The 230,686-nt window shown below is 72.1% G+C and carries 145 protein-coding genes and 2 pseudogenes (2 of these 147 cut by a window edge); 83 read left to right on the top strand and 64 right to left on the bottom strand.

Going from position 1 to position 230,686, the window contains the following annotated elements; genetic code table 11:
• Positions 1-585 carry the final stretch of an MFS transporter gene (locus PS467_RS39110; protein WP_311039269.1) on the top strand. The gene continues 861 nt to the left of window position 1, outside the view, so the window shows 585 of its 1,446 coding nt (coding positions 862-1,446); its start codon lies beyond the left edge, outside the window; the stop codon is at positions 583-585.
• Between the two features lie 115 nt (positions 586-700).
• Here the strand turns inward: PS467_RS39110 and leuD are convergent, their stop codons facing one another.
• Both leuD and leuC read right to left on the bottom strand, forming a co-directional pair.
• Entirely contained in the window at positions 701-1,306 is a 606-nt protein-coding gene (gene leuD / locus PS467_RS39115; RefSeq protein ID WP_311039270.1) for a 3-isopropylmalate dehydratase small subunit, read from the bottom strand.
• Positions 1,306-2,724: a 3-isopropylmalate dehydratase large subunit gene (leuC, locus tag PS467_RS39120; protein WP_311039271.1), complete on the bottom strand. Its 1,419-nt coding sequence runs from the start codon at positions 2,722-2,724 to the stop codon at positions 1,306-1,308. The genes leuD and leuC overlap by 1 nt, the downstream gene beginning before the upstream one ends.
• Positions 2,725-2,887: 163 nt before the next feature.
• Here leuC and PS467_RS39125 point away from each other — a divergent pair, with 163 nt between their 5' ends.
• Entirely contained in the window at positions 2,888-3,364 is a 477-nt protein-coding gene (locus PS467_RS39125; protein ID WP_268976430.1) for an Lrp/AsnC family transcriptional regulator, read from the top strand.
• Positions 3,365-3,425: 61 nt separating this feature from the next.
• On the opposite strand, the gene PS467_RS39130 is transcribed toward PS467_RS39125, so the two are convergent.
• Positions 3,426-3,872 (bottom strand): Lrp/AsnC family transcriptional regulator, encoded by a 447-nt coding sequence (locus PS467_RS39130; protein ID WP_268976431.1) that lies wholly within the window; start codon positions 3,870-3,872, stop codon positions 3,426-3,428.
• Positions 3,873-4,063: 191 nt separating this feature from the next.
• Here PS467_RS39130 and PS467_RS39135 point away from each other — a divergent pair, with 191 nt between their 5' ends.
• From PS467_RS39135 to PS467_RS39145, 3 genes are all read left to right on the top strand, one after another.
• A complete protein-coding gene (locus PS467_RS39135; RefSeq protein ID WP_311039272.1) occupies positions 4,064-7,489 on the top strand; it encodes an indolepyruvate ferredoxin oxidoreductase family protein in 3,426 nt (1,141 codons plus the stop codon).
• A gap of 221 nt (positions 7,490-7,710) precedes the next feature.
• Complete coding sequence (locus tag PS467_RS39140; protein WP_311039273.1) at positions 7,711-8,502, top strand: hypothetical protein; 792 nt, start codon at positions 7,711-7,713, stop codon at positions 8,500-8,502.
• A gap of 36 nt (positions 8,503-8,538) precedes the next feature.
• A complete protein-coding gene (locus tag PS467_RS39145) occupies positions 8,539-8,958 on the top strand; it encodes a hypothetical protein (protein WP_311039274.1) in 420 nt (139 codons plus the stop codon).
• 253 nt (positions 8,959-9,211) lie between these two features.
• Here PS467_RS39145 and PS467_RS39150 read toward each other — a convergent pair whose 3' ends face one another.
• Genes PS467_RS39150 through PS467_RS39160 form a run of 3 tightly spaced genes read right to left on the bottom strand, consistent with a single transcriptional unit; the run spans position 9,212 to position 11,486 of the window.
• Positions 9,212-10,054, bottom strand: coding sequence for an HpcH/HpaI aldolase/citrate lyase family protein (locus tag PS467_RS39150; protein ID WP_311039275.1), 843 nt, complete (start codon positions 10,052-10,054; stop codon positions 9,212-9,214).
• Positions 10,051-10,314 carry a hypothetical protein gene (locus tag PS467_RS39155; RefSeq protein ID WP_311039276.1) on the bottom strand — a complete coding sequence of 88 codons (264 nt, stop codon included), beginning with the start codon at positions 10,312-10,314 and terminating at the stop codon, positions 10,051-10,053. The genes PS467_RS39150 and PS467_RS39155 overlap by 4 nt, the downstream gene beginning before the upstream one ends.
• Positions 10,272-11,486 (bottom strand): CaiB/BaiF CoA transferase family protein, encoded by a 1,215-nt coding sequence (locus tag PS467_RS39160; protein WP_311039277.1) that lies wholly within the window; start codon positions 11,484-11,486, stop codon positions 10,272-10,274. The genes PS467_RS39155 and PS467_RS39160 overlap by 43 nt, the downstream gene beginning before the upstream one ends.
• Positions 11,487-11,632: 146 nt before the next feature.
• On the opposite strand from PS467_RS39160, the gene PS467_RS39165 reads away from it, so the two are divergent.
• Positions 11,633-12,322 (top strand): GntR family transcriptional regulator, encoded by a 690-nt coding sequence (locus PS467_RS39165; protein WP_311039278.1) that lies wholly within the window; start codon positions 11,633-11,635, stop codon positions 12,320-12,322.
• 69 nt (positions 12,323-12,391) lie between these two features.
• On the opposite strand, the gene PS467_RS39170 is transcribed toward PS467_RS39165, so the two are convergent.
• Positions 12,392-12,673 carry a hypothetical protein gene (locus PS467_RS39170; protein ID WP_311039279.1) on the bottom strand — a complete coding sequence of 94 codons (282 nt, stop codon included), beginning with the start codon at positions 12,671-12,673 and terminating at the stop codon, positions 12,392-12,394.
• Between the two features lie 76 nt (positions 12,674-12,749).
• Positions 12,750-14,033 (bottom strand): phosphopyruvate hydratase, encoded by a 1,284-nt coding sequence (gene eno, locus PS467_RS39175; RefSeq protein ID WP_311039280.1) that lies wholly within the window; start codon positions 14,031-14,033, stop codon positions 12,750-12,752.
• Positions 14,034-14,126: 93 nt separating this feature from the next.
• Here eno and PS467_RS39180 point away from each other — a divergent pair, with 93 nt between their 5' ends.
• The gene (locus PS467_RS39180; protein ID WP_311039281.1) at positions 14,127-14,990 is read left to right on the top strand and encodes a winged helix-turn-helix transcriptional regulator; all 864 of its coding nucleotides are present in this window, start codon (positions 14,127-14,129) and stop codon (positions 14,988-14,990) included.
• Between the two features lie 127 nt (positions 14,991-15,117).
• Here the strand turns inward: PS467_RS39180 and PS467_RS39185 are convergent, their stop codons facing one another.
• Positions 15,118-15,879, bottom strand: a complete 762-nt coding sequence (locus PS467_RS39185; RefSeq protein ID WP_268976440.1) for an SDR family NAD(P)-dependent oxidoreductase — start codon at positions 15,877-15,879, stop codon at positions 15,118-15,120.
• 164 nt (positions 15,880-16,043) lie between these two features.
• Between PS467_RS39185 and PS467_RS39190 the strand changes: the two genes are divergently transcribed.
• Positions 16,044-16,358, top strand: a complete 315-nt coding sequence (locus tag PS467_RS39190; RefSeq protein WP_311039282.1) for a hypothetical protein — start codon at positions 16,044-16,046, stop codon at positions 16,356-16,358.
• A 63-nt stretch (positions 16,359-16,421) separates the two neighbouring features.
• A complete protein-coding gene (locus tag PS467_RS39195; RefSeq protein ID WP_311039283.1) occupies positions 16,422-16,829 on the top strand; it encodes a YciI family protein in 408 nt (135 codons plus the stop codon).
• Positions 16,830-17,131: 302 nt separating this feature from the next.
• Here the strand turns inward: PS467_RS39195 and PS467_RS39200 are convergent, their stop codons facing one another.
• Positions 17,132-17,881 carry an SDR family NAD(P)-dependent oxidoreductase gene (locus PS467_RS39200; RefSeq protein ID WP_311039284.1) on the bottom strand — a complete coding sequence of 250 codons (750 nt, stop codon included), beginning with the start codon at positions 17,879-17,881 and terminating at the stop codon, positions 17,132-17,134.
• Positions 17,882-17,975: 94 nt separating this feature from the next.
• On the opposite strand from PS467_RS39200, the gene PS467_RS39205 reads away from it, so the two are divergent.
• Positions 17,976-18,584 (top strand): TetR/AcrR family transcriptional regulator, encoded by a 609-nt coding sequence (locus tag PS467_RS39205; RefSeq protein WP_268976443.1) that lies wholly within the window; start codon positions 17,976-17,978, stop codon positions 18,582-18,584.
• A gap of 73 nt (positions 18,585-18,657) precedes the next feature.
• Complete coding sequence (locus tag PS467_RS39210; RefSeq protein WP_311039285.1) at positions 18,658-19,398, top strand: class I SAM-dependent methyltransferase; 741 nt, start codon at positions 18,658-18,660, stop codon at positions 19,396-19,398.
• Positions 19,399-19,485: 87 nt separating this feature from the next.
• Here the strand turns inward: PS467_RS39210 and PS467_RS39215 are convergent, their stop codons facing one another.
• The gene (locus tag PS467_RS39215; RefSeq protein WP_311039286.1) at positions 19,486-21,237 is read right to left on the bottom strand and encodes a glycoside hydrolase family 35 protein; all 1,752 of its coding nucleotides are present in this window, start codon (positions 21,235-21,237) and stop codon (positions 19,486-19,488) included.
• Positions 21,238-21,436: 199 nt separating this feature from the next.
• Positions 21,437-22,429, bottom strand: a complete 993-nt coding sequence (locus PS467_RS39220; RefSeq protein ID WP_311039287.1) for a LacI family DNA-binding transcriptional regulator — start codon at positions 22,427-22,429, stop codon at positions 21,437-21,439.
• A 263-nt stretch (positions 22,430-22,692) separates the two neighbouring features.
• Between PS467_RS39220 and PS467_RS39225 the strand changes: the two genes are divergently transcribed.
• The 4 genes from PS467_RS39225 (at position 22,693) to PS467_RS39240 (ending at position 26,874) form a co-directional block, all read left to right on the top strand.
• On the top strand, positions 22,693-23,619 hold the full coding sequence (locus PS467_RS39225; RefSeq protein ID WP_311039288.1) for a carbohydrate ABC transporter permease: 927 nt from the start codon (positions 22,693-22,695) through the stop codon (positions 23,617-23,619).
• A gap of 5 nt (positions 23,620-23,624) precedes the next feature.
• Positions 23,625-24,569, top strand: a complete 945-nt coding sequence (locus tag PS467_RS39230) for a carbohydrate ABC transporter permease (RefSeq protein ID WP_311039289.1) — start codon at positions 23,625-23,627, stop codon at positions 24,567-24,569.
• Between the two features lie 65 nt (positions 24,570-24,634).
• Positions 24,635-25,972, top strand: a complete 1,338-nt coding sequence (locus PS467_RS39235) for an ABC transporter substrate-binding protein (protein ID WP_311039290.1) — start codon at positions 24,635-24,637, stop codon at positions 25,970-25,972.
• A gap of 164 nt (positions 25,973-26,136) precedes the next feature.
• Positions 26,137-26,874: an SDR family oxidoreductase gene (locus PS467_RS39240; protein WP_311039291.1), complete on the top strand. Its 738-nt coding sequence runs from the start codon at positions 26,137-26,139 to the stop codon at positions 26,872-26,874.
• A 142-nt stretch (positions 26,875-27,016) separates the two neighbouring features.
• On the opposite strand, the gene PS467_RS39245 is transcribed toward PS467_RS39240, so the two are convergent.
• Positions 27,017-27,910, bottom strand: a complete 894-nt coding sequence (locus PS467_RS39245; protein ID WP_311039292.1) for an NADP-dependent oxidoreductase — start codon at positions 27,908-27,910, stop codon at positions 27,017-27,019.
• Between the two features lie 87 nt (positions 27,911-27,997).
• Between PS467_RS39245 and PS467_RS39250 the strand changes: the two genes are divergently transcribed.
• Positions 27,998-28,603: a TetR/AcrR family transcriptional regulator gene (locus tag PS467_RS39250; protein ID WP_311039293.1), complete on the top strand. Its 606-nt coding sequence runs from the start codon at positions 27,998-28,000 to the stop codon at positions 28,601-28,603.
• Positions 28,604-28,757: 154 nt separating this feature from the next.
• Here PS467_RS39250 and PS467_RS39255 read toward each other — a convergent pair whose 3' ends face one another.
• The 8 genes from PS467_RS39255 to PS467_RS39290 form a co-directional block, all read right to left on the bottom strand.
• The gene (locus PS467_RS39255; RefSeq protein ID WP_268976454.1) at positions 28,758-28,907 is read right to left on the bottom strand and encodes a hypothetical protein; all 150 of its coding nucleotides are present in this window, start codon (positions 28,905-28,907) and stop codon (positions 28,758-28,760) included.
• Positions 28,908-28,957: 50 nt separating this feature from the next.
• Positions 28,958-29,632: an MBL fold metallo-hydrolase gene (locus PS467_RS39260; protein ID WP_311039294.1), complete on the bottom strand. Its 675-nt coding sequence runs from the start codon at positions 29,630-29,632 to the stop codon at positions 28,958-28,960.
• A 92-nt stretch (positions 29,633-29,724) separates the two neighbouring features.
• Entirely contained in the window at positions 29,725-30,633 is a 909-nt protein-coding gene (locus tag PS467_RS39265; protein WP_311039295.1) for a class I SAM-dependent methyltransferase, read from the bottom strand.
• A gap of 34 nt (positions 30,634-30,667) precedes the next feature.
• A complete protein-coding gene (locus tag PS467_RS39270; protein ID WP_311039296.1) occupies positions 30,668-31,756 on the bottom strand; it encodes an NAD(P)-dependent alcohol dehydrogenase in 1,089 nt (362 codons plus the stop codon).
• Positions 31,753-32,619, bottom strand: coding sequence for an aldehyde dehydrogenase family protein (locus PS467_RS39275; protein WP_311039297.1), 867 nt, complete (start codon positions 32,617-32,619; stop codon positions 31,753-31,755). Before PS467_RS39275 ends, PS467_RS39270 begins: the two co-directional genes overlap by 4 nt.
• An 8-nt stretch (positions 32,620-32,627) precedes the next feature.
• Positions 32,628-33,383, bottom strand: a complete 756-nt coding sequence (locus tag PS467_RS39280; RefSeq protein WP_311039298.1) for a (5-formylfuran-3-yl)methyl phosphate synthase — start codon at positions 33,381-33,383, stop codon at positions 32,628-32,630.
• A 248-nt stretch (positions 33,384-33,631) separates the two neighbouring features.
• Positions 33,632-34,015 carry a VOC family protein gene (locus PS467_RS39285; protein WP_311039299.1) on the bottom strand — a complete coding sequence of 128 codons (384 nt, stop codon included), beginning with the start codon at positions 34,013-34,015 and terminating at the stop codon, positions 33,632-33,634.
• A 105-nt stretch (positions 34,016-34,120) separates the two neighbouring features.
• Positions 34,121-34,951: a helix-turn-helix transcriptional regulator gene (locus PS467_RS39290; RefSeq protein ID WP_311039300.1), complete on the bottom strand. Its 831-nt coding sequence runs from the start codon at positions 34,949-34,951 to the stop codon at positions 34,121-34,123.
• Positions 34,952-35,188: 237 nt separating this feature from the next.
• On the opposite strand from PS467_RS39290, the gene PS467_RS39295 reads away from it, so the two are divergent.
• The 4 genes from PS467_RS39295 to PS467_RS39310 all read left to right on the top strand — a co-directional run bounded on the left by PS467_RS39295 (position 35,189) and on the right by PS467_RS39310 (position 38,900).
• The gene (locus PS467_RS39295) at positions 35,189-35,671 is read left to right on the top strand and encodes a hypothetical protein (RefSeq protein ID WP_311039301.1); all 483 of its coding nucleotides are present in this window, start codon (positions 35,189-35,191) and stop codon (positions 35,669-35,671) included.
• Positions 35,672-35,778: 107 nt separating this feature from the next.
• Positions 35,779-36,558: an SDR family NAD(P)-dependent oxidoreductase gene (locus PS467_RS39300; protein ID WP_311039302.1), complete on the top strand. Its 780-nt coding sequence runs from the start codon at positions 35,779-35,781 to the stop codon at positions 36,556-36,558.
• 275 nt (positions 36,559-36,833) lie between these two features.
• Positions 36,834-37,967 (top strand): C45 family autoproteolytic acyltransferase/hydrolase, encoded by a 1,134-nt coding sequence (locus tag PS467_RS39305; RefSeq protein WP_311039303.1) that lies wholly within the window; start codon positions 36,834-36,836, stop codon positions 37,965-37,967.
• Between the two features lie 39 nt (positions 37,968-38,006).
• Positions 38,007-38,900, top strand: coding sequence for a MurR/RpiR family transcriptional regulator (locus PS467_RS39310; protein ID WP_311039304.1), 894 nt, complete (start codon positions 38,007-38,009; stop codon positions 38,898-38,900).
• A 59-nt stretch (positions 38,901-38,959) separates the two neighbouring features.
• On the opposite strand, the gene PS467_RS39315 is transcribed toward PS467_RS39310, so the two are convergent.
• Positions 38,960-40,210 (bottom strand): pyridoxal phosphate-dependent aminotransferase, encoded by a 1,251-nt coding sequence (locus PS467_RS39315; protein WP_432280785.1) that lies wholly within the window; start codon positions 40,208-40,210, stop codon positions 38,960-38,962.
• A 407-nt stretch (positions 40,211-40,617) separates the two neighbouring features.
• Between PS467_RS39315 and PS467_RS39320 the strand changes: the two genes are divergently transcribed.
• Both PS467_RS39320 and PS467_RS39325 read left to right on the top strand, forming a co-directional pair.
• Positions 40,618-44,013, top strand: a complete 3,396-nt coding sequence (locus tag PS467_RS39320) for a CARDB domain-containing protein (RefSeq protein ID WP_311039306.1) — start codon at positions 40,618-40,620, stop codon at positions 44,011-44,013.
• Positions 44,014-44,118: 105 nt separating this feature from the next.
• Positions 44,119-48,402 carry a discoidin domain-containing protein gene (locus PS467_RS39325; protein ID WP_311039307.1) on the top strand — a complete coding sequence of 1,428 codons (4,284 nt, stop codon included), beginning with the start codon at positions 44,119-44,121 and terminating at the stop codon, positions 48,400-48,402.
• A gap of 136 nt (positions 48,403-48,538) precedes the next feature.
• Here the strand turns inward: PS467_RS39325 and PS467_RS39330 are convergent, their stop codons facing one another.
• A complete protein-coding gene (locus tag PS467_RS39330; RefSeq protein ID WP_311039308.1) occupies positions 48,539-49,300 on the bottom strand; it encodes an SDR family oxidoreductase in 762 nt (253 codons plus the stop codon).
• Between the two features lie 227 nt (positions 49,301-49,527).
• On the opposite strand from PS467_RS39330, the gene PS467_RS39335 reads away from it, so the two are divergent.
• Entirely contained in the window at positions 49,528-50,379 is an 852-nt protein-coding gene (locus tag PS467_RS39335; RefSeq protein WP_311039309.1) for a helix-turn-helix domain-containing protein, read from the top strand.
• Between the two features lie 67 nt (positions 50,380-50,446).
• Here the strand turns inward: PS467_RS39335 and PS467_RS39340 are convergent, their stop codons facing one another.
• Together PS467_RS39340 and PS467_RS39345 are read right to left on the bottom strand one after the other, a co-directional pair.
• Complete coding sequence (locus tag PS467_RS39340) at positions 50,447-50,947, bottom strand: GDSL-type esterase/lipase family protein (protein WP_311039310.1); 501 nt, start codon at positions 50,945-50,947, stop codon at positions 50,447-50,449.
• 45 nt (positions 50,948-50,992) lie between these two features.
• Positions 50,993-51,742, bottom strand: a complete 750-nt coding sequence (locus PS467_RS39345; RefSeq protein ID WP_311039311.1) for a GntR family transcriptional regulator — start codon at positions 51,740-51,742, stop codon at positions 50,993-50,995.
• Between the two features lie 237 nt (positions 51,743-51,979).
• On the opposite strand from PS467_RS39345, the gene PS467_RS39350 reads away from it, so the two are divergent.
• From PS467_RS39350 to PS467_RS39360, 3 genes are all read left to right on the top strand, one after another.
• Positions 51,980-53,584, top strand: coding sequence for an AbgT family transporter (locus PS467_RS39350; RefSeq protein ID WP_311039312.1), 1,605 nt, complete (start codon positions 51,980-51,982; stop codon positions 53,582-53,584).
• Between the two features lie 179 nt (positions 53,585-53,763).
• Positions 53,764-54,843, top strand: coding sequence for an NAD/NADP octopine/nopaline dehydrogenase family protein (locus tag PS467_RS39355; protein WP_268976471.1), 1,080 nt, complete (start codon positions 53,764-53,766; stop codon positions 54,841-54,843).
• Between the two features lie 139 nt (positions 54,844-54,982).
• On the top strand, positions 54,983-55,549 hold the full coding sequence (locus PS467_RS39360) for a GNAT family N-acetyltransferase (RefSeq protein WP_311039313.1): 567 nt from the start codon (positions 54,983-54,985) through the stop codon (positions 55,547-55,549).
• Between the two features lie 58 nt (positions 55,550-55,607).
• Here the strand turns inward: PS467_RS39360 and PS467_RS39365 are convergent, their stop codons facing one another.
• The gene (locus tag PS467_RS39365; RefSeq protein WP_311039314.1) at positions 55,608-56,501 is read right to left on the bottom strand and encodes an NAD-dependent protein deacetylase; all 894 of its coding nucleotides are present in this window, start codon (positions 56,499-56,501) and stop codon (positions 55,608-55,610) included.
• 318 nt (positions 56,502-56,819) lie between these two features.
• On the opposite strand from PS467_RS39365, the gene PS467_RS39370 reads away from it, so the two are divergent.
• The 10 genes and pseudogenes from PS467_RS39370 (at position 56,820) to PS467_RS39415 (ending at position 71,177) form a co-directional block, all read left to right on the top strand.
• Positions 56,820-57,584: an SDR family oxidoreductase gene (locus tag PS467_RS39370; RefSeq protein ID WP_311039315.1), complete on the top strand. Its 765-nt coding sequence runs from the start codon at positions 56,820-56,822 to the stop codon at positions 57,582-57,584.
• A 307-nt stretch (positions 57,585-57,891) separates the two neighbouring features.
• A pseudogene (locus PS467_RS39375) lies at positions 57,892-58,062 on the top strand (glucose-1-phosphate thymidylyltransferase); the annotation flags it as partial.
• Positions 58,059-59,030 carry a dTDP-glucose 4,6-dehydratase gene (gene rfbB / locus PS467_RS39380; protein WP_311039316.1) on the top strand — a complete coding sequence of 324 codons (972 nt, stop codon included), beginning with the start codon at positions 58,059-58,061 and terminating at the stop codon, positions 59,028-59,030. The pseudogene PS467_RS39375 and the gene rfbB, both read left to right, overlap by 4 nt.
• A 484-nt stretch (positions 59,031-59,514) precedes the next feature.
• Positions 59,515-60,471 carry an alpha/beta hydrolase gene (locus tag PS467_RS39385; protein WP_311039317.1) on the top strand — a complete coding sequence of 319 codons (957 nt, stop codon included), beginning with the start codon at positions 59,515-59,517 and terminating at the stop codon, positions 60,469-60,471.
• A 167-nt stretch (positions 60,472-60,638) separates the two neighbouring features.
• A complete protein-coding gene (gene rph / locus PS467_RS39390) occupies positions 60,639-63,278 on the top strand; it encodes a rifamycin-inactivating phosphotransferase (RefSeq protein ID WP_311039318.1) in 2,640 nt (879 codons plus the stop codon).
• Between the two features lie 89 nt (positions 63,279-63,367).
• Complete coding sequence (locus tag PS467_RS39395) at positions 63,368-64,423, top strand: RICIN domain-containing protein (protein WP_311039319.1); 1,056 nt, start codon at positions 63,368-63,370, stop codon at positions 64,421-64,423.
• A 311-nt stretch (positions 64,424-64,734) separates the two neighbouring features.
• On the top strand, positions 64,735-65,991 hold the full coding sequence (locus tag PS467_RS39400) for an alpha/beta hydrolase family protein (RefSeq protein WP_311039320.1): 1,257 nt from the start codon (positions 64,735-64,737) through the stop codon (positions 65,989-65,991).
• 208 nt (positions 65,992-66,199) lie between these two features.
• Complete coding sequence (gene ccrA, locus PS467_RS39405; protein ID WP_311039321.1) at positions 66,200-67,561, top strand: crotonyl-CoA carboxylase/reductase; 1,362 nt, start codon at positions 66,200-66,202, stop codon at positions 67,559-67,561.
• Positions 67,558-68,301 carry a thioesterase II family protein gene (locus PS467_RS39410; RefSeq protein ID WP_311039322.1) on the top strand — a complete coding sequence of 248 codons (744 nt, stop codon included), beginning with the start codon at positions 67,558-67,560 and terminating at the stop codon, positions 68,299-68,301. The genes ccrA and PS467_RS39410 overlap by 4 nt, the downstream gene beginning before the upstream one ends.
• A gap of 134 nt (positions 68,302-68,435) precedes the next feature.
• Positions 68,436-71,177: a helix-turn-helix transcriptional regulator gene (locus PS467_RS39415; protein ID WP_311039323.1), complete on the top strand. Its 2,742-nt coding sequence runs from the start codon at positions 68,436-68,438 to the stop codon at positions 71,175-71,177.
• A 53-nt stretch (positions 71,178-71,230) separates the two neighbouring features.
• On the opposite strand, the gene PS467_RS39420 is transcribed toward PS467_RS39415, so the two are convergent.
• The 5 genes from PS467_RS39420 to PS467_RS39440 are packed head-to-tail and all read right to left on the bottom strand — an operon-like array spanning position 71,231 to position 97,848.
• Positions 71,231-72,013, bottom strand: a complete 783-nt coding sequence (locus PS467_RS39420) for an FkbM family methyltransferase (RefSeq protein ID WP_311039324.1) — start codon at positions 72,011-72,013, stop codon at positions 71,231-71,233.
• Complete coding sequence (locus tag PS467_RS39425) at positions 72,010-73,176, bottom strand: C9 hydroxylase cytochrome P450 (protein WP_311039325.1); 1,167 nt, start codon at positions 73,174-73,176, stop codon at positions 72,010-72,012. Before PS467_RS39425 ends, PS467_RS39420 begins: the two co-directional genes overlap by 4 nt.
• Positions 73,173-92,363, bottom strand: a complete 19,191-nt coding sequence (gene fkbA, locus PS467_RS39430) for a tacrolimus type I polyketide synthase FkbA (RefSeq protein ID WP_311039326.1) — start codon at positions 92,361-92,363, stop codon at positions 73,173-73,175. The genes PS467_RS39425 and fkbA overlap by 4 nt, the downstream gene beginning before the upstream one ends.
• A 2-nt stretch (positions 92,364-92,365) precedes the next feature.
• Positions 92,366-96,853 (bottom strand): non-ribosomal peptide synthetase, encoded by a 4,488-nt coding sequence (locus PS467_RS39435; protein WP_311039327.1) that lies wholly within the window; start codon positions 96,851-96,853, stop codon positions 92,366-92,368.
• Positions 96,850-97,848, bottom strand: a complete 999-nt coding sequence (locus PS467_RS39440) for an FkbO/Hyg5 family chorismatase (RefSeq protein WP_311039328.1) — start codon at positions 97,846-97,848, stop codon at positions 96,850-96,852. Before PS467_RS39440 ends, PS467_RS39435 begins: the two co-directional genes overlap by 4 nt.
• A 216-nt stretch (positions 97,849-98,064) precedes the next feature.
• Between PS467_RS39440 and fkbB the strand changes: the two genes are divergently transcribed.
• From fkbB to PS467_RS39475, 7 genes are all read left to right on the top strand, one after another.
• Positions 98,065-120,597 (top strand): tacrolimus type I polyketide synthase FkbB, encoded by a 22,533-nt coding sequence (gene fkbB, locus PS467_RS39445; protein ID WP_432280695.1) that lies wholly within the window; start codon positions 98,065-98,067, stop codon positions 120,595-120,597.
• 4 nt (positions 120,598-120,601) lie between these two features.
• Entirely contained in the window at positions 120,602-131,395 is a 10,794-nt protein-coding gene (gene fkbC, locus PS467_RS39450; protein WP_311039330.1) for a tacrolimus type I polyketide synthase FkbC, read from the top strand.
• Positions 131,396-131,457: 62 nt separating this feature from the next.
• Positions 131,458-132,495: an ornithine cyclodeaminase family protein gene (locus tag PS467_RS39455; protein WP_268976490.1), complete on the top strand. Its 1,038-nt coding sequence runs from the start codon at positions 131,458-131,460 to the stop codon at positions 132,493-132,495.
• The gene (locus PS467_RS39460; protein WP_268976491.1) at positions 132,489-133,364 is read left to right on the top strand and encodes a 3-hydroxyacyl-CoA dehydrogenase family protein; all 876 of its coding nucleotides are present in this window, start codon (positions 132,489-132,491) and stop codon (positions 133,362-133,364) included. Before PS467_RS39455 ends, PS467_RS39460 begins: the two co-directional genes overlap by 7 nt.
• On the top strand, positions 133,361-133,621 hold the full coding sequence (locus PS467_RS39465) for an acyl carrier protein (RefSeq protein ID WP_311039331.1): 261 nt from the start codon (positions 133,361-133,363) through the stop codon (positions 133,619-133,621). Before PS467_RS39460 ends, PS467_RS39465 begins: the two co-directional genes overlap by 4 nt.
• The gene (locus tag PS467_RS39470) at positions 133,614-134,714 is read left to right on the top strand and encodes an acyl-CoA dehydrogenase family protein (RefSeq protein ID WP_311039332.1); all 1,101 of its coding nucleotides are present in this window, start codon (positions 133,614-133,616) and stop codon (positions 134,712-134,714) included. The genes PS467_RS39465 and PS467_RS39470 overlap by 8 nt, the downstream gene beginning before the upstream one ends.
• A gap of 10 nt (positions 134,715-134,724) precedes the next feature.
• Positions 134,725-135,807, top strand: a complete 1,083-nt coding sequence (locus tag PS467_RS39475) for an HAD-IIIC family phosphatase (protein ID WP_311039333.1) — start codon at positions 134,725-134,727, stop codon at positions 135,805-135,807.
• On the opposite strand, the gene PS467_RS39480 is transcribed toward PS467_RS39475, so the two are convergent.
• The 3 genes from PS467_RS39480 to PS467_RS39490 form a co-directional block, all read right to left on the bottom strand.
• The gene (locus tag PS467_RS39480) at positions 135,785-136,453 is read right to left on the bottom strand and encodes an O-methyltransferase (RefSeq protein WP_311039334.1); all 669 of its coding nucleotides are present in this window, start codon (positions 136,451-136,453) and stop codon (positions 135,785-135,787) included. The two genes, PS467_RS39475 and PS467_RS39480, sit on opposite strands and share 23 nt — an antisense overlap.
• Positions 136,454-136,556: 103 nt before the next feature.
• Positions 136,557-137,801, bottom strand: coding sequence for an SLC13 family permease (locus PS467_RS39485; protein ID WP_311039335.1), 1,245 nt, complete (start codon positions 137,799-137,801; stop codon positions 136,557-136,559).
• On the bottom strand, positions 137,791-139,008 hold the full coding sequence (locus PS467_RS39490) for a CaiB/BaiF CoA transferase family protein (protein ID WP_311039336.1): 1,218 nt from the start codon (positions 139,006-139,008) through the stop codon (positions 137,791-137,793). Before PS467_RS39490 ends, PS467_RS39485 begins: the two co-directional genes overlap by 11 nt.
• A gap of 112 nt (positions 139,009-139,120) precedes the next feature.
• Here PS467_RS39490 and PS467_RS39495 point away from each other — a divergent pair, with 112 nt between their 5' ends.
• The 4 genes from PS467_RS39495 (at position 139,121) to PS467_RS39510 (ending at position 144,206) form a co-directional block, all read left to right on the top strand.
• The gene (locus tag PS467_RS39495) at positions 139,121-140,014 is read left to right on the top strand and encodes a LysR family transcriptional regulator (RefSeq protein ID WP_268976498.1); all 894 of its coding nucleotides are present in this window, start codon (positions 139,121-139,123) and stop codon (positions 140,012-140,014) included.
• A 56-nt stretch (positions 140,015-140,070) separates the two neighbouring features.
• Entirely contained in the window at positions 140,071-140,640 is a 570-nt protein-coding gene (locus PS467_RS39500; RefSeq protein WP_268976499.1) for a MaoC family dehydratase, read from the top strand.
• A gap of 392 nt (positions 140,641-141,032) precedes the next feature.
• Positions 141,033-142,592, top strand: a complete 1,560-nt coding sequence (locus PS467_RS39505) for an extracellular catalytic domain type 1 short-chain-length polyhydroxyalkanoate depolymerase (protein ID WP_311039337.1) — start codon at positions 141,033-141,035, stop codon at positions 142,590-142,592.
• A 183-nt stretch (positions 142,593-142,775) separates the two neighbouring features.
• Positions 142,776-144,206, top strand: a complete 1,431-nt coding sequence (locus tag PS467_RS39510; protein WP_311039338.1) for a 3-hydroxybutyrate oligomer hydrolase family protein — start codon at positions 142,776-142,778, stop codon at positions 144,204-144,206.
• A gap of 54 nt (positions 144,207-144,260) precedes the next feature.
• Here PS467_RS39510 and PS467_RS39515 read toward each other — a convergent pair whose 3' ends face one another.
• Positions 144,261-144,485, bottom strand: coding sequence for a hypothetical protein (locus tag PS467_RS39515; protein WP_268977303.1), 225 nt, complete (start codon positions 144,483-144,485; stop codon positions 144,261-144,263).
• A gap of 288 nt (positions 144,486-144,773) precedes the next feature.
• Here PS467_RS39515 and PS467_RS39520 point away from each other — a divergent pair, with 288 nt between their 5' ends.
• Genes PS467_RS39520 through PS467_RS39560 form a run of 9 tightly spaced genes read left to right on the top strand, consistent with a single transcriptional unit; the run spans position 144,774 to position 153,075 of the window.
• On the top strand, positions 144,774-145,079 hold the full coding sequence (locus PS467_RS39520) for an MSMEG_0570 family nitrogen starvation response protein (RefSeq protein ID WP_311039339.1): 306 nt from the start codon (positions 144,774-144,776) through the stop codon (positions 145,077-145,079).
• Positions 145,076-146,392: an MSMEG_0569 family flavin-dependent oxidoreductase gene (locus PS467_RS39525; protein WP_311039340.1), complete on the top strand. Its 1,317-nt coding sequence runs from the start codon at positions 145,076-145,078 to the stop codon at positions 146,390-146,392. Before PS467_RS39520 ends, PS467_RS39525 begins: the two co-directional genes overlap by 4 nt.
• Positions 146,393-146,402: 10 nt before the next feature.
• Positions 146,403-147,218 carry an amidohydrolase family protein gene (locus PS467_RS39530; RefSeq protein WP_268976504.1) on the top strand — a complete coding sequence of 272 codons (816 nt, stop codon included), beginning with the start codon at positions 146,403-146,405 and terminating at the stop codon, positions 147,216-147,218.
• 35 nt (positions 147,219-147,253) lie between these two features.
• Complete coding sequence (locus PS467_RS39535; protein WP_311039341.1) at positions 147,254-147,784, top strand: MSMEG_0572/Sll0783 family nitrogen starvation response protein; 531 nt, start codon at positions 147,254-147,256, stop codon at positions 147,782-147,784.
• 10 nt (positions 147,785-147,794) lie between these two features.
• Positions 147,795-148,886, top strand: a complete 1,092-nt coding sequence (locus tag PS467_RS39540) for an MSMEG_0568 family radical SAM protein (RefSeq protein WP_268976506.1) — start codon at positions 147,795-147,797, stop codon at positions 148,884-148,886.
• Position 148,887: 1 nt separating this feature from the next.
• The gene (locus PS467_RS39545) at positions 148,888-150,321 is read left to right on the top strand and encodes an MSMEG_0567/sll0787 family protein (RefSeq protein ID WP_311040094.1); all 1,434 of its coding nucleotides are present in this window, start codon (positions 148,888-148,890) and stop codon (positions 150,319-150,321) included.
• Positions 150,318-151,169 (top strand): carbon-nitrogen hydrolase family protein, encoded by an 852-nt coding sequence (locus tag PS467_RS39550; protein WP_311039342.1) that lies wholly within the window; start codon positions 150,318-150,320, stop codon positions 151,167-151,169. The genes PS467_RS39545 and PS467_RS39550 overlap by 4 nt, the downstream gene beginning before the upstream one ends.
• Positions 151,166-152,002: a carbon-nitrogen hydrolase family protein gene (locus tag PS467_RS39555; protein ID WP_311039343.1), complete on the top strand. Its 837-nt coding sequence runs from the start codon at positions 151,166-151,168 to the stop codon at positions 152,000-152,002. Before PS467_RS39550 ends, PS467_RS39555 begins: the two co-directional genes overlap by 4 nt.
• Positions 151,999-153,075, top strand: coding sequence for an MSMEG_0565 family glycosyltransferase (locus tag PS467_RS39560; RefSeq protein WP_311039344.1), 1,077 nt, complete (start codon positions 151,999-152,001; stop codon positions 153,073-153,075). The genes PS467_RS39555 and PS467_RS39560 overlap by 4 nt, the downstream gene beginning before the upstream one ends.
• A 155-nt stretch (positions 153,076-153,230) precedes the next feature.
• Here the strand turns inward: PS467_RS39560 and PS467_RS39565 are convergent, their stop codons facing one another.
• Positions 153,231-154,370, bottom strand: a complete 1,140-nt coding sequence (locus PS467_RS39565) for a GlxA family transcriptional regulator (RefSeq protein WP_311039345.1) — start codon at positions 154,368-154,370, stop codon at positions 153,231-153,233.
• 70 nt (positions 154,371-154,440) lie between these two features.
• Between PS467_RS39565 and PS467_RS39570 the strand changes: the two genes are divergently transcribed.
• Complete coding sequence (locus PS467_RS39570; RefSeq protein WP_432280696.1) at positions 154,441-155,466, top strand: NADP-dependent oxidoreductase; 1,026 nt, start codon at positions 154,441-154,443, stop codon at positions 155,464-155,466.
• Between the two features lie 42 nt (positions 155,467-155,508).
• On the opposite strand, the gene PS467_RS39575 is transcribed toward PS467_RS39570, so the two are convergent.
• Positions 155,509-156,405: an alpha/beta fold hydrolase gene (locus PS467_RS39575; protein ID WP_311039346.1), complete on the bottom strand. Its 897-nt coding sequence runs from the start codon at positions 156,403-156,405 to the stop codon at positions 155,509-155,511.
• A 469-nt stretch (positions 156,406-156,874) separates the two neighbouring features.
• Positions 156,875-157,885, bottom strand: a complete 1,011-nt coding sequence (locus PS467_RS39580) for an NADP-dependent oxidoreductase (protein WP_311039347.1) — start codon at positions 157,883-157,885, stop codon at positions 156,875-156,877.
• 104 nt (positions 157,886-157,989) lie between these two features.
• Here PS467_RS39580 and PS467_RS39585 point away from each other — a divergent pair, with 104 nt between their 5' ends.
• On the top strand, positions 157,990-158,583 hold the full coding sequence (locus PS467_RS39585; RefSeq protein ID WP_311039348.1) for a TetR/AcrR family transcriptional regulator: 594 nt from the start codon (positions 157,990-157,992) through the stop codon (positions 158,581-158,583).
• A 3-nt stretch (positions 158,584-158,586) separates the two neighbouring features.
• Positions 158,587-158,752: pseudogene (locus PS467_RS39590) on the top strand (helix-turn-helix domain-containing protein); the annotation flags it as partial.
• 229 nt (positions 158,753-158,981) lie between these two features.
• Here the strand turns inward: PS467_RS39590 and PS467_RS39595 are convergent.
• From PS467_RS39595 to PS467_RS39615, 5 genes are all read right to left on the bottom strand, one after another.
• Entirely contained in the window at positions 158,982-160,112 is a 1,131-nt protein-coding gene (locus PS467_RS39595; RefSeq protein ID WP_311039349.1) for an AAA family ATPase, read from the bottom strand.
• 355 nt (positions 160,113-160,467) lie between these two features.
• Positions 160,468-160,767 carry a hypothetical protein gene (locus PS467_RS39600; RefSeq protein WP_311039350.1) on the bottom strand — a complete coding sequence of 100 codons (300 nt, stop codon included), beginning with the start codon at positions 160,765-160,767 and terminating at the stop codon, positions 160,468-160,470.
• An 18-nt stretch (positions 160,768-160,785) separates the two neighbouring features.
• Positions 160,786-162,246: a hypothetical protein gene (locus tag PS467_RS39605; RefSeq protein ID WP_311039351.1), complete on the bottom strand. Its 1,461-nt coding sequence runs from the start codon at positions 162,244-162,246 to the stop codon at positions 160,786-160,788.
• Positions 162,243-163,079, bottom strand: a complete 837-nt coding sequence (locus tag PS467_RS39610; RefSeq protein WP_311039352.1) for an undecaprenyl-diphosphate phosphatase — start codon at positions 163,077-163,079, stop codon at positions 162,243-162,245. The genes PS467_RS39605 and PS467_RS39610 overlap by 4 nt, the downstream gene beginning before the upstream one ends.
• A gap of 88 nt (positions 163,080-163,167) precedes the next feature.
• The gene (locus PS467_RS39615) at positions 163,168-163,731 is read right to left on the bottom strand and encodes a DedA family protein (RefSeq protein WP_311039353.1); all 564 of its coding nucleotides are present in this window, start codon (positions 163,729-163,731) and stop codon (positions 163,168-163,170) included.
• A 141-nt stretch (positions 163,732-163,872) separates the two neighbouring features.
• Between PS467_RS39615 and PS467_RS39620 the strand changes: the two genes are divergently transcribed.
• From PS467_RS39620 to PS467_RS39630, 3 genes are all read left to right on the top strand, one after another.
• Complete coding sequence (locus tag PS467_RS39620) at positions 163,873-164,250, top strand: BlaI/MecI/CopY family transcriptional regulator (RefSeq protein ID WP_268976516.1); 378 nt, start codon at positions 163,873-163,875, stop codon at positions 164,248-164,250.
• A gap of 15 nt (positions 164,251-164,265) precedes the next feature.
• Complete coding sequence (locus PS467_RS39625; RefSeq protein WP_311039354.1) at positions 164,266-165,198, top strand: M56 family metallopeptidase; 933 nt, start codon at positions 164,266-164,268, stop codon at positions 165,196-165,198.
• 850 nt (positions 165,199-166,048) lie between these two features.
• Positions 166,049-169,306 (top strand): bifunctional [glutamine synthetase] adenylyltransferase/[glutamine synthetase]-adenylyl-L-tyrosine phosphorylase, encoded by a 3,258-nt coding sequence (locus PS467_RS39630; RefSeq protein WP_311039355.1) that lies wholly within the window; start codon positions 166,049-166,051, stop codon positions 169,304-169,306.
• A 188-nt stretch (positions 169,307-169,494) separates the two neighbouring features.
• Here PS467_RS39630 and PS467_RS39635 read toward each other — a convergent pair whose 3' ends face one another.
• Both PS467_RS39635 and PS467_RS39640 read right to left on the bottom strand, forming a co-directional pair.
• Entirely contained in the window at positions 169,495-171,051 is a 1,557-nt protein-coding gene (locus PS467_RS39635; protein WP_311039356.1) for a carboxylesterase/lipase family protein, read from the bottom strand.
• A gap of 6 nt (positions 171,052-171,057) precedes the next feature.
• A complete protein-coding gene (locus tag PS467_RS39640) occupies positions 171,058-172,368 on the bottom strand; it encodes an MFS transporter (RefSeq protein WP_311039357.1) in 1,311 nt (436 codons plus the stop codon).
• Between the two features lie 136 nt (positions 172,369-172,504).
• On the opposite strand from PS467_RS39640, the gene PS467_RS39645 reads away from it, so the two are divergent.
• Entirely contained in the window at positions 172,505-173,440 is a 936-nt protein-coding gene (locus PS467_RS39645) for a LysR family transcriptional regulator (protein WP_311039358.1), read from the top strand.
• Between the two features lie 64 nt (positions 173,441-173,504).
• Here PS467_RS39645 and PS467_RS39650 read toward each other — a convergent pair whose 3' ends face one another.
• Positions 173,505-174,569, bottom strand: a complete 1,065-nt coding sequence (locus tag PS467_RS39650; RefSeq protein ID WP_311039359.1) for an aldo/keto reductase — start codon at positions 174,567-174,569, stop codon at positions 173,505-173,507.
• A gap of 132 nt (positions 174,570-174,701) precedes the next feature.
• On the opposite strand from PS467_RS39650, the gene PS467_RS39655 reads away from it, so the two are divergent.
• On the top strand, positions 174,702-175,520 hold the full coding sequence (locus PS467_RS39655) for a helix-turn-helix transcriptional regulator (protein WP_311039360.1): 819 nt from the start codon (positions 174,702-174,704) through the stop codon (positions 175,518-175,520).
• 49 nt (positions 175,521-175,569) lie between these two features.
• Here the strand turns inward: PS467_RS39655 and PS467_RS39660 are convergent, their stop codons facing one another.
• The 12 genes from PS467_RS39660 to PS467_RS39715 form a co-directional block, all read right to left on the bottom strand.
• The gene (locus PS467_RS39660) at positions 175,570-176,859 is read right to left on the bottom strand and encodes a PP2C family protein-serine/threonine phosphatase (protein ID WP_432280697.1); all 1,290 of its coding nucleotides are present in this window, start codon (positions 176,857-176,859) and stop codon (positions 175,570-175,572) included.
• Positions 176,860-177,245: 386 nt separating this feature from the next.
• Entirely contained in the window at positions 177,246-178,517 is a 1,272-nt protein-coding gene (ectB, locus tag PS467_RS39665; RefSeq protein ID WP_311039362.1) for a diaminobutyrate--2-oxoglutarate transaminase, read from the bottom strand.
• A 69-nt stretch (positions 178,518-178,586) separates the two neighbouring features.
• Positions 178,587-180,467, bottom strand: coding sequence for a condensation domain-containing protein (locus tag PS467_RS39670; protein WP_311039363.1), 1,881 nt, complete (start codon positions 180,465-180,467; stop codon positions 178,587-178,589).
• The gene (locus PS467_RS39675; RefSeq protein ID WP_311039364.1) at positions 180,464-181,507 is read right to left on the bottom strand and encodes an LLM class flavin-dependent oxidoreductase; all 1,044 of its coding nucleotides are present in this window, start codon (positions 181,505-181,507) and stop codon (positions 180,464-180,466) included. Before PS467_RS39675 ends, PS467_RS39670 begins: the two co-directional genes overlap by 4 nt.
• A 31-nt stretch (positions 181,508-181,538) precedes the next feature.
• On the bottom strand, positions 181,539-182,306 hold the full coding sequence (locus PS467_RS39680; protein ID WP_311039365.1) for an O-methyltransferase: 768 nt from the start codon (positions 182,304-182,306) through the stop codon (positions 181,539-181,541).
• Positions 182,307-182,355: 49 nt separating this feature from the next.
• Positions 182,356-183,246 carry a beta-ketoacyl-[acyl-carrier-protein] synthase family protein gene (locus PS467_RS39685; protein ID WP_311039366.1) on the bottom strand — a complete coding sequence of 297 codons (891 nt, stop codon included), beginning with the start codon at positions 183,244-183,246 and terminating at the stop codon, positions 182,356-182,358.
• A gap of 26 nt (positions 183,247-183,272) precedes the next feature.
• Positions 183,273-184,481, bottom strand: a complete 1,209-nt coding sequence (locus PS467_RS39690; RefSeq protein ID WP_311039367.1) for a cytochrome P450 — start codon at positions 184,479-184,481, stop codon at positions 183,273-183,275.
• Positions 184,478-185,797 carry an aminotransferase-like domain-containing protein gene (locus tag PS467_RS39695; protein WP_311039368.1) on the bottom strand — a complete coding sequence of 440 codons (1,320 nt, stop codon included), beginning with the start codon at positions 185,795-185,797 and terminating at the stop codon, positions 184,478-184,480. The genes PS467_RS39690 and PS467_RS39695 overlap by 4 nt, the downstream gene beginning before the upstream one ends.
• Positions 185,798-185,808: 11 nt before the next feature.
• Positions 185,809-187,137, bottom strand: coding sequence for a (3,5-dihydroxyphenyl)acetyl-CoA 1,2-dioxygenase DpgC (gene dpgC, locus PS467_RS39700; RefSeq protein WP_311039369.1), 1,329 nt, complete (start codon positions 187,135-187,137; stop codon positions 185,809-185,811).
• Positions 187,134-187,886 (bottom strand): enoyl-CoA-hydratase DpgB, encoded by a 753-nt coding sequence (gene dpgB / locus PS467_RS39705; protein ID WP_311039370.1) that lies wholly within the window; start codon positions 187,884-187,886, stop codon positions 187,134-187,136. The genes dpgC and dpgB overlap by 4 nt, the downstream gene beginning before the upstream one ends.
• Positions 187,887-187,900: 14 nt before the next feature.
• Complete coding sequence (gene dpgA / locus PS467_RS39710) at positions 187,901-189,034, bottom strand: 3,5-dihydroxyphenylacetyl-CoA synthase DpgA (RefSeq protein ID WP_311039371.1); 1,134 nt, start codon at positions 189,032-189,034, stop codon at positions 187,901-187,903.
• A gap of 36 nt (positions 189,035-189,070) precedes the next feature.
• Positions 189,071-190,219 (bottom strand): glycine amidinotransferase, encoded by a 1,149-nt coding sequence (locus PS467_RS39715; protein WP_311039372.1) that lies wholly within the window; start codon positions 190,217-190,219, stop codon positions 189,071-189,073.
• Between the two features lie 471 nt (positions 190,220-190,690).
• Between PS467_RS39715 and PS467_RS39720 the strand changes: the two genes are divergently transcribed.
• The 6 genes from PS467_RS39720 to PS467_RS39745 all read left to right on the top strand — a co-directional run bounded on the left by PS467_RS39720 (position 190,691) and on the right by PS467_RS39745 (position 199,572).
• On the top strand, positions 190,691-191,734 hold the full coding sequence (locus tag PS467_RS39720; RefSeq protein WP_311039373.1) for a methyltransferase: 1,044 nt from the start codon (positions 190,691-190,693) through the stop codon (positions 191,732-191,734).
• A 59-nt stretch (positions 191,735-191,793) separates the two neighbouring features.
• Positions 191,794-193,494 carry an ABC transporter transmembrane domain-containing protein gene (locus tag PS467_RS39725; protein WP_311039374.1) on the top strand — a complete coding sequence of 567 codons (1,701 nt, stop codon included), beginning with the start codon at positions 191,794-191,796 and terminating at the stop codon, positions 193,492-193,494.
• On the top strand, positions 193,491-195,305 hold the full coding sequence (locus PS467_RS39730) for an ABC transporter ATP-binding protein (protein ID WP_311039375.1): 1,815 nt from the start codon (positions 193,491-193,493) through the stop codon (positions 195,303-195,305). Before PS467_RS39725 ends, PS467_RS39730 begins: the two co-directional genes overlap by 4 nt.
• An 86-nt stretch (positions 195,306-195,391) precedes the next feature.
• The gene (locus tag PS467_RS39735) at positions 195,392-197,881 is read left to right on the top strand and encodes an amino acid adenylation domain-containing protein (protein WP_311039376.1); all 2,490 of its coding nucleotides are present in this window, start codon (positions 195,392-195,394) and stop codon (positions 197,879-197,881) included.
• Entirely contained in the window at positions 197,881-199,263 is a 1,383-nt protein-coding gene (locus tag PS467_RS39740; protein ID WP_311039377.1) for a preATP grasp domain-containing protein, read from the top strand. The genes PS467_RS39735 and PS467_RS39740 overlap by 1 nt, the downstream gene beginning before the upstream one ends.
• Before the next feature lie 69 nt (positions 199,264-199,332).
• The gene (locus PS467_RS39745) at positions 199,333-199,572 is read left to right on the top strand and encodes an acyl carrier protein (RefSeq protein WP_311039378.1); all 240 of its coding nucleotides are present in this window, start codon (positions 199,333-199,335) and stop codon (positions 199,570-199,572) included.
• An 84-nt stretch (positions 199,573-199,656) separates the two neighbouring features.
• Here the strand turns inward: PS467_RS39745 and PS467_RS39750 are convergent, their stop codons facing one another.
• From PS467_RS39750 to PS467_RS39765, 4 genes are read right to left on the bottom strand one after another with little or no spacing between them, the layout of a single operon-like run.
• Positions 199,657-202,764, bottom strand: a complete 3,108-nt coding sequence (locus tag PS467_RS39750; RefSeq protein WP_311039379.1) for a non-ribosomal peptide synthetase — start codon at positions 202,762-202,764, stop codon at positions 199,657-199,659.
• Positions 202,761-204,554, bottom strand: coding sequence for a non-ribosomal peptide synthetase (locus tag PS467_RS39755; RefSeq protein WP_311039380.1), 1,794 nt, complete (start codon positions 204,552-204,554; stop codon positions 202,761-202,763). The genes PS467_RS39750 and PS467_RS39755 overlap by 4 nt, the downstream gene beginning before the upstream one ends.
• 27 nt (positions 204,555-204,581) lie before the next feature.
• Positions 204,582-205,361 carry a hypothetical protein gene (locus tag PS467_RS39760; RefSeq protein WP_311039381.1) on the bottom strand — a complete coding sequence of 260 codons (780 nt, stop codon included), beginning with the start codon at positions 205,359-205,361 and terminating at the stop codon, positions 204,582-204,584.
• A gap of 57 nt (positions 205,362-205,418) precedes the next feature.
• Positions 205,419-209,633 carry a non-ribosomal peptide synthetase gene (locus tag PS467_RS39765; RefSeq protein ID WP_311039382.1) on the bottom strand — a complete coding sequence of 1,405 codons (4,215 nt, stop codon included), beginning with the start codon at positions 209,631-209,633 and terminating at the stop codon, positions 205,419-205,421.
• A 554-nt stretch (positions 209,634-210,187) separates the two neighbouring features.
• Here PS467_RS39765 and PS467_RS39770 point away from each other — a divergent pair.
• From PS467_RS39770 to atzF, 4 genes are read left to right on the top strand one after another with little or no spacing between them, the layout of a single operon-like run.
• Entirely contained in the window at positions 210,188-210,901 is a 714-nt protein-coding gene (locus PS467_RS39770) for a GntR family transcriptional regulator (protein ID WP_311039383.1), read from the top strand.
• A 60-nt stretch (positions 210,902-210,961) separates the two neighbouring features.
• A complete protein-coding gene (locus tag PS467_RS39775) occupies positions 210,962-212,359 on the top strand; it encodes a purine-cytosine permease family protein (protein ID WP_311039384.1) in 1,398 nt (465 codons plus the stop codon).
• Positions 212,360-212,362: 3 nt separating this feature from the next.
• Positions 212,363-213,049 (top strand): biuret amidohydrolase, encoded by a 687-nt coding sequence (biuH, locus tag PS467_RS39780; RefSeq protein ID WP_268976550.1) that lies wholly within the window; start codon positions 212,363-212,365, stop codon positions 213,047-213,049.
• On the top strand, positions 213,046-214,842 hold the full coding sequence (atzF, locus tag PS467_RS39785; protein ID WP_311039385.1) for an allophanate hydrolase: 1,797 nt from the start codon (positions 213,046-213,048) through the stop codon (positions 214,840-214,842). The genes biuH and atzF overlap by 4 nt, the downstream gene beginning before the upstream one ends.
• Here the strand turns inward: atzF and PS467_RS39790 are convergent.
• Positions 214,818-215,333 (bottom strand): AMP-binding protein, encoded by a 516-nt coding sequence (locus tag PS467_RS39790; RefSeq protein WP_311039386.1) that lies wholly within the window; start codon positions 215,331-215,333, stop codon positions 214,818-214,820. The two genes, atzF and PS467_RS39790, sit on opposite strands and share 25 nt — an antisense overlap.
• Before the next feature lie 192 nt (positions 215,334-215,525).
• Here PS467_RS39790 and PS467_RS39795 point away from each other — a divergent pair, with 192 nt between their 5' ends.
• The 3 genes from PS467_RS39795 to PS467_RS39805 are packed head-to-tail and all read left to right on the top strand — an operon-like array spanning position 215,526 to position 219,418.
• Positions 215,526-218,015 (top strand): glycosyltransferase, encoded by a 2,490-nt coding sequence (locus tag PS467_RS39795; protein WP_311039387.1) that lies wholly within the window; start codon positions 215,526-215,528, stop codon positions 218,013-218,015.
• Positions 218,016-218,063: 48 nt separating this feature from the next.
• Positions 218,064-218,438 carry a hypothetical protein gene (locus tag PS467_RS39800; RefSeq protein ID WP_311039388.1) on the top strand — a complete coding sequence of 125 codons (375 nt, stop codon included), beginning with the start codon at positions 218,064-218,066 and terminating at the stop codon, positions 218,436-218,438.
• On the top strand, positions 218,435-219,418 hold the full coding sequence (locus PS467_RS39805; protein ID WP_311039389.1) for a glycosyltransferase family 2 protein: 984 nt from the start codon (positions 218,435-218,437) through the stop codon (positions 219,416-219,418). Before PS467_RS39800 ends, PS467_RS39805 begins: the two co-directional genes overlap by 4 nt.
• Before the next feature lie 37 nt (positions 219,419-219,455).
• Here PS467_RS39805 and PS467_RS39810 read toward each other — a convergent pair whose 3' ends face one another.
• The gene (locus tag PS467_RS39810; protein WP_311039390.1) at positions 219,456-221,879 is read right to left on the bottom strand and encodes a SpoIIE family protein phosphatase; all 2,424 of its coding nucleotides are present in this window, start codon (positions 221,877-221,879) and stop codon (positions 219,456-219,458) included.
• Between the two features lie 152 nt (positions 221,880-222,031).
• On the opposite strand from PS467_RS39810, the gene PS467_RS39815 reads away from it, so the two are divergent.
• The 6 genes from PS467_RS39815 to PS467_RS39840 form a co-directional block, all read left to right on the top strand.
• Positions 222,032-222,694 carry a TetR/AcrR family transcriptional regulator gene (locus PS467_RS39815; RefSeq protein ID WP_311039391.1) on the top strand — a complete coding sequence of 221 codons (663 nt, stop codon included), beginning with the start codon at positions 222,032-222,034 and terminating at the stop codon, positions 222,692-222,694.
• A gap of 248 nt (positions 222,695-222,942) precedes the next feature.
• Positions 222,943-224,253, top strand: a complete 1,311-nt coding sequence (locus PS467_RS39820; protein WP_268976558.1) for an MFS transporter — start codon at positions 222,943-222,945, stop codon at positions 224,251-224,253.
• A gap of 2 nt (positions 224,254-224,255) precedes the next feature.
• Positions 224,256-225,581 carry an MmgE/PrpD family protein gene (locus tag PS467_RS39825; protein ID WP_311039392.1) on the top strand — a complete coding sequence of 442 codons (1,326 nt, stop codon included), beginning with the start codon at positions 224,256-224,258 and terminating at the stop codon, positions 225,579-225,581.
• A 183-nt stretch (positions 225,582-225,764) separates the two neighbouring features.
• The gene (locus PS467_RS39830; protein ID WP_311039393.1) at positions 225,765-227,867 is read left to right on the top strand and encodes a hydantoinase/oxoprolinase family protein; all 2,103 of its coding nucleotides are present in this window, start codon (positions 225,765-225,767) and stop codon (positions 227,865-227,867) included.
• Positions 227,864-229,900, top strand: a complete 2,037-nt coding sequence (locus tag PS467_RS39835) for a hydantoinase B/oxoprolinase family protein (protein ID WP_311039394.1) — start codon at positions 227,864-227,866, stop codon at positions 229,898-229,900. The genes PS467_RS39830 and PS467_RS39835 overlap by 4 nt, the downstream gene beginning before the upstream one ends.
• Before the next feature lie 26 nt (positions 229,901-229,926).
• Positions 229,927-230,686: the 5' end (the start) of a class I adenylate-forming enzyme family protein gene (locus PS467_RS39840; RefSeq protein ID WP_311039395.1), read on the top strand. It continues 833 nt past the right edge of the window; the window shows 760 of its 1,593 coding nt (coding positions 1-760); its start codon is at positions 229,927-229,929; its stop codon lies off the right edge, out of view.

Consider the following 230,686-nt stretch of genomic DNA (forward strand, 5'->3'; position numbering starts at 1 on the left):
TACGGCTTCTCGTCGCTGGTGCCGATCGTGCTGCTGGACAAGGGCTACGACATCGTCGACTCACTCGGCTACACGGCCATGACCTTCATCGGCGCACCCGTCGGTGCGGCGATCGCCATTCCGCTGGTCGAGCGGTACGAGCGCAAGCACCTGATCATCGCGTCCGGGCTGATCACGGCCGGCGCCGGGCTGCTGTTCGGGACCGCGACCTCACCGGTGCTCATCGTCGCGACGGGCCTGGTCATCACGATGTCGAACAACGTGTTGAGCGGGGCCTACCACATCTACCACACCGAACTGTTCCCGACTCAGGTCCGCAGCTCCGCGATCGGCATGGCCTACGCGCTGTCCCGTCTGTCGGCGGCCGCGTTGCCGTTCGCGGGCGTGGCGCTGCTGGACGCCTTCGGCTCGATCGGTGTCTTCATCGGCTCGGCCACCCTGCTGGTGCTGATGTGCGTGAACGTCGGTGTCCTGGGGCCGCGGAGCAACGGCCGCAGCCTCGAAGCGATCACCGGTGAGACGGCGGAGGCCGGCACCGGGGAGCCGGCGTCCTCGGCGGTCCGCGCCGACGTGACCAACGCCTGAGCCGGCCTGACGGGCCTGACGGAGCGGGGCGGCCGCCGGTCACCGGCAGCCGCCCCGCTCCGTCCGTGCCGCTCCGTCCGCCCCGCTTGGTCCGTGCCGCTTCGTCCGTCCCGTGCTACGACAGCCGGGCGATCCGCCCGGTCGTCGGCAGGGCGGCACGCCGTCCGGCCTCGTACGCCTCGATGGCGTCCAGGTGGTCCAGCGTGTTGCCGATCTCGTCGAGCCCCGCCAGCAGACGCCTGCGGGTCTCGGCGGGCACGCTGAACCGCTGCCGGATGTCACCGGCCCGGACCTCACCGGCCTCCAGATCGACGGTGACGGGCGTGGTGGGCTCCCGGTCCAGGAGGTCCCACAGCCGGACGACGACGTCTTCGGGGACCACGACGGGCAGCAGCCCGTTCTGGTAGGCGTTACCGGTGAAGATGTCGCCGAACCGCGGCGCGATGATCGCGCGGAACCCCCAGTCGGTCAGCGCGTAGACGGCGCCCTCACGCGAGGAGCCGGTGCCGAAGTCCCGGCCCGCGACGAGGACCGTCGCCGAGTCGAACGGCTCGCGGTTGAGGACGAACTCCGGGTCGTCCCGCCAGTCGGCGAACAGGTCCTGGCCGTAACCGGCCTTCGTCAGCCGGGTGAGGAAGCGGACCGGGATGATCTGGTCCGTGTCGACGTTGTCGATCCGCAGGGGCGCGGCCTGTCCGGTGTGGACGGTGAACGTGCGCATCAGCCGATGTCCTTCCGGGGCGCCAGGTCAGCGGGGGAGGCGAGGTGGCCGGCGACCGCGCTGGCGGCCGCCACCGCCGGTGCGACGATATGCGTCCGGGCGCCCTTGCCCTGCCGTCCCTCGAAGTTGCGGTTGCTGGTGGAGGCGGCCCGCTGTCCGGGGCGCAGCCGGTCCTCGTTGACCGCGGCGCACAGCGAGCAGCCCGCGGTGCGCAAGCGGACCCCGGCGGCGGTGAAGACCTCGTCGAGACCCTCCTCGACGGCCTGGGCGCGGACCGTGTCCGAGCCGGGCACGAGCACCACCTCGACCCCGTCGGCGACCTTGCGGCCGCGCAGGACGTCGGCGGCCGCGCGGAGGTCCTCGATCCGGCCGTTGGTACAGGACCCGATGAACACCGTGTCGATCTCGACGTCCCGCAGGGAGGTACCGGGCTCCAGGGCCATGTAGCCGAGCGCGCGCTCGGCCGCCGCCCGCTCCTGCGGATCGGCGAAGGACGACGGATGCGGTACGACGCCGTCGAGCGGTGCGGCCTGTCCGGGGTTGGTGCCCCAGGTGACGTACGGGGCGATCGTGGAGCCGTCGAGCACGACCTCCTTGTCGAACACCGCGTCCTCGTCGGACCGCAGGGTGCGCCAGTACGCGAGCTCGGCCTCCCAGGCGTCTCCCGCCGGGGCGTGCGGACGGCCCTCGAGGTAGGCGAAGGTCTTCTCGTCCGGGGCCACCATGCCGGCGCGGGAGCCGGCTTCGACGGTCATGTTGCACACCGTCATCCGGCCCTCCATCGACAGGGCGTCGATGGCGGAGCCCTGGTACTCGACGATGTGCCCCTGCGCCCCCGCCGTCCCGATCCGGGCGATCAGCGCCAGGATCAGGTCCTTGGCGTACACGCCGTCGGCGAGGGTGCCGGTCACGGTCACCCGCATCGTCCTCGGCCGGGTCATGGGCAGCGTCTGGGTGGCGAGCACGTGCTCGACCTGGGAGGTGCCGATGCCGAAGGCGAGGGCCCCGAACGCCCCGAGCGTGGTGGTGTGCGAGTCGCAGCACACGACCGTCATCCCGGGGTGCACGAGCCCGAGCTCCGGCGCGATCACGTGCACGATGCCGCGTTGCCGGTCCCCGGCCCGGTAGACCTCGATGCCGAACTCGGCGCAGTTCTCGGCCAGCAGCGCGGCCTGCCTGCGCATCGCCGGGTCCTCGATCCGCTGGAACAGGTCCACCGTGGGCACCAGGTGGTCCTCGGTGCCCAGGGTGAGGTCCGGGCGGCGCACGGTACGGCCGGCGGCGCGCAGACCGTCGAACGCGATCGGCGTGTTGACCTCGTGCAGCAGGTGCAGATCGACGTAGAGCAGGTCGGGCTCCCCGGGGGCGGAGCGAACGAGGTGCGATCGCCACACCTTCTCGGCCAGCGTCTGTCCCATGCGTCTCTCCCTTTGACTGGTCAGGTCCGGCGTGACTGGTCAGGTCCGGTCAGACTGACGTCCTTCTGTCCAGGAGTTCAAGTGACCGCGACAGTCCCTTACCATTGGCGCAGAATTCACCGCCGCACCATTGCCAGGTGTTCATACGGAAGGTCGAGATGAGATGTCAGCGTTTCTGGAACCGTTAGACCTCGACGTCCTGCGCCTCATCGCGGAGGAGCCCCGCGCCGGAGTCCGTGAGTACGCGCGCAGGCTCGGCGTCGCCCGCGCGACCGTGCAGGCGCGGGTGGACAAGCTCCAGCGCCTCGGCATCCTCATCAGCTGGCGCCCGCAGTTCGATCCGGCGGCGATGGGCTACTCCGGACTGGCCTACGTCCGGCTGCACATCGCCCAGGGCATGATCGAGCAGACGCTCAGCGGGCTGGCCGACATTCCGGAGGTCATCGAGGCGAACGCGGTCGCGGGCAACGCCGACCTGCTCTGCCGTGTGGTGGCGAAGGACAACGCCGGTCTGGAGGAGGTGCTCCAGCAGATCATCGCGATCGACGGGGTCCAGCGCACCTCGACCGAGGTCGTGCTCAGCCGCCGTCTCATGCCGCGGATCGTGCCCCTGATCGCCAAGCTGCACGGGGAACTCTGAGCGGGAAGCCGCACGCGGAACTCTGAGCGGGAAGCGGGGGACCCAAGGGCTGACCGCCGTCTCAGTCCTCCCTCGACCACGACCCGAGCACCATCAGGGTCCTGGTGCCGATGACCTTGCCCGTGCCGCGCAGCCGGTCGATGACCTCCTGGAGGTGGTTGATGTCGCGCACCCGCATGTGGACCAGGGCGTCGAGGTCTCCCGCGATGGTGAACACCGCCTGCACCTCGGGCGTACGGGTCGTGCTGCTGAGGATGTCCCTGACGCTGGTGGTACCGGCGTAGCGGAGCTCGGTGAAGGCCTCGATGCCCCAGCCGAGCTTGGCATGGTCGATCTTGACGGTGAAGCCGGTGATGACCCCCGCCTGGCGCATACGGTCGATCCGGCGTTTGACCGCGGCGACGGAGAGCCCGACCTCGGGGGCCATCTCGGAGAACGTACGGCGGCCGTCCGCCTGGAGCAGGCGGAGCAACTGGTGATCGATCTCGTCCAACTCGTACGGCGTCATCGCAAGCCCTCCGCCTCGGCACAATGACGCAATCAAATCGAGCTCATCGCGCTGTGTCCATAGGTTCTTTGCGTCTTCGCGGTGATCTCGCGCGCGGTCCTTGCGTCGGTCGAGGTGTGGTTGCTGTGCTGTGGACCACTTCCCACTCCCTGCTTCCCACTCCCCGCTCCCCGGCTCTGTGGAGGATTTCCGTGAGTGCCCTGCCCATCTCCCCGTCGCGCGACGACATGTACACGGCCTCGGACGGACGCGCTCCGATGTCGGGAGTGCAGGCGCTGGTGCGCCTCACCCTGGAGCAGCGGCGGCTGGACCGGGCGCGCGGTCTGGACACCCGGGTCTTCGTCTCCGGTTACCAGGGCTCCCCGCTGGGCGGCGTCGATCTGGAGATGGGCCGCGCGGCCCGGTTCCTGGAGGAGGCCGGGGTGGTCTTCCAGGCCGGGCTGAACGAGGAACTGGCCGCCACCGCGGTCGGCGGCACCCAGCTGCTCGACCAGCTCCCGGGCCGTCGTCACGAGGGCGTCACCGGTTTCTGGTACGGCAAGAACCCGGGCCTGGACCGGGCCGCCGACGCCATCCGGCACGCGACACTGGCCGGTACGGCGCCGCTCGGCGGGGCGGTCGCCTGGATCGGGGACGACCCGGACTGCAAGTCCTCCACGGTGCCCAGCTCCTGCGAACCGATGTGCCAGAGCCTGTGCATGCCCCTGTTCGCGCCCGGTTCGGTACGCGAACTCATCGACTACGGGCTGCACGCGGTCGCCCTCTCCCGGGCCGCCGGGCTCTGGACGGGACTGAAGATCGTCGCCGATGTCGCGGACTCGTCGGCGACCGTCGACCTCACCGGTCTCGGCCACGGCATCCCCGAACCCGTACGACGCGCGGCCGGCTCCCCGCCCGTGCTGGTCGGCCCCGCCGCGCTGGACGCCGAACAGGACCTGCTGACCCGCAGGCTGGACATCGCCCGTGGCTACGCGCGCGAGCACCGCCTGAACCGGATCGTCTCCTCCGCCCGGCAGGCGACGCTGGGCGTCATCGCGTCGGGGACGTCCTTCGCGGTGGTACGCCGGGCGCTGAACGATCTCGGCATCGACGAGGCGGAGACGGAACGGCTCGGCATCCGGCTCATCGCGCTGGGCATGCCCTTCCCCCTCGACGGTGACCACCTGGCGGAGCTGACGCGGGGCCTGGACCGGCTGCTGGTGGTGGAGGACAAGACCGCGTTCCTGGAGGGCCACCTGAAGCAGGCCCTCTACCGGCGGCCCGACGCCCCGGCCGTCGTCGGCCGCCTGGATGAGACGGGCCGCCCGCTGCTGCCGGTCCGTGGCACCCTGAAGGCCGACGACGTGTCCCGGGCGCTGGCCGGTCTGATCGGCGCGGAGCGACTCCCGCGGCAGGCGGCGGCCATCGTGCGGCGGCCACGACCGTCGGGACTGCGGATGCTGCCGCTCGTCGCCGCCCGCACACCGTTCTTCTGCTCCGGCTGCCCGCACAACATCTCCACCCGCACAACGCAGGACACCCTGGTCGGCGTGGGAATCGGCTGCCACGCCATGGTCGCGCTGGACGGCGGCGGGAACCGCGGCCACCAGATCGGCGTGACGCAGATGGGCGGCGAGGGCGCGCAGTGGTTCGGCCTCGCGCCGTTCACCGACGACGGACACTTCGTGCAGAACCTCGGCGACGGGACGTTCCACCACTCCGGCTCGCTCGCCGTCCGCGCCGCCGTCGCCGCCGGGGTGACCATGACGTACAAGCTCCTCTACAACGAGGCCGTCGCCATGACCGGAGGGCAGAGCGTCGAGGGCGGCCTCGACGTCGCCGCGCTCACCCGGCTGCTGGCGCTGGAGGGCGTGCGGCGCATCGTGGTGACCACGCCCGAGCCACGGTCCTACCGCCGCGTCCGCCTCGACCCGCGTGCCTCGGTGCGCCACCGGGACGACCTCGCGGACGTCGAGCGCGAACTGGCGGCGGTCGAGGGCGTCACCGTGCTGATCCACGACGACCGGTGCGCGGCCGAGGAACGCCGGCTGCGCAAGCGCGGTGTGCTGCCGACGCCCGCCGAGAAGGTGGTCGTCAACGAGCGCGTCTGTGAGGGCTGCGGGGACTGCGCCGAGCAGTCCACCTGTCTGTCGGTGCAGCCCGTCGACACCGAATTCGGCCGCAAGACACGCATCCACCAGCCCTCCTGCAACTCCGACTTCAGCTGCCTCAAGGGCGACTGCCCCTCCTTCCTCCTGGTCGAACCGGGCCCCTCGGCCGGACGCACCCCACGACGCATCCCCGAGCCGCCGGTGGAACTGCCCGACCCCGAGCGCCGCTTCACCGGCCGGGAAATCGTGCTGCGCATGCCCGGGATCGGCGGCACGGGTGTGGTCACCGCCGCGCAGATCCTCCAGATGGCCGCGCACCTCGACGGGATGTACGCCGCGGGCCTGGACCAGACCGGACTCGCCCAGAAGGGCGGCCCCGTGGTCAGCGATGTGCGGATCGGCAAGGACCCGGTGACCGGCGCGGTGCGCGCCTCGGGCGCCACCGTCGACGTGCTCATCGGCTTCGACCTGCTCGGCGCGGCGGCCGACGGCAACCTCGCCACCTGCGCGCCCGAGCGAACGGTGGCCGTCGTCAACACGGCCGTCGTGCCCACCGCCGCCATGATTACCAAGGGAGCCCCCGTGCCCGGCGGCCCCGAGGACGCACTCGCCAGGATCGCCGCCGCGACCCGCTCCGACGCCCTGCTCCCGCTCGACGCCCAAGGCATGGCGGAGCGGCTTTTCGGCGACCACATGCCGGCCAACCTGCTGCTGCTCGGCGCGGCCTACCAGCACGGCTGCCTGCCCGTCAGCGCCGAGGCGGTGGAGCGCGCGGTGGAACTGGGCGGGGCCTCGGTGGCGAAGAACCTGGCCGCGTTCCGCTGGGGCCGCGCCGCCGTGGCCGACCCGGAGGCGGCGCGGCGCGTCACCGCCCCGCAGGAGGCGGCCCGGCCGAGCACCACCCTGGAGGAGGCGATCGACCTCCGCGTGGCCGACCTGACGGCATATCAGGACAGCGCGTACGCCGAGCGCTACCACCAGGCGGTGCGGGCCGTCACCCGCCTCGCCACCGAGCGTGCGGGGGAGGAGCACGGCCGCCGCGTCGCGTTCGCCTTCGCCAAGGCGCTGCACCAGCTGATGGCGTACAAGGACGAGTACGAGGTGGCTCGCCTGCATCTGGACCCCGCCGAACAGGCCCGTATCCGCGACGAGTTCGGCCCGGACGCCACCGTCTCCGTCCTGCTGCACCCGCCGGTACTGCGCGCCCTGGGCATGAACCGCAAACTGCGTCTGCGCCGCACCAGCGGTCCCGCCTTCCGCGCCCTGCGGGCCACCCGACGGCTGCGCGGCACCCCACTGGACCCCTTCGGCCACACGGCCGTGCGCCGCATGGAACGCGCCCTGATCACGGAGTACGAGGAGCTGATGCGGCAGGCCCTCGACCGGCTCACCCCGGACAGCGCGGACGCGGTCGTCCGGATCGCCGAACTGCCGGAGACCATCCGCGGCTACGAGCACATCAAGGTGGCACGGGTCCGGGAATACCGCGAACGGGCCCGCTCGGCGCTGGCCGCACTGCCGGACTGAGCCCGGCGGCGCAGCGCGGCCTGGCAGCTCACCTCCGTCTCACGCGATCCCCTATCGGCGGGTGCGGCCCGCCGTGGTCAGCACGGCAGTGAGATCGCCTCGGAGGCCGCCGGGCCGCACCGCGACAGTCCGGGCAGCGCGTTTTACGGTGGAAGAGGGGACATCAAGGGTGGAACCTCCGCCATGGCAATTCCGGACCCCAGGGGCAGCGAGGCCGTGTGATGAGCGAAGCGGAGCACGACGGCCACGGGTTCGTCGACGAGGAGGAGCAGGACGACCAGGGAGTCGCCCATGGCCGGGCACACCGCCGGGGCGAGTGGCGTCGGGACGAGCAGGGCGAGGAAGCACAGGAAGGTGAGCTGCTTCCCGCGGGTGAGGAGACCGATCGGAGCCCCGATGTCCTTCTCGACGTCCCCCACCTCGAGGTTGATGAGATCGGCCTCGAGGTGGAGGATCTGCGTGCTCGTGTCTCGTTGCAGGCGGAAGTCCTGGACCTGCTCAAGCTCAACGTCGGCGCCGATGTCCACCTGGGGCGCGTCAAGCTGGAGATCAAGGGCGTGGAGGCGCAGGCGCTGCTGAAGGTGCGGCTGGACAACGTCGCGCGGGTCGTCGGCCGGGTACTGCGCACGATCGACAACAACCCGCAGATCCTGGAGCAGATCACCCAAGGGGCCGGAGCCGCGGTGCGGGACGTCGGTGGCGGAGCCGGGAGCGCGGTCGACGAGCTGGGACGCGGCACAGCCGAAGCGGCCGAGGACGTCGGCAGGAGCGCGGGCGGCGCCGTCCGGGAGGCGGGCAGGACCGCGGGCGAGTCCGCGCGGGCCCTGGGCAAGGGGGCGGGAGAAGCAGCCGGTAAGGCGGTGCGCGGCGCGGAGAAGAGCGCGCGGAGACCGAGCGGGTCCGCGGAATCGGCTGCCGAGGACACGGCCGACGCCGCCGAGCCGACCGCGCGGCGGCCGAAACACGAGGCGGAGCGCGGACAGACCCGGAAGCGCACGTCCGAGCCGCCCTGAAACGATGCGCCCGACGGACGCGGACCGGGGCGCGCCGTGGGCCAGGAGGAAGCAGCGGGACAGAACGCGGGCGACGCCGCGGAGGCGGCGGGGCATGGTCAGGACGAGCGGACGGCGGACATCTCCTTCGCCTCCTCCCTGCGGGCATCCGATCTTCGTTTTCTGCATGAGCCGCAGGCACGGGTGACCTTCCACGGCACCCCCGGCCGCCGGTCGACATCACGCAGCGTGCGAAGAAACCTGCCCGAGCGTGTGCGGGCGCGGGTCGCCTACCAGGACGTCGACATCGCCTACACGCTCGCCACGAAATTCACCGGCGGCCCCCACGACTCGACCGAACGCCGCACGCTCGGCGATCCCGCCCCGGACAGCGGTGACGCGGCCCGCGACGCGGACGGGCCGGCGGACCGCGAACGTACCGACAGCGCCCGGGAGCAGCACACGAACGGGACCTGAGGGGCGCGTGGCGGTCTTGCCGACGTGCGCGCCGCCGTGCTGGTGGGCGTGGGTGGCGACACCGAACCAGTGGGCGTATCCGCAGCGGTGACGTGCCGGGGCGCGGCGTGGACACCGAATGCATCAGTGTCCATGGTGTGTGCCCCGTGAGCCGCGTGGCCGTCTTCGGCAGGGCAGATCGCGCCCCAGCGGGCTGGGCGTGGCGACGACCTACGCCCAGGTTCTCATCGCCACCGACGAGCCACCCCGCGGCTCACTCATCGGTGGCCTCCCCGTGTGTGTCGTGGACCGTGCGCAGAATCGCCTGGGCGCGTTCGTAGACGGGCCGGTCGAGCATCTCGCCGTTGAGCGCGGTCGCGCCGCCGTCGTGTGCGGCCGCTGTCAGGACCTGGCGGGCCCAGGCCACTTCCCGCTCGTCGGGTGTGAACGCGCGGAGGATGGGGGGGATCTGGCGGGGGTGGACGCACAGCTTCGCGGTGTAGCCGAGGCTTTTGGCGTGCACCGCGTCCGCGTGGACCTGGTCCGGATCGTCGAATTGCGGGGTGACGCCGTCGATCGGGCCGGCGGTCCTGGCCGCCGCGGCGGCCAGGACCAGGTGCTGGCGGGCGTGGCTGAGGGCGGCGGGGTCGGTGGGGGAGACGCCGAGGTCGTTGGCGAGGTCGATGTTGCCGAGGGCGGGCCGGGCCACGTTCGCCGCGGCGCAGATCCGGTCGGCGGCCAGAACGCCCGCCGCCGTTTCGATGAGTGGCACCACGGCGCGGTCCGGGACCAGACGGGAGGCGACCGTGGCGATGTCCTCGGGTGTCTCGGACTTCGGCAGCATCACATGGCAGCGGGCCTCGGCGACCAGGCGCAGGTCGTCGGCGAACCAGGGGGTGCCGACGGCGTTGACCCTGACCACGACCGCATCGAGGACGGCCTGTGTACGCAGCCATGCGGCCACCTCGTCGCGGGCCGTGTCCTTGTCCGAGGCGGGCACCGCGTCCTCGAGGTCGATGATGGTGGCGTCGGCTCCGGAGGACAGGGCCTTGGCGAAGCGGTCGGGCCGGTTGCCGGGGACGAACAGGAAGCTGCGGGCGTGTCGGAGGGTGTTCATGCGAGCGATACCACCGTGGTCTTGGTCTCGGTGAAGAAGTCCAGGGCTTCATAGCCCTTTTCGCGGCCGTAGCCGGAGGCGCCGAAGCCGTCGAAGGACAGTTCGAGCCCGCCGCCGGCGCCGTACGTTGCGGTGGCCGCGTCCGATGTCGCGGGTCCATACCGCTCCGAGCAGGGCGTGTCGGTGCCGTTGGCGAGGGCGACGGCCTCGGTGGTGTTCAGGCCGTGGCCTGCGTGTGGCCGGCGTCCAGGCCGAGCCACTCCAGGACGGAGCCGGTGTGCTCGCCGACCGCGGGGACGGCGCCCATCGCCGTCTCGCGGGTCTCGTTGAGCATCGGTGGGCGCAGCGCACGCACCGGGCCGGCCGGGGTGGCGACGGTGCGCACGCGGTCGCGTGCGAGGAGCTGGGGGTGCTGGGCGGCGTCGGCGACATCGCGCAGCCGGGCGTTGGCGATGCGGGCCTTCTCCAGCAGGGCCTCGACGTCCTCGATGCTCCGTCCGGCGAGCCGGGCCTCGATCAGGGCCGCCACCTCGTCGCGGTGCTCGACCCGGTCGGAGTTGGTCGCGAACCGCGGATCCCGCGCCAGCCCCGGATCCTCCAGAATGTCCGAGCACAGCACGGCCCACTCCCGGTCGTTCTGCACCGCGAGGAAGATCTGCCGGCCGTCCCCGGTGGTGAAGGGGCCGTAGGGGGCGATCGCCGCGTGGTGGGCGCCGCTGCGCTGAGGGGGCGTGCCGCCGTAGGTGGCGTAGTACATCGGGTAGCCCATCCACTCGGTGAGCGCGTCCAGCATCGAGATCTCCAGATGCTGGCCCGATCCGGTGCGCTCGCGCTCGTACAGGGCCGTCAGTACGGCCGAGAAGGTGTACATGCCTGCCGCGATGTCCGCGACGGGGATGCCGGCCTTGGCCGGGGTCTCCGGTGTTCCGGTGACCGAGACGACGCCGGTCTCGCACTGGACGAGCAGGTCGTAGGCCTTCTTCGCGCGGTACGGGCCGGAGGGGCCGTAGCCGCTGATGCCGGCCACGATCAGCCGGGGGTGGTCGCGCAGCAGCTGCTCGGCGCCCAGCCCCAGCCGTTCGGCCGCGCCCGGACCGAGGTTCTGTACGAAGACATCCGCCCTGGCCAGCAGCCGGCGCATCACCTCGCCGCCGTGTGCGCTCTTCAGGTCGAGCGTGATGCTCTCCTTGCCACGGTTGAGCCAGACGAAGTGGCTGGACTGGCCGAGCACGGTGGTGTCGTAGGCGCGCGCGAAGTCGCCGCCGCCCGCACGCTCCACCTTGATCACCCTGGCCCCGAGGTCCGCGAGATGCCGGGTCGCCATGGGAGCGGCGACGGCCTGCTCGATCGCCACGACCGTGATCCCGCTCAACGGCAGCGCGGGACCTTCCGCCCCCGCGTGCGGGCCGTGCCTGCGCTGGTCCTCACCCATGTGTGTTCCTCCGGTGTCGGTGTGCGGGGCGGCGGGCGCCACGTTACGCACCAGCAATGCATGAGACAAGCAATAATGCATTATCTGCTGAGAGTATGCTTCGAAGGCTCTGTTCAGGCATGGTGACGGCGACGGGAGAGGACACGATGACGACGCGGGCCGGGACCGGCGGCGCGACGAAGAAGGACAAGATCGCCGCTGAACTGCGCCGCCGCATCCTCACCGGTCAACTGCCCCGCGGTGTACGGCTGCGCCAGGACCAGCTGGCCCGGGAGCTGTCCACGAGCATCACCCCCGTCCGGGAGGCCATGCGGGTCCTGGAGGCGGAGGGGCTGCTGGTCTCCGAGTCGCACAAGGGGGTCCGGGTCGCCGGTCTCGACCTCGAGCGCACCAAGGGCACCTACATCGTGCGCAGGCTGGTGGAGAGCTACGCGATGCGCCGCGCCACCCTGCGGTTCAGCCGCCTGGACCTCGCCCAGGCCAGGGGGCTGATCGAACAGATGCAGCAGGCACTCGACGCGGCCGACCCTGCCCGCTACCAGGAACTCAACGAACGCTTCCACTTCCACTTCTACGAGCGGTGTGGCGTGCCCTCGCTGTGCGACGAGATCAGAGCGACATGGCAGAGCTTCCCGTGGGACCTGTCGCTGGAATCACTGGACCGCAGCGCCGCGTCCCAGGCCGAGCACACGGCGATCGTCGACGCCATGGCGGTCGGCGACCCGGACCTCGTGGCCCAGGCCACCGAACAGCACATCGCCCATGGCTTCGCCGCGCTGATCGAGCGTGCCACGGGAACCCGGCGCCCCGATCCGTTCCCCCTGGAAGCCGACTGACATCCGGTGATCGGACGTCAAGCCGGCCCGCACGCGCCTCGTTGGAACCGGGGGGCGAAGGGCGGGTGCTTACGCCGCCGGAAGCCGCAGATGGCCGTCGACGCGGCGGGGCACCGTGCTCAGTCCGTCCGCCGGCTCGGGCGGCAGAAGGTGGCCGGGACTGTTCCGCCAGGCCAGGGGCCGGAGGAAGCGGCGGATTCCGGTCGGTCCCACGGATGTGTGCTGGTTGTCGGTCGCCGGCCAGGGACCGCCATGGTGCTGGGCCCAGGTGACGGCTACGCCGGTGGGACAGCCGTCGAACAGCAATCGGCCGCTTCCGGCGGCGAGCACGGGAGCGACGCAGTCGCGCACTGGATCGTCGACGGTGCCGCCGTGGACCGTCCCGACCAGTGCCCCGGGCAGCCGCTCGATGAGTGTCGGCCCGGTGTCAGCGGCGCAGCCCCAGGACGTCCGCGCCCGCGTAGCGGGCCTGGGGACCCAGCTCCTCCTCGATGCGGACGAGCTGGTTGTACTTGGCGGTGCGGTCCGCGCGGGAGAGCGAGCCCGTCTTGATCTGGCCGCAGCCGGTGGCGACGGCGAGGTCGGCGATCGTGGTGTCCTCGGTCTCGCCGGAGCGGTGGGACAGGACGACGGTGTAGCCGGCGCCGCGGGCGGTGGCCACGGTGGCCAGGGTCTCGGTGAGGGTGCCGATCTGGTTGACCTTGACCAGGATCGAGTTGGCGATGCCGTCCCGGATGCCGGCGCGCAGCAGCGTCTCGTTGGTGCAGAAGACGTCGTCGCCGGTGAGCTGGCAGCGGTCGCCCAGCCGGGCGGTCAGGGCCCGCCAGCCGTCGTGGTCGTCCTCGGCCATCGGGTCCTCGATCGAGGCGACGGGGTAGCGGTCGACGAGGGCGGCGAGGTAGTCGGCGTGTTCGGCGGGGGTGCGGCGGACGCCCTCGCCGGTGTAGTCGTAGTCGCCGTCGCGGAAGAACTCCGAGGTGGCCGGGTCCATGACGAGGGTGATGTCGGTGCCGGGCCGGTAGCCGGTCTGTTCGATGGCGCGTACGACGCAGTCGAGGGCTTCCTCGGCGCTGCGCAGTTGGGGTGCGAAGCCCCCTTCGTCGCCGACGTTCACGCTGTGGCCGGCGGCGAGCAGGTGGGCGCGCAGGGTGTGGAAGACTTCCGAGCCCATGCGGACGGCCTCGGCGAAGGTGCCGGCGCCGATGGGGGCGATCATGAATTCCTGGAAGTCGAGCGGATTGTGGGCGTGGGCGCCGCCGTTGATGATGTTCATCATCGGCACCGGCAGCAGCCGGGCGTCGACTCCGCCGACGTAGCGGTACAGCGGTAGCCGGTGGGCCGCGGCCGCGGCCTTGGCGGTGGCCAGGGAGACGCCGAGCAGGGCGTTGGCGCCCAACCGTGACTTGGCGGCCGTCCCGTCCAGTTCGATCATGGTGTGGTCGACCGTCGCCTGGTCCTCGGCGTGGAGTCCGGTGACGGCGTCCGCGATGCTCTCGTTCACGGCGTCCACGGCCCGCCGTACGCCCTTGCCGTGGAAACGGGCGGGGTCGCCGTCGCGCAGCTCCACCGCCTCCCGGGCGCCGGTGGAGGCGCCCGACGGGACGGCGGCGCGGCCGAGCGAGCCGTCCTTGAGTTCGACGTCCACCTCGACGGTCGGATTGCCCCGGCTGTCGATGATCTCCCGTGCGACGACCCGGCTGATAGCGGTCACGGTGCAGCTCCTCAGGCTGAGCCCGCACGGCGGCGGGCGGTAAGTTCCGTGGTGAAACAAAGTGAGTTCCGATTGGGAACCTACTATGGACGCATGAGGATGCACAACGCCGACGAGACATGCGGCATCGCCCAGGCCGCCCTGGTCCTGGGGGACTGGTGGAACGTACTGGTGCTGCGGGAGGTCGCACGCGGACATGTCCGCTTCGACGCACTGGCCACCGAGATCGGCCTGTCCAGGAAGGTGCTCACCGAGCGGCTCGGGCGGCTGGTCGCCCAGGGGGTCCTGCGTCGCAGCCTCTACCAGCGGCGTCCGGTGCGCTACGCGTACCTGCTCACCGACGCCGGGGAGGCGCTGCTGCCCGTGCTCGTCGCCATGCAGGACTGGGGCGACCGGTGGGTGCTGGGCGACGGCGACGTCACCGCGACGGCCGCGGTGGACGGCGCCGAGCACGCCAGGGTGCACGCCCTGGTGGGCACCCGCCTGCCCGAGGGGCTCGAACTGCCCGGCACCGAGGGCACCGACCTGCCCCTCGTCTCACCGGGCGCCGCGGCGACCGTGCTGTTCACCTACCCCGGCACCGGAGTGGAGTGGGGCGCGATCCCCGGGGCCGCCGGCTGCACGCTGGAGAACCGGCTCTTCAGGGACGCCTGGCCGGACTTCCTGCGCGCGGGGGCGGACGTGCGCGGCATCAGCACCCAACTCTCCCATGAACAGGCGGACTTCGCCCGCGCCGAGGCGGTCCCGTACCCCCTCCTGTCCGACGCCCGCCACCAGTTGGCCGCGGCCCTGCGGCTGCCGACCTTCCGCGGCGCGGGCCGGCTGCGGCACAAGCGCCTGATCGTCGTCGTCGACGCCCAGCGGACCGTGCGGCACACGCTGTTCCCGGTCCTCGACATCCCGCACGCGGTCGACGAGAGCCTGAGACTGGCCGCGGACTGCGCCCGGAGCGCTTGAGCGGCGCACCGCGCCGGTGACGTGGCGCCAGTGCCCCACCGGCGTCCCGGCGAGGTGACGCAGCGGGCAGGACGCGCCGCCCGGGACGTTCGTCAGCGTGGCCGTCTTCCTGAACCGGCCGGTGGGATCACGTGCGCAGATGAGACGCGCCGTTGAGGTCGACGACGGTTCCGGAGGCCCACACCGCCGCGGGAGACGCCAGGAAGTGCACAGCGGCGGCGATCTCCTCCGGGGTGCCGACCCGGCCGAACGGGCTTTCCGCCCGCAGGCGTTCGCCTTCCGCACCGGACAACTTCGCCGCCTGCCGCTCGGTGGCCACGAACCCGGGAGCGACGGAGGTGACCGCGATGCCGTGCGGAGCCAGTGCCACCGCCAGCGACTGGCCGAGTGCGTGGAGCGCGGCTTTGGCCGCCCCGTAGGCCGGGAAGTCGGGTTCGCCCCTGAACGCGCCGCGTGAGCCGACGTTCACGATCGCGCCGCCGGCCCCGCGGTCCACGAGGTGGCGGGCCACGGCCCAGCTCAGGTCGGCCGCACCGAGCAGGTTGACCTCGACCATGCGCCGCCAGATCCGCTGCCAGTCCGCCAGCGGGGTGTGCGCGATCGGGTGCCGCGTGTCCGCCGTGGGCGCCACGGCCGCGTTGTTCACCAGGACGTCCACCGTGCCCAGGGCGGCGAGCGCCTCGGCTACCACCCGCTCGGCCGCGCCGGGCTCGCCCAGGTCGGCCTGGAGCAGCGTATGTCCCTCGCCCGGCAACTGCCGCAGGGTCTCCTCGGCATCCGCGCGGCGGCCGGCGTACTGCACCGCGACCCGGTCGCCACCGCGGGCGAAGGCCAGCGCGACGGCCCGGCCGATACCGCGCGAGCCGCCGGTCACCAGTACGCCCCTCATCGGGCGGACACCATCGGCTCGTCACGTTCGTGGGTCGCGGGTCGGTGGGACATCGGCGCTCCTCTCCGGCGGACTCGCAGCCGCTCGTGGCGTAGGTGTTCCAATGTTGACCTTGAGACATGGGCGCGGGCAATTTTCTTCTGCGCTGCCCAAGGCCGCTCGTCGTGGGGCGGCCGACGAGGCCGCCGGCCTGGTGTGTGCGGGCGCTCTTCTCCGGCCGCTTCCCGCCCGGGTCCGCGCTGCGCGAGGCCGAGCTGGCCGAGCGCCGGCTGGACCGGCTGGTGGACGAGATGGCCACCGAGACCGTCGGGGCCACCGAGACCTCCGGGGCCGCCGACGCCCGCCGCTGGCCTGGTCAGCGGTCCGCCCCGAACCAGCACCCCCAGCAGCCCGGACAGCCCGCCCGCCTGGCCGTGGTCCGGGCCTGGGCCGGACGACCGTTTCAAAAAAATGCGGACGGCGATGTCGAGAATCCGTGACCGGCTCCGTCCCTGTGGTGAACGCGGCCACAATGGGTCGCACCAGCACCGAGGAGAACCACGATGGCCAAGTACTTGCTGCTCAAGCACTACCGAGGCGCCCCGGCTCCGGTCAACGGCGTGCCCATGGACCAGTGGACGCCGGAGGAGGTCTCGGCGCACATGCGGTACATGCAGGACTTCGCGGCCCGGCTCGAGAAGACCGGCGAGTTCGTCGACGGTCAGGCGCTCGCCCCCGAGGGGACGTGGGTCCAGTACGGCGGCGAGGGGCGCCCGCCGGTCACCGACGGCCCGTTCGCCGAGACCAAGGACCTCATCGCCGGCTGGATGGTGATCGACGTCGACAGCTACGAGCGCGCCATCGAGCTGGCCGGGGAGCTGTCGGCGGCCCCCGGGGCGGGCGGGAAGCCGATCCACGAGTGGCTCGAGGTGCGTCCGTTCCTGACCGCGCCGCCCACCATCACGGAGTGACCTCGGCGCGGAACGAGGTCCTGGTGAGGGGCTGACGCCGGGCGTGCTCGCCATCCTCGGCCAACGCGGGCCCGCGCCCGCGGTGGCCGGGCCGAGCCTTCCACGAGAAGGTGGCCGCACACGTCGTCGCGTACCGCGAAAAGCGGTTCGGAGCGGACTGCCGGACCCGCCTCTCCAACCGTCCCCGGGGCGGCCCGAGCCGCTCAGTGGTGCTCGGGGCGGGATGGTCCCCGTGGCGGCCCCCGTCGCCGACGTGCGGGGTGCACGCCGGCGACGAGCCGGGCGGGGGTGTCCTCCGTAGGTCAGATCTGGTTCTCGCCGCCGTCGACGTACAGGTTGGCGCCCAGGATGAAGCTGCTTTGATCGGAGGCCAGGAACGCCACGGCCGCGGCGACTTCCTCCGGGCGCCCCATCCGGCCGATCGCGGCGGTGGTGGCGAGGTGTGCCTTGACGCCGGCCGCGTTCTCCTCGCCGAAGAGGTTCGTGATGGCGGGGGTGTCGATCGGGCCGGGTGAGATCGCGTTGACCCGGATGTCGCGGTCCTTGAGGGTGTTGGCCCAGGTCCGCGCGAAGGACCGGACGGCGGCCTTGGACGCCGCGTACAGGCTGAACTCCTCCCTGCCGTGGTCGGCGGCGGTGGAGGCGTTCAGGATCACCGAGGCGCCGTCGTTGAGCAGCGGCAGCGCCTTCTGCACGGTGAACAGCGTGCCTCGCACATTGACCCCGAAGGTCTGGTCGTAGTCCTCCTCGGTGATCTGCCCCAGTGCCACCAGCGAGGCGGTCGCCGCGTTGGCGAACAACACGTCCAGCCCCTGGCCCCGGGCGCGGACCGTGTCGTACAGCCGGTCCAGATCGGCCAGGTTCGCGATGTCGCCCGCCACCGCCGTGGCCCTCGCCGAGCCGATGGTCTCCACGGCGGCGTCCAGTTCGGCCTTGCGCCGGCCGGTGATGAACACGTACGCGCCCTCGGCCGCCAGCCGTACGGCGGTGGCCAGGCCGATCCCGGTGCTGCCGCCGGTGACGACGGCGGTCTTGCCTTCAAGTTGTCCCATGGGAATGTCCTCCACAAAGTTCAGTACCGATCGGTACCGAATGAGACCGTAGCACTTCCGCACCGGTCAGTACAGAAGAGGTATGATCGAGCGCATGGAGACGCAGCGGAAGGCACCGATCGGCCGGCCGAGAGGATTCGACGCCGATGAGGCCCTCGAACAGGCCGTGCGGGTCTTCTGGGAACGGGGCTACGAAGGCGCCAGCCTCACCGACCTGACCAGCGCCATGGGCATCACCCGCACCAGCATGTACGCGGCGTTCGGCAACAAGGAGGACCTGTTCCGCAAGGCGCTGGAGCGCTACGCCGAAGGCCCCGCCTCGTACGGGGACCGGGCCCTGCGAGAGCCGACCGCCCGGCAGGTGGCCACCGCGTTCCTCAACGGCTCCGTCCGGGCCACCACCCGCCCCGGCTGTCCCACCGGGTGTCTCGGCGTCCAGGCGTCCCTCGCCGCCGGCGACGCCGGACGCACCGCCCGGGACGCCCTCGTCGCCTGGCGCAACGAGGGCACCGCCCGCCTCCGTGACCGGTTCCGGCAAGCCGTCGACGAAGGCGACCTGCCCCCGGACTCCGATCCCGGAGTGCTCGCCCGCTACGTCATGACCGTGGCGAACGGCATCGCCGTCCAAGCCGCCAGCGGCGCCACCCGCGACGACCTCCAGCAGGTCGCCGACGCGGCCCTGCGGAACTGGCCGCCCGTCTGAGGTCCTGCCTGCGGGCGTGGGCGCACCCCGTTCGCAAGGCCGCGCCGAGCGGCCGGCTGGCATGATGCCGGGCATGACGACAGCCGAGGAGCACGAGAAATACCGCCAGGCGAGCTCGTTCGGTGCCGCGGCGGACGCCTATGAGCGTGGCCGCCCGCCCTACCCGCCGGAGGCGGTGGCCTGGCTGGTGCCCGAGCACGCACGGACCGTGGTCGATCTCGGCGCAGGTACCGGCAAGCTGACCCGCGCGCTGCCGGCCCCGGGCCGGGACGTCGTCGCGGTGGAGCCCTCCGCCGGGATGCGCGAGCAGTTCTCCCGAGTCCTCCCTGATGTGCGAGTTCTGGACGGGACGGGGGAAGCGATCCCCCTACCGGACGCAAGCGTGGACGCCCTGGTCTGCGCGCAGGCCTGGCACTGGGTCGATCCGAGGCGGGCGGTCCCGGAAGCTGCCCGGGTGCTGCGCTCGGGCGGGCGGCTGGGCCTGGTGTGGAACCTGCGGGATGTGTCGGTGCCCTGGGTCGCGGAGCTGGACCGGATCCTGCGCGACTGCGCCGCAGCGCCGACGGAGGACCGGCAGGTGGGACGCCTCGGCACGCCGTTCGGTGCCATCGAACGGCAGGACTTCCGCTGGAGCCATCCGATGACGGCCGAAGAGGTCATGGACATGGTCGCCTCCCGCAGCTACGTGATCACTCTGGAGCCCGCGGCGCGGGCGGAACTGCTGGGACGGGTCCATGCGCTGCTGGACGCGACGCGTCCGCGGGACATGCCGTATGTGACGGAGTGTTATCGAGCTGAGCTCGGATCGCGTTGACCGGCACACCACCCGGGTCGCCGAAGCGGACCTGACGACGGACGAGGCCGGGCACCCAAGCGGTGCCCGGCCTGCGGGTGCCCGGCCTCACTCCTCGGTCGGACCGAGGTCCGGGGCCGCCCGCAGCGAGACGGTGCGGGCGCGGTGGGCCGCATGCAGTTCCAGGACGACGATCTCGTTCCGGCCGGTACGCAGCACGGGGGCGGGAACGTAGAGGGAGCGCTGCGGGCCGCGCGACCAGTAGCGGCCGAGGGCGAAACCGTTGATCCACGCGTTGCCCTTCGTCCAGCCCGGCAGGTGGAGGAAGGTGTCGGCGGTATCCGACAGCTCGAAGGTGCCGCGATGCAGTGTCGGCCCGACGGGCGTGACCGTCGTCGGGGTGAAGGGCACGCCCTCGAGGCTGTCGAGCGGCAGGGCGCGGCTGCTCCAGCCGAGCAGCTCGGCACCGTCGAGCAGGACCTTGCCCGGCAGACCCTTGCGGTCGTGGATGCCCGGTCCGTAGTTCACCCGGCCTTGGTTCTCCACCAGCAGGGTGAGCACGCAGCCCGCGCGCGGGACGGTGAAGGCGAGGGTGTGCTCGTGGTTCTCCCGCTCCAGCACACCCACCGGCTGCCCGTCGAGGAAGACCTGGGCACGGTCGCGTACCCGCTCCACCTCCAGCAGCGCGGGGCCGGCGTCGGGCAGCACGGTTTCGTACTGCACGAAGCCGAAGTCCTGGCCCAGCTCCTCCATCGTCAGGGGCCGCTCGGCGGGGGTGGCCGCGCCGAACCCCGGAGCGCAGGAGAGCAGGCCGGCGCTCTCGGGCAACTCCACGCCCTCCAGGGAGAGTTTGGGCCCGTGCGGCGGCACCGGAGCCGCCGGCACCCCGGTGTGCTTGGCGATGACATCGCGGAACGCGGTGTACTTCTCGGTGGGGTCCCCGGCCTCGTCCAGCGGTGCGTCGTAGTCGTAGGAGGTGACGGTCGGCCGGTAGGTGTGCTTGTCGTTGGCGCCGCTTGTGAAGCCGAAGTTGGTGCCGCCATGGAACATGTAGAGGTTGACGGAGGCCCCCGAGGCGAGCAGCTCGTCGAGTTCGCGGGCGGCCTGATCCGCGGGGCGGACCACATGGTGACCGCCCCAGCGGTCGAACCAGCCGATCCAGAACTCCGTGGTCATCAAGGGGGCGTCCGGCTGCCGGCCGCGCACGTCCGCCAGGTGCTCCGCGGAGCGGCTGCCGAAGTTGACGGTGGCGAGGGTGCCCGGCAGCGCGCCACGCTCCATGTCCGCCGGCTGGTCGCAGGTGAACAGGGGGACATCCACCCCGCAGCGGCGCAGCGTTTCGGCGAGGTGTGCCAGATAGGCGGTGTCGTCGCCGTAGGCGCCGTACTCGTTCTCCACCTGCACCGCGAGGACCGGGCCGCCCCGGTCGGCGAGTCGGGAACGCAGGGGGGTGAAGAGCTGTGCCAGGTAGTCGTCCACCGCGGCCAGGAACCTGGGGTCGCGGGAGCGCAGCCGGATGTCGGGTTCGGTGAGCAGCCATGAAGGAAGCCCGCCTCCCTCCCATTCGGCACAGATGTAAGGACCTGGCCGAAGGAGCACATGGAGACCTTCCGCCGCGGCGAGGTCGAGGAAGCGCGGCAGATCGAGCGCGCCGTCCATGCGGAAGGTGTCCGGTCGTGGCTGGTGGAGGTTCCACGGGACGTATGTCTCGATGGTGTTCAGGCCCATCAGGCGTGCCTTGCTCAGCCGGTCGGCCCACTGCGCGGGATGGACGCGGAAGTAGTGCAGCCCGCCCGACAGTATCCGGAAGGGCTCTCCGTCGAGCAGAAAGCCGGAAGCGTCTCGGTGAAGTACGGGCATGGCTGGCTGGCTCCTAGGTGGCTGCTGGGGGAGGGTTGCGGTCAGTGCGCCGCCCACTCGTGATGTTTGCGTAAACATGAGTGGTCGTGCAAGCCCCACCATCGCCTGGCGAACTGGCCGGGAGTGCCGGGCAACGCCGTACGTCATGCCCCTGGTCGCCCGGCGCCGGCGGCACCGCCGCCCGGCGCGCCCGGCGCCGTCACCCCTGGTCCGGCGGCGGGGCGGTGCTCTCCCGGACGACGAGCCGGGTGGGTACGAGCACCGTGCCGCGCTCCGGCCCGTTCTGCCGCACTTGGTGCAGAACACCTTCCACACAGCGGCGGCCCACCTCGGCGAAGTCCTGGTGGACCGTGGTCAGTGGGGGCAGGAACGAGCCGGCCTCGGGGATGTCGTCGAACCCGACGACGGACACCTCCTCGGGAACCTTGCGGCCACGCTCGTGCAGGGCCCGCAGGAGGCCGAGTGCCATCTGGTCGTTGGCCGCGAACACCGCGGTGCAGTCGGGCTGCTCCGCCAGGTGGAGTCCCGCGCGGTAGCCCGACTCCGCCGACCAGTCGCCGCGTACCAGCGGTGGTGCCACGCGCCCCGCGTCCTCCAGCGCCGTGCGCCAGGCGCCCGTTCGCCGCTGGGCCGCGTACGACTCCTCGGGCCCCGCGAGGTGCCAGACCGTGCGGTGCCCGAGGTCCAGCAGGTGGCGCACGGCGTCCCGGGTCCCGCCCGCCTGGTCCGTGTCGACGACCGTGAACCGGTCGCCGGCGTCCGAGTCCGCGACCACCACCTTCACCTGCGGCGGCAGCGACAGCCGGGCGGCGTCGAGGAGGTGGACCTCCATGATGACGATGACCGCGTCCACCGCCAGCTCGCCCAACCGGGAGAAGGCGCCGCGCACCTCGTCCTGAGTGGGCACCGCGACCGGCAGGAGCGTGACCGCGTACCCCTCGTGCGCGGCCGAGGTGGCGATGGCCTCCAGCGTGCGCACATTGCCCGTCGTCGAGAGGGTGAAGGTGATGACGCCGATCGTGCGGAACTCCCCGCGCTTGAGCGCGCGCGCCGCGCTGTTGGGCCGGTAGCCCAGCTCCTTCATGGCCGCGAGCACCTGTTGACGCGTGCCCTCGGTCACGCCGGCGAAGCCGTTGGAGACCCGGGAGACGGTCTGTGAGGAGACGCCCGCGAGTTGGGCGACGTCCGCCATCGACACGGTCCGCCGGCGGCGTGGGGTGCGGTCCGCGGGCGGTGGCGTGCCTGGTGCCGAGGTGCTCTGGCCTGTTCCGTCCACCGGTTCCTCTTCCGCGTTGCGTGAGCGACCCTTGACCGCCCTCCTGGACGCAGTGTAGACATGCCGCCATCAGATGTTAACGCAAACATTACCCCTGTCCGGCTCCACCGGTGATCTGCTCGAGCGGCCTGATGTTTGCGTAAACCCCCGGTTGGCGAGGCACGAGCGAGGGACGCGAGATGACGACGCTACAACCGCCGGCGGCCGTGGGGCACCAGTCGGCCGGGCCACCGGCGCGACGGTCGCGCCGGTCGTGGACGGGATGGGGGTTCATCGGCCCGTTCGTGCTCGTGTTCGCGCTGGTCTTCCTGGCGCCGCTGGCGTATTCGATCTACCTGAGCCTGTTCCGGACCCGGCTCATCGGCGGCACGTCCTTCGTCGGCCTGGACAACTACCAGCAAGCTCTCCAGGACGGCCAGTTCTGGGACGGTGTGCTGCGCGTCGGCCTGTTCCTGCTGATCCAGGTGCCGATCATGCTGGGCCTCGCCCTGCTGGTGGCGCTCGCGATCGACAGCGGCCGCCTGTACGGCAAGGACTTCTTCCGGATCTCCGTCTTCCTGCCGTACGCGGTACCCGCCGTCGTCGCGGCCCTGATGTGGGGCTTCATGTACGGCCCGCGCTTCGGACTGGTCGGCGACATCAACGACGCCTTCGGCGTGCGACTGCCCGACCCGCTCTCCTCCGACCTGATCCTGGCGTCCATCGGCAACATCGTCACCTGGGAATTCGTCGGGTACAACATGCTGATCTTCTACTCCGCGCTGCGGGTCGTGCCGCACTCGCTCTACGAGGCCGCCGAGATCGACGGTGCCGGACAGTGGCGGGTCATCGCGGCGATCAAGCTCCCGGCGATCCGCGGCGCCCTCGTCATCGCCACGATCTTCTCCATCATCGGCAGCTTCCAGCTCTTCAACGAGCCCGCCATCCTGCAAAAACTCGCGCCGAACGCGATCACCACCGACTACACCCCCAACTACTACACCTACTCGCTGTCCTTCTCGGGCCAGCAGCACAACTACTCCGCGACGGTCGCCATCGTCATGGGCGTGATCACCATGGTCGTCGCCTATGTCGTCCAGCTGCGCGGCATGCGCAAGGGAGCGTGAGCGCGATGACGACGAGCAGCGCCACCGACGCACCGCGGCCCACGACCGCACCGAGGCCGATCGCACGCCCGCGGCCGCGCGCACCGCGCCGCCCGCACACCCCGGGCCGCCCCCGGCGCAGCGTCCTGCTGACCGTGCTCACCGGCGTGGTCCTGCTCTACAGCCTCGTACCGCTGCTCTGGCTGGTGATCAGCGCCACCAAGACCCAACAGGGCCTCGCCCGGTCGTTCGGCCTGTGGTTCGACGGGGATTTCGCCCTCTGGGACAACATCACCGAGACCTTCACCTACCAGGACGGCGTCTTCGGCCGCTGGCTGCTCAACACCCTCCTGTACGTGGTGGTCGGCGCGGGCGGTGCCACCTTGCTCGCCGTCCTGGGCGGCTACGCGCTCGCCAAGTTCGACTTCCCCGGCAAGCGCGCCGTGTTCGCCGTCGTCATCGGGGCCGTCGCGGTACCCACGACGGCGCTCGCCGTCCCGACGTTCCTGATGTTCAGCAAGCTCGGCCTGACCGACACCCCCTGGGCCATCATCGTCCCCTCCCTCATCTCACCGTTCGGCCTGTACCTGATGTGGGTCTTCGCCACCGAGGCGATCCCCGCCGAGCTGATGGAGGCCGCCCGGATCGACGGCGCGAGCGAGCTGCGGACCTTCTTCCAGGTCGCGCTGCCACTCCTCGCACCGGGGACCGTCACCGTGCTGCTCTTCACCACGGTCGCGACATGGAACAACTACTTCCTGCCGCTGATCATGCTCAAGGACCCCGACTGGTACCCGCTGACCCTCGGGCTCGACGCCTGGAACAAACAGGCGGCCACGGCCGGCGGTGAAGCCGTCTTCAACCTCGTCGTCACCGGCTCGCTGCTCACCATCGTGCCGCTGATCGCCGCGTTTCTCCTGCTCCAGAAGTACTGGCAGTCCGGGCTCGCCGCCGGGAGCGTCAAGGAGTAGCCGCCGCGCTGCCCCGCTCCTGGCCCGCACATCCCTGTCGAACCGAATGAAGTGGAAGTACCGCCATGTCCAAGTACTCCCGCCGCCTCCTGCGCGGCCTTGGTCTCGTCTGTGTTCTGGCGCTCGGGGCGACGGCCTGCGGCTCCGACGGCGACAGCTCCGATCAGAAGCGGGTGGACGCCGCTGACATCCGGGCCGCGCTGAAGGAGGGCGGCACCGTGACCGTGTGGGCGTGGGAGCCCACCCTCAAGCAGGTCGCCGCCGACTTCGAGAAGAAGTACCCGAAGGTCGACATCAAGCTGGTCAACGCGGGCACCAACAACGACCAGTACAAGGCCCTCCAGAACGCCATTTCGGCGAAGAAGGGCGTCCCCGACGTCGCACAGATCGAGTACTACGCGCTCGGCCAGTACGCCCTGACGAAGTCCGTCACCGATCTCACGGCGTACGGCGCGGACAAACTGGCCGGCTCCTACTCGCCGGGCCCGTGGCACGCGGTGCGGTCCGGCGACGGCGTCTACGGCCTGCCCATGGACTCCGGGCCGATGGCGCTGTTCTACAACAAGAAGGTCTTCGACAGGTACGAGATCGCCGTGCCGACGACCTGGGACGAGTACGTCGAGGCCGCCCGCAAGCTGCACAAGGCGAACCCGAAGGCGTACATCACCAGCGACGTCGGTGACGCCGGTCTGACCACCAGCCTGCTGTGGCAGGCCGGTTCGCGTCCGTACAAGGTCGACGGCACCACGGTGGGTATCGACTTCACTGACGCGGGCGCCAAGAAGTACGCCGAGACATGGCAGAAGCTGATCGACGAGAAACTCGTCTCGCCCGTCGTGGGCTGGAGCGACGACTGGTACAAGGGGCTGGGCGACGGCAGCATCGCCACCTTGCCCATCGGCGCGTGGATGCCCGCCAACTTCGCGTCCGGTGTGAAGAACGCGGCCGGTGACTGGCGGGTGGCCCCGCTCCCGCAGTGGACGAAGGGGCAGAGCGTGAGTGCGGAGAACGGCGGCAGCTCACTGGCGCTGCCCGCGCTCGGCAAGAACAAGGAACTCGCGTACGCCTTCGTGGAGTACGCCAACTCCGGTGCGGGCGTGCGGACCCGCGTCGAGAACGGCGCGTTCCCGGCGACCACGAAGGACCTGAACGCAGCGTCGTTCCAGGACACCGCGTTCCCGTACTTCGGCGGCCAGAAGGCCAACAAGATCTTCGCCGAGTCCGCGAAGAACGTGCCCGCCGACTGGACGTACCTGCCGTACCAGGTGTACGCCAACTCGATCTTCAACGACACCGTCGGCAAGGCCTATGTCTCCGACAAGAAGCTGGCGGACGGCCTGGACGCATGGCGTGAGGCGTCCGCCAAGTACGGCTCGGAGCAGGGCTTCACCGTCGAGAAGTAATACATGGAGCCGCGGCACGTCCGGTTGCGTCACCGGCCGAGGCTCGCGCCCTCGACTTGCTAACCGGAGGATCCTCCACTTAGTCTCGAGTCAATTGGGTGCGCCTCCGGTTCGCTGCGGGTCAGCCCGACGACCTGTGCGCGTACCGTGAAAGGAAGCTGGTCATGTCAGGTATCGAGGGCAAGGTCGTCGCGATCACGGGCGCCAGCAGTGGTATCGGCGAGGCGACGGCGATCCACCTCGCCGAACACGGGGCCCACCTGGTGCTCGGAGCCCGGCGGGAGGACCGGCTGAACGCGGTGGTGGACCGGATCACGGCGAAGGGAGGTTCGGCCGTCGGGGTCGTCGTCGACGTGACGCGCCGCGAGGACCTGGGGCGCCTGACGGACGCGGCGGTCGGCCGCTTCGGCCGGCTCGATGTCCTGGTCTCCAATGCCGGCACCATGGCGATCTCGCCGTTCGACGAGTTGCGCCAGGACGACTGGGACGCCATGGTCGCCACCCACATCACCGGCCTGCTGAACGGCATCGGGGCGGCACTGCCCATCTTCCGGCGGCAGCGCTCCGGCCAGTTCGTCAACGTCGCCTCCACCGCGGCCTACGTGGTGAAGTCTCCGCAGGCTGTCTACGCGGCCACCAAGACGGCGGTGAAGGTGCTGACCGAGGGCCTGCGGCAGGAGTCGGGGCCCGACCTGCGGGTCACCCTGGTTTCACCGGGGTTCACCAACACGGAGGGCGTGGGCAAGGGAGCGAGTCCCGAAGCGGCGGCGGCCGCGGTCCGGCAGCGCGACGAGATCGCCATGCCGCCCTCCGCCGTCGCCTCCGCCATCGGGTACGCGATCGAGCAGCCCGACGGCGTCGACATCAGCGAAATCGTCGTCCGGCCCACCGTGCAAGCCTGACGGCGACGCGGCCGGGAAGACCGTCGCCGTCCGCACGGCCGCTGCCGGCCTCGTGCCCGAGCACCCCGGGCCGGGAGCCGCCGGTCGGCCTGGAGGCCGGCGGCGTCCTCGATTCCCGCTCGCGGACGCCGCCGGCCGGCTTTCACACGACGATGACCCGGCGCCCGCGCGTATGACCGGCGTGGCTGTCGATGTGCGCCGCCGCGGCCTCGGCGAGGGTGTACGACTTCTCGACCGGGATGTGGAGCCTGCCCCGTGAGATGAGGTCGACGGCCTCGGCGAGCGCGTCCGGCACGCTCCCGGCGACGCCGGAGAATCGGACACCGAATTCCGGCGCGTCGAGATCGGCGATGGAGATCACCTTCTGCGGATCCCCGGTCAGCTCGACGAGCTCGCGGATCACGCCCGAGCCGGCCAGATCGAGTGCCGCGTCGACCTGGCCGAGCTGCCGCACCCGCTCGACCCAGCCCTCACCGTACGTCGTGGCGAGGGCACCCAGGCCGCGCAGATAGTCCTGGTTCGCGGCCCCGGCCGTGCCGATCACCGTGATGCCGCGGTCGCGGGCGATCTGCAGCACCGCCGATCCGACTCCGCCGGACGCGCCGCTGACCAGCAGCGTCTGCCCGGACCGCACACCGACCTCGCGGATGATGCGCAGCGCGGTCTCCACCACGGAGGGGTACCCGGCCGCCTCTTCGAAGGTCAGGCCCTCGGGCATCCGGGCCCAGGCCGACAGCACGGCGAACTCGGCATAGGTGCTCGAGCCTTCGCCGAACACCTGGTCGCCGACCTCGACCCCTTCGACGCCCGCGCCGACCTCGTCCACCACCCCGGCGGCGTCCAGCCCGACTCCGGAGGGCAACTTGGTCGGATGGGCGCCGAGGATCTGGCCTTCCCGGATCCTCCAGTCGACGGGGTTCACGCCCGCCGCCCGCACAGCGATGCGTATCTGGCCGGGGCCCGCGTGGGGCTCCTCGGCGTCTATGAGTCGCAGCACGTCCGGACCGCCGAATTCGGCGAAGCTCACTTTCTTCATGCTGCCGACCGTAGCACTAACCGTTAGTGTTTAAAAACAGGTAGGGTTTAAGAACTGATACGCCTTTGTATCTGATAGCATCAGGGAATGACCGTGCCGCCCGGACGCCGTGAGCGTAAGAAGGCCGCGACCCGTCAGAAGATCGCCGATACCGCCCTACGGCTCTTCCTGGAACGCGGGTACGACGCGGTGGGCATCCGTGACGTGGCCGCTGAGGCCGACGTGGCCGTCACCACGCTCTTCTCCCACTTCGCCTCGAAAGAGGCCCTGGTGTTCGAGCAGGACCAAGACTTCGAGCAACGCCTGACGCAGGCGGTCACCGGCCGGGCGCCGCACGAACCGCTCATGCCCGCGCTGCGGCGCGAGATCCAGGCCCTGGTGCGGCACTGCACGGCGGACAGCGCCGCCCCGATCTGGCGCATGGTCGACGCGTCACCCGCCCTGCGGGAGTACGAGGAGTCGATGCGGCTGCGCCACGCGGACTCGCTGGCAACGGCCATCGCCGCTGATCCCGACCTGGCGCAGACCACAACGGCCTGCCGGACGATCGCGAGGTTCGTGATCGACGCCTATTCGCTGGCCCGGGAGGCGGCCGATCCCGAGGCCGCGGTGGACGAGATCTTCAAGATGATCGAGGCGGCCTGGGAGGTCGCCTGCCGCTCCGGGAACTCCACCGGAACGGCCGGAGCGTAGTCAGCGCTCGACCCCGCCCGGCCCCGTTTCGCCGACGATCCGTACCGTGCGGCGGAGATGCCCACGGATCGCGCGGGAGAATACGCGCGATCCGTCAGGACGGCCGCCGGCCGGGCCCGAGGTCTACCCGTGGCACGGCTCGAGCGCTGGCGCGTCAGGTGAAGAGCGACATGTAGGACGAGGCGAGGCCGGAGGCCAGCCAGAACGATCCGAGCGCGATACCGATGATGATCAGTACGGCCAGCGCTCTGTCTATCTTCTCCGCCAGTGGGGACGGCGGCCGGGGATCCAGGTCGTAATTCATCCGTCCAACGTAAGACAACACGGAGGTGTGCGGGGTGGCTTGGGCAAGTTTTACGTGGCTGCGGCCGTGGACGCGCCGTGCAAGGCGGACGCGGCGTTACGGATGATCGGCTCACCGTGTCCGAACACCGCCGTGTCGACGTCGAGCTCGGCCAGTCGGCGCAACGACTCCATGGCCCGGACGCGGTCGGTGTTGAAGACGCCCAGCATGGCCCGACCGACGTTGGCGACCGCGTCGCCGGTGAACACAACCCGTGGACCGGGCAGGTGGAGCGCGATCGACCCGTCCGTATGGCCGGGCACCGCGACCACCACCGCCCCGCCGCCGAACGCCAGCACATCGCCGTCCTCGACCTCGTGGTCCACTCGGCACGGCGGAGCCGGCGGCAGCGGTGGAAGCGCCGCTTTGATCGGTACCTCGAACTGCTCCAGTACCGGTGGCGCCCCGACCGCCTCCCCTCGGATCACCGGAGCCTCCAGCCGATGCGCGACCACCTCGGCTCCGTGCCGGTCGGCCAGTTCGGCTGCCGAGCCGGTGTGGTCCTCGTGCCAGTGCGTCAGCACGATGCGCCGCAGCACACCGTCCAGTGCTCCTTCGATCTCCGCCGCGCGGTCAGCCGTCCCGGTGTCGATGAGGGTCAACTCGTCGCCGTCCTGCCACAGATAGGCCGCCCCCACGGGGAAGCGCAGCATGCGCAGTGCCGGTAGTACCTCGATGATCTCCATACGACACAGCGTGCCCGGCCGGCCCGGCGGTCGTGCGGCTCTTAGCTGAGGGCCGATCAGGCGCGCTCACACCGGCCGCCCTGGCGGCAGCGTCACGGCCGGGGCTTGGTCGCGAACACCCACCGGTTGCCCTCCAGCGCGTCGTTCTGCTCGGGCAGTGGGCCGCATCCGTGCCGGCGGGTGAAGTCGAAGGGGGTGTGGACCGATGTGGACCAGCCCTTGCCCGCCAGATCACCTGCGGAGTCGGGCCGCTGCTCGCCACTGAACAGGTCGAGCAGGTCGATGCCGATCTGGCGTTTCGTCGAGATGTAGAGCGGGCTGTCGCGGTAGTCCAGCAGGTCCTTTTCCAGCTTGGCCTCGAACGCCAGAGCGCTGCCTCCCGCGCTCAATCCGTCCACCGTGTCGATGAGGTACTTCTCGGCGGCGTTCGGCAGATAGAACAGCAGCCCCTCGGCCAGCCAGACGCTCGGCGCGGTCGCGTCGAAGCCGGCGTCGGTCAGCGCGCCGACCCAGTCGGCGCGCAGATCGATCGGGATCGGCACGCGCGCTGCCTTCGGGGTGGCCGACAGCCCGCCGAGCACCTTGTGCTTGAACGCCAGCACGCCTTCGCGGTCGATCTCGAAGATCACGCACCCGGAAGGCCAGTCGAGGCGGAACGCCCGCGCGTCCAACCCGGCCCCGAGCAGGACCACTTGGCGGGCGCCCTGCGGGTGCACCGACCGGAGGAGAAAGTCGTCGAGGACCCTCGTCCGCAGACCGAAGTAGCGTGCGAATCGCCCCCACAGCGGGTTCGCGTCTCCGTCCGCGGCCTGTTCTATGCGGACCGGCCAGCCCGCGGACGCCGGTGCGGCGCGCACGAAGTGCTCCGCGTAGACGTCCCGTGCCAGGCTGTCGTGGCGGTGGGTCTCGATCGCCCGTGCCGCGGCGACCATGAGGGCGGTCAGACCGACACCCCCTTCCACACCCTCCACACCGGCGTTGCGATGTGCCGTGCCGACCATGTGTCCTCCCTTGAGGCGAGCAGAGACGTAAAGATCACGGAACCAGGACGGGTTTGACCACGCGGCCCGCCTCGCAGTCGCGTTCGGCCTTGTTGATGTCGGCGAGCGGGTACGTACGGATCAGCTGGTCGAAGGAAAACCGTCCGGCCTGCCACAGTCCGATCAGCCGTGGAATCAGCAGCCCCGGCACCGCGTCCCCCTCGCAGATGTGGGAGATCCTGCGGCCCCGGTCCAGTGTCCCCGGTTCGAGCGGCAGCGCGGTGTGGAGCCGTGCCACCAGGCCGAGGTGGCCGGTGGGGCGCAGGGCCGACAGCGCGTTGTTGATCAGCTGGGCGGAGCCGGTGGTGTCCAGTGCGTACTGCGTGCCGCCGTCGGTCAGCCCCCGGATGCGGTCGGGCAGGCCGGCCGATGCGGCGTGCAGCGGGACCGCGCCGAGCCGCTCGGCGAGGGCCAGCCGTTCGGGTTGCCGGTCGACGGCCACGGCCACCGCCCCGGCGGCGGTGGCCGCCATCACCGCGGCCAGGCCCACCGCTCCCGCGCCGAAGACCGCGATGCTGTCGCCGGGGCCGACGCCGAAGGAGTTGAGGACCGCTCCGGCACCGGTGAGGAAGCCGCAGCCGAGCGGTCCGAGGAGTGCGATGGGCAGCGAGGGATCGACCCGGACCGCGTTGCGGGCCGGGACCAGCGCGTACTCGGCGAACGAGGACTGGCCGAACCAGCGGGGGGCCAAGGCGCCCCCGGCCGCGTCGGTGAACCGCGCCGCGTTCTCCTTGCGCCCTCCGAAGAGGTTGAGCGAGGCGAAGGAGTCACAGTAGGCGGGGGCCGCGCCCAGGCAGTTCCGGCAGTGTCCGCAGGAGTCGAAGCTCAGCACGACATGGTCGCCGACGCTCAGGCCGGTGTCCGGGCCGCCCGTCTCCACCACGACCCCGGAGCCCTCGTGGCCGAGCACCGCCGGCAGCGGTGAGCGGCCCGCCGAACGCCGTACCGCGAGATCGGTCCGGCACATCCCGCAGCCCGCGATCCGGACCAGGACCTCGCCGTCGGCCGGGCCCGCGTGCAACATCACCTCCTCGACGGTGAATCGGCTCTCGTACGAGCGCAGTACCGCCGCACCGAACCTCATCGGCCCGCCTCATCCGGACGGTGCACGACGAACGGCCTGAGGTTGCCGTAAAGCCCCCACGGCCCGCCCGCGACGCCGACGCCGCTGTCCTTGATGCCCGCGAAGGGCTGGGCGAGGGAGAGTTCGGCGTGGTGGTTGATCCACGCCGTCCCGCACTCCAGCCGGTCGGCCACCGCCTCGGCCCGGTCGAGGTCGGTTCGCCATACCGAGCCGCCCAGCCCGAAGCCGGTGCCGTTGGTCCGCTCGACCGCTTCGTCGAGACTCCCGTACGGCAGCACCGGAAGGACCGGACCGAACTGCTCCGCCACCACCACCGGGCTGTCGGGCGGGACATCGGCCAGGATCGTCGGGGCGAAGAAGTAGCCCGGCCGGTCCAGCCGGTGGCCACCGGCCACGGCCCTGGCACCGTCCGCCAGGGCCTGGGCCGTACAGCGCTCGACCCGGGCCAGGTGCGGGGCGTTGTTGACCGGCCCCAGCTCCGAGCCCGCCTCGAGCCCGGGGCCGACGACGACGGACTTCGCACGCCGCGCCAGGGCCTCGACCACCTCGGAGTGGAGCCGGGCCGGGGCGTAGACGCGCTTGACCGCCATGCAGACCTGCCCGCAGTTGCGGAACGCCGCCCAGAACAGCCGGTCCGCGATCCGCTCCACGTCGGCGTCGGCTGCCGCGAGCAACGCCATGGTGCGGGCGACGGGGTCGGCCCGCCAGCCGAGCCAGGCCGCGTGGGCCCGGTCGACGACGGCGTCCAACTCGTCCGGCTGCTGGTCGGGAGCCTCGTCGAAGGCCTCGCCCGTCGCCGGATCGAGGACGGCGAAGCGTTTGCCGCGGGCCCTGGGCGGGTGATGTGACCGACCTGTCGGCATGCCGGCGGTCAGCTCGCGGCCGCGACGGCAGCCGCGCGTTCCCGGGCGTGCCGGTCCATCTCCGCCCGGAAAGCGGCCACCAGCCGTGGCTGAATCCTTCCGGCGTTGCGGTCGCCCCCCTCGCAGACCGCCCCGCGCACCCCCACGATGTCCGTGCCGATACGGGTCAGCGCGCCGAGGTCCGCCGCCGTGACACTGCCCGCGAGGGCGGCGAGCAGACCCGCCTCGTGGGCCAGCCGGACGAACTCCCCGCAGACATCGGGCGGAACGTGGTCGAACAGCCGTGTCCCGTCCTTGATCGCGGTGTCGAGCATGGCCGCGTCGGAGCCGGAGCGGCGGGCGATGTCGGGCAGCGCGAGCGGGTTGACGCAGCCGACCCGGTGGGCGTCGGCATAGCCGGAGGCGACGACGAACGCGTCCGGCCGGTAGTCCTTCACCGCCCGGACGACCCCCTCCATGACCTCGACGGCCTGTTCGGGCGTGGTGCATCCGTAGAGGCCGACCTTGATGTACGTGGCTCCGGAGACCGCTGCGCCGAGCGCCGCCTGGGCCACCGTGCCGGGCTTGTACGGTACGTCTCCCACGGTGGCGGACACCGGCTTGTCCGCCGGGACCGCGTCGCGGATCTCCCGGATGACCCACGGGAAGTTCGCGCCGAGCGAGCCCTCGTCGGGCCTTTTGACATCGACGATGTCGAGGTGCTCCGCCGCCTTTGCGCAGTCGAGGGCCTCCTCGACGCTGTCCGGGGAGATGAGAAGCAACAACGTGTATTCCTTCCACCGCGTATCCGCCTGCCAAGGGCAGGCGTGCGGAGTCGACGGGATCACGTGCGGTCTGCTCATCATTGCCGCGGCCCGTGACCATCGGCAGGGCGCGCGGAGTGTGGCAGGGGGGCATTGCCGGACGTGTCCGCGCCCCCCAGCGCGCCGTCTACGCCGGTCAGAACCAGCCGTACCCGGTGCACCCGTTGCCACATCGTCGGCCGAGCGGCTCGGCGCCGGGAGGCACCTGGTCACACAGGCTTGAGCCGGGTGTGCAGGAGACAGAATTCGTTGCCTTCCGGGTCGGCCAGGACGTGCCAGTTCTCGGCGCCGGTCTGGCCGACGTCGGCGGGCCTGGCGCCGAGCGCGAGCAGCCGCTCCAGCTCGGCGTCCTGGTCGCGGTCGGTGGCGTTGACGTCGATGTGCAGTCGGAGCTGCCCGGTCCGCGGGGCGCTGCTGGGGCTGAGGACGAGGGTGGGCTGCGGGCCGCCGAAACCGGTGTCGGGTGGCCCGATCTCGATGCTTCCGTCGTCCTCCCGGCCGAGTTCCACGTAGCCGAGGACCTCACTCCAGAACGCGGCGAGCCGCTCGGGGTCGGCGGCGTCGATGACCAGCTCACTGATGCGGCATGCCATGCCCGGCAGTGTACGGACATCACCCCGGAAGTCGATGGTCGGCCGTGCGCCGGGGGCAGGCGGCCGCCACCGGCCGAGCGGCCGCTTCATTCCGGCGGTGGGCGGTCATTCGGCCAGCAGCTGCGTCCCGATGACGTCCAGGAGTGCCAGGCGGTCGGCGTCTTCGGTGCCGGGCTGGGCCGTGTAGACCATGATGCGCAGATCGCTGGCGGCGACGCTGAGGACGTCGCAGTCCAGGGTCAGGGCGCCGACCTGGGGGTGGTCGATGGTTTTGCGGGCGGCTGGGTGCTCGCTCACGGCGCCTGATTCCCACAGGTCGTTGAAGCGGGCGCTGGTGCGGCGCAGTTCGGCGATCAGGGATGTGAGGTCCGGGTCGTCGGGGTAGCGGCCGGCGGTGCGGCGCAGATCGGCGACGTGTGCTGCCTGGAGTGCGCCCTTGGACTCGGGGGTGTCGCGCACGCGGCTGTGCGGGTTGACGAAGTTGCGCCAGACCGCGTTGAGATCATTGCCCTGCCATTCCCCCATGAGTGCCGTGTAGAGGGGATTGGCGAGCAGCTGGGTCCAGGCGGCGTCGAAGACGGCGACCGGGGTGCCGGTCAGCCGGTCCAGCATGCGGTGGATACCGGGTGTGATGTGGCGCGGGATCGTGCCGGGGCCCGGCACCGCGAGGCCGGCCAAGTGGAAGAAGTGGGCTCGTTCGTCCTGGGTGAGTCGCAGGGCGCGGGCCAGGGCTTCGACGACCTGGGGTGAAGGGTTGGCGGCGCGTCCCTGCTCCAGCCGGATGATGTAGTCGGCGGAGATGCCGGCCAGCTGGGACAGTTCCTCGCGGCGCAGTCCGGCGGCGCGCCTGCGTCCGCCCGTGGGCAGGCCGACGGCCTGGGGCGGGACGCGATCGCGCCAGTGGCGCAGGGCCGCGCCGAGTTCTGTGGTCGCCATGTCCTCGATTGTGACAAGAGAGCCGTTCGCCTGTCCTGGTACCGCCATTCCCAGGAAAACGGGTCCACTCGCTACCCAGGCGTTTCCGGCCGACCGTGGAGGCATGACACAGACGCAACCGCCCGCACGGCCCGTCGTGGGGTTCACCGGGCTGTTCACCGGGCCGGGGGACCAGGGCCTGCCCATGGCCACCGCGATCGCCGAAGCGCCGGCTGCCGCCCGCGACCTCGGCTGCCGGTGCGTACGCGCCGACGGCGGCGTCCTGGAACACACCGGAGCCGGGACCGCGGCCGGTACGGGGAGACGGCTGTCTGCTTCGTCGACGTCCCGACCGTCGAGATCAGCTGGTCAACCGGCAGCGGCGCCGACTTCGTACGCTGGACCCGTGCCATGGCCGGGCGCGGCGATCGCGGCGACCGCGCGGTGCACCGGCTCGGTCCGGCTGCGATCCGCATCGACGGTGGCCGGGCCCTGGCCGAGCCGCCACTGACCGTCGAGTGGCGCATCGACATCGAGTGGCGCATCGACGTCGACGGTGCGCAGGCGGACCTGGCCTCCGCCTGCCGACCGCCCCACGAGAGGGACACCCACCTCGTCCCGGTGCTGACCGGCCCCCGGCTCGCCGTCGGCCCGGCCGAGTTGGTCGGCCACCGGCCGTCCTACCGATACCTGGCCTGGTACCTGCCGGGGCCACAGCGTCGGCGATCACCACCTCGGTGACGACCGGCCCGAGGCCGCGTCGCCGAGCGGTACCGCGCCGAACACACCTGGCTCCACCAGAGCCGCACCCCGGCCGCTTCGGCCGACCCCTGAAAGGAACAGCACTCATGAGCAAACTCGCCCTCGTCACCGGCGCCACCTCCGGCATCGGCGAGGCATTCGCCACACGCCTCGCCACGGACGGCTACGACCTGATCATCGTGGGCCGCAACAAGGACCGCCTCGAGAAGTTCGCCGTCGACCACCCCGGCGTCACCATCCGCACCGTCGCAGCCGACCTGTCCACCGACGACGGCGTCGACACCGTCGCCGAGATCTGCGCCGGCGAGCCGCTGACCATGCTCGTCAACAACGCCGGCGTCGCCCACTACATGCCGCTGGCCGAGCTGCCCGCCGACAAGGCCCGCGAACTCGTCCACGTCAAGGTCGTCGCCCCCACCATGCTCACCCGCGCCGCCGTCGCCGGTATGCGGGAACGCGGCGAAGGAAAGATCATCAACGTGGCCGGGATGATCGCCTTCAGCGGTCCCGCCGACACGTCCGTCATGCCCCGCCGCGCCGTCTACGCCGGCACCCTGGCCCACCTCGTCGCCATGTCCCAGACCCTCAGCGCCGAGCTGGCGGACACCGGCGTCCAGGTCCAGGTCCTGTGCCCCGGCGTCGTCGCCACCGAATTCCACTCGCGCCAGGGCCTCGACCTGAGCGCCGTACCCCGTATGAGCGCCGAGGACGTCGTCACCGCCGGCCTGCGCGGCCTCGAACTCGGCGAAGTCGTCTGCGCCCCCGGTGTCGAAGACGCCGCCCTCCTCGACGCCGTCTTCCAGGCCGACCTCGCCGCCTTCGGCGGACAGAGCCCCGCACTCGCCTCCCGCTACCGGACCAACTGAACCGCTCCGCCCCGGCATTTCCCCGGCCCCGGCCCCGGGCCGCCCCGGCACTGTGCGCCGGGGCCCCAGCACTTTGGCGAGGATCATGACCTCGACCAGGGGAGGACAGCGCGACGGCCGGACTCCATGTTGGCGATCACGGCCGAGCGGAGCCTGTCGGAGCGACCGCGGCTTGCGTGCAAATTTAACTGCATTGCAAGATGTAGTGGCAAGCCAATTTTCATTGGACGAATGTGCGTGTCTACCAGGACCGCGTGCCTGACGAAAGGTGCAGCATGGGCGCTCACGTGCGCGAGCAGGAGTTCGCGGGACTGCGGTGGCTGGTGGCCAGCGGAGAGCGGGAAGAGGTCTTCGAGATGCTCGGGCAGGCCGCCAGATCCGAGATCCGCACAGTCCACCAGGAGCTTCCCGAAGCGGAGGCACTGCACATATGGGCCCGGACCGAGCTGGGCAGCGCGCACCTGCGGCGCCTGGTGTCCGAGACGCGGCGCAGCTGTCCCACCCAGGTTCGGGAGCTGCGGGCACTGGCACAGGGGGCGGGCCTGGAGTCTTTGATGCTGGCCAACCTCCGAGGCGATCTGGGCACCGATGACGGCACAGGCTGCACCGATCTCGGGTGGCGACGCTCGCGCTCGTACGTCGCGCACAACGAGGACGGGGCCCCGGCGCTGGAGGGCCGGCTGATGCTGCTGACGCTGCTCATCGACGGCGACGTCCCCGTGACCACCCAGTGGTATCCAGGTTTTCTCCCCGCCAACACCTACGTCGCCACGGGGCACGGGCTGGTGTGGGGCATCAACCACATCCAGGCCACACGTCCCGCTCTCGCGGCCGGCCGTCACTTTGTCGCCCGAGCGCTACAGCAGGCCCCCGACCTGGAGGCCGCCGTACAGCTCCTGCGCACCGTCCCCTCCGCCGGCGGCTTCGCCTACACCATCGGAGCGCGCGAGACAGGCCGGGTCGTCGTGGTCGAGGCCGTCGCCGGACGGTCAGCGCTGGTCGAGGCCCAGCCCGCTCATCCTCTCCAGTGGCACACCAACCACCTGCGCCACCACCCCCTGCCTCTGGACGTGCCGAGCACGCAGCCGTCCTCGGGTGCCGGCAGCCTCGGGCAGCGGGCCGCCGGCAGCCTGGGCGGGTACGAGGAGAGCCAGGCCCGCGGCAAAGTCCTCGCCGGACTGGATGTGCCGGACCGGGAGCCGTCCGTCGACTGGTTCCTGGATGCGCTGACCTCGGCCCCTTTGCCCCGCGGTGTCTACCGCACGGCCGCCGGCTCCGACCCGCTGATGACCCTGTGCACCACCGTCACCGACCTCGACGCGGACAGCATCACGCTGCGCATTCCCGGTCGCCCGTCCGCCACGTTGCCGTTGTCCGCTTACGTGCGCGGCAACGCCGACGCACGGTGACCCTCACGGCCGTCCCGTCACCGGGAGACAATCGCTGGTATGGCCTCTCAACCGCAGTCCCCGCCGCAGACCTACGACGAACTCCTTTCCGTCCTGCACCAGCGCGGGAACACCCTGACCCGTGCACAGCGCCTCCTGGCCGACCGGGTGATGGCCGACCCCGAGGGCGTGGCCTTCATGACGGTCTCGGAGCTCGCTGCCGCTGTCGGCGTGAATGAGGCCACCGTCGTCCGGTTCGCCACAAGCCTGGGCCTGGACGGCTACCCGGGTCTGACCCGGCTGTGCCGCGAACGGCTGCGCGAGCAGGCCCAGCTGCTGCGCCGCTACAACCATCTCCAGCAGCTCACCGCCGAGGGGGGCGACCCGCTGCAGCGGGCCGTCGCACTCGACCAGGCCAACATCGCCCGCACCTTCGCACGCATCAACCCCGAAGACTGGCAGGCCGCCGTCAAAGCCCTCGCCGACAGCCCTCGCGTCCATGTGATGGGACTGCGTAAGTGCTATGCCCCTGGCTACCTGCTGGGCTACCTCCTGCGCATGCTCCGCGAAGAGGTACACACCGTCACGGGCCCCGCCGGCAGCCTCACCGACGAACTGCGCGGCGTCCGGGAGGGCGACTGCTTCGTGGCGATCTCCATCCACCGCTACAGCGCCGAGACCGTCAAGGCCGCCGCCTGGGCCCGCTCCCGCGGCGCCTGGTGCCTGGCGCTGACCGACAACCCGTCCTCACCTCTGGCCACCACCGCCGATCAGGCGTTCTACATCGACGCCACCGGACCGTTCGTGCTGAGGTCCCTGACCGCCTTCACCTCCCTCGTCCAGGCGCTGGCCACAGGTGTGGCCCAAGCCCGCGGCCACGAGGCCCGTTCCACCCTGCTCCGGGAAGAGGAGCTGCTCGAGACGTTCTCCGTCTACGAGGCCCGGGAGGAATGAGAACGCGGAAGGGGGACAGCGCATGCTGTCCCCCTTCCGCATCCCGCGGTGCCGGCCGCTCAGCCGTGCCGCGTCAGGCCCCTCAGCGCGCCGCGCAGGTGCTCCAGCGAGGAAGCTATCCACGGCAGGGACACCGGGTCGTCGCTGTCCAGCGCCTTCCAGCGCTCAGCGACGGACTCCCCGTACAGCAGGCTGGTCGCCACCCGCACGCGCAGACCGTCCGGCGTGTCGCCGAACGCCTCACCGGCCAGGACGCCCACGCCGTGGCGCTCCAGCAGCGCATCGGCCAGCGACACTCCGCCGTCGATGCCCTGACCGGCCAGGACCGGCCGCAGCGGCTCGAAGTCGGGATACAGGTAGAAGCCTGCCCCTGGCCGGCGGCACACGGCGCCGGCGGCGATGAATTCGGCGTGCACTGCCTGCGCCACGGCGGCATGCAGGCGCCGCGACCGCGCAATGTGGGTCACCAACTCCGGCGGGTCCTGCAGCACATGAGCGGCCACCGCCTGCATGGGCGCGGCCAGGCTCGACCAGATCTCACTGGCCACCCCGACCAGATCGGCCATCAGACTCTGCCCCCAGGCGCCCTGCGGCACTCGGGCCATGCCGATTCGCCAGCCACCCAGTGCCATCGACTTGCTCAGACCAGTGGTCACCACCGTGCGCTGCGGCAGGAAATGCGCGGCGCTGGGCGCCCGTCCGTCATGGACCAGGTCGGCGTAGATCTCGTCCGCGATCACCGCGAGCCCCCATTTCCCGGCGATGGCGCACACCTCCCGCAGATGGTCCGCTCGCGCCACCGTGCCGGTCGGGTTGTCAGGCACGGTCAGCACGAGAATCCCCGGCCGGGCCCCGGCCGCCCGCGCCGCTTCCAGCGCCTGCTCCAGCAGCCGCGGATCCGGCACGCCGCCGGCCTCGGCCGGTATGGGAACGTCGATCGTCCGCTTCGCCGCCAGCGACGCCTGGGCCGCGTAGCTCACCCACGACGGGCACGGCAGCACGACATCCCCGGGCAGCGCCAGCAGGAGAGCGAACAGCAGCGGCTTGCTGCCCGGCGCGAACAGCACCTGGTCCGGCTCCGTGTTCGAACCCCGGCGCGAGAACCAGCCGGCCGCGGCCTCCCGAGCCTCCACCGACCCGGCCACCGGACCGTAACTGTTGCGTCCGACCGCCCCGGCCAGCACCGCGGCCACCGAATCCGGCACCGGCAGACCTGCCTCGCCAAAACCCAGATGCAGCACCGTCCGACCTGCGGCCCGACGGGCCTCCAGTGTCTCGTTGATCGCCAAGGTCGCCGAATGCATCGTCACGGCGCCCACACTCCTCACTAGCCCGACAGGGCAAGGCAATATCTCCTGCGTGCGCCAGAGTATGTGCAAATTAATTTGCATACAAGGCGAGGGCGCCGAGCGCGTCCGTTTGCGACCCGGGCGGAGCGGCTCATCCAAGTACGTACCAAGCCGTTGACAAAGTTGAAACGGAGTAGAAATCTGTCAAGGCAATGCAAAAGATGAACGAAATCACTTAACTCTTGTACTGCGGCTGGCTCGACTTCACCACGGCATCGTCTTGGCCTTGCCGAACACTTTCATCGTTCACCCGGCGCTCCGGTCCCTCATGCCTCCGTGATCCCTGCCCCGAGAGGTCCTGCGCGTCGGCGGACAGCGGGTCGCGGGGCCGGTTGCGGGCGCTCAGGGGAAGGGAACGAGAGGGCCTCATGAACAGAAGACATCACGGTCGGCGGTGGTCCGCCGGGCTTGTGCTGGCGGGTCTGCTCACGGTCGGGCTGCTGCCCGTGACAGCCCATGCCGCGGCGGGAACGAACTTGGCGCTGGGCAGGCCGGTGACGGCCAGTGGGGCGCACGGCTCGTACCCGGCGAGCAATGTCACCGACGGCAGCCAGGCCTCCTACTGGGAGGGTCCCGCGGGCGCGTTCCCGCAGTGGGTGCAGGTCGACCTCGGGAGCAAGGCGGACATCGACGAGGTGGTGCTGAAGCTCCCCGCGTCGTGGGAGTCGCGCACCGAGGCCGTAACGGTCCAGGCCGGCACCGACGGCAAGGACTTCACCACCGTGGTGGCGGAGGCACGCAAGGAGTTCGCGCCGTCGTCCGGCAACACCGTGGCGCTCGACGTCACGGCCCAGGCACGGTACGTGCGGGTCCAGGTGACCGGCAACACGGGCTGGAACGCCGCCCAGCTCTCCGAGATCGAGGTGCGCGGGGAGGCCGGCGGGGAGAACCCCGGGGACCCGCCCGCGGGCACCAACCTGGCCCTGCGCAAGCCGATCGAGGCGTCGTCGACCACCCAGAACTACGTCGCGGGCAACGCCAACGACGGCAGCACCTCCACCTACTGGGAGGCGAGCGGCCAGTCCTCGACGCTGACCGCGAAGCTCGGCGCCGACGCCGATCTGACCGGCGTCGTCGTCAAACTGAACCCCGATGCCGCCTGGAGCACCCGGTCGCAGAGCATTCAGGTGCTGGGACGGCCGGCCGGGGAGTCCGGGTTCACCTCGCTGAAGGACCGGGCCGACTACACCTTCAGCCCGTCGCAGAACAAGAACACGGTGACCATCCCGGTCACGGGCCGGTACGCGGACGTACGCCTGCAGTTCTTCGGCAACACCGGTGCCGGCGGAGGCCAGGTCGCCGAGTTCGAGGTCGTCGGCGCGGCCGCACCCGCCCCCGATCTGACCGTCACCGACCTCGCCTGGTCGCCCGAGTCGCCCTCCGAGGCGGAGGCGGTCACCGTCGAGGCCACGGTCCGCAACGCCGGAACGGCCGCCGCGCCCGCGACCACGGTGAACGTCAGCCTCGAGGGCGCGGTCGCCGGCAGCGGCGCCGTCGACGCGCTCGCGCCGGGCGCGTCGGTGAAGGTACCGGTCAAGGTCGGCAAGCGGCCCATGGGCAGCTACAGCGTCTCCGCCGTCGTCGACCCGACCGACACGGTCGCCGAGCTCGACAACACCAACAACAGCCGCAACGCCGCCTCGAAGCTGGTCATCGGCCAGGCCCCCGGACCGGACCTGGAGGTCACCGGCATCACCACCAACCCCTCCAACCCGGCCGTCGGCGCCAAGGTCACCTTCACCGTCGCCGTGCACAACAGGGGCACCACCGCGGTGCCCACCGGATCGGTCACCCGGCTCACCGTCGGCGACACCACGCTGAACGGCACCGCGGGCGCCATCCCGGCCGGTGACACGGCCACCGTGGCGATCAGCGGCGCCTGGACCGCCACCAGCGGGGGAGCGGCGCTCACCGCGACGGCCGACGCCACCGGCACCGTCGCCGAGACCAACGAGGACAACAACACCTTCGCCCGCTCCCTGGTCGTCGGACGCGGCGCCGCCGTGCCCTACATCGAGTACGAGGCGGAGGACGGCCGGTACGACGGCACCCTGCTGAAGACGGACGCCAAGCGCACCTTCGGGCACACCAACTTCGCCACCGAGTCCTCCGGGCGCTCATCGGTCCGGCTCGACTCCACCGGGCAGTACGTGGAGTTCACCTCCACCACGCCGGCCAACTCCATCGTCGTCCGCAACTCGATCCCGGACGCGGCGGGCGGCGGCGGCAGGGAGGCGACCATCAGCCTCTACGCGGACGGTAAGTTCGTCCGCAAGCTCAACCTGTCCTCCAAGCACAGCTGGCTCTACGGCACGACCGACGACCCGGAGGGCCTGACCAACCGGCCCGGCGGCGACGCCCGGCGACTGTTCGACGAGTCCAACGCCCTGCTCACCGAAACCTATCCGGCGGGTACGAAGTTCCGGCTCCAGCGGGACGCCGGTGACGACGCGTCCTTCTACGTCATCGACCTGATCGATCTGGAGCAGGTCGCGGCACCGGCCGCCAAGCCCGCCGACTGCGTCTCCATCACCGACTACGGGGCCGTGCCCAACGACGGCATCGACGACGCGGACGCCATCCAGCGCGCCGTCACGGCGGACCAGAACGGCGAGATCCCCTGCGTGTGGATACCCGCGGGCCAGTGGCGCCAGGAGAAGAAGATCCTGACCGACGACCCGCAGAACCGGGGCCAGTACAACCAGATGGGTATCCGGGACGTCACCATCCGCGGCGCCGGTATGTGGCACTCCCAGCTCTACTCGCTCATCCCGCCCCAGGAAGCGGGCGGTATCAACCACCCCCACGAGGGCAACTTCGGCTTCGACATCGACGACAACACCAAGATCTCCGACATCGCCATCTTCGGCTCCGGCACCATCCGCGGCGGCGACGGCGGCGCCGAGGGCGGTGTCGCGCTCAACGGCCGCTTCGGCAAGAACACCAAGATCACCAATGTGTGGATCGAGCACTCCAACGTCGGCGCCTGGGTCGGCCGCGACTACTCCAACATCCCCGAGCTGTGGGGACCGGGCGACGGCCTCGAGTTCAACGGCGTACGGATCCGCAACACCTACGCCGACGGCGTCAACTTCACCAACGGCACCCGCAACTCGACCGTATACAACTCCTCCTTCCGCAACACCGGCGACGACGCGCTCGCCGTATGGGCCAACAAGTACGTGAAGGACACCTCCGTCGACATCGGCCACGACAACCACTTCCGCAACAACACCATCCAGCTGCCCTGGCGGGCCAACGGCATCGCGATCTACGGCGGCTACGGCAACACGATCGAGAACAACCTGGTCTCCGACACCATGAACTACCCGGGGATCATGCTGGCCACGGACCACGACCCGCTGCCCTTCTCGGGCCAGACGCTCATCGCGGGCAACGGCCTGTACCGCACGGGCGGCGCGTTCTGGGGCGAGGCGCAGGAGTTCGGCGCGATCACCCTGTTCGCCCAGGGGCAGGACATCCCGGGGGTCACGATCCGCGACACGGCCATCCACGACTCCACCTACGACGGCATCCAGTTCAAGACGGGCGGCGGCGCGCTGCCCGGCGTCCAGATCAAGGACGTCACCATCGACAAGTCCAACAACGGGTCCGGAATCCTCGCGATGGGCGGGGCGCGCGGCAGCGCCACGCTGACGAACGTGACGATCACCAACTCGGCCGAGGGTGACGTGGTGAAGGAGCCCGGCTCGCAGTTCGTGATCAACGGCTCCGCGAACCGGTCCTCCGCATCGCGCGACTGAGCGCTGTGCCACCGGGTGCGCCGGCTCCGGCCGGCGCACCCGCTCCCCCCACCCATCCCACTGACGTGCCCCGCCGGACGCGGCGGGGCAACAGATCGGGGACCCATGAAAACCCGCAGACGCCCCCTACGGAGCCTGTGCGCCGTGGTGGCCACCAGCCTCCTGCTGCTGGGCGGCCCTCTGGTGTCCGCCGCCCCGGCGGCCGGCGGCCCTGACATCGCCGCCGGCGACCCCGCCACGGCGAGCAGTTCCCACCGCGATTACGGCGCCGCGAACGTCACCGACGGCAACCAGGACACCTACTGGCAGAGCGCCGGCAGCGACCTGCCCCAATGGGTACAGACCGACCTCGGGACCACCGCCCGGGTGGACGAGGTGGTCCTCAAACTGCCCGGCTCGTGGGAGAAGCGCAGCCAGACCCTGTCCGTGCAGGGCAGCGCCGACGGCACCGGCTTCACCACCCTCAAGGCATCGGCCTCCTACGCCTTCGACCCCGCGGGCGGCAACACCGTCCGGGTGAGCTTCCCCGCCACCCGGACGCGGTACGTACGGGTGGCCATCACCGCCAACACCGGCTGGCAGGCGGCCCAGCTGTCCGAGCTGGAGGTGCGCGCCGCGGGGGAGTCCTCGGACAACCTCGCCCGGGGGCGCCCCTTCACCGCCAGCAGCCACACCGATGTCTACCTCCCGGCCAACGCCGGTGACGGCAACAAGGGGAGCTACTGGGAGAGCCGCAACAACGACTTTCCGCAGTGGCTCCAGGCCGACCTCGGCGCGGCCGTCCGGGTCAACCGCGTCGTCCTGCGGCTTCCCGACGGCTGGGGCACGCGCACCCAGACACTGAAGATCCAGGGCAGCACCAACGGTTCGGATTTCTCCGACCTGACCGCGAGCAAGACGTACACCTTCGCCCCCTCCGACGGGAACTCGGTGACGATCACCTTCGACGCGGCCACCACCCGCTATGTGCGGGCGCAGGTCACCGCCAACAGTGTGCAGCCCGGCGCCCAGATCTCCGAACTGGAGGTCTACGGACCCGCCACCGGCGACACCCAGGCGCCCTCCGCCCCGGCCCATCTGGCCCTGACCGAGCCCAGCACCGGCCAGATCCGCCTCACCTGGGACGCGGCCACGGACGACACCGGCGTCACCGCGTACGACATCTACGCCGACGGCGACCTGCTGACCTCGGTCGGCGGTGACGTCACCACCTACACCGACACCCGGCCCGCGGGCACCCGTGTCAGCTACTTCGTACGGGCCAGGGACGCGGCGGGCAACCAGTCGGCCAACAGCAACACCGTGACCCGGGCCGCGGGCGACGGCGACACCGAGGCCCCCACCGCCCCGGTGAACCTGTCCTTCACCGAGCCCGAGCCAGGCCGGATCAAACTCACCTGGGACGCCTCCGCCGACAACAAGGGCGTGACCGGATACGACGTGTACGCCAACGCCACCCGACGCGCAACCGTCTCCGGTGACGTGCTCACCTGGACGGACACCCAGTCCACGGCCGCGACCGTCACCTACTACGTGCGCGCCAAGGACGCGGCCGGCAACGAGTCCCCGGCGAGCAACTCGGTGACCCGCAACGGCAGCGGAGCCGACTCCAACCTGGCTGTCGGCAAGCCCATCTCCGCGTCCTCCGTGATCCACACGTATGTCGCGGAGAACGCCAACGACAACGACACGGGAACCTACTGGGAGGGCGGCGCGGGCAGCTACCCGAACACCCTCACCGTCAAGCTGGGCGCCAACGCGGACGTCGACCGGCTGGTCCTGCGGCTCAACCCCGGATGGGGCAGCCGCACGCAGACCATCGAGGTGCTCGGCCGGGAGCAGGACGCGTCCGACTACACGTCGCTGGTCGACGCCAAGGAGTACCTCTTCGACCAGGCGAAGCAGAACACCGTCACCGTCCCCGTCGGCAAGCGCGTCGCCGATGTGCGGCTGCGCTTCACCGCCAACACCGGGGCGACGGCCGGTCAGATCGCCGAGTTCCAGGTGATGGGCGTGCCCGCGCCCAACCCCGACCTCCAGGTGACGAAGCTGACCCCGTCGCCGGCGTCGCCCGTCGAATCGGACGACATCACCGTCTCCGCCACCGTGCGCAACAGCGGGTCGGCCGACGCGCCGGGCAGCAAGGTCGCCGTACGGCTCGGCGGGACGACCGTCGCGACCGCCTCGGTCGGGGCCCTCGACGCGGGGGAGCAGACCACGGTCACCGCGTCCCTCGGAGCGCGCGAGGCGGGTACGTACGAACTGAGCGCGGTGGCCGACGAGCCGGACGAGATCATCGAGGAGAACGAGACCAACAACACCTTCACCAGCCCGGACGCCCTGGTGGTGAAGCCGGTCGCCAGTTCGGACCTGGTCCCCGCCCAGGTGACCACGTCCCCGTCCTCCCCGGCCGCCGGCCAGGACGTCACCTTCAAGGCCGCCCTCACCAACCAGGGCACCGTCGCGTCCGCGGGCGGCGACCACGAGATCACCCTCACCCTGACCGACTCCAAGGGCGAGACGGTCAAGACCTGGACGGGCACCCACACGGGCGCCATCGGTCCCGGCGACACCACCGACCCCGTGACCCTCGGCTCCTGGAAGGCCGCCAACGGGTCGTACACCGTGAAGGTCACGGTCGCTCCCGACGCCGAGGAGATACCGGCCAAGCGGGAGAACAACACCGCCACCAAACCCCTCTTCGTGGGGCGCGGCGCCAACATGCCCTACGACATGTACGAGGCGGAGGACGGATCACTCGGCGGCGGCGCGAAGGTCGTCGGACCCAACCGGACCATCGGCGACCTCGCGGGTGAGGCGTCGGGCCGCAAGGCGGTCACCCTGGACGACACCGGCGAGTACGTCGAGTTCACCACCAGGGCCAGGACGAACACCCTGGTCACCCGCTTCTCCATCCCGGACGCGCCGGGCGGCGGCGGCATCGACGCCACGATCAGTGTCTATGTCGACGGCGTCAAGAAGAAGTCGCTGCCGCTGACGTCCCGCTACGCCTGGCTGTACGGGGCCGAGGCGTCGCCCGGCGACTCGCCCGGCTCCGGGGCGCCCCGTCACATCTACGACGAGGCGCACATCATGTTCGACGAGACCGTCCCCGCGGGCTCGAAGATCCAGCTGCGGAAGGACGCCACCGACACCTCCACGTACGCGATCGACTTCGTGAACCTGGAACAGGTGGCGCCGATCGCCAATCCCGATCCCGCCGCGTACGTCGCGCCCACCGGCTTCACCCACCAGGACGTGCAGAACGCCCTGGACCGGGTCCGGATGGACACCACGGGCAAGCTGGTCGGCGTGTACCTGCCGCCCGGCGACTACGAGACGTCGAGCAAGTTCCAGGTGTACGGCAAGGCGGTCAAGGTCGTGGGCGCCGGGCCCTGGTACACGACCTTCCACGCGCCCGCGAGCCAGCGGAACACCGACATCGGTTTCCGGGCCGACGCCTCCGCCAAGGGCTCCTCGTTCGCGAACTTCGCCTACTTCGGCAACTACACCACGCGCATCGACGGCCCCGGCAAGGTGTTCGACTTCTCCAATGTGTCGGACATCGTGATCGACAACATCTGGAACGAGCACATGGTGTGCCTGTACTGGGGCGCCAACACCGACCGGGTCACGATCAAGAACTCCCGCATCCGCGACATGTTCGCCGACGGCATCAACATGACCAACGGGTCGACGGACAACCTGGTCTCCAACAACGACGCGCGGGCCACCGGCGACGACAGTTTCGCGCTCTTCTCGGCGATCGACGCCGGCGGCGCGGACATGAAGAACAACCTCTACGAGAACCTGACCTCGACGCTGACCTGGCGCGCCGCGGGCGTCGCGGTGTACGGCGGATACAACAACACCTTCCGCAACATCCGCATCGCCGACACCCTGGTGTACTCCGGAATCACCATCTCGTCCCTGGACTTCGGCTACCCGATGAACGGCTTCGGGACCGATCCGACGACCTTCGAGAACATCTCGATCGAGCGGGCGGGCGGCCACTTCTGGGGCGCGCAGACCTTCCCCGGCATCTGGGTCTACTCGGCGTCGAAGATCTTCCAGGGCATCCGCGTGAACAACGTGGACATCATCGACCCCACCTACAGCGGAATCATGTTCCAGACGGACTACGTGGGAGGTCAGCAGCAGTACCCCATCAAGGACACCATCTTCACGGACATCACCATCACGGGGGCGCGCAAGAGCGGTGACGCCTACGATGCCAAGTCGGGCTTCGGTCTGTGGGCCAATGAGATGCCGGAAGCGGGCGAGGGCCCGGCTGTCGGCGAGGTCGTCTTCAACGGGCTGAAGCTCGGCGACAACGCGGTGGACATCCGCAACACCACCTCCACGTTCAAGATCATCCAGAACCCGTAGGGCCTCATCCGGCCAGTGCTGACCGAAAGGCGTAGCGCAAGCCCTTGCGTGGGCTTGCGCTACGCTTGCGTGAAACGGCGCCTGCTTACCGATGGCGCCTGCTTACTGACGGCGTCTGCTTACCGTCGGCGTCTGCTTACCTACGGCCCGGGAGCGTCGCGAGCGCCTGCGACCGCTGGGCGACCAACTCGTCGTAGGTGCCGTCGCGCTCGGCCCACCGGTGCATCAGCACACCCTTGACCAGGATCTCGTGCGGAGTGGGGTCGGTCCCCAGCAGCTCCATCACCTCGGTGGCGTACGCGGCCAGTTCCAGCGCGTGGGGGTTGCTCTGCGCCAGCTCCGGTGTGGTGGCGACAGCCGGCGGCACGAGTTCGGAGACCTCGATACCGGTGCCGTCCAGTTGCGCGCGCAACGCCTCGGAGTAGGCGTGGACACCGGCCTTGGAGGCGGCGTAGGTCGGCATGAGCGGGAACGGCAGGAACCCGATGCCCGAGGTGACCGTGACGATGGTGCCGGTGCCGCGTCCGATCAGGTGCGGGGTGAACGCGTCGATGACGCGGATGGTGCCGAGGAGGTTGGTGTCGATCGTCCGCTCCGCGGCACCGAAGTGTGCGGGATCACGCAGGTCCTCCGGGATCATGACCCCGGACATCGTCACGACCGTATCGAGGCCCGGGTGGCCGTGCAGGACCGTGTCGCGGGCACGGTCCACGCTGTCCTGGTCGGTCACATCGATGGGAACGGTGGCGAACCCCTCAGCCGCGAGCTGGCCGAGCAGGTCGGTTCGCCGGCCGCCGACGACGACGGCACTGCCGGCCGCGGCGAAGCGGCGAGCGAGCTCGAGACCGATGCCCGAGGTGGCGCCGGCGATGAAGACGGTGCGGTTGCTGGTGTCCATTGATGTGCTCCTGATCAGGGCGCCGACCGCGACAAGCCGGCGGGCGGCGGTTCCGATGGTGGTTCCGGTCGCCGGTCGGGGCTTGCGCGCGAGGAATGTCGTTCGGCCTCGTCGTGCGGCGACACCTCCAGTGTTGATCCGTTCCGCGGCCGGAGGCAGGGCCCCCGTCTTCCGGGGCCCTGTCAGGACCCCCTTCGCCGAGGAGTCGCTGAACTACGATGCCGGATATGAGCGACGACGACCGCGCCAACCTCCTCGGCGGTTACCTCCGTGCCCGGCGGGCGCTGGTCACCCCGGAGCAGGTCGGGCTTCCGGCCGGTGCCCATCGCCGCGTACCCGGGCTTCGCCGGGAAGAAGTCGCCATGCTCGCGGGCATCAGCGCCGACTACTACCTGCGGCTGGAGCGCGGCCGCGACAAGAACCCCTCACCGCAGGTGCTCGCATCGCTCGCGCGGGTGCTGCGCCTCGACGAGCTCGCACAGGAATACCTCCTCGGCCTGGCCGCACCGCGCCCGAGACCGCGGCGGCGCCGGAAGCCCGAACGCGTGCCCGCACGGTTGCACCAGCTCCTGGCGAGCGTGCAGGTGCCCGCGTTCGTGGAGGGACGCGCCTTCGATGTGCTCGCCTCCAACCGGCTCGCCGTCGCTCTCTCGCCGCGCCTCCAGCCCGGGTACAACCGTCTCCGGTCGCTCCTGTTCGACCCTGAGGAGCAGGCGTTCCAGCAGGACTGGGCGCGCTCCACGGCAGGATTCATCGCCGCCTTCAGAAAGTCCATCGGCGATGACATCGACACCCCGCGAGCCGTGGAACTGGTGGGCGAGCTCGCCCAGTCGAGCGAGCGGTTCAGAACGCTCTGGGAGCGCCACGACGTCCGCGATCTCGAAGGCGGCACCACCACGGTGAACCATCCCGTCGTCGGTGAGCTGCGCCTGCACCGGGACAAGCTCCCCGTGGACGATCTGCTCCTGGTCCTCTACTACGCCGATCAGGGCAGCGAGAGCGAGGAGAAACTACGCCTCCTCGCCCTCCACGACCCGGACAACACCCACCCCGACGCGCACCGGATCCCGCACGGCTGAACCCCAGCGGCCATTTCGTACCCCCGGACCTGGCCGCTGAGCCGGCGCTCGCCAGGCCCGGGTCCGGTCACGCGACCAGGCGCAGCCAGGCGGCGGCGAGTGCGGCGTGACCGGCCGGCGTCGGGTGCACACCGTCCGCGGCCCAGTACTCCGGCCCGGTCGTCGCGGCGAGCTCGGCGAACATGCCGTCCGCGGCGAGCAGGTGCGCGCCGTACCTGCGGGCCAGCTCGCGCACGACCTGGATCTTCGGGTCCAGATCGGCGCGCCACTCCTTCCGCTCGTCTTCGCCCACGCGCACGTCGCCGACCTCGACCAGGCCGCGAATCGGCAGGAGGAACGGCTCGATGAGGATCAGCGCCGTGCCCGCCTCGGCGAGGGGCGCGAGCAGGCGGTCGCAACCCGCCGCGTAGTCCTCCGCGGGGATCACGTGGCCGTCCGGGTCGTAGGTGTGCCAGCCCATGTCGTTGGCGCCGACGAGGATCGGGACGCCGCCCCGCACGACACCGACCGGGTGCGCGGGTTCGGCGCCGGCCACGGTCCGCCGGCGTGCCCCCGTCCCGGTACGCACACGCCTTGTCCGACTCCTCGGCGTCCCCCCGTACCAGGCAAACTCTCACACCGGTTTGCTCGCGCCGCTCGCCTCTGGTCCCCCCGACAGCAGGGTGTCCAGCATGTACTGGCGAGAGCGCTCGATGCCTTCGAGGGCGACCTGCCTGATCTTCTCCTCCGAGCCACTCCTGATGGTTTCGACCAATCGCCCGTGATTGACACTCGTGTAGGGCGGCTGGCCCAGTTCGCCCCGGAGGTTGAGGAAGCGTTCGATCTCTTCGTGCAGCGTGTTGATCATCGGGATCATCAGCGATACGCGCGCGACTTCCGCGATCGCCACATGGAGCAGTCGGTTCGCTTCGTTCCGGTCGGGGCGTGAGGCGTTCGCCGCCACGGTTGCCGCGCTGAGCGCGTCCAGGCGGTCGAGATCTTCGGCGTCGGCGCGCTGTGCGGCGAGTACGGCCGCTTCCGGCTCCAGGAGCCTGCGCAGGCGGTAGGTGTCCTGGAGGTCGCCGAGGTCCGTCGGCTTCACGAAGGTTCCGCGCCGTGGGACGACCACGACGAGGCCTTCCCTGCGCAGCGCGTTGATGGCTTCGCGCACCGGGGTCTTGCTCATCCCGTACCGCTGCGCGAGCCACGCCTCCACGATGACGTCGCCCGGCCGGAGGTGGCACCGGATGATGTCGCGCTTGAGGGATGCGTACGCCCGCTCCGCCATCGACGATCCCGAACTCAAACCACAGCTCCTCTTCCAGCACGTGTGGCGGTCCTCGTCATCCATCGTCCACCGGCGCGAAGACCTGTTGACATCCACCTTTCGCAGCGTATCATCCCTGTGAAATATCACAGGGATTGCACGAGCCCGGCAGGGCCGGCTCGTCCTGAACGGAAGCGAAACCCTCCCGCAAGCAGCTGCTGACCCGGACGCATACCTGACTGGCCTTTACCGGCCTGGCCTTCGCGGCGCCGGACGTCCGCGGTCGGCCTTGCGTATCCGACAGAGCAGCACATATCGCAGCCTGCGTTCACCGTCGACCCGATAAGGCCCCAGATGACGCAACTTCGAAGCAGCAGTCCGACCGCGGACGGCTCCATGAATCGGTTGTTCCGTGCGCTCAGCGCCCTGGAACGGGCGGGAAACAGGCTCCCCCATCCGTTCTGGCTGTTCTGGATCTTCGTGGCACTGCTGGGTGTGGTCAGTGCCGTACTGGCCGGGGCGGGCGTGTCCGTCACGCTGCCGTCGACAGGGGACTCCGTCGCGGTGAAGAACCTGCTCTCTCTTCAGGGAGCCAAGTTCGCGGCGGAGTCCGCACTGGACAACTTCGCCGGGTTCGCACCGCTGTCGGTCGTGGTGGTGGTCCTGCTCGGAGTCAGCGTCACCGAGAAGAGCGGCCTTCTCACCGCGCTTCTTCGCGTCACGATCGGCCGTCTGCCCGTTCGGTGGCTGACCTTCTCCATCGCGTTCAGCTCGATGATCGCGCACGTCATGAGCGACTCGGCCTACATCGTGATGATCCCGCTGGGGGCGCTGGCCTTCCGGACCGTGGGCCGCAGCCCCGTGCTCGGTCTGATGGTCGCCTACGCGTCGACGGCCATCGGCTTCAACGCCAGCCCGCTGGTGACACCGGCCGACGCGGTCAGGTCGTCCCTGGCGGCCGAGGCCGCGCATACCGTCGATCCGGACTACGTCATCACTCCGGTCGCCACGTACTTCTTCACCGCGGTCTCATCGGTGTTCCTCGCCGCCGTGATCGCCCTCACGGTCGACCGCATCCTGGCCCGAAGGCCCGAGTTCGTGCCGACACCCGAGGACGACGCGGCCGCCGACAGGCTCTTCAACACCACCCAAGCCGGGGCATCGCAGCCCAGCGGACCGGCCGGCGAGGCCCCTTCCGCGGTCACGCTGAGCGCCGTGGAGAAGCGCGCCATGAGACGGTCCGGCGCGGTGCTCCTGCTCTACGTCCTGGCGGTGTCCGCGCTCCTGCTGCCCGGATCCCCGTTCCGTGGCGAGGGCGGCAGCATCGTCCAGTCCGTGGTCGTGGTGAACATCGCCGTGTTCATCTCCCTGCTGTTCGCGATCCTCGGCATCGTCTACGGCAGGCAGGTGGGCACGATCCCCTCGCTGTCGTCCGTCCCCTCCGCCATGGCCGACGGGGTGAAGTCCTTCGTACCCGTGATCGTGCTGTTCTTCGTGGTCGCGCAGTTCCTCGCCTACTTCACCTGGACCGGCATCAGCAATGTGATCACCGTCGAGGGCGCCCGGCTCCTGAAATCCCTGGACGCGCCCCACCTCGTCATCCTGCTCGTGATCATTCTGGCCATCAGCGGACTCAACATCATCATCAGCAGCGGTTCGGCGATGTGGTCCATCCTCGCCCCCGTCGTGGTTCCCCTGACGATGTACATCGGGCTGTCCCCCCAGGCGGCGATGGTCTCCTTCATGATCGGCGACTCGGTCACCAACACCACGCCCATGAACGCCTACTTCGTCCTGGCCCTGGGATTCCTCCAGCAGTTCCGGAAGGGCGCGGGCATCGGCACCATGCTGTCCTTCACGGTTCCCGTGGCTCTCGCCGTACTCGTCTCGTGGTCGTCCTTCTTCGCCCTCTGGTACGCCCTGGGCATTCCGCTCGGCCCAGGGGTGCCCGTCAGATGACACCCTGCCGTCCGCCGGCGATTCCCCGCCGGACAACGGGCGCCCGATGACCGAAAGGAAGCCGCGAACGGCTGTCACGACACCACCACTTCAACGCCTTGCACAGTCCGCCACCTTGCATGGTTCGGCACCGCCGAGCCCACTCCCGCACCACTTCGGAACGGAAAGAGTCACTCACCATGGGCAGCATCGCCATCATCGGCGCAGGCAACGTCGGCCAGGCCATCGCCGGCCACATGTCCTTCAAGGGACACGACGTACGGATCTTCGACAGGTGGGGTCGCGATCTTGAACCGATCAAGGCCAACGACGGCATCGACATGACCGGAGACGTGGAGGGCCACGGCACCCCCTCCGTGCTGACGACCGACCTCACGCACGCCGTCGGCGGCGCCGAGGTGGTCATCGTCGCCGCGCCCGCCTTCGCGCACGCCTACCTGTCCAAGGAGCTCGCCGCTGTCCTCGCGCCGGACCAGCTCGTCCTGTTCCAGCCGGGCGTCCTCGGCAGCGGTGTGGAGCTCGCGCGCATGTTCGCGATCGCCGGTCGGCAGCCCTGCCTCATCGCGGAGACGCCGACCAGCCTGTACACGTGCCGGCTGCGCCGCCCCGCGCATGTCTACATCGGGGCGATCAAGCACGCCGTCCCGCTGGCCACCGTGCCCAGTGCGGACACGCCCCGGGCTCTGGACATCCTGCGGACGTACTTCGGCGACCGGTACGTGCCGGGTGAGGACACGCTGACCGTCGGGCTGAACAACTGCAACCCCATCTACCACGTGCCGCCGGCGGTGCTGAACTTCAAGACGGTCGAGGACGCCGACTGCCACCCGCTGCACAGCCTGGTGACACCGCGCATCGCGGAGGTCATCGACGCCCTCGACCGCGAACGCCTCGCCCTGGCGGACGCCCTCGGCGTGAAGGCGGCCAGCTTCTGGGACTTCCTCGACACCGCCTACGGGGTGACCGAGGGCAGCTTCGTCGAGCGCATCGTGCAGGGCTACGGCCGTCAGGGATTCCCCGAACCGGACTCGGTCAAGCACCGGTACTTCACCGAAGACGTCCCGTTCGGGCTGGTCATCTGGAGTTCGCTGGCCGCGCAGATCGGACTCTCCTTGCCCCTGACCGACTCGTTCGTCGCCCTGAGCACAGCCCTGTGCGGACAGGACTTCGTGGCCGGTGGGCGCACGGCGCAGACGCTGGGCCTGCTCGGCTCCGATGTCGACGGCATCCGGGCCGCGTTCGTCGACGGCGCGGTGTGAACGTGCCGTACCGGCCGTACCCGTAACCCGCCGCACGCCGGAGCCGCACGCCGGACCAGCCGCCCGCGGTCCCAGAAGGCGCAAGGCCGTCTGGGGCCGCGGCCGCGCGTTGAGTCCGTCAGCGCGCTAGGTTGGCGTGATGCGTGATCTGCACACCGATCGTCTTGTGCTCCGCGGCTGGCGGAAGTCCGACCTTGACCCGTGGGCGGCCATGAATGCTGATCCGCGGGTCCGGGAGTACTTCCCGGACATCCTCACCCGGGAGCAGAGCACGGCATCCGCGGCCCGTTTCCAAGCCGACCTCGACCGGCGAGGCTGGGGATGGTGGGCGGTGGAGGTCAGGGCAACCGGCGAGTTCATCGGGTTCACCGGGCTCGATCCGGTGGATGAAGGGATGCCGTTCACCGGGGTGGAGGCCGGCTGGCGGCTGGCCCGCCCGGCGTGGGGACACGGCTATGCCACCGAGGCCGCCCGAGCCGTGATGGCCTTCGGCTTCGAACAGCTCGGGCTCGCGGAGATCCTCGCGGTGACCACGGCCACCAACCTGCGTTCGCAGGCAGTGATGCGCCGTATCGGCATGACCCGCGATCCAGCCGACGACTTCGACGACCCGAGCGTGCCCGACGGACCGCTGCGCCGGAGTGTGGTGTACCGGCTCCGCGCCGAAGAGCGGCAGCCCGCTCGGCGGGTGCCGGACAGCGGTTGACGGTTCGCGGCTCGGGGCCACCGGCTCTGCCGGACGGCGGTCACCACACCGAGCCGCCTCACGCCTGGGCCGGCCCGGGGATGCCCAGCCGGCCGGCTACGGTGGTGAGGGTCGTTCCCAGCGGGAGCGCGACCCGGGTGACGGCGTGCCGGTCGCCCCGGGTGGGGTCCAGGTTGACGATCAGCACCGGTTTCCCGGCCTGGGCCGCCTGGCGGACGAACCGGAGCCCGGACATCACCGTCAGTGACGAGCCCAGGACCAGGAGCGAGGACGCCTCACGGACCAGTGTGCGGCAGTGCTCGACCCGAGCCGGCGGAACGGCCTCGCCGAAGAACACCACGTCCGGTTTGAGGATGCCGCCACAGACCGTGCAGGGCACCACGCGGAAGTCCCCGACCTGTTCGTCGGTGAGGTCGGCGTCACCGTCCGGGTTGATTCCGGCAGCCACCGGTTCGAAGCCCACATTGGCCTCCTCCAGCCGCCGGGCGAGGTCGTGGCGCGGGCTGAAGGCGCCGCAGGAGAGGCAGACGACCCGGTCCAGGCTTCCGTGGAGTTCCACCACGTCCTCGCTGCCGGCGGCCTGGTGCAGGCCGTCGACGTTCTGCGTGATCACACCCGAGAGCAGGCCGTGCCGCGCGAACGCGGCCACGGCCCGGTGCCCGGCGTTGGGGCGGGCGCGGCCGAAGGTGCGCCAGCCGAGGTGGCTGCGCGCCCAGTACCGACGCCGGGCCTGGGCGTTCGCTGTGAAGTCCTGGTAGGTCATCGGGGTGTGCCGGCTCAGGCTCCCGCCCTCGCCCCGGTAGTCGGGGATGCCGGACTCCGTGGACAGGCCCGCCCCGCTGAGCACCAGCACACCGCCGGCGCTCAGGGCATCGGCGACCGGCTCCGGGTCGGTGCTGCCCGGCGGCAGGTCCTCGGTGGGGGTCCAGTTCACAGTGGGGCGCATACGCATGCCGCAAGGGTACGGAACAGACCGCCACCCTCCGCTGTGCGCGGCGCCGGACGCGACCTCGGCAACGTCCCCCGCCCGCGGCCAGTGCCGTTGCGCGGGCGGCGGGTCTCCCGGAGCACACGTCGCTCTCGCCACGCCGAACCATGATGTCAGTCTGCGATCGGTGGCCGGTCCGAGCCAGGGGTTCTCAGCCCCTGGGCGAAGGACCCCCTGGTTGTCCGTGACGGGCGGGCTCATGGTGGGGAGGGAGCACCGGCTTCACCGGTGAACCTGGGCGCAGCCCGCCCGACACGACCCAGATCCATAAGGAAAAATGCCATGGACATCTCCGGCAACACCATCTTCATCCCCGGTTCCACCAGTGGCATCGGTCTCGCCCTCGCCCTCGAACTGCGGGCCAAGGGGAACACCGTCATCATCGGAGGACGCCGCGCCGAACTGCTCGAGAAGATCGCCGCCGAGCACCCCGGTATCGGCACCGTCCGGATCGACACCGCGGACCCCGCGAGCATCACCGCCGCCGCCGAAGAGGTGCTGAACCGGTACCCGGACCTCAATGTCCTGGTCACGATGGCCGGGATCATGCACATCGAGGACTGGCACCAGCCCGAGTCGTTCCTGGCCTCCGCCGAGTCCGTGGTGACGACCAACGTACTCGGGCCGATCCGGCTCATCGCCGCGTTCATCGAGCACCTGCGGGCACAGCCGGACGCCACGATCGTCACCGTCTCCTCGGGCCTGGCGTTCGCTCCGCTCAAGGTCACCCCCAGCTACAACGCTTCGAAGGCCGCGATCCACATGCTCAGTGAGTCGATCCGGCTCCAGCTGACCGACACCAGCGTGAAGGTGGTGGAGCTGGTGCCGCCGTCCGTACGCACCGAACTGCTGCCCGGCCAGGAGGAGAATGAACTGGCCATGCCGCTGGATGAGTTCGTGGCGGAGGTCATGGCACTGCTGGAGGCCGAACCCGAGGCCAAGGAGATCCAGGTCGAGCGGGTGAAGTTCCTGCGCCACGGCGAGGCACGCGGTGACTACGACCAGGTCGTCCGGACACTCAACGCCTCCGACCCGCACGCCAGGTAACCGCGCGGACAACCGCCACCGCTGCTCCGCCCCCTCGGCCGCTGGGCCGGGCGCGGCGGTCGGGACGGGGGCTCGCCCGGCGGTTGGGCCGTCCGCTCTCGCGGTGGCGGCCGCCACCGCCGGCGGTCGCCGGCGTCGACCTCGCCTCTTTGTCGCCGCACACACTCCACGGGCCCCACGTCCTCACCGCGATCGGCCTCACCCGCGAGCAGGCCGCACCACCACCGCCACCGAGATCGACCAGTCCGCCGACCTCATCACCCGAACCGCACATACCATGGCACCGGCGCCGGCCGGCGTGGCCTGACGTATCGACGGCGAGGTCGACGAGACGTCGCAGACCGTAGGGCGGGTGGTGGTGGCGGAGGGCGCGCGGATCGAGTCCTCGCTGATCGGCCAGGTCACCCCGGCGCCCTGCGTGCCCAGCGCGCACCGACTCGTCCTCGGAGACCACAGCAAGGTGCAGATCCGTTCATGAACATTCTCGTCACCGGTGCGGCCGGCTTCATCGGCTCCCACTACGTCCGCACCCTGCTCGCCGATGGCGCGGCCCGCGTCACCGTCCTCGACAGACTCACCTACGCCGGCACCCTCACCAACCTCGAACCGGTCCTGGCCCGCCTGGAGTTCGTCGTCGGGGACATCTGCGACGCCGGTCTGGTCGACACTCTCATGGCCGACGCCGACCAGGTGGTGCACTTCGCGGCGGAGTCCCACGTCGACCGCTCCATCACCGGCGCGGCCGCATTCGTCCGCACCAACGTGCTGGGCACCCAGACCCTGCTGGACGCGGCCCTGCGCCACGGCGTCGGCCCGTTCGTGCACGTGTCCACCGACGAGGTCTACGGCTCCATCGCCTCCGGCTCCTGGCTCGAGGACCATCCGCTGAGCCCCAACTCGCCGTACTCCGCGTCCAAGGCCTCCTCCGACCTGCTCGCCCTGGCCTACCACCGCACCCACGGCCTGGACGTCCGGATCACCCGCTGCTCCAACAACTACGGGCCGAACCAGTTCCCGGAGAAGGTCATCCCGCTGTTCGTCACCAACCTTCTCGACGGACACAAGGTCCCGTTGTACGGGGAGGGCGGCAACGTCCGCGACTGGCTGCACGTCGCGGACCACTGCCAGGGCATCGAGCTGGTGCGGACCGGGGGCCGTCCCGGCGAGGTCTACCACATCGGAGGCGGCGCCGAACTGAGCAACAAGGAGTTGACCGGTCTGCTGCTGGAAGCCTGCGGGGCCGGCTGGGAGATGGTGGAGTACGTCGAGGACCGCAAGGGACACGACCTGCGGTACTCGGTGGACTGGGGCAAGGCCCGCGACGAACTCGGCTACCGGCCGCGGCACGACTTCGCCGACGGGCTCGCCCGCACCGTCGCCTGGTATCGCGACAACCGTGACTGGTGGGAGCCGCTCAAGCGCCGCATCCGTCAGGGACGCGCATGAGGTGGCTGGTCACCGGCATCGGCGGCGGCCTCGGCCGCGACACGTCGGCGAACTGCGTCGGCGCGGCGAGGACGTGACCCCTATGCACCGTGCCGCCCTGGACATCACCAGCCCCGGGTCCATGAGCAGCTACCCCGCCCGACGTCCCGGCACCGCGGCGGAGGCCGCCGACGCCGTGGTCTTCCTCGCCGGCGACGAGGCGTCCCGCATTCACGGCGTGCTGCTGCCCGTCGACGGCGGAGCCCTGACCCGTGAACCACCCGTGCCCCGGGCCAGGCAGCGCCATGCGGGCTGCCTCACCCGGGGCGCATCGCGCTGCCTGTTCTCTCGCTGGGCGCCGTTGCCTGCCGGGAAGTGCGCGGCGATACGGCGATACGATGCAAGCGCCGCCCGCAGTGGAGAACCGTTGATGCTCAGTGCCCCCGGGGGAGCCGCCATACGCGTCTGTCACGCCGGCGCGGCTCACAACCCTGAGGAGATCAACATGAGTTTCGCACTCCACCCCGACCTCGCCCGCGCCGTGCGGTCAGCGGCCGTCGGCACACCGAAGCCGGTGGCCCGCGACGACTGGCGGCAACTGCGCGCCGATGGGGAGAAAGCCCTCGCGGCCATGGAAGCCACCCTGCCCGAATCCGCGACCGTGAGCCGCCAGGACTTCACCGCCACGTCCTACGACGGACAGCAGGTACTGCTGCGCTGGTACACCCCGCCCCATCACACCGAGGCACCCGAACCCACCGGTCCCGCGGTCCTCTACCTGCACGGTGGCGGGATGATCCTGGGTTCTGTGCAGTTGTTCGACCGTGTGGTGGCGCAGTACACCGCCGACAGCCAGGTGCCGATGCTGGCCGTGGACTACCGGCGCGCCCCCGAACACCCCCACCCCGCACCGGTCGAAGACTGCTGGGCGGGACTGGCTTGGCTCGCCCAGCACGCGGCAGAGCTCGGAGTCGACCCGGAGCGCATCGCCGTCATGGGCGACAGCGCCGGCGGCGGGCTGGCCGCCGCGACAGCCCTGCTCGCCCGGGACCGCGGCCTGCCGCTGGCACGGCAGATCCTCATCTACCCGATGCTCGACGACCGCAATACCCGTCCCGACCCCGTCCTGGAACCCTTCGTCGGCTGGAACTACGACAACAACCACACCGGCTGGCACGCCCTGCTGGGCGACACCGTCGGCACCCCTGACGTACCCCCCACCGCGGCCCCCGCCCGCGCCGAGAGCCTGGCCGGTCTCCCCGCCGCCTACATCGAGGTGGGAGAGCTGGACATCTTCCGCGACGAGTGCCTCGACTACGCCCGCCGCCTCACCGGCGCCGGGGTCTCCGCCGAACTGCATGTGCACCCGGGCTGCCCGCACGGTTTCGACCGCATCGCTCCCACCGCCGATATCGCGCAACGCTCCCGCGCCGACAGGATCCGTGTCCTGCGCGCCCTGTGACAGCCCTTGCGCCGAGCGGGACGTAGGCAAAAGACAAAGGCAAGGAGAACTCTCTCCTTGCCACTCTCAACGTATAGCGCACTGGGGGGCTTGCCGCAAGACCCGGGTCACGGCGCAGAATCGTCGGCCGATGCCCCGACCTGGGGGCATGGGGAGGCACGAGGTGTGTGTTGTTGTCGACGTATGGGGGACGCGGTGATGTCCTCGAGCAGTACGTGGTGGATCTCGAAGATGTCGACGAGACGCGGGTCGCGCTCGTCGGCGGCAAGGGCGCGCACCTGGGCGGGCTGTCGCGGGTCGACGGCGTCCGCGTGCCGGGTGGCTTCTGCGTGACGACGGATGCCTTCCGGCGGGTCATGGCGGACGTGCCGTCGATCGACGACCGGCTCGATCAGCTGTCGCGCCTGAGCCCGGACGACCGGGAGGCGATCCGCACGCTCAGCGCGCAGATGCGCGAGACCATCGAAGGCACTGCCATTCCGGGCGAGCTCGCGGCGGCGATCACCCGCGCGCTCGCCCAGCACGGCGAGCAAGCCGCCTACGCCGTCCGATCCAGCGCGACGGCGGAGGACCTGCCGACGGCCTCCTTCGCCGGCCAGCAGGACACGTACCTGAACGTCGTGGGGCCGACGGCGATCCTCCAGCACATCAGCCGGTGCTGGGCCTCGCTGTTCACCGAGCGGGCCGTGACCTACCGCCGGCGCAATGGCATCGACCACCGTACGGTCCACATGGCCGTCGTCGTGCAGCGGATGGTCTTCCCACACGCCTCCGGCATCCTGTTCACGGCCGACCCCGTCACGGGCAACCGGAAGGTCGCCACCGTGGACGCCGGCTTCGGCCTCGGTGAGGCCCTGGTCTCCGGCCTGGTGAACCCGGACGTCTTCACGGTGCGAGACGGCGAAGTCGTCGCCAAGGCGATCGCCGCCAAACAGCGTGCCGTGCAGGCCCTGCCGGCCGGTGGTACGCGGGAAGTGGCGATCGACGCGCAGCGGCAGGAGCAGCCGGCGCTGACGGATGCGCAGGCCGTGCGGCTCGTGCGGCTCGGGCGGCGGATCGAAGCGCACTTCGGCCGCCCGCAGGACATCGAATGGTGCCTGACCGACGATGGCTTCCGGGTCGTCCAGAGCCGGCCGATCACGACGCTGTTCCCCATCCCCGAGACCGGTGACCAGGAGAATCACATCTACGTCTCCGTCGGTCATCAGCAGATGATGACCGACCCCATGAAGCCCCTGGGGCTCTCCATGTGGCAGCTGACGGCCATGGTGCCGATGCACGAGGCGGGCGGGAGGCTGTTCGTCGACGTCACCCGGCGCCTGGCCTCGCCCGCGAGCCGGGCCGGCCTCCTGGACGTCATGGGGCGAGGCGATCCGCTGGTCAGGGACGCGCTGGAGACCGTCCTCGGCCGCGACGATTTCGTCCCGTCGTTCCCGGACGCGGATCCCGGCGGGCCGCCGGCCGGCAACGCTTCCGCCCCGATCGAGACCGATCCGGCCATCGTCACCGAGCTGATCGAGCGCAGCCAGGCGTCCATCGCAGCCCTGGAGCGCGACATCCGGACGAAGACCGGACCGGCGCTGTTCGACTTCCTGCTGGAGGCCTTCGAGGAGCACAAACGAGTCCTCGGTGATCCGCTGAGCCTGAAGGCGATCATGGCGGGGATGGAGGCCACGTGGTGGCTCAACGACAAGCTGGGGGAGTGGCTGGGGGAGAAGAACGCGGCCGACACGCTCACGCTGTCCGCCCCCGACAACGTCACGTCGGAGATGGGACTGGCGCTGCTCGACGTCGCGGACGTGATCCGCCCGCATCCGGAGGTGGTGGCGTTCCTGCGGGACGTCGAGTACGTCGAGGACGACGCCTTCCTGGACGAGCTGGCGAAGCTCGCGGGCGGGACCGAAGCGCGCGACGCCATCGAGGCCTACCTCGACCGGTACGGCATGCGCTGCGTCGGCGAGATCGACATCACGCGGCCGCGTTGGCGCGAGTGCCCCACCACACTCGTGCCCGTGATCCTCGACAACATCAGGAACTTCGAACCGGGCGCCGCGAAGCGGCACTTCGAGCAAGGGCGGCAGAAGGCGCGGCAGAAGGAACAGGACGTGCTGTCACGCTTGCGGGCCCTGCCGGACGGGGACCGGAAAGCCGACGAGGCCAAGCGGATGATCGACCGGGTCCGGACCTTCATCGGGTACCGGGAGTACCCCAAGTACGGCATCATCAGCCGCTACTTCGTCTACAAGCGGGCCTTGCTGGCGGAGGCCGAGCGCCTCGTGCGGGCCGACGTGCTGCCTGAGCGGGAGGACATCTTCTACCTCACCTTCCAGGAGCTCCACGACGTCGTGCGCACGCACCAGGTGGATCACCAGCTCATCCAGCGGCGCAAGGACGCGTTCCGCTCGTACCACGCACTCACCCCGCCCCGGGTGCTCACCTCGGATGGCGAGGCCGTCACCGGGGCGTACCGGCGCGACGACGTGCCGGCCGGTGCCCTGATCGGCCTGCCGGTTTCCGCCGGGACCATCGAGGGACGGGCCCGCGTCATCCTCGACATGGCGGAGGCCGAGCTCGAAGCGGGCGACATCCTGGTCACGACCTTCACGGACCCCAGCTGGTCGCCGCTGTTCGTCGGCATCGCGGGCCTGGTGACGGAGGTGGGCGGCCTGATGACCCATGGCGCGGTGATCGCCCGGGAGTACGGCTTGCCGGCCGTCGTGGGCGTGGAGCGGGCCACCCGGCTGATCCGGGACGGGCAGCGGATCCGTGTGCACGGAACCGACGGGTACGTCGAGATCCTGCCGTGACCTCTGTGAACTCCCCGTGAAATCAGTGGAGTTGCTACCTTGGCAGGCAGTCCGACATCATCGGCACTTCGATCATTTGGGGGGTTTGTATGAGAGTACTGAGACACGGGGCCTTAGCCCGGACCGTGGCCGTCTTCTTCGCCGTCCTCGCCGTCACGCTGGGCCTGTCGGTCCAGGCCGACGCGGCAGAGACCGTCGACGATCCGGGTGGTCTGACCGGACTGACGTTCACGTCGGTCAACAGTGGCCGCAACCTCGACCTCCAGAACGGCAACACCGGGGACGGCGTGTTCATCGTCACCAATTCCGCCCCCGGTTACCACCAGAAATGGACGGCCAGGTTGCAGGCCGACGGATCGTTCACCCTGGCCAACGACGTCAGCGGCAAGTGCGTCCAGGCCGGCCTGCCGCTCACGCAGCGTCCGTGCTCCGGATCGTCCGGCCAGCGCTGGTACTTCCAGCCGGTGAACGGCGCCGACGACACGTTCATGATCCGCAACGCCGGTGACGACAAGTGCATCGACGTCGTGCTGGCCTCCCAGAGCAACGACGCGTGGACCGACACCTACGGGTGCAACGGTACCGCCGCGCAGCAGTGGCGCATTCCCTCGTCGGGCACCGATGCCGCGTTCAGCGCCGCCGTGACGTACGCGTCCCACCGCTGCCAGACCAAGGCGGCGACCTGCTCCTGGACGAAGGGTTCCCAGGCCCCGGCCGAGCCGCTGCCGAAGCAGTGCGTCTCGCCCGGCTGGTACAACGGCACCGAAGCGCCTGTGCCGTGGACGTTCTCGCTGACGACGACCTCCGGCTGGTCGAGCGAGCTGAGCGTGTCCTTCCAGTCGACCGTCGGCGCGACGAGTCCGGTCCAGGCGAGCGTCACCTCGACCATCACCGGCAGGGTCACGTACAACCTGAGCGAGGCACTCGGGAACAGCCTGGTCATCAGCGTCCCGTCGCACCAGTACGGGTGGGTGGCGCTGTCGGAGCTGGCGACGAAGGTGACCGGGGAGTGGACCTTCGACGCAGGCGGCTACCCGTGGACGGCGCACGACACCGTCACCGTTCCGCTGCTGAGCGACGACCAGGGGCGGGCCAGCATCTATCTGGTCGAGACCAGCCCGGAACCCCCGACCTGCGGCGGCTGAACCAGTCGGCGGGTCTGTGCCGGCAGAACGCCCCCACCCGCATGGGTGGGGGCGTTCGCGCTCGGCTGGTTCAGCCGCTCGCCTCGCCCGTGTGCCGTGTCTGGCCGTGGTGACGAACTCGTGGTCGTGACGAGGCGAGCGTCGGACACCATCCGGCTGGCCCCATGGATTCGGGCCCGGGGCGCAAGCAGGATCGTGCCATGCGATCCATATCCGCTGGTGACTCCTCAAGCTCTCCCCGCTTTTCCGGCCTTTCGGCCCTGTCTGTGACGCGGCGGCGTTTGCTGGCCCGCGCGGCCGGTTCAGCCGTAGTGGGTGCCGTCTCGGTCCTGGGCCCGGCCGCGCGTGCGTCCGCCGCGCCGACGGCCGCTGCCGGGCCCGTACGGCTGGAACTGCCCCGCCCCACGGGCCCGTGCGCGATTGGCGTCACCGAGCTGCGTCTGGTGGACCGGACGCGTCGCGGCCCCTGGTGGGCGGGGGACGCGGCCGGGCAGTTCCGGGAGCTCATGGTGAGTGTCTGGTACCCGGCCGATCGCGCCGCGGCTAAGGACGGGCCCCGGGCGCCCTATATGCGTCCGGGCGCGGCAGCGGTCTTCGGGGCGGGCGCGGCGAAGATCCTCGAGGCCGACCAGGGGGCCATCGACTGGGCCGGGTTCGGCACCCATGCCCGTGTCGGAGTGGCCGCGGCGTCCGGGGGCGGGCCCCGTCCCGTGGTGCTGTACTCGCCGGGCATGTACAACGAGCGCACGCTCGACACCACCGCCGTGGAGGAGCTGGCGAGCCACGGCTATGTCGTGGTCACCGTCGACCCCGTGCACGAGGCGCATGCGGTCGAGTTCCCGGACGGCCGCGTGATCGAGCCCGCGCCCGGTCTCGGCGCCATCGAGGCGGACGCCGAACGGTCCAGGGCGGCGCTGGAGGTCCGGGTCGCCGACATCCCGTTCGTCCTGGACCAGTTGGCCGTGCTCGCGCGCGGCGGCAACCCCGACGCCGGAAAGCGGTCGCTGCCGCGGGGTCTGGAGAAGGTCCTGGACCTCGCACGCACCGGCATGTTCGGGCATTCGCTGGGCGGGATGACGACCGCGGAGGCGATGCGCGTGGACCGTCGTATCCGCGCCGGGGCCAACTTCGACGGGCCGCTGGGTTACGACTGGACCGACCCCGAACTGCTGCTGCCGGTCGCCCGCACCGGTCTGGACCGGCCGTTCCTCCAGATGGGGGCGTGGCTCGCGGTCCCGTCCGGCAGGCTGCCGCACACCCACGAGCATTCCCCGTCATGGCGGGCGATGTGGCGCAACTCCACGGGCTGGAAGCGCGATCTGTGGACGGAGGCGGCCGAGCACAATTCGTTCACCGACTACCAGACCGTCCTCCCGGGGCTCGCCGAGCGGCTCACGCTGCCGGACGGACTGCCGTCCCGGATGATCGGCACCGTCGATCCGGCGCGGTTCGCCGCCAGCCGGCGGGCCTATCTCACCGCCTTCTTCGACCAGCACCTACGCGGCCGCCACCAGCCGCTGCTCGACGGCCCCTCGCCGCTCCACCCGGACGTGCGGTTCATCGGCTGAGACAGCGGGGTGTGGTGGGTGGGGATCGGCACCGGGGGAGTGACAGCCGATGCATTCAGTGCGGCCAGAGGATACAGCCACTGATGAATGCTCTCAAGAGAATCTTCCCCCCAGCCGCGATGTCAGGGGGTGGGTATCCGGCCAGGGGTGTGAGTGGCGTTATGGGCGTGGCTAGAGTTAATTTGCGATCTCGGAGCGGAGGACAAAAATGCGTGACCTTCTTCAGGCGTTGGAGTCCGGCGACGCAGGAGAGGGTGATTTCCGGAACTTAAAGATTCCTGAGAATTACCGGGGAGCCGTGGTACTCGCTGACGAGATACACATGTTCGAGGGTCTGCGGACCCACGAGAAGCATCCCGAGAAATCGCTGCACGTGCGCGATGTGCCGACTCCCGAGCCGGCCCCCGGCGAGGTGCTCGTCGCCGTGCTCGCCAGTGCGATCAACTACAACACCGTATGGAGCGCGCTCTTCGAGCCGATCCCCACGTTTCACTTCCTCGCTCGGTACGGGCGGACCGGCGCCGCGGCCAAGCGGCACGACCTGCCCTATCACGTGGTCGGGTCCGATCTGGCCGGTGTCGTCCTGCGCACCGGCGACGGCGTGGTGGACTGGAAGCCCGGCGACCGCGTCGTCGCGCATTGCCTCAGCGTCGACCTGCACACGCCCCACGGTCACGACGACGCGATGCTCGACCCCGAGCAGCGGATATGGGGCTTCGAGACGAACTTCGGCGGCCTCGCCGAGATCGCCCTGGTCAAGGCGAACCAGCTGATGCCGAAGCCCGCGCACCTGACCTGGGAGGAGGCGGCCGGCTCCGGGCTGGTGAACTCGACCGCCTACCGGCAGCTGGTGTCCCGGAACGGCGCCCGGATGAAGCAGGGCGACGTCGTCCTGATCTGGGGAGCCGGGGGCGGGCTCGGTTCGTACGCCACCCAGCTCGTCCTCAACGGCGGTGGCATCCCGGTCTGCGTCGTCTCGGACGAGCGCAAGGCCGACCTGGTCCGCGCCCAGGGCGCGGAGCTGGTCATCAACCGGGCCGCGGAGGGGTACCGCTTCTGGACCGACGACGACCGGCAGGATCCGAGCGAGTGGAAGCGCTTCGGCAAGCGGATCCGGGAGCTGACCGGCGGTGACGATCCCGACATCGTGTTCGAGCACCCGGGACGCGCGACGTTCGGCGCGAGCGTCTACGTGACACGTCGGGGTGGCACGATCGTCACCTGTGCGTCAACCTCGGGATATGAGCACGCCTTTGACAATCGGTACCTGTGGATGTCCGTGAAGCGGATCATCGGTACCCACTTCGCGAACTATCGTGAGGCGTGGGAGGCGAACCGCCTGATCTGCAAGGGGATGGTGCACCCGACGCTGTCGGTGACCTACCCGCTCGACGACGTCGGGTCGGCGGTGCGCGATGTGCATCGCAATGTGCACAACGGCAAAGTCGGCGTCCTCTGTCTGGCGCCGGAGGAGGGATGGGGCGTGACCGACCCGGAGATGCGGGAGAAGCACTTGGCCGAGATCACCCGGTTCCGGGCTCCCCAGGTCGCGGCCGAGGGGGTGCGGTGAGCTCGGAACTCTGGCTGCGGCAGTTCTTCCCCACGCCCGAGGCCCCGGTACGGGTGGTGCTGCTGCCCCACGCCGGCGGATCGGCGACGTTCTACCTTCCGCTGGCCCGTGCACTCGCCCCGGTGGCGGACGTGTACGCCGTGCAGTACCCCGGCCGCCAGGACCGCCGCGACGAGGAGGCGGTGCGCGACCTGCGTGTTCTCGCCGGCCTCGTGGCCGAGGCGTTGAAGCCGGGGCTGGACCGGCCGCTGGTGCTGTTCGGCCACAGCATGGGCGCGACACTCGCGTTCGAGCTGGCCCAGCGGCTCCCGGTGGCGCACCTGATCGTCTCGGGCCGGCGGGCGCCGTCGCAGCCGCGCGCCGACCAGGACCACCTCGCGTCCGACGACGAGCTGCTGGCGGCGGTCATCGGCCTCGGCGGGACGAGCGCCGATGTGATGGCGGACGACGAAATGCGCGCGCTGATCCTGGCGCCGTTGCGGGCGGACTACTACGCGGCGGAGACGTACCGGTGGGAGCCCGCGCCGCCGCTGGAGACGCCGATCACGGTGTGCATCGGTGACGACGATCCGAAGACGACGGTGGAGCAGGCCCACGCCTGGGCCGGGCACACGACCGCGCCGACCACGGTGGAGGTCTTCCCCGGCGGCCACTTCTACCTCGTCGACCACCAGGAGCGGCTCGCCGAGCTGGTGGCCCAGGGGGTACGGCGGGTGGCGCCGGGGGCGGTCGGCTCCTGAGGGAACGGCACGGCCCTAGATCACATCTTCCCGTCTGTAGCAGATCATCCCGCCAGGCTGAATCACAGCCGTACAGATCAACAAGCCATGTGATGCCTATGGGTTTCCACGACGGTCGCGAGGTAGTTCCATTCGTGATAGCGCGCTTATCTCCCCCAGACCTGATCGCCCGCGATGACGAGTTCGGTTCCCTCCACCGGGCGCTCACCCGAGCGGGGGGCGGGCGGGGCGTCGTCGCCGCCGTCACCGGGCCGATCGCCTGCGGCAAGACCGAACTCCTCGACGCCGCCGCGGCCAAGGCCGGCTTCGTCACCCTTCGCGCGGTGTGCTCCATGGAGGAGCGGGCCCTGCCGTACGGCATGCTCGGCCAGCTCCTCGACCAGCCCGAGCTGGCCGCCCGGACACCGGAGCTGGTCCGGCTGACGGCATCGTGCGAAAACCTGCCGGCCGACGTCGACAACCGCCTGGGGACCGAACTCACCCGCACGGTGCTGACGCTCGCCGCGGAGCGGCCCGTACTAATTGGCATCGACGACGTGCACCACGCCGACGCGCCGTCGCTGCGCTGCCTGCTCCACCTCGCGCGCCGCATCAGCCGGGCCCGTGTCGCCATCGTGCTGACCGAGCTGCTCCGGCCGACGCCCGCCCACTCCCAATTCCGGGCGGCACTGCTGAGTCTGCGCCACTACCAGGAGATCGCGCTGCGCCCGCTCACCGAGGCGCAGACCACCGAACTCGTGCGCCGGCACCTCGGCCAGGACGCGCACGACGACGTGGTGGCCCAGGCGTTCCGGGCGACCGGCGGCAACCTGCTCCTCGGCCACGGCCTGATCGACGACATCCGGGAGGCACGGACACGGACCTCAGGGTGCCTGGAAGTGGTCGCGGGGCGGGCGTACCGGCTCGCCTACCTCGGGTCGCTCTATCGTTGCGGCCCGGCCGCGCTGAGCGTCGCCCGAGCTTCCGCCGTGCTCGGCGAGAGTGTCGAACTCACCCTCGTCCAGCGGATGACCGGCCTCGACACCGAGGCGGTCGAGCAGGCCCACGAACAGCTGGTCGAGGGGCGGCTGCTGCGGGAAGGGCGGTTCCCGCACCCCGCGGCCCGCTCCGTCGTACTCGACGACCTCTCCGCCGCCGAGCGGCGTGGCCTGCACGAGCTGGCACTGGAACTGCTGCGGGACCGCGGCGTGGCCAGCAAGGTGCTCGCCCGCCACCAGATGGGTACCGGCCGGGTGCACGGCGCCGAGGTCGCCGGGCTGTTCACCGACGCCGCGCGCGAGCACCACCTGCGCGGCGAGCTCGACGAGGCCGTCACCTACCTGGAGTTCGCCTACCGGGCCTCCGACGACCCCGCCGTCCACGCCGCACTGCGCGTCGACACCGCCGCCATCGAGCGGCTCTGCGATCCCGCCAGATCCGGCCGGCATGTGCCCGAGCTGCTCACCGCGTCGCGGGAACGGCTCCTCTCCAGCGAGCACGCCGTGTCGCTCGCCTGCTGGCTGGCGATGGACGGGCGGCCGGGCGAGGCCGCCGAGGTCCTGGCGACCCAGCGCTCCGCCGCCCCGAGCGAGCAGGGCCGGGCGCACCTGCGCGTCGCGGACCTGTCCCTCGCGCTCATCTATCCCGGCGCGGCCGATCCGCCGCGTCCGGCCGATCCGCCGGCCGAGGACGAGGTCGCCTCGTTCTCCGGAGCCGTCCGGCACCGCGCCGTCGCCGACAAGGCCCTGAGCAACGCGCTGCGCGGCTGGTCCGAACAGGCCGAGGCCAAAGCCGAGTACGTGCTCCAGCACTCCCGGGTCACGACGGACCGGACCACGACCATGATGGCGTTGCTGGCCCTGCTCTACGCCGAGGACACCGATGCCGTCCAGTCCTGGGTCGACAAGCTGGCCGGTGACGACAACATGCGGACCCCGGCCGACGAGGCGGTCCGCGCGGGGTTCCGCGCCGAGGCCGCGCTGCGCCGCGGCGACCTGACCGCCGCCGTCGAGTGCGGCGAGGCCGCGCTCGCCCCCCGGGTCGTGCCCTCCTGGGGGATGGCCGCCGCATTGCCGCTGAGCAGCACCGTGGCCGCCGCGATCCGACTGGGCGACCTCGACCGGGCGGAGCGGTGGCTCGCCGAGCCGTTGCCGGAGGAGACCTCGGACAGCCTCTTCGGACTGCACATGGTCTGGGCCCGTGGGCAACACCATCTCGCGGCCGGGCGGTACCGGGCGGCGTACAACGCGTTCCGGGACTGCGGGGAGCGGATGCGACGCTGGTCCGTCGACGTGCCGGGCCTGGCCCTGTGGCGGGTCGACGCCGCCGAAGCGCTTCTGCTGCTCGGCCGCGGCCGTGACGAGGGGCTGAGGCTCATCTCCGAGCAGCTGTCCCGGCCGATGGGGTCCCGGGCGCGGGTGATGACGCTGCGGGTGCAGGCGGCCTACAGTCCGCCGGCCAAGCGGATCGAACTGCTCGACGAGGCCGCCGATCTGCTCATCATGTGCCGCGACCAGTACGAGCTGGCCCGCGTCCTCGCCGACATGGGCGAAGCGTGCGGCATGCTCCGGCGGCACAGCCGTGCGCGGGGCCTGTTCCGCCGCGCACGGCACCTCGCGACCCAGTGCGGAGCCGTGCCGCTCCTGCGGCGGCTCGGTGGGGAGTCCTCGGACGCGGACGGCAGCCAGGACGTGACGCCGGCGCAGCGGATCACATCGCTGACCGAGGCGGAGCGGCGGGTGGCGTCGCACGCCGCGGTCGGGCGCACCAACAAGGAGATCGCCAGCCAGCTGTTCGTCACCTCCAGCACGGTGGAACAGCACCTCACCAACGTGTTCCGCAAGCTGGGGGTGAAGGGCCGTCAGCAGCTGCCCAAGGAGCTGTCCGACGCCGGCTGAGCCGCCGTCCGCACCGCGGCCGCCGGTGCGGACGGCCGCGGCCCCGACGGCGCTCAGCCGGCCACCCGCCGCGCGGCGACCTGGTGGATGCCCGTGCCGGCGAACAGCGGTTCCTGCTCGGCGACCACGGTGAAGCCATGGCCGCGGAGCAGTGTGACGACCTCCTCGAGCGCGCCGTCGATGTCGTGGACCTCCGCGACGACCTGGCGGATACGGGGCCAGTCGGTGTCCTCGAGGCCGGCGAAGACCTGCCGTTCGCTCTTCTCCACGTCGACCTTCAGCAGGCCGATGGCCTCGATGCCGCGCTCCGCGATGACGTCGGAGAGCCGGACCACAGGGGTTTCGATCTCCTCGCTGACGTCGGGCAGTTGCGCGAGCATGGTGTCGACGTCCTCGGCGGTGTAGCCGCCGTTGAGGCCGAGCGTGCGCAACAGCTCCGTCCGGGCCGCGGCATCCGCGTGGAAACCGGACATCAGCGTGGCGTCGGGATAGAAGGTCATCTTCCGGGTGCCGGAGCTGTCGGAGACCGCGCACTGGTCCGCCTGGCCCGGGATGCCGTGCCGCGTCACGTTCGCCCGCAGCGCCGCGAACGGCACGGGCGCGGGCTCGAAGGCGTGCACGGTCACACCAGGACATTCCAGATGCGCGAAAAGCGTGAACATGCCGATGTTCGCGCCGACGTCGAACACCACGTCCCCCGGGCGCAGGTCGACACCGTGGCGCAGGTAGCAGCGCTGGGTGAAGATCTCCCGGTAGAGGAACTGCGCCTCGCCCGCGTTGATGTGCGCGACCGTCGTCCCGTTCGGCAACCGCAACGTCTCCACCGGGTGACTCATGCCGCCCCCCAGGTGACCCGCAGCTCGGCCGGGCTGAACAGCCCGAGCCCCTCGTTCATCGGCACATCGCCGGCCAGCCGGACGTCCGGGAAACGCTCGAACAACCGCAGGCAGGCGACCTTGATGAGCACCCGGGCGATGTGCTGGCCGGGACACTTGTGAATGCCGTGGCCGAACGCGAAGTTGCCCTCCAGCGGGCGCGTCACATCGAAGGTGTCGGGCTGCGGGAACACCTCGGGGTCGCGGTTGGCCGTCGAGTAGAGAGGGATCACGTTGTCGCCCGCACGGATGCGCACGCCCCGCACATCGACGTCCTCGACACAGACGCGCGGCACCCCCATCTGGTTGACGGGCAGGAAACGCAGCATCTCCTCGACCGCGTTGTCGGCCAGCTCCGGGCGCGCGCGCAGCGCCGCCTGCTGCTCGGGGTGGCTGAGCAGTGCGTAGAGGCAGTAGCCGACCATCTGCTGCACCGAGTCGTGGCCGGCGAACAGCAGCGTCGCGAACACGCCCGTCGCCTCGTCGTCGCTGAGCGAGATCTCGCCGTCGTCGGCCGAGGCGAGCCGGTGCAGCAGGTCCTCGCCCCGCTCGTCACGCTTTGCGCGGACCAGCCGCAGCGCGTGACCGAAGAAGTCGTCGGTCAGCGTCTTGACGCTGTCCAGATCGGCCGAGCCGGTGATGTCGCGCATCCGTGCCTCCAGCACGGCCCCCTCCTCAGGGGTGAGCCCGTACAGCGCGTTGATGACGAGGGAGGGCAGCCGCTTGGCGTACCCGGGGATGAGGTCGGTGCCGGGTCCCGCGGCCTCGATGTCGTCCAGGCAGGCGTCGGCGGCCTCGGCGACGAAGTCCTCCCGCTTGCGCGCCGCGCGCAGTGTGAAGTCCCCCGCGATCTTCTGCCGGTAGCGGTTGTGCTCCGGCGAGTCCATCCCGGAGAACCAGCCGGGCCGCCGGTCGGGCAGCATCTCGGACGGCGCGGCCGAGCTGAACCGCGGATCGTTGGTGACCAGCTTGACGTCCTCGGCGGCGGCGACCAGCCAGTGCTTGACGCCGAACAGGTCGAACGAACCCACCGTGCCGCTCTCCAGGATGGCGCGGTGACCGTCCTGGATCGCGAATGGGCAGCGGCCGGCGGGCGGCGTTCCCTCGTGCGTATCGGTGCTCATCGGTAGTCCTTCCAGGTATGGGCGAGCTTGTCGAGCAGATCGGCGATGGCCGCGCGCTCCGGGGCCGGCGTCGCCGCGATGTCCGCGGCGTCGAGCGACTCCATCTCCTCCAGGAGCGAGAGCACGGTGGGCGCGTCGTCGTCCTCGCCGGCCTCGATCCGGTCCTGGCCGGCCTCGATCCGGTCCTGGAGGAACGCGGTGAGCGCGGCCGGGGTGTCGTGGTCGAACAGGACGGCCGCCGGCAGGTCCAGCCCGGTTGCCGAGGCGAGCTGGTTGCGCAGCCGCTGCACCGCCAGTGAGTCGAAACCGAGCGCGAAGAACGTCGCTTCCGCATCGACGTCGGCGGGGTCCGTGACGCCGAGCAGCGCCGCGGTGCGCCGACGGACGATCTCGGCGACGGTGAGGTCCTCCGGCTCGGACTCCGCCGGGCCCCCGGTGTCCGCCACGGTGGCCGGCGCCCCCGCCACGGCCGGGGCCAGCCAGTAGGAGCGGTGCTGGAACGCGTACACGGGGAGGTCCACTGGCCGGCCACCGGCCAGTACCGCGGCCAGGTCGACCGGGACGCCGTGGGCGTGCAGCTCGGCGAGGGCGGTCAGCGCCGCGGTCTCCTCGCTGGTCCGGGCGCGCAGCACCGCGTGGTAGGTCCCGGCGTCCTCCCCGGCGCTCTCCGCCGCGGCCGACGCCAGGGAGCCGGACGGGCCGACGGCCACGAACGTGGTGACGCCGCGGTCGGCCAGCTCCCGGACGGCATCCGAGAACAGCACCGTCCGACGCGCATGGCGCAGCCAGTGCGCGGGCGTTATGAGGTCGTCCGCGGCGTCCCGGCCCGTCGTCGTGGACACCACCGGCAGCCGCGCCGCGCCGAACGCGAGCGACTCCAGCACCGTACGGAAGCCGTCGAGCGCACCGTCGACGTGCCGGGAGTGGAACGCGTGCCCGACGTCGAGCCGTTTCGTGCGCCGCCCGGCCGCCGACCACTCCCGTTCGAACGCCGCCACGTCGTCCGGCGAACCGGCGAGCACCACGGCGGACGGGCCGTTGACCGCGGCGATGTCCAGATCCGTGCGGGCGCCGACCTCCGCCGGGCTTCCGTCGACCGCGATCATCGCCCCGGGCGGCAGCGCCCGCAGCGCCCGCCCCCGGGCCACGATCAACTCCGTCGCGTCCGCCAGGGTGAGCACCCCCGCCGCGTACGCCGCGGTCACCTCGCCGACGGAGTGCCCGACGAGCACGTCCGGCCGCACCCCCCAGTGCTCCAGCAGCCGCAGCAGCGCCACTTCGAGCGTGAACAGGCCGGCCTGGGCGTACAGGGTGTCATGGGCGAGAGCGCCGTGTTCGCCGTGGTAGACGTCCGTGGGGGAGTGCTTGAGGTGCTTGCCGAACGCGTCGGAGACCTCGTCCCACGCGGCGGCGAAGACGGGGAACCGCCGGTGGAGATCGCGCCCCATTCCGGCGCGCTGGGCGCCCTGGCCGTCGAAGAGGAAGGCGACGCGCCGCTCCTGAGCGGTCCCGGTGACGACTCCGGGCGCCTCCGCGCCGTCCGCGAGGCCGTCGAGCGCGGCACGGAATCCGTCCGGGGTGGTGGCGACGACCGCGGCACGGTGGGCGAACTGGGCGCGGCTGGTGGCCAGCGCGTACCCGATGTCCAACGGATCCGCGTCCGGTGCCACCGCGAGGTGGTCGCGCAGCCGGGCCGCCTGGGCCCGCAGCGCGTCCGGAGTCCGCGCGGAGAGCACCCACGGCAGCGGCTGGGACTCCTCGCGGGGCGGCCGGGGCGGCTGGGACGCCACGGGCGCCGGACGGTGCTGTTCCAGGATGACGTGCGCGTTCGTCCCGCTGAGCCCGAACGCGGAGACGGCCGCCCGGCGCGGACGCGCGTCGTCCGGCCAGGGCCGGTTGGAGCCGAGCAGGGACACCTGTCCGGTGCTCCAGTCGACGGCGGGCGAGGGCTCCTCCACATGCAGTGTCCGCGGCATCGTGCCCGCGCCGATCGCCTGCACCATCTTGATGACGCCCGCGACACCGGCCGCGGCCGTGGCATGTCCGATGTTCGACTTCAGCGAGCCCAGCCAGACCGGTGCCGGACGGTTCTGCCCGTACGTCGCGAGCAGCGCGTCCGCCTCGACCGGGTCGCCGAGCCGGGTGCCGGTGCCGTGCCCCTCGACGACGTCCACGTCGGCGCCGGTCAGCCCGGCCGCGGCGAGCGCCTTCCGGATGACCCGCTGCTGCGAGAGTCCGTTCGGCGCGGTGAGGCCGTTGGAGGCGCCGTCGGACGTGACGGCGCTGCCGCGGACGACGGCGAGCACGGTGTGCCCGAGCCGCTCGGCGTCGGAGAGCCGTTCCAGTACGAGCACGCCCACGCCCTCGGACCACGTCGTGCCGTCCGCGCCCGCGCCGAACGACTTGCAGCGCCCGTCGGCCGCGAGCCCGCGCTGGCGGGAGAACTCCACGAACGCGGCCGGCGAACTCAGTACGGAGACCCCTCCGGCCAGAGCGAGTTCGCACTCGCCCAGGCGCAGCCCCTGGCACGCCAGGTGCAGCGCGACCAGAGACGACGAGCACGCCGTGTCCACGGTGACCGCCGGGCCCTCCAGCCCGAGCACGTACGCCAGCCGTCCGGACAGCAGGCTCGTGGAACCACCGGTGATCGCGTTGCCCTCGGTGTCCTCGGCGCCCAGCCCGTAGCCCTGCGCGGCCGCACCGACGTAGACGCCGACCTCCCGGCCGCGGAGCGACGCCGGACTGATCCGGCCGCGCTCGATCGCCTCCCACGCCGTTTCGAGCAGCAGGCGTTGCTGCGGGTCCATGCCGAGCGCTTCGCGCGGGCTGATGTCGAAGAACGCCGCGTCGAACTCCGCCGCCCCGTCCAGGTAACCGCCCCGCAGGTTGTACGCCTTGCCGGCCGCGTCCGGGTCCGCGTCGTACAGCGCGTCGACGTCCCAGCCGCGGTCGTCAGGAGGCGTGGTGATCGCGTCGGTGCCGGACTCGACGAGCCGCCACAGGTCCTCGGGCGACGTCACACCACCGGGCAGCCGGCACGCCATCGCCACGATGGCGATCGGCTCGTCCTGGTCCCGCGCGGCCGCCACGGGAGCGGCCGTCACCGCGGGCAGGGACTCCCCGGCGATCCGGGCGGTGGGAGCGTCGATCAGTTCGAGCAGGTGGGCGGTGAGCGCCTCCGCCGTCGGGTGGCTGAACACCAGCGTCGTCGGCAGCCGCAGCCCCGTCTCGGCCGCGAGCCGATTGCGCAGGTCGACCGCGGTCAGCGAGTCGAAACCGAGCTCGCGGAACGGCCGGTCCGCCGCCACGCGGTCGCCCAGCCCGTACGCGAGGACCGCGGCCGCGTGGCGGAGCACGACCTCCTGCATGATGCGCCGCTGCTCGGCGGCGGTACGCCCGGCGAGACGCACGGCCAGGGGCTCTTCGCCGGCGTTGCGGGCGACCGTGCGCGCCGGCCCGGCCCGGTGCGCGGCCAGACCGCGGAGCAACGGTGCGACGGGGCCGTCGAGCTGGGTGAGGTCGACGGTCGTCGCGACGACGACCGGTTCCGGGGTACGCGTCGCCGCGTCGAACAGCCGCATGCCGTCCGCGGCGCTCAACGGCGGGAATCCGCTGCGCCGGATGCGCTGGCGGTCCGCGTCGGTGAGTTTCGCGGTGAGCGCGCTGACGTCCGCCCACATGCCCCACGCGAGGGACTGCGCGGGCAGTCCTTGCGTACGGCGGTGTTCGGCGAGCGCGTCGAGGAACGCGTTCGCCGCGACGTAGTTGCCCTGCCCCGGGCTGCCCATGAGGCCGGCGACCGCGGAGTAGACGACGAACGCGGCGAGGTCGGTGTCGCGGGTGAGCCGGTGCAGGTGCCAGGCGGCGTCGGCCTTGGGTTTGAGGACGGTGTCGATGCGGTCGGGGGTGAGGTTGTCGAGCAGGGCGTCGTCGAGGGTTCCGGCGGTGTGGAAGACGGCGGTGAGGGGTTGGGGGATGCGGGCGAGGGTGGTGGCGAGTTGGTGGGGGTCGCCGACGTCGCAGGGGAGGTGGGTGCCGGGGGTGGTGTCGGGGGGTGGGGTGCGGGAGAGCAGGTAGGTGTGGGGGTGGTTCAGGTGGCGGGCGAGGATGCCGGCGAGGGTGCCGGAGCCGCCGGTGATGACGACGGCCCCCTCGGGGTCCAGCGGCCGCGGGATCGTCAGCACCAGCTTGCCGGTGTGACGCCCGCTGCTCATCCAGCCGAACGCCTCCCGTGCCTGCCGCACGTCCCAGGCGTGGACCGGCAGCGGGTGCAGCACGTCGCGCGCGAACAGGCCGAGCAGCTCGACGATGATCCGCTGCATCCGGTCGGGGCCGGCGTCCATCAGGTCGAACGGCTGCTGGACGGCGTGGCGGATGTCGGTCTTGCCCATCTCGATGAACCGGCCGCCCGGCGCGAGCAGGCCGACGGACGCGTCGAGGAGTTCACCGGTGAGCGAGTTGAGCACGACATCGACCGGCGGGAACGCGTCGGCGAACGCGGTGCTGCGGGAATCGGCCAGATGCGCTCCGTCCAGGTCCACCAGATGGCGCTTCGCGGCGCTGGTGGTGGCGTACACCTCCGCGCCCAGATGCCGCGCGATCTGGACGGCCGCCGCGCCGACGCCGGTCGCCGCCGCGTGGATCAGGACCTTCTCTCCGGGGCGCAGCCCGGCCAGGTCGACCAGGCCGTACCACGCGGTCGCGAACGCGGTCATCACGGACGCCGCCTGCGGGAACGTCCAGCCGTCCGGCATCCGGCCGAGCAGCCGCCGGTCGGTGATCGCGACTGGTCCGAAGGCGCCCGCGAGCATCCCCAGGACCCGGTCGCCGGGCGCCAGGTCGTGCACACCGGGGCCGGTCTCCAGGACGACACCCGCGGCCTCGCTGCCGAGCGGACGCTCATCGGCGACCACGCCGAGCGCGACCGTGACATCCCGGAAGTTCAGGCCCGCCGCGCGTACCGCGATCCGCACCTCGCCGGCCGCGAGCGGCCGGTCCGGGGCGTCGGTGCGGACGACGGCGAGGTCGTCGAGGGAACCGGTGGCGGACGGCCGCAGCTGCCACGACCCGGTGTCCGGGAGCGTCAGGGACGGTGTGGCCCGCATCAGCCGGGCTGCCTCGAAGAGGCCGTCGCGCAGCCGCACATGGGGCTCGCCGAGTGCCGCGATCGCGTCGCGCTTCGCGCCGTCCAGGACCTCTGACGGGTCCGTTTCGACGAGGAAGAAGCGGCCGGGCTGCTCGTTCTGAGCGGTGCGGACCAGTCCTGCGGCCGCCTTGGCGGCGAGGCCACCGGTCACCTGGAAGATCACCGGCCGGTCGGCCCGGAGCAGCGCGTCGAGAACACGGGTCGTCAGGTCCCGGGTCTCCCCGAGCGGGTCGGCGTCGTCGCCGCGCAGCGTCAGCACGTCCGCGTCGGACGGACCGGCCCCGGCAGGTACGGGCACCGGGGCCCACCCGACCCGCAGCATCGGATCGGCGGGCGCGAGGTCCGCTTCCGGGGACCGGGTCACGAGCGCGTCGATCGTCGCGACGGGACGGTTCCCGCTGTCCGCGGCATGCAGCCGGAGGCCGTCCGGGCCCGGTACGACCGCCACCCGCAGCATGGTCGCGCCCGTCGCGTGGAACCGGACGCCGTGCCAGGAGAACGGCAGTTGCACGCTCTGCTCGCCGTCCGATTCCAGCATGAGCAGGCTGCCGCTCTGCAAGGCCGCGTCGAGCAGCGCCGGGTGCATGCCGAAACCGTCCGCGTCGGCGGCACGGTCCTCGGGGAGCGCGACCTCGGCATACACGGTGTCACCATCACGCCAGGCAGCCCGCATTCCGCGGAACATGGGTCCGAACCGGTAGCCCAGCGCGTCCAGGCGCGAGTAGAACTCCGAGGTGTCGACGGCCGCGGCCGTGGCCGGTGGCCACTGCGAGAACGGCTCCGCACCGACAACACCGGAAGCGTTGGGGGTGTCGGGGGTCAGGGTGCCGCTGGCGTGCCGGGTCCAGCTGCCGGTGCCTTCGGTGCGCGCGTGGACGGTCACCGGCCGCCGTCCGGCCTCATCGGCCCCTTCCACCGTCACCGACACATCCACGGCTTCGGTCACCGGCACCACGAGCGGGGTCTCGATGACCAGCTCATCCACCACCCCGCAACCGGTCTCGTCACCGGCCCGGATGACCAGCTCCACAAACGCCGTACCCGGCAGCAGAACCGTGCCCCGCACCGCATGATCAGCCAGCCAGGGATGCGTACGCAACGAGATCCGGCCGGTGAGAACAACACCACCATCGTCGGCGGGCAGCGCTGTGACAGCGGCCAGCATCGGATGCGCCGCCCCCGTCAGCCCCGCCGCGGACAGATCCGTGGCACCGGCCGCCTCCAGCCAGTACCGCCTGTGCTCGAACGCGTAGGTCGGCAGATCCAGCAGCCGTCCCGGCACCGGTTCGACCACCGTGTCCCAGTCCACCGCCGCGCCCAGGGTCCACGCCTGCGCCAACGCTGTCAGCCACCGCTCCCAGCCGCCGTCACCGGTGCGCAACGACGCGACCGTGTGGGCCTGTTCCATCGCCGGCAGCAGCACCGGATGGGCACTGCACTCCACGAACACCGACCCGTCCAACTCCGCCACCGCCGCATCCAGCGCCACCGGACGACGCAGATTCCGGTACCAGTACCCCTCATCCACTGGCTCCGTCACCCAGGCGCTGTCCACCGTGGACCACCACGCCACCGACCCAGTCCCGCCGGAAATCCCCTCCAGCACCTCGGCCAACTCGTCCTCGATAGCCTCCACATGAGGCGTGTGGGAGGCGTAGTCGACCGCGATACGACGCACCCGCACCCCATCGGCCTCATACCGCGCCACCACCTCCTCCACCGCCGACGGCTCACCCGCCACCACCGTCGAAGACGGACCATTACGCGCCGCGATCCACACACCCTCGACCAGACCCACTTCACCGGCCGGCAGCGCCACCGAAGCCATCGCTCCCCGGCCGGCCAGCCGCGCCGCGATCACCTGACTGCGCAACGCCACCACACGGGCGGCGTCCTCAAGGCTGAGGGCTCCGGCCACGCACGCCGCCGCGATCTCGCCCTGGGAGTGTCCGATCACCGCGTCCGGCACGACCCCGTGGGCCTGCCACAGCGCGGCCAGGCTCACCGCGACCGCCCAGCTGGCCGGCTGGACCACCTCCACCCGCTCCGCCACATCCGGCCGTGACAGCATCTCCCGCACATCCCAGCCCGTGTGGGGCAGCAACGCCTGAGCGCACTCCTCCATACGCGCGGCGAACACCGCGGAGCGGGCCATGAGTTCCACGCCCATGCCGACCCACTGGGCGCCCTGGCCGGGGAAGACGAACACGGTGCGCGGCTGGTCCACCGCCACGCCCGTCACCCGGGCATCGCCCAGCAGCACCGTACGGTGACCGAAGACAGCACGCTCACGCACCAGCCCCTGTGCGACCGCGGCCACATCCACACCACCCCCGCGCAGATACCCCTCCAGCCGCTCCACCTGCCCCCGCAGACTCACCTCACTCCGAGCCGACACCGGCAACGGCACCAACCCGTCAACAACCGACTCCACGACAGACGGCCCGGGAACACCCTCAAGGATGACGTGGGCGTTCGTACCGCTGATACCGAGCGACGACACGCCCGCGCGGCGCGGGCGTCCCGCGTCGGGCCACGGCCTCGCGTCGGTGAGCAGTTCCACCGCGCCCTCGGTCCAGTCCACATGCGAGGACGGCTCGTCCACGTGCAGCGTCTTCGGCGCGATCCCGTGGCGCATCGCCATGACCATCTTGATGACGCCGGCGACACCGGCGGTGGTCTGGGTGTGTCCGATGTTCGACTTGACCGAACCGAGGTAGAGCGGTGTGTCGCGGTCCTGGCCGTAGGTCGCGATGATGGCCTGTGCCTCGATCGGGTCGCCCAGCGGGGTTCCGGTGCCGTGGGCCTCCACCACGTCCACGTCGGCGGGGGCGAGCCCCGCCTTGTCGAGGGCCTGGCGGATGACGCGCTGCTGGGAGGGGCCGTTGGGTGCGGAGATGCCGTTGGAGGCGCCGTCCTGGTTGACGGCGGAGGAGCGGACGACCGCGAGGACGGTGTGTCCGTTGCGCTCGGCGTCGGAGAGCCGCTCCAGCACCAGAACGCCGGCGCCCTCCGAGAAGCTCGTGCCGTCGGCGCCTTCCGCGAAGGCCTTGGCACGGCCGTCGGGGGCGAGTCCCCGCTGGCGGCAGAACTCGACGTAGCCCAGCGGGGTGGGCATCACCGTGACACCGCCGGCGAGCGCCAGCGAGCATTCTCCGGTCCGCAGCGCCTGTGCCGCCTGGTGCAGGGCGACCAGCGACGACGAGCACGCCGTGTCGACCGTGACGGCCGGACCCTCCATGCCGAAGAAGTACGACAACCGGCCGGAGAGCACGCTGTTCTGGGTGGCCGTGGCGCCGAACCCGCCCAGGTCGACGCCGGCGCCGTACCCATGGGAGAACGCGCCCATGAACACGCCGGTGTCGCTGCCGCGCAGCGTGTCCGGCACGATGCCCGCGTTCTCGAACGCCTCCCAGGAGGTTTCGAGGATGACGCGCTGCTGCGGGTCCATGGCCCGTGCCTCGCGCGGGCTGATGCCGAAGAACGCGGCATCGAAGCCGGCGGCCTCGGCCAGGAAGCCGCCGTGCCGGACGTAGGTCTTGCCGGGGGCATCCGGGTCCGGGTCGAACAGCCGGTCGATGTCCCAGCCGCGGTCGGTGGGGAACTCGGTGATCGCGTCGGTGCCGGACGCCACGAGCTGCCACAGGTCCTCCGGCGAGGCGACCCCGCCGGGCAGTCGGCACGCCATGCCGACGATCGCGAGTGGCTCGTCGTGGTGGGTCCGTGCCGTCCGCGCGGGCGTGGGCACGGCCGTGCCGAACAGATCGGTGCGGAGCTTGGCGGCGAGGACCCGAGGTGTCGGGTGGTCGAACACCAGCGTGGCACTCAGCCGCAGCCCGGTCGCCTCCGCGAGCCGGTTGCGCAGCTCGATCGCGGTGAGCGAGTCGATGCCGAGGTCCTTGAACGTCGTGGTCGGCGCGATCTCGGAGGCGTCGGCGTGGCCGAGCACGGCGGCCGTGGCGTCCGAGACGAGGGTGACCAGCGCCGCGCCGCGGTCGGCGTCGGGCAGCTCGGCGAGCCGCTGGGCGAACGTCTGCCCGGCACGGGCGACGCGCCGCGCGCTCCTGCGCAGGCCGCTCAGGATGGGCGGTACGGAGCCGGTCATCGGCTGTGCCGGGTCCATCGCGGCGGCCATGACGAAGTCCTCGCCGGAGCCGACCGCCGCCTCGTACAGGCGCATGCCCTCGTCGTCCGTGATCGGGAGGAAACCGCCGCGGCGGATGCGGTCCCGGTCGGCGTCGCTGAGTTGTCCGGTGAGGGTGCTGGTGGTGTGCCACATGCCCCAGGCGATGGAGGTGGCGGGTTGGCCGAGGGTGTGGCGGTGGGTGGCGAGGGCGTCGAGGAAGGCGTTGGCGGCGGCGTAGTTTCCTTGTCCGGGGCTGCCGAGGACGGCGGCGGCGCTGGAGTAGAGGACGAAGTGGGTGAGGGGTTGGTTTTGGGTGAGGTGGTGCAGGTGCCAGGCGGCGTTGGCTTTGGGGTGGAGGACGGTGGTGAGGCGGTCGGGGGTGAGGGCGTCGATGATGCCGTCGTCGAGGGTGGCGGCGGTGTGGAAGATGGCGGTGAGGGGTTGGGGGATGTGGGCGAGGGTGGTGGCGAGTTGGTGGGGGTCGCCGACGTCGCAGGGGAGGTGGGTGCCGGGGGTGGTGTCGGGGGGTGGGGTGCGGGAGAGGAGGTAGGTGTGGGGGTGGTTCAGGTGGCGGGCGAGGATGCCGGCGAGGGTGCCGGAGCCGCCGGTGATGATGATGGCGTGTTCGGGGTTGAGGGGGGTGGTGGTGGGTGGGGTGGTGGTGTGGTGGGGGGTGAGGTGGGGGTGGTGGAGGGTGTGGTGGGTGAGGCGGAGGTGGGGGTGGTCGAGGGTGGCGAGTTGGGCCAGGGGGAGGGGGGTGTGGGGGTGGTCGGTTTCGATGAGGCGGATGCGGTGGGGGTGTTCGTTCTGGGCGGTGCGGGTGAGGCCGGTGACGGTGGCGCCGGCGGGGTCGGTGGTGGTGTGGACGATGAGGGTGTGGTCGGTGGTGGTGAGGTGGTGTTGCAGGGCGGTCAGGACGCGGGTGGCGCGGGTGTGGGCGCGGGTGGGTATGTCCTCGGGGTCGTCGGGGTGGGCGGCGGTGATCAGGACATGTCCCTCGGGCAGGTCACCGTCGTAGACCGCCTCGGCGACCGCGAGCCACTCCAACCGGAGCAGGCCGTCCGACTCCTCGGAACCGGACGTTGACGCCACCTCCCGCAGCGTCACCGCCTCCGCGGTGAGCACCGGCAGGCCGGCGCCGTCGAAGGCGGCGAGTCCCATGGCTCCGTCGGTGCGCCGGGTGAGGCAGGCGCGCAGTACGGTGGCGTCCGACGCGTGCACCGTCAGGTCGCGCCATCCGGCCGGCTGGCGGCTTCCGTCGCCGACCGCGGAGAAGACCGCGTCGAGCAGGTCGGGGTGCACCACGAAACCGTCCGGTCCGTCCACATCGGCCTCGGCGAAGACCTGGTCCCCCCGGCGCCACACACCCGGCAGCCCGTCCGCGGGCACCGCGCCCGGTGGGGGCCACTCGGTGCCGGCCGCATCGGGCAGGGCCGTGCCATGGGGGCGCAGCACCCCCTCGGCGTGCAGCGTCCACGGGGCGTCGCCGGTGCGGGTGTGCACGGTGAACCGGCGCCGGCCGTCGTCCGCCGGCTCGTCGACCCAGGTCTGTACGGTCGTCCGGCCATGGCCCGGCCGGCTGGGCACGGAGGCGATGGCGAGCCGCTCGACCGTGGCGCAGTCGACCGCGTCCGCGGCGGCCAGCGCCAGCTCGGCGACGAACACCGCGCGGTCCGCACCGGTCGGCACGGAACCCGTGAACACCCGGCCCGGCGACCCGGCGAGGGCGATACCGGAGCCCAGCACGGGGTGGCCCGCGTCGGATGCGGCCGGGCGCGCCGACTCGATCCAGTAGTGCCGCCGTTGGAACGCGTACGCGGGCACATCCGCGTCGTGCCGTGACCCACCCCCGAGGATGCGGGGCCAGTCGAGCGTGGCACCGCGCGCGTAGAGGTGCGCGAGCGCGGTGTGCAGCGCGTGCACCTCGTCCGCGGTGCCGTTCTGCAGCGGAATCCCGTCGACGAGCGGGGAGAGGTCCTGGGCGGGGCCGATCTCCACGAACACGGCGTCCGGGTACTGCTGCGTGTGGGCGTGGAACAGCACGGGCTTGCGGACCTGCTCGGCCCAGTACTCGGCGGTGGTGGGGTCGTTCGGAATGGAGGTGTGGGGAGGGTTGTAGCGGAGCCCGCGGGTGGTGGCGAGCAGCTCGGCGGCCACGGGCTCCATGTGCGCGGAGTGCCCGGCGTGCGGGGCGGGCAGGCGGTGGTGGATGCCGAGCTGCCCGGCGACGGTGAGCACGGCGTCCTCGTCCCCGGACAGCACGAGGGAGTGGGGCCCGTTGACGGCGGCGATCTCCACGCCCGGCCGCAACGCCTGGCGTGCCTTCTCTTCGCTGGTCAGGACGGTGACCATGGCACCGGGTGGCGGGAGCGTGTGCATGAGGCGGGCGCGCGTGGTGATCAGGGTGCACGCGTCGTCCAGCGACAGGATGCCGGCGGCGTGCGCCGCGGTGATCTCGCCCAGCGAGTGGCCGATGACCGCGTGCGGGGTGATGCCCCAGGACCGCAGGAGGGCGGTGAACGCCGCCTGGTGGGCGAAGAGCACATGCTGGCTGTGCGTGGGGTCGTGGGGGTCGGGGTCGTCAAGGCGGCGGAGCGCTTCATGCCAGGCGTCGGCGAACACCGGATGGGCGGCGGCGAGCTGCTCGCCCATCGCGGGATGCTGGGTGCCCTGGCCGGAGTAGACGAAGACGAGTTCGTCGGGCCGGTCCGCGGGGGGTGTGGTGATGACGGTGTCACCGAGCAGCACGGCGCGGTGGGCGAAGTGCGTGCGCCGGGCCAGCGTCTGTGCCACGGCCACCCGGTCGACGTCCGGGGTGGTGTCCAGGTAGCCGCGCAGTCGGCGGATCTGCTCGTCGAGCGCTTCCGGTGAGCGTGCCGACACCAGCAGGGGAAGGTCACCGGCCGGCGATGCCGCGGGCGTCTCCGTTACCGGTCCGGCCTCCAGGATGACGTGGGCGTTGGTGCCGCTCACCCCGAACGAGGAGACGGCGGCACGCCGTGGCCGGTCGGTCTCGGGCCACGGCCGGGCCGACGTCAGCAGTTCGACGGCGCCGGCCGTCCAGTCGACGTGCGGCGACGGCTCGTCGGCGTGCAGCGTCGGCGGCAGCTCCCCGTGCCGGAGGGCCTGCACCATCTTGATGATGCCGGCGACGCCGGACGCGGCCTGGGCGTGGCCGATGTTGGACTTCAGCGAGCCCAGCAGCAGGGGGGTGGCGCGCTCCTGTCCGTAGGTGGCCAGTACCGCCTGCGCCTCGATGGGGTCGCCCAGCCTGGTGCCGGTGCCGTGGGCCTCGACGGCGTCCACGTCCGCCGGGGTGAGTCCGGCGTTGGCCAGGGCCTGCCGGATCACCCGTTCCTGCGAGGGCCCGTTCGGCGCCGACAGCCCGTTGGAGGCACCGTCCTGGTTGACCGCCGAACCCCGGACGACCGCCAGGACGGTGTGGCCGTTGCGTTCGGCGTCGGAGAGCCTCTCGACGATCAGCACACCGGCACCCTCGGCGAAGCTCGTGCCGTCCGCACCCGCGCCGAACGCCTTCGCCCGGCCGTCCGGCGCGAGGCCGCGCTGCCGGGAGAACTCCACGAAGCCGCCGGGAGACGCCATGACCGTGACGCCGCCGACCAGGGCGAGCGAGCATTCGCCGGAGCGCAGCGACTGTCCGGCCTGGTGCAGCGCCACCAGCGACGACGAACACGCCGTGTCGACGGTGACCGCCGGGCCCTCCAGACCGTAGAAGTACGACAGCCGGCCGGAGAGCACACTGGTCTGCGAGCCGGTCGCGCCGAAGCCGTCGGTGTCCGCACCGGTGCCGTAACCGTAGGAGAAGGCGCCGACGAACACGCCGGTGTCGCTGCCGCGGGTCGAGTCCGGGGTGATGCCGGCGCTTTCGAACGCCTCCCACGACGTCTCCAGGAGCACCCGTTGCTGCGGGTCCATCGCGAGGGCCTCGCGCGGGCTGATGCCGAAGAACGCCGCGTCGAAGCCTGTCGCGCCGGTGAGGAAGCCGCCGTGCCGGACGAAGGTCTTGCCGATCGCGTCGGGGTCCGGGTCGTAGATCGCGTCGACGTCCCAGCCGCGGTCCGTCGGGAACTCCGTGATGGCGTCGGTGCCGGACGCCACGAGGTGCCACAGCTCCTCGGGTGACGCCACCCCGCCGGGCAGCCGGCAGGCCATCCCCACGATCGCCAGCGGCTCGTCGTGCGCACCGGCCGTGGCCGCGGTCCGGGGCACGACGGGCGCGCGGGTGCCGGTCAGTTCGTCGCCGAGCTTCCCGGCGAGCACGTGTGGGGTCGGGAAGTCGAAGACCGCCGTGGCGTTCAGCCGCACACCGGTCGCCTCGGTGAGGGCGTTGCGCAGCTGGACCGCGGTGAGCGAGTCGATGCCGAGGTCCTTGAACGCCGCCGTCGCGGGGATGTCCTCGCCACCCACGTGGCCGAGCACGGCGGCGGTGCTCTCCCGGACGAGCGTCAACAGCGCTTCGGCGAGCTCGTCGCCGGTCAGCGCGGCGAGCCGGTCGGCGGACGAACGCTCCCGGACGGCGGCCCGCCGGACGGTCGTCCGCCGCAGGCCGCGCAGCAGCGGCACGTCCGGCGCGTCGTCGAGCGCCGCCGCGACCACCACGGGACTTCCGGTGCGGCCGGCCGCCTCGTACAGGTGCATGCCCTGTTGCGCGGTGATGGCCCGGAAACCGCTGCGCCGCATCCGGTCCCGGTCGGCTTCGCCGAGCGCCGCGGTGAGCCCGCTCACGTCCTCCCAGAGCCCCCAGGCGATGGAGAGGGCCGGCAGCCCGGAACCGTGGCGCAGCTCGGCGAGCGCGTCGAGGAACGCGTTCGCGGCGACGTAGTTGCCCTGGCCGGCGTTGCCGAGCACGCCGGCGGCCGACGAGTAGAGCACGAACGCGGCGAGGTCCTGCTCCTTCGTCAGCTCGTGCAGGTACCAGGCGCCGTCGGCCTTCGGGCGCAACACCGTGTCGAAACGCTCGGGGGTGAGCGATGCGACGGTGCCGTCGTCCAGCGCACCGGCGAGGTGCACCACGGCGGTGATCGGCCGGTCCACCCGCCCAAGGGCCGCCGCCAGCTGGTCCCGGTCACCGACGTCGCAGGGCAGGTGGACGCCGGGCGTCCCCTCGGGCGGTGCCGTCCGGGACAGCAGGTAGACATGCCGTTCGCGCAGGTGGCGGGCGAGGATGCCGGCGAGCGTGCCGGAGCCGCCGGTGATGACGACGGCGCCCTCCGGGTCGAGCGGCCGGGGCAGCGTCAGGACGTTCTTGCCGATGTGACGGGCGCGGCTCATCCAGCCGAGCGCGTCGCGTGCCTGCCGGACGTCCCAGGCACGGACCGGCAGCGGCTCCAGCGCGCCCGCGTCGAACAGCCGGAGCAGTTCGCCCAGGATCTCGCCGATGCGGTCGGCGCCCGCGTCCAGCAGGTCGAACGGCAGGTAGGCGGGGACGATCGCGGCCGGGTCGCGCAGCTCGGTGCGGCCCATCTCGACGAACCGGCCGTCGGCGTCCAGCAGGTCGAGCGACGCGTCGATGAACTCGCCGGTCAGCGCGTTCAGGACGACGTCCATGCGCGGGAAAGCGGTCCGGAACGCGGTCGTCCGAGAGTCGGCGATGTGCGTGTCGGGCAGCCCGGCGGCGCGCAGGACGTGCTGCTTGCCGGTACTGGCGGTGGCGTAGAGCTCGGCGCCCAGGTGGCGGGCGATCTGTGCGGCGGCCATGCCGACACCGCCGGTGGCCGCGTGGACGAGGACCTTCTCGCCGGCGCGCAGCGTGCCGAGGTCGACCAGGCCGTACCACGCGGTCGCGAACACGATGGGGACGGACGCCGCCGTGGTGAAGCTCCAGCCGTCGGGGATCCGGGCCAGCCAGCGCCGGTCGGTGACGGCCGTCGGGCCGATGCCGCCCCGGGTCAGGCCGAACACCCGGTCGCCGGGGGACAGGTCGTCCACGCCGGGCCCGGTCTCCACCACGACGCCCGCGGCCTCGCCGCCCATGGCCGTGGCCCCGGTGTACGTCCCGAGCGCGATCAGCACATCGCGGAAGTTCAGTCCGGCCGCGCGGACGTCGATGCGGACCTCGCCGGCTTCGAGCGCCCGCCGGGGCGTGTCGTCGGCGGTGAGCGCGACGTCGTGCAACGTGCCGGAGGCGGACCGGGTGAGCAGCCAGTCGCCGTCCGGCAGGGACAGCGGGCCGTGCGCGGGGTCGGACACCCGGACCAGCCGCGGCGCGAAGAGCACGCCGTCCCGGACGGCCAGTTGCGGTTCGTCCAGCGCGGCGCACGCGGCGAGCAGCTCCACCGGGGTGTCCGGGGACGCCTCGACGAGCACGACGCGGCCGGGGTTCTCCGCCTGCGCCGAGCGGACCAGGCCCGCGGCGGCGGCAGCGGCCGGGCCGGTGCCGGTCCGTACCACCAAGGTGGTGTCCTCGGCGGCGGACAGGTGGTGCTGGAGCGCGCCGAGGACGCGGGCGGTCAGCTCTCGGGTGGCCGCCGGAACGTCGCCGTCGCCCGGGTCGGCGCCGAGGACCTCCACGCGCGGGTCGTCCGCGGACGGGACGGGCATCGGCAGCTCGGTCCAGACCGGGCGCAGCAGGCCGTCACCGGAGCCTTCCGCGTACGGGCGCGACAGCACGGAACCGACCACGGCCACCAGCTGCCCGTCCGGGCCGGTCATGCGGACGGTGCTGCGCTCGCCGTCGCGGCCGACCGTGACCCGCAGCCGCGTCGCCCCGGCCGCGTGGATGTGGACGTCCTGGAACGAGAACGGCAGTCGGGCCGCCCCGCCGGGTGCGTCGAGCGCGGCCAGCGCGCCGGCCTGGAACGCGGCGTCGAGCAGCGCGGGGTGCAGCGTGAAACGGGCGGCGTCGGCGTTCTGCTCGTCGGGGAGCGCGACCTCGGCGTACACGGTGTCGCCGGCGCGCCAGGCGGCCCGCAGCCCCCGGAAGCCCGGTCCGTAGGAGTACCCGATGTCCTCGAACCGGTCGTAGACGTCGGCGACGTCGACCGGTCCGGCTTCCGTGGGCGGCCAGGGTGCCGGGTCCGCCCCGGCGGCCGGTGCCGGTGCCGGTGCCGTGCCGAGGAATCCGCCGGCGTGGCGGGTCCACAGGCCCGAGCCGTCGGCCCGCGCGTGGACGGTGACCGCCCGCCGCCCCGTGTCGTCGGGTTCGGCGACCTCGACGGAGACCGCCACACCGCCGGTCGCGGGCAGCACGAGCGGCGTCTCGATGACGAGTTCGTGCAGCAGGTCGCAGCCGACCTCGTCGCCGGCGCGCGCCGCGAGTTCGAGGAAGGCCGCGCCGGGCAGGAGCACGGTGCCGTCGACCGCGTGCTCGCCGAGCCACGGATGGGAGGCCAGCGACAGGCGGCCGGTCAGGACGACTCCGCCCGTGCCGGGCAGCGCGACCGCGGCGCCGAGCAGCGGGTGCGCCACCTGCTCCTGTCCCGCGCCGGTCACATCGGCCCGGGAGGTGGGCCGCAGCCAGTAGTCCTTGTGCTGGAACGGATACGTGGGCAGCGTGACGGGCGCGCGGTCCCCGCCGAGGACGAGCGTCCAGTCGATCGCGACGCCGCGGACGTGGAGCTGCGCGAGCGCGGTGTGCAGCGCCCGCACCTCGTCGGGCGTACCGGTCTGGGCGGCAACGCCGTCGACGAGCGGCGAGAGGTCCTGGTTGGGGCCGATCTCGAGGAACGTCGCGCCCGGGTACTGCTCGGTGTGCGCCTGGAAACGTACTTGGTCGCGGACCTGGTGCGCCCAGTATTCGGCGGTGGTGGGGTCGCCGGGGATGGCGGTGTGGGGCTGGTGGTACGTCAGGGTCCGGGCAAGTTCGAGGAGGGGGGCGACGAGCGGCTGCATGCGCTCGGAGTGGCCGGCGTGGCGGGTCGGCAGGCGGTGGTGGATGCCGAGCTGCCGGGCGGCTTCGAGTACGGCCTCCTCGTCCCCGGACAGCACGAGGGAGTGGGGGCCGTTGACGGCGGCGATCTCCACCCCCGGCCGCAGCACCTGGCGTGCCTTTTCCTCGCTGGTCAGGACGGTGACCATCGCGCCGCCCGCCGGAAGTTGGTCCATCAGGCGGGTGCGGGTGGTCAGGAGCGCGCCCGCGTCCCTCAGGGACAGGACACCGGCGGCGTGCGCGGCGGTGATCTCACCGAGGGAGTGGCCGATGACCGCGTGCGGGGTGATGCCCCAGGACCGCAGGAGCGCGGTGAGCGCGGTCTGGTGGGCGAAGTGCGTGGCCGGGCCCTGGGCGGGGTCGAGGTGGTCGAGGGCCTCGCGCCATGCGTCGGCGAACACGGGGTAGGTGGCCGCGAGTTGCCGCCCGGTGTGCGGGTGCAGCGTGCTTTGCCCCGAGTAGACGAAGACCACCGGTCCGCGGCCGGCGTTCGGGCTCACGGTGATGAGCGTGTCGCCGAGCAGCACGGCGCGGTGCTCGAACTGGGTGCGCCGGGCGAGTGTCTGCGCGACGGCGACCCGGTCCGCGCCGGGGTTGTCGTCGAGGAACGCGCGCAGGCGGTGTACCTGTGCGTCGAGTGCCTGCGGGGTGCGTGCCGAGAGCAGCAGTGGCAGCGGTCCGGTGTCGGGTGCGGTGTCGGGTTCGGGGGCCGGTCGGGGGTGGCTTTCGAGGATGATGTGGGCGTTGGTGCCGCTGACGCCGAAGGAGGACACACCGGCGCGCCGTGGGCGGTCGGTTTCGGGCCAGGGGCGGGCGTCGGTGAGGAGTTCGACGGCTCCGGCCGTCCAGTCGACGTGCGAGGACGGCGTGTCCACGTGCAGGGTGCGGGGCAGGGTGCCGTGCCGCATGGCGAGGACCATCTTGATGACACCGGCGACGCCCGCGGCGGCCTGGGTGTGGCCGATGTTGGACTTCAGCGAGCCCAGCAGCAGGGGGGTGTCGCGCCCCTGCCCGTAGGTGGCCAGCACCGCCTGTGCCTCGATGGGGTCGCCCAGCCTGGTGCCGGTGCCGTGGGCCTCGACGGCGTCCACGTCCGCCGGGGTGAGCCCGGCGTTGGCCAGGGCCTGCCGGATCACCCGCTCCTGCGACGGCCCGTTCGGCGCCGACAGCCCGTTGGAGGCACCGTCCTGGTTGACGGCGGAACCCCGGACGACCGCCAGCACGCGGTGGCCGTTGCGCTCGGCGTCGGAGAGCTTCTCGACGATCAGGACGCCGGACCCCTCGGCGAAACCGGTGCCGTCAGCCGCTTCCGCGAACGCCTTGCAGCGCGCGTCGGGGGCCAGGCCGCCCTGCTCGGAGAAGTCCGCGAACCCCGCCGGCGATGCCATCACCGTGACGCCGCCGACCAGCGCGAGCGAGCATTCGCCGGAGCGCAGTGACTGCCCGGCCTGGTGCAGCGCCACCAGCGACGACGAACACGCCGTGTCGACCGTGACCGCCGGACCCTCCAGACCGTAGAAGTACGCGAGGCGGCCGGAGAGCACGCTGGTGTGAATGCTCGTGGTGCCGTAACCGTCGAAGTCGGCGCCGATGCCGTACCCCTGGAAGAACGCGCCGAGGAACACCCCCGTGTCACTGCCCCGCAGTGTCTGCGGATCGATGCCCGCGTGCTCGAACGCCTCCCACGAGGTCTCCAGGGCCAGGCGCTGCTGCGGGTCCATCGCCAGTGCCTCACGCGGGCTGATCCCGAAGAACGCCGCGTCGAAGCCGGCCGCCCCGGTGAGGAAGCCGCCGCGACCGTCGGCGGTGGTCTCCCAGCCCCGGTCCGTGGGGAACGCGGTGATGCCGTCACCACCGGACTCCAGCAACTGCCACAGGTCCTCCGGCGACCCGACCCCGCCGGGCAGCCGGCAGGCCATCCCCACGATCGCCAACGGCTCGCTGTGCGCGGCGAGTTCCGCACGGGTCTTCTGGAGTTCCGCGGTCGCCCAGCGAAGGTACTCGACTGTCTTGTCCTGCTCGGGCATGGCTACTCGCTTTCCACGTAACCGGTGACGCGTACGGTGAGGTCGCCCGCGGCGGCACGCAGCGTCGCCTCCACCCGGGTGAGCAAATCGTCGACGGTGGCACGGTCGAGCAGCGCGGCATCGTGGACCACCGCGCCGGAGACGGTGCGACCGTCGTCGAAGAGGTTGATCGACAGTTCGCCGGTCATCTCGTCGACGGTCTCGGCGACGACGGGGAACGGCTCGGTGTGCATGCCGGGCAGCCGCAGTTCCGCGCTGAGCGCGCTGATGAGCTGGAACGACACGGGGGCCGGCGGCAGTGCGGGGTCCTCGGCGCGCAGCGCGGAGTAGGGCACCGCCTGGTGGGCGTGCGCGCCCACCATCGCGGTGTGCACCCGGCGCAGCACCTCGGGGAACGACGGCGTGCCGCCGAGGTCCAGGCGCAGTGCGAGGACCTTCGCGAAGAAGCCGATGAGGTGGTCGGTCCCGGCGTACCCCCGGTCCGCGAACGGCGTCGCGACGAGCACGTCGTCGGTGTCGGCGGTCTCCGCCACGACCAGGGCGAAGGCGCCGAGCACGGTTTCGTGCAACGTCGCGTCGTGGGCGTCCGCGACCCGGCGTGCCGCCAGGACGGCGGTGTCCTTGAGCGTCCACAGGAACGCCCGCCCGGTCGGTGCCCCGCCGGGCCGGACCGCGGGCAGCTCCGGCGCGGTGGCGCCCCCCAGCCGCCGGCGCCAGTATGCCCGGTCGTTCTCCCTGGCCGCGCTCACGGCCGGACTCCGTTCCCACCGGGCCACGTCCGTGTAGGACACCGGAAGGTCCGGTTGCGTCCCCGACAACTCCCGGACCAGGAGGTCGAAGGACCATCCGTCACCGGCGAGGTGGTGCAGCATCAGCAGCAGCACGTGATCCTCGGCGCCCAGCGGCAGCAGCACGGCACGCAGCAACGACCCGTTCACGAGGTCGAACGGCCGGGTCAGCTCCCGGTGGGCGACCCGGACCGCGGCGTCGACGTCGCCGACCGGCACCGGAACCACCTCGGCGCGCACCGGAGCGGGCGGCCGGACGACCTGTTCCCGATCGCGGAACCCGGTCCGCAGCGGCTCGTGGCGCGCGGCGATCCGGGTCAGTGCCGCGTCCAGCGCCTCGCGGTCGAGTGGCCCGCGCAGCCGGAACCCGTACGGGGCGACCGTGTAGGAGGGCGCGGCGAGCAGCGAGCCGTGCGAGTGCAGCATCTGTTCCTGTGCCGCGGTGAGGGGGGCCGGCCCGTTCTCCGCGGAGGCCGGGATCGGGGGGAGGGCGGCCGGGCCGGCCTCGTCCGCCGCACGGGCGAGCGCGGCGGGCGTCCGCCCGTCGAAGAGCGTACGCAGCGGGACATCGGCACCCAGCTCGGCGCGGATGCGGGAGACGACCCGGGTGGCGAGCAGGGAGTGCCCGCCGAGCGTGAAGAAGTCGTCGTCGGCACCGACCCGCGGGACGTCGAGCACCTCCTGGAAGATCCGGCACACCGTCCGCTCGGCATCGGTGCGGGGCGTAACCGCCCCGGTCGACGCCGGGCCCGGCTCCGGGTCGGGCAGCGCGCGCCGGTCCACCTTGCCGCTCGTGGTCCTCGGCAGTCGCTCCACCAGGACGACGGCGGAGGGCACGAGCGCGGCGGGCAGCCGGGTGGCCAGTCCCGCGCGCAGCGACGCGGCGAAGTCGTCGCCGTGCCGGCCGGCCACCGGTACGACGTACGCGGCCAGGAACTTCTCGCCCCGCCGGTCCTCCCGCACGGACACGGCGGCCTGCGTGACGCGGGCGTCCTCGGCAAGCAGGCTCTCGATCTCACCCGGTTCGACGCGGATGCCGCGGATCTTGACCTGGTCGTCGATCCGGCCGAGGAATTCCAGGTCGCCGTCGGGCGCGCGGCGGGCCAGGTCGCCGGTGAGGTACATGCGCTCCTCGCCGACCGCATCTCCCGGCACCCAACGCTCGGCGGTCAGTTCGGGACGGGCCAGGTACCCGCGGGCGAGGCCGACGCCGGCGACGCAGAGCTGTCCCGGCATACCGTCCGGAACCGGCCGCATCGCCTCGTCGAGCAGATGGATGCGGGTGTTGTCGATCGGCGGGCCGATCGGTGCGGTGGCGGGCCACGCGTCGGGGTCGGCGGGCAGCGTGTACCCGGTGATGAGCTGGCTCTCGGCCGGGCCGTAGTGGTTGTGCACGCGCAGGTGGGACCGGTGCCGGCACAGCTCGCGCAACCGCGCGTCGAGGATCAGCGCCTCGCCGCCCTGGCACAGGTGCCGCAGGGCGGCGAGCTGGTCGCTGTGCGGATCGACGTGCTCGATCAGCGCGCGCAGTACGGCCGTCGGCGCGTAGATCCGGGTAATCGCCTGTTCGTCCATCCACCGGGCGAGTCCCGGCGGGTCGAACCGCACCTCGTCCGGCGGGATGACGAGCGTGCCGCCCAGCAGCGCGGAAAAGATCTCCTGCACCGAGTAGTCGAACGTGGGCGTCACGAACTGGACGGTGCGGCTGGCCGGCTCGCGGCCCATCGTGCGCTCCTGCCAGAGCAGCAGGTTGACGGCGCTGACACCCGGCATGAGCACGGCCTTCGGCCTGCCGGTCGACCCGGACGTGTAGATCGCGTAGGCGAGGCTGTCCCGGTCCAGCTCGACGTCCGGCGCCGTGTCGTCCGGCTGCCGGTCCAGCTCCGGGTCGTCCAACGCCACCACGTGCGGCACATCGGGGAACCGGGAACGGTAGCCCTCGTGCGCCACCACCGTGGTCAGCTGCGCGTCGGCCAGCACGAACGCCGTGCGCTCCGGCGGATGTTCGGGGTCGAGCGGCACATAAGCGGCGCCCGCCTTGAGGATCCCCACGATGCCGACGATCAGGTCGGCGCCGCGATCGGCGCAGATCCCGACCAGGTCGCCGGTGGCGGTGCCGCGCGCGCGGAGCAGGTGCGCGAGGCGGTTCGCCCGCCGGTCCAGCTGCGCGTAGGTGAGGGAGATGTGCGGGTCGGTGACGGCCACGGCGCCGGGGGTGCGTGCGGCGTACCGGGCCAGCAGGCCCGGCAGCGTGTCGACGGGCAGGTCCCGCGCCGTGTCGTTCGAGGGCACCACGGGCGCTGCCGCCGTCGCGTCGCCGGCCGGCAGCCGCGACAGCCGTATGTCCGGGTCGGCGGTGACCGCCTGGAGCACCGCCGTGAACTCCTCCAGCAACCCCGTGATCCGTGGCTCGTCGAACAGCGCACGGCTGTAGAGCAGTTCGCCGGTCAGGGCGCCACCCGGCTCCTCGTACACATGGAATTCGAGGTCGAAGCGGGTGAACCAGCGGCCGGTGCGGAACGGTTCGGCCGCGATGCCGGGCAGCGCGGCCGTCGCCGCGTCGCGCCGCAGCACCTGCAACAGCACCTGGACGACCGGGTTGACCGACAGGTCGCGTTCCGGTGCGACGAGTTCGATGACGTTCTCGAACGGCAGGTCGGCGTGGGCGAACGCGTCCGTGGTCGTGGCCCGGCAGCGGTCGAGGAGTTCCCGGAACGACGGATCGCCCGAGAGGTCGCCGCGCAGCGCGAGCGTGTTGACGAACATGCCGATCAGGCCCTCGTACGCCGCCCGCGTACGGTTCGCCACGGGCGTGCCGACCAGCACGTCCCGCGTGCCCGCCTGCCGGGCGAGGACCGCTTGGAAGGCCGCCAGCAGGGTCATGAACACGGACGCGCCCGAGTCGCGCGCGAGCGTGAGGACCGCGGTGGCCAGCGCGGCCGGCGGCCGCCACTCGGCCATGCCCGCGTCCGCGTCGGCGACCGGCGGGCGGGGACGGTCGGTGGGGAGGGCGAGCCGTGCCGGGGCGCCCCGGAGCTGCTCGCGCCAGTAGGCCAGACGCCTGTCCAGTCCGGCGCCGGTGAGTTCGCGCCGTTCCCAGGCGGCGAAGTCGGCGTACTGCACCGGCAACGGCGGCAGTTCGGCCGGGCGGGAAGTGTCGCGCAGCGCCGTGTAGTGGGCGGCGAGTTCGTGCTGGAGGAGCCCGAACGACCAGCCGTCGCCGGCGACATGGTGCACGGTCACCGCGAGGACGTGGTCGTCGTCACCGAGGCGGATCAGCAGGGCCCTGATCAACGGCCCGGTGGCGAGGTCGAACGGCGCGGCGATCTCGTCGCGGACGAGCCGGGCGGCCCCCTCGTCGCTGCCCGCCCGCGCGTGGCGCAGGAGGTGTTCCGGGGCGGGAAGCACCCGCTGGAGGGGCTCGCCGTCGGCGGTGTCGAACACCGTCCGCAACGCCTCGTGGCGCGCGACGACGAGCGTCAGCGCACGCTCCAGGGCCGGCGCGTCCAAAAGACCGCGCAGGCGTTGCACGAGCGGGAGATTATAGGCGTTGCTCTCCGGGTCCAATTGCTGGAGAAACCAGATCCGCCGCTGTGCGAAGGACGAAAGGACCGGGCCGCCGCGCTGTGCGGTGACGCTCTTCTTTCTCTTCGCGGATCCGCCGAGGCGCAGCGTCGCGGGCCTTTTACCGGGTATTGTCACGCCACCATGCCTTCGATTTCGACGAGCAGATCCTCGCGGGCTATGTCGGTGTGCAAAAGGGCGACGGCCGCGGTGCTCGACAGGCGTGCGGCGCAGACCCGGCGGACCGTATCGAGATCCTCACGGCGGCGGACGTAGACCTTGAGGTGGTCGACATCGGCGAGGACGTGCCCCCGCTGGACGCCGTGGCGCCGCAGGTTCTCCGCGCCGATGACCCGGGCCATGTTGTCGAGGGCGACCTCGCACTGGCCGGTCACATCACCGTGGTGCACCGTTCGGTGTCCGAGGATGCCGGCCGTCGCCGAGATGAACAGCCGGCCCCCCTCCGGCGGGCCCAGCCAGGTGGCCCGTGCGAAGACCGGGGGCCGCGGACCGTACGTCGTCGGGTAGTGGTGGGCCGTCAGGACGGCGGGGTTCTCGATGTTGATCCGCACTCCGCCCCGGGCGGCGAGGAACACGCAGGTGATGCCGCCCCCGTGGGCGCCGATACCGGTGGCCGCGGGCATGGTGGCCGGGTCGATCCCGCCCTCGTCGAGCGCCTGGGCGCGGCCCACGCAGAAGTCCCGGTACACCTCCAGCCCGTCCGCGTTCGTCGTGTTGATGCCGCTGACGTAGTTCCAGGTCCGGGCGAGCAGGGGGTACCCCAGAGACCGGGTGAGCGCGAAGACGTTCGTGTAGAGGTCCGCGGTGGCATCGGCGTACCTGCCGCTCTCGCCGGTGCGCACGACACCGAACAGGTACGCGTCGGTGCGGGCCCAGGCGATGCCGTTGTCCATGCCGGACTCGACGGGACGCTGTGCGTGCCAGACCTCGGTGAACGCCTCGTCGTCGCGGGTCGTGGTGTGCACGGCGGTCCGGGGGGCACCGTCCACCAGCGACACGTCGGTGTGGCCGGTGCCGTGCTCGATCAGGCCGAGCACCGTCTCGTCACCCTCGAGGTCCGGTGATCCGGTCTTCTCGAAGCGGCAATACGGCGCCGTGACAGATATGGACAACGCCTCCACCCTTCCCTGGCGTCCGGCATCGGTCATCAGGAAGGCAATTACGCACGGCGGTATGCGTGCAACCCCCTAGATGAGCGTCCGGGGAGGCCGGCCACGGTAGGGGGATCTTCAGGGGGTGGCGGTCCGGAAAACGCTGCTAGCGTCGCCGGCGTCTACTCGTGGCCGGTTCCGTGCTGTTGTGCGGTTGGTCGAGAGAAAGGTGTTTCCATGGCGCGTGTGGAACCAATCCGGCCGTTGCACGAATTGCTCCGCATCCATGCCGAGCGACGCGGCGACCGGATCGCCTACACGGATTCCCAACGCGCCGTGACGTACACGCAACTCCGGCTCCGGGCCGGCCGGCTCGCCGGACACCTCGCCGTGTCCGGCGTCGACCGCGGCGACCGGGTCGCGATGCTGCTCGGCAACCGGATCGAGACCATCGAGGTCTACCTCGCCGCCGCCCGCGCCGCCGCCGTCGCCGTCCCGCTCAACCCGGACGCCGCCGACGACGAACTCGCCCACTTCCTGACGGACTCCGGCGCGACCGTGCTGGTCACCGACGAAACCCACCTCGACCAGGTGCGCCGCACCGGCACCGACGCCACCGTCGTGCTCGTCGGGCGCCGGGCACCGGACTGCGTCTCCTACGAGGACCTCGCCGGGACCGAGCCGCCGTGCCCGCCCCGCGACGACCTCGGCCTGGACGAACCCGCCTGGATGCTCTACACCTCCGGCACCACCGGCCGCCCCAAGGGCGTGGTTTCCGCACAGCGCAGCGGCCTGTGGTCCGCGATGCACTGCGACGTGCCGTCCTGGCGGCTGACCGAGGACGACGAACTGCTCTGGCCCGCACCGCTGTTCCACAGCCTCGGCCACCACCTCTGCCTGCTCGCCGTCCTCACGGTCGGCGCGTCCGCCCGTATCCTGGGCGGCTTCGTCGCGCGCGACGTCCTCGACGCCCTGGCCGAACACTCCAGCACCGTGCTCGTCGGCGTGCCGACGATGTACCGCTACCTCCTCGGCGCCGTGTCCGGCGAGCCGCGGGCCCGCGCGCTGCGCGTGGCGCTGGTCGCCGGATCCACCTCGCCGGCGTCGCTCACCAGGGATTTCGAGGCGACGTTCGGCGTGCCCCTGCTCGACACGTACGGCTGCACCGAGACGACCGGCTCGCTCACCGCCAACACCCTGGACGACGCGCGGGTTCCCGGCTCGTGCGGGCTGCCCGTGCCGGGCCTGTCGCTGCGGTTCGTCGACCCGGTGTCCGGCGCCGACGTGGCACCCGGCCAGGAGGGCGAGCTGTGGGCGAGCGGGCCGAGCCTCATGCTCGGCTACCACGCCCAGCCGGAGGCGACCGCCCAGGTGCTCGTGGACGGCTGGTACCGCACCGGGGACCTCGCACGTCAGGCCGAGACCGGACACGTGACGATCACCGGCCGGGTCAAGGAGCTGATCATCCGCGGCGGGGAGAACATCCACCCCCGGGAGATCGAGACCGTCGCCCAGGAGGTGGCCGGTGTCCGGGACGCCGCCGCGGCGGGCCGCCCGCACCCCGTCCTCGGCGAAATACCCGTGCTCTACGTCGTTTCCGACGGCCCCCGCGTCCCCGCCGAGGCGATCCTCGCCGAGTGCCGCCGCCGGCTCGCCTACTTCAAGGTGCCCGACGAGATCTGGCACGTCACCACGATCCCCCGCACCGCGTCGGGCAAGGTCCAGCGCGCGCGGCTCGCGGGGCTGCCGGCCCGTCTGGTCGCCACCGGCAGTGGCGAGGCCACGCTGTGCGAACTGGTCTGGGAGCGGCGCGACTTGCCCGACACCCCGTCACCCCGCCAGACGGTCGTCACCCGCCGCGCGGTGGGCGTCGGCCCGGCCGAGATCCCGGACGCGGACCAGGCCCGGCTCTGGGACGAGGCGCTGCGCCGCCAGGCCGCCGAGCCCGGATCGTTCGTGCTGGTGGACACGGACGGCGATGACGACCTCGTCCCCGCCGCGGCCTCGCTCGGCGAACCCCAGATCGCGCTGCGGGCCGGCGTGGCCTACGTGCCCCGGCTGGTACGCGCGGACACCACCCCCCTGCCGACCGCGCAGTGGGCGCTGCGCCCGCCCGCCTCCGGAACGCTCCGCGACCTCGCCGTCGCCCCGCTCGACGTCCCGCCGCGCCCCCTGGCCGCCGGCGAGGTCCGCATCGACGTCCGCGCCGCGGGGCTGAACTTCCGCGACGTGCTGATCGCGCTCGGCACCTACCCGGGCGAGGGCGAGATGGGCGGGGAGGCCGCCGGCATCGTGACCGAGGTCGGACCCGGCGTCGACGATCTGGCCCCCGGCGACCGCGTGTTCGGTCTCGTGCAGGACGCGTTCCGGCGCAGCGTGGTCGCGGACCGGCGGCTGGTCGCACGGATCCCACGGGGATGGTCGTTCCCCATCGCCGCGTCCGTGCCCATCGTGTTCGCCACCGCCTGGTACGGCCTCGTCGACGCGGGCGAGCTGCGCCCCGGCCAGAAGGTCCTGGTCCACGCCGCGACGGGCGGTGTCGGCATGGCGGCCACCCGGATCGCCCGCCACCTCGGCGCCGAGGTGTACGCCACCGCCAGTCCCGCCAAACAACACCTGCTGCACGCCGACGGCTTCGACACCGACCATGTGGCGAACTCCCGCAGCGCCGCGTTCGCCGACACCTTCCCGCCGGTCGACGTCGTGCTCAACTCGCTCACCGGTGAACTCCTCGACGCGTCCATCGGCCTGCTCGCGCCGGGCGGCCGGTTCGTCGAGATGGGCAAGACCGACATCCGCCACGCCGCCCAGCAGCCGTTCGACCTGGCCGACGTGGACCCCGCGCGCCTGCGGGAGATCCTCGAGATGCTCCTCGACCTGTTCGACCGCGGTGAGCTGTGCCCGCTGCCGGTGCAGCCGTGGGACATCCGCCGTGCGCGGGACGCGTTCGCGTGGATGAGCCACGCCCGGCACACCGGCAAGATGGTCCTCACCGTGCCGCCCCCGATCGGCCCCGACGCGCCGGTCCTGGTCACCGGGGAGGACGCCGACACCGTCGCCGGCCTGCTCCGCGACGAGACCGGACTCACCCATGTGACCACCGCCGCCGAGGAAGCCGCGGACCCCGGCGCGCTCGTGCACGTCCTGCTCGACGGCCCGGCCGGCGCCGAGGCCCACACCCGGCCACGGGCCGCGGAGGGACTCCCCACCGTCACCGTCCGCGCGCTGCCCGGCATCGAACGGCCGGCGCTCACCGGCGACCTGATCGAGAAGGCCATCGCGGGCGGCGGCTCGTACATCGTGGCCCGGACCGGTTCCGCCGGGGCGCGGGCCGCGACGATGGCGGGCGCCACGCCCCCGATCCTCACCGCACTGACCGGACCGGCCGAGCCCGACGCCACGGAACAGGAGTGGGCGAACCGCCTCGCCGCGGCCCGTGCGGGCCGGGAGGACGTACTGCTCGACCTGGTCCGCGACAGCGTCGCCACCGTCCTGGGCCTGCCGGGCGCCGGACACTGCTCCCCGGACCGCACCTTCCGCGAGAACGGCCTCGACTCGCTCACCACCGTCGAGTTCACCAACACCGTCGCCGCGCGGACGGGTCTGCGGGTGCCCGCGTCAACCGCCTTCGACCACCCCACTCCGCGTGCGTTCGCCGCCCACCTCGCCGGCTCCGCGACAGCGGCACCCACGACCGCCCAGACCCTCGGCTCCGGCGACCCCGTCGCGATCGTCGGCATGGCGTGCCGACTGCCCGGCGGGGTCGCCTCGCCGGAGGACCTGTGGCGGCTCGTCGCCGCCGGTACCGAGGCGATCACCGAGTTCCCCACCGACCGGGGCTGGGACGTCGACGCGCTGTACGACCCGGACCCGGACGCGGCCGGCCGCTCCACGACACGCCACGGCGGATTCCTGGCCGGCGCCGGGTTCGACGCCGCGTTCTTCGGCATCAGTCCGAACGAGGCGCTGGCGATGGACCCCCAGCAGCGCCTGATCCTGGAGACCTCCTGGGAGGCGTTCGAGAACGCCGGCATCGTGCCGGGCAGGCTCCGGGAGAGCGACACCGGCGTGTTCATGGGCGCGTTCAACCAGGGCTACGGCGTCGGCCGGGACCTGGGCGGGCTCGGCGTCACGGCGACGCAGACCAGCGTCCTGTCCGGGCGCCTCTCGTACGTGTACGGACTTCAGGGCCCGGCGGTCACGGTCGACACGGCGTGCTCGTCGTCGCTGGTCGCCCTGCACCAGGCGGCACAGGCACTGCGAGCCGGGGAGTGCTCCCTGGCGCTGGCCGGCGGTGTCACCGTCATGGCGACACCGCAGAGCTTCGTGGAGTTCTCCCGGCAGCGCGGACTCTCCCCGGACGGACGGTGCAAGGCGTTCGCCGACGCGGCGGACGGGACCGGCTTCGCCGAGGGCGTCGGCGTTCTCGTGCTGGAGCGGCTCTCCGACGCCGAGCGCAACGGACACACCGTCCTCGCGGTCGTCCGCGGCTCGGCGGTGAACCAGGACGGCGCCTCCAACGGACTGTCCGCCCCCAACGGCGTCGCCCAGCAGCGCGTGATCCGGCAGGCGTTGGTGAACGCCGGACTGCGCGCCGCCGATGTGGACGTGGTGGAGGCGCACGGCACCGGCACGCGGCTGGGCGACCCGATCGAGGCGCAGGCCGTCCTCGCGGCCTACGGGCAGGACCGCGACACACCGCTCTACCTCGGTTCGTTGAAGTCGAACATCGGTCATGCGCAGGCGGCTGCGGGTGTCGCCGGCGTCATCAAGATGGTCATGGCGATGCGGCATGGGATCGCGCCGAAGACGCTGCATGTGGACGAGCCGTCGTCGCATGTGGACTGGTCGGCCGGTGCGGTGGAACTGCTCACCGAGGCGAGGGCGTGGCCCGAGTCGGATCGGGCACCGCATGCGGGTGTGTCGTCGTTCGGGGTGAGCGGTACGAACGCGCACGTGATCCTTGAGGGTGTTCCCGGGCCGTCGCGTGTGGAGTCGGTTGGTGACGGGTTGGTGCCGTTGCCGGTGTCGGCTCGTGGTGAGGTGAGTCTGCGGGGGCAGGTGGAGCGGCTGGAGGGGTATCTGCGCGGGGGTGGTGTGGATGTGGCCGCGGTCGCGCAGGGGTTGGTGCGTGAGCGTGCTGTCTTCGGTCACCGTGCGGTGTTGCTGGGCGATGCCCGGGTGACGGGTGTGGCGGTGGACCAGCCGCGCACGGTGTTCGTCTTCCCCGGCCAGGGTGCTCAGTGGGTGGGCATGGGTGTGGAACTCATGGACCGTTCTGCGGTGTTCGCGGCTCGTATGGAGGAGTGTGCGCGGGCGTTGTTGCCGCACACCGGCTGGGATGTGCGGGAGATGCTGTCGCGACCGGATGCGGCGGAGCGGGTGGAGGTGGTCCAGCCGGCCAGCTGGGCGGTCGCGGTGAGCCTGGCCGCGCTGTGGCAGGCGCATGGGGTCGTGCCGGACGCGGTGGTCGGACATTCGCAGGGCGAGATCGCGGCGGCGTGTGTGGCCGGAGCCCTCAGCGTTGAGGACGCGGCCCGTGTGGTGGCGTTGCGCAGTCAGGTCATCGCGGCGCGACTGGCCGGGCGGGGGGCGATGGCTTCGGTGGCGTTGCCGGCCGGTGAAGTGGGTCTGGTCGAGGGCGTGTGGATCGCGGCGCGTAACGGCCCGTCTTCGACGGTGGTGGCGGGGGAGCCGTCGGCGGTGGAGGAAGTGGTGGCGCGGTATGAGGCCGAAGGCGTACGGGTGCGCCGTATCGCGGTCGACTACGCCTCCCACACGCCTCACGTGGAAGCCATCGAGGACGAGTTGGCCAAGGTACTGGAGGGGGTGGCTGGGAAGGCCGCGTCGGTGGCGTGGTGGTCGACCGTGGACAGCGCCTGGGTGACGGAGCCGGTGGAGGAGGGCTACTGGTACCGGAACCTGCGTCGCCCCGTCGCGCTGGACGCGGCGGTGGCGGAGCTGGATGGGTCGGTGTTCGTGGAGTGCAGTGCCCATCCGGTGCTGCTGCCGGCGATGGAACAGGCCCACACGGTGGCGTCGTTGCGCACCGGTGACGGCGGCTGGGAGCGATGGCTGACAGCGTTGGCGCAGGCGTGGACCCTGGGCGCGGCAGTGGACTGGGGCACGGTGGTCGAACCGGTGCCAGGACGGCTGCTGGATCTGCCCACCTACGCGTTCGAGCACAGGCGGTACTGGCTGGAGGCGGCCGGTGCCACCGATCTGTCCGCGGCCGGGCTGACCGGGGCGGCGCATCCGATGCTGGCCGCCGTCACGGCACTACCCGCCGACGATGATGGTGGTGTTGTTCTCACTGGCCGGATCTCGTTGCGTACGCATCCCTGGCTGGCTGATCATGCGGTGCGGGGCACGGTTCTGCTGCCGGGTACGGCGTTTGTGGAGCTGGTCATCCGGGCCGGTGACGAGACCGGTTGCGGGGTGGTGGATGAGCTGGTCATCGAGACCCCGCTCGTGGTGCCGGTGTCCGCAGCGGTGGATGTGTCGGTGACGGTGGAAGGGGCTGATGAGGCCGGACGGCGGCCGGTGACCGTCCACGCGCGTACCGAGGGCACCGGCAGCTGGACCCGGCACGCCAGCGGCACCCTGACCCCCGACACCCCCGACACCCCCAACGCTTCCGGTGAGCCGTCCTCGCAGTGGCCTCCGGCCGCGGCCGTGGCCGTCGACGTCTCGGGGTTCTATGACGAACTGCGGGATGCCGGTTATGAGTACGGGTCGGCGTTCCAGGGGTTGCGGGCTGCCTGGCGTGATGGTGACACCGTGTATGCCGAGGTGGCGCTGGCCGAGGAGCAGGCCGCCGAGGCGGGCGGTTTCGGTGTGCACCCGGCACTGCTCGACGCGGCCCTGCACGCCGGGCGCCTCGACGCGGGCGGCGGGATCGAGCTGCCGTTCTCCTGGACGGGCGTGCGCCTGAACGCCACCGGGGCCGCCGCGGTGCGTGTCGCCCTCACCCGGGGGGAGGCCGGCGTCGCCGTGCGCGTGGCCGACCCGGATGGCCGTCCTGTCGTGTCGGTGGACTCGCTGGTGCTGAGGGAGCGGGCCGACACGCCGTCGGGGCCGAACCCGCTCCGGTTGGAGTGGCTCGCGGTCGCCGAGGCGGTCTACGACGGTGACCTGCCCGAGGGACATGTCCTGATCACCGCCGCCCACCCCGACGACCCCGAGGACATACCCACCCGCGCCCACACCCGCGCCACCCGCGTCCTGACCGCCCTGCAACACCACCTCACCACCACCGACCACACCCTCATCGTCCACACCACCACCGACCCCGCCGGCGCCACCGTCACCGGCCTCACCCGCACCGCCCAGAACGAACACCCCCACCGCATCCGCCTCATCGAAACCGACCACCCCCACACCCCCCTCCCCCTGGCCCAACTCGCCACCCTCGACCACCCCCACCTCCGCCTCACCCACCACACCCTCCACCACCCCCACCTCACCCCCCACCACACCACCACCCCACCCACCACCACCCCCCTCAACCCCGAACACGCCATCATCATCACCGGCGGCTCCGGCACCCTCGCCGGCATCCTCGCCCGCCACCTGAACCACCCCCACACCTACCTCCTCTCCCGCACCCCACCCCCCGACACCACCCCCGGCACCCACCTCCCCTGCGACGTCGGCGACCCCCACCAACTCGCCACCACCCTCGCCCACATCCCCCAACCCCTCACCGCCATCTTCCACACCGCCGCCACCCTCGACGACGGCATCATCGACGCCCTCACCCCCGACCGCCTCACCACCGTCCTCCACCCCAAAGCCAACGCCGCCTGGCACCTGCACCACCTCACCCAAAACCAACCCCTCACCCACTTCGTCCTCTACTCCAGCGCCGCCGCCGTCCTCGGCAGCCCCGGACAAGGAAACTACGCCGCCGCCAACGCCTTCCTCGACGCCCTCGCCACCCACCGCCACACCCTCGGCCAACCCGCCACCTCCATCGCCTGGGGCATGTGGCACACCACCAGCACCCTCACCGGACAACTCGACGACGCCGAGCGGCAGCGGGTGCGCGACGGGTTCCGGCCGCTCACCGAGGCCGAGGGCACCCACTTCATCGACGCGAGCCTCGCCGCGGACGTGCCGTTCATGGTCGCGGCGATTCCCACCGAGCCCGTCCGCCAGCGGACCGAGCGCCGCACCGCCGCCCGTGCGGAGGACGACCGCGACCGCGATCGTGACCTGCTGGCCATCGTGTGTGCGGCCACGGCCGCCGTGCTCGGCCACGCCGACGCCTCCGAGATCACGCCCACGACGGCGTTCAAGGACCTCGGCATCGACTCGCTCAGCGGTGTCCGGTTGCGCAACAGCCTCGCCGAGACGACCGGGGTACGGCTCTCCGCGACGGCCGTCTTCGACCACCCGACACCGGCCGCGCTCGCCGCCCGCCTGGATGAGGAACGGCGGGGTGAGCCGGCCCCTGCCGCTCCGGCGGCGACAGTGCCCGCACCGACGGTGGCGGGGAACGAGCCGCTGGCGATCGTGGCCATGGCGTGCCGGATGCCCGGTGGCGTGGGGTCACCTGAGGACCTGTGGCGGCTGGTCGACTCCGGCGGGGACGCGATCACCGAGTTCCCCGCCGATCGCGGCTGGGACCTCGCCGCGCTCTACGACCCGAACCCCGACGCGGTCGGCAAGGTTTCCGTGCGCCATGGCGGCTTCCTCACCGGCGCCGCCGACTTCGACGCCGCGTTCTTCGGGATCAGCCCGCGTGAGGCGCTGGCGATGGACCCGCAGCAGCGTCTGGTCCTCGAAGCGTCGTGGGAGGCGTTCGAGCGGGCGGGCATCCTGCCCGAAAGCGTCCGCGGCAGCGACACCGGCGTATTCATGGGCGCGTTCACCCAGGGCTACGGCGCGGGCGTGGACCTGGGCGGTTTCGGGGCGACCGGCACGCCGACCAGCGTTCTCTCCGGGCGGCTCTCCTACTACTTCGGTCTGGAGGGCCCGTCGGTCACCGTCGACACGGCGTGTTCGTCGTCGCTGGTGGCGCTGCACCAGGCCGCGCGGTCGCTGCGCTCGGGGGAGTGCTCGCTCGCCCTGGTCGGCGGTGTCACGGTGATGGCGACGACGACCGGGTTCGTCGAGTTCTCCCGGCAGCGCGGGCTCGCCCCCGACGGCCGTGCCAAGGCCTTCGCGGACACCGCGGACGGCACCAGCTTCGCCGAGGGCGCCGGTGTCCTCGTGCTGGAGCGGCTCTCCGACGCCACTCGCCACGGCCACCCCGTGCTGGCGCTGGTGCGTGGCTCCGCGGTCAACTCCGACGGCGCGTCGAACGGGCTGTCCGCCCCGAACGGGCCCGCGCAGCAGCGCGTCATCCAGCGTGCGCTCGCCGACGCCGGCCTGGCGCCGGGCGACGTCGACGCCGTGGAGGCGCACGGCACCGGCACCCGTCTCGGCGACCCCGTCGAGGCCCAGGCCCTGCAAGTGGCGTACGGGCGCGAACGTGTGCATCCGCTGCTGATCGGCTCGCTCAAGTCGAACATCGGCCACACCCAGGCCGCGGCCGGCGTCGCCGGCGTCATCAAGATGGTCATGGCGATGCGGCACGGCGTCCTGCCGCGCACGCTGCACGTCGACGAGCCTTCCCGGCACGTCGACTGGGACGGCGACATCCGGCTGCTGCACCGCAGCGAGCCGTGGCCGGTCACCGGGCGCGCCCGGCGTGCGGGTGTCTCGTCGTTCGGCATCAGCGGCACCAATGCCCACGTCGTCCTGGAGGCCGGGCCCCCCGCCGCGCCCGCACCCGCGCCCGCACCCGAAGCCGAGCCGGTGCCCGAGGACGTGGTCTGGCCGATGTCGGCCCGGACCCCGGAGGGACTGCGGGACGTCGCGGGACAGCTGGCCCCGCTCACCGGCGCCGCGGCCGCGGTCGGCCACTCGCTCGCCACCACCCGGACGGCCATGCGCCACCGGGCGGTCGTGCCGGCCCGAGAGGCGGAGGCGTTCGCCCGTGGTGCCGAAGTGCCGGGGGCCGTGACGGGAACCGCCGACGTCACCGACACACGTGTCGTGTTCGCCTTCCCCGGGCAGGGCTCCCAGTGGGCCGGCATGGGTGCCGAACTGCTCGCCACCGAGCCCGTGTTCGCCCGGCGGCTCCGCGAGTGCGCCACGGCGCTCGCCCCGCACACCGGATGGGACCTGCTGGACGTCATCGCCCAGCGGCCCGGAGCGCCCGCGTTCGACCGGGTCGATGTCGTGCAGCCCGCGTCGTTCGCGGTGATGGTGGCGCTGGCGGAGCTGTGGCGTGCGCACGGGGTCGCCCCGGCCGCGGTCGTCGGCCACTCCCAGGGCGAAGTCGCCGCGGCCTGCGTCGCCGGGGTGCTCACCCTGGACGACGCCGCGAAGGTCGTCGCGGTGCGCAGCCGACTCGTCGCCACCGAACTGGCCGGGCAGGGCGGCATGGTCTCGGTGCCGCCCGCCGACTTCGACGCCGCCGTGTGGGCCGGGCGCCTGGAGGTCGCCGCGGTCAACGGACCCGCGTCGATCGTTGTCGCCGGTGCGGCCGACGCCGTGGAGGAGCTGCTGGCCGCCACCCCCCGCGCCCGCCGGATCGCCGTCGACTACGCGTCGCACACCGCGCATGTCGAAACGATCCGCGGCGCGCTGCTCGACGCGCTCGCCGGCATCACCCCGCGCACGCCGGACGTCCCGTTCTTCTCCACCGTGGACGAGGCGTGGCTGGACCGGCCCGCGGACGCCGCCTACTGGTACGACAACCTGCGCCGCACCGTTCGGTTCGCTGCCGCGACCGGCCACCTGGCGGACCGCGGATACCGCGCGTTCGTCGAGGTCAGCGCGCACCCCGTGCTCACCACCGCACTGGAGGACACGCTCGCCGGGCATGCGCATACGGTCGTCACCGGCACACTGCGGCGAGGCGAGGGCGGCCTGGACCGCTTCACTCGGTCGCTCGCCGCGCTCTGGGTCCGGGGCGTGCCCGTCACCTGGTCGTTCGCGACGCGTCGGGTGGTGCCGCTGCCCACGTACCCGTTCCGCCGTGACCGCTACTGGATCGACGCGGAACCGGCGGGAACGTCCGGCCACCCGCTGCTCGGCTCGTTGGTCGACCTCGCCGACGGCGAGGGCGCGCTGGCCACCGCGGTGTTCTCGGTACGCCGTCAGCCCTGGCTCGCCGACCACGAGGTGGACGGCCGGGTCATCGTGCCCGGCTCGGCGCTCGTGGAACTGCTCGCCGCAGCGGGGGCCCGGCTCGGCACGCCGGAGATCGCGGAGCTGACGATCGTCGCGCCGGTGGTGGTCGACGGCGACGGCGACACGGAGATCCAGGCCACCGTCGGAACCGAGGTGTCCGGACGGCGGTCGGTGAGTCTGCACAGCCGTACCGGCACGGGCCCCTGGGCGCTCAGTGCGACCGGAGCGCTGAGCGTGGACACCGGCGGTCCGGCGGAGCCCGTGGACTGGCCGCCCGCCGACGCCGACCCGGCCGACCTGACCGGCTTCTACGACGCGCTGCCGCTCTCGTACGGGCCCGCGTTCCGGGCCATGACCGCGATGTGGACGGGGGAGGGCCGCGCCTACGCGTCGGTCCGCCTCGCCGAACAGCTCACCGACGCCCGGTACGGGCTGCACCCCGTGCTGCTCGACGCGGCCCTGCACGCGCTCGGGACGATCTTCACGGACCCGGAGCGGCGCCGGCTGGCGTTCTCCTGGTCCGGCGTGCGGATCCACGCGCGCGCCGCGACCGCGCTGCGTGTGCTGCTGGAACGCGTCGGCCCCGACATGGTCCGCATCGTTGCCACGGACGAGCACGGCTCACCGGTCCTCGACGTCGACAGCCTGACCGTGCGGGCCGCCGACCCCGATGCCGAGGCGCTGTTCGAGATCGCCTGGGTGCCCGTGCCCGCGTCAGCCGTCCCCGACTGGACGTACCTCGCCGACGTGCCCGACGGCGACCACCCCCCGGTCGTGGTCCTGGCCGTGGAACCCGGCGACCCGGGCACCTCGCCCGGCGCCCGGACCCGGGAGCTGGGCCGCGACCTGCTCACCACCGTGCAGACCTGGCTCGCCGAGCCGGGCTGGGCGCGATCCCGGCTCATCGTGGCCACCCGTACCGGCGATCCCGCGCAGGAAGCTCTCGGCGGCCTGGTCCGGACGGCGGAGACGGAGCATCCCGGCCGCGTCGCCCTGATCGAAGCGGACGAGATCACGCCCGCCGCCATAGCGGCCGGGCTCGCCGCCGGCGACGAGCCGCACGTCCGGGTCGCCGACGGCACAGCGCGTGCGGCCCGTCTGCGCCGTGTCGCCGCGGCCACCGGAACCTCCCCGCTGACCGGCGGGACCGTCCTCGTCACCGGCGGCACCGGCGGGCTCGGCCGCCTCCTCGTGGACCACCTGCTCACCGTGCACGAGGCCGCCGAGGTCGTCGTGGTGTCCCGCAACGGCCGGCCCGGCGACACACCGGAGGACGACCGCGTGCGGTACGTGGCCGCCGACGTCGTCGACCGCGGCGAGCTGGCCGCCGTCGTCGCCGACGTCGCCCAGCGGCTGCGCGCCGTCGTGCACATGGCCGGGATCGTCGACGACGCGGCCGTGACGACCATGCGGCCGGAGCAGTGGGACGCCGTGCTGCGGGTCAAGGCGGATGTCGCCTGGCACCTGCACGAGCTGACGCGCGATCTCGACCTCGCCGCGTTCGTCCTGTACTCGTCCATATCCGCCACGTTCGGCGGCGCGGGCCAGGCGAACTACGCGACCGGCAACGCGTTCCTCGACGCGCTCGCCCGCCACCGGCGCCACCAGGGGCTGCCCGCCGTCTCGCTCGCCTGGGGACTGTGGGACGCGGCGGACGGGATGGGCGGGCGGCTGACCGCCACCGACCTGGCCCGCATCGCCCGCAACGGCATGACCCCGATGACGGCCGTACAGGGGCTCGCCCTGTTCGACGCGGCCCTGCACACCGACCGGCCCGCGCTCGTGCCGATCCGGCTCGACCTCGCCGCCGTCGCCGCGTCCGACCGGGTCCCGCCGGTCCTGCGCACCCTCGTGCCGGCCGTCCGGCGCACGTCCGCACCTCCGGCCGCGCGCGACATGCTCGACCTCGTCCGTACCAGCGCTGCCGCGGTGCTCGGCCACCGCGACGCCCACGCCATCGCACCCGCGCGCGCGTTCAGGGAAGTGGGCTTCGACTCGCTGACCGGCGTCGAGCTGCGCAACCGGCTGGCCGACGCGACGGGCCTGACACTGCCCGCCACGCTCGTCTTCGACCACCCCACGGCGCAGGCGCTCGCCGCCCACCTGGACGAACTGGCCGGCGCGCGGGCCACCACCCGGCGGCGTACACCGACCGCGGCCGTGCGGCAGGACGAGCCGTTGGCGATCGTGGGGATGGCCTGCCGGCTGCCCGGTGGGGTCGCGTCGCCGGAGGACCTGTGGCGGTTGCTGGAGTCGGGTGGTGACGGGATCACGGCGTTTCCGACGGACCGTGGTTGGGACGTGGACGGGCTGTACGATCCCGATCCGGATCATCCGGGTACGTCGACCGTGCGCCATGGTGGCTTCCTCGCCGGGGTGGCGGACTTCGACGCGGCGTTCTTCGGGATCAGTCCGCGTGAGGCGCTGGCGATGGACCCGCAGCAGCGTCTGGTGCTGGAGACGTCGTGGGAGGCGCTGGAACACGCCGGGATCCTCCCGGAGTCGCTGCGCGGAAGCGACACCGGCGTGTTCATGGGCGGCTACTTCTACGGGTACGGCACTGGAGCCGACCGCGGCGGTTTCGGCGCGACCGGCACCCAGACCAGTGTGCTGTCCGGTCGGCTGTCGTACTTCTACGGTCTGGAGGGTCCGGCGGTCACGGTCGACACGGCGTGTTCGTCGTCGCTGGTGGCGCTGCATCAGGCCGGGCAGTCGCTGCGCTCGGGGGAGTGCTCGCTCGCCCTGGTCGGCGGCGTCACGGTGATGGCCTCGCCGTCCGGCTTCGTGGACTTCTCCCAGCAGCGGGGCCTCTCCCCGGACGGCCGCTGCAAGGCGTTCGCGGATGCGGCTGACGGCACCGGTTTCGCCGAGGGGTCCGGTGTGCTGATCGTCGAGAGGCTCTCCGACGCCGAGCGGCACGGCCACAATGTGCTGGCGGTCGTCCGGGGTTCGGCGGTCAACCAGGACGGTGCTTCCAACGGGTTGTCGGCGCCGAACGGGCCGTCGCAGGAGCGGGTGATCCGGCAGGCCCTGGCCAACGCCGGGCTCACTCCTGCGGATGTGGACGCTGTCGAGGCCCATGGCACCGGGACCAGGCTGGGCGATCCCATCGAGGCACAGGCGGTGCTGGCCACCTACGGGCAGCATCGCGATACCCCGGTGCTGCTGGGCTCGCTGAAGTCCAACATCGGCCACACCCAGGCCGCCGCGGGCGTCGCCGGTGTCATCAAGATGGTCCTCGCCATGCGGCACGGCACCCTGCCGCGCACCCTGCACGTGGACACGCCGTCCTCGCACGTCGACTGGACGGCCGGAGCCGTCGAACTCCTCACCGACGCCCGGCCCTGGCCCGAAACCGACCGGCCACGGCGCGCCGGTGTGTCCTCCTTCGGCGTCAGCGGCACCAACGCCCACATCATCCTCGAAAGCCACCCCCGACCGGCCCCCGAACCCGACACCGCACCCGACACCGGACCGCTGCCCCTGCTGCTCTCGGCACGCACCCCGCAGGCACTCGACGCACAGGTACACCGCCTGCGCGCCCACCTCGCCACCGGCGAGGAGGACGAGCGCGCGGTGGCCGCGGCCCTGCTCGCCCGCACGGCCTTCCCGCACCGGGCCGCGCTGATCGGCACCGACACGGTCACCGGCACCGCAGAACCGGACCGCCGCCTCGTGTGGCTCTTCTCCGGACAGGGCTCACAACGCCCCGGCATGGGCGACGGACTGGCCGCCGCCTACGACGTCTTCGCCCGCACCCGCCGCGAGGTGCTGGACGCCCTCGACGTGCCCGCCGGGCTCGACCTCCACGACACCGGGTACGCCCAGCCCGCGGTGTTCGCGCTCCAGGTCGCACTCGGCGCACAGCTCGAGGCGTGGGGCGTACGCCCGGACGCCCTCGTGGGCCATTCGATCGGCGAGCTGGCCGCCGCGTACGTCGCCGGCGTCTGGTCCCTGGAGGACGCGTGCAGGCTGGTGTCCGCACGGGCCCGCCTGATGCAGGCGCTGCCGCCCGGCGGGGCGATGGCCGCCGTGATCGCGTCGGAACGGGACGCGCTGCCGCTGCTGCGGGACGGCGTGGAGATCGCCGCGGTCAACGGGCCCGCGTCGGTCGTGCTCTCCGGTGACGAGGAGGCGGTGCTCGACGTCGCGGCCCGGCTCGGCCGCTTCACCCGCCTGCGGACCAGCCACGCGTTCCACTCGGCGCGGATGGAGCCGATGCTCGAGGAGTTCCGCAAGGTCGCGGAGGGCCTGACGTACCACGAGCCGAGGATCCCGATGGCCGCGGGCGCCGCCTGCACCACGCCCGAGTACTGGGTACGACAGGTCCGCGACACCGTCCGGTTCGGGGAACAGGTCGCCGCGCACGACGGGGCGGTGCTCCTGGAGATCGGCCCGGACCGGAGCCTGGCCCGGCTCGTCGACGGCATCCCGATGCTGCACGCCGACGACGAACCGCGGTCCGCCCTGACCGCGCTCGCCCGGCTGCACACCGACGGCGTCACGGTCGACTGGCCGAAGGTCATCGACCCCGCGCCGGCGCGCGCCTCGCACCCGCCGACGTACCCGTTCGAGCGGGTCCGCTACTGGCTCGGCACCCAGACCGCGGGCGACGCGGCCCCGGCCGGACAGACGCCGGTCGCGCACCCGGTGCTGACCGCGGCGGTCACCCTGCCCGGCAGCGGCGACCTGGTGCTCACCGGCCGGGTCGACGCCGCCGATCCGCTGGCGCACTCCCTGCACGGCATCGCGGTGCTGCCCGCCGCGGCCCTTCTGGACCTGGCGATCCGGGCGGGCGACGAAGCCGGCTGCGGCGCCCTCGACACGTTCACCGTGGACACCCCCCTCACGCTGCCGCGGTCCGGTGCGCTCGCGCTCTCCGTCACGGTGAGCGCGCCCGGGGCGGACGGCCGCCGCGCGGTCACCGTGCACACGCGGCACGCGGCGGGGGAGTGGACCGAGCACGCGCACGGAATCCTCGCCCACGACCCGCGGACGGCCCCGGCCGTGCGGGAGATGCCGTCGACGTGGCCGCCCGCCACGGCCCGGCCGGTGGACCCCGACGACATCGCCGACCGTCTGGCCCGAGCCGGGTACACGGACGGGCCCGCGCTGCCCCGCCCGCGCGCCGTCTGGGCCGACGACGACGCCGTCTGGGCGGAAGTGGCCCTCGCCGACGGACAGCTCGCCGACGCCGGACGGTACGGCCTGCACCCGGCGCTGCTCGGCGCCGCACTCCGCCTCGCCGCGGAAGGGGACCACCTTCCGTACGCGTTCGACGACGTCCGCGTCCACGCCACCGGCGCCACGGCGGTACGCGTCGCCGTCACCGCCGACGGCGTGCACCTCGCGGACGAGACCGGCGGGCCCGTCGCCACCATCGGCGCCGTGCGCAGGCGCCCCCTGACGATCACGGGAGCCGTTCCGGGCCTGCTGCGCCCGGTGCTGGCCGAGCTCCCGGAGCTGCCGCCCACGACCGCGACGACCGGCCGCCTCGACGACCCGACGGTCCCGGACGTGGTGATCCTCCCCGCGCACGGCGGCGGCGGTGCCCCGCTCGACGACACCCGCGAACTGGGCGCCGGCGTCCTGACCGCCGTACAGCGCTTCCTCACCGACGACCGGTACGCCGACGCGGTCCTGGCCGTCCACACCGGGCCCGGTCTCGCGTCGGCCGCGGCCGCCGGACTGGTGCGGACCGCGCAGGCCGAACACCCCGGCCGGATCGTCCTCGTCGACGCCGCCCCTGACACCGCCGAGTCGCTGCTCGCGGCGGCCACCGCGCTCGATGAGCCCCAGGTGGTGCTGCGTGACGGTCAGGTGTACGCCCGCCGTCTGGCCCCGGCGGTCCCGGCGGGTGACGCTCCGGCGCTCGACCCGGACGGCACCGTGCTCGTCACCGGTGGCTCCGGGACGCTGGCCGGCATCATCAGCCGCCACCTCGTCGAACGCCACGGCGTGCGCCGGCTGCTGATGCTGTCGCGCAGCGGCACGGCGAGCGACGTGCCCGGCGCCGAGGTCACGGCGGTCGCCTGCGATGTCGCCGACCGGGACGAACTCGCCTCCGTACTGGCGGGAATCGACCCGGCGCACCCGCTCACGGCCGTCGTGCACACCGCGGCCGTCCTCGACGACGGCGTCCTCACCGCGCTCACCCCCGACCGGCTCGACACGGTGCTGCGCCCGAAGGTGGACGCCGCGTGGCACCTGCACGAACTCACCCGGGACACGGAACTGGCGGCGTTCGTCCTCTACTCGTCGGCCGCCGGTGTGCTCGGCAGCCCCGGACAGGGCAACTACGCGGCCGCGAACGCGTTCCTCGACGCGCTGGCCGAACAGCGCCGGGCAGCCGGACTGCCCGCGTTGTCCGTGGCCTGGGGCCTGTGGGAACCGGAGAGCGGGCTGACGGCCGGCACCGGCGCCCGCATGCGCCGCGACGGCGTGACGGCGCTGACCGCCGAAGGCGGACTGACGCTGTTCGACGCGGCGTTGCGGTCCTCGGACCCGGCGCTGGTCGCCGCCGACCCGGCCGGCCTCGGCAGCTCGCCTCTGCTGCGCGCACCGCGCCGGGAGCCGCGGCGCCGGGCGGCCGGCGCCACCACCCTCGCCGGCCGGATCGCGCGGCTCTCCGCCGCGGACGCCGAAAAGGACGTGCTCGCCGTCGTCCGGCAGTGCACCGCGGCCGTACTCGGCCACGACGGTGCCGCACGGGTCGAGGCGACCGCCACGTTCAAGGAACTCGGCGTCGACTCGCTCATGGCGATCCGGCTGCGCAACGCCTTCACCGAAGCGACGGGCGTACGGCTGCCCGCCACCGCGGTCTTCGACTTCCCGACGCCGCGCGCCGTCGCGGCGAAGCTCACCGCGGCGCTGTCCGGCCGGACCGGATCGCCGACCCGCACCACGACCGCGGCCGTCCGGCAGGACGAGCCGTTGGCGATCGTGGGGATGGCCTGCCGGCTGCCGGGTGGGGTCGCGTCGCCGGAGGACCTGTGGCGGCTGCTGGAGTCGGGTGGTGACGGGATCACGGCGTTTCCGACGGACCGTGGTTGGGACGTGGACGGGCTGTACGATCCCGATCCGGATCATCCGGGTACGTCGACCGTGCGTCATGGTGGCTTCCTCGCCGGGGTGGCGGACTTCGACGCGGCGTTCTTCGGGATCAGTCCGCGTGAGGCGCTGGCGATGGACCCGCAGCAGCGTCTGGTGCTGGAGACGTCGTGGGAGGCGCTGGAACACGCCGGGATCCTCCCGGAGTCGCTGCGCGGAAGCGACACCGGCGTGTTCATGGGCGCCTTCTCCGACGGGTACGGGCTCGGCACCGACCTGGGCGGTTTCGGCGCGACCGGCACCCAGACCAGTGTGCTGTCCGGTCGGCTGTCGTACTTCTACGGTCTGGAGGGTCCGGCGGTCACGGTCGACACGGCGTGTTCGTCGTCGCTGGTGGCGCTGCACCAGGCCGGGCAGTCGCTGCGCTCGGGGGAGTGCTCGCTCGCCGTGGTCGGCGGCGTCACGGTGATGGCATCGCCGTCCGGCTTCGTCGAGTTCTCCCAGCAGCGGGGTCTCGCGCCCGACGCGCGCTGCAAGGCGTTCGCGGATGCGGCTGACGGCACGGGTTTCGCGGAGGGGTCCGGTGTGCTGATCGTCGAGAGGCTCTCCGACGCCGAGCGCAACGGCCACAATGTGCTGGCGGTCGTGCGTGGTTCGGCGGTCAACCAGGACGGTGCTTCCAACGGGTTGTCGGCGCCGAACGGGCCCTCGCAGGAACGGGTGATCCGGCAGGCCCTGGCCAACGCCGGGCTCACCCCGGCGGACGTGGACGCCGTCGAGGCCCACGGCACCGGCACCAGGCTGGGCGACCCCATCGAGGCACAGGCGGTGCTGGCCACCTACGGGCAGGGGCGCGACACCCCGGTGCTGCTGGGCTCGCTGAAGTCCAACATCGGCCACACCCAGGCCGCCGCGGGTGTCGCCGGTGTCATCAAGATGGTTCTCGCCATGCGGCACGGCACCCTGCCCCGCACTCTGCACGTGGACACGCCGTCCTCGCACGTCGACTGGACGGCCGGAGCCGTCGAACTCCTCACCGACGCCCGGCCCTGGCCCGAAACCGACCGCCCGCGGCGCGCCGGTGTGTCCTCCTTCGGCGTCAGCGGCACCAACGCCCACGTCCTGCTGGAAGCCCACCCGGCCGGGGAGCCGCCGGCCGCGAAGCCCGGTGAGCCGCTGATCGCCACGCCGCTCACACCACTGCCCGTCTCGGCGCGGACCGCCACGGCCCTCGACGGCCAGGTCCGCCGACTCCGCGAGCACCTCGCCGCCCGTCCCGGCCACGACCCGCGCGCCATCGCCGCGGGCCTGCTCGCCAGGCGTACGACGTTCCCGCACCGCGCCGTGCTGCTCGACGACGACGTCGTCACCGGCACGGCGCTCACCGAGCCGCGCACCGTCTTCGTCTTCCCCGGACAAGGACCGCAGTGGCGCGGCATGGGCGTCGAACTGATGGCGGCCTCCCCGGTGTTCGCCGCCAGGATGCGCCAATGCGCCGACGCGCTGATCCCGCACACGGGCTGGGACCCCATCGCCATGCTCGACGACCCGGAGGTGACCCGCCGCGTCGACGTCGTGCACCCCGTCTGCTGGGCCGTCATGGTGTCGCTGGCCGCCGTGTGGGAGGCCGCGGGCGTACGCCCGGACGCCGTCATCGGACACTCCCAGGGCGAGATCGCCGCAGCCTGTGTCGCCGGAGCGCTCACCCTGGAGGACGGTGCCCGCCTCGTCGCGCTGCGCAGCGCCCTGCTCCTGCGCGAACTCGCCGGACGCGGCGCGATGGGCTCGGTCGCGCTCCCGGCCGCCGACGTCGAGGCGGATGCCGCCCGGATCGACGGCGTCTGGGTCGCGGGCCGCAACGGCGCCACCACCACGACCGTCGCCGGGCGCCCGGACGCCGTCGAAACGCTGATCGCCGACTACGAGGCCCGCGGCGTCTGGGTGCGCCGCATCGCCGTCGACTGCCCGACCCACACCCCGTTCGTCGACCCGCTGTACGACGAACTTCAGCGGATCGTCGCGGACACCACCTCGCGCACGCCCGAGATCCCGTGGTTCTCCACCGCCGACGAACGCTGGATCGACGCGCCGCTCGACGACGAGTACTGGTTCCGCAACATGCGCCACCCCGTGGGCTTCGCCACGGCCGTGACCGCTGCCCGCGAGCCGGGTGACACCGTGTTCGTCGAGGTCAGCGCGCACCCCGTGCTGCTGCCCGCGATCGACGGCGCGACCGTCGCCACGCTCCGCCGCGGCGGGGGAGTCCACCGGCTGCTCACCGCGCTGGCCGAGGCGCACACGACCGGCGTGTCCGTCGACTGGGCGGCGGTCGTCCCCGCGACGGTGACGGCACACGACCTGCCCACGTACGCCTTCCACCATGAGCGCTACTGGATCGAGACCGCGGTCGGCACGGACGCTTCCGGCCTCGGACTCGACGCCGTCGACCACCCGCTGCTCGCCGCGTCGGTGGCGCTCCCCGACTCCGACGAAGTGCTGCTCACCGGCCGGTTCTCGCTGGCCACCCACCCATGGCTGGCCGGCCACTCCGTCGACGGCGCCGTACTGCTGCCCGGACCCGCCTTCCTGGAACTGGCCGGACGCGGCGCCGACGAGGCAGGCTGCGACCTGCTCGACGAACTGGTCGTCGAGACACCGCTGGTCCTGCCCGCCACCGGCGCCGTCCAGGTGCGCGTGACCGTCGCCGCGCCCGACGGCACCGGACGCCGTGCCGTGCGCGTCCACGCCCGGACGGATGGCGACCGGACGTGGACCCGCCACGCCTCCGGCTTCGCCGGCATCGCCACCACCGAACCGGCCACCACGCCGGGGCCCTGGCCGCCCGAGCACGCGGAACCGGTCGACGTCGCGGCCTTCTACCAGCGACTCGACGACGCGGGATACGAGTTCGGCCCCGAGTTCCGCGGCATGTCCGCCGCGTGGAGCCACGGAGACACCGTCTGCGCCGAAGTCGCCCTCGACGGCGCCCTCGCCAGGGACGCCGCCCGCTACACACTGCACCCGGCGCTGCTCGTCACCGCGCTGCAAGCGGGCAGCATCGGCGCGGCCGCCGAGAACGCGGGGGTACGGTTGCCGTTCGCGTTCACCGGCGTCCGTGTCCACACCAGCGGCGCCACGAAACTGCGCGTCACCTTCGTCCACGGCGAGGGCGAGGGCGGCGCCCGCGTGCACCTCGCCGACGAGCTGGGACGGCCGGTGGCTCAGATCGGCTCGCTCATCACCCGGCCCCCCGCCACGACGGGCCTCGACGGGGACGTGCGGCTGTTCCGGCGCACCTGGACCGGCGTCCGGGCCCCCGCGGCACCCAGCACCACGGCCCGCCGGTACACCGACCTCGGCGACGACGCCACGCCCGACGTCATCGTCGTCCCGGCATCCGGTCCCGACGAGGTCCGTACCGCACTGGACGACCCGAGGACCGACGGCGCGACGCTGGTGGTGTCCGCCGAGGCCGGTCCCGTCGCCGGCGCCGTCGCCGCACTGCTCGACACCGCGGAACCGGGCCGGCTCGTGCTCGTGGAGACCACCGACACGGTCACCCCCCGCCGCGCCGCCGCCCTCTCCCGCCTCGACGAACCGCACCTGCGCCTGGCCGACGGGCGCCTCGAAGCGCCCCGCCTCGTCCCCGCCCCGCCCACCACGGCCGCGGCCTCGTACGGCGACACCGTCCTCCTCGTGGGCGGTTCGGAGGAACTCGCCGGACACCTCGGCGGACACGGCGCCGAAGTGATCCGGTACGAGCCGGGCACAGTGCCGGAAACCCCGGTGACCGCGGTCGTCCACGCGGACGGCACCGCCGAGTCGGCCTGGGAACTGCACCGCCTGACCCGCGACCTCGACCTGACCGCGTTCGTTCTCGCCGTTCCGTCCGGCGAGGCGGCCGGACCGCTCCAGGCCCTGGCCGACCTGCGCCGGGCACAAGGCCTGCCGGCCGTGGCGTTCACCGCCGCGGCGGACCGGCTGACCGACCTCCTCGACGCCGCGTGCGCCACCGGGGAAGCCGTGGTGGTGGCGACCGCCCCACCCGGGCCCGGCGACCCGTCACCGCTGTGGCGACCGACCCAGCGCCCCACCCGGCGCTCCGCGACCGACGGCGGCTCCCTGCTGGAACGCCTGCCGGACCTGCCCCACAAGGAACGGGAACAGGTGCTGCTCGGCGTCGTCCGCGACACCGCGGCCACCCTGCTGGGCCACACCGACGCGGCGGCGGTCACGGCCACCACGGCGTTCAAGGACCTCGGGGTCGACTCGCTCACCGCGCTCGGCCTGCGCAACCGGCTCTCCGAGGCCCTCGGTATTCCGCTGCCGGCCACGCTCGTCTTCGACTATCCCGCCGCCGGCGCGCTCACCCGTCATCTGCTGACCCTCCTGGCCCCGGACGACAACGGGACCCCGGACGGCGGCGAACCACCGGCACAGCCACCCGCGAGCACCCCGACCGCGGAGCCGGACGACGAACTGTTCGACGACATGGACGCAGACGCGCTCATCGCGCACGTGCTGAAGGGATGAGGCGATGGCCGAGAACGACCTGATCGAGGCGCTGCGGACGTCGGTCAAGGACAACGCGCAGCTCCGCCGGGAGAACACCGCGCTGCGCGCCGCGGCGAACGAGCCGCTCGCCGTCGTCGGCATGGCCTGCCGACTGCCGGGCGGCGTCACCTCACCGGAAGAGCTGTGGCAGCTCGTCGCGGACGGCCGCGACGCGATCGGCGACTTCCCCACCGACCGCGGCTGGGACGTGGCCGCGCTGCACGCCGCCGCCGAGTCCGCCACCGGGCGGGCCGGCGCACTCGCGGGCGCCGCCGACTTCGATGCCGCGTTCTTCGGCATCAGCCCGCGCGAGGCCACCGCACTCGATCCGCAGCAGCGGATCCTCCTCGAAATCGCCTGGGAAGCGCTCGAACACGCCGGCATCGTGCCGGACACCCTGCGCGGCAGCGACACCGGCGTCTTCGTCGGCGGCTTCTACTATGGCTACGGCACGGGCGCGGACCTGGGCGGATTCGGCGCCTACAGCACCCAGCCCGCGGTGCTCGCCGGACGGCTGTCGTACTTCTTCGGCATGGAGGGCCCGGCGGTCACGGTCGACACGGCGTGTTCGTCGTCGCTGGTCGCGCTGCACCAGGCCGGACAGGCGCTGCGTACCGGGGAGTGCTCGCTGGCGCTGGTCGGTGGTGTCACGGTGATGGCATCACCACAGACCTTCGTGGAGTTCTCCCGACAGGGCGGCGTCGCGCCGGACGGACGGTGCAAGGCGTTCGCCGACGCGGCGGACGGCACCGGTTTCGCCGAGGGGGCCGGCGTCCTCGTCGTCGAAAAGCTCTCCGACGCCGAGCGCAACGGACACACCGTCCTCGCGGTCGTCCGCTCCTCCGCCGTCAACCAGGACGGCGCCTCCAACGGCATCTCCGCCCCCAACGGCCCCTCCCAGCAGCGCGTCATCCGCCAGGCCCTCGACAAGGCGGGGCTCGCCCCCGCCGACGTGGACGTGGTGGAGGCGCACGGGACGGGGACGACGCTGGGCGATCCCATCGAGGCGCACGCGATTCTGGCGACGTACGGGCAGGAGCGTGAGGTTCCGCTGCTGCTGGGTTCGTTGAAGTCGAACATCGGTCATGCGCAGGCGGCTGCGGGTGTCGCCGGTGTCATCAAGATGGTCATGGCGATGCGCCACGGCATCGCGCCGAAGACGCTGCATGTGGACGAGCCGTCGTCGCATGTGGACTGGACCGAGGGCGCGGTGGAACTGCTCACCGAGGCGCGGGCGTGGCCCGACGCGGGACGTCCGCGCCGGGCTGGTGTCTCCGCTTTCGGGGTGAGCGGTACGAACGCGCACGTGATCCTTGAGGGTGTTCCCGAGCCGTCGCGTGTGGAGTCGGCTGTCGATGGGTTGGTGCCGTTGCCGGTGTCGGCTCGTGGTGAGGTGAGTCTGCGGGGGCAGGTGGAGCGGCTGGAGGGGTATCTGCGCGGGGGTGGTGTGGATGTGGCCGCGGTCGCGCAGGGGTTGGTGCGTGAGCGTGCTGTCTTCGGTCACCGTGCGGTGCTGTTGGGTGATGCCCGGGTGATGGGTGTGGCGGTGGATCAGCCGCGTACGGTGTTCGTCTTCCCCGGGCAGGGTGCTCAGTGGGTGGGCATGGGTGTGGAGTTGATGGACCGTTCTGCGGTGTTCGCGGCTCGTATGGAGGAGTGTGCGCGGGCGTTGTTGCCGCACACGGGCTGGGATGTGCGGGAGATGTTGTCGCGGTCGGATGTGGCGGAGCGGGTGGAGGTGGTCCAGCCGGCCAGCTGGGCGGTGGCGGTGAGCCTGGCCGCGCTGTGGCAGGCGCATGGGGTCGTGCCGGACGCGGTGGTCGGACACTCCCAGGGGGAGATCGCGGCGGCGTGTGTGGCCGGGGCCCTCAGCCTTGAGGACGCGGCCCGTGTGGTGGCGTTGCGCAGTCAGGTCATCGCGGCGCGACTGGCCGGGCGGGGGGCGATGGCTTCGGTGGCATTGCCGGCCGGTGAAGTGGGTCTGGTCGAGGGCGTGTGGATCGCGGCGCGTAATGGTCCGTCTTCGACGGTGGTGGCGGGTGAGCCGTCGGCGGTGGAGGACGTGGTGGCGCGGTATGAGGCCGATGGGGTGCGGGTGCGTCGTATCGCGGTCGACTACGCCTCCCACACGCCTCATGTGGAGGCTATCGAGGACGAACTGGCCGAGGTGCTGGAGGGGATTTCCGGTGGGGCCGGGTCGGTGGCGTGGTGGTCCACGGTGGACAGCGCCTGGGTGACGGAGCCGGTGGATGAGGGGTACTGGTACCGGAATCTGCGTCGTCCGGTGGCGCTGGATGCGGCGGTGGCGGAGCTGGACGGGTCGGTGTTCGTGGAGTGCAGCGCCCATCCGGTGCTGCTGCCGGCGATGGAACAGGCCCACACGGTGGCGTCGTTGCGCACCGGTGACGGCGGCTGGGAGCGGTGGCTGGGGGCGTTGGCACAGGCGTGGACCCTGGGCGCGGCAGTGGACTGGGACACGGTGGTCGAACCGGTGCCGGGACGGCTGCTCGATCTGCCCACCTACGCCTTTGAGCACAGGCGCTACTGGCTGGAGGCAGCCGGTGCCACCGACCTGTCCGCGGCCGGGCTGACCGGGGCGGCGCATCCGATGCTGGCCGCCATCACGGCACTGCCCGCCGACGACGGTGGTGGTGTTGTTCTCACTGGCCGGATCTCGTTGCGTACGCATCCCTGGCTGGCTGATCACGCGGTGCGAGGCACGGTTCTGCTGCCGGGTACGGCGTTTGTGGAGCTGGTCATCCGGGCCGGTGACGAGACCGGTTGCGGGGTGGTGGATGAACTGGTCATCGAATCTCCGCTCGTGGTGCCGGTGACCGCAGCGGTGGATGTGTCGGTGACGGTGGAAGGGGCCGATGAGGCCGGACGGCGGCCGGTGACCGTCCACGCCCGCACCGAAGGCACGGACAGCTGGACCCGGCACGCCAGCGGCACCCTCGGCCGGACCGGAAGCGTCGCGGCGGGCCCCCCGACCGCATGGCCGCCGCCGGGCGCGCGACGCGTCGACGTGACCGCGTTCTACGAGCGGCTTGCCGAGACCGGCTACAGCTACGGCCCAGCGTTCCAAGGACTGCGCACCGCCTGGCGCGACGGCGAAACCCTGTACGCCGAGGTGGAGATCCCCGGGGAACAGGCGGACGACACCTCGCGCTACGGCGTCCACCCGGCGCTGTTCGACGCGGCCCTGCACGTCACCTGCCTGCCGCTGCTCGCGGAACAGGACGCGGAGGTGCGGCTGCCGTTCTCGTGGAGCGGCGTGCGGTTCCACACGACCGGGGCCACCACGCTGCGCGTCACGATCACCCAGGGCCCGGACGGCGCTGCCGTGCATGCGACGGACCCGATCGGCCAACCGGTGGTGACCGTCGCCGCGCTGACCGCACGACCGGTGAACGTCGACGGCGACGCCGCCGTCGTCCGGAACTCCCTGTACGGCCTCTCCTGGGCCGAGCTGCCCACTCCCGGGCCCGGTCCCGCGGACGCGGTCCACATCGTCTCCGCGCTCCCGGAACCGGGCGCGGACGTCCTCGACGAGACGTACCGGCTCACCGAGTTCGTGCTCGGCGAGCTGCACCGGGTGATCGCAGAGGACGGTCCTGCGGAGACCACCCTCGTCGTCCGGATCGACGCGGGACCGGTCGGAGGAGCGGTCGCCGGCCTCGTCCGGTCCGCCCAGGCCGAGCACCCAGGCCGGTTCGTGCTGGTGGAGACCGGCACCGACACCCCCATCGAAGCGCTGGCCGCCGCCACGACACTGGCCGAGCCGTACGTCCGCGTCACCGATGGCCGGTACGAAGCGCCGCGGTTCACCCGCACGGCCGCCGCGGAAACGCCCGAACCGCTGCTCGACCCGGACGGCACGGTGGTCATCACCGGCGGCTCGGGTGTGCTGGCAGGTCTCCTCGCCCGGCATCTCGTCGCCGAGCACGGCGCCCGCCACCTCCTGTTGCTGTCGCGCAGCGAACCGCCGGCGGACACTCCCGGTGTCCACATCCGCTGTGACGTCGCCGACCGGGACCAGCTCGCCGCCGCGCTCGGCGCCGCCCGCAGGCCGCTCACGGCGGTCTTCCACACGGCGGCCGTGCTCGACGACGGCGTGACCACGGCACTCACCCCCGAGCGGCTCGCCACCACACTGCGCCCCAAAGCCGACGGCGCCTGGCACCTGCACGAGCTGACCCGGGACGCGGACCTGCGCTCGTTCGTCCTCTACTCGTCCGTCGCGGGCATCATGGGGGGCCGCGGCCAGGGCAACTACTCGGCGGCGAACGGGTTCCTCGACGGACTCGCGACGCTGCGCCATGCCGAAGGGTTGCCCGCGCTGTCGCTGGCCTGGGGCCTCTGGGCCGATGACAGCGGACTCACCGGCAGCATGAGCGGCACCAACCGCACCCGTGTCCGCCGCGGCGGTTTCCGCCCCATGTCGGCCGGTGTGGGCATGCGCCTGCTGGAAGCCGCGGCCGGAACCGGCACCGCGTTCGCCGTGGCGGCCACGATGGACCTCACCGCGCACACATCGCCGCTCCTCGCCGGTCTGCGCCGCGCCGTATCGCGCCCGGCGGCGGCCACCGCCGTTCCGCTCGCCGACCGGCTCGGCACCATGTCCGGCGCTGAGCGGGACACCGTGCTGCTGGCACTGGTCCGCGACAACGCGGCGGCGGTGCTCGGCTACGCGGACGCCGCGGACGTGTCCGCGGACGCGGCCTTCAAGGAACTGGGTATCGACTCGCTGACCGCCGTCGATCTGCGGAACCGACTCGCCGCGGCGACCGGCGTCCGACTGCCCGCCACGCTTGTCTTCGACTACCCGACGCCGCGGGCCATCGCGTCGCGGTTGGACGAGGCTCTGGTCGGTGGTGCCGCAGCGGTCGCTGTTCCCACAGCCGCCGCGACCCGTGACGAACCGCTGGCCATCGTAGGCATGGCCTGCCGACTGCCGGGCGGCGTCACCTCGCCCGACGACCTGTGGCGCATGGTGGACAGTGGCGGCGACGCGGTCACCGGCTTCCCGGCCGACCGTGACTGGGACCCGTCCGGCCTCACCGGCGGATCGGACACGGACCGCGGCGGCTTCCTCTCCGACGCCGCCGGCTTCGATGCCGCGTTCTTCGGCATCAGCCCCCGTGAGGCACGGGCCATGGACCCCCAGCAGCGGATCCTGCTGGAAACGACGTGGGAGGCGTTCGAGAGCGCGGGCATCGTGCCGGGCACACTGCGCGGCAGCGACACCGGCGTGTTCATGGGCGCCTTCTCGTACGGGTACGGAGTCGGCGCGGACCTGGACGGGTTCGGCTCGATCGGCATGCAGCCCAGCGTGCTCACCGGCCGGATCTCGTACTTCTACGGGCTCCAGGGACCGGCGTTCACGGTGGACACGGCGTGCTCGTCGTCGCTGGTCGCGCTGCACCAGGCCGGGCACGCCCTGCGCCACGGGGAGTGCTCGCTGGCGCTGGTCGGCGGTGTCACCGTCATGGCGACCCCGACCGGGTTCGTGGAATTCCAGCAGCAGGGCGGACTCTCCCCCGACGGCCGCTGCCGCGCGTTCGCGGACTCCGCCAACGGCACCGGCTGGGCGGAAGGCGCCGGCGTTCTTGTGCTGGAGCGGCTCTCCGACGCCGAGCGCAACGGACACACCGTCCTCGCGGTCGTCCGCGGCTCGGCGGTGAACCAGGACGGCGCCTCCAACGGACTGTCCGCCCCCAACGGCCCGTCCCAGCAGCGTGTCATCCAGCAGGCGTTGGTGAACGCCGGACTGCGCGCCGCCGATGTGGACGTGGTGGAGGCGCACGGGACGGGGACGACGCTGGGCGATCCCATCGAGGCGCAGGCCATTCTGGCGACGTACGGGCAGGAGCGTGAGGTTCCGCTGCTGCTGGGTTCGTTGAAGTCGAACATCGGTCATGCGCAGGCGGCTGCGGGTGTCGCCGGTGTCATCAAGATGGTCATGGCGATGCGCCACGGCATCGCGCCGAAGACACTGCATGTGGACGAGCCGTCGTCCCATGTGGACTGGTCGGCCGGTGCGGTGGAACTGCTCACCGAGGCCAGGCCGTGGCCCGAGTCGGATCGGGCACCGCTCGCGGGTGTGTCGTCGTTCGGGGTGAGCGGTACGAACGCGCACGTGATCCTTGAGGGTGTTCCCGGGCCGTCGCCTGTGGAGTCGGGTGGTGACGGGTTGGTGCCGTTGCCGTTGCCGGTTTCGGCTCGGAGTGAGGTGAGTCTGCGGGGGCAGGTGGAGCGGCTGGAGGGGTATCTGCGCGGGAGTGGTGTGGATGTGGCCGCGGTCGCGCAGGGGCTGGTGCGTGAGCGTGCTGTCTTCGGTCACCGTGCGGTGCTGCTGGGCGATGCCCGGGTGACGGGCGTGGCGGTGGACCAGCCGCGCACCGTGTTCGTCTTCCCCGGCCAGGGCGCCCAGTGGGTCGGCATGGGCGTGGAACTCATGGCCCGCTCCGCGGTGTTCGCCGCGCGTATGGAGGAGTGTGCGCAGGCGTTGCTGCCCCACACGGGCTGGGATGTGCGGGAGATGCTGTCACGGCCGGATGCGGCGGAGCGGGTGGAGGTGCTCCAGCCGGCCAGCTGGGCGGTCGCGGTCAGCCTGGCCGCACTGTGGCAGGCCCACGGGGTCGTACCCGACGCGGTGATCGGACACTCCCAGGGCGAGATCGCGGCGGCGTGCGTGGCCGGAGCCCTCAGCCTTGAGGACGCCGCCCGTGTGGTGGCGTTGCGCAGTCAGGTGATCGCGGCGCGGCTCGCCGGGCGGGGAGCGATGGCTTCGGTGGCATTGCCGGCCGCTGAGGTGGACCTGGTCGAGGGCGTGTGGATCGCGGCGCGTAACGGCCCGGCCTCGACCGTCGTGGCCGGCGAGCCGTCCGCGGTGGAGGACGTGGTGATGCGGTACGAGGCCGAAGGCGTGCGGGTGCGTCGTATCGCGGTCGACTACGCCTCCCACACGCCTCACGTGGAAGCCATCGAGGACGAGTTGGCCGAGGTACTGAAGGGAATTTCCGGCGGGACCGGGTCGGTGGCGTGGTGGTCGACCGTGGACAGCGCCTGGGTGACCGGGCCGGTGGATGAGGGCTACTGGTACCGGAACCTGCGTCGCCCCGTCGCGCTGGACGCGGCGGTGGCGGAGCTGGACGGGTCGGTGTTCGTGGAATGCAGCGCCCATCCGGTGCTGCTGCCGGCGATGGAACAGGCCCACACGGTGGCGTCGTTGCGTACCGGTGACGGCGGCTGGGAGCGGTGGCTGACGGCGTTGGCACAGGCGTGGACCCTGGGCGCGGCAGTGGACTGGGACACGGTGGTCGAACCGGTGCCGGGGCGGCTGCTCGATCTGCCCACTTACGCCTTTGAGCACCGGCGGTACTGGCTGGAGGCGGCCGGTGCCACCGACCTGTCCGCGGCGGGGCTGACGGGTGCGGCACATCCGATGCTGGCCGCCGTCACGGCACTGCCCGCCGACGACGGTGGTGGTGTTGTTCTCACCGGCCGGATCTCGTTGCGCACCCACCCCTGGCTGGCTGATCACGCGGTGCGAGGCACGGTCCTGCTGCCGGGCACGGCCTTTGTGGAGCTGGCCATCCGGGCCGGTGACGAGACCGGTTGCGGGGTAGTGGATGAACTGGTCATCGAATCCCCCCTCGTGGTGCCGGTGACCGGGGCCGTGGATGTGTCGGTGACCGTGGAAGGGGCTGATGAGGCCGGACGGCGGCCGGTGACCGTCCACGCGCGCACCGAAGGCACCGACAGCTGGACCCGGCACGCCAGCGGCACCCTGACCCCCGACACCCCCGACACCCCCGACGCCTCCGGTGTTGTCGGTGCGGAGCCGTTCTCGCAGTGGCCTCCGGCCGCGGCCGTGGCCGTCGACGTCTCGGGGTTCTATGACGAACTGCGGGATGCCGGTTATGAGTACGGGTCGGCGTTCCAGGGGTTGCGGGCTGCCTGGCGTGATGGTGACACCGTGTATGCCGAGGTGGCGCTGGCCGACGAGCAGGCCGCCGAGGCGGATGGTTTCGGTGTGCATCCGGCACTGCTCGACGCGGCCCTGCACGCCGTCGCCCTCACCACGCCGGACGACAGCGCTGCGGGTCTGCCGTTCGCCTGGAAGGGGGCCCGGTTCGTCGCCACGGGCTCGGCCATGCTCCGAGCCGTGATCACTCGTGACGGCGACGAGCTGAGTCTGCGCGTCGCCGACTCCGCCGGCCAACTCGTCGCCGAGATCCGGACGGTCCGCACCCGCCCGCTGTCCCCACCCGTCGGCACCGGCCTGATGCGTCTCACCTGGATCGAGGTCGCCGCACCCACGGATGTCCCCGCGACCGACGTGGACGTCATCACGTTGCATACCGCTGATGGCGACGACCCGGTGGCCGAGACGCGTGCGCTCACCACCCGGCTGCTGACCGCCCTGACCGGCTCCGGAGGGGATCTGCTCGTGCACACCACCGCGGGCCTCGCCACCGGCGCGGCGGCCGGACTGCTGCGCGCCGCCCAGGCCGAGCAGCCCGGCCGGTTCGTCCACGTCGAGACCGAGTCCGGCGTCACGCTCGCCCCCGAGCAGCAGCGCATCGCCGTCGCACTCGGTGAGCCGCGTCTGCGGCTGCGCGGCGGCCGGTTCGAGGCGGCCCGCCTCACCCGGGTGCCGGAGCCGCTCACCGTGCCGGACAGCGACACGTGGCTGATCCGGCCGGCGCGGACGGGCACCCTCGACGGCCTCACCGCGGCCGACTCGGCGGAGCCCCGGCGCCCCCTCGCCCCGGCCGAGGTCCGGATCGGTGTGCGTGCGGCGGGCCTCAACTTCCGCGATGTGCTGATCGCGCTCGGCACCTACCCCGGTCAGGGCGTGCTCGGCGGCGAGGCCGCGGGCATCGTCCTGGAGACCGGCGCCGACGTCTCCGGTCTGGCACCCGGCGACCGCGTCTTCGGCCTCGTCGGCACCGGCTTCGGCCCCACGGTCATCGCCGACCACCGGATGCTCGGCCGGATGCCGGACGGCTGGACGTTCCCGCAGGCGGCGTCCGTGATGACCGCGTTCGCGACCGCGTGGTACGGCCTGGTCGACCTCGCCGGGCTGCGCCCCGGCGAGAAGGTCCTGATCCACGCGGCCACCGGCGGTGTCGGTTCCGCCGCCCGGCAGATCGCGCGGTACCTGGGAGCGGAGGTGTACGCCACCACCAGCGCCGCGAAGCGCCATCTGGTGGACCTGGACGGAGCGCATCTGGCCGATTCCCGCAGCACCGCGTTCGCCGACGCGTTCCCGCCGGTCGACGTCGTACTCAACTCGCTCACCGGTGAACTCCTCGACGCGTCCGTCGGTCTGCTCGCGCCGGGCGGCCGGTTCATCGAGATGGGCAAGACCGACATCCGGCACGCCGTCCAGCAGCCGTTCGACCTGATGGAAGCGGGCCCCGACCGGCTCAAGGAGATCATCGCGGAGCTGCTCGGCCTGTTCGCGCGCGGTGTGCTGCACCCGCTGCCGGTGACGGTGCACGACATGCGGCAGGTCCGCGAGGCGCTGGCGACCATGAGCCGCGGCGAGCACACCGGCAAGATCGTCCTCACGGTCCCGCGGCCGCTGGACCCCGAGGGGGCCGTCGTCATCACCGGCGGCTCGGGCACCCTCGCCGGCATCCTCGCCCGCCACCTGGGCCACCCCCACACCTACCTGCTCTCCCGCACGCCACCCCCCGACACCACCCCCGGCACCCACCTCCCCTGCGACGTCGGCGACCCCCACCAACTGGCCGCCGCCCTCGGCCGCATCCCCCACCCCCTCACCGCCGTCTTCCACACCGCCGGAACCCTCGACGACGCCCTGCTCGACAACCTCACCCCCGACCGCATCGACACCGTCCTCAAACCCAAGGCCGACGCCGCCTGGCACCTGCACCGGCTCACCCGTGACACCGACCTCGCCGCGTTCGTCGTCTACTCGTCGGCGGCCGGTGTGCTGGGCACCCCCGGTCAGGGCAACTACGCGGCGGCGAACGCGTTCCTCGACGCGCTCGCCGAACACCGCCGTACGCAAGGGCTGCCAGGGCTGTCGATCGCGTGGGGGCTGTGGGACCAGGCGAGTGGCCTGACCGCGGACCTGACCGAAGCCGACCGGCGCCGTATGCGCAAGGGTGGGGCGAGCGCGCTCACCGCCGAACAGGGCATGCGCATGTACGACGCCGCCGTCCGCACCGGAACGGGCAGTGTCGTCGCCGTGGCGGGCGACCTGCCGCCGGACCTCCCGCTGCTGCGTGGCCGGCCCAAGCCGTCGGCCCGCCGGAGCGCCCGCAACGAGCAGGAACGCCCCACCGACCTGCTCGCCCTCGTCCGGCAGAAGGCAGCGGCCGTCCTGGGCCACGCCGACCCGGAGGAGATCCCGGAGGACGCGGCGTTCCGGGAACTCGGTGTGGACTCGCTCATCGCGGTGCAGCTGCGCAACGGCCTCAACGAGGCGACCGGTCTGCGACTGTCCGCCACGCTCGTCTTCGACTACCCGTCGCCGCGCGCACTCGCCGACCGCATCGGTGAACTGCTGTCCCCGGACGACCCGGTGACCGTGGTGCTCGCGCAGCTCGACCGGCTGGAAGCACTCGTCGCCGGTGTCGACCCGGGCGACCGCCAGGCGGACGCGATCGGAACCCGGCTGGACGCCCTGCTCAACCGCTGGCGGCGGGAGACCCGCCCGACCACGCCGGCCGGCGTGCTGTCCGCGGACGCGACCGCGGACGAGATTTTCGACCTCATCGACAGGGAGCTGCGATGAGAACGGAAGCCGCCCCGAGCGGCACCACCAAGACAGCTCCGGCCACGAAAGGGAGGTGACACATGCAGACCAGGGTCCTGCGCCAACGTGACATCAAGCGGATTCTCTCCGTGATCGGCCGCGACGTGATGATGGACCGGCTGATCAGCGAGCTGCACGACGGGTTCGCCGCGCTCGGCCGCGGCGAGTTCGCCGAGGCGCCGCCGCGTACCGGATTCGTCCGCGGCGGCGACATTCCCGGCGTCATCGAGTTCATGCCCTACCGGGTCCCCGGTGTCGGCGTGACCATGAAGACGGTTTCGTACAGTCCGCACAACTATCCGCGCTTCCGGCTGCCGACGATCGTCGGCACGATGTCGCGCCTCGACGACGACAGCGGCAGTCTGACCGCCCTCGCCGACGCGGGCGTGATCACCGCGATGCGGACCGGCGCGGTCGCGGCCGTCGCGAGCCGGCTGCTGGCCCGGTCCGACAGCGCCACGCTCACGCTGATCGGCGCGGGCGCACAGGCGGTGACCCAGGCGCACGCGCTCAGCAGGGTCCTGCCCATCGAGCGGATCCTGGTCAGCGACACCGACCCCGGCCACGCGGCGTCGTTCGCGGACCGCGTCGCGTTCCTCGGACTGCCGGTCAAGGTGACCGATCCGGCGGAGGCCGCCGCCGCCGCGGACGTCCTGTCCACCGTCACCTCGGTGCCCTCGGGCAAAGGGCCGGTGCTGCCCGCCGAGCCACGGCTGCCGCACCTGCATGTGAACGCCATCGGCGCCGACGAGCCGGGCAAGACCGAACTGCCGAAGGCCCTGCTCGACGACGCGTTCATCTGCGTCGACCATCCGGGGCAGGCCCGCGCCGAGGGCGAGTACCAGCAACTGCCGGACCGCGAGCTCGGCCCGTCGCTGGCGGCCCTGTGCGCGGCACCGGACAGCGCGGCGGACCACCGGGACAGCCTGAGCGTCCTCGACTCGACGGGCAGCGCGTTCGCCGACCACATCGCGTTCGACGTGCTGCTCGGCTTCGCCGACGAACTCGGCCTCGGCCGCAAGGACGCGATCGGATCGACCCCGGAAGACGTCCTCGACCCGTACTCGCTGCCATGGTGACCCCGGAGGGAGGAAACAGCGTGGACCACCAGCTGATCGTGCTCGGCGCGGGAGTGATGGGCACCGGCATCACCACGCTCGCGCTGCGCCACGGCGTCCCCGTGACACTCGTCGACACGTCCGAGGAGATCCTTACGGCGGCGCGGGCGCGGATCGCCACCGAACTGCGGACGGCACAGCTCGTGGCCGGGCCCGCCGAGGCCGACCCCGGTGTGCTGCGGACGGCCACGTCCGCGCTGCCCGCGATCGGTACGGCCACCGCGGTGATCGAGGCCGTCGTCGAGGACGCCGAGGTCAAGGCGGAGGTACTCGCCACGGTCTCGGCAGCGGCGCCCGGTATCCCGGTCATCACGAACACGTCGTCGATCCCGGTTGACGAACTGGCCGACTCCGTGGCCCGGCCCGAGGACCTGCTCGGCACGCACTTCATGAACCCGTCGTACCTGATCCCGACGGTCGAGGTGATCCGCGGACCCCGGACCGGTGAGAAGGCCATGGCCGCCGCCGGGGACCTGCTCGCGGCGCTGCGGCGCAAGCCGATCGTCGTCCGGGACGCGCCCGGCTTCGTCACGAGCCGGCTGCTCCACCCGATGATCAACGACGCGGCGCGGATCGTGCAGGAGGGCACCGCGTCCGTCGAGGACGTCGACGCGCTCATGACGGGGTGCCTCGGCCATCCGACCGGGCCGCTGCGCACCGCGGACCTGATCGGCATCGACAACCTCGTCGACGCGCTGTGGGTGCTGCACAAACGCACCGGCGACGAGCGCAGCCGCCCCTGTGACCTGCTGCTGGGCAAGGTCCGCGAGGGACACCACGGCCGGAAGACCGGCCGGGGCTTCTACGAATACGAGAAGGTGTTCTCATGACCGCACCCGTCAAGGACGACCCCGTCGCGCACGCGTTGGTCGCGTTCCTCAAGACGAAGACCAGGTCGGACTGGCCCGTGGACCGCGACCTGTTCGCGGAGGGCGGCCTCACGTCGCTGTTCGCGATGGAACTGGTCGTGTACCTGGAGAAGACGTTCGACGTCACGATCGCCGGCCCGGACCTCCAGCTCGCGAACTTCCGTACCGTCGAGTCCATGGTCGCACTCGTCCACCGGCTGCGGGCCGTCGATGCCTGAGCGTGACGCGCTGCTGACCGACCTTGTCGGTGACCGGGCCGCCGAGTGGGACACGTCCGGCGAACTGCCGCGCGACCTGCTCGTCCGGCTCGGCGCCGACGGCCTGCTCTGCGCCGAAGTGGCGGCCGAGTACGGTGGTTTGGGACTCGGCAGCCGGGAGAACGGCGAGTTCACCGCACACGTCGGCAGCCTCTGCAGCTCGCTGCGCAGTGTCATGACGTCGCAGGGCATGGCCGCGTGGACCGTGCAGCGGCTCGGCGACGCCGGTCAGCGGGCGACCTTCCTGAAGGAGCTGACCAGCGGGAAACTCGCGGCCGTCGGCTTCAGCGAGCGGCAGGCGGGCAGCGATCTGTCGGCGATGCGGACGCGGGTTCGGCTCGACGGGGACACCGCTGTCGTCGACGGCCACAAGGTCTGGACGACTGCCGCCGCCTACGCGGACCACCTGGTCGTCTTCGGTCTCCAGGAGGATGGTTCCGGCGCGGTGGTGGTCGTGCCCGCCGACACCCCCGGCGTACGCGTCGAGCGCGTCCCGAAGCCGTCCGGCTGCCGCGCCGCCGGCCACGCCGATCTGCACCTGGACCAGGTGCGTGTGCCGGCCGGCGCGGTCCTGGCCGGCTCCGGCGCGTCACTGCCGATGCTGGTCGCGGCGTCACTCGCCTACGGGCGCAAGTCGGTCGCCTGGGGCTGCGTCGGGATCCTGCGGGCCTGCCGCACCGCCGCGGTGGCCCACGCCCGGACCCGGGAGCAGTTCGGCCGGCCGCTCGGCGACCACCAACTCGTCGCCGGGCACATCGCCGACCTGTGGACCGCGGAGCAGATCGCGGCCCGCGTGTGCGAGTACGCCAGCGACCACTGGGACGAGGGCTCGCCCGAGATGGTGCCCGCGACGATCCTGGCCAAGCACGTCGCCGCCGAACGAGCCGCCGCCGGGGCCGCGACCGCCGCACAGGTGCTCGCGTCGGCGGGCGCGAGAGAGGGGCACGTCGTCGAACGGGCGTACCGCGACGCCAAGCTCATGGAGATCATCGAGGGCAGCAGCGAGATGTGCCGGGTGATGCTGGCCCAGCACGCGCTGGCGCTCCCGGCTTGAGAGGACAGCCATGACCATTGTCAAGTGTCTGGTCTGGGACCTGGACAACACCTTGTGGCGGGGCACCGTGCTGGAGGACGACGAGGTGGTCCTCACCGACGAGATCCGCGAGGTGATCACCACGCTCGACGACCGCGGCATCCTCCAGGCGGTGGCGAGCAAGAACGACCACGACCTCGCGTGGGAGCGTCTGGAACGCCTCGGTGTGGCCGAGTACTTCGTGCTGCCCCGCATCGGATGGGGGCCGAAGTCGCAGTCCGTCCGCGAGATCGCCACGGAGCTGAACTTCGCACTGAACACGATCGCGTTCATCGACGACCAGCCCGCCGAGCGTGCCGAGGTGGCGTTCCACCTGCCCGAGGTGCGGTGCTACCCGGCCGAGCAGGCGGCCACGCTCCTGTCGCTGCCGGAGTTCAGCCCGCCGGTGTCCACGGTCGACTCGCGTCGGCGCCGCCTGATGTACCAGGCGGGTTTCGCGCGCGACCAGGCCCGGGAGGCGTACTCCGGTCCCGACGAGGACTTCCTGCGCTCACTCGACCTCTCCATGACGATCGCACCCGCGGGGGAGGAGGAACTCAGCCGCGTCGAGGAACTGACGCTGCGGACCAGCCAGATGAACGCGACCGGCGTGCACTACTCCGACGCCGACCTGCGCGCGTTGCTCACCGACCCCGCCCATGAGGTCCTCGTCGTCACCATGGGCGACCGCTTCGGCCCGCACGGCGCCGTCGGCATCATCCTGCTGGAGAAGAAGCCGTCGACGTGGCACCTGAAACTGCTCGCCACGTCCTGCCGGGTCGTGTCGTTCGGTGCCGGCGCGACGATCCTGAACTGGCTCACGGACCAGGGCGCCCGCGCGGGGGCGCACCTGGTGGCGGACTTCCGGCGTACGGACCGCAACCGCATGATGGAGATCGCCTACCGGTTCGCGGGCTTCGCGGACTCCGATTGCCCCTGCGTGTCCGAGGTGGCGGGCGCTTCCGCCGCCGGCGTCGAACGCCTGCATCTGGAGCCCTCCCCGAGGCCCGCGCCGACGACGCTGACGCTGACCGCCGCCGACATCGCCCCGGTCACCGTTTCCGCAGCAGGGTGACGCCGTCGGCCGTCGTCAGCATCGCCAGGTCCACCCGGTCGTCGTCGCGCAGTGCCGCGTTGAGTTCGCGTACCGCGACCGTGTCCGGGTCCTGCACCGCTTCGTCGGCCACCCGGCCGAAGAACAGCGTGTTGTCGACGACGATCAGCCCGCCGCGGCGTACCAGCGGCAGCGCCGCCTCGTAGTAGGCCGGGTAGCCGGCCTTGTCGGCGTCGATGAACACCATGTCGAACGACTCCGGCCCCGCGCCCGCCTCGTCGAGCAGTCCGGTGAGGACGGTCCGGGCGTCGCCGATCCGGACGTCGATCCGGTCGGCAACCCCGGCCTCCTCCCAGTACCGCTCGCCCACCTCGGGCCACTTCGGCATGACATCGCACGTCACCACACGGCCCCCGGGCGCCAATCCGCGGGCCAGGCAGAGCGTGCTGTAGCCGGTGTACGTCCCGATCTCCAGCACCTGACGCGCGCCGGTCAACCGCACCAGGAACTCGAGGAACTGTCCCTCCTCGGCCTGCACCGGCAGTACGCCACCGCCCGGCAGCTCGGCCGTCTGCGCGCGCAGCCGGCTCAGCACCTCGTCATCGCGCAGGGACACCTTCCGTACGTAAGCGAGCAGCGTGTCGGACAGGGTTATCTGATTAGCCATGCCCGACATGCTAGGCGTACTGCCCGCCCGGCACGTGGACTTGACGCCACGTCAGCGACGCAGCACGGGAAACGGGCTCCAGGGGATTCCCCCTCCGCTGCGCTCACGCCACCACGAAGGCCGCCCAGGCGGCCGCGGGAGCCAGTGCGCACACTCCGGCGCCCCACCACAGCAACCCCTGGTACACGCCGGGCCGCAGCCGCTCGGGAGCGTTGGCCACCACCAGAGCACCATTGGTGGAGAAGGGACTCGCGTCCACCACGGTCGCCGCGGCCGCCAGGGCCATCACCATGCCGGTCGTCCCGATGGCACCGGACTTCAGGAACGGCTCGGACAGCGGCATCAGGGCACCGAGGATCCCGGTGGTCGAGGCGAAGGCCGAGACGACACCGCCCACGTAGCAGATCACCAGGGCGGCCAGCAGCGGGGTGCCGATCGCCGCGATCATCTTCCCCAGGGAGTCCACGATGCCCAGCTCCTGGAGCAGGGCGACGTAGGTCACGATCCCGCACACCAGCAGCACCACGGGCCAGGCGATCTCCTTGGTGGCCTGCTGGGAGGTGCGGGGGAAGAGCAGCGCCAGCAACGCCGCCAAGGTGAGGGCCAGGAAGCCGGTGTCCAGGGAGAGGACCGTGGTTCCCAGCACCAGCGCGACCATCGCGGTCAGCGTCATCACGTGTTCGGCGCCGGGGCGGGAAGCCGGGTCCACTTCCGTGGGATCGGTGTCCTCGTCCAGGTCATGTGGTTCGAGACGCCTGCGCCCGAGGACGAGCCATGACACCGCGGCGACCGCCAGGTTGAAGGCGAAGGTGCCTGCGAAGAGCAGCCCGCCGCTGACGGGCAGATGGTTCTTCTCCAGTGCCGAGTGGACGATGCCGCCCAGGATTCCGGAGGGGGCGAAACTGCCGGCTGCGGCCCCGTTCACCGCCATCAGTCCGGCGTACAGCGGATCGATGCGGTGCCTGACGGCGAACGCGACGCCGATCGGCGCCACGATCGCCACCGCCGCGGGCGAGGCCGCGCCTGTCGCGCAGAGCAGTGCCGCCAGGCCGAAGAGCACCCAGGGGACGGCTCCCACCCGGGCACCCACCGCCCGCACCGCGACACGTACCAGCCAGTCCACCGTGCCGTTGACGCGGGCGATCCCGAAGAGGAACGTGACGGCCACCAGCACCAGGAACATGCTCGCGGGGAAACCCGCCAGCACCTCGTCCGGCGTTCGGTCGAGCGCGACCACCCCGAGCAGAAAGGTGGCGACCAGCGCGAGCAGGCCCATGTTCAGCCCCCGTACCCCGGCGAGCAGGAACACAGCGGCCAGGATCAGGACTCCGGTGAGTTCATTCGGCATGGCCGGCCTCTTCGCGGTCGGCGCTGTGGGGCGTGTCCAGCCACGCCAGGACGGACTCGGTATGCTCGCCCAGCTCCGGGACCCGGCCCAGCCGCCGCGGGTGCTCGCCGTGGAAGGTGACCGGGGGGATCAGGCCCTCCAGCGCACCGACCGGGCTGTCGAACGGAGCCCAGCGTCCACGGTCACGCAGTTGGGGGTGTTCGCTGAACTCCCGCACGGTGCGCTGGCGTGCGTAGGCGATCGACGCCTCCTCCAGCCGCGCCACCAGTTCCTCGCCGGTCAGCGTGCCCGTCACCTCGCTCACCAGGGCGTCGAGCTCGGTGCGGTGCGCCACCCGGTCGGCGTTGCCGGAAAAGCGCGGGTCGTCGCAGAGACCGGGGCGCTGTAGCACGACACCGCAGAAGGAAGCCCACTCCCGCTCGTTCTGGAGCCCGAGATTGATCGTCTGCCCGTCGCGCGTGGTGAACGGGCCGTAGGGGGCGATCGTCGCGTGGCTGGCGCCGGCGCGGGCCGGAGCGGTGCCGCCGTAGCGCGTGTAGTACTCGGCGTATCCCATCCATTCACCGAGGGCTTCGAGCATCGAGACCTCCAACTGCGAGCCCCGGCCGGTGCGGGCCCGCTTCAGCAGGGCCGTGAGGATGCCGGAGTACGCGTACATCCCCGCACAGATGTCCGCGATGGACAGGCCCACCTTGGACGGGGTCTCGGGGGTGCCGGTGATGGAGACCAGCCCCGCTTCGCACTGGACCAGGAGGTCGTACGCCTTGCGGTCGCGGTAGCAGCCGGTACTGCCGTAGCCGGATATGTCGCAGGTGATCAGCCTCGGGTGGCTCCGCGCGAGGACCTGGTGGCCGATGCCCAGGCGGCCCGCGGCGCCGGGTGCCAGATTCTGCACCAGGACATCGGCCCGGTCCACCAAGGCGTGCAGTCGCCGGTTGCCCTCCGGCGAGCGCACATCGAGCTGGACGCTCTCCTTCCCCCGGTTCAGCCAGACGAAGTGGCTGGACATGCCACGCACCGTACGGTCGTAGCCGCGGGCGAGGTCGCCGCTGCCGGGGCGTTCGATCTTGATGACACGGGCGCCCAGGTCCGCCAGGTGGCGGGTGGCGAACGGAGCGGCGACGGCCTGCTCCAAAGAAACCACGAGCAGACCGGACAGGGGCCCGGCGGGGCGTTCCTGTTCAGGGCGAGGATGCGGCTCGGACATGGGGTCCCTCCCATGGGGTCCTGGTTGGTGAGGACTCACTGTGGGCCGCCGCCCGGCCACTGTGAAATGACGAAACCTCGCCAGGACCATGCCCGGTACGTATAGTCCCTGCATGGAGATACGGGAGTTGCAGTGGTTCACGGCCTTGGCCGAGCACGAGCATGTGACGATCACCGCGGAACGGCTCAACATCTCCCAGCCGACCCTGTCCAGGGCCATCCGGCGGCTGGAGCGACGAGTGGGCGTGCCGCTGTTCGACCGGCACCAGAACCGGCTCCGGCTCAACAAGTACGGCGAGGTCTTCCGCGCCCACGCCCTGCGCGCGATCAGTGAGGTCTCCGGCGCCGAGCAGCGCATCACCGCTCTGATCGACCCCGACACCGGCACCGTGGCACTGGGTTTCCTGCACTCCTACGGCACCTGGCTCGTGCCCGACCTCCTCGCCGGATATCGCCGGCTGGCTCCCGGCACCACCTTCGAACTGCGCGGCGACGCCGCCGACGCCGTGGTCGACGACGTCCGCAACAGCAGGCTGGACCTGGGACTGACCAGCCCACGACCCGCCGGGGACGATGTGGAGTGGACACCGCTGCGGGACGAGGCACTGTGCCTGCTCGTCCCACCCGGACACCGGCTGGCCAGACGCCGCCGGGTGCGGACCGCGGAGCTGGCCGATGAGGCGTTCGTGGCACTGGAGCCGGTCTTCGGACTGCGCCAGATCACCGACCGGCTGTGCGCCGCGGCCGGATTCATGCCGCGGGTCGTCCTGGAGAGCACCGAGCTGAGCACGCTGCGGGCCCTGGTCGCCGCCGGCCTCGGTGTGGCCGTCGCCCCTCTCACCGGCAGCCCGTCCGGCCCCGGTGACCACGCCGTCGCCGTGCCGCTCGACGACCCGCAGGCGCGGCGCACGGTCGGCGTGGTCACACTCGCCGGAGGACCACGCGCGCCAGTGGTGGCGAGGTTCTACGACTACGTACGGTCCAGGGCTCATGCGCCGCACGTATGAGCCCGGTGAAGGTTCGGCATTTCACAGCGGACCGGGGACTTCCCAGAATGAGCGCCATGACGACTGAGAACCCGGACCAGGACGCCACCCGCACCGCTGTGGTCGAGGGCTGGCAGGGCCGCTACTTCGAGGACTTCACCACCGGCGACGTGTACCGCCACCCCCTGGGCCGCACGGTCCTGGAGACCGACAACTCCTGGCTCACGCTCCTGACGCAGAACACCGCGCCGCTGCACTTCGACCGCCACTACTCGGCGGGCACCACCTGGGGCAAGCCGCTGGTGGACTCCACCTTCACCCTCGCCCTGGTCACCGGGCAGAGCGTCACCGACATCTCCCAGCATGTGATGGCCAACCTCGGCTGGGACCGGGTCAGGCTGCCGAACCCGGTCTTCGAGGGCGACACCATCTACTCGCAGTCCGAGGTCCTGAACACCCGGGAGTCCGCCAGCCGACCTGACGTAGGCATCATCAGCGTGCGCACCATCGGCTACAACCAGGACGGTGTCATCGTCATCACCTTCGAGCGGACACTGATGGTCTACCGCCGCGGACACGGGCCCCGGTTCGCCGCGGTGGAACCCGTCTGGGACGAGCGGTCCCGCAGGGCCGCGGGACTGCACTGACCGGCTCGGCCCTCCCGCCGGCCACGGTCTGCGTACTGCACTTGGGCGCGGCCGCCCCACGCGGCTGGCGTCCTCGGCCGCCATACCGCCCAGCCGGCCGACGCCCGGTCCGCCGACGCCCGGTCCGTCCAGGGCAGGCAAGGCCGACCGGCCGAGTCGGACACCATGACGCCCTACCCGTGTCGGGTGGGGCGTTCGTCGCGTCCGGGTATCAGATTCCGCAAGGCGACACAATCCGTCCGGGCGCACATCGCGCGGTGCGGGGTGTGGTGCTCCGGGCCATACCGTTGCGGGTTGAGCCACCCCTACGGTGCCGGGCACCGGGGCGCTCCCACTGATCGACGTCAGGGAGCCCTCCGTGTTCCCCCCCCCACGACATCGAGGGAGCCGCCATGCAGCCGCCGCCGTTCCGGGGAATCCTCACCCCGCTGTTCCCCCTCTCCTCCTCGCCGCCGGTCGGGTCGTTGTCGCGTCCGGGACGGCGGGGGGTGCTCACCCGTCTCGTGGCCGTCGTGGCCCTCGTACTCGGAGCGGCCCTGCTCGGCCCGGCGCCGACGGCCCACGCCGCGGCGGGCCTGACCAAGCCCGGTCTGACCAAGGCGGACCTGACCAAGGTCGCGGACTTCGGCACGAACCCGGGCCGGCTGAACATGTACGTCTACCGGCCCGCGTCCCTGCCCGCGGAGCCGGCGGTGGTGTTCGCCCTGCACGGTTGCACCCAGGACGCCCAGGGCTACGCCGACAACTCCGGCCTGCTCTCATTCGCGGACCGCTATGGCTTCCTGCTCGTGTTCGCCGAGACCACGTCGTCGAACAACGCGAACAGGTGCTTCAACTGGTTCCAGAGCAGCGACAACCGCAGGGGCCAGGGCGAAGCCGCGTCGATCCGGCAGATGGCCGCTCACACCGTCTCCGCCTACGGCGCGGACCCCCAGCGCACCTACATCACCGGGCTGTCCGCCGGCGGTGCCATGACGTCGGTGATGCTCGCCACCTATCCGGACGTCTTCCAGGCCGGCGCGGTCGTCGCCGGCCTGCCCTTCGGCTGTGCCACCGACGTCAGCAGCGCGTACCTGTGCATGAACCCCGGGACCGACCTGACCGCGGACCAGTGGGCGCGGCGGGTCCGTGACGGCTACCCTTCGTGGTCGGGCCCGTGGCCGCGCGTGGCCATCTGGCACGGCGACAAGGACACCACCGTCGCGCCGCGCAACGCCGACGAGTTGCGCGACCAGTGGACCGCTGTGCACGGCGTGTCCCAGACGCCGGACCGTACCTCGGTGATCGGCCCGAACTCCACCCGGCACGAGGAGTACCTGGCCGCGGACGGATCGGTGGCCGTGGAGGTGAACCGGGTGCCGGGCATCGGGCACGGCACCCCGGTCGATCCCGGCACCGGAGCGCAGCAGTGCGGCAGCACCGGCGCCGCCTACTTCCTGGACTCGATCTGTTCCAGCTACTGGATCACGCAGTTCTTCGGCCTGAGCGGATCCGCCTCCGACCCCGGTTCGCTGCCCGCTCCGTCCGGCCTGGCCGCCACCGGCGCCACCGACACCACCATCAGCCTGACCTGGAAACCCGTCGACGGCGCCACCGACTACGCCGTCCACCGCGACGGTGCCCAGATCACCACGTCCGCCACGACGTCGTACACGGACACCGGCCTGAGGGCGGGCACATCGCACACCTACGCGGTCGCCGCCCGGGACGCGGACGGCAAGGCCGGACCGCTCTCGGGCGCGGTCACCGCGCAGACGACCGGTGCCACGGCCGTCTGCTGGACCGCCGGCAACTACGCTCACGTCCAGGCGGGCCGCGCCACGACGAGCGCCGGTTACACCTATGCCAAGGGCTCCGGCCAGAACATGGGCCTGTACAACACCTTCGTCACGACCACCTTGAAAGAGTCGCCGACCGGCTACTTCACCGTCGCGAACGACACCTGTCCCTGACCCGGGGACCCGGAACCGGTGGCGGCCGCAGGCACCGCGCCGGAGCGCCCGCGGTCCCGCGCCCGTCATGGCGGCGGCCCACCTCTGAGGGGCCTCAGTCATGGCGGGCGCACCCATGTTCGTCTCCACCGTGCGCGACCTAGCCTCCAGTCCGTCATCCATCCGCACGTCTGGAGGCTCTCCATGGTTCTGCCCCTCGGTGTCGGACGGGCCCCGAGAAGAGGCACCGGCCTCGGCGCTCTCACCCTGGCCGCAGTCGCCGTCCTGCTCCCCTCACCGGCCACGGCCCGGCCTGCTCCCGATGCCCCGGACGGTCACTGCGCCCGTCTGTCCCAGCTGCGTGTCCCGGCGGCGGCACGTCAGCAGGCCGACTGCCTGGACGAGCTGACCACGGCGGGAACGGCGGCCACCGGCCACACCGACCCGGCGGACTGGGCAGGGCTGACGCCGAAGAACCTGGCCACTCCCACCGGAGTGCCCGGGATCCAGATCGACGGCTACTTCCCCGACACCTCCACCACCAACACCAACCACGGGTGGAACCACGACGCCCAGTTCGTCATCCGGCTGCCCGACCGCTGGAACGGTGGCCTGGTCGTGGCCGGCACCCCCGGTAACCGCGAGCAGTACGCCAACGACCGGGCCATCGCCGACTGGGTGCTCGCCCGCGGTTACGCCTACGCCGCCACCGACAAGGGCAACACCGGCCCCGCGTTCTACCGTGATGGCTCCCGGCCGGGCGACGCCGTCGCCGAGTGGAACACCCGCCTCACCCAGCTGACCCGGGCCGCCCGCGCGTCGGTCGCCCAGCGCTACCACCGGCCGCTCGAGCGCACCCTGGTCACCGGGATGTCCAACGGCGGCTACCTCGTGCGCTGGCAGCTGGAGAACCATCCCGAGCTGTACGACGGAGGAGTCGACTGGGAAGGCACCCTGTGGCGCGCGGAGGGTCCCAACCTCTTCACCTTCCTGCCGGCCGCCCTGCGCGACTACCCCACCTACGCGGCAGGCGGCCCCGCGGCCGGCCAGGCGCGCGAGGCGCTGCTCCGCGCCGGGTTCCCGGCCGGCTCCGAGTTCTTGTGGCCGTACCACCACGAGGTCTACTGGGATCTGACGCAGCGCGTCTACCGCGAGGAGTTCGACCCCGGCTTCGATGGGGAGAAGGAAGCCGGCACACCGTATTGCGCCCCGGGGACGGTCCCGGGCTGCGATGCCGACTACGACTACGCCACCCGCTCCTCCGGCGTCCACGCGGCCGTGGAACGCATCGCGTTGACCGGTCGTATCGGCAAGCCGCTGATCACCATCCAGGGCACCCTTGACGTGCTGCTGCCCGCCGGCCGGGGCTCCGACGTGTACGCGCGTATGGTCCGGCAAGCGGGCCTTGGCGGCCGGTACCGCTACTACCGCATCGAGGACGGCACGCACACCGACGCCCTCGTCGACACCTTCCCCGACCGACTCCGGCCCTTGCTGCCGTGTCACCGCTCAGCCTTCACCGCCCTGGAGAGCTGGCTCACCACCGGCCACCGCCCGCCCGCGAACCACACGGTCGTCCGGCCCGCAGGTGCCGACCAGGCGTCCCTGCTCGCCGAGTGCCGTCTCGACGGATGACCGCCCGGCGGCCGTGAGCACGAGCCACGGCCGCCGTACGCCCTCCCCGTACCGTCACCCGGCCGATGCCGGGCGGTGTCCCCGACGCCACACCGCGCGGGTGTTCAGCGTCGAGGAGAGCCGCGAGGTCGGGTCACCGTCCACGAGCACCAGGTCCGCCGAGGCGCCGGGCTCGATCCGCCCGCCACGCGTGGGCGGGATCCCAGGCCGGCTGGGCTGGGCCCTCAGCCACTCCAGCGGATCGTCCGTCAGCGCATCGACAGCCTCCTCATCGCTCACGACCGGCCCCGACAACCGTGTCACGCCGGGCATCCCGCCGGCGGGGGAGAGGCGACGGTGCGCGGGCGCGCCACTCTCGTCGCGTACTCCGCCCTGGTGCGGACCGTACACGCCCCTTTCGGTTTGCCTCTGAGGCAACTCAGCGTATGCTGGCGGTCGCCCAATGTGAGGACCTTGTAACCGCCCTTTATTCCGGATGACTTGGTTCCGCAATCGCCGCTGACTGAAGTGGTCCGTACAAGCAGCGGCGAGGTGTTCACCACCTCGGCGCCTCGCCTGGAGGACTTCATGCCTGAGATCTATTTCCGCGTCCGCTGGCCCGACGGCGAGACCCAGCGCTGTTACTCCCCCTCCACGGTGGTCGAGGACTACTTCACCGCGGGGAGTGCCTACGACCTCGCGGACTTCGTGGACCGCAGCCGCACCGCCCTCGGTATCGCCGGTGAGCGGGTGAGGGAGAAGTTCGGCTTCCACTGCACCGGCGCATCCGACCAGCTCGCGCGGATCGAGCGCACCGCCTCCGCCTACGCCTCCCTCCCGGGAGCCAAGGTCACCGTCGAGGCGCTGGTCAACGCGGACGGGAGCGCACGGTGAGCGCGGCGGTACGGCTGGCCGGAGCCCACTTCCCGGTGGCGGTGGTCGGCGGCGGACAGGCGGGTCTGTCGATGAGCTACTGCCTGCGCCGGCGCGGTGTCGAGCACGTCGTGATCGAGGCGCATCGGGTGGCACACGAGTGGCGCGAGCGTCGCTGGGACACCTTCTGCCTGGTCACCCCCAACTGGCAGTGCAAGCTGCCCGGTTTCCCCTACCGGGGTGACCACCCCGACGGCTTCATGGTCCGCGACGAGATCGTGCGGTACCTGGAGGACTACGTGGCCTTCTTCCGGCCGCCGCTGGTGGAGGGGGTGGCCGTCACCAGGCTGCGCCGGGCCGCGAGCGGTGTGTTCGAACTGAGCACCTCCGAGGGGGACTTCACCACAGACCAGGTGGTGGTCGCCACCGGCCCGTACCACACCCCGTCCGTGCCCCGCATGGCCGAGCGGCTGCCCGAGGGCATCGCGCAGATCCACTCCTCCCGCTACCGCCACCCGGCCCAGCTCCCCGACGGGGCCGTGCTGGTGGTCGGCACCGGCCAGTCCGGCTGCCAGATCGCCGAGGACCTGCACCTGGCCGGCCGGCAGGTCCACCTGGCCGTGGGCAGCGCACCGCGGGTCGCCCGGTTCTACCGGGGCCGCGACTGTGTGGCCTGGCTGGACGACATGGGCCACTACGCCAGGAGCATCGACGAGTTCGGCGACGCCGACGCGGTCCGGATGCGCGTCAACCACTACGTCACCGGCCGCGACGGCGGCCGTGACATCGACCTGCGGGCCTTCGCCCGCGACGGTATGCGGCTGTACGGGCGGCTCACCCGAATCCGCGGTACCGCCCTGGAGTTCGCCGCCGACCTGAAGGCGAACCTGGACCACGCGGACGCGGTGGCCGAGGGCATCAAGGACGCCATCGACGCCTACATCGCCGGGCAGGACATCCCGGCTCCGCGGGAGACCCGGTACGTACCGGTGTGGGAGCCCGCCGAGCAGCCGGGCCACCTGGACCTGGAAGCGGCCGGCATCACCTCCGTGGTCTGGTCGACCGGTTTCCGCCGCGATCACCGGTGGGTCGAGATACCCGTCTTCGACGGGCGCGGCTACCCGATGCACCGGCGCGGTGCCACCAGCACACCCGGCCTGTACTTCCTGGGACTGCCCTGGCAGTACTCATGGGGCTCGGGACGGTTCGAGGCGGTGGGCCGGGACGCCGAGTTCCTGGCGGACCACATCGACGCCTCCCGCCGTACGGCCGACGTCTGCGGCGCCCTCACCGGCGCGCCGGCCGAACTCGCCGCCGCGCTCCCCATCGGCTGAAAGCACCGACATGGTCTTCGACGCACACCGCCACATCGGCGTCCTGCCCGCCTACCCCTTCTACGGGGGCCCGCCCGTCAACCCCGACACCACCGCCCGTGCCACGGTCGGGCAACTGATCGCCGACCTGGACGCGGAAGGCACCGAACGCGCCCTTGTCCTTCCCAACTACGGGGTCCCGGACCCCGCCGTCGCGTTCTCCTTCAACGAACTGGCCGTCGAGGCCGCACAGCGCGACGACCGGATCAGGGCCGGGCTGTGGGTATCGCCCCGGCCCGAGGACCAGGACCGGACCCTCCAGGCCCTGAAGCTGGCCGGTGAGGAGGGCGTGCGCGCCCTGAAACTGAGCTTCCTGCTGGGTGGCCGCCCCACCGACCCGGCCTGCCGGCCCCTGCTCGACCGCATTTTCGCCGAAGCCGCCCGGTACGGACTGGTGGTCCATGTGCACACCTCGCCGGGCGCCGCCTCCGACATCGACGAGGTCGGCCACCTCGTCGACTGGTACGCCGGCCAGGTGCCCGTTCACCTCGTCCACTTCGGTGGTGGGATGAGCGGCCACATCAAGCTCGCCGGCTCCCGGTTCTTCGACTGGATCGCGGCCGGCAAGCGCGTCTACACCGACCTCTCCTGGGCCATCGGCTTCGCGCCCCGCTGGCTCGCCCAGGAGATCGAGCGCCGCGGCATCGGCCACGACCGGGTGCTCTTCGCCAGCGACCAGCCGTGGGGCGACTTCGCGGGCGAGTACGCCCGCCTCGCCGCGGCGACCGGCGGCGGCGCCCTCGGCGAGCTCGTCTTCCGGGACACGTTCGCCGCGCTCTACGACTGACCGACCCGACCACCGCACCGCACAGGGAGACAGCCATGTCCGAAACCCCGGCCAGCGCCGAACTCACCGACGTCGAGCAGCAGTCGCTCAACGAGATCCCGCACCCCTCACTGCCCGAGGGCTCCAGCATCTACGGCTCCACCAAGGTCTTCCCCGACTACCAGGCCGAGAACGGCGAGACCTACTTCACCCTCGTCCACGGCATCGCCCACGAGTCGTCGGTGTCCTTCGTCGCCGTCCTGCAGGCCACCCGCGCCCTGCGCAAGGGCTTCGAGACCGCGATCTACTTCTACGGCCCCGGCTCCCTCAACTGCCTGGCCACCCGCGGCTTCCCGACCACCGGCAACTCCGCCTTCCCCGGCGAGCACAACATCAACAACCAGCTCAAGACGTTCATCGCGGAGGGCGGCAAGGTGTACTGCTGCCGCTTCGGCCTGTCACTGCACGGCGCCCGCGAGGAGGACCTCATCGAGGGCGTCATCCCCACCCATCCGCTCGACGTCCAGGACGCGCTGATCCACTACGCGCGCAAGGGCGCCATCATCAACTCGACCTACCAGCTGTAAGGGGCACGACGTGAGCGTTGGCACCGGAACGACAGGTACGGCGGTGGACGTGCGGATCACGACCCGCGCCGAACTCGCCCTTCGAGGAGTCGCGTTGGACGCCCCCGTGCGGCGGCCGGACGGCGCGGGCCCCAGCGACGACGGACACGTCCTCGTCGACGGTGCCAACGCCGCGCTCCCCACCAACCCCGGCAGTCCCTACCGGGTCCGCGACGGCAAGGTGTGGCTCGGCGACGAGGACACCGGCCTGACCCTCACCGCCGTACGACGGCCGAAGTTCTACGACCTGACCACCGCCGACGGCGTCCCCTACGAGCACATCGCCCGCCTGCACGGCGCCGACGTCCTCGCCACCACCGTCGTGCAGACCTGCGTCCGCTACGCCGAGGCCGACCGCTGCCGCTTCTGCACCATCGAGGAGTCCCTGCGCTCCGGCGCCACGGTGGCCGCCAAGACACCGGCCCAGCTCGCCGAGGTGGCCAAGGCCGCGGTACGGCTGGACGGCATCAAGCAGATGGTGATGACCACCGGCACCACCACCGGCCCGGACCGTGGCGCCCGCACCCTCGTACGGTCGGTGCGCACCGTCCTGCGGGCGGTGCCCGGACTGCCGATCCAGGTGCAGTGCGAACCGCCCGGCGACCTGTCCTGGATCCGCTCCCTGCACGACGCCGGGGCCACCGCGATCGGCATCCACGTCGAGTCCCTGGACGAGGAGGTGCGCCGGCGCTGGATGCCCGGCAAGTCCACCGTCCCCCTGGCCGAGTACGAGGCGGCGTGGGACGAGGCGGTAGCGGTCTTCGGACCGAACCGCGTCTCCACCTACCTGCTGGTCGGCCTGGGTGAGGACCCCGACGAACTCGTCGAGGGGGCGGGGCGGCTGATCGAGAGGGGCGTGTACCCCTTCGTCGTCCCCTTCCGGCCCATGGCCGGCACCCTCGCGGCCCGGGACGGCGTCCCGGCGCCGAGCGCGGAGCGCCTGACCTACGTCACCCGGGGCGTCGCGGCGAAGCTGCGCGCGGCCGGGATGAACGGCGCCGACCAGGGGGCCGGCTGCGCGGCCTGCGGGGCGTGCAGCGTGCTGCGCTCGGCGGGTGGCTGAGATGTACCTCGACGGATCCGCCGCGCCCCCCGCCTCCGGCGAGACTCCCGACATCCTGGCCCTGCTCGGTGACCGCAGCACCCTCGCCCGGCAGCCCGCCTTCCACATCGAGGAAGCCGACGGGCACGGCGGACTGCGTGCGTACCGGCGCCTGCGCCGAGACGTCTTCGTGCACGAGCAGGAGCTGTTCTCCGGTCACGACCTGGACGACTGGGACACCGACCCGCGCACGCTCGTGCTCATCGCCAGGGACCGCACGGGCACGGTCGTCGGCGGAGTGCGGCTCGGCCCGGCGACCGGCGGCCCCGACATCGGGTGGTGGCAGGGCGGTCGCCTGGTCGTCGCCCCGGCCGCCCGCGGAGCGCACGGCATCGGCGCGGCCCTGGTCCGGGCCGCCTGCGCCCGCGCCGAGGCGGAAGGCGCCCTGCGGTTCGACGCCGCCGTCCAGGCCCGCAACGAGGTGCTGTTCCGGCGGCTGGGCTGGCAGCGGGTCCGTGAGGTCACGGTCGCGGACGCGCCCCACGTACTGATGCGGTGGCCGATCGGGCGGATCGCGGCGCAGGCGTCCGCCGCCAAGGCCGCCCTCGGTCCGCTGCTCGCCCCGCTCGCCACCGCCACGCCCGGCTTCGTCGGCGACGACGGCGCGCCGGTCCCCGGCACCGATGTGCTCGCCGCGTGCGACGCCATCGTGCCGTCCATGGTCGAACGCGACCCGGAGTGGGCGGGCTGGTGCGCCGTCCTGGTCAACGTCAACGACCTGGCGGCCATGGGCGCCTCACCGCTCGGGCTGCTCGACGCGCTCGGTGCCCGGGACGCCGCGCACGCGGCACGCGTCCTGGCCGGACTGGGCCGGGCCGCGCGGGCGTACGGCGTGCCCGTTCTGGGCGGGCACACCCAGCTCGGCGTCCCGGCGGCCCTGTCCGTCACCGCACTGGGCCGGACCCGGCATCCGGTGCCCGGCGGCGGCGGACGCCCCGGCCACGCCGTACGGCTGACCGCGGACCTCGGCGGCGCCTGGCGCCCGGGGTACCGGGGCCGCCAGTGGGACTCCACCAGTCACCGCCGTGCGGACGAACTGCGGGCGATGACCGGCGCGGTGGCGGTCACCCGGCCCGCCGCGGCCAAGGACGTGTCGATGGCCGGCATCGCGGGCACCCTCGGCATGCTCGCGGAGGCGAGCGGCTGCGGGGCAGTGCTCGACGTGGCCGCCGTGCCCCGCCCGCCGGAGGCGGCCATGGGCGACTGGCTCACCTGCTTCCCCGGCTACGCGATGCTCACCGCCGATGCCCCCGACGCGCCGCCGCTCGCCGCCGGGCCCGCCGCGGACGCCGTGTGCGGGGTGCTGACCACGGGAGAAGGAGTCGGGCTGCGCTGGCCCGACGGAGACATCACCGAAGCGGTCACGGCCACGGTGACCGGGATGGGAACCGCATGACCACCCTGCGCATGGCGGCCGTCGCCGCCGAGTTCGGCCGCGATCTGGAGGACGCCTTCGCCACCGTCGAACGGCTGATCAAGGAGGCCCGCGCCGAGGGCGTACGGCTGCTCGCCCTGCCGGAAGCCTGCCTGGGCGGCTACCTGCTCAGCCTCGACGACGACACCGCGCTCGACGAGGGGCCGCCCGCCCTCGCCGTGGACGGGCCCGAGATCCGCCGGCTGGCCGCGATGGCCGGTGAGATGACCGTGGTCGCGGGCTACTGCGAGGCGGGCGGGGACGGTCTGCGCTACAACAGCGTCGTCTGCGTCAGCGGCGACGGCGTCCTCGGCAACCACCGCAAGGTGCACCAACCGCTGAGCGAGGACGCCAGCTACGCCTCCGGCGACCGCTTCCACGCCTTCGACACCCCGGTCGGCCGGATCGGCATGATGATCTGTTACGACAAGGCGTTCCCGGAGTCCGCACGGGCGCTCGCGCTCGACGGAGCGCAGATCGGGGTGTGCGTGTCGGCCTGGCCCGGCGCGCGGACCAACGCCTCGGCCGACCTGGCCGAGGACCGCTGGAAGCGCCGCTTCGACCTCTTCGACCGGGCCCGCGCCCTGGAGAACCAGATCGTATGGCTCTCGGCCAACCAGGCGGGCACCTTCGGGTCACTGCGCTTCGTCGGCAGCGCCAAGGTCGTCGACCCCGGCGGCGAGATCCTCGCGGACACCGGAGTCACGGCCGGGACCGCCGTCGCCGAACTCGACGTCGCACAGGCCCTCCAGACCGCCCGCCGGTCCATGGGACACCTGCGCGACCGGCGCCCGGACGCCTACACACCCTCAGGAGCGGCAACCGCATGAGCACGATCAGGATCGCGGCCGCGGCCGCCCACTTCGGTCGCGACCTGGAGTTCGATCTGGCCCGCGTCGGCAAAATCATCGACGACGCGCGCGCATCCGGTGCGGGGCTGCTCGTCCTGCCCGACGCCGCGCTCGGCGGCTACCTCGCCGACCTGCGCCACCCCGATCCCGACGCCCTGCCCCCCGCCCTTGAGCCGGACGACCCGCTGATCCTCGAAGTGGCCCGTCGCGCGGCCGAGATGGTGGTGTGCGTCGGCTACTGCGAGGACGGTGGCACCGAGCGCTACAACGCCGCCGTCTGCGTCAGCGGCGACGGCGTCCTCGGCCGCCACCGCAAGGTGCACCTGCCGGCCGGCGAGGTCGCCGCCTACACCCCCGGCGACCGGTTCGACGCCTTCGACACCCCGGTCGGCCGGATCGGCATGCTCATCGACTACGACAAGACGTTCCCCGAGTCCGCCCGCTCCCTCGCCCTGGACGGCGCCGAGATCCTCGCCTGCCTGTCCGCCTGGCCCACCAGCATCACCAACCGCGCCCCGCGCATGGCCCAGGACCGGCAGGCCAAGCTCTTCGACCTGTACGACCAGGCCCGCGCCGCGGAGAACCAGGTCGTCCTCGCCTCCGCCAACCAGACCGGCGCCATGGGCGGCATGCGCTTCCTCGGCCAGGCCAAGGTCGTCGGCCCCGGCGGCGACATCCTCGCCCGCACCTGGGCCAAGGCCGGCCTCGCGGTCGCCGAGGTCGACGTGGCCGAGGAGATCGACCGGGCCCGTCGCATCCTGCACCACCTCGGCGAACTGCGCCCCTCCGCCTACCGGGAGAGCCCGTCGTGAACATCGCCCTGCTGAGCTACTCCACCAAGCCGCGCGGCGGAGTGGTCCACACCCTCGCCCTCGCCGAGGCCCTCGCGGCGGCGGGCCAGGACGTCACCGTGTGGACACTGGGCCGGGACGGCGACGCGGGCTTCTTCCGCCCCGTGGACCCGGCCGTACGCCTGCGGATCGTGCCGTTCCCGCACGGCCCGGAGAACGAGACCGTCGGCGAGCGCATCCTGCGCTCCATCGACACCCTTCGCGACGCCTTCGACCCGGCACCGTACGACGTCGTCCACGCCCAGGACTGCATCAGCGCCAACGCGGCCGGCCGCTGCGTCCGCACCGTCCACCACATCGACCACTTCACCACACCGGAGCTGGCCGCCTGCCACGAGCGGGCGATCGTGGAGCCGTACGCGCACATCTGCGTCTCACGATCGGTGGCCGGGGAACTGGCCCGGGGATGGGGGCTGACCCCGGTCGTCATCCCCAACGGGGTGGCGTACGAGCGTTTCGCCACCGTTGCCCCGGAAGCCCGCGCCGCCTGGCGCTCCCGCCTGGGCCGCTACGTCCTCACCGTGGGTGGTATCGAACCCCGCAAGGGATCGCTGGACCTGCTGGAGGCGTATGCCGCGGTGCGCACCGCCCGTCCCGATGTGCGGCTGGTGATCGCGGGCGGCGAGACACTGTTCGACTACCGTGCCTACCGGGCCCGTTGGGAGGCCAGAGCCGCCGAGCTCGGTGTCGAGCCGGTCGTGCTGGGGCAGGTCGCCGAGGAGGAACTGCCCCCGCTGGTCGCCGCCGCCGGTGCCTTCGCCTTCCCCTCCGTCAAGGAGGGCTTCGGACTGGCCGCCATGGAGGCGCTCGCCGCGGGCGTTCCACTGGTGGTCCGCGATCTGCCCGTCCTGCGCGAGGTGTTCGACGGCGCCGCCCGTTTCGCACACGCCCCCGACGACCTGGCCGCCGCGCTCGGCGCGGCGCTCGCGGCCGACGACCCGGCCCGGCGGGCAAGGGGCCGACAGCTCGCCGCGCGGCACACCTGGAAGGCGGCCGCCGAACGGCATCTGGCCTTCTACCGCACGCTCGGCTGAGCAGCGCGTTCCACCGCGACCGGCGGCGCGGTCAGCACCGCCGCCATGCTCGAAGGCGCCGCCGGTCCACCCGGGCGTACATCGGCGAGGTGACACATCGCCATGGCCGGATCGTCCCTCAACGGTGCGCACCCGTGCCAGGGGAGCGTCTGGCGTCACGGCCCGGACCGTGCCTCCAGCTCGTCGGACATGCCGAGTGGGAAGGTGGGCCGGGCGGTGGCCGGGGGCGCGGCCGGACCCGAGGCACGGAAGGTGCGCCGGTACGCCGACGGGGCGACCCCCGCCTCCGCCGCCAGGTGCCGGCGCAGCGAGGTGGCGGTGGCGAAGCCGACTTCGTGGGCGACCCGTTCCACCGGCAGGTCGCTGGACTCCAGCAGGTGTCGCGCCCGCCGCAGCCGCTGCTGGGTCAGCCAGCGGCCGGGGCTCAGACCGGTCTCCTCCCGGAAGCGCCGGGCGAAGGTACGGGTGCTCATCGCCGCGTGCGCGGCCAGCTCGTCCAGCGACAGAGGCAGTTCCAGCCGCTCCAGCGCCCAGTCGCGGGTCGGCCCGGTGCCGGTTCCGCTGGCCGGCGGCAGCGGCCGCTCGATGTACTGCGCCTGCCCGCCGTCCCGGTACGGCGGCACCACGCAGCAACGGGCGACCTGGTTGGCCACCTCGCTGCCGTGGTCCTGGCGCACCAGGTGCAGGCACACGTCCACACCGCTCGCCGCCCCCGCGGAGGTCAGCACGTCACCGTGGTCGACGAAGAGCACCTCCGCGTCCAGCTCGACCCGGGGGAACAGCTCCTGGAAGTGGCCGGCGAGCGCCCAGTGGGTGGTGGCCCGGCGCCCGTCCAGGAGACCGGCGGCGGCCAGCAGGAAGGCGCCGGTGCAGATGGACACCAGGCGGGCGCCGGGACGGACGCGGGACAGGGCGGCGAGGGCCTGCGGATCCGGAGTCGCGGCCGAGGCCCGGGAGATCGAGTACGGCGGGATCACCACCGTGTCCGCCTCGGCCAGCACGTCGGGACCGTGCCCGGGAGTGACGGTCAGGTCCGAGTCGGTCCGCACGGGCTGCCCGTCCACGCTCGCGGACAGCACCTCGTAGCGGCCGTCGGCGGAACCCAGGACCCGGTGCGGGATGCCGAGTTCGAAGGGATAGACGCCGTCGAGGGCGAGGACGACGACCTTATGGGCGCCGGGCCGCGGGTCCGGGCGCATCAGGCGGTCCAGTTCGGCCGCGCGGTCGGCGAGGTCATGGGCCCGGGAAGGCGGGGGCAGGGCGGACGCGGGGCGGGCGGCAGGGGCGAGAGGCATGGCAGGAATGTATCGGAGGATGACCTTCTTGCCATCGTGCTGGGGCGGATGGCACGGCCAGGATCGAGGCATGACTTCCACGGACGCTCCTGAGAACTTCGACTCCCCGGCCCAGGCGGCCGTCACGGACTCCCCGGACTCCGCCGCCCCGGACAGTGCCCCTGTGATGCTCGCTCTGCACCAGACGGCCCTCGGTGGCCCCGAGGTCCTGCGGCTGACCGAGCTTCCGCGGCCCGCGCCCGGCCCCGGGGAGATCCTCGTCGCCGTGCACGCGGCCGGACTCAACCCCACGGACTTCAAGCACCGCGCCCTGAGTATTTTCCTGCCGCCCCCGCCGCTGACCCTCGGTTGGGACGTCTCCGGCACCGTGGTGCAGACCGGCTTCGGCGTCACCCTCTTCCAGCCCGGTGACGAGGTGTTCGGCATGCTGCCCTACCCGTACGGGGCCGGCTCCCACGCCGAGTACGTGACCGGCCCCACCCGCGCCTTCGCCGCCAAGCCCGCCGGGATCGACCATGTCCAGGCGGCCGCGCTGCCGCTGGCCGCGCTCACCGCCTGGCAGGCCCTCGTCGAGACCGCGGACCTCCGGGCCGGGCAGCGGGTGCTGATCCACGCCGCGGCCGGCGGTGTCGGTCATCTCGCCGTACAGATCGCCAAGGAGCGCGGCGCGCACGTCACCGGAACCGCGAGCGCCCCCAAACACGACTTCCTGCGCGAGCTCGGCGCGGACGCCTGCGTCGATTACCGCTCCGAGGACTTCACCGACACCGAGGAGCGCTACGACGTCGTCCTCGACGCCCTCGGCGGGGAGACCGCCACCCGTTCCGTGGGCGTGCTCCGCCCCGGCGGCGTCCTGGTCTCCCTGGTGCCGACCGCCGAGGACACCCGGGCCGCGGCGGAGAAGGCACAGGTCCGCGCCGTCACCCTGCTCGTCGAGCACGACCAGGCCGGTATGCGCGCCGTCGCCGAGCTCGTCGACCGGGGCAGGCTCCGCGCCCACGTCTCCGGCACCTTCCCCCTCGCCGAAGGCGCCCGCGCGCACGCCCTGGGGGAGACCGGCCGCACCACGGGCAAGCTGGTCATCACCGTGCGCTGAGACGGGACGGCCGCGAGGTACACCGCCCCGACCTGCCCGGGGCTATGCCCGAGCTCGGCGGGCCACCTCCTCGATCGCGTCCGCGAGGAGGCCGGACAGCTGCGGCGGCAGATCATGTCCCATGCCGGGGATGAGGCGGAACTCCGCACCGGGAACGCTGTCGGCGGTATCCCTGCCGCATACCGGGGGGATCAGCGGGTCCTGCTCGCCGTGGAGGACAAGCGTGGGCGCGGTGATCGTCCTCAGCTTGGGACGGCGGTCGGGCGCGGCGACGATGGCGGCGTAGTGGCGGGCGGATCCGGCCGGGTAGTAGGAGCGCTCGACGTCGGCGGCGAACTGCGCGCGCATGAAGCCTTCGTCGACGGAATAGGCGGGGGACCGTGTCAGCCGCCAGTGGCTGAGCATGTGGTCCACGAAGCCCTCCGGGTCTTCGTGGGCGTCCGGCGGTGTCCGGGTGAACTGCTCTGTCAGTTCCGGCGACGTGGCGGGAAGGTCCGGATTGGCCGTGGTGGACATGATGGAGGTCAGGGAGAGGACGTGGTCCGGGTGGTCGGCGGCGACGAGCTGCGCGACCATGCCGCCCATGGACGCGCCCACGATGTGTGCCTTGGGAACGTGCAGCGCGTCCAGCAGGCCCACGGCATCGGCTGCCATGTCGTCGAGATGGTAGGCGACGGGGGCGGGGTCCCCCTGTGCCACCGCCGTGGCGACGGCCTCCATATCCGGAAGGCCGGCGGCGTCCATTTTTTCGGACAGCCCGACATCGCGGGCGTCGTACCGGATCACGCGGAAGCCCTTGGCCGCAAGGAGCTCGATGAGCCCCAGCGGCCACTGGGTCAGCTGCCCGCCCATCCCCATGATGAGCACGATCGCGTCCCCGTCCTCGGGACCGTGGGACTCGTACTCGATCGTGATTCCGTTCGCGTGTGCGTGAGGCACGGGCGTTTCCCTTCGGTGCGGTTGGTCGGACGGAAGAACCACAACCCGGTCCTCGGGGCCGTGGCGCGGTGCGTCCGGGGCGCTCGGTGACGACCCCGGCCGCCCGGTCAACGGGCGCGGGAACTTCGGACACGGTGCTCCTCGGACACAGAAGCGGCGGGGCCCGCCGTTTCTGTTCCAGCACGATATGGCGAGGCCCGCCGGTTAGCAAACCCGGAGGTCACGCCGTACCCAAGGCTCGTCGCGCCGTGACGGAGGAGGGGATCGCCGACCATGGCACCGACGCTGCCCCGCCTCCCCGTCCGCCGCGCACCGTCGGCTCATATGGGGGCTTCGGACGCCGGCCGCCGTGGACGACGCCGGACCCCGGCGCCGGGCCCGCGGCGGTTCCCCGGCCCACACCCCGACGACGCGACGGGCGGCGACGAGGACGTGCGACGACGGGTCTCACCCGACGAGTGGTCCGGCCTCACGCGACCGTGAGCACGATCTTGCCCTGGATGTGTCCACGGGCGGCTCGTTCGTGCGCCGCTCGGGCATCCGCGAGCGGGAATGTGCTGTCGATGGCGACGCGAAGCGTGCCCGCGTCGAGCAGATGTCCGAGTTCGGCGAGCTGCGCGCCGTTCGAGCGCACTTGGGTGCCGGAGGTCGTGACGCCCAGCTTCGCGGTCTCTTCGGGGTCGTATTCGGCGACGAAGACCGGGTACAACGCGCCGCCGCGCTTGAGCGTGCGCAGGAAACGACTGCTGCCGGGACCGCCGACGGTGTCGAGCACGAGATCAACGTCGTGCGCGATGTCCTCGGGACGGCTCTTGGTGTAGTCGATGAACTCGTCGGCCCCCAGTTCGCGCAGGAACGACTCATGCGTACCCGAGGCGACCGCGATGACGTGCGCACGCTTCCACTTCGCGATCTGTAGCGCGAAGTGCCCCACGCCGCCCGCGGCGCCGTTGATGAGCACCGTCGTCTCGTCGTTCAGTGCCATCGGGCGATGCTGCGCCGCCTGAAAGGGCGACGGATGATCGTGTCCGAGTTCGATCAGGAACTGCCACGCGGTGAGTCCCGCCATGGGCGCCCCCGCGGCGTGCACGTGATCGAGGTGAGCCGGCTTGCGTGCGAGGTCCGACGCGGGCGCGGCGACGTACTCGGCGTACGCGCTGCCTTCGAGGCTGGGGAAGCGAAGGAGACCGAAGACCTCATCGCCGACGGAGAAGCCGTCCACCTCCGCGCCGACGGCCGCGACGACGCCCGACACGTCCGTCCCCGGAATCACGGGCAAGCTCAGCTTGGGCCTCATCTCGGGAGGCACATTGGGCATTCCCTCGCGTACGTACCAGTCGGGGGGATTGACGCCAACCGCGTGCACGCGGACGAGTACCTCACCCGGTTCCGGCTCGGGGATCGGCACCTCCTCGTACCGCAGCACCTCAGGGCCACCGTGCTCGTGCAGCCGGATGGCCTTCATCGTGTTCGTGGGCATGGCCTTCGCCTTTCACCGCGGATGAGCTACCGTTTGGTTTCGGTTTCGGAGCAGTGCTCCGAATATAGGCGGAGCACTGCTCCGATTGTCAAACCAGGAGACGTATGCGAGCCGACGCCAGGAAGAACTGCGACCAGCTCCTCGCGGTCGCGCGTACCGTCGTGACCGAGCAGGGCGCCGACGCGTCGCTGCGCGACATCGCCCGCAAGGCCGGCGTCGGGCTCGGCACGCTGTACCGTCACTTCCCGACGCGGGAGGCGTTGCTCGAGGCCTTGCTCCGCGCCGGCTTCGACGAACTGGCGGCACAGGCGGGCGAGCTCGAGACGTCGGATTCGCCCGGGGACGCTCTCGTTTCGTGGCTGCGCGACTGCGTCGCCTGCGCACATGAGTATCGGGGCGTGGTGGCGCTGATGGTGGCCGCCCTCGAAGACACCGAGTCCGCACTCCATGCTTCGTGTGTCGCGATGCGCGCGGCGGGCACGCGGCTCCTCACCCGCGCTCAGACCGCGGGCGCGGCACGGACCGACATCGATGGCACCGACCTGTTCGCGCTGGTCGGGGCACTCGCGTGGCTCAACGACCAGCCCTCGCTCGCGCCACGCGCCGATCATCTCTTCGACGTCGTCGCGAGCGCGATCCTGACCGAACGAACCGGGCAGTGTCGCCGAGGAGGAACACCACCTCGGCCCGCCGCCTGATGACGCCGCATCGAGCGCACGACGGCGCTGCCGCGGCGGGGCGACCTCAGCATCACCGAGGTCTGCACCGAGGCCGGCTGCGCGTCGCTCGGCACCTTCACCACCCGCTTCACCGAGCTGATCGGCATGCCGCCCGGGACCTTCCGGCGCCGGGCGGCCGATGCGGCGGCCGACCGTGCCGATGCTACTGAGAGCACACCCGGGCCGCCCGCGGCCCGCCGGGCCCGTTCGCCGAGGAGCACGACGTCCGCCGGCGCCGGCTACGAGGCAACCTGCCGCAGGCGTTCGGTCACGCCCAACTCCTCGAGGCGGCGGTACGCCTCAGCGGTGACCCGGACGCCTGAGTCCGCTCACCCCCACCGCTGTGGTGCGTGCGTCACTCGGTGGCCGTGACTCGCCTAGGAGCATCGTGGCCACTGAGTCCGGGCCAGGACGGCATCAGCGACCTGTTCGACCGTGTGTCCGTCGGTGTCGAACCGGAGATCGCCGATCCCGGCACTTTCCAGCAGGGCGGCCGAGGCCACCGCCTGGTCGGCGATCCCCAGCAAGCGCGTGGTGGGCTGCCCCCGCAAGGGGTCGCCCGGCTGTTGCCAGCCCTCACCGCGTCCGCGCCGCATGATCCGCTGCGTCAGTTCCTCCCGTCCGGCGTGCAGCCTGCACAGCGTGATCTCCGCCGGGGACAGCGCATCGCCGTAGGCCATGAGGGCGGCCTCGTCCCGGACCGGGCCGGTGACGACCAGAGCCCTTGCCCCGGCCGTCCGGTAGTTCCGCCACAAGGCCGCCAGGTTACCGGCCTTGAGCCGGTGGTCATCGGCGTCGTCCGCCGGAGCGGGGCCGCGGCAGCCGATCTGGTCCAGATCCAGGTAGGCGGCGGTGTACCCGGCGCGCAGAATCCTCCGGTAGACCGCGAACCCGACCGCGGACTTCCCCACGCCGGTCGCGCCGCACACCCACAGAACCGGGCCGTCGGCACGGTTCACCGCCCCTCCCGGCGGTTCGACGGCGCCGACCGACTGGCTCTGGGGCGGCGGCCATGCGCCGATGCGTGCCAGGACGCGCCGTGCCACCTCGGACACCGGTAAGCCGCTGGTGTCGACACAGGCGTCCGCGAACGCACTCCTGTCGAGGGCGTCGGCTTCCCTCAGCACGTCCTCGACCGGCGTGGCATCGCCTCCCCGGCCGATGAACCGCCGTCGGAGCTCATCGTGGCCGGCACGAAGCCGGCACACCGTCGGCGCGGCCCGCTGAATGCTGTCGGTGTGCACTCCACGGGCAGGATCGACCACTCCGGAAACGATGAGACACTCCACGCCCGCCGCCAGGAAACCTCCCGCCACCGCATCGAGGTTGCGCGCCTTCATCCGGTGCCGCCCCGGGTCGGTCGCGGGCTCGGGATAGCAGATGCCGAGCTGGTCGATGTCGATGAAGCCGACCTCGGTCCCGGCCTGTGCCAACTGGGAGTACAGCTCCCAGGCGACCGTGGTCTTACCGACTCCCGGCGGGCCGCACAGCCACAGAACGGGAAGCACATCACCCCTCACGGGTCCGTCACCGCGTCCGGGGAAGGTGCCGTGATCACAGCGAAGCGGGGCCGGGTCCATCGGCCCATGGTCGCGTCCGCCCTCTCGCCCGTCCACGGATTTACGCCGCCGCGGTCCTCCGGACGGCACAACCCAGGTGCCGAGGATCTGTACCGGATCGCGGGGCAGATCCTCGCCATCCACGGCGCCGAACGCGGCCGTATCGACGGCGGTGGTGAGCGGTGCGTGCCGGCGGTCGGCCGAACCGGCCGCAGCGCGAGCCGGCTCACGCCGCGCCCGGACCCGGCCGCGTGCGGCGGTCCCCTCCGCCGGGCCGGTGCAGTCCGTGTGCCGGTCGGGGTGCTCACCGCTCCCGCTCCGGAATCCGGTGCGGGGTGGCGAGGATGCGTTCGGCGTGGTCCTCGCAGGCGGCGGGGGACAGCGCCTGGAGGCGGGCGGCGTCCCGCGCACCGCATGCGGAGGGGTTCGGGGGGACGGCCCGTCCTTCGGCCTGCCCGGTCAGCGTGATCGCGCAGACGGTGCCGTCGGCGAAGCCCGGAAGCCTGACCCGTGCGCCGGACCGCCGCCCGGGGCCGGGACGGCCCGGCGGGCGGTTCGACCACGGGGAGGAGCCATCGGATCGCGGGTTCTGCGCTCGGCACATCGTCGGACGTAGCGGGTGTTACACCGGCGATGGTAGTCGGGAGTGCACATAGGCCGTGAGTCCGGTGCCCGGCAGGCGGTGCGGGGTCCAGGTGCGGGCGTAGTGGGGCGGACCGGAGCGGGTCCTGGCGAGGGCGGCGGCGGGTTCGCGGGCGGCGTGGCGCAGCAGGGTGTGCGGGGTGGTACTGCGGTTGTTGCCGGTGACGTTCGCCGAGGCGCAGCCGGTGTAGTAGCCGATGGGCGGTGCGTGTGCGCCGCTGACCAGACAGGGCGGGGTGAGTCCGAGGTGGCGCAGGTCGTGCGCGGCGGTGCGGTAGCGGTGGGCGGTGACGCGGGCGTCGGCCGTGTTGCGGTCGAGGACCTGGACTTGCGCGGACAGGTGCAGGGCGAGCAGTACGGCCGCCGAGCCGGCGGCCAGGACACGCGCGCGGGGCGGGCGGACGGCCCGTGCGCAGTGTGCGGCCACGGTGGCGAGGGGGAGGGAGAGCAGGGCGTAGGCGGGCAGCAGGAAACGCGGTGCGGAGTAGTCGATGAGCAGCAGGTACGGGATGCTCAGCGCGGTGGCGCAGGCGATGGGCAGCACGATGGCTTCGCCGCGCCGGGTGCGCCGGGCCAGGACGCAGGCGATGAGGACGAGGGCGGGCAGGGCCAGCCACCACAGGGTCAGCTCGGGGTGGCTGAGCGGCACGTGGCAGGGGCGGCAGAGCAAGGGACCGTTGAGACTGCGCCACGCCATGCCGCCCGCCCAGTGCGCGCCCATACCCCCCTCGGTGGCGCTGGAGACGTGCAGCCGGGCGCCGACCCCGCCCCAGCGGGCGTATGCCTCCGCGATCCACTCGGCGCTGCCCAGGGCGAGCCCGCCGGCCACGGCGAGCGCGGGCGCGGGGCATCGCCAGGCCGGGACGATCGCGCACGCCGTGAGCAGGGGCAGGGCGAGCCACACGCCGTCGGAGAAGCGGAAGCAGGTGGCGGCCGCGACCATGGTGCCCAGGCCGAGCAGGGCGCGTCGCCGCGTATCGGGGAGTGGGGCGCGCAGGAACCAGCCGGTCGCCGCCACCGCGGACAGCGCCACCCACAGGTTGGGCATGGCCTGCGGTCCGTAGAGCACGGTGGTCCACAGGCCGGCGAACAGCAGCGCGGCCAGGGCGGTCCGCCCGGGGCCGAGCAGCGGCTGCCAGACGCGGTAGGCGGCGTACAGGGCGGCGGCGGACGCCAGCGCCAGGACGGTCCGGAGGACGGTGGTGGAGTCGGTGACGGCGAGGACCGGGGCGACCAGAAGGCTGATGCCGCGTGAGCGCGGGGCGCTGAAGTACGCCGCCGGGCGGTGCGGATCCACCTGGGAGAGGTACACCGTCTCGTCCCAGCCGAGCCCCAAGTGCGGTACGACGAGGACCAGTTGGGCAGCCGCGTAGGCGAGGGCGACCAGCGCGGGCCACGGTGTCCGGCGGAGCGGTCGGATGACGGTGCGCACAGCGGTCATGCGGTGAGCACCCCGGTGCCCAGCAGGCCGAACAGCAGCACGCCGACGGCGACGCGGTAGATGACGAAGGCGTTGAAGGAGTGCTTGGCGACGAACTTCAGCAGCCAGGCGATCGAGGCGTAGGCGACCACGAAGGAGACGGCGGTGCCGACGACGAGCGGGCCGACGCCGACTCCGGCGCCGACGGCGTCCTTCAGCTCGTACAGGCCCGCGCCGGTCAGCGCCGGAATGCCGAGGAAGAAGGACAGACGGGTGGCGGCCACGCGGTCCAGGTCCAGGATGAGCGCGGTGGACATGGTGGCGCCGGAGCGGGAGAAGCCGGGGAAGAGCAGCGCGAGGATCTGCGAGCAGCCGACCAGCATGGCGTCCTTGAAGGAGGTGTCGTCCTCACCGCGCTTGTGGCGGCCCATCTGGTCGGCCGCCCACATCACGCCGGACCCGGCGACGAGCGAGCCGGCGACCACCCACAGGGATGCGAGGGGGCCTTCGACGAGCGGCTTCGCGGCCAGGCCCACGATCACGATCGGGATGGTGGCGCAGATGACCCACCAGGCGAACTTGTAGTCATGGTGGTACCGCTGTTCGCGGTGGAGGAGTCCGCGGCCCCAGGCGGAGACGATCCGCACGATGTCGGTGAAGAAATACACCAGCACGGCGGCGATCGCGCCGACCTGGATGACGGCGGTGAAGCCGACCACGGAGGTGTCGTCGACCGGGATGCCCATCAGCCCTTCGGTGATCTTCAGGTGGCCGGTGGAGGAGACGGGGAGGAACTCCGTGATGCCTTCGACGATGCCGAGGACGGCCGCCTGGCCGATGCTGATGGCGCTCATCTGGAATCCGTTTCTGTGGTGGCGGAAGCGGGCCGGGTCCGCAGCGGAACGGCGCGGTGTGGTGGGACCGTCGGAAAAGGGGGGAGGCTCAGCGGCGCCGGCGGGCCAGGGCCTGGCCCGCGCGGCCGCGCCGGCGGGCCCTGCGCCGCTGCCGGGCGCGGTCGGAAGGCGTGGCGCCGAGGCCGGTGAACAGCTCCTCGTGGGCGTGGGCGGCATGGGCCGGGTCGAGGCGGCGGGCCGCGGCGCGGGCCGCCTCGCCCATGCGACGGCGGCCGGGCTCGTCGGCGCTCCCCGTGGCCGGTTCCACGGCGGTACGGCGCGGGCGGGACCTGGGCACTTCCAGGGCCGCGGCAGCAGGGAGACGGCGACGCAGGTCGACCGTCCCGGCGAGCGGGTTGAGCGGGGTCCGCACGACCGGGACGCATCGGGCCGGCCCGATCGCCTTGCCCTGGCCGTGGCGGGTGAGCGGCTGCTCCGCGCGCCGCGCTCCGTCCCTCGGGTGCCGGCCGCGGGCGCCGATCAGCGTGGCCCGCCCGGCGCGGCGGCCGATCAGACGGCCGGTCCGGGCGCCGAGCAGCGCCCCGGCCGTTGGGGCGCCGAGCAGCGCCCCGGCCGTCTGGGCGGCGTCCAGCGGATTGAGGGCCAAAGGCACCGCGGGTCCTTTCCGGCCGTGCGCGCCCAGGGCAGAGTTCTGCCCAGGCACGTGCGCATGGCACACTTGAAGACAGCGGCTTTTACACCGGTGTAGGAGTCCTACACGAGTGTAGGAGATACGGAAAGGGACACCAAACCCATGGGCACCCGCACGCCAGGACACGGTCCCAAGCGGCCCAACGGTGCACGCGAGGCCGAAATCCTCGAACTGCTGCAGCGGGCCGAGGGCGCGCTGACCCCGCGGGAGGTCACCGAACGCCTCGGCGGCGAGCTGGCCTACAACAGCGTGGTGACGATCCTCACCCGCATGCACGCCAAGCAGCTGCTCACCCGCACCCCGCGCGGCCGTGCCTACGCCTACGCCCCCGTGACCGACGACCCCGGCTTCGCCGCCCGCCGTATGCGCTCCGTCCTGGAGGAGCGATCGGACCGCCAGGACGTCCTCGCCCGCTTCGCCGACGGCCTGTCCGCCACCGACGCGGACCTGCTGCGCCAACTGCTCGACCCCGGCCAGTAGGAAGCGGCCGCCCAGATGCGCATCGCCGTCTACATCCCCCTGCTGCTCTCCCTGCTCGCCCCCCTCGGCGCACGCCCCCTGGCGGAGCGATGCGAACCCCGCCTGGCGACCTGGCTGCTCACCGCGTCGTCCCTCGTGCTGGGCGCGGCGACCACCATCTCACTGGGCCTGCTGGCCGTCACCGGACTGATCCGGGTACCCCAGCTGGCCACCCTCGGCCACTGGTCGGCCCACACCGCACAGCGCGACGACCCCGCCGAACTGTCCGTCGCCCTGATCGCCGGCCTCCTGCTCGGCGCCGCCGTCCTCATGGCCGCCCGTATGCTCTGGCGGCGCGCCCGCACCCTGGCCGCCGCCATCCTGGAAGCGGAGTGCATGCCCGCCGAGGACGGTCTGGTCGTGGTCGAGGACGAGGCCCCCGAGGCCTTCGCGGTCCCCGGCCTGCCCGGCCGCGTCGTCGTCTCCACCGGCATGCTGGCCACCCTGGACGAAACCGAGCGCCGGATCCTGCTCGCCCACGAACGCGCCCACCTCACCGCACACCATTACGCCTTCGTCGCCCTGGCCCAGCTCGGCGCCGCCGCCAATCCCCTGCTGCGCCCCCTCGCCACGGCCGTGACGTACACCATCGAACGGTGGGCCGACGAGACCGCGGCCGCCGCCACCGGCGACCGCGAACGGGTCGCCCGCACCGTCGGCAAGGCCGCCCTCGCCGCCCACCACGCGCCCGCCCGCGCCCCGGGCGCCGCCCTGGCGATCCTCGGCCGCCGCGCCCCGCTCGCCACCGCCGGGCCCGTGCCCCGCCGCGTCGCTGCCCTCCTGGCTCCCCCTTTCGGCCGTCACCCCGTCCTGGCCGCCACGACGGCCGCCGTCCTCGCCACCGCGGCCCTGTCCACCGCCGAAGCCGCCCACGACCTCCACCTCCTGCTGGAAGCCGTCGGCGCCTGAGGGGTCCGGCGACACCTGGCCCGACAGGGAAAAGACGGGCCTTCGGGATCTGCCGGCAGCACGTTCACATCGCGCCATGTCTCGCACCTCGCTTTCCGGCCAACCCGCCGGTCCGCACCCCGTCGGACCTGGGCCGGCGCGGCCGCGGCGATGGGAATCCCTTTACCGCGGTGGGAATCCCTTTACCGCTGGCGGGGAACCAATGCGGACAGCCGGATCGGAACCGGGTGCCGCTTCCGTGATGAATTAAAACAAGGCTAAATAATTGGTGAATATTGATTAAAAGAGTCGCTGCGGAAGTCGGAGAAGCCGCAGCCGAAAGGGCTGTCCAAAACTTCACGGATGCGGCGTTGAGTGAAGACATTTTGTCCCCATTCGCACATCAATGTATCCGTCAACGTTTTATTGCCTCAGCCTTGACCGGCATTGACGGTTCCTCCTACGTTTTTGCCGCCGGATTCAGACGTTCCACCTGACGCTGCGGAGAACCGCAAAACGCTTGTCGCAAAATCAACAAGAGGATGCGATGGAGAACACTGCGAGGTCATCGGACGCCTCGCTTTTGCCAGGCAGGCAAGGGCGGGGCGCGGTGACCGCCGGGGCGCCGGGCGCAAAGGGCCGGATGGCCCCGTGAAAACGCTCCGTCCGGCTCACCGATACGAGAAGCATTTGAGATAACGGGATTCCGTGATAGGCCGACGCGACCTGGTCGGTGCGGCGAGAGCAGCAGTAAGTGACCGTTGTTCCTAGAAATGATCTGGTGGGCTTCTTGATGACGTTCGCACGGGCTCGTCAGCGGGCCTCGACCAAGGCAGGGCGGGAATGCAGTACAGGGACGGAGGCGGTGCGCATGGCCCTACCGCAGGGGCGCAGGAGCAGTACCTCGGCCCGGCTGCTGCGGCACGGTTTCACCGACCCCTCGACGGCCCAGCGGCTGCTGGACGCGCCCGAGCTGGCCGGGGTGCGCGGCCATCCGGTGCTGCTGGACGGACTCGGGGCGACCGCCGACCCCGATCTGGCGCTGCGCGGACTGGTGCGGCTGGCCGAGGCGCTTGCGGACGTTCCGGGGGACCGGGACGAGACGGAGCGCGCCGATTCGCGGCAGGCGCTGCTGGACACCCTCGTCACCGCCAAGCCGCTGCGCGACCGGCTGCTCGGGGTACTGGGGGCGTCCGAGGCGCTGGGCGACCATCTGGCCCGGCATCCGCGGCACTGGCGGGCGCTGATGACGTACGAGGCGGCGGACCCGCGCCCGACCACCTCCGACTTCGAGAAGGCGCTGGCCGACGGGGTACGGGACGAGCCGGGGGCGGGGCTGCCGCGGTCGGACGCGCTGCGGGTGGCGTACCGCCGGGCGCTGCTGGCGATCGCGGCCCGCGATGTGTGCGGCACCACCGATGGCACCCGGACCGCCGCTGAACTGACCGACCTGGCGACCGCGACGCTGCGTACCGCGCTGAAGATCGCCGCGGAGGAGCGGCCCGAGGACGCCGCGGCCTGCCGGCTGGCGGTGATCGGGATGGGCGAGTGCGGCGGCCGCGAGCTGGACTACGCCTCGGACGTGGACGTCATCTTCGTCGCCGAGGCCGTGGCCGGGACGGAGGAGCCCGAGGCGATGCGGGCGGCCACCCGGCTGGCCTCCCGGATGATGCGGATCTGCTCGGACGTCACGGTCGAGGGCACCATCCGGCCCGTCGAGGCCGGCCTCCGCCCCGAGGGGCGCGACGGCCCGCTGGTGCGGACCCTCTCCAGCCATCTGGCGTACTACCAGCGCCGGGCCAGGGCGTGGGAGTTCCAGGCGCTGCTGAAGGCCCGTCCGGTCGCGGGCGACGGCGCGCTGGGACGGGCGTACGTGGCGGCCCTCGCGCCGCTTGTCTGGCAGGCCGCCGAGCGCGAGAACTTCGTGTCCGACGTGCGGCAGATGCGCCGCCGGGCGGTGGAGAACCTCCCCGTCGCCGAGGTCGACCGCGAGCTCGAGCTGGGCCCCGGGGGCCTGCGCGACGTCGAGTTCGCCGTGCAGCTGCTCCAGTTGGTGCACGGGCGGTGCGACGAATCGCTGCGCGGCCGCACCACGCTGGACGCGCTCGCGGCGCTGGCCGCGGGCGGCTACGTGGCCCGTTCGGACGCGGCCGCGCTGGACCAGGCGTACCGCTTCCTGCGCTCGGTGGAGCGGCGCATCCAGCTGTACCGGCTGCGCCGCACCCGTCTCCTCCCGGAGGGTGAGGCGGATCTGCGGCGGCTGGGGCGGTCGCTCGGCGCCCTCTACGGCTGGGACCGCCGCACCGAACCGGTGACCGAGCTGGGCACGGTGTGGCGGCGGTACAGACGCGAGGTGCGGCAGCTGCACGTGAGGCTGTTCTACCGGCCGCTGCTGGACGCGGTGGCCCACCTGGGCCCGGCGGGGGCCCGGTTGAGCCCGCAGGCCGCGGGCCGGCGGTTGAAGACGCTGGGCTACGCGGACCCGGCCGCCGCCCTGCGCCATGTGGAGGCCCTGGCGTCCGGGGTGACCCGGAAGGCGGCGATCCAGCGCACGTTGCTGCCGGTGCTGCTGGGCTGGTTCGCCGACTCCGCCGACCCGGACGCCGGGCTGCTCGGCTTCCGCAAGGTCTCCGACGCGCTGGGCAGGACGCCCGGGTATCTGCGGCTGTTGCGCGACGAGGGCGCCGCCGCGGAGAACCTGGCCCGGGTGCTGTCCGCCGGGCGGCTCGCCCCCGACCTGCTGTCGCGCGCCCCCGAGGCGGTCACCGTGCTGGGCACCCGGGAGGGGCTGCGGCCGCGCGGGAGAGCCCAGCTGGAACAGGAGGTGCTGGCCGCGGTGGGGCGCGCCGACGACGCCGAGCGGGCGGTGGCGGCGGCGCGCGGGGTGCGGCGGCGGGAGCTGTTCCGTACGGTGGCGGCGGATGTGATCGAGAGCGCCCGGCTGGTGACCGCGGCGGTCCCGCCGACCGGGAGCCGGCCGCCGGGCGGCGGCCGCGCCCCGGCCACCCCGCGCGAGGACGGGGCGCTCTTGTCGGGCGCCCCAAGAACCGCGCGGCCCGCGGCCGAGCTGCCCGGCGCGCTCCGCGACTTTGAGCCCCATGTCCCGGGCCGCCGCCCGAGCCGTACGGCGCTGCCCGAAGAGCCCGCGAGCCCGGGGGCGCTGGTCGACATGGTCGGTGACGCCCTCTCGGATCTGAACGCCGCGACCCTGGCGGGCGCCCTGCGCGCCGCCGTCCGCGACACCTGGGGCGATGAGCTGCCCACCCGCTTCGCCGTGATCGGCCTCGGCCGCTTCGGCGGCCATGAACTCAGCTACGGCTCCGACGCGGACGTGCTCTTCGTCCACGAGCCGCGCGAGGGCGCCGACGAACAGGAAGCCGCCCGCGCCGCGTTCGCCGTGGCCAACGAGATGCGCCGACTGCTCCAGCTCCCCACCGTCGACCCGCCCCTGCTCATCGACGCCGACCTGCGTCCCGAGGGCAAGTCCGGTCCGCTGGTGCGCACCCTCGCCTCCTACGCCGCCTACTACCGCCGCTGGTCGCTGGTCTGGGAGAGCCAGGCGCTGCTGCGCGCCGAACCGGTGGCGGGCGACCCCGGGCTCGGTGAGCGGTTCATCGAGCTGATCGATCCCCTGCGGTATCCCTCCCAGGGGCTGGGCGAGGACGCGGTCCGCGAGATCCGGCGGCTCAAGGCCCGGATGGAGTCCGAACGGCTGCCGCGCGGGGCCGACCCCACCACCCACACCAAACTCGGCCGCGGCGGTCTCAGCGACGTCGAATGGACCGTCCAGCTGCTCCAGATGCGCCACGGCTGGGCCGAGCCCGGTCTGCGTACCACCCGCACCCGCCAGGCCCTGGCCGCCGCCCACGCCGCCGGGCTGATCTCCACCGAGGACGCCCAGACCCTGGACGAGGCGTGGGTCCTGGCCAGCCGCGTCCGCAACGCCGTCATGCTGGTCCGCGGCCGCCCCGGCGACACCTTCCCGACCGATGTCCGCGAACTGGCCGCGGTGGGCCGCTACCTGGGCTACGGCCCCGGCCACGTCGGCGAGATGCTGGAGGACTACCGCCGCACCACCCGCCACGCCCGTGCCGTGATGGAGCGCCTGTTCTACGGGTACGAGGACTGACCGTCCGGCCGGGCCGCGGTGGCCGGTCTCGACGACACACGGCGTTCGGGTGTCGGAGAGCGCCCCGGCGGCGCCGGGCATCCCGCCCCGGGGGACGGGAGTCCAGCCCGGTGTGCACCCTGCTCGACCTCGCCACGGCGGACGCAGACTTCGGCGTGCACCTGGCCGAGCGAACGACGCCGGTGCCGTCAGGGGCGGGAGCCCGCCGCGTGGGCGCCGCTGGGCAGGGGGTGGCGAAGACGCTCCCACAGCTGTCGTGTGGCGGCTCCCGGATCCGCGTGTGTTCGCAGGGCGCCGTCGCCCCACCGCATGACCAGGCGCCGGTCGGCGTAAGGCGGCCAGGGTGGCAGCGTCCCGCCGGGCCCGCCGTCGCCGTCGGGGCGGCCGGTGCGGGCGAAGGAGACCCACGCCCCGCGCAGAGCATCGGAGAGTTCCCGTGGGGCGTCGGGGCCGGCGAGCGGGTCGGAGAGGTTGCCGAATACGAAGCCGATCTCCGCCATGTGGCAGGCGCCGAGGGCACCGTCAAGGACGGGAGAGGGCCGTGCGAACTCGTACACGAAGGTGTCCGCTCCGTGTGCGGCACGGGCCTCGGCCACCCGGAGGGCCGGAATCCGGTAGGCGTGGTCGCTCATGGCCGCGGACAGCAGGTCGCCGGGGGTCGCACCGGGGTGCGCCGCCGCGTACGTCCCGCGCGCCTCGACGGGGTCCAGCCCGAAGCCGGCCAGGAAACCGTGCAGCACCTCGTCCGTGATCCGCGGACCGATCCCCAGAGGAACGAGGAAGAGGCGGAACTCATCGCTGGTGGTGCCGGTGAGCAGGTCGATGTCCCGACCCGCTCCGCCGGCGAGCGCGTCGATCGGGCGCTCGGGGAGGGTGGTTCCGTCGACGACGGGCAGCACGGTGGTGCCGCCGCCCGCCGACTCGCCCCACTGGCCGGGGTCGGTGGCCTGCGCGATGTCCCGGCCCAGGGCGCCGTCGGCGGCGACGAGCCGCTCGGGCGGTACGGCGGCCAGGCCCTCGCGCGTCGGCTCCGCACCGGCGAGGGCGGCCAGCCGCTCGGTGACGCGCCGGGCGATGTCCTCGGGATGGCTGTGGTGCCCGGCGCCGCTCTGCGTGACCGCACGGCGGAACAGCCCCCGGGCCCGTGGCATGGTCAGGAGCGCGGTGATGCTGATGGCGCCGGCGGACTGCCCGAAGACGGTGACGTTGTCCGGATCGCCGCCGAAGCCGGCGATGTTGTCACGGACCCATTCCAGTGCGGCGATCTGGTCGAGGAGGCCGAGGTTGGACGTACCGTCGGGCAGCAGGAGGAATCCCTCCGCGCCGAGCCGGTAGTTGAGCGTCACGCACACGACGCCCTCGGCGGCGAGCCGCGCGCCGTCGTACGAGGGCAGGGAACCGGCGCCGTTACGGAACGCGCCGCCGTGGATCCAGACCATGACCGGAAGCCGTCCCCCGGTGCGGCCCGGCGCCGGCGTCCACACGTTCACGCTCAGGCAGTCCTCGCCAGGCTCCACGGCTTCTTCCAGGAGCGAAGCCATCGCGGGGAGATAACCGGGCTGGGGCGCGGACGGGCCGGGGACGAACGCGTCGCGCACCCCCGTCCACGGTTCCGGTGGTTCCGGGGGCCGCAGGCGCCGTGGGCCGAAAGGCGCTGCCGCATAGGGAACGCCCATGAACGCCGTGACGACCTCCCCCCGGCGTCCGCGGACCCGACCTGCTGTTGTGGAGACGGTGACGTGCATAAACCCTCATTGACGTGATGACCCTTGATCCGCATCCTCTCCGTGCGTTCGGCGGGCGGACAACGTGTTTTCCGGTGGTTCCGGCTCGTGTAGCGGTGTCCGGCCCGGTCGGGGAAGCAGGAGCGGGGTGGCCAGGATGAGCAGTCCCGCGACCGTGAGAGCGGTGCGTGGGCTGGTGACGTCGGCGAGCAGCCCGCCGAGCGCGGTGAGGATGGCGATGGCCGCCTGCTGGCCGATCGACCAGGCCGACAGGGTGCGGGCGACGAGATGCCCGGGGGTCTGTTCGAGCCGGTAGGTGGCGAGCACCGGGGTGTACAGGCTCATGTTGATGATGATCGCCAGCTCGACGGCGATCACGGTGACGAGGCCGACGACGCCGGGACGGACGAAGGCCAGGCCGATCAGCCAGATGGCGCGCAGGGTACCGACGGTCCGGAAGACCGCCTGCCGGCCGTAGCGGGCCACGACACGGCGGGCCAGCCGCGAGCCGATGAGCCCGCCGACACAGGGGGCGGCGAAGGCGAGGCCGTACTGCCAGGGTGGGAACCCGAGCCGGCGGAGCAGGAGCACGGCCAGCAGCGGCTCGGTGGCCATGATCAGACCGGCGACGAGCATTTGGTTGAGGTAGAGCGCCCGCAGTCCGGGGTGGCCCATGATGTGTCGCCAGCCGTCGAGCAACGCGCCCGCCCGGACCGGGCTTTCGCCGGTCGGTCGCGGCGCTTCCTCCCGGTCGTGGATCGCGGCGAGGCCCAGCGCGGAGAGCAGATAGCTGAGCGCGTCGGCCACCACGGTGGTGACCGGACCGAACAGGCCGATCGCCGCCCCGCCCAGCGGTGGCCCGACCGCGATGGAGCTCCAGTTGGTGGACTCCAGCCGCGCGTTGGCCACGAGCAGGTCATCCGGCCGGACCAGGGCCTTGAGGTAGGCGCCGCTGGCCGCGTTGAAGGCGATCTTGGCCGCGGCGACCAGGGCCGAGATCACCAGCAGCTGGACGAAACCGAGCCAGCCGAAAGCGTAGGCGACAGGGACCGTCGCCATGACCGTGAACCGGGTCAGGTCCGTCACGATCATGACCGGCCGCTTGCGCCGGAACTCCACCCACGGCGCGAGTGGCACCGCGATCAGCGCGCCCACCGCGGGCCCCACCGCGGACAGCGCGGACACCTCAGCGGGTCCGGCACCCAACACCAGCACGGCGATCAGCGGCAAGGCCCCGAACCCCAGCCCGGACCCATAGGCGCTCACCGCATAGGCCGCCCACAGCCAGCCGAACCGCCGGCCCAATGATCTCCTGCCCAACGATCTCCCGCCCACCATGCTCAGCGCCCCTTGACGTCCCACCCGGACACACCGCCGTTGACCGGTGAGAGCTAAGCGAGTGGCACAACAGCAGGTCAAACAACTGACCCGCCACCCAGCCACAACCATCCGTTGTTCACTAAGGTGGATCGGCGTGGATCTCGAGGCAGTACGCACCTTCGTCGCCGTCGCGGAAGCGGGCCAGTTCCAGAAAGCCGCCGTCGACCTGTCGATCACCCAGCAGGCCGTCTCCAAACGCATCGCGGCGCTGGAGCGCACCCTCGGCGTGCGGCTGTTCACCCGCGCCCCCCGCGGCGCCGAGCCCACCATCGACGGGCAGGCGTTCCTGCCCCACGCACGCGAGCTGCTGCGGGTCGCCGAGCGCGCGGTCGCCTCCGTGCGCGTCGGCCACCGCCCGCTGCGCGTCGACGTGATCGCCTCGCGCAGCGCGCAGTCGAGCCTGATGCGCGGCTTCCACTACGCGCACCCCGAGATCGCCCTCGACGTGGTGATGCTGTTCGACATCGACACGGCCGTCGCCGCCATCCGGTCCGGTACGGTCGACGCGACCTTCCGTGCCGTCGCCGCGCCCGGACGGCCCCTCCCCGAGGACATCGAGTCCGTCCGCGTGTTCGACGAGCCGCTCCAGCTCCTCACCGGCCCCGCCCACGCGCTGGCGGGCGCCCGGTCGGTGCCCCTCGCCGAGCTCACCGGGCACCGGATCTGGATGCCCGGCATCGTCCCCGGTACCGAGTGGGCCGCCTACTACGACGACCTCGTCGCCGCGTTCGGCCTCACCATCGAGGCGACCGGCCCCAACTTCGGCTCCGACGTGCTCCTCGACACCATCGCCGACACCCCGGCCCTGGCCACCTTCATGAGCGAGCACACCCGCCTGGTCTGGCCCGCCGGCCACGGTCTGCGCCGCATCCCGGTGACCGACCCGACGCCCGTCTACCCGCACTCGCTCCTGTGGCACCGCGACAACCGCCACCCAGCGCTGGCCACCCTCCGCACCCACCTCGCCACCGCGGCGGCCGGCCACGACGCCGCCGGGACCTGGAGGCCGGACTGGGTGCTTCCGCGCTGAACGCCGCCGGCGCCGCGATCAGGACCAACGGCCTCCCCGGTTCCGAGGTGGTGTTGATCGGGTATCAGCGGCGTGCTTCGATCTTCAGGTCACCCGCGGTCACGTTGCGGATGTGGTCACTGGCGAGCATGTCGTGCGGGAAGCCGAGTCCGATCGCGCTGACCTGGTCGAGGCGGGCCAGTTGGGCTGCGGTGAAGTCGACCTCCAGGGCGCCCAGATTGTCCTCCAGCTGCGCGGGGGTACGGGCGCCGATGATCGGCGTCGTCACGCTCGGATTCCGCAGGGTCCAGGCCAGCCCGACCTGGGCGGGTGTGCGGCCCAGTTCCGTGGCGACCTCCTTCACGACATCAGCGATGGCAAGGTTGCGTTCCGTGAGCGTGCCCAAGGCGAGGTTGAAGCTCTTGCGCGTGCCGTCGTCGGATGCGGCGTTCGTCGCGGTCAGGTCGGCGCGGCTGTACTTGCCGGTGAGCACCCCGCCGGCCAGGGGGGAATACGGGACCACACCCAGCCCCATCTCACGTGCCATGGGAATCAGGTCACGTTCCCCGGTACGTTCGATCAGGCTGTATTCGATCTGTAGCGCGACCAGCGGCGACCAGCCGCGCAGGTCGGCGATCGTCTGCATGCGCGACACCTGCCACGCAGGGGTGTTGCAGATCGCCACGTACAAGACCTTGCCCTGCCGGACCAGATCGTCCATGCCGCGCAGGATCTCCTCGACCGGTGTCGTGAAATCCCACACGTGCAGGTAGAGCAGATCGATGTAGTCCGTACCGAGCTGTCGCAGACTCGCTTCCACCGAAGCGAACAGGCTCTTGCGGTGACCGCCCCCGGAATTCGGGTCGCCGGGCCGGCGCAGCGTCGTGTATTTCGTTGCCAGCACCAGGCTTTCGCGCCGGTCGCGGGCGAATTCACCCAGCAGGCGCTCGGAGCTGCCCTGGGTATAGGTGTTGGCGGTGTCGATGAAGTTGCCGCCTCGCTCGACGTAGAGGTCGAACAGCTTGCGTGCCTCGTCCTGCTCGGCTCCCCAGCCCCAATCGGTGCCGAAGGTCGCCGCGCCCAGCGCCAGCGGTGAGACCCGCAGCCCCGAGCGGCCCAGCAGCCGGTAGGTGTCGAGAGTGAGCGACATCGTGTCCTCCTGCGCTCGTGATCCGTTGTCGGGAACAAGCCTGTGACCGCCGCGAGCCGGGGGTAAGGGAAAGCGGTTCCTGGGAACGCCGGTCCTACCCTGGCTGTTGGAACGGGCATGATGACCCACACCGTGAACGCAACACAGGAACTGGCCGCGTTCCTGCGGACCCGGCGCGAACGGCTGGACCCGGGCGACCTCGGTCTGCCGTCGCGTCGGCAGACCCGGCGGACCCCGGGGCTGCGCCGCGAAGAGGTCGCTGAACTGGCCGGGGTCAGCGTCGACTACATCGTGCGGCTGGAACAGGGCCGTGGGCTGCGGCCCTCAGCGGACGTGGTGGAGGCGCTGGCACGGGCGCTGCGCCTGACCCCCGTCGAACGCGCCTACCTGTTCAACCTGGCCCAGCAGCGCCCCCGCGACGCCGGCAAGCCCGCCACCGTTGCGGCGCCGCCGCTGGCCCGGCTGGTCGCCGACCTGTCCCCGCTGCCGGCCATGCTGGTGAACCACCGCTACGACATCCTGGCCTGGAACCGCGAAATGACGAGGCTGTTGCTGGATTTCGGCACCCTGCCTCCGTCGCAGCGCAATGCGATGTGGCTGTGCCTGAGGCATCCGGAGATACGCGACCTCTACGCCGACCGGGAACGCGTCGTGCGGGAGGGGATCGCCCACCTGCGCGCTGCCTGGGCCGCGTATCCGGAGGACCGGGCGTTGACCGACCTCATCGCCGAATGCATGACTCATGACGCGGAATTCGCGCGATGGTGGGCCGAGCGGGACATCAAGGTCAACGGCCGCGGACACAAGGTGGTGCGGCATCCTGACGCCGGTGTGATCGCGGTGCAATCCGAAGTGCTCATGCCGCTTCAAGATCCGGATCAGCGGTTGCTGATCTTCCGCGCCGCGGACGAGGAGAGCCAGTCGGCGTTGGACCGGTTGTGCGCACGGTGATCTCGAACCGGTTCCGGTGCGCGGTTCTCCGCAGGCAAGGGCGCCGGGTCTATTCCGGTCCTGCTTGGGCCAGGCCGACGAGGGCTTCGGCCTCGCCGGGGTCGAAGGGGGTGGGCCCGTGCCAGTGGAGCAGGAGGATGGTGGCGTCGTCAGCGAGGTGTCCGTGGTGGTAGTCGAGGATGCTGTGGATGAGCCGGCGCAGGGTTTCGGGAATGGACATGCCGTCGGTGAGGTGCGTGGTGATGAAGTCGATGAAGCGGTCGAGTCCGAATTCGCGGCCGCTGGGGTTGCGGGCTTCGGTGATGCCATCGGTGTAGGCCACGATCTGGTCCCCGGGGCCGAGCTGGGCGTGGCACAGGGGCGTTTCCTGGCCCAGGTCGGTACCGAGGGGTGGGCCGGGGTCGCACAGCAGGTGGGTGTTGCGGCGGTCGGGGTGGAAGAGGATCGGTGGGGGGTGGCCGCGGTTGACCCAGGAGAGCACCCCGGTGCGGGTGTCCAGGTCGGCGAGGACGGCGGTGGTGTAGCGGGTGCCGTCGAACTGCTCGGTCAGGACATTTTCGATGTGGTCGGCGATGGCGACCAGACCGGCGCCCTGGCGCCGGCTGTTGCGGCAGGCGGCCACCGCCAGGTTGGCGGTGACCCCGGCCGGGGTGTCGTGTCCCATGGCATCGAAGATCCCCAGGTGAACGACATCGTCAGCCACCGCGTAGTCGAAGGCGTCCCCGCTGACCTGGTAGGCGGGCTCCAGCACGGCACTGAGCACGACCCGGTCACCCGCGAAGGTCAGCGGCGGCATCAGGTTCCACTGCATCTCGGCGGCCACGTTCATCGGCTGGGTACGCACCAGCCGGGCGTAGGAGTCGCTGAGCGCGCGTTTGCTGACCACGATCAGCCCGACCAGGCCCGCGAGGGCTTGCAGGTCGGCGAGTGTCTGCATGTCGCCGTCCTGGCTGGTCACCCCCAGCACGCCGAGTCGCTCGGCGCCGTGCCGCAGCGGTACCCACCACCGGCGCGCCGTCGCGGTGGCCTGTGACGCCGGGGGGTCAGGGCCCGGTGGCTCGGGCTGGACCAGTCCCAGCTGGTAGGCGCGGCCCGCTGTGGTTCCTTCGATCCGCAGCTCGGCGGACCGGCCGCCGGCATCCGCTCCGGCGTCCAGACCGCGGCCGGTGAGCAGGAACAGGAGGTCCTGCTGGAGGTCGGACACATAGATGAGCACATCGCGCAGGCCCACGGCCCCGGCGTGCTGGGACACGTACGCCGGCAGCTGTTCGATGCTGGTCATATGACTGTCGGCGAGGATGCTGCGCATCATCCGGCTGCAGTCGGTCACCCCGGCCATGATCACGCCTTCTCCCGGTTTTCGGCGCAAGATCCCGACAACCCGTCCGGTCGAAGCGCGACGGTTGTACGTCGCGCAGCCGCCCATGGGGCAACGGCGAGCCGACGACCTGCGGACGCCTCGCTTGAACGTGGAGTTCCGTCTCTGCCATCCAGCCTGCCCCCATCGGGCGCCGTGCGCCAGTATCGGAGGCCGGAGAACCTGCGTGTGTGACACCCGGTCCGGTGATCACATGCGCATCGAGGACGTGGTCGGCACGTGATCGGCATCGAGGAGGCCCGCCGGCCGGGCGCACCCGGCGAGCGCACGCACGGTCCACAGGCGTTCGCACAGCGCATGCACCAGCGAGCCGGTACGGCACTCAGCCCTCCCTCGTCGGCCCCGGTTCAGCGGGTCTCGGACACGGCTCGGGACAGGATGCGCAGTCCCTCCCGCGTCTCGTCGGCCGTGATGGTGAGCGCGGGCAGCAGTTTCACCACCTCGCCGTGCACGCCCGACGTCTCGACCAGCAGACCGAGTTCGAAGGCGCGCCGGCTCACCCGCGCGGCGCGGCCCCTGTCGTGGAACTCCAGCCCCCACACCAGTCCGCGCCCCCGATAGCCCTTGACCTCGGTGTGATGTTCCGCCGCGATCGCGGCCAGCGCCTCCTCGACCAGCCGGCCGCCGGCCCGGGTCTGCTTCTCCATGGCGGTGGCGTCCGTCCAGTACGTCCTCAGGGCAGCGGTCGCGGTGACGAAGGCGGGGTTGTTGCCGCGGAAGGTGCCGTTGTGCTCGCCGGGCTCCCAGACATCCAGCTCGGACCGGAACAGGCACAGCGACATGGGCAGGCCGTAGCCGCTGATGGACTTCGAGACGGTCACGATGTCCGGGACGATCCCCGCGTCCTCGAAGGAGAAGAAGGCTCCGGTACGGCCGCAGCCCATCTGAATGTCGTCGACGATGAGCAGTACGCCGTGGCGGAGGCACAACTCGGCCAGGGTGGACAGCCATGCGGGACGTGCGACGTTGACGCCACCCTCGCCCTGCACGGTCTCGACGATCACCGCGGCCGGCCGGTCGAGACCTGATCCGGGATCGTCGAGCAGTCGCTCGAACCACGAGAAGTCCTCTGCCGCACCGCCGAGATAGTGGTCGAACGGCATCGTCGTGACGTGGGTGAGCGGCACACCGGCTCCGGCCCGCTTGAAGGCGTTCCCGGTGACCGCGAGGGCCCCCAGGGACATGCCGTGGAAAGCGTTGGTGAACGACACCACCGTCGCGCGGCCCGTCACCTTGCGCGCCAGCTTCAGCGCCGCCTCGACGGCGTTGGCACCGGTCGGGCCCGGGAACATCACCTTGTACGGCAGGCCACGGGGGTGCAGTACCAGCTCCTGGAACGTGCGCAGGAAGGTGCGTTTGGCGACGGTGGCCATGTCCAGACCGTGGGTGACACCGTCGCGTTCCAGGTAGTCGGCCAGGGCACGCTTGAGCACCGGGTTGTTGTGGCCGTAGTTGAGCGACCCGGCTCCGGCGAAGAAATCGAGGTAGGCGCGGCCGTTCTCGTCGTACATACGGCTGCCCCGTGCGCGGTCGAAGACGGTGGGCCAGGCACGGCAGTAACTGCGGACCGCCGATTCGAGGCTTTCGAAGGTGCTGAGGTCTGGCTGGCTGATGGTCACCACGGTTGTCCTCTTCGGTGAGGGCGGTGCGCGGAATCGAGGGGGCGGAGGACGGGCGGGGATGGGGCCTCACCCCGTATGCGCCTGCTCCGCGCGGACCAGGGACCGGGCCAGGGAGCGGAGGGTGCGGGGAGTGTCGAAGTGGCCGAACGTCAGCCCCGTCAGACCGCGTCGCCGCAGGCTCTCCACCAGTGCGGGAGCGAGGATGACCCGGCCGCCGGCGTCCGCGTAGGTCGGGGCCAGGTCCGTCAGCGGGGTGCCGTGCGTCTCCTGGAAGGCGAGGGCGAGTTCGCGTTCGGACTCGGTGACGGGTGGGAGGACGGGCAGGCCGTCCGCGGGTGCCCAGGAACCGTCCACGTCGAGGTCCGCGACGCCGGGACCGACACCGCGGCCCGCCGAGCCCTCGATGAGCCGGTAGCGGCGCGGCAGGACCAGGGCCACCGCCTCGTGCAGCCGGGCGAGGAGATGCTCGTGGACGTCGTACAGCGTGGACCGGGCGCCGAGGGACACCTGGGCGACGACCTCCTCGCCCTCGACCAGGACGTGTGCCGCGTGGACCCCCGGACACGAGGCCACCGCCTCCCGCACCGCGTCCGTGTCCACCCATACGCCGCCCACCAGCCGGGCCGTGGTGACGACACCGAAGTCCGCGGGCAGCAGCGCGCCCGCCGTCGCCAGTGGCGCGTCCGGCTCCCGGGCGACCCGCTCCAGGAAGCGGGGGAGGAGGTCACCCATACGGTGCACCACCGAGGCGGGGACCATGGTGGTGTCCACGTCGAAGTCGACCACCAGGTCATCGTCGTCGACGTTGATCCACACGATGTTCAGCCAGTGTGTATCCACCGGACGCCACGCGTCCTCGCGCGTCCACCGCACCTCCTCCTGTGCCTCCGCGCCGGCCGGCGGCGGCTGCGAGGGGCCCTGGTAGTTGAAGTACAGAGGGCGCACGGCGGACACGCCCCGTTCGGCCGCGAGCCGTAGCCGTGCCTCCGCCGGGCGGGGCCCGGACCCGACCTCAGCTCCGTAGGACCGCAGCGTGGCCGCGGAGGCGGCCTTGAGGGACTCCCGGAAGCTGGCCGACTCGTCGAACTCCAGCAGGCTGTCCATCATCCGCGACACGCAGTCGATGCTGTCGTCCCCGGGCATCCGGTTGCCGATGGTGCTGCAGCACAGAACGCGGGGAAGCCCCGCGTGGCGGGCGAAGAGCCACGCGATGGCGTGGGTCAGCACCAGCGTCCGGGAGACGCCGTCGCGCCGGCAGATCTCGTCGACGAGCCGCAGCAGCCCCGTGTAGGACACCGACGACATGAGGAAGCGGGGTCCCGACGGCTTCTCGGCGGCCGACGGGAGGACCGCCTGCGGTACGAGGGCCGCCGGGTCGGTGCGGTGCGGATCGTCCCGGCCGGTGGACGCCGACCGGTCTTCCTTCGCCCGGCGGTCCAGGGGATGGGTGATGCGCAGGGCGGGGCGCCGGCCCGCGCACAGGTCCAGGAACTGCTGCCACAGATTGCGCAGTCCTGACCCGTCCGTGACGATGTGCTCGAAGACGAAGCCCACCGAGCGGACCTCACCGCCGCGCGTGAACAGCCGCACGCTCCACGGCGGACGCGGAAAGATCGAACCGCCGACCAGGGGATGCACCCCGGCCGTCCGGAACTCCTCCCGCGACGACTCGTCGGCCACCGACAGCGGCAGCCGCACGTCCGCCGGATCGAACACGACCTGGACCGGCAGATGGTCCGGCCCCAGCAGGAAGGCCGTCCGCAGCACCTCGAACCGCTCCACCAGAGCCGTGAAGGCGTCCCGGGCGGTGTCCACGTCGATACCGGGCGGCAGGTCCCACCACTTCGACCAGGCGATGTCGTACTCGCCCTGCTCCCGCCAGTAGAGCCGCAGCCACCAGCGTTCCTGGGACCGCGTGAGCCGACCGCTGCGCACCACACGGCTCATTCGTTCTCCTCTCCGCGTCCGGGCCGGACCGTGTTCCGGCGCGCCACCTCGAAGGCCCGGTTGATGTCCTCGTGGTCCGTCTCGTACGAGCCGTTCAGCAGTACGTGCTCGACACCTGCCGCGAGATAGGCGCCGAGCCGGGCGCCGACGTCCTCGTGGGACCCCACGAGGAACGGCGCGCTCGCCCGCCCGTTGCGGAACGCGCCCAGCCAGTACGGGTCGGGCACCTTTGAGGCATCGGGCGTGGACTCCTCGGCCACCGCCCGCGTCGCCAGCTGCCGCGACCAGTTGCTTTGCGACAACGTCTTCAGCAGCGTCTCCTGGCGCCCTCGCCAGGTCTCGGGGAAGCGGTCCCGGGCCGTGCGCCAGGCCTCCAGCGGATCGGACCGGGCGATGATCCCGATCCGGATGCCGAAGGTACCGCGGTAGCCGTCGGCCAGCAGCGGTTCCAGGACGTCCCGTTCCCACTCCGGGTACGGGGCGGGATGGGTGATGACGACGTCCGCGACCTCCTTGGCCACCCGGAGGCCGGCCGGAGAGGACCCTGCCACGAAGAGCAGGCACCGCGCCAGGACCTCGGGCCGCGGCTCCAGCCGGAACCTCTCGTACCGGTAGTGCGGCCCCTCCTCGCTGACCTCCTCGCCGGCGAGCAGGCCCCGCAGCACCCTGCCGTACACCAGGAGCCGTTCGTAGCGCTCGTCGTGGCCGAGCAGGTCACCGGTGCTGCGCAGTTCGTCCTCGCGGGCTCCGGCCACCAGGTTGAAGTGCAGCGGGCGGCCGTAGAGCGTGGCGTACGCCGAGGCCATGGCCGCCGCCGTGTGCGGGGGGAGGGACGACGGCTGCACGGCGATCAGCGGCAGCAGCCGGTCCGTGACCGAACCCAGGTAGGCGGCGACCACCCAGGGGTCCACCTCGTGCAGGTTGTGCGGGACCAGCACGCCCGACCAGCCGGCCCGCTCGTACCCGGCGGCGGCACGCGTCAGCCGGGTCCGGAAGTCTTCGTCGAACTCCTCGAACGGGCTCATGGATTCGGGAGTCACGGAGTAGATGTGCACGATCGCCTCGCTGTGGTCAGCCGGCGTCGAGGACGCCTGTGGGGTCGTTGCTGTTGCCCTGCGGGCGAAGGTCCTCCGGGTCGACGTAGTCGCGGGTCCGGCGGATCAGCGTGGTGCTGTTCTGCCCGAACCGGTGGGGCTCGCGCAGGTTGAGCATCTCCAGGCGGCCGTTGTCGCGGGCCCGCAGGGACTCCAGGTAGCGCAGGACCGCCCGGCCCTCGGGATACGTCATCAGGTAGTGCGCGGCGAACACGCCGCCCGCCGGGTCGAGGAGGTCCCAGTACTCGCGGACGAAGGCCAGCGTGTCCCAGGTGTCGATCCAGGCGAAATCCAGCAGTCCGACCGCCTCCCGCACCCGCCCGCTGGAGCCCCGCAGATCACCCTCGATGACCTCGCACACGCCGGTGAGCTCCAGTTCCTCCAGCACCTTCCAGGCACGGGGCGCCGACGACGCGGTGTCCGTCATACGGTCGATGCAGACCAGGCGCGGCTCGTACGGCTCGTCGTAGTAGGCGGCGTGCGCGAGCGGCTGGACCACCTGGCCCTCCGCCGTGCCCAGCAGCGCCTTCTCCGCCTCGTACGCCTCCTTGTTGTCGCGCAGTGCTCGGGCGAGGAACGGGGTGGTGTAGCCCATGCCCACTTCCAGGACCCGCTGCGGGCGCAGGGTACGGACGAGCCAGTAGAGCAGGGGCGCGGTGGAGTCGGTGCACATCTCCGGCACCTGGAGGGACCTCACCGTCGCGGTGAACCGGTCGTCGAGGGCGGGGGCGGGATGGCTGAGCACGGGATCCTCCGTGGAGAGTCGGCGGCTGGTTCGGTGTGCGGGCGGCCGGTCACAGCCGTCTGAACGCGATGGCCGAGCAGGTGTGGGGCCCGAAGACGGCCGTGAGCAGAACATCCCCGGCGGCGAGAGCACCGGCGGCCGCCCGGCGGCCCACGGTGAGGAGGGGGTCCGCGGAGAAGCAGTGGCCGATGTCGGTGACGCGCCCGAGGGCCAGCCGGCCGGCGGGGACGCCGAGCGCGGCGGTCAGGAACCTCTGCGCGGTGGGGCGGTAGTTGGGCAGCACGACCTGGGTGACGTCCTCCCAGGTGAGACCGGAGACGTCCAGGAGCGCGGCCACGCTGTCCGAGGCGAGCCGGGCCGTCGTCAGGACGCCCTGCCGTGCCGGGTCGTCATCGGGCCGTACCGCGGTCCGGCCGGCCACCGCCTCGACCCGCAGGACCGGGCCCGCGGCGGGCGGCCGCCGGGTGAGCAGGCAGGCCGCGGCGCCGTCGCTGAACACCGACAGGCCGCTGGCCATCACCCGGCGCCCGGCGCGGGCCCGGTCCGCGAGCACGAGCAGCACCCGCTCGTACCTTCCCGTCGCCAGCAGCGCCGACGCGGTCTCCAGCGCGGGCGCCAGATTGCCGCAGTCGCGGCCGGACAGGGCGAGGTGCTCGGCCGCCGGCAGGCGCAGCCGTTGGCCGAGCCGGGCCAGGGAGGCAGCGGTGTCGGGGTCGTTCTCGCTGACGTAGACGATGAGGTCGGGCGGGTGCGGAGAGTGCGCGAGGGTCTGTTCGGCCGCGTCGGCGGCCAGTTCCCAGATGTCCCGGGGGCTTTCCCTGAAGTGCGCGATCTCCTCGATCAGCGCGGTCAGATCGGTGTCGGCGGAGGTGGCCAGCTCGGACACCTTACGGGGCTCGCCGAGGGCCTCGCCGACCGCTGAGAGGTAGGTTTTGTCCATGCGCTCCTGCCGTGTGTGCCGGGTCGTCACCAGGTCACGGGAAGGTGGTGCACCCCGTAGAAACCCATGTCGCCGGAGAGCGGCACCTCGTCCCGGGGGACCGCCAGGGCCAGCGTGGGGAACCGCTGGAACAGTGCCGGGAGGGCGACGCGCAGCTCCATCCGGGCGAGGTTCTGGCCGACGCACTGGTGGATGCCGAAGCCGAACGCCATGTGGCCCTGGGCGCGGCGGCCGACGTCCAGTTCGTCGGGCCGGTCGAACTGCGCCGGGTCGCGGTTGGCGGCGGGCAGCGAGACCGTGACCGACTCGCCCTTGCGCAGCACCTGCCCGGCCAGTTCCACGTCCTCCAGCGGGGTGCGGGGTACCCCGAAGTGGAAGATGGTCAGATAGCGCAGGAGTTCCTCCACCGCGCCGTCCGAGAGTGAGGGGTCGGCCCTGAACCGGTCGAGCTGGCCGGGATGGCTCAGCAGTGCGAACGTGCTCAGGCTCAGGGAGCCGGCGGTCGTCTCGTGCCCTGCCGTCAGCAGCAGCACGCCCAGGCCCGCGATCTCCTCGGTGGTCAGCGTGCCGTCCCGCACCAGCTGGCTGAGCAGGTCGTCCGCCGGGTGGCCGCGCCGGTACTCGGTGAGGTCCCGCAGCAGTCCGTCGAGCCGGTCCATGGCGGCCGACGCCTCCGCCGAGGACGCGTCGAGCCGGAACAGGGTGGCGCTGTCGCGCTGGAAGGAGGCCCGCTCCCCGTACGGCACGCCGAGCAGTTCGCAGATGACCAGCGAGGGCACGGGCAGCGCGAACGAGGCGACGAGGTCGGCCGGGGGACCGGAGCGGCCCAGCGCGTCGAGGTGGTCCTCCACCAGTCGCTCGACGCGCGGTTGCAGGTCCTTCATCCGGCGCACGGTGAACCGGCCCGTCAACAGACGGCGGATCCGCGTGTGCTGCGGCGGGTCCATGTCGACCAGCCAGCCCGGCAGCGCGGGCGCGCCGAAGAAGGGGGCGATGCCGGGCCGGGACACCGGGGCCCGTTTCGTCTCCGAGCTCGCGCTGAACCGCTGGTCGGCCAGGACGGTCCGGGCCAGCGCGTGGCTTGTCACCAGCCAGCCGGTGTGCCCGTCCGGGTAGCGCATCCGGCGCAGTCCGCCGCCGGTGCGGTAGGCGGCGAGTTCGGGCGGCGGGTCGAAGGGGTTCTCCCGCACCGTGGGATGCGGGACGGGCGGGTGCGGGGGGACGGTCCGGGTCATGCGCGCACCTCGTTCCTCAGGAAGTCGGCCAGTCTGCGCACCCCGGTCTCGATCTGACGGGGGTCCAGGTAACTGCAGGACAGCCGCAACTGGTCGGCGCCCGCCTCGGTCAGGTGGAACGGTGCCATCGGCGTCCACAGCACTCCGTAGCGGGCCGCCGAGGTCTCCAGGAGGGCGGTGTCCACCCGGACCGGCAGCCGCATCAGGACGAAGAACCCGCCCTCCGGCCGGTTGACGTGGATGCCGTCGGCGGGCCCGAGGTCGAGGTGCCGGTCCAGGGCGTCCGTGAGCAGCCGCAGGTTGCGCCGGTACAACTCGGCCTTGCGGCGGCCCAGTTCCCGCAGGGAGCCGCCGTGCTCCAGCAGCATCCCGCCGACCACTGCCTGTGTCAGCGGGGAGGTGTTGACGGTCACCACGCTCTTGACGGCGGCCAGTTCGTCCGCGAGCAGGACACTCCCGGCGGAGGTGGCGACGGGCTGGTCGGCGACCACATAGCCGACGCGGGCCCCGGGGAAGCCCACCTTGGCGAAGGTGCCGATGTGCACCACGCGCCGGCCGGGGTCCTCGGCCTTCAGCGGCGGCAGCGCGTCATGCGGTGCCGCGGTGAACCCGTAGGCGTTGTCCTCCAGGACGAGGAAGTCCTCCCGCTCGGCCAGCGCGAGCAGCCGACGCCGGTTCCCCGGTGGCATCCGGCTGCCGGCGGGGTTGGCGAAGTCGGGGGCGACATAGCAGGCACGGATGCGTCCGCCGGCCCGGCGCGCCGCCGCACACTCCGCGGCGAGCGCGGCGAGGTCCAGTCCGTCGTCGGTCTCCTCGACGCCGATGACCTCGATGTCGAGGAGGCGTGCGGCGCCGATGATCCCGGCGAAGGAGGGGCTGGCGACGGCGAGCCGGTCGGTGGCGGACCCGAACAGGGCGCGCAGTGTGAGCAGCATGGCCTCCTGGGCACCGACGGTGATGACCAGCGCGCGGTCGGGAACGTCGATACCGTGGTCCCGGCGCAGGGCCGCGGCCACGATGTCATTGACCAGTCCCCGGCTCGGCCCGTACTCGTACAGCGCGCGGCGGGCGTCGCGCGGCTTCAGACCCCGCTCCTGGACGAGGTGGTCGAGGAATCGGTCGACGTAAGCCTGCGGTTCCACGTCGGTCAGGAGATCCGGGTGCGGGGCTCCGGGAGCGAAGGAGATCGCGTCCGGGTAGCGGCTCATCACCTCGTTGAGGAAGCCGATCGAGCGGAGCACGGGATCGTCGAGCGAGCCGTGCAGCCCGTCGAGTTCCCGCAGGGGAGGCGGGGCGGGGCGGTCGGTGCGTGCCATGTCGTACCTCGTCACCGGGAGAGGGAGCGCTGCCAGCGCCGTTCGACCTTGTCGAGGACGTCCTGGCTGTGGATGCGGTGGGCCTGCACGACCGCGAACTCGGCCAGGTAGGTGCGGAAGAGGTCCAGCGGCTCCTCCGCCAGCGCCAGCATGCGCCGGTTCGCGGCCACCGCCGGGGTGCTCAGCTCGCGTACCGCGCGCTCCACCGCCTCGTCCATGGCCTCGGCGGGTACCACCTCGTCACACAGCAGCGCCGCCTCGGGGTCGGTGGCGCGGATCCGCCGCCCGGACAGCACCACCTGACGGGCCAGCCTGGCGCCGGTGAGCCGGCTGAGCCGCAGATTGCCCAGGCCCGGCACGATGCCCTCCTCGGCGGCCGGCAGGCTCAGGAACGCGTCGGTCTCCACGATCACCCGGTCCAGCACCAGCAGCACCTGCATGCCACCGCCGATGGCGAACGTGTCGACCGCGCCGACCCACGGCTTCTGCACGGTGCGCGTCGACCAGGCGGCGGCCGGGTCGGTGAGCAGTCCGCGCTGCATCTTGTGCAGATAGCCCAGTTCGCGGCCGAGGAGGAAACCGGCGAAGGAGATCGTCCCGTTGCGCAGGTCCTTGAGGTTGATGCCGGCGCTGAAGACACGCCGGCCTTGGTACTTCGGATGGTCCACCGGGCCCCCGCGCACCACCCCGACCCGCACCTGGTCGTCCAACAGGACCAGGTCGGTGGCGACTTCCAGGTCGGCGATCAGCCGGTCGTCCTCGGCGTTGAGACAGTGCGCGTTGCGGAAGGTCACATGGGCGGCCGTGCCCGCTCGTTCCACCGTCACCGAGGGCAGCGCCAGGTGCCCCGTCTCCCGGAAGGCGGCGAGGGCGTCCAGGGAACGCGGGGTGGGCAGCAGCATCGCGTCGATCAGATGGGCGCCCACGGCGGGTGAGCGCAGCAGCGCCCCGCACAGGATCGCCTGGTCGATCGCCCGCCCCTCCCGGTGTGCCTGGATCAGCCCGGCCTCGGCGTCCAGTTGGGCGCGGGTGGGCACCAGACCGGGAAACCGCTCGGCCGCCGTGGCGAGCAGCTCCGGCAGGCGCACATACCGGGCGCGGTGGTCGGTGAGGAGGTCGTAGACCGCTTCGGTGTGCAGGGCCAGGAAGGCGCGGCGGGCGTCCCGGGCCGCTTCCAGGAGCACGTCGGCATGGCGCTGTTGCCGCGCGTCGCGCACCGCCTTGGCGGGCAGCGCCGACAGTTCCGCGTCGGCCGAGGCGGTCAGGCGCTGCAACGTCACCGTGTCGTCGGCGAGTACGGAGGTGAAGGGCGGGCGCTGTGTCCGCGCGGGGGCGTTCACGCGGACACCTGCCCGGTGGGCGGTACGGGGTCCGAACCCGAGGGCCGCGCGGGACCGGGGGCGGCGCTCAGCCGGCGTAACTCCCGGTCGCAGGCGGCCAGGTGGATGCCCAGCGCGTCGTCGTAGTCCGCCGTCGAGGACTCCAGGACGAGCTGGCGGCGGACGGCGAGTTCCGGGTCGGAGATGCGGCCCATGAGGACGGTGGCCGTGTGCAGGGCCTCGGTGAGGTCGTCGCTGGCCTGGTCGATCAGTCCCAGGTCGAGGGCGGTGTCGAGGGAGATGTCGTTGCCCCACAGCACGATCTGCCGGGCCCGGCCGGCGCCGAGCTGGTGCACCAGCCGGTGCAGGGCCATGCCTGGCCAGATGTGCCCGTCGTTGACCGGAAGCATCAGCAGCAGGCCCCGGGCCGCTATGCGGAAGTCGGTCGCCAGCAGCAGGTCGAGGGCGGGTCCTCCGCAGGCGCCTTCGGCCAGCGCGATGGTCATGGCGGGCAGCCGTTCCAGTCGGCGCACCGCCCGCTCCCAGCGGTTGACCTCCCGGATGGAGACCTGGCCGGGCCAGGCCCGCGAGTCCGATGCCGTCGCCGCGAACCGCAGGACGACCACGGCCCGTTCGGACCGGTCCTCCACCGCGTCGCAGGTGGCGTTCACGGTGTCGGTCAGGCCGGTCAGGGACTGGGTGCCGTCGATCTCGGCCAACAGGCCCAGTCCGTCGGGCAGCCGGGCCGGGCCCGCAGTGCTTCGTGTCACCGCTCTTCCTTTCGTCACCAGCGCACCAGAGCCGTCTCGATGGTGGAACCGGGCCCCATGGTCATGAGGACCCCGAGCTCGCCGGGCGCCACTCGGCCCTCGGCGGCCAGCCGTTCGTAGGAGAACAGGAACGAACCGCTTGACAGATTGCCGTGGTCGCGCAGAACGCCCGTCGTGTGCCGCACGTCCGCGCGGGACAGGCCGAGGTTGGCGCGGACGGAGTCGACGACCTTCTTGCCCCCCGAGTGGATGATCCAGTGCGCCACGTCCGAGCGGCGCACACCGGTGCCGTTCAGCAGCCGGCCGACCGCCGCCTCGGCGTGCGCGCCCACGACGTACGGCACCTCGGGGTCGAGATAGAAGCTGAACTTGCCGTGGTCCTCGTCCCAGTCGTAGCGCATGGCGCCGACGGCCTCGGGGATGATGCGGCTGGAGAAGCGCAGCAGGGCGGGTCCTTTCCCGGCCGCGGTTTCCGGTTCCGCCTCCTGGCCGCCGTCCCCGTCCTGGCGTACCGCCACGGCCGCGGCGCCGTCCCCGAAGAGGCTGTTGACCACGGACGACCGCATGGTCCCGTCGAACACGTACGCCGCCGAGCAAGCTTCCACACAGACCATGAGCGCCAGCTCACCGGGGTGGGCGCGGGCCCACCCCGCGACGGCCGTCAGCGCGTTGAGGCCGGCGTTGCAGCCCATGCCGACGACGTCGAGGCGCGAGCAGTGGCGATCCAGGCCCAGCTCCTTGATGAACAGAGCGGAGAAGCCGGGGGTGAGGAATCCGGTGGAGGTGACGCAGCACAGATACCCGACGTCGGCGAGGTCGGCGCCGGCCGAGCGCAGACAGCCCTCGATCGCCTCGCGGCCCATGGCCAGTCCGGAGCCGAGGTGTTTGCCGAGCAACTCGCCCTGGGTCTCGACGGCGCGTTCCCCCGTCGGCTTCAGGGGCGGCAGGACCAGGCCGCGGCGCTCGATCGCGCTGTTGAGGAACACGGACCGGACCCGGGGATCGCTGATCCCGAACGCGTCCAGGACCTCCTGTTGGGTGTACGTGGTGGCGGGCACGGCCGTTCCCACCCCGCGCAGACGCGGAGCGGCGGCGGCCAGGTCGTCCAGGGATGAACCCGGGTTCTCCCGCAGGGCACTGTCCAGCATGTACATCACCGTTCCTTCGGCCGGCGGTCGGCCCGGTCAGTCGAGGTAGTCCTCCGGGCCGCCCTCGCGGACGGTGTCGAGGGTGAAGCAGTGGAAGCCGCCGCCGAACAGGCGCCGGTGCCGGTGGCGGACGGGAACCACGGTGAAGCCGTGCCGCTCCAGCTCGCGTATCAGCTCCGGGCACGCCTCGTTGACCAGGACGGTGTCGGGGGACACCGACAGCACGTTGAGGTCGATGAACTTGCTGGTGAGGATCAGATCGTCGTCGTCGTACCGCGGGAAGTTGTCGCTCTCGGGCGCCGGCGGGACGATCAGATCCCACCTGCGCAGCTGCTCGGGCAGCTTCTCCGCCACCGCCTCGGAGCGCACCAGCAGCGTTCCGGGCCGCAGTGCCAGCACCATGCTGTCGATGTGGCTGTCACTGAGCTGGTGCACCCGGTGGATGCGGAACCTGCCTTCCAGATGGCGCTCCAGCCAGTCGCAGCCCAGGGCGTGGTTGGCCGTGGAGACGTTGACGACGATGTCGCGGCCGAGCCGCAGACACTGCGCGCCGTCGAACATCATCTCGTAGCCGACGTCGTAGGGGGAGGGGTGCGGATCCTCGATGGGCTCGGTGGGGCCGCCGGCCGTGCTGGCGCGCACGTAGGACAGGTCGAAGGAGGCGTCCGTCATCAAGGGGCGCGGCATCACCGTCCACGCGGCGCCCTGCCGGAAGTACTCCTGGAAAACCGGGTGGAGGAACTGCGTTTCGAAGTAGCGCGACCGGATCATGGGGGGCGTCTCGATGATCTCGTCGCCCGCGATCAGTGTGTTGTCGCGGATGTTCAGGGGCGGCACCACCGACGCCTCCCAGGCCGGGGTGCGCACCTGGACCGTGGTCGGCGCGATGTCCAACGGGCGGTGCACGGTGACCGCAAGTGATTCCAGCGCCTTGGCGATGCCTTCCAGGTCCTCGTTCAGTTCGTCCACATACCGCTGCTTGATGGGCTGGGACCCGGACCGGGGCGCCGTTCCGGCGGTGAGTCGCGGATAATACCACTCGGAGCGCGAGCTGTTGTCGCCCGCGATGTTGTCGTGGAAGAACAGGTCGAAGGAGAGTTCGCGTTGATGCGAGGTGTAATTCTGCGCGGATCCTACGATCGCTTCTTTGAGTGGAGACCATTCGTCGAAGCTGTTCAACTGCATCGTGGGGTTCCTCCGTGGGGGTGAGCCCGGCCGGAAGGCAGTCCGAAGCGCGCCGATGAAATGCGGCGGTTCTCTCGGAGGTCGTCTTCCCCGGCGAGGCGTATGGCTGAGCCCTCACTGATCGTCCAGCGGCTCCCGGCTTCCCCGATGTGGTGCCCAACCGGCCACTGACAAGCAGACTGTGACACCCAATCAGGTGATCCTCGAGCCTGTCCAGGAATCCGTGACCCTGTACACATTGCTGTAATGAAATTGCAGACACATGGGGATGAGCTAGATCATTTTGATGGGCATCGAGATTCTTTGCGGGAGTGCGAATAAAAGGTTTCTGTATGTGGAAACGATCTGCTGGTGGGTTCACGCTCGGCGGGCGATGTGGACACTGATCTGTCAGCACTGCATGCTGGACTCGTCGGCGGTCCCGACCGAAATTGCTGTGCGGTATTCCAGGAAGGAACACGCGAAGCCCCCATGAGTTCCTTACGCGAAGACGACCCCGTCTATGAGCGCTTCCGATTCCTCGTCAATGCACCGGCGCTGTTCAACGCGGTCGCCACGGCCGCCGAACTCGATGTGTTCGCCCTCCTCGCCACGTCACCCGGCGCGACCTTCGAGGAGATCGGCGCCGAGGTCCCCGTACCGGCCCACCAGTTGCGCGTCCTGCTCCAGGCGGTGTGCGCGACCGGCCTGCTGGAGAAGGAGGACGGGCGGTACCGCAACTCGCCGGTCGCCGCGGAACTCCTCGCCCCCGACACCCCTGACAGCTGGCGCCACATCCTGCTCGGCTGGAAGGAGGTCTACTACCCCGCCTTCGCCCGCATGACCGAGGCGCTGCGGGCCGGCCGCAACGTGGCGCTGGACGACCATCCCGGCGACGAACCCACCCTGTATCAGCGGCTGTCCCACAACCCCGAGCTGGAAGCGGTCTTCCACCGCGCCATGAGCGCCTTCACGCTCCGTTCCGCCGACGCGCTCGTCGACCGCCCGGAGCTGGCCGGCGTCCGTCACCTGCTCGACGTCGGGGGAGGCGACGGCACGACGTCCCTGCGGCTCGCCGCCCGCTATCCCCGACTGCGACTGACCGTCTTCGACATGCCCAGCGTCTCCGCACTCGCGCGCGACAACACCGCCCCCGACGTGAGCGACCGGGTCCGCACCCACCCCGGGGACATCTTCGCCGACGTCTTCCCCGAAGGCGCCGACGCCGTCCTGTTCAGCCATGTGCTGGAGATCTTCGCCGAGGAGCAGATCGTCCACCTGCTCCGCAAGGCGTACGACGCGCTGCCCTCGGGCGGCCGGGTCTTCGTCTACGGCTTCAACGTCTCCGACGACGAGACCTCCGGTCTCTTCTCCGCCCGCCTCGGCCTGTATTTCAACGTGCTGGCGAGCGGCCAGGGCATGGCCTACCCGGCCAAGGACTATGAGACGTGGCTGCGGCGGGTGGGTTTCACCGAGGTGCGTACCATCGGCGGAATGCCCTACGAGCACGGCCTCACCCTGGGCACCAAGAGCTAACGACCGCCACCGTGTACGCCGCTCGGTGGGGCGGCACACGGCCCTACGCAGGGGACGTCATGCGTCATTTTCCCGAACCCGACCCGGGCCGCCCCTCGGTGGGCTCCGCCCGCGCCTACGTACTGTGGCTGGCCGGCCGGCACCGCGCCCCGGCCCTGCTGGCCACCCTCTACGGCGTGGTGTGCACCCTCGCCCAGGCACTGGTGCCCGCCACGGTGGGCGTCGCCATCGACCAGGGACTGGTCGACCAGGACCGGCGGGCGCTCGTGCTGTGGAGCGCCGCCGTCCTCGGCCTCGGCATCGTCCAGGCGATCAGCGGCACCCTGCGGGACCGCTGCTCCCTGACCAACCGTCTGGGCGGCGCCTACCGCACGATGCAGCTCGTCACCGCCAAGGCGGTCGACCTCGGCGCGGAGCTGCCCCGCCGGGTCTCGTCGGGATCCGTGGTGAGCGTCGGCGCCACCGACATCGCCCAGATCGGGGCGGCGCTGGAGAGCACCGCCCGCGGCGGAGGCGCCGTCGTCTCCATCGTCGCCGTCGCCGTCCTCATGCTCACCGCCTCCTGGCAGCTCGGTCTGGTCGCCCTGGTGGGCGTGCCGCTCATCGCCTGGGCCGTCACCCGTCTGATGCGCCTGCTCCACGACCGCCAGCACGACCTGCGTGACCAGCAGGGCGCCCTCACCGACCTGTCCGTGGACATCGTCGAGGGGCTCAGGGTGCTGCGGGGCATCGGCGGCGAGGACGTCTTCGCCGCCCGGTACCGCGAACGTTCCCAGCGGGTACGGCAGGAGGCCGTCCGGGTCGCCTCGGTCGAGGCGCTCGCCGCACTCGGCCAAATCCTGCTGCCCGGACTGCTGATCACGGCCATCGTCTGGCTCGGCGCCCACTACGTCGGCACCGGCCGGCTCGGCCCCGGCGACCTGGTCGCCTTCTACGGCTACGCCGTCTTCCTCGCCGAGCAACTGCGCCGCGCCACCACCACCGTCGACCAGCTCACCCGGGCCCTCGTCAGCGCCCGTCGGGTCGTGGAGTTCCTCGCCCTGGAACGCACCACACCCTCCGGGGGCCGGGCCCTGGCCACCGAGGGGGACCTGCACGACCCCGACGCCGGGCTGACCGTCCCCGACGGCCGGTTCGTCGCCGTGGTGTGCGCTGAGAGCGGGGACGCCCATCGCCTCGCCGACCGCCTCGGCGGCTATCTGCCCGCCCCCGTCACCTACGGCGGAGTCCCGCTGGCCGCCGCGCCGCCCGACGAGGTGCGCGGCCGCATCCTCGTCGTGGACCACGCGTTCCGGCTCTTCTCCGGCCGCCTGGGCCGGGAACTCGACCCCGACGGACGCCTCACGGACGACGCCGGCCGGCTGGAGCGCGTTCTCGACACCGCCTCCGCCCGCGACATCGTCGACGCGCTGCCCGACGGCCTGGACCACGAGGGCTCGGGGGGCCGCGAGTTCTCCGGCGGCGAGCAGCAACGCCTGCACCTGGCACGGGCATTGATCAGGGACCCGGAGGTACTGATCCTCGTCGATCCGACCAGCGCGCTCGACGCCCACACGGAGGGCCGTATCGCCGACCGCCTGGGCATGTATCGCGAGGGAAGGACCACCCTCCTGTTCACCACCAGCCCGCTGCTCCTCGACCGGGCCGAACTCGTCCTCTACGTGGAGGACGGCCGGGTGACGGCCCGGGGCAGCCACGACGAGCTGCTCGCGGACGCCCGCTACCGTGCCGTCGTCACCCGAGAGGTGGCCGTGGCATGACCGCGCTGCCCGTCGCCTCCTCGGCCGAAGTGCGCGCCCGCGCCCGTCGGCTGATGGCCAGGCACCCGCGCGAGCTGACCGGTTCGCTCGCCCTGCACGCCCTGGCCGCCATCGCCGGCCTGGTGGCGCCCCAGCTCCTGGGGCGACTGGTCCAGAACGCCGGGAACGACCCGGACTCCATCACCCCGGCCGTGCTGCTGATCTGCGGGGCCGTCGTCGCGCAGTCGTTCTTCACCTGGCTGGCGATCCCCGCCTCGCTGCGGCTGGCCGAGAAGGTTCTCGCCGACCTGCGCGAGGAGTTCATCGACCGGGTGCTCGAACTGCCCCCGCACACCGTGGAGAAGGAGGGGACCGGCGAACTGGTCACCCGCACCACCCGGGACGTCGACGTGCTGGCGACCACCGTCCGCCTCGCCGTCCCCGACACGCTGGTGGCCTTCTCCACGGTCCTGCTCACCCTCGGCGCCGTCGTCCTGACCTCCCCCGTCCTCGTCCTGCCCTGCCTGGTGGCCGTCCCGGTGCTGTGGATCTCCACCCGCTGGTACCTGCGCCGGGCCCGCGCCGGGTATCTGCGGGCCGGCGCCTCCTACGCGCGGCTCACCGGCGGACTCGGCGAGACCGTCGACGGCGCCCGCACCGTCGACGCGCTGCGACTGGGTCCGCACCGGCTGCGCAGGGTCGCGGAGGACATCGCCGAGTCCTACGCGGCGGAACGCCGCACCCTGTACCTGCGCAGCGTCTACCTGCCCATCGCGGACACCGCGTACATGCTGCCCCTGGTGGCGACCCTGCTGATCGGCGGGCTGCTCCACCTCGACGGCCGTGTGGACCTCGCGGCCGTGACCGCGGTCAGTCTGTATGCGCAGCAGATCATCGGGCCGGTGGACCGGCTGCTGTTCTGGATGGACGAACTCCAGGTGGGCGGAGCGTCGTTCGCGCGCATCCTCGGTGTGCACGAGGCCGCGGGGGAACGGCGGCCGGAGAGCGGCACACCGGCCTCGCAGGACACCGGCGAGACGGACATCGTCCTCAAGGGCGTACGGCACGCCTACCGAGCGGGCCAGGACGTCCTGCACGGCATCGACCTGGCCGTGGCACCCGGTGAGCGGGTCGCCGTCGTCGGTCCGTCCGGTGCGGGCAAGAGCACGCTGGGCCGGCTGCTCGCCGGGGTCCACGCGCCGAGGACGGGCAGCGTGTCCATCGGCGGCACCGACCTGCGCGACCTCCCCCTGGACCAACTCCGCGGCAGCATCGTCCTCGTCACCCAGGAGCACCACGTCTTCCGGGGCACCCTCCGCGACAACCTCCTCATCGCCCGCCCCGCCGCCGACGACGACGCACTGCGGACGGCTCTGACCGCCGTCGGCGCCTGGGAGTGGGCCGCCGGACTCGGACTGGACGCCGAGGTCGGCTCGGGCGCCCACGCCCTCACCCCGGGCCAGGCCCAGCACCTCGCACTCGCCCGGCTGGTCCTCGCCGACCCGCGGGCCGTCGTCCTGGACGAGGCGACCTCCCTCCTGACGCCGCACACCGCCCGCCGCCTCGAGCGGTCGCTGGCCACGGTGCTGGAGGGCCGCACCGTCGTCGCGATGGCCCACCGCCTGCACACGGCGCACGACGCGGACCGGGTCGTGGTCATGGAGGACGGCCGCATCACGGAGGACGGCAGCCACGACGACCTGGTGCGACGCGGGGGTGCCTACGCGCGCCTGTGGCACTCCTGGCACGGGGACCGGCATCCGCCCAGGGCGGAAGCGGAGGGCGCACCGGTGCCGGAGACCCGAAACCGGACGACACGCCCCGGCGGCTGAGCCCGCGGCGGCGCGCCGCTCCCCGGATGCTCCCGTCCAGGCCAACGGATCACGCACCACCCCCATGCGGAAGTGAGGCTGAGATCATGCACGGCACCGATCCCGGCGGCCATGGCCGGGAGCATCCGGACGGCGATGCGGCTGGGCCCTGGCTCGCGACCGACCGGCACCGCTTCAACGCCCGGGAGCACACCCCCGACAGCGTGACCAGGACGCTCACCCCGGACACCGTCCGACGCCTGGCTGAGGGGAGCACCGCCGCGGACGTCCCCGGCCCGGTCACCCTCCTCACGGCCTGGACGGCCGTCCTCCACCGCCACACCCAGCAGCGCGACCTGCTCATCGGGCTGGACCCGGCGTCCTTCACGGACGCGGCCGCCCCGGCCGGAAACACACCGGACGCGGCCACCGTCCCGCTGCGCGTCCGGTTACGGCCCGACGCCGCCTTCGCCGACGAACGCGCCCGGATACACACCGCCGTCACCGAAGCCCTGGCCCGCGACCCCGGCGGCACCCCCGCCACGGACCCCCGCGCGGTGGCCGGCCGCGCTCCCGCGCCCTCCCTCCGGCACGGCACCTGGGACGTCGCGCTCACCCTGGACAGCGGCCCGGTCCACACCCACCTGACCCTGCACTACAACGCGAGCCTGTTCACCCGGGCCACGGCCCAATGGATCCTCGGGCACTGCGCGACCCTGCTCACCGCGGCCGTGGCCACCCCCGGAACCCCGGTGCGCGAACTGCCCGTCCAGGACGAACCGGCGCCCGCCCCCTGGCGGTTGCCCGTCCCCGACGGCTACCGTCCACCCGAGCCCGCCCGCCGCGGCGAAGGACTCGTCGACCGCTTCCGCCGCACCGCGGCCGCCCACCCCGCCCGACTCGCGGTCACCGGCCCCCAGGGCAGCCTGACCTACGCGGAACTGGACCGGGTCAGCGACACCGTGGCCCGCCGTCTGCGCCGCACGGCCGGTCCCGGCGACCGGGTGGCCCTGCTGTACGGACATGACGTGGGCGCGGTCGCCGCGATCTGGGCGGTGCTCAAGACCGGCGCCGCCTACGTCCCCCTCGACCCACGCCAGCCGGACGGACGGCTCACCCGACTGCTCACCGACGCCGACTGCACCACGCTCGTCTGCGACCCCGCCCTCGCCGACCGGGCCGGGAGCCTGGCACGCGGCGCCCGGACCGTCCCGGCCGATCCCTTCGACATCGCCGTGACGTCCCCGGCCCCGCCCGAGGCGCCGACCCCCGGCGACCCGGACGCGCCCGCCTATCTGCTGCACACCTCCGGATCCACCGGCCGCCCCAAAGCGGTCGTGCAGAGCCACGCCAACGTGCTCGCCCACACCCTCGCCTACGCGGACCGGCTGCGCATCGGCCCGCGCGACCACATCCCGCTGCTGGCCCGCTACACCTTCGACGCCGCCGTGATGGACCTGTACGCGGCCCTCCTCACCGGCGCCACCCTGCACGTCGAGGACCCGGTGGCGACAGCCCCCGAACTGCGCGAGCGGCTGAGGCGCGCCGCCACGACCGTCCTGCACACGACCCCCACCCTCTTCCGGCACCTCGTGGGCGACCTGCCGGAGGAAGGCGGACCGGACCCGGCCTTCGCCTCGGTACGCGCGGTCGTCCTCGGCGGTGAGGAGGCCGGCCAGCACGACCTGCGCCGCTTCCTCGCCGCCTTCGGCCGCAACGCCGCCCTGGTGAACGGGCTCGGCCCCACCGAGTGCACGCTCATCGCCCAGTACCTGGCGGGCGCGACCGACCTCGGCGGGACGGCACTTCCCGTAGGCCACCCCGTCGAGGGCATCTCCCTGCGCCTCCTCGACGAGGAGGGCCGCGGCACCGAACTCCTCGGCGAACTGGAGGTGCGCGGCGAGCGGGTGGCCCACGGCTACTGGAACGAGCCGGACGCCACGGCCGCGGCCTTCGGCACCGGTGCGGACGGCACCCGCCACTACCGCACCGGTGATCTGGCCCGCCGCCGCGCCGACGGCGCCCTGGTCTTCGCCGGACGCAAGGACCGGCAGATCAAACTGCGCGGACACCGGATCGAACCCGGGGAGATCGAGGCCGCGCTGCGCTCCCACCCCACCGTCGCCGAGGCCGTGGTGGCGGTCGACACCCGCGCCCCGGCCCCCCGGCTGGTCGGCTACGTCACCCCCGCCACCGGATTCCCACCGGACACCGGGGAACTGCTCGCCTACCTCGCCCGGACCCTGCCCGACCACGCGGTGCCCTGGCGGATCGTCGCCCTCGACCGGCTGCCGCTCGGCCCGACCGGCAAGGTCGACCGCGCCCGGCTGCCCGCCCCCGGGGAACTGCCCTCCGACGCGGCGGCCGCACCCACCACCCCGCTGGAGCGCACGGTGGCCCAGCTGTGGTGCCGGGTCCTCGGCACCGACTCCGCCGACCTGCACGGCAACTTCATGGCGGCGGGCGGAGACTCGGTGCGGCTGCTGACCCTGCTGGGCGATGTCCGGCGCGAACTCGACGCGGAGGTGCCCCTGTTGGAGTTCCTCGCCGCCCCGACCATCGACACCCTGGTCAAGCTGATCGAACGGGAGACCTGATGCTGATCCTGCCCGCCGACCGCGCCAAGGCCCCCGCGTCCGGCACCGGACACCCCCGCGCCGCCCGGATCCTCATCGGCAACGACTTCAGCGAGGACGTACGGACCGACCGGGGCTGGACCGGCTGGTGGGTCCAGCGCCTGGTGTGGTTCGCGGAACCGGGCGACATCCTGGTCCTGCCGGTCCGCCCGGAGGAGGCGTTCGTGGAGTACGTCACCTCCCTCACCGGCACCCCACCGGACTCCCTCACCATCGTCGTCCCGCCCGCGCACGCCGGCAGCGAGGGGACCCTCTCCCCGGGCCGGCTCGCCGACCCCCGGTTCGCGCGGATGCTCGATGAGGCCATCGGGGAGCGGGAGGTGACCCAGGTGTCGGCGCTGTGGCCGGACACCGCCGTCGCACGGCTCGCCCGCACCCTCGGCGCCACCGGGGCGACCCCCGGGCACGGCTTCATCGACCAGGCCGGCGGTGTGATGGTCAACAGCAAGTCCGCGTTCCGCACCATCGCGGCGGGCGCCGGAGTGCCGCTGCCGCCGGGAGCCGTCGGCATCAGCCCGGAGGCGGCGGAGGAGTCGGTGTGGGAACTCCTCACGGGCGGCCCCGTGGTGGTCAAGCACGACTTCCTCTCCGGCGGGCGTGGTAACGAGATCCTCACCAGGGGCGAGCCGTTCCGGCCCATCGGCGCCCGGCGCGTGGTGCGCGTCTCCAGCCGCGAGGAGGTGCGTTCCTACCTGGGACAGCAGTGGGAGTGGCTGACGGCGGGCGGCCGCGGCCGGCCCGTCGTGGAGCGGTACGTCCGCGACAGCTCGGCCTTCTTCGTGGAGTTCCTCGTCACCGACGACGGTGTACGGCTCACCGGACACGGGGAACTTTTGTCCGCGCCCTACGCCGTGGGCCAGATCATGCCGTCGCAGGGACTGGAACCGGAGGTACTGGAGCGCATCGTCGACGGGGGACGGCGGCTGGCGCAGGCGCTGCACGCCATCGGCTACCGGGGAATCCTGGGTCCGGACACCATCGTGACGCCCGAGCGGGACGTTCTGTTCACGGAGTACAACGGCCGCGTCACCGGCTCCACGCACATCTACGGCCGGATCGGGGCGCTCGTCGTGGGCGAGGGCTTCGGCCGGGACCGGGTGATCCTGGAGCGGGTGTGGCCGGAGGGCTGGTCCACCCCGTCCTTCCCGGCCACCCGGGAGGCGCTGGAGAAGGCCGGACTCGGCTACGACCCGGTCACCCGGACCGGCGTGGTGCTCACCAACGCGTTCGACGGCACCAACGGTGTCATGTACTGCGTGGTGGCCGAGGACCTGACCGCCGCCTGGGCCCGCGACCGCGCACTGGAGCCCCTGTTCGCCGCCGGGAGCCGGCAGCCGGCCTGAACACCGGCCACCGCACCAGAACTACCCGCAGCCAGTACCCGACCCCCAGCAGAGAGTGAGGCACGCACGATGTCGGACCTGAAGGTCACGTTGGCGGATCTGTGGCGGGAACTCCTCAAGATCGAGGAGGTGACGGAGGACACGGACTTCTTCGACGCCGGCGGCACCTCGATCGTGGCCGTGTACCTGGCAGCCGAGATCCAGGAGAGGTTCGGGGCGGCGGTGGACGCCGTCGATGTGGTGACGTACCCCCGCTTCGCCGACCTCTCGGGGCTGGTCGAAGAGAAGCTGGCCGGCACCGCGCTCTGACCGCGCCTGCCCCGGCGACCGGCCCCCGGCCCCGCCGCCCCCGCGACCAGCGGGGCGACGGAGCCGAGGGCGTCCGTGCGGACCTCAGTCCAAGGCGGCCAGCTCCTCGACCGAGCACAGCACCTCGCCCGCCAGGGCGGCGGCCGTCGCGTCGTCAAGGCCGTCCACGCGCCATTGGGTGTTCAGCCGCCAGCCGCCGTGCACGTCCGGAACCGCCTCGACGGTCAGCTCGCGCGCCGTGGCGGGCGCCGGTACCCGCACCGACCGCACGGTCAGCCCAGGGGCGAACCGCCCGTGCGGCGGCCGCCGTTGGACCACGGACCACACCTGGAAGAACGGATGCCGGTCCCGCGGTGGCGCGAGTCGCCGCACCAGCTCGTCGAACGGGACACGCCCGTGCGCCAGCCCCGTCACCACGGTCCGCGCGACCTGGTCGAGCAGCGTGGCGTCCGGCGCGTCGCGCGCACCGCGCACCGGGACCACCAGCGGATTGACGAAGTACCCCACGACCGGCTCCAGTTCGGGCGCGAACCGGCCGTCCGTCACCGTGCCCACCGTGACATCGGCGGCGTCGAAGGTCCGGGCGAGGCCCCGGCCGACCGCCGCGACCAGCCCCGCCACCGCGGGGCCGCCGCGCAGCGCGGACGCCCGGGTGAGGCGCTCCACCGTGTCCCGGGGCACATACCCGGCCGACTCGGCGGCGGGCGCCTCGCCCTCGCCGGTGGGCGCGGGCAGCACGGACGTCGGCAACTGGGCCAACTCCTGCTCCCAGAACGGCAGCTCCTCCTCGATGCGGCGGGGGAGGTGGCGGTGTTCCCAGCGTGCGTAGTCGGGATAGCCGGGGGCCGGGGGCGGTCCGTCCTCCGGGGCGGACCCGGTGTGCCAGGAGTAGAACAGGCCGAGATCGCGCAGCAGCACCGACTCGGACCAGCCGTCGAAGGCGATGTGATGGAGGTGCAGGCACAACAGGTGCCGTGCCGGTCCCAGCTCACACAGCCGGGCCCGGATCGGCAGGTCCTCCTCCAGCCGGAACGGCAGCCGCCACCAGTCCTCGGTCACCGCCCGCGCGGCCTGTGCGGCCTCCGCGCCGACCGGGCGCGGCACCCGCTCCAGCGGGACCCGGACGAGGGCGGCCGGCCGGACGCGCTGCTCGGGCAGCTCGTCCCGCCAGGGGTGGACCGTGCGCAACACCGGGTGACGGACGACGACGTCGTGCAGCGCGCGGTGCAGGGCTTCGGTGTCCAGGGGGCCGTCGAGGACGTAGGCGAGTACGAGCGCGTTGTCCGCGGCCCCCGGCGCGGCCCCCTCCGCCATCCAGAACCGCTGCTGTGCGCGGGTCAGCGGCAGCGGGCCCGGGGCGGAGACCGGCTCCGGCTCCGGCTCCAGGGGAACGCCGGCGTCGGCGGGCGGGGCGGTCGCGCCGTGCCCGCGCAGCGCGGCCACCGAGCGCAGCCGGTAGACGTCCGCGACGGTGATCCGCGCGCGGAGCAGACGGCTGCTGCGGGCGGCGAGGCGGACCACGTCGAGGGAGGTCGCCCCGGCCGCGATGACGTCGTCGTCCTCCCCCAGCGCGGGAGCGCCGAGCAGCTGAGCCGCCGCCGTCAGCAGCCCCGGGACCTCTGGACCCGGACGGGCGGGCGCCGGACGGGCGGCCGTGAGCGTGTCGGTGATCAGGCGGGCCGCGGCGGCCCGGTCCGCCTTGCCGGTGGCGCCCAGCGGCAGCTGGGCGGTGTGGGTCAGCACGGCCGGGACCATCGCGTCCAGCAGCGTGCGCGCCGCGATGCTCCGCAACTCCTCGTCCGGCACCGGCGCACCGGACACCGTCGTGTAGAGGACGGCCAGTCCGGGGCGGTCCGGAGCCGTCTCGGCCAGGACCGCGCAGCAGGACGCCACGTCCGGGTGGCGCTCCAGCACGGCCTCCACCTCGCCGGGCTCGACGCGGACCCCCCGGACCTTGAACTGCTGGTCGGCACGGCCCCGGTAGCGCAGCAGCCCGTCCGCGTCCCGGGTGGCGAGGTCGCCGGTGCGGTAGTGCCGCACACCGTCCAGGGTCACGAAGCGCCGCGCGGTCTCCTCGGCGTCGCCCAGGTAGCCGAGGGACAGTCCGTCACCACTGAGGGCGATCTCACCGTCCCCCGGGCCCGTACGGACCTCGCCCTCGGGGCCGAGCAGGACCACGCCGGTGCGGGGCACGGGGCGGCCGATGGGGATCTCGGTGCTGTCCGGGGCGACGTCGGACGACCGGACCGGATGACAGGTGGCGAAGATCGTGCTCTCCACGGGGCCGTAGCCGTTGACCAGCCGCAGCCGGGGAAAGCGATCGAGCAACTGGCGCGCGTGCCGCACGGAGACCCGCTCGCCGCCCACCAGCACCAGCCGTGCCGGCCCGACGAGCTCGGGGACCTCCTCCACGAGGACGTTGAACAACGAACTGGTCAGCCACAAGGTGTTGACGCCGTGGCCGAGGGCCCGCCGCAGCCCGTCGGCGTCCAGGGCGGGCGCGCCCCGGTCCAGCAGGACCGCGCTGCCGCCGTTCAGCAGCGGCCCCCACAGTTCGAGCGAGAAGGCGTCCCAGGGCTGCGGCGCGGCCTGGAGGAACACCGTGTCCGAGTCGAGCGGGATCTCCGGGCAGCCCACCAGCGTGCGCACGGTGCCCCGGTGCGGGGACAGGACGCCCTTGGGACGGCCCGTCGAGCCGGAGGTGTAGAACACACACGCCGCCTGTGTGCCGTCGCTGTAGGGCGGCGGTGGCGGTCCGTCGGCCCCGGACACCAGGTCGGTCCAGGCGACCACCGGGGATCCGCCCACCTCCGTGCCCGGCCGGTCCCCGACGACGAGGGGCGCTCCGCAGCGCCGTACCGCGTCCGCCGTGCGCTCATGCGGCCAGGCCGGGTCCATCGCGATGTAGGCGGCGCCCGCGGTCAGCACGCCGAGCAGCACGGCCACGAACTCGGGCGAACGGGCCATCAGCACGGGCACGTACCCGCCCGGACCGACGCCACGGGCCCGGAGCCCGGCGGCGACCGAGCCGGCCAGCCCGGTCAGCTCGCCGTACCGCAGCGTCTCCGCACCCTGCCGTACCGCGAGGGCCCCGGGGTCGCGCTCGGCGTGCCGGGCCACGACCCGTTCGATGCGCTCGCCGTGGACGTAGGGGGAGTTCTCGGCCGCGAGAGCGCGGGCAGGCGCGGTCACCGTGCCGCGCCTTCGGTCGCGGTCGCGTCCACCAGCGCGGCCAGGTCGGCGAGGACGGACGTGCGGACCAGCGAACGGTATTCCAGGGTGACTCCCCGCTCCCGCTCGATGCGGCGCTGCATGCGGAAGGCGAGCAGCGAGTGGCCGCCGAGGGCGAAGAAGTCGTCCCGGACACCGACCTCCTCCACGCCGAGCAGGGACCGCCACAGCCCGACCAGATAGCGCTCGGTGTCTGTCGCCGGGGCGGCGTCCTGCTGGCCCGCTTCCCGGGTCAGCAGGGCGCGCAGGGCAGCCGTGTCGCGCTTGCCGTGGTGGGTGGCCGGGATCTCCGGCAGCACCACGATACGGCTGGGGACCAGGTAGTGCGGCAGCCGCTCCCGGGCGAAGCCGAGGAGAGCGCTCACCGGAACGGGTTCGTCGAGCACGGCGAAGGCCACCAGATGGCGGTCCTCGCCCTCACCGGAGGCGAGGACGACCGCGTCGTGCACGAGCGGGTGGTGCCGCAGCGAGCGGGCCACCTCGGCGGGCTCCACGCGGTAGCCGCGGATCTTGACCTGATCGTCGGCCCGGCCCAGGAACTCCAGTACCCCGTCCGCTCGGCGGCGGGCCAGATCGCCGGTCCGGTAGAGGCGTCGGGGGCCGTCCGGGAGCGGGCTCGGCACGAACGCGCGGTCGGTGCGGTCCGGACGGCCGGGGACGGACAGATAGCCGCGGCCCACACCGGGCCCGCCGATGTGGATCTCGCCCGCCGCACCCGGCGGGACCGGCCGCCGGTCCGGGCCGAGCAGATGCACCGTCACCCCGTCCAGGGGACGCCCGATGGGAATGCTGTCCGCGCGGGTGTCGTCGAGGGTGACGCGGTGCGCGGTGCAGGCGGTGGTGGTCTCGGCCGGCCCGTACAGGTTGAACAGCTCCCCGCGGAACGCGCCCGACAGCAACCGCGCACAGGCGGCGGGCCGTAGGACATCCCCCCCGACGTGGAGGAGGCGCAGCGGCGCGAAGGCGTCCCGGTCCTCCCGCACCACCTGGTTGACGACCATGGTGGGCACCAGCATGGCGGTGATGCCGCGCCGCTCCAGCGCGGCCCGGAAGCCCGCCGCCAGCAGATCGGGCACCGGCGGCAGGACGACGACCTGCCCGCCGCGCGCCAGCGTCGCCCACGTCTCGAAGTGGAAGGCGTCGAACGACAGGCTGGAGATCTGCCCGGTGCGGTCCTCGGGCCGCAGCGGCGGAAGGGCCGGATTCACGGCGAAGGAGACGATGTTGCGGTGTTCCAGGACGACCGCCTTGGGCGTGCCGGAGGATCCCGAGGTGAACAGCACACTGGCCGCGCCGTCCGGACGGGCCAGGTCGCCGGGGCCGGGTCCGGAGCCGTCCGCCGGTGGCACCGGCAGCTCCAGGGTGTCCAGGGGGAGGCCACCGAGTGCCGCGCCCGGACCCGGCCGGGTGAGGACGATCCGCACGCCGCTGTGCGTCAGCATCAGATCGCGGCGGGCGTCCGGGTAGCGGGTGTCGACGGCCACATAGGCGGCGCCCGCTTTGAGGATCCCGAGGATCGCGGCGAAAACCTCGACACCGCGGTCGAGATGGAGCCCGACCCGGTCCTCGGGCCGCACCCCGCGGGCCCGCAGCGCGGAGGCGATGTCATCGGAGCGGGCGTCCAACTCGGCGTAGGTGAACGAGGCGTGGTCGTCGGTCACGGCGGTCAGGTGCGGGAAGCGGCTGACGCTGCGGGCGAAGAGCCCGGTCAGGGTGGTCGGGTCCAGGGCGGGGCGGGGCGTGCTCGGCATCGTGGTCTCCCGGTGGGGGCGGGTGTGTCAGCGTCCGGTGGTGTCGCGCAGGAAGGCGAGAACGGTCTCCCGGGCCCGCGCGGTGCCCGGCAGTCCGGCGCGGTCGGCGTCGACGGCCTCCGTGCGGGTGGCCGCACTGCCCGGCCAGTCCGCGCGGAACGGGTGGTCGCGGGAGACCAGGTGCAGCACCTCGCCGCCCCACGCGGGGGCGGTGCAGTTGTGCGCGGCGACGAGATGGGTGAGCCAGGCGACGTAGTGGTCCACCACGGGTGCGGCGGCCTCTTTAAGTTCCCGCTCCTCCGCTCCGTCCTCGGCGAGGGTCTCCATGACCCGGCGCAGCATCGCGTCGCGGAGCGTGGCGATGACGTACGACGGCCGGTCGCGCAGGGTGCCGGGGTCGAGAAGCGCCTCCAGTGTGCCAGGCCCCGGCAGGGGCCCGCCCGCGCCGGCGCCGAAGACCTCGAACACCGCCCGGCACTCCTCCGCCACGGACGCGGCGGTGCAGGGCGTGCTGTCGACGAGGACCACCGGGAGGACCACCCCGTGGTCCGCGGCGAGCCGTCCCGCCACCTCCTGCGCGAGGTGCCCCGCCATGCAGTAGCCGAGGATCCCGGCCAGCCGGTCCGGTTCGGCGCCGGACGCCTTGATGAGCGCCGCGGTGTGGGGACCGGCGTCCGGCTCGTCCGGGCTGCGGAGCTGGATCGGGTACCGCACATCGAAGCCGTGCTCCTCGAGGCGCAGGTCGAGAAGGCGTCCGGAGTCGCGCCTGCCGGGATAGTCGATCGCGATGAGCTGGCGGTCTGCCATCGGAGGGGAACCTTCCGTCGGCGCGGCGGCCGGGCGCGCCGCGCGGGGGCACGGGGGTCAGCCGGTCGCCCGCAGCCGGGCGGACAACAGGCGCAGGAGCGCGCCGGCCTGGGCGCGCAGGTAGAAGTGGCCGCCGGGGAACGTCTCGAAGGTCACGGGCGCGGAGCTGAGTTCGGCCCAGGCGGCCGTCCGCTCCGGGTCGAGGGTCGGGTCGTCGCGACCGGTGCACACCGTGACCGGCACGGTGAGCGGGGGCCGCGGCGGACAGGTGTAGGTCTCGGTCACCGCCGCGTCCGCCCGCAGCACCGGCAGCAGTGTCTGGAGCAGCTCGGGGGAGTCGAGCACGTCCGGCGGTGTGCCGTCGAGGCCGCGCAGGGCGCTGCGCAGGGCCTCGTCATCCAGGGTGTGGGCGGGCCGTGCGGGCAGGGCGCGACGGTGCGGGGCGTCGAGGCCGGAGACGAACAGGGCCTGCGGCCGGTGTCCGCGAGCGGTGAGCGCGTGGCTCAGCTCGAACGCGAGCAGGGCTCCCATGCTGTGCCCGAAGAGCCCGAAGGGCCGGTCGGCGAACGCGGGCAGGACGTCGGCCAGTTCCTCCGCGAGTTCCCGCGCGTCGTGGCGGGCCGGTTCCCTGAGACGGGCCTCCCGGCCCGGAAGGTGGACCGGGACCACCTCGACGTCCGCCGGGGCGAGCGCCCGCCAGTCACGGTAGGCGGAGGCGCCCCCGCCGGCGTGCGGCAGGCAGAACAGCAGCGGCCCCCGCCCGCCCGACGGTTCCGCCGTACCGAACCACCGCTGGACCGGGGTCCGCACCGGCGCGTGCGCGGGTGCGGACCCCGTGCCGGTGAGCGCGGCGCGGAGCCCTTCGGGAGTGGGCCGCTCGAACAGGACGCGCAGCGGCAGCGCGACGCCGAACGCGGCGCGCACCCGGGCGACCAGCCGGGTGGCGAGCAGCGAATGGCCGCCCAGGGCGAAGAAGTCGTCGTACCGGCCCACCCGAGGAAGGTCCAGCAGCTCCGCGAACAAGGCGCACAGCCGCGTCTCCTCGGCATCCCGCGGCGGGACGTAACTGTCACCCTCCGGCACCGGCGCGGGCGGCAGCGCGGCGCGGTCCACCTTGCCGTTGGCCGACAGCGGCAAGGCGTCGAGCGGGACGACGGCGGCGGGCACCATGGCGGACGGCAGCCGCCCGGCCAGCGCCGACCGCACGGCGTGCGGGTCGACCTCACCCGCCACGTACGCCACCAGCCGGGCCCCGCCCGGCCCGGAGCGGTCCGCGACCACCACCGCGTCCCGCACCCCGCTCAGGGTGCGTACGGCCGCCTCGACCTCGCCCGGCTCGATCCGCTGCCCACGGATCTTGACCTGGTGGTCACGGCGGCCGAGGAACTCCAACTGCCCGTCCCGCAGATACCGCACGACATCGCCGGTGCGGTACATCCGGGCACCCGGCACGTCATGGAACGGGTCGGGCGGGAACGCGGCGGCGGTACGCCGGGGATCGCCGAGGTAGCCCAGTCCCACCCCCATCCCCCCGACGTACAGCTCGCCCGGCACACCCACCGGGACCGGTTCGCACTCCTCGTCGAGGACGTAGAGCCGGGTGTTGCGCAGCGGCCGTCCGATCGGCACCCGGGCCCCGGCGAGCGGGGTGTCCTGGGCCAGGACGGCCTGAGCGACGTCGTCGGAACATTCGGCCGGACCGTAGGCGTTGACCAGCGGCACCCCGGGGAAGCGGGCGAACCAGCGCCTGCACAGATCCGGTGGCAGCGCCTCCCCGGTCACCATGAGCCGGCGCAGCCGGTTCGGATCCGGCGCGGAACCGAGGACGTCCCAGGCGTCGAGCGCGGCCCGCAGCAGCGACGGCACGACCTCCAGGAAGGTCGCCCCCTCCCGGGCGGCGGTCTCGAACAACTCCACCGGATCGGAGGCGATCGCGTCCGCCACCACCAGGCTGCGGCCACCCACCACGAAGGCCACGAGGGTCTGCCAGACGGACACGTCGAAGGCCAGCCCCGCGTTCTGGACGACGGTGTCGGCCGCCGTCAGGTCCAACTCCTCGATCTCGGCGAGGAGATGGTTGTGCATCCCGAGCCGGTGGACGACGGCGCCCTTGGGCACCCCGGTGGAGCCGGAGGTGTGGATGACGTAGGCGGGGCTGTCGCCGTCGAACGCCGTCGGAGGCGGGTCCCCGGCCGGTGCGTGGGCCGGGTAGGGGCTGACGACGGTCAGTGGCCGTTCCGCCGCCTCGACGAGCCGGTGCGCCCGTGCGGTCGCGGCGGGTTCGGCCACGAGGAAGCGGGCGCCGCTGCGGGAGGCGATCCCGGCGGCCCGCGGCAACGGCATCGCCACATCCACCGGAACGAACGCCGCGCCCGTCGCGAGGATGCCGAGCACGGCCGTCGTCACGGCCGCACCGCGATCGCCGAGGACGAGCACCAGGTCGCCGGGCCCCACCCCGCGTCCCACGAGATCCCGGCGCAGTGCGTCGGCGCGCTGCCACAACCGGCGGTAGGTCAGGGACGTCGTCCGGTCCGTCAGGGCGACGGCGTCCGGAGTGACCTCGGCGAAGTGGCGCAGCCGCGTCACGACATCGGCGGTGGTGTTCTCGCGGTCGGTGGCGTTCCAGGTGACGAGCAGCTTCTCGCGATCCGCTGCCGGGACGCGCAGCAGGGTGGACAGCCGGGCCCCGGGCCGGTGTGCGGCGCCCTCGCACAGGTGGAGGTACTCGTCGAGGACGGCCCGCGCGGTCTCCGGGTCGAAGAGATCGGTGGCGTACTCCAGGACCACCTCCAGGCCGTCACCCTCCGCCACGGTCAGCGTGAGATCGAATTTGGCGCTGCCGGACTCCAGCGTGAGGAGTTCCACGGTGAGGTCCCCCAGCCGGGTGGGGGGCGGAGGGGTGTTCTGGAGGGTGAACATGGCCTGGAAGAGCGGGTTCCGGGACAGGTCGCGTTCCGGTGCGAGCACCTCCACCAGCCGCTCGAAGGGCACATCTTGATGGTCGAAGGCGGCGAGGGCGGTGCGCGACACCTGGGTGAGCAGCCCGCGGTAGGTGCCGTCGTCCGGCAGCCGCACCGGTAACGGCAGCGTGTTGACGAAGAACCCGATCAGGTCCTCGGCCTCCGCGCGGCCGCGGTTGGCCACGGGCACCCCGATCACGGCGGAATCCTGACCGGAGCGGCGCATCAGAACCGCTCCGAAGGCGGCGTACAGGGCACTGAAGAGCGTGGTCCCCTCGGCGCGGGCGAGGGTGCGCAGCCGCTGTGCGGTCTCCGGGTCGATCCGCCCGTGCAACTGGGCGCCGCTGCCGCTCGCGGTGGCCGGGCGCGGCCGGTCGGTGGGCAGGTCGAGCGCCGAGGGCAGGTCGGCCAGGGCCGAGGTCCAGTGGGCGAGCTGGTCGTCCAGCGCGCCGTCCTTCAGCCAGGCCGTCTGCCAGGCGGCGTAGTCCGCGTACTGGATGGGCAGTGGCTTCTGGGGCTCGCCGGTGTAGGCGGCGTGGAGGTCGCGGATCAGCACGCTGACGGACCAGCCGTCGAAGACGATGTGGTGCGTGCAGATCGCCAGCAGGTGCTCGTCCTCGGACAGCCGGGTGAGGGTCGCCCGGACGAGCGGGCCGTCCCGCAGATCGAAGGGTTCCCTGGCGTCGGCCGCGGCCCGTTCCAGGGCCGCCCGCTCCGGGGCCTCCCCGGGGCCGGGCCGCACCTGGTCGAACCGGATGCGGGGCTTCTCGGCGGCCCGCGCCACCGGCTGCCCGTCCCGTTCCTCGAACCGGGTGCGCAGCACTTCATGCCGTTCCCCCACCGCGGTCAGCGCGGAGCGGAGCCGGCCCGGGTCCAGCGGCCCGCGCAGCCGCAGGGCGATCGGCACGTTGTACGACGGGTTGTCCGACTCCAGCTGGTCGAGGAGCCACATGCGTTCCTGGGCGTGGGAGAGCGGGAGCTCACCGGTGCGCTCGACCGGGACGATCGGGGGCACCGCGGGCCGCTGTTCGGGAAGGAGAGCACTGAGCGTGCGTGCAGTGGGGCGCTCGAAGACCGCGCGCATCGGGAGTTCGGTGCCCAGGCGGGCCCTGATCCTGGTGACCAGCCGGGTGGCGAGCAGGGAATGGCCACCGAGGGCGAAGAAGTCGTCGTCCGGCCCGACCGACGGGACGCCCAGCAGCTCCGCCATGAGCGCCGCCACCTGCTGCTCCCCAGGGAGGCGGGACCCGGGCGGGGCGGGTAACCCCGCCCCGTTGCGCGGCCCGGTGGCGGAGGGCGTGGTGGAACTCATGGGGCGGCTCCATGGGAAGGCTGGGCAGGCGGCATGGCGAACCGGCCTGAAGGCGGGCAGGCGAAACACAGGCGCGCGCGGTGAGAACACGAGTCAGCGGGGGAAGCGTGACCTACACGTCGCCGACGCCTCTAGGAACGCGTGCGGCGGGCGCGCTCACGGAGCGCGATACGACCTCGGGGGAGCGGGCGGGCGTCCGGTCCGTCAACAGCTTCCGTGGTCCGGACAGCGGACTGCCTCGGTGGAAAAGCGGTGGACACGGGGGAAAGGCCCGACTCGCATGTTCCTCCCGACCTCGCTGATGGAAGACGTACGAACAATCGGCCGATCGCGGTCGACGGCGGTGCTGTGTCGCACACCTCCTTCATATATACAACGAACTCCCTTGCCATAAACGGCACTTATGAGATCTCTCATGCCGCCACGGAACTGCTTGATGCGTGGTGTGGCGTGTGTTAGCCGATCACATGTAACACCGCGGGAACACATGATAAAAGCCGCAGAAACGACGGTCCTCTAGCGTTCCCGCCATGGACGCACCCGTGCATACACGTATGTCGACACAGCCGACCGGGGAACCGGCGCCGAACCGAGCCGTGCGCAATCGGCGCGAGGAAACGTATACCGAGCTGCGCGGCATGCTGCTGCGGGGCGAGTTCGGCATGCGCGGCCGACTGGTCGAACTGCACCTGGCGCAGCGTCTCGGTGTGTCCCGGACCCCGGTCCGAGAGGCGCTGGTCCGGCTGGTCGCCGACGGGCTGGTGCAGCGCCTGCCGGACGGCTTCTACACCGCCCGGCCGAACCTCCCCGAGCTGCGCGACCTGTACGAACTGCGGATCACCGTGGAACTGCGGGGCATCACCCGCGCCCTGGAGTCCGACGCGGTGGTGCACGACGCCGCACTCCTGGAACCGCTGCGGGACCGCTGGCGTGCGCTGCGCTCCGACATGCCCGCACCCGACCCCGGATTCGTGCTGGAGGACGAGGATTTCCACCGCACGCTGCTCCGCTCGTCGGGTAACCGGCAGCTGACCGAGACGCTGGAATCCGTCACCACCCGGATCCGCCCCGTGCGGATGTACGACTACCTCACCGAGGACCGCATCGAGCGGACCGTCACCGAGCACCTCGACATCGTCGAGCACGTCCTCGCCCACCGGCTGCCCGAAGCGCTCACCGCGCTGCGCCGCCATGTGGGCGAATCCCTCGACGTCGTCGAGAAACGCGCCGCGCACGCGATCGCGCAGATGGCCCTCCACCAGGGCTGACCACAGGGCTGAACACCCCTTTCGCACCCCCGTTCCCGCCCCCGCCGTCAGGAGCTCCCCATGACGCCGTCCCCGACCCCCGACACCCCACCGCTGACCGATATATCGGCTGAAACACCGACACCCGACCCGGGACCCGGCTCCCGACCACGGCTTCAGGACGAGTTCGAGGACCGCCCGGTGCCGCCCGAGCACCGCCGGCCGCTGCTGTCGGTGTCCTCCGTCTGGTTCGGCTTCCCCATGGTGCTGACCAACGCCGTCTTCGGCGGCGTCATCGTCTTCAACCTCGGCTTCGCCCGCGGCATGCTGGCGATCCTCGTCGGCTGTCTCGTCCTGGGCGGCTACGTCGGGGCACTCAGCTACCTCGCGGGCCGTACCGGCAACACCTTCGCCCGGATCGCCGCGGTCACCTTCGGACCCCGCGGCGCCACCCTCGTCTCCGGGTTCCTGGCGACCGTCGTCATCGGCTGGTTCGCCTTCCAGGTCGGCCTCACCGGCTCCACCCTGCACGCCGCGCTCGGCTGGCCCGTACCGGCCACCGTGCTGCTCGCCGGCGTGCTGTACGTGGCTCTCGCCTACGCCGGTATCCGCGCGCTGGCCGTCATCGGGTGGATCGCGGCCCCTTTGTACGTGGTGCTCGGCATCGTGGCCATCGTGCTGGCCCTGCGCGAGACCAGCGTGTCGGACGTGCTGTCGTACGACGGTCACGCCCCGGCCGGGGGTGCGCTGGCGTTCGGCGCCTGCGTCACCATGGTCATCGCCGGGTTCATCGACTCGGGCACCATGACCGCGGACTTCACCCGCTGGTCGAAGAACGGCCGCGAGGCCGTCCTCGCCTCGCTCACCGCCTTCCCGCTGGCCAATCTCGTGGCGCTGATCGTCGGTGCCGTGGTGGTCGGCGCCGGCGCGGCCGCGGCGCCCGCATCGGCCGGCGGTGACTTCCTCGGCCTGCTGACCGGCCAGGGCGGTGTGCTCACCGCCGCGGCCGTCGCCTTCGTCTTCGTCAACCTCGGCTCCGTCTCCGCGCACTGCCTCTACAACGCGGCGGTCGGCTGGGGGCAGTTGACGGGCGCCGCCATGCGACGTCTGGTGCTCGTCATCGGGACGCTCGGCCTGGCGGTGGCTCTCGCCGGGGTCTGGGAGCACTTCGAGACCTGGCTCACCCTGCTGGGTGTCTTCGTCCCGCCCATCGGCGCGGTGATCATCACCGATCAGCTGGTGCGCCGGCGCACCGCGGCCGCCCGTCCGGCCGGTGCCCGGCTGCGGGCCGTGCCCCTGATCGCCTGGGCGGGCGGCGCCGCCCTGGCCACGGTCGTGCACTACGAGGGGCCCCAGTACTGCGACGCCATCACCGGCATGGTCGCCGCCGCTCTGCTCCACCTCGCCCTGGAGCGCCCGCCCCGGGACGCGGCCCCCGCCCCGGCATCCGCACCCGTACCCGCCTCCGAGAGGAACTGACTCGTGGCCACCGTCAACGCGACTCCGTACACCTGGCCCTACGACGGCGACGTGGCCGTCGACCGCACCGCCGTGCTGTGCATCGACTGGCAGACCGACTTCTGCGGCCCCGGCGGCTACGTCGACGCCATGGGCTACGACATATCCCTCACCCGCGCGGGACTCGAACCCACCGCGCGCGTACTGGCCGCCGCCCGCGAGGCCGGCATGACCGTGATCCACACCCGTGAAGGGCACCGCCCCGACCTGTCCGACCTCCCGGCCAACAAACGCTGGCGCTCGGCTCGTATGGGCGCGGAGATCGGTTCCGAAGGTCCATGCGGCCGGATCCTGGTGCGCGGCGAGCCCGGCTGGCGGATCGTGCCCGAAGTGGCTCCCGAACCCGGTGAGCCGATCATCGACAAGCCCGGCAAGGGCTCCTTCTACGCGACCGACCTCGACCTGCTGCTGCGGACCCGTGGCATCACCCACCTGGTACTGACCGGCATCACCACCGACGTCTGCGTCCACACCACGATGCGCGAGGCCAACGACCGCGGCTACGAGTGCCTGCTGCTCTCCGACTGCACGGGCGCCACCGAACGCGGCAACCACGAGGCCGCGCTGAACATGATCAGCATGCAGGGCGGCATCTTCGGCGCCGTCGCCACCAGCGACCAGTGGCTCGCGGCCCTGAAGGAGACCGCGTGAACGGCACGTCCACGGCACGCGTACGGCAGGCACTGGCGCGGCTCGCCGAGGGGGAGCGGCCCGAGGCGTGGATCACGCTACGGCCCGAGGCGGAGCTGCTGGCCGAGGCGGCCCGTGTGGACGCCCGTACCGCGGCAGGCGAGGAACTTCCGCTCGCCGGTCAGGTCTTCGCCGTCAAGGACAACATCGACGTCGCGGGCCTGCCCACCACGGCCGGCTGCCCCGGCTACGCCTACCGGCCACGGTCCTCCGCCCCCGCGGTCGCGCGGCTGACCGAAGCCGGGGCCATCGCCCTGGGCAAGACCAACCTCGACCAGTTCGCCACCGGACTCGTCGGGACCCGCAGCCCGTACGGAGCGGTGCGCGCGGCGCACGACCCGGAGCGGGTCAGCGGCGGCTCCAGCTCGGGATCCGCGGTCGTCGTCGCCCTGGGGATCGTCGACTTCGCGCTCGGCACCGACACCGCGGGCTCCGGGCGGGTACCGGCCGCGTTCCAGGGGATCGTCGGTCTCAAGCCCACCCTCGGGCTCGTCCCGACCGAGGGCGTGGTGCCCGCCGCCCGGCCCTTCGACTGCGTCACCGTCCTCGCCCCCGGCCTGCCCGCCGCGGAGAGGGTCGCCGCCGTCATGGCCGGCCACGGACCCGGCACCCCCTCGACCCGTGACTGGCCTGCCGACGCGCCGCTCGCCGCACCGCCCCGGCCCCGCGTCGCCGTGCCCGACGAGGCCGGCCTCGTCGCCATGAGCCCCGCCTGGCGGGCCGCGTTCACCGCCGCCACACAGCGGCTGCAGGCCGCCGGAGCCGAATTGGTCACCGTCGACATCGCCCCGTTCCTCCAGGCCGCCGAGCTGCTGTACGGCGGAGGGTTCGCCGCCGAACGGCACGCCGCGGTCGGCGAGTTCATCGCCCGCGGCACAGACGATCTCGACCCCAGCGTGCGCCGCATCGTCCAGGACGCCGGCCGCATACCCGCCCACCGCTACGCCGCCGACCGCGCCCGGCTGGAGCGGCTCACCCATCAGGCCATGGCGCTGCTCGACGGATGCGCCGCACTGCTGCTGCCCACCGCGCCGGAACACCCGACACTCGCCGAGGTGGCGGCCGACCCGATCGGGGTCAACAACCGCCTCGGCACCTACACCAATTTCGTCAATCTCATGGACCTCTCGGCGGTCGCCGTGCCCGCCGGCAGCGTGGCCGGCGGGCCGTTCGGCGTCACCGTCATCGCCAGGGCGTTCGCCGACCGGGTCGCCGCGGACATCGCGGCCCTGATCACCCCCGCCCCGGACGGCTCCGACGCGGTGACCGGCCCGGACACGGCGCCGGTCGCCGCCTGGGGCCCGCCCGGACTGCCCCTGGCCGTCTTCGGCGCCCACCTGTCCGGACAGCCGCTCAACCCCCAACTGACCGCCTACGGTGCGCGGTTGGCCGGCCCGGTGCGCACGGCGCCGCGCTACCGCATGGCCGCCCTGCCGGGCAGCCCCCCGCGTCCCGGCCTGCTGCGGGTGCCCGACGGGGAGGAAGGCCGCTCCGTCACCGGCGAGCTGTGGGCGCTGCCCGCCGCCGCGCTCGGCCGGTTCCTCGCCGCCCTGCCGGAGCCCATGACACTGGGCCGGGTCCTGCTCGACGACGGCCGCTCCGTCACCGGCTTCCTGTGCGAGTCGTACGCCGTCCTGGACGCGCCGGACATCACCGCGCACGGGGACTGGCGCAGCTACCTGAACCGTGAACGAGCCTCCGGGGCGAACCGGACGCGGACTGCTCCTGGTCATGTTGGCGCCGTGGACCGGTAGGCCGCACCGGTGGTCAGTTCTACCGCCGGATTGCCGCGCCACTGCGCGTGCGCGGTCACATCGGGCCGATTGAGGTATCCGTCGGTGAGCCCGATCCCGCCAATCGCGATCTCCCCCGTCATGCCCGGCGGCAGGACCGTGTCCCGTTCCGGATCGAGGACGGCGACCGAGTACGTCGGCAGCGGCACACCGATCGTCACCGGACGGTCAGGGGCCAGGGGACTCCAGGTTGCCGTAACGGTCGCCTCGGTCGGGCCGTAGACGTTGAGGAACCGCCGGCCGGGCCGGTGCCAGCGGACAACGAGATCCTGCGGGCACGTTTCCCCGGACACCAGCGGGAAACGCAGCTCGGATGTGCTGTCGTCCAGCGTCGTCAGCAGGGTGGGAACGCAGCACAGGGCCGAGATGTCCCGTTCCCGCAGGAACGTGTCCAGCTCGGGACCGAGCAGGCTGGGTCCTCCGGGCCTGGGCACCACCGTGGCACCGGCCATCCAGAACTACGCGGTCGTCGCACCCGGGCCGTCCCCGAACGGGTGCTGTTCCCCCCGGCGTTGTCCTCGCCCTGCTGACCGCCGCCACCTGGGCCTTCACCGCCGGTACCCGGGATGTGCGCTGGGCCGGGCGGGTGATGTTCGCCCTCACGCCGCCGCCCGGCCGGCCCACCACGCGAACATACTGGCCACATGCCCGAACAGAGGGATATCTCCCCTATTATTCACCAAATCTGGAATGACAAGGACGTACCGCCGAAGTGTCAGGCGTGGGTTGAATCCTGGCGTCGGCACCACCCCGAGTGGGAGTACCGGCTGTGGACGCAGGTGGAGTGCCGCGCCCTGCTCGCCGAGCACTATCGGTGGTTCCTGCCGATCTATGACCGGTACCCCGAGGGGGCGATGCGAGCCGACGCCAGCCGGTACTTCATCCTCGACCGTTTCGGCGGGGTGTACGTGGATCTGGACCTCGAGTGTCTGCGCCCTGTGGACGCGCTGCTCGCGGGCCAGGAGCTGGTGGTCGGCCTCGAACCGCAGGAGCACGCCCAGCTGCTGTCGGCTCACCGGAGCGGTCTGCCGCGCCTGGTGGGGACCGGGTTCCTGGCCTCGCGGCCGGGCCATCCCTTCCTGGCCCATGTGCACCGGCAGCTGGTCGGCAGTCATACCCACCCCGGTTCGCTGGACGCCACCGGTACGTTCATGCTCACCCGGGCGATCGACCGGGCTCCCGAGGACTGCCGGATCACCGTCCTGGGGGCGAAGACGTTGTATCCGCTGTTGAGCCCGGTGGCCGCCGAGCTGTTCGGCGACCGGCCCGTCGACCGCGACCACGCCTACGCCGTGCACCACTGGGCGGACAGCTGGGGCCAGGACGCCCCGTCACCCGCGCAGTCCATGGCCGGACGCCAGATCCCGTTCTGGACCAGCCAGGACCTGCGGCCCCGCGCCAGGGGAGGGCTCGACCTGGACCCGCAGCGCGAGCGCTGGGCCTCGGGAGCCCCCGCGCCGACCGTGTCCTGCCTGATGGTGACCAAGGACCGGCTGCCATGGGCCAGGCGCGCCGTGCGCTGCTTCCTGGCCCAGACCTATCCGAGCGTGGAGCTGGTCGTGGTGGACGACAGTGCCGACGGCGCGCTGGAGGACCACGTACGCGCCCTGGCCGACCCACGCATCCGCTTCCGGCGGCTGCCGCCGGAGGGGCGCACGCTGGGCGAGCTGCGCAACATCGCGGTGGACCTGGCCACCGGGCCGTATGTGTGCCAGTGGGACGACGATGACCTGTACGACCCGGAGCGGGTGGAGGTGCAGATGGCGGCGCTGCTGGGACTGGACGCCACGGCGTGCTTCCTGGCCCGGGAGCGGCTGTGGTGGCCGAAGCGGCGCCTGCTCGCGGTCTCCGGTGCGCGGGTGTGGGAGGGGTCCATGGTCTGTGCGAAGGAGGTGCTTCCGCGCTACCCGGCGCAGCGGCGCGGCGAGGACTCCCCGGTCGCGGAGGCGGTGCTGCGCGCCGGGCGGGTGGTCTCCGTGGACGCGCCCGAGCTGTACACCTACGTCTACCACGGGACCAACACCTTCGATGAACCCCACTTCGCCGGGCTCTTCGACGCGGCGACCCATGTGTGGGTTCCGGGCCCCGCCTATGCGGGCCACCTGAGGGCCATGGCGGCCCGGCTGCCCCTCGATCCGGCGGACCTGGTCCGGGCGGAGCGGCCGGTCACGACCCCGGCCCCGGAGACGGCTCCGAACGCGGCGGGGGACGTGCCACGCCCCCTCCCGCACGCCAGACGACCCGCTCCCGAGGTGGCCAAGCCCGCTCCGGCTCCTGCTCCCGCGGCCGAGCGCCCTTCCGTCCTGGTCCTCACGCCCGTCAAGGATGCCGTCGCCTTCCTGCCCCGCTACCTGGAGAACCTGCGTGCCCTGGACTATCCCCGCGACGCGGTCTCCGTCGGTCTGCTGGAGGGGGACAGCCATGACGGGACCTGGGAGGCCCTGAAGGACGCGCTGCCCGTGCTGGAGGCGGAGTTCCGGCGGGTCACCCTCGTACGGCGGCACTTCGGCTTCCAGTTGACCGGGCCGCGCTGGGAGCCGGCCGCCCAGCGGCAGCGGCGGTCGGTGCTGGCCAGGTCCCGCAACCAGCTGTTGTCGCGGGCGTTGGGGGAGGAGGAGTGGGTGCTGTGGCTCGATGTCGATGTGACCGACTATCCGCCCGATCTCATCCAGCGGCTGCTGGGTGCCCGCGAGGAGATCGTCGTTCCGCACTGCGTCGCCGAGCCCGGCGGGCCGACCTTCGACCTGAACACCTTCGTCCTGCACCCGAACGCCGACACGTTGGACTGGAGCCGGTGGCTGCGCGACGGGATCCTCCAGCCGCCCAGGGGATTCGGCCGGAGCTATCTCGAGGAACTGCGCGGCCACGCGAGGGTGCGCGTGGACGGGGTCGGCGGTACGGCCCTGCTGGTGCACGCCCATCTGCACCGCGACGGGCTGGTGTTCCCGACCGTCCCCTATCGCGAACTCATCGAGACCGAGGGGCTGGCCGCGCTGGCCCGGGACATGGGTGTGGAGTGCTGGGCGCTGCCCGGGGTGGAGGTGGTGCATCCCCGCCACTGGGGCGGCGGCCCGCTGAGCCGGACAGGTGAAGCGGGTCTTGGCGCCGAAGCCCAGGTGCGTGGTGATCGTTAGCCAGGTGCGTCCGGGGAGGTTCCGCGGAGCGCACACAAGGAGAATCGTATGAACATCGGCAAAACAGCGGCGCTGGTGACCGCGGCGGCCGGCGCGGTGGTCTTCGGCGGGGCGGACGCCGGCGCACTGGGTCCGGACACCTCCTCCGTCGAGCAGACCAACGACTGCGAGGCGAGCGGCGCCGCCGGCATCGGCGGGGCGCCGGCGCAGCCGAACTGCGTCAACTTCGCGCAGATCTTCGGTGAGCCGCACGGTCTGACGCAGGTGAACCACTGTGATTCCAGCGGGGTCACCAGCACCGCCAATGTGATCGTCACCGCCCCGGTCACCGAGGGTGCGCACTGCGCCAACATCGCCGTCTCCGCCAAGCCGTCGAAGTCCAGGGCCGACCAGCGCGGGGCGCACGGCGGCGGGCACCGATGACCTCGGCACCCGCCGGCCCGGAACGCGGCCCCCTGGAGGCTGGCCTCCCGGGGGCCGCGGCGGCGCGGGAGCCGGTGGTCTCGGTGGTCATCCCCTGCTACGACTACGGTCACTATCTGCCGCAGGCTGTCGAGAGCGTGCTGGCCCAGACCTATGCGGACTGGGAGCTCATCGTGGTCGACGACGGCAGCACCGACGACACCGCCGCGGTGGCCCGGTCGCTGATCGCCGCCCACCCCGGGCGGCGCATCCGGCTGCTGCGGCAGGCCAACGCCGGGGTCTCGGCCGCGCGGAACGCGGGCATCGCCGCCGCCACCGGCCGCTACGTCCTGCCGCTGGACGCCGACGACGTGATCGCCCCCACGATGCTGGAGCTCACGGTCGCGGTGCTGGAGCAGAACCCCGGCATCGCCATCGTCTCCACCGACGTGTCCGTCTTCACCGACGACGACCTGCCCGCGCAGGTGCTGCGGCTTCCGGACTACGACCGGGACCTGCTGCTGCGGCGGCTGATCATGTTCTACTGCTCGCTCTACCGCCGCGAGGTGTGGCAGACGGTGGGCGGTTACGTCGAGGACATGCGCGCCGGGGAGGACTGGGACTTCTGGATTGCCTGCGCCGAACATGGCTTCACGGCTCATCACATTCCCCAACCGCTGTTCGGGGCGCGCAACAAGGACGACGGACTGCATGTGGAGGCGGCCCAGAACGACCTGGCCGCCCGAGCCAGGATCGTGGCCAACCACCCGGGGATGTTCAAGCCGGTCACCCGGGCCTGGGCTCGGGCCCTGCTCGCCCAGGACGAGCCGGAGGCCCTGGCCGATGACCGCGTGCCGGACGACATCCTCACCCGGGCCGCGGACATGGACACGTTCCTGCGGGTTGTCATGCGGCTCCAGCGCACCGCTCGACTGCAGCACCGTCATATCCAACGGCTGGAGGAGGCCCTGGCCGGGCGCGGCGAGCCCGTGCCCGCCTGAACGCCGCCTGGCCCGGCAAGAGCGCGGACTCCCTCGGTCATGGTGAGGTGAGGTGCGCGGTGGTCGAGCCCGCGGGGAGGGGCTGTTCCGCCCAGATGGTCTTTCCGGATCGGCTGTAGCGGCTGCCCCAGCGGGTGGTGAGCTGGGCCACGAGGAACAGGCCGCGGCCGCCTTCGTCGGTCCAGCGGGCTCGGCGCAGGCGTGGCTGGGTGTTGCTGGGGTCGGTGACCTCGCAGATGAGCACCTGGTCGCGGATGAGCCGGAGTCCGACCGGGCCGCCGGCATAGCGGATGGCGTTGGTGACCAGTTCGCTGACGATGAGTTCGGTGGTGAAGGTCAGGTCGTCCAGTCCCCAGGCGGCCAGCTGTCGGACGGTGGCTCCTCGGGCGTCGGCCACGATGGTGGGATTCGCGGGGAACTCCCAGCTCGCGGTGTGCTCCGGTGGGATCGCGCGGGTGCGGGCGAGGAGCAGGGCGATGTCGTCGCGGGGCGGGGGGTCGGCGGCGTCGGCCAGGAGGTGGCGGCCGAGCTCCGCCAGCGGGCGAGCGGGGCGGCACAGGGCGGCGAGACGGTCGGTCAGCAGGCGCAGTCCGCCCTCGAGGTCGTGGCGGCCGCGGTCGATCAGGGCATTGGTGTACAGGGCGAGAACGCTGTCGGGGACCAGGTCGAGGGTGATGGTTTCGAAGGGCATGCCGCCGACGCCCAGTGGCGGACCGGGGGAGATGTCGAGGGTCCGGACCGTGCCGTCGGGCCGGACCAGTACGGGCGGGGGATGGCCGGCGCTGGCCAGGGTGCAGTGGCGGGCGATGGGGTCGTAGACGGCGTACAGACACGTGGCGCCGAAGGCGTCCTGATGTTCGGGGGCGGACTCGCCGGCGAGCCGCTGGACGAGGTCGTCGAGGTGGGTGAGGAGCTCCTCGGGCTCCAGCTCCAGGTCGGCCAGGGTCTGCACGGCGGTGCGCAGGCGGCCCATGGTGGCGGTGGCGGGCAGGCCGTGGCCGACGACATCGCCGACGACCAGGGCGGTGCGCAACGACGGCAGCGGGATGACGTCGAACCAGTCGCCGCTGATCTCGGCCCCTCCGCCGGCGGGCAGGTACAGGCCCGCGGTCTCGGCTGCTGGGGTGTCGGTGCCGGCGCGGGGGAGGAGGCGTTGTTGCAGCGCGACGGCCGCACGGTGTTCGCGGGTGTAGCGACGGGCGGTGTCCACGCTCAGCGCGGCCCTGGACGCGATCTCCGCCAGCAGGTCCGCGTCCTCATCGGCGAAGGGCTCGGTCCGCTCGGTACGCCAGACCGCGACCGTGCCGAGCATCAGGCCGCGGGCGGCCAGGGGAGCCAACGCGACCGAATGCCCGCGCTCGGGTATGAGCAGCGGGATCAAGTCCGGGGTGCTTTCGTACGTGGCGATCGCGCTGGCTCGGTCGGGCAGGATGAAGGCCTCACCGCTCTGGAGGGTGCGCAGGCCGGGCCAGTCCATGATGTGCGGAACCGTCGCACCTGGCTGGAGCATCGCGGCGGGCCAGGGACCGGTGGCCGAGGCCACGGCGGCCCGGCGCAGGTGCAGCTCGCCTCCGCCGAGGAACTTGGGCGGCTCGTCGCCGTTGAGCACCGCCTCGGCCAGGTTCACCCACGCCAGGTCGCCGAGGGCGGGGACGAGGACGTCCACCAGGTCCTGGGCGGTGCGCCGCACATCGAGGGAGCGGCCGATGCTGACCGAGGCCTGGTGAGACAGCTCCAGGTGGCGGCGGACGCGCTGCCGCTCGGTGGCGTCGGTGCTGAGCGCGGCCACGCCGACCGGGTGTCCCTGGGTGTCCTCCAGCCGGACAGCGGACAGCGAGACGAACCGCTGACGCTCGCGGGCCCGCGGCGAGCGCATGGGCTGCTCCTGCTCGACCAGCGGAACGCCGGTGGCCAGCACCTGGCGCAGCACCGTCTCCGCGGTCTCGGCGTCCGGCGCGGCGGTCGCCTGCGCCGGTCGGTCGCCTGGGGACAGGGCGGGACCGTCGTGCCCGTCAGGCGTGATGTTGGTCCGCACCGACCGCAGGTCCGCGTCGTAGATGCCGATCCCGATCCGGTCCTGGGCGAGGAGGGCCCGCAAGAGGGCGGCACCCTGTTCCCAGTCGGTCACGTGGCGAGTGGGCGCGGCCAGGACGAGGAGGTGGGAGGAGACCTCCATCGGGAGCGTCCGGAAGGCGACCTCGACCATGCCGCCGGAGCGGTGTCGCAGCAGGGCCCGTCCCGCCGTCGGCATCGCGTTCCCAGCGGCCTCGGCCCGGCACCCGGACTCCTCGGCGAGCAGGTGCCCGACCGGGTGGCCGCACACCTCCGCGGCTGGTCGGTCCAGCAGTTCCGCGGCCGCGCGGGACCACCACAGCACGGCGCCCTGGGCGTCGAGGACAGCCGCCGCGATGGTGTTGAGCAAGGAGAACCCTGCATCGGTGTGATCGGTGAAGGCGTTCATCCTGCCCTGCCTCCTCACCTGGCGGGTCCCATGTCTCAGTATGGGGTGATTCAGGCAGGTCCGAGCGAGGCCACGGCGGCATCACCGGGAGCCGCCGGCTCCGTGGGGCCGCTGGTGCGCCGGGGTCGGCGGCGTCCGCCTATGATTGCCGGATGGACAACAAGGCGTCGAGTGAATCGACTGGTCTGCTCTCGGTGCGCGAGGAACAGCGGCGGATGACACGCCGGCGCATCGCCACCGCCGCGCGGCACGTCTTCGAGGAACGTGGCTACGGGCAGGCGTCGATCGGTGACATCACCAAGGCGGCGAAGGTCAACAGGGCGACCTTCTACCTGCATTTCGCGAACAAGGCCGAGGTCTTCAACGAGGTCTACCAGGCCGTCCGGCAGCTTCAGAGCGCTCGCCACTGGGCGCTCCTCGGCCGTGCGCTCGCCGAGGGGACGGCGGTGTCGGTGCGGCAGTGGCTCGATCAGGCGCTCGTCTGGTGGGAGGACCAGGCGCCGTTGTTGCCGGCCATTCACGAGGCCATGGCGAGTGACCTCGAGGTCGCGGCCAGGTGGAAGGACCAGCTTGATCAGTTGGCCGGTGAGCTGGACGAATATCTCGCCGGATTCCCCGAGGACCGCCGAGAGGGGCAGCGGCTGCGCGTCGAACTCCTCATGGTGCAGCTCGATCAGCTCTGTTTCCGGGCCATCGTGCAGAAGGTCTTCGTGATCGAGCGGGAGGCGCTGCTGGACGTGGTGACCGGGCTTTGGGTCGACGCGCTCGGCCTTCAGGGCGTGGGCCGGACGCCTGTCGATCGATCATCAGCATGATGCTTGACTCGACAGGGTGTCGTTCTTAATCTCCATGCAAGACCTCAGTCACTCCGGCTTCATCGACGAGTGCCCAGGTCAGGTGGACGGCTGTAGCTCCTGCGCAGACCGGCTCACCTCCGGCATCGGCGGTCGGCGCGTCGTCAGGGAAGGGGTATCGCCACGTCGGTCTCGGCCTTCACGTCACAGACGACTTGGGAGCCCGCATGTCCTCCATTCCCCATGCCGCTACCCCGCCTCCAGCCCTGATGCGGCGCGTGACCTTCGCGGCGGCCGTCGGCAACACCGTCGAGACCTATGACTATGCGGCCTACGGGTTCTTGACCGTCCTGATAGCCGAGCTGTTCTTTCCCGGCTCCCAGCCGGGCGTCGCCCTTCTGTCGGCGTTCGCGGCCTTCGGCGTCGCATTCGTGGTGCGACCGCTCGGCTCGCTGCTGTTCGGATCGATCGCGGACCGGTTCGGGCGCAAGCCTTCGCTCGTGGCGACCTTGGTCCTGATGGCCGGCGCCACCACGCTCATCGGCCTGCTGCCCACGGCGGCATCCATCGGCGTGTGGGCGCCGGCCCTGCTGGTGGTGTGCCGTTTGATACAAGGGCTCGCCGCCGGTGGTGAGTACGGCACCGCGATGACCTACGCCGCGGAGTTCACCCCCCGGCGCAAGCGTGGTGCGATGACCAGCCGCGTGCAGATCGGGAGTGTGGTCAGCCTGCTGTTGGCCGCGGGGGTCGTCCTGCTCCTGAGCGCGTCGCTGTCCCCTCAGGCGATGGCTTCCTGGGGATGGCGGATTCCGTTCCTGCTCGCACTGCCGCTCGGGCTCGTCGGGCTCTACATCCGCGCCCGGCTCGAAGAATCACCGGAGTTCCGCGCCCTCGAGCGACAGGGGCGGATCCCGTCCTCGCCCGCCAAGGAGTCGTTCACGAAGCACTGGTCGCTCATCGCCCTGGTCTTCGGTGTCGCCGCGCTCCAGCAGATCGGCTACTACATCGCCTTCACCTACGCCCAGTCCTACATCATCCAGCTCGGCTTCACACCGGCACAGGCCACCCTGGCCACGGTCATCAGCATCGCCGTGGCCGTGGTGCTCGTCGCGGTCGGCGGGCCGCTGTCCGACCGGTGGGGGCGGTGGCCGATGCTCTTCGGGCTCTCCGCCGCGATGCTGGTGCTCGCGTACCCCCTCCTCGCGGCCCTGTCGTCGGCGACGAGTCTCGGCACGGTGATCCTGACGACCGTGCTGCTCGGCGTGGTGCCCGCGCTGTACACCTCGGTCGCGCCCGCCACCTACATCGAGATCGTCCCGGCCCGGGTCCGGGCCACGGTCTTCGCGGTGGGCTTCGCCCTGGCGGCGGCCCTGCTCGGCGGCCCCGCGCTGTACGTCAGCCAGTCCTTGGTGCGGATGACCGGCGACAACCGGTCGCCGGCGCTGTTCCTCATGTTCGGGGCACTGCTGAGCCTGGCGGCGGCCGTGGTCGTGCGGCGGCGGCATCCGGAAGTCCTCACGCCGGACCTGCCGGCCCACGTCGCCGACGTACCCGGCGCGCGGTCGACCGAGGGAGTCTGACCGTGTTCCTCGGCGAGCTCGCGGAGCAGCTCGGTGCCGCGGCGCCGCGGCTCACCCCCGACCTGATCGACCAGGGCGGCACCTGCGTGCTCGATGCCCTCGCCTGCGCCTACGGCGGACGCGAGATGCCGTGGGTCGCCCAGGCACGGGCGGTCGCGGGCGCCGGTGGCGACAGCACGATCTGGGCGAGCGGCGGACGGCGGAGCGGGCTGGCGGACGCGGTGTTCGCCAACGCCGTCGGCTGCCACTCACTCCTGCACGAGGACACGCATGCCGAGAGCCGGGTGCATCCGGGCACCGTGGTGATACCCGCGGCACTCGCGATCGGGGAGCGGTTGGGCTCGCCCATGCTCGACGTGCTGCGCGCGATCGTCATCGGGTACGAGGCGGTGGCTCAGGTCGCGGCCACGGTGCTGACCGACGACTTCGTGGCTCGCGGATGGCGGGCCAGCGGTGTGTTCGGCCCGTTCGGGGCCGCTGCCGCCACCGCCCACCTGCTCTGCCTGGACAGGACCACCACTGCCCACGCGCTGGCCATCGCGGCCAGCTCCGCCGCCGGCATCTGCCAGTGGGCGCGGGACGGGACCACGGAGGTCTTCTTCCAGAACGCGAACGCCTGCCGCGCGGGGCTCGTGGCGGCCCTTCTGGCCCGCGAAGGTGCGACGGGGGCCGCGTCGGCGGTCGAGGGAACGCTGGGCCTCCAGCAGGCCTTCGGCGGAACCCGGGACGGCGCAGGGAAGCCGGAGGTCCGGCTGGACCGGATGGCGGTCTCGGCGACCTTCTTCAAGGCCCACCCCTCGTGCGCCCTCACCCAAGAGGCCATCGACGCCGCACAGCGGCTCGCCGAACGGCGGATCGACCCGGACGCGGTCGTCGAGGCGACGATTCACACCTCCGGCGCGGCGGCGCGGTATCCCGGCTGCGACAACGGCACATCGCTGTCGACGACGATCTCCCGGCAGATGAGCCTTCAGTTCGCGGTCGCCGCCGCGCTGACCGACGGCGCCCTGCGCCCAGCCCGGTACACCGGGCCACCGGACCCCGGCCTCGTGGCGCTGGCCAAGCGCATCTCGGTGGCCGTCGATCCAGTGGCCGATCGCGCCTATCCGCGGCGCAGGGACGCGCGGGTGACGGTCCGGCTGGCCGACGGCCGCACCGTGTCGGCGACCAACCGCGACACCGTGAACCTGAGCGCGGTCCGTGTGGTCGAGAAGTTCCACACCTACGCGGCAGCGGTGCTCGGCGACGACGCGACGGCGATCGTCCGGGCAGTGCGTGACCCCGGATCCTGCCCGGACGTCGCGGTCTTCCTGGCCCGCCTGCGCTGAACCCCGCCCCGGAACGGGTGGTCGCGGCCGCGACCACCCGTGCCCTGGCCTGCCCGCATCGCGGCAGATCCGGCCAGTAAAAACGACAACTCGTTGCTTGACTCGACACTATGTCGTCTCTAATGTCGAGCTCACTCGGAGCGCAGTCCCACGCCGCGCACCGACCAGGGAAGGACAAAGACGTTGCATTCCTCGGTCACGTTCCAGATCGGCTGCGACATCGGTGGCACGTTCACCGACGTCGCGGCGCTTTCCTCAACCGGGCTGTCCTATGCGGACAAGGCCGACACCACGCACGACGATCTCGCGGCCGGACTCCTCGCGGCGCTGGAGAATCTCGCCAACCGGATCGGGATGCCACTGCCCGAGGTGCTCGGCGCGACCACGCGCTTCGTCAACGGCACCACCGTGGTCACCAACTCGGTCGCCGAACTCCGCGGGGCCACGGTCGGCCTGATCACCACACAGGGCTTCGGGGACAACCTGCTCATCGCCCGTTCGGCCCGCAATGCCCACCGAGACCACCACAAGCAGCTGAGCATCCCGCAGATCGTCGCCCGGGAACACGTGGTCGAGGTCACCGAGCGCGTGGACCGCAAGGGCCGGGTGATCGTCGCCTTGTCCGAGGCGGAGGCACGGCGCGCCATCGGCACGCTGGTAGGCGCAGGGGTCGACTCGATCGCCGTCTCCCTGTTGTGGAGCTTCGCGAACCCCGCTCACGAGGAGCTGCTCGCCTCGATCGTCGAAGCGGAGTACCCGGAACTGTTCCTGAGCGTCTCATCCCGCCTGCACCCCGTCATCCGGGAGTACGAGCGGACGATGACCACGGTGCTCAACTCCTTCACCGGCATCCGGGTGGCGGAGTACACGAGCCGGATCGAGCACGAACTCGCCGCCCGCGGGCTGCGTGTGCCGGTCGCCTTCATGCAAGGCTTCGGCGGGACGCTGTCCGCGGCGGAGGCCCGCCAGCGGCCCATCACGCTCATCGACTCCGGCCCCGCAGGCGGGGTGATGGGGGCGCGGGCACTGGCCACCCGGCTCGGCCTGAGCGACATCGTGACCGCCGACATGGGCGGCACCTCCTTCGACGTCTCGGTAGTGCGGGACGCCACCCCCCAGGTCACCCGGCGGGTGATGCTGGGCGAGCGCTTCCTCACCGCCCTGTCCAAGATCGACGTGATGCCGATCGGCACCGGCGGCGGCAGCATCGCGTGGCTCGACGCGCGGGGGGTGCCCCAAGTGGGCCCGCGCAGCGCGGGAGCCGAACCCGGCCCGATCTGCTACGGCAAGGGCGGTACCCGGCCCACCGTCACCGACGCGTCCGCCGTTCTGGGACTCCTCGACTCGAAGTCCTTCCTGGACGGCCGCAGGGCCCTCGACGTCGACGGCGCCCGGGAGGCGCTGGCCCGCGAGATCGGCGAGCCGCTCGGAATCGACGCGGTGCGGGCCGCGGCGGATGTGCATCGGATGGTGATCGCGGACATGGGCAACGCCGTCCGCGCGGTCACGGTCGAACGAGGCCACGATCCCCGCCGATTCGCCATGGTGGCCTTCGGCGGCGCGCTGGGCCTGTTCGCCGCCGACATCGCCCGCGCGGTCGGCATCGGCAAGGTGGTGATTCCGGCCGACGCCGCCGTCTTCTCCGCCCGCGGCCTGCTCGCGAGCGACGACGTTCGCACCCGAGCCCGCTCGGCCATGTGGCAGGGCGGCGACGCCGGCGCGGTGGTCCGTGCCCTGCGCGAGCTCGACGACGAACTGGTCGCGGCGCTGCGTGCGGCCGGCTACCCGGACGACCGCATCGAGGTGCGGTGGGAGGGGGAGTTCAAGTTCGCGGGCCAGCAGTGGGAGCTGCGCCTCCCCATCCCGCGCCGCGACGATCTCGGCGAGGCGGATCTGGCCGCGATCCAGGCCGGGTTCCCCACGCGCTACGAGGAGGAATACGGCACCGGAACCGCATGGGTGGGCAGTCCGGTCGTGCTGATGTCGGTCCGTGTCACCGCCACCGGCCGGCTGGAAACCATCGAGACCGTCCCCGCGGAGCCGGAGACCGGCATCCAGGTCACACCGATCGGCCGCAGGCGCATCCACCGTCCCACCGGCCAAGAGGTCGACGTCCACGACGCGCTGCGGCTGCCCACGGGGGCCCGGGTGTCCGGCCCCGCGCTGATCGAGCACCCGCTGACCACCATCCAGCTCCCGGCCGGCTGGGACCTGCGGGTCGACGGCTGGCGGAACTACCTGCTCACCGACACCCAGCCCACCACCACCGGGGAGAGCGCGGCATGACCCTCACCAACCAGACCCGGCTCGACCCGGTGGACGTCGACATCCTCGCCAAGGCGCTGGACAACGTCGCCGCCGAGATGGGCGTGGTGATGATGCGCGCCTCCGGCAGCCCCGCCATCGCGGAGGCAGTCGACTTCTCCACCTTCATCGCCGACGCCGATGGCGACATCATCAGTTACGCCGGCTACATCACCATGTACCTCGGCGCCGCGCGCCAGGCCGTGCGGCACATCCTCGCCACCTACCCGCGCTCGGAGATCCGCGCGGGGGACATGTTCCTGTGCAACGACCCCTTCACCACCGGCAATGCCCACGCCGTCGACGTGGGTGTGGTGCGACCGATCTTCGCCGGCGACGAGCTGATGGCCTGGTGCTGGGCCGAGGCACATGTGAACGACTTCGGCGGGTTCGCGCCGGGCGGGATGAACCCGATCGCGACCGAGGCCTATGGCGAGGCGCTGCGGCTCCCCGGCGTCAAGATCGTCGACCAGGGTCGCATCGTCGAGGACATATGGCGGATCATCGAAACCAACATCCGCGTCCCCGAACTGGTCCTCAACGACATCCGCTGCTTCATCGCCGCCTGCCACCGCTGCGACGAGCGGCTCCAGGCGCTGATCGGGCAATACGGCGCCGCGACCTTCCGCACCTATGTCGAGGCGGCGAAGGACCTCGCCGAACAGGCCGTCCGCCGCCGCATCGCGGATCTGCCCAACGGGACCTACGCCGCAGAGGAGTTCGCCGAACACAACGGCCACACCGACGAGCTCTACCCGGTCCGGTGCACGCTCACGGTCACCGACGACTCGCTGCGGTTCGACCTGACCGAATCCGCGCCGCAGACCGACGGCTTCATCAACGTCAGCGCCGCGACCACACTGGGCGCGGTCGTATCCCCGCTGCTGATCACCCTGCTCCCGGACCTGCCCATCAACCAGGGCACGCTGCGGCCGATCGAGGTCGTCACCCAACCGGGCACCATCTGCGACGCCCGGATGCCGGCGCCGATGGGCGCCGGGCACATCGAGACCGGCTTCCGGATCGGCAAGGTGGTCACCAGGCTGCTCGCCGACCTCCAGGCCGGCAGCGACAACGCCTTCGTGCGCGAGCACGTGATGGCGCCGTGGCAGGACTCCTGGAGCGCGAGCTTCTTCTACGCCCCTGACGAGGACGGCCGGCTGGTGCCGTTCCCGGACATGAACGGCGGTGGCAGCGGGGCCGGCGCGCAGGCCGTCGCCGACGGCATGGACGTCAGTGGCGTGCTCGCGCAGCCACAGAACAGCATCCCCGACATCGAGATCAACGAGCTGGCCTACCCGGTCCTGTACCTGTGGCGCAGGCTCAATCCGAACTCCGGCGGACCCGGCCGCACACGCGGCGGCGCGGGCATCGACCTCGCGTTCATGCCCTGGTACACGCCCGGTGGCCAAGAACACGTGATGGCGGCGTGCTGGCAGGTCCCGCCGGCCGGCGTCTTCGGTGGTTACCCCGGCTCGACCAGCGGCTCCTCGCTGGTGGCCGGCGCCCGCGCGGACGAAGCACTCGCCCAGGGCCGCGTCCCGCGCTCCGTCGACGACCTGGCCGCACCACCACAACCCTTGCAGGGCAAGCAGTTCGGGCTGTCGGTGGGCCCCGGGGACGTTGTCGTCCTGCGGGTCGGAGGCGGGGGCGGACACGGCGACCCGATCGAGCGCGACCCCGCTCTCGTGGCGGCGGACGTGCGATCCGGGGCGGTCACCGTCGATGCCGCCCGTGTCTCCTACGGCGTCGTGCTCGACGCGGAAGGGCACCCCGATCGCGGCGCGACCAGCGCCGAGCGCGAGCGGATCCGCCAGGACCGCAGGGGCTGGGCCCGCGAGGGCGGGCTGGCCGTGCGCCGAAGCGAGGCCCATGAACGGCTGCGCGAGCGCGGGCAGTGGTGCCAGGCGCGACCGGGAGTCCGGCTCGTCGAGTACGCCGACCCTCGCACCGGAGCACTGGTTCGCGCGGATGTGGTCGTCCACCCGGACGGCGACCACGAAGGACTCCGATGACCGGCATCGACGACGCGAGGACGGACATGAGCACTGCGACCGACATGGACGCCGGCCCGGCCGGTACGTTCCCCGCCGCACTGGTCGAGCTGGCGAACCGTTTCGGCGACCAGGAAGCCGTGGTGGCACCCGAGGGACGCATCACCTTCGCCGAGTTCGTCCGCCGCTGTGACGAGCTGGCCGGCGCCTTCGCGGCCGCCGGGCTTCAGCCGGGGGACCGGGTCGGCATCCTGCTGCCCAACGGGCTGCGGTGGCTGGTGACGATGCTCGGCGCCCAGCGGGCCGGACTGGTCGCGGTCCCGATCAACACCTGGTACCGCTCCGGCGAGCTGGCGCACCTGTTGGGCACCGCCGGGCTGCGGCTGGTCGTGACCGACGCGTATGTGTTCGGCAAGGACATGCTCGCCGAACTCGGCGCGGCGGGTTACCCCGAGGTCTTCGCACCCGGGCCGCGCGCAGAGGGCTATCTGGGCGCGCTGATCTGGCCCGCGGCGCAGACGTTCCCGCCCGCCGCCGTGCCCGGCCCGGCCCCTGCGCACACCGCCGCGCCGGACGACATCGCGATGATCCTCTACACCAGCGGCAGCACGGCACTGCCCAAACCCGTCCCGCTCGAGCACGGCAAGCTCCTGCGCAACGGCCGGGCCATGGGCGAGCGCATGCACCTGCGGCCCGGCGACCGGCTCTGGTTCGCCATGCCGCTGTTCTTCGGTTACGGCGCCTGCAACGCGCTTCCGGTGGCGCTCACCCACGGGGTGACCCTGTGCATCCAGGAGAAGGTCGAAG

Source organism: Streptomyces luomodiensis (assembly GCF_031679605.1).
GTDB classification, from domain to species: domain Bacteria; phylum Actinomycetota; class Actinomycetes; order Streptomycetales; family Streptomycetaceae; genus Streptomyces; species Streptomyces luomodiensis.

What these genes read in the sequence shown, in the direction of transcription:
- leuD (WP_311039270.1), bottom strand. Translation starts at nt 1,306, where the DNA reads ATGCGCACGTTCACCGTCCACACCGGACAGGCCGCGCCCCTGCGGATC.
- leuC (WP_311039271.1), bottom strand. Translation starts at nt 2,724, where the DNA reads ATGGGACAGACGCTGGCCGAGAAGGTGTGGCGATCGCACCTCGTTCGC.
- PS467_RS39125 (WP_268976430.1), top strand. Translation starts at nt 2,888, where the DNA reads ATGTCAGCGTTTCTGGAACCGTTAGACCTCGACGTCCTGCGCCTCATC.
- PS467_RS39130 (WP_268976431.1), bottom strand. Translation starts at nt 3,872, where the DNA reads ATGACGCCGTACGAGTTGGACGAGATCGATCACCAGTTGCTCCGCCTG.
- PS467_RS39140 (WP_311039273.1), top strand. Translation starts at nt 7,711, where the DNA reads ATGAGCGAAGCGGAGCACGACGGCCACGGGTTCGTCGACGAGGAGGAG.
- PS467_RS39150 (WP_311039275.1), bottom strand. Translation starts at nt 10,054, where the DNA reads ATGAACACCCTCCGACACGCCCGCAGCTTCCTGTTCGTCCCCGGCAAC.
- PS467_RS39160 (WP_311039277.1), bottom strand. Translation starts at nt 11,486, where the DNA reads ATGGGTGAGGACCAGCGCAGGCACGGCCCGCACGCGGGGGCGGAAGGT.
- PS467_RS39165 (WP_311039278.1), top strand. Translation starts at nt 11,633, where the DNA reads ATGACGACGCGGGCCGGGACCGGCGGCGCGACGAAGAAGGACAAGATC.
- PS467_RS39180 (WP_311039281.1), top strand. Translation starts at nt 14,127, where the DNA reads ATGAGGATGCACAACGCCGACGAGACATGCGGCATCGCCCAGGCCGCC.
- PS467_RS39185 (WP_268976440.1), bottom strand. Translation starts at nt 15,879, where the DNA reads ATGAGGGGCGTACTGGTGACCGGCGGCTCGCGCGGTATCGGCCGGGCC.
- PS467_RS39195 (WP_311039283.1), top strand. Translation starts at nt 16,422, where the DNA reads ATGGCCAAGTACTTGCTGCTCAAGCACTACCGAGGCGCCCCGGCTCCG.
- PS467_RS39200 (WP_311039284.1), bottom strand. Translation starts at nt 17,881, where the DNA reads ATGGGACAACTTGAAGGCAAGACCGCCGTCGTCACCGGCGGCAGCACC.
- PS467_RS39205 (WP_268976443.1), top strand. Translation starts at nt 17,976, where the DNA reads ATGGAGACGCAGCGGAAGGCACCGATCGGCCGGCCGAGAGGATTCGAC.
- PS467_RS39210 (WP_311039285.1), top strand. Translation starts at nt 18,658, where the DNA reads ATGACGACAGCCGAGGAGCACGAGAAATACCGCCAGGCGAGCTCGTTC.
- PS467_RS39215 (WP_311039286.1), bottom strand. Translation starts at nt 21,237, where the DNA reads ATGCCCGTACTTCACCGAGACGCTTCCGGCTTTCTGCTCGACGGAGAG.
- PS467_RS39220 (WP_311039287.1), bottom strand. Translation starts at nt 22,429, where the DNA reads ATGGCGGACGTCGCCCAACTCGCGGGCGTCTCCTCACAGACCGTCTCC.
- PS467_RS39225 (WP_311039288.1), top strand. Translation starts at nt 22,693, where the DNA reads ATGACGACGCTACAACCGCCGGCGGCCGTGGGGCACCAGTCGGCCGGG.
- PS467_RS39230 (WP_311039289.1), top strand. Translation starts at nt 23,625, where the DNA reads ATGACGACGAGCAGCGCCACCGACGCACCGCGGCCCACGACCGCACCG.
- PS467_RS39235 (WP_311039290.1), top strand. Translation starts at nt 24,635, where the DNA reads ATGTCCAAGTACTCCCGCCGCCTCCTGCGCGGCCTTGGTCTCGTCTGT.
- PS467_RS39240 (WP_311039291.1), top strand. Translation starts at nt 26,137, where the DNA reads ATGTCAGGTATCGAGGGCAAGGTCGTCGCGATCACGGGCGCCAGCAGT.
- PS467_RS39245 (WP_311039292.1), bottom strand. Translation starts at nt 27,910, where the DNA reads ATGAAGAAAGTGAGCTTCGCCGAATTCGGCGGTCCGGACGTGCTGCGA.
- PS467_RS39250 (WP_311039293.1), top strand. Translation starts at nt 27,998, where the DNA reads ATGACCGTGCCGCCCGGACGCCGTGAGCGTAAGAAGGCCGCGACCCGT.
- PS467_RS39255 (WP_268976454.1), bottom strand. Translation starts at nt 28,907, where the DNA reads ATGAATTACGACCTGGATCCCCGGCCGCCGTCCCCACTGGCGGAGAAG.
- PS467_RS39260 (WP_311039294.1), bottom strand. Translation starts at nt 29,632, where the DNA reads ATGGAGATCATCGAGGTACTACCGGCACTGCGCATGCTGCGCTTCCCC.
- PS467_RS39265 (WP_311039295.1), bottom strand. Translation starts at nt 30,633, where the DNA reads ATGGTCGGCACGGCACATCGCAACGCCGGTGTGGAGGGTGTGGAAGGG.
- PS467_RS39270 (WP_311039296.1), bottom strand. Translation starts at nt 31,756, where the DNA reads ATGAGGTTCGGTGCGGCGGTACTGCGCTCGTACGAGAGCCGATTCACC.
- PS467_RS39275 (WP_311039297.1), bottom strand. Translation starts at nt 32,619, where the DNA reads ATGCCGACAGGTCGGTCACATCACCCGCCCAGGGCCCGCGGCAAACGC.
- PS467_RS39285 (WP_311039299.1), bottom strand. Translation starts at nt 34,015, where the DNA reads ATGGCATGCCGCATCAGTGAGCTGGTCATCGACGCCGCCGACCCCGAG.
- PS467_RS39290 (WP_311039300.1), bottom strand. Translation starts at nt 34,951, where the DNA reads ATGGCGACCACAGAACTCGGCGCGGCCCTGCGCCACTGGCGCGATCGC.
- PS467_RS39300 (WP_311039302.1), top strand. Translation starts at nt 35,779, where the DNA reads ATGAGCAAACTCGCCCTCGTCACCGGCGCCACCTCCGGCATCGGCGAG.
- PS467_RS39305 (WP_311039303.1), top strand. Translation starts at nt 36,834, where the DNA reads ATGGGCGCTCACGTGCGCGAGCAGGAGTTCGCGGGACTGCGGTGGCTG.
- PS467_RS39310 (WP_311039304.1), top strand. Translation starts at nt 38,007, where the DNA reads ATGGCCTCTCAACCGCAGTCCCCGCCGCAGACCTACGACGAACTCCTT.
- PS467_RS39320 (WP_311039306.1), top strand. Translation starts at nt 40,618, where the DNA reads ATGAACAGAAGACATCACGGTCGGCGGTGGTCCGCCGGGCTTGTGCTG.
- PS467_RS39325 (WP_311039307.1), top strand. Translation starts at nt 44,119, where the DNA reads ATGAAAACCCGCAGACGCCCCCTACGGAGCCTGTGCGCCGTGGTGGCC.
- PS467_RS39330 (WP_311039308.1), bottom strand. Translation starts at nt 49,300, where the DNA reads ATGGACACCAGCAACCGCACCGTCTTCATCGCCGGCGCCACCTCGGGC.
- PS467_RS39335 (WP_311039309.1), top strand. Translation starts at nt 49,528, where the DNA reads ATGAGCGACGACGACCGCGCCAACCTCCTCGGCGGTTACCTCCGTGCC.
- PS467_RS39350 (WP_311039312.1), top strand. Translation starts at nt 51,980, where the DNA reads ATGACGCAACTTCGAAGCAGCAGTCCGACCGCGGACGGCTCCATGAAT.
- PS467_RS39355 (WP_268976471.1), top strand. Translation starts at nt 53,764, where the DNA reads ATGGGCAGCATCGCCATCATCGGCGCAGGCAACGTCGGCCAGGCCATC.
- PS467_RS39360 (WP_311039313.1), top strand. Translation starts at nt 54,983, where the DNA reads ATGCGTGATCTGCACACCGATCGTCTTGTGCTCCGCGGCTGGCGGAAG.
- PS467_RS39365 (WP_311039314.1), bottom strand. Translation starts at nt 56,501, where the DNA reads ATGCGTATGCGCCCCACTGTGAACTGGACCCCCACCGAGGACCTGCCG.
- PS467_RS39370 (WP_311039315.1), top strand. Translation starts at nt 56,820, where the DNA reads ATGGACATCTCCGGCAACACCATCTTCATCCCCGGTTCCACCAGTGGC.
- rfbB (WP_311039316.1), top strand. Translation starts at nt 58,059, where the DNA reads ATGAACATTCTCGTCACCGGTGCGGCCGGCTTCATCGGCTCCCACTAC.
- PS467_RS39385 (WP_311039317.1), top strand. Translation starts at nt 59,515, where the DNA reads ATGAGTTTCGCACTCCACCCCGACCTCGCCCGCGCCGTGCGGTCAGCG.
- PS467_RS39395 (WP_311039319.1), top strand. Translation starts at nt 63,368, where the DNA reads ATGAGAGTACTGAGACACGGGGCCTTAGCCCGGACCGTGGCCGTCTTC.
- ccrA (WP_311039321.1), top strand. Translation starts at nt 66,200, where the DNA reads ATGCGTGACCTTCTTCAGGCGTTGGAGTCCGGCGACGCAGGAGAGGGT.
- PS467_RS39420 (WP_311039324.1), bottom strand. Translation starts at nt 72,013, where the DNA reads ATGAGTCACCCGGTGGAGACGTTGCGGTTGCCGAACGGGACGACGGTC.
- PS467_RS39425 (WP_311039325.1), bottom strand. Translation starts at nt 73,176, where the DNA reads ATGAGCACCGATACGCACGAGGGAACGCCGCCCGCCGGCCGCTGCCCA.
- fkbA (WP_311039326.1), bottom strand. Translation starts at nt 92,363, where the DNA reads ATGCCCGAGCAGGACAAGACAGTCGAGTACCTTCGCTGGGCGACCGCG.
- fkbB (WP_432280695.1), top strand. Translation starts at nt 98,065, where the DNA reads ATGGCGCGTGTGGAACCAATCCGGCCGTTGCACGAATTGCTCCGCATC.
- fkbC (WP_311039330.1), top strand. Translation starts at nt 120,602, where the DNA reads ATGGCCGAGAACGACCTGATCGAGGCGCTGCGGACGTCGGTCAAGGAC.
- PS467_RS39455 (WP_268976490.1), top strand. Translation starts at nt 131,458, where the DNA reads ATGCAGACCAGGGTCCTGCGCCAACGTGACATCAAGCGGATTCTCTCC.
- PS467_RS39460 (WP_268976491.1), top strand. Translation starts at nt 132,489, where the DNA reads ATGGTGACCCCGGAGGGAGGAAACAGCGTGGACCACCAGCTGATCGTG.
- PS467_RS39465 (WP_311039331.1), top strand. Translation starts at nt 133,361, where the DNA reads ATGACCGCACCCGTCAAGGACGACCCCGTCGCGCACGCGTTGGTCGCG.
- PS467_RS39470 (WP_311039332.1), top strand. Translation starts at nt 133,614, where the DNA reads ATGCCTGAGCGTGACGCGCTGCTGACCGACCTTGTCGGTGACCGGGCC.
- PS467_RS39475 (WP_311039333.1), top strand. Translation starts at nt 134,725, where the DNA reads ATGACCATTGTCAAGTGTCTGGTCTGGGACCTGGACAACACCTTGTGG.
- PS467_RS39480 (WP_311039334.1), bottom strand. Translation starts at nt 136,453, where the DNA reads ATGGCTAATCAGATAACCCTGTCCGACACGCTGCTCGCTTACGTACGG.
- PS467_RS39485 (WP_311039335.1), bottom strand. Translation starts at nt 137,801, where the DNA reads ATGCCGAATGAACTCACCGGAGTCCTGATCCTGGCCGCTGTGTTCCTG.
- PS467_RS39490 (WP_311039336.1), bottom strand. Translation starts at nt 139,008, where the DNA reads ATGTCCGAGCCGCATCCTCGCCCTGAACAGGAACGCCCCGCCGGGCCC.
- PS467_RS39495 (WP_268976498.1), top strand. Translation starts at nt 139,121, where the DNA reads ATGGAGATACGGGAGTTGCAGTGGTTCACGGCCTTGGCCGAGCACGAG.
- PS467_RS39500 (WP_268976499.1), top strand. Translation starts at nt 140,071, where the DNA reads ATGACGACTGAGAACCCGGACCAGGACGCCACCCGCACCGCTGTGGTC.
- PS467_RS39505 (WP_311039337.1), top strand. Translation starts at nt 141,033, where the DNA reads ATGCAGCCGCCGCCGTTCCGGGGAATCCTCACCCCGCTGTTCCCCCTC.
- PS467_RS39510 (WP_311039338.1), top strand. Translation starts at nt 142,776, where the DNA reads ATGGTTCTGCCCCTCGGTGTCGGACGGGCCCCGAGAAGAGGCACCGGC.
- PS467_RS39520 (WP_311039339.1), top strand. Translation starts at nt 144,774, where the DNA reads ATGCCTGAGATCTATTTCCGCGTCCGCTGGCCCGACGGCGAGACCCAG.
- PS467_RS39530 (WP_268976504.1), top strand. Translation starts at nt 146,403, where the DNA reads ATGGTCTTCGACGCACACCGCCACATCGGCGTCCTGCCCGCCTACCCC.
- PS467_RS39535 (WP_311039341.1), top strand. Translation starts at nt 147,254, where the DNA reads ATGTCCGAAACCCCGGCCAGCGCCGAACTCACCGACGTCGAGCAGCAG.
- PS467_RS39545 (WP_311040094.1), top strand. Translation starts at nt 148,888, where the DNA reads ATGTACCTCGACGGATCCGCCGCGCCCCCCGCCTCCGGCGAGACTCCC.
- PS467_RS39550 (WP_311039342.1), top strand. Translation starts at nt 150,318, where the DNA reads ATGACCACCCTGCGCATGGCGGCCGTCGCCGCCGAGTTCGGCCGCGAT.
- PS467_RS39555 (WP_311039343.1), top strand. Translation starts at nt 151,166, where the DNA reads ATGAGCACGATCAGGATCGCGGCCGCGGCCGCCCACTTCGGTCGCGAC.
- PS467_RS39565 (WP_311039345.1), bottom strand. Translation starts at nt 154,370, where the DNA reads ATGCCTCTCGCCCCTGCCGCCCGCCCCGCGTCCGCCCTGCCCCCGCCT.
- PS467_RS39570 (WP_432280696.1), top strand. Translation starts at nt 154,441, where the DNA reads ATGACTTCCACGGACGCTCCTGAGAACTTCGACTCCCCGGCCCAGGCG.
- PS467_RS39580 (WP_311039347.1), bottom strand. Translation starts at nt 157,885, where the DNA reads ATGCCCACGAACACGATGAAGGCCATCCGGCTGCACGAGCACGGTGGC.
- PS467_RS39585 (WP_311039348.1), top strand. Translation starts at nt 157,990, where the DNA reads ATGCGAGCCGACGCCAGGAAGAACTGCGACCAGCTCCTCGCGGTCGCG.
- PS467_RS39600 (WP_311039350.1), bottom strand. Translation starts at nt 160,767, where the DNA reads ATGTGCCGAGCGCAGAACCCGCGATCCGATGGCTCCTCCCCGTGGTCG.
- PS467_RS39605 (WP_311039351.1), bottom strand. Translation starts at nt 162,246, where the DNA reads ATGACCGCTGTGCGCACCGTCATCCGACCGCTCCGCCGGACACCGTGG.
- PS467_RS39610 (WP_311039352.1), bottom strand. Translation starts at nt 163,079, where the DNA reads ATGAGCGCCATCAGCATCGGCCAGGCGGCCGTCCTCGGCATCGTCGAA.
- PS467_RS39620 (WP_268976516.1), top strand. Translation starts at nt 163,873, where the DNA reads ATGGGCACCCGCACGCCAGGACACGGTCCCAAGCGGCCCAACGGTGCA.
- PS467_RS39625 (WP_311039354.1), top strand. Translation starts at nt 164,266, where the DNA reads ATGCGCATCGCCGTCTACATCCCCCTGCTGCTCTCCCTGCTCGCCCCC.
- PS467_RS39630 (WP_311039355.1), top strand. Translation starts at nt 166,049, where the DNA reads ATGGCCCTACCGCAGGGGCGCAGGAGCAGTACCTCGGCCCGGCTGCTG.
- PS467_RS39635 (WP_311039356.1), bottom strand. Translation starts at nt 171,051, where the DNA reads ATGCACGTCACCGTCTCCACAACAGCAGGTCGGGTCCGCGGACGCCGG.
- PS467_RS39640 (WP_311039357.1), bottom strand. Translation starts at nt 172,368, where the DNA reads ATGGTGGGCGGGAGATCGTTGGGCAGGAGATCATTGGGCCGGCGGTTC.
- PS467_RS39650 (WP_311039359.1), bottom strand. Translation starts at nt 174,569, where the DNA reads ATGTCGCTCACTCTCGACACCTACCGGCTGCTGGGCCGCTCGGGGCTG.
- PS467_RS39660 (WP_432280697.1), bottom strand. Translation starts at nt 176,859, where the DNA reads ATGGCCGGGGTGACCGACTGCAGCCGGATGATGCGCAGCATCCTCGCC.
- PS467_RS39670 (WP_311039363.1), bottom strand. Translation starts at nt 180,467, where the DNA reads ATGAGCCGTGTGGTGCGCAGCGGTCGGCTCACGCGGTCCCAGGAACGC.
- PS467_RS39685 (WP_311039366.1), bottom strand. Translation starts at nt 183,246, where the DNA reads ATGGACAAAACCTACCTCTCAGCGGTCGGCGAGGCCCTCGGCGAGCCC.
- PS467_RS39690 (WP_311039367.1), bottom strand. Translation starts at nt 184,481, where the DNA reads ATGACCCGGACCGTCCCCCCGCACCCGCCCGTCCCGCATCCCACGGTG.
- PS467_RS39695 (WP_311039368.1), bottom strand. Translation starts at nt 185,797, where the DNA reads ATGGCACGCACCGACCGCCCCGCCCCGCCTCCCCTGCGGGAACTCGAC.
- dpgA (WP_311039371.1), bottom strand. Translation starts at nt 189,034, where the DNA reads ATGCTGGACAGTGCCCTGCGGGAGAACCCGGGTTCATCCCTGGACGAC.
- PS467_RS39715 (WP_311039372.1), bottom strand. Translation starts at nt 190,219, where the DNA reads ATGCAGTTGAACAGCTTCGACGAATGGTCTCCACTCAAAGAAGCGATC.
- PS467_RS39720 (WP_311039373.1), top strand. Translation starts at nt 190,691, where the DNA reads ATGAGTTCCTTACGCGAAGACGACCCCGTCTATGAGCGCTTCCGATTC.
- PS467_RS39725 (WP_311039374.1), top strand. Translation starts at nt 191,794, where the DNA reads ATGCGTCATTTTCCCGAACCCGACCCGGGCCGCCCCTCGGTGGGCTCC.
- PS467_RS39730 (WP_311039375.1), top strand. Translation starts at nt 193,491, where the DNA reads ATGACCGCGCTGCCCGTCGCCTCCTCGGCCGAAGTGCGCGCCCGCGCC.
- PS467_RS39735 (WP_311039376.1), top strand. Translation starts at nt 195,392, where the DNA reads ATGCACGGCACCGATCCCGGCGGCCATGGCCGGGAGCATCCGGACGGC.
- PS467_RS39740 (WP_311039377.1), top strand. Translation starts at nt 197,881, where the DNA reads ATGCTGATCCTGCCCGCCGACCGCGCCAAGGCCCCCGCGTCCGGCACC.
- PS467_RS39745 (WP_311039378.1), top strand. Translation starts at nt 199,333, where the DNA reads ATGTCGGACCTGAAGGTCACGTTGGCGGATCTGTGGCGGGAACTCCTC.
- PS467_RS39755 (WP_311039380.1), bottom strand. Translation starts at nt 204,554, where the DNA reads ATGCCGAGCACGCCCCGCCCCGCCCTGGACCCGACCACCCTGACCGGG.
- PS467_RS39760 (WP_311039381.1), bottom strand. Translation starts at nt 205,361, where the DNA reads ATGGCAGACCGCCAGCTCATCGCGATCGACTATCCCGGCAGGCGCGAC.
- PS467_RS39765 (WP_311039382.1), bottom strand. Translation starts at nt 209,633, where the DNA reads ATGAGTTCCACCACGCCCTCCGCCACCGGGCCGCGCAACGGGGCGGGG.
- PS467_RS39770 (WP_311039383.1), top strand. Translation starts at nt 210,188, where the DNA reads ATGTCGACACAGCCGACCGGGGAACCGGCGCCGAACCGAGCCGTGCGC.
- PS467_RS39775 (WP_311039384.1), top strand. Translation starts at nt 210,962, where the DNA reads ATGACGCCGTCCCCGACCCCCGACACCCCACCGCTGACCGATATATCG.
- PS467_RS39790 (WP_311039386.1), bottom strand. Translation starts at nt 215,333, where the DNA reads ATGGCCGGTGCCACGGTGGTGCCCAGGCCCGGAGGACCCAGCCTGCTC.
- PS467_RS39795 (WP_311039387.1), top strand. Translation starts at nt 215,526, where the DNA reads ATGCCCGAACAGAGGGATATCTCCCCTATTATTCACCAAATCTGGAAT.
- PS467_RS39800 (WP_311039388.1), top strand. Translation starts at nt 218,064, where the DNA reads ATGAACATCGGCAAAACAGCGGCGCTGGTGACCGCGGCGGCCGGCGCG.
- PS467_RS39805 (WP_311039389.1), top strand. Translation starts at nt 218,435, where the DNA reads ATGACCTCGGCACCCGCCGGCCCGGAACGCGGCCCCCTGGAGGCTGGC.
- PS467_RS39810 (WP_311039390.1), bottom strand. Translation starts at nt 221,879, where the DNA reads ATGAACGCCTTCACCGATCACACCGATGCAGGGTTCTCCTTGCTCAAC.
- PS467_RS39815 (WP_311039391.1), top strand. Translation starts at nt 222,032, where the DNA reads ATGGACAACAAGGCGTCGAGTGAATCGACTGGTCTGCTCTCGGTGCGC.
- PS467_RS39820 (WP_268976558.1), top strand. Translation starts at nt 222,943, where the DNA reads ATGCGGCGCGTGACCTTCGCGGCGGCCGTCGGCAACACCGTCGAGACC.
- PS467_RS39835 (WP_311039394.1), top strand. Translation starts at nt 227,864, where the DNA reads ATGACCCTCACCAACCAGACCCGGCTCGACCCGGTGGACGTCGACATC.